Here is a 230,686-nt window from a genome sequence, read left to right on the forward strand (position 1 = left end):
TCATTGCGCCGATGGCTCGGGCTGCGGCGAACCTTCCGGGCGTCACCGTGGTGGACCTGTACGGTCGGTATCCCGGCTTCGCGATCGACGTCGACAGGGAACAGGCCCATTTACGCACTCATGACGCGGTTGTCTTTCTGCATCCTCTCTATTGGTACTCCACACCGTCCATCTTGAAGGAATGGCAGGACCTGGTTCTGGAGCACGGATTCGCCTACGGCAGCAGCGGCACGGCGCTCCACGGCAAGGTCTTCTTCAGCGCGCTGAGCGCGGGTGGTCCGGAGGCCGCCTACTGCGCGGCGGGCTACAACCACTTCACCATCCGCGAGTTGCTCCAGCCCCTGGAGCAGACCGCCTCCCTGTGCGGCATGTTCTACCTGCCCCCGTTCGCACTCTTCGGTGCCCGTACCGCTGTGGAAGACGGCCGGCTCGAGGGGCATCTGCAGGCTTGGGTGCGACTGTTGACCGCACTGCGCGACGATCGCCTCGACCTGGAGGCGGCCCAAAGGCTGCCTGTCCTCAACGGCGCGCTCGACACCGTCGATCGGGAGGGCTAGTACATGGGCGGCGTGCTCGTTCAAGCGTTCATCTACCTGTGCGCGGCGGTCGTGGCCGTGCCCATCGCCAAGCGACTGGGGCTCGGTTCGGTCCTGGGCTATCTGATCGCGGGTATCGTGATCGGGCCGGTCCTCGGAGTGGTCGGCGCCGAGACCGCCGAGATCCAGCACTTCGCCGAGCTGGGCGTTGTGATGATGCTGTTCCTGGTCGGCCTCGAGCTGGAGCCTCGACTCCTTTGGGACATGCGCGCCCGACTGCTCGGCCTCGGCGGGCTGCAGGTCGGCCTCACGGTCCTGGTGATCGCGGCCGCCGGTTTCGTGCTCGGGGTGTCCTGGAGCATCGCCCTGGCGGCCGGACTCATCCTGTCGCTCTCATCCACCGCCATCGTTCTCCAAACCCTGAGCGAGAAAGGGCTGGTGAAGACCTCGGGCGGGCAGAGCAGCTTCGCCGTACTGCTGTTTCAGGACATCGCGGTCATTCCGATGCTGGCGCTATTGCCACTGTTGGCGATCCCCGAGTTGACCGGGCTCGCCGACCACGGCGCGTCGAACGCAACCGAGCACCACCACTTGAGCCTGGTCGATGGCTTGTCGGGGTGGACCTATGCGCTGGTCGTCTTGGGCGCGGTCGCCATGGTGGTGCTCGGCGGACACTTCCTGTCCCGACCGCTCTTTCGATTCATCGCCGCCTCGGGTCTGCGAGAGATCTTCACGGCTGCGGCCCTCCTGCTGGTCATCGGCATCGCCCTCTTGATGACCCTGGTGGACCTCTCGCCGGCCCTCGGCACCTTCCTCGCGGGCGTCGTGCTGGCCAACAGCGAATTCCGTCATGAGCTGGAGTCCGATATCGAGCCCTTCAAAGGCCTGCTGCTCGGTCTGTTCTTCATCACCGTCGGCGCGGGGATCGATTTCGCGATCCTGATGCAGAGCCCGGGGACACTTTTGGGGCTCACCGTCGGCCTGATCGCGGCGAAGGCACTGATCTTGTTCGCCCTGGCCCGGCTGTTCCGACTGGAGCGCGGCGGCGACTGGTTATTCACCCTGGGACTGGCCCAGGCCGGCGAGTTCGGGTTCGTGCTGCTCGCATTCTCGGTGCAGGCCCATGTCCTGCCGGTCGACCTGGCCAAGACCCTGTCTTTGGTGGTGGCCTTGTCCATGCTCCTGACGCCTGCCCTTTTCATCCTCTACGAGCGCTGGATCCTGCCGGGCCTGGAGCGCACCGCAAAACTGCCCCCGGACACCATCGACGAGCAGGGGACCGTGGTCATCGCCGGTGTCGGGCGCTTCGGGCAGATCGTCAATCGCCTGCTGGTGGCGAGCGGGGTACGCACCGTCGTCCTGGACCACGCGGCCGCTCAGATCGACATCCTTCGCAAATTGGGCATCAAGAGCTGGTTCGGCGATGCCACCCGTCCCGATCTGTTGCATGCCGCTGGAATGGACGCAGCGGCCGTGTTGGTGGTCGCCATCGACGACCGGGAGCGGGCGGTGGATTTGGTGGCCTACGCGCGTAGGCGCTACCCGAAGGTGAAGATCCTCGCGCGTGCCTTCGACGTGAATCATCTCTATCTGCTCAAGAAGGCAGGGGCAGACGTGGCGATCCGCGAGCTCTTCGACGCCTCCTTGAATCTGGGCGCCGAGGCACTGCGGACTCTGGGCGTGCATCCGTTCAAGGTCGAGAAGATGACACGCGCCTTCCGCCTCCATGACGCCCAGGGCTTGGATGAGATGTACGAGCTCTGGGATCTCGACCCGGACTTGTCGCGGAACCGCGCCCTGCTTGCACGGGTGCGCGAGCACGGCGGCAGCCTCCAAGAGGCGATGGCTGCCGAACGCATGGATCTCCACGACCGCACCGAGCGCGGCTGGACCCCACCGCCGAAAGACTATACGTCGGCGCTGCAGGGCGAAGCACCGGCGGATGAAGCAAGCAGTCAGACCCGGCACGACATTCGCCATGACTGAGCAAGCATCCATCCGGGCAAGGCGTTTGGCTCGGTATCGCACTTCGGCAGGATGGCGCCCGCCGTGCTTAGGGATGTCGATGCGGGGATCGGTCGAGGTGGTGGCGGTCCCGGTATCCGAGATGAAGGTGTTGATCCGCCCGAATGTCTCATGGCTATTGGACGCATGAGGAGCGACTCGATCTGGACCGCTTTCGCCATCGACGCCTTTGCCCCCGGCGATTGTCGTCCCGCGGCGGGGTTCGTCTTCGGAGCGGCCGTTATCTCTTGCGACGCAAAGCCGCCGGCGCCGGGAGACAGGATACGGACACAAAAAAACCGGACGCCTTGCAGTGTCCGGTCAATGGCGAGCCGACTCGGGGCACGAGGCCCGGTTGGCTTCGTTATTTGAACAGTTTGCTCTTATCAACTCCATGGACGTCGGCGCGCTTAAAGCAGGCAGAGTCTTGGTCTTTTCGTGATGGACCGAGTTGCCGAAGCAATTCCAGTTCTCCTCGTCTACGAAGGTGTCATCCGTCCGAGACTCTCGCCGGGGTAGCGGCTGCCCTCGCGGAATTGGGTATGTTTCGAGCGACCGCCGGCCTCATCGGGCCGTGGCGGCAAATGAATATTCAAGCGATCTTGCCTTGATCTTTGCAGCCATCGCACTTGTCGGATCGAACGAACGTGGGCATGATGCGACCTCTCCAGGGGCCTCACCGACATTATTGGCTGCCTTGGATGGTGACACGGTATTTCGCGCGGCAGGATCGTCAGCTGAGGCGAGGTTAATGACCACCCCCCTCGAGGTCAAAACAGATTTTTACCTGCGTTCATAAATCTGCCTTATTGGATGGTTTTTTATGACTCCGGAATCGGCAGAGAAGAAACCGATGAATCGACCAGGTGTTTGGTTGACGACCGGTGCGGCCTGCGGGTTTCTCACCGTGGCTTTGGGAGCCTTCGGGGCACACGGTCTACGTGGTCTCGTGAGCGTGGGGCGGCTGGCGAATTGGGCCACTGCAACGCAGTACCTCGGACTGCACGCACTTGCGATCCTGGCCTGCGGGCTGTGGCTGCTGCAACGGCCCGACGATCGCCTCGTCCACCGGGCAGCCGCGGCTTTCCTGGTCGGCGTTCTACTCTTCAGCGGCAGTCTCTTCGCGCTCGTGCTGACGGATCAACGTGCGATCGGCATGGTCACCCCGATCGGCGGATTGCTCCTCCTTGCAGGTTGGGCGCTGCTCGTAGCCGGTGCCTGGCGTGTCCGGAGAGGCCAAACTGCGAACTCACGACCCGACGCGGATTGACGCCTCGCCGATGCGAGTTCCGCGCATCTATGTCGACCTGCCTTTGGAGCCCGACGCGGTCATCGAGCTCCCCTCGGCTCAAAGCCGTCATCTCACCCAAGTCCTGCGTCTCTCGCACGATACGCCACTGGTGTTGTTCAACGGCAACGGCTATGACTATCCAGCCCATCTGGTGCGAGGAGCGCGAAGTGGGACAGCGGCGATCGTGGACGCGCCCGGCGCCCGAGAGCCGTTACCGCCATTGAATATCCACCTCGCGCTCGGAGTGTCCAAAGGCGAGCGGATGGACTACGCTCTGCAGAAGTCCGTCGAGCTGGGCGTGGGTCGCATCACGCCTCTCTTCACCGAGCGCAGCCAAGTTCACCTGAGCGGCCCGAGACTCGAACGCCGACTCGAGCATTGGCGCGGAATCCTCATCGGGGCGTGCGAGCAGTCGGGGCGGCGGCGGCTGCCGCATCTCGCGACTGCTGCGACCTATCCGGCTTGGCTGAACAACCACGCGGGCGGAGGACTGATGCTCGACCCGCAGGCCGATCGGCCCCTCACCGCCTTACCTCCGCCGGACGCGACGATCACCCTGCTGGTCGGCCCGGAGGGCGGGCTCAGCCCGCGCGAACGCGCGATTGCTCGGGATCGCGGTTTCGAGGGGGTGCGCTTGGGGCCTCGGATCCTGCGTACCGAGACAGCACCCCTCGCCGCCATCGCCGTCATCCAGGCGCTCTGGGGGGACCTCGGCGACTAGCCGCGACCGTCACTCCGGGGACCCCAGCTGCCGCTTGACGAGTGCCTCCAAGACGGCCTCAAGGAGTTTTGCTTGTCGGGCGCGCGGCTCCTCCGACGCCTGTCGATCGGCGATCAATCCGCGCCCGACGCTCTCCAGATCATCGAGGATCTCATCCACGCGACCGCAAAACTCGCGCTGCTCGATAGCCTCGCCCGTGTCGTCCACGCCCTCCCCGAGCGGCCTCCCGCTCGGGTACCGATCGCTCGCGAGACGATCGACGAGCTCGCGTAGACGTGCCAGCCCGAGGTCGAGTGCATCCAAGCCCGAGACCATTTGCGCATGAGTGATGTCCAACACATTGCGACAGCGCGCAATCTCGGCGATCTGTTCCACGAGTGAAGGCGGCGACGGGACGAGCGCCGAATCAGCCACTGGACCATCCGAAGGTTCTATCGCAGGGTCGAGGAGCGCTGAGCGCGTCGGGTCCAACTCCTCGCCGAGGGTCTGCGCCGAGAGCTCGAGCGCGGCTTCCCCAGCCGAGCGCACCTCGACCACCCCGGTATCGGAAGACTCATCCACATCGGGCAACACCCATTCGCCCGATACCTCCGGTGCAAGCTCAAAGGTATCGAGCAAATCCTCGATGGGAATCTGCGGGGCGTCGCCCGACCCCGTCAAGCCATCCAAAGGGACCAATGCCGACAAACCGCCGCCCTCGAGGCCCGCGCCTCTCACCGTCTCGGCGATCTGCCCGGCTCGCGCGACCAGCGCCCTGACGACGGCAGCGCGATCCTCGTTCCCTCCGTGCACCAACGCGGGAAGCTGATCCAGGACCTCGGCAATGAAGCTCGTCGCCGCAGGATCGCGCGTCGGCTGCGCGGTGACCCGGCCCAAGAGCTCCTCGACCGACTCGGCGACCTGTGCAACCCTCCGAGCACCGACGAGCAGTCCGCTTCCCTTGATGACGGAGAAATGACGCTTCAATCCGGTCCCTGCGGAGGCATCTCGCGGGTCGAGCGACCATCGCGCCAGGCGTTCCCGAGCGGCGGCGATCTCATCGTCGATCTCCTCGAGAAAGATGTCCATGAGCTCCGGGGCGATCCTATCCTCCACCGGAGGCTCGTCGAGCGGCAACGCCGGCCCTTCCGAGGGTAGCCCCTTCGGCGCTCCTGTCGGCATGATCGGCGCAGCAATCTGCGCGCGTTCGAGCGCCAGGAGCGCTTGCTCGGCGCACCCCGCCGGCGCCGGCACCGCGCGTCCCGAGGCCATGCCGGCGGCGATCTCTCGCCCCAGGCAGGCTAGCGCCTCGGCCAACTGCGCACGGCCGTCACCGACCGAGGGCGCAGCAGGGACGATGTCGTACCGACGCACCCAGTCACCGCAGGCTTCCGCAAGAACGGCAGCTTCGGCCAGCTCGAGCAAACGCAGGACGCCGGCAATGCGGGCGAGCATCGCCGCGACCTCGGCCGAGCGCCGCGCGATCTCCGCGGCACCGCGATCACCGAACAGCGCCTCGCTGACGTCCCGAAGCGCATGATCGAGCTCACCCAAAGCGGCGAGTGTGAGATCCGCCGGATCCATCCCGGGACCGGGCGCAGGAACTTCGGCGAAGACACCTTTATCCACCCAAGCATCCAGGATCGACTCCAAGGTCAGCAGGTCGGCGGTTAAGGACTCCAGGCGCGTCGACTGCTCGGACGCGTCGGCCGACACGAGCGACCCCACCTGGTCGGCGATCGCGGCCAGACGCGGCGAGAGCCGACAAGCCTCTGTCGGATCCAGCACACCGACGACCTCATGGAGTGCTGCGTAAGCGGCATCGAGCGCCGCCGGATCGACGAAAGCGCCGCGGTCGATGACCTCGAGCAGTTCCTCGAAGGCAACGCATTCGGCGAGCCTCCCGGCCGTGCGATGGACCTCATCGTCCCAGGCAGGCACGGCTCGATCGCGACGCGGATCCTGCGCCGCCTGGATCGCCTCGGACGGGCGGTACACGGCGGCCACATCGACCGCCCGGCGGTCTAACCGCTCCAAGCTCCCCAGCTCACCCAAGAGCCGATCGATCAGCGCTCGAGCCTCGCCCTCCGGCCACACGGGCGGCTGCTGCGATAGTGGCTTCAAGACCCGATCGAGCTGCCCCATCAAAGATCGCGTGCCCGCAGCGCAACCCAGTCGCCCGTCACGCAGCGCCGCCGCGAAGATCTCGGCCAAACCGAAGAGATCGGCCAGAACGCCGCTGCCCAAGCCCGCATTCAGCTTTCGAAACAGCACCTCAAGGCGCATCAGTCCTCGCGGATCCGTCGCGTCTCGATACCAATCGACCAGGCCGCGATGAAATTTCGGACGTACCCGCCGCATCACCTCGGCGAGCGTCTGCAGGTCCGTCGTCGCGTGCGGTGTCTCGGCGTCGAGCTCGACGGAGGGGCGGGGGTCAGCCATCCGAGAGTGCTCCGGCGACGGCATTCAACAGCTCGTCCGCGGTAAATGGCTTTGAAAGGCAAGACCGCGCCCCGACCAGGTGGGCCCGAACGCGTGCGTAAAGGCCCCCGTAATCCGAGAGAATGACCACCGGGAGTCCGGAAAACCCGGGGGCTCGCCTTACGAGAGCACAGACCTGGAAACCGTCCAGCCGCGGCATCCGACTATCGAGGAGCAGAAGATCGGGCTTCACCTCGAACAACATGCCGAGCGCGTCGAAGCCGTCGAGCGCAACCTCGACGCGGTAGCCATGATCGCGCAGCAGCTTGGAGGCAAAGCGGCGCGCCACCGGGCTGTCGTCCGCCAGGAGAATGCCGGCTTCCCCTCGCGCGACAGGCCCGGCGCGCGACGCATCGGGCAGCAGATCCGACGGACGCGAATCGGACGGAACCGCAACCCTCGTCACCATCCCTGACAAGCCCCCGGCCACTGAAGTACACTCGCAAGCATGCCTATCGATCTCGGCGTCGTGATGGATCCGATCGGATCCATCAACATCAAAAAGGACAGTACCTTCGCCATGCTGTTGGCCGCGCAGAGGCGCGGCTGGCGCTTGTGGTATATGGAGGTCGCGGATCTGTCGTTGCGCGACGGACGCACCCTGGCGCGGATGCGCACGCTCGATGTCACGGACGACCCTGCGGGTTGGTATCGCCTGGGAACAGAGATCGAGCGCCCGCTCGATACGCTGGGGGCGGTGTTGATGCGTAAGGATCCGCCGTTCGATATCGAATATATTTTCACGACCTATCTCCTCGAGCAGGCCCACGCGGCCGGCTGTTTGGTCGTCAATCACCCGCGCAGTCTGCGCGACGCCAATGAAAAGGTCTTCACTGCAGTCTTCCCTCAGTGTACACCGCCCACTTTGATCACACGCCGCTCGGGGGCGATTCGGGGCTTCCATCGAGAGCACGGCGATATCATCCTCAAGCCGCTCGACGGCATGGGCGGCGCCTCTGTATTTCGCGTGCGCGCGGACGACCCGAACCTGAGCGTCATCATCGAGGCCCTCACAATGCATGGCCGGCGTTTCTGCATGGCCCAGCGCTTCATCCCCGAGATCCGTGACGGCGATAAGCGGATCTTGATGGTGGACGGCGAGCCCGTGCCTTATTGTCTTGCGCGCATCCCGGCGCCGGGCGAGACTCGCGGCAACCTCGCTGCGGGAGCATCCGCCGAGGCCCGACCCTTGACCGAGCGGGATCGCTGGATCGCCGCACAAGTCGGCCCGGAGTTGCGCTCCCGCGAGATCCTATTCGCCGGTCTAGACGTGATCGGGGACCATCTGACCGAGGTCAACGTGACCAGCCCGACCTGTATCCGCGAGATCGACGCCGCCTACGGCACCGACATCGCGGGTGATCTGATGGACGCGATTCAGGCCCGAGTCATGCGTCGCACCTAAGACCTTGCCTACCGGTCGTCGACCCGCTCGACCTCGCGAGCGTCCGCGCCCGGCAACCCAATCCCGGAGGTGTCCGTGCTGTATTCATCCTCCCGCCCCGACCGGCTTCGGCGCTCACCCCCATGGTGCGCAATCGCCGCCGCACTCTTCGGACTCGCCGCCTGCGGACAAGAGACCCCGGTCACCACCATTCGTTTCGACGCCTTCGGAGGTCAGGTCGACCTGAGCCTGGTCAGCGTGGACCGACAACAGGCAAAAGAGGCAGCGTCCCTTGTCCAAGAGGACTTCGCCTTCCTGCAGGACGCATGGCACTCCTGGCAACCCGGCCCGATGGGGCGCGTCAATCAGCTGCTGCTGACCGAGGAGCCCTTCGTGGCACCTCCATCGACCATGCCGTTGGTGCGTTTGAGTAAGCAGTTCGAGTTAGAAAGCGGCGGCCTCTTCAATCCCGCCATCGGCTATTTGATGGATCTCTGGGGGTTCCACGCCGGCGCGGTCCGCAGCCGCCCGCCGCCGCCCGAACAGCAAATCAAGCGATTGGTCGCGGCAACACCCAGCATGAGCCAGATCGATATCGATGGGCTCGAGCTGCACGGCCACAATCGGTCCATCAAGCTCGATTTCGACAGCATCGCCAAGAGCCACGCGCTGGATCTCGCCATCGATCACCTTCGCGAGCTCGGTATCAGAAGCGCACTGATCAAGGCGGGCGGCGAGGTCCGCGTCATCGGCGACCGCAGCGGCCAGCCCTGGCGCATCACGATTAGTCGACCCAGCGGTTCCGGAGTGCTCGCGATCGTGCCGATGCGCGGCGACGAGAGCCTCGTCACCAAAGCGGACTACGACCGGAACTTCGTGTTCAAGGGCGAAATCTACCATGCGATCATCGATCCGCGAACCGGATCGCCGGCGCGTGGCGCCCGCTCGGTGACCGTCCTGCATCGGGACGCGACCACCGCGGCTGCGGCGGCTACGGCGATGTTCGTGGCAGGGCCGACCGATTGGGAGGCGGTGGCACAGGCGATGGGAATCCGCTATGTCCTTCTCGTCGACGCCGAAGGGACCCTACACATGAACCAAGCGATGGCCGATCGGATCGAACTGGTCGACATCGGTGCTTCGGTGGCGCCAAGGGTGGAGTCGACCGAGGGGCTGGGGGCTACCGGACCTTGAGTCTTCGACCGCCGAGTCGATCCAGGGTATAGCCGTCGCGCTCGCGGCAGACGGTCGGATCGGCTGCCGCGACACAACGCGCGAAGGCACACACTGGACGCTCCCCCATCGGCATGATCCGAGCTCATACCACCCGATTTCGATCCACATCCATGCCCACCCGCTCGCCCGATCCGCAATTTCCGCGCGTGCTTGTCGCGACGCCCTGTCACGACTCCTCAAGCTCGACCTTGCTAATTGCCCTACTGGTCGCCACAGTGCTGCATGTCGGTGCGATCACCCTGGTCTCCTTCGCGCCACCCAGGCCCGAGGCGAGCAGCGTCGCGGAATCTGCGCTGGAGATCCTGATCCTGCGCGACGCCGGTCGGGACGCGGCAGCCACGGCCCCGGACGCAGCCCTCTCTCGGCTAAACCGTTCGGGCGCATCCCCCGGCGGCAATGCGGTCTACGACGACCCGATTGCGATCGTCTCGGAAGACATCGAGGCGACGGAGCCGCCGACGCCCATCCCCGGGAGGCTGATGGAGTCGGTCGAAGAGACCCCGGTCAGTGCAGCGCCCGAGTCCGAGACCGACGCATCGGCCGATCGCGACGCTCCCGTGGCGGAGCCGACCCCGAGCAAGCTCGATGCGGCCGCAGTCGATCCGCCTCGCGAGCCGGCCGGTGCCGAAACCGCAAGCCAGGACGCGACGGAGACTGCCGAGCCGCCTCGGCGGGATCTCGCGACACTTGAGCGACTGGAGCCGCCGCCCGAACCCGCGCCCGTGGCCACACCCGAGCCACTCCCCCCTCCCGACCCGATGGCCGCGCGGGAAACACCAGTCGATGCGGCTCAGATCCTTGCCAGCCGCGGCGCGGAAATCGATCGACTGACGTCCAACCTCCAGGCCAAGACCGCCGCCTACGCGAGCCGGGTCAGGCGCAAGTCGGTGAGTGCAAGTACGCGGGAGTTTCGCTACGCCAGCTATCTCGGCGCCTGGGCGCGCAAAGTGGAGCGCATCGGCAACCTCAACTATCCTCAAGCGGCCAGGGATCAACGCATGTTCGGCAGCCTGATCCTGCACGTCGCGGTGCGCTCGGACGGCAGCGTGGAGCAGATTCGGGTCGTGCGCTCGTCGGGTTACGACCTGCTCGACGAGGCGGCGGTGCGGATCGTGGAGCTGGCGGCGCCCTACGCGCCCTTCCCGCCCGACATCGCCGCGGAGACGGACGTGCTCGATATCGTACGAACGTGGCAGTTCTTGCACGGCGGGGGATTGGGCTGGGAACAATAGCGGGTTGGGCGCAAAAGGCTGAGCAGTCCGGAGTGTTCCGGCAACGCGACAAGCCGCTCCGCCGATACGCTCAGATCGCTTAACCTGCGGCGACCGAGGTGCCCCTCGATCAAGGACGCAGCCTTTCGAGCCTCGAAGCACGAAGTGTTGAGCAACCCGAAGGCGTGCATCCGGTCGCGGCAAGTCCATGTCCGGGGTTGCTTGAGATCTCCCCGACCGGGATACTAATGCCATGTCCTTCAGCACCTCGCTCACCAACCACTTCCTGATCGCGATGCCGGGTCTTCAGGATCCGAACTTCTCGCGAACGGTGACCTATGTCTGCGAGCACACCGATCAGGGCGCCATGGGCATCGTGATCAACCGCCCGCTCGATGTCAGGCTCGGCGAGCTGTTGGACCAGCTCGAGATCGTCGCGTTGCGCCCGAGCGTCGAGCAGATCCCGGTCTATCAGGGAGGACCGGTCCAGACCGACCGGGGTTTTGTACTGCACACCTCGGGGCCGACCTTCGACTCGACCCTGAGCATCACATCGGATATCAGCGTCACCACCTCGCGTGACGTGCTCGAGGCCATCGCCTCCGGGGAAGGTCCGGAGCAGACCCTGGTCGCATTGGGATATGCCGGCTGGGGCAGCGGTCAGTTGGAGCAGGAGATGAGCGCGAATGCCTGGCTAAGCGGTCCGGCCAGTCACGAGATCATCTTTCGAATGGACCCGGGCGCACGCTGGCTCGCCGCGGCGCAACTGCTCGGGGTCGACCTCAACCTGCTCAGCGGCGAGGCCGGACACGCTTAAGCGGTGTCTTGACGGGCACTCAACGGATCGATCTCGTTCAAGAAACGCATGACAACGTTAATGGGTTTCGACTTCGGCCCGCGCAAGATCGGCATCGCGGTCGGTCAGACCATCACCCGCTCGGCCACACCCTTAGTCACGCTCCGCAGCCGCAACGACAAGCCGGACTGGGCCGGTATCGCCGCCTTGGTGCGCGAATGGCAACCCGAGGCATTCGTCTTGGGGCTGCCCTTCACCATGGACGACAAGGAGGTTGACTGGTCTGCGCAGATCCATCGGTTCGGGCGGCAGCTCGAAGGACGTTTCCGACTCGCGGTTCACCTGATCGACGAGCGTCTGACCTCGATCGAAGCGCAACGGCAGCTCGCGGAAACCCCAGGCGGACGCTCTGCCGAGCGGGACGCTGTCGATGCGGTTGCGGCGGCCCTGATTCTGGAAACCTGGCTGTGCGAGCACGGCGCGGCGTAAAGTGGCGAGTGGACGGAAGTGGTCCGTGGTCACTGGTCAGGGATGAGCGGGGTGAGTCATGAGGGGCATGCCTCCCCGCCCACTGACCACGAACAACGAATAACTCCTTACCACCCGCCACGCATCCCTGCGCCCCCTACGCCCCCAGGACGACACCTTGACTAACCCGACATCAAAGCACCCCACTCCGAGCATGCGTCCGTGATCAATTCCGAGACTTGGAAAGACAGCGCCGAAATCGACGGCATCATCGGCCGGATGGCCGAGGAGCTGCGGTCTCTCATCGCCAAGCGCGCAATCGAAGCACCGCTGATGATCGGCATTCATACCGGCGGCGTCTGGGTTGCGGATCGGCTACACGAAGTCTTGGAGCTGACCGAGCCGCTCGGTCATCTGGACATCTCCTTCTACCGCGACGACTTCACCCGCATCGGGATGCATCCGCAGGTGCGTCCATCGTATCTGCCGGTCGGGATCGACGACCGACACCTGATCCTGGTGGACGATGTCCTGCAGAGCGGTCGCACCATCCGCGCAGCCCTGAACGTGCTATTCGACTACGGACGACCGGCCTCGGTCATCCTGGTCACCTTGTCCGAGCGTGACGGGCGCGAGCTGCCGATCGAGCCGAACGTCGTCGGTCTGCATGCCCAGCTCGAGCCGGGAGAGCAGATCAAGCTCAGCGGACCACACCCGCTCGTTCTGCTGCGCGGGCAGAGCGCAAAGAAATCCTCGGCCAAGGCCGACAAGGCGTCGGTCGACTCACCTGATAAGAGCGGCAAGGGCGAGACCCGTCGATGAAGACAGGCCACCAGCAGCTCGACAGCCAGGGTAATCTCAAACACTTTCTGACGATCGAAGGGCTGAGCCGAGGGCTTTTGGTCGAAATCCTGGACCGCGCCGAAGGCTTTCTCGGGGTGACGCAACAGGCCGTCAAGAAGGTCCCGCTGTGTCGCGGCAAGGTCATCGCCAACCTCTTCTTCGAGACCAGCACCCGCACCCGCACCACCTTCGAGTTGGCCGCCAAACGACTCTCCGCGGATGTGCTCAACCTCAACATCTCCACCTCGGCGACCGCCAAGGGCGAGACCTTGCTCGATACCTTGCGCAACCTCGAGGCGATGCAGGTCGACATGTTCGTGGTGCGCCACGCCTCGAGCGGTGCGGCTCACTTCATCGCTGCCCATGCAGCGCCACACGTGAGCGTCATCAATGCCGGGGACGGGCGCTATTCGCATCCGACACAGGGCATGCTGGACATGTTCACCATCCGCCGCCATAAGGGGGGGTTCGCGGACCTCCGGGTGGCCATCGTAGGCGATATCCTGCACTCGCGTGTCGCACGCTCACAGATCCTCGCGCTCAACACACTGGGGGCCGCCGAGGTTCGAGTCATCGGCCCGCGCACCCTGATTCCGGCGTTCGCCGAGGAGGCCCTCGGCGTGCGGGTCTTTCACGATCTGCTCGAGGGGATCCGGGATGTCGACGTCGTCATCATGCTGCGCCTGCAACGCGAGCGCATGACCAATGCGCTCCTGCCGAGCGAGCACGAGTACTTCCAGTTGTACGGCCTGACCGAAGAGCGCCTCGGCGTGGCCCATCCCGAGGCCATCGTCATGCATCCCGGACCCATCAATCGCGGGGTCGAGATCGAATCGCAGGTCGCCGACGGACCCCGCTCAGTGATCCTCGAGCAGGTCACCAACGGAATCGCGATCCGCATGGCGGTCATGTCCATGTGCATCGGCACCCAAAACATCGCCATGCAGGCGGACGGCAAGACGGAAGGTGAGCCCAATGGCTGAGGTCGAGCGCATCAGCATTCGGGGCGGGCGCCTGATCGACCCGGCCAACCGGCTCGACCGAGAGGTCGACCTGCATCTTGCCGACGGGCGCGTTCTGGCGGTCGGCGAGGCACCCCCCGGATTTCAACCCGAGCGGGTCCTCGATGCGCGAGGATTGATCGTCTGTCCGGGTTTCGTCGACCTCAGCGCCCGCCTGCGCGAGCCCGGACTTGAGCAGAAGGCGACGATCGCGAGCGAGACTCGGGCGGCGGCAGCATCCGGGATCACGACCCTCTGTTGCCCGCCCGACACCTCGCCCGTGATCGATACCCCGGCCGTTGCGCAGCTGATTCAACAGACCGCTCAGCGACACCGCTTCGCGCGCGTCGTCCCGGCCGGTGCCATGACCCGAGACCTCGACGGCAAACAGATCACCGAGATGGCCGCGCTCAAGCTCGCCGGCTGTCCGGTATTGAGCCAGGCCGATCGGCCGATTCGCAGCGCCCAGGTGCAGCGACGTGCCATGGAATACGCCGCCACCTTCGGACTGACGCTCTTTTTGCATCCGCAAGACCCGGACCTCACCAGCGGCGGGTGCGCGCATGAAGGCCGCGTAAGCGCCCGACTGGGACTGCCCGGCATCCCGGAGGCCGCCGAAACGGTTGCCGTCGCCCGCGATCTCGCATTGGCGGGCCAGACCGGCGCACGCATCCATTTCCGCGGTCTATCGACCGCACGGGCGACCGTGATGCTGGCAGCCGCCCGCGGCCGGGGCGTGCAGGCAAGCGGCGACGTCGCCATCCATCAGCTCTTTCTCACCGAAGACGACCTGGACGGCTTCGACGCCAACTGTCACCTGGTGCCGCCGCTGCGCACCCGAGCGGACCGCGATGCGCTGCGCCATGCGCTCGCGGCCGGCGAGATCGGCGCCATCTGCTCGGATCACCAACCGCACGATGCCGATGCCAAGCTGCTTCCCTTCCCGGAGACCGCGCCGGGAATCTCGGGGCTCGAGACCCTGCTTCCGCTCGCGCTGCGTTTGGTCAGCGAAGGCGTGCTCGATCTGGCCGGTGTCATCGCCCGACTCACCCTCGGTCCCGCCGAGGTCCTGGGTCTCGACCTCGGGCATCTCTCGCCCGGTGCGACGGCGGATGTCTGTCTCTTCGACCCGAATGACTGCTGGATACCGACCCCGGAGACACTCCTCAGTCACGGCGAGAACAGCCCCTTTCTCCACACGCCGATGCACGGGCGCGTCATGGCCACGGTGCTGGATGGACGCATCGTTTTCGAGCGGGCGAACGATTGCTGATCAGGGCAGGGCGCGTTCCTGAGCGCCATCAAGCGCCGACCCGGAGTGCCTCCGGGTTCAAGACCTGCATGGTCTCCTCGCCCATACCCATCACCAACACGCCCCGGCGCGTGGCACGACGCACGACACTCGCGTCCGGATAGAGGCTCGCCAGGATGCCGACAGCACGACGATCGGCATACTCCGGGAAAACACCCGGGATCTCGGCGAGCCGTTCGACAATGCCCTCGACATGTGCATCCGTCAGGCGTGAGTTGGTCTCGTTGACCAAAACCGCCTCGGGACAAACCAGAAGCGCATCGTACTCGCGGGTCTCCCCGCCGAAGCAGCGCACGACGCGCACCCCGAACAGATCCGCCACGGGACAGGAGAAGAGCTCTGCCGCGACCCGCGGAAGATTGGGCGCCACGATGTCCTCGACCAGCGTGCCGAGGCGATTGGCGAGATCGCCCCATTGCTTGTTCATGCTCCGACGCTCACGCTGGCTCTCTTCCTTGAACGCGAGCATCTCGTCCTTGAACTCGCGCATCTCCTCGGACAAACGGGCCACCGACATCTCGGTGCGCATCGCCTGGTAGCTCAGCTCTTTCATGTACTCCCGAAGCGTGTCCACCTCTTGCTTAAGCGCAGCTTGTCCCATGACGATGCCCCTCCGACGAAGTCCGGTTGTCCTCGTAAAAGAATAAACCCAAAAGGAGCGGTGAGTGGGATGAGCCTTGATGGGCAGGCATCGCCGCCAACTTTCCACGCGCTGATGCAGTACGGCAGATGTGTCGGGACCGTTCGTTGTCGTTGTCGACCAGCGATACGACAACGAAAATGATCTCGGACGGTCTCGACATCTCTGCACTGCTCCACCAAGCCCTTCTCGAAACTTCCGTGCCTTCCGGCTAGACTCGTCGCGTCCTCTCGCTTGGAGCCCGTCTTGCCCCCGACCTCGACTCATCCTTTCCCGGATTTTTCCCGCACCCGTATCCTGGTGGCCGGCGACCTGATGCTCGACCGCTATTGGAGCGGTGCGACCCGTCGGATCTCGCCTGAGGCCCCGGTGCCGGTAGTGCACGTCGCGCGGCTGGAAGACCGCCCGGGCGGTGCGGCGAACGTGGCGCTGAACCTCGCCGCGCTGGGTTGCCAGGTCACACTGACGGGCGTGACGGGCAACGACGAAGCCGCCGATGTGCTGGCCGCACGACTCGATGTGCAAGGCATCCACACCCGCCTACACAGACGCGCGGATGTCCCCACCATCACCAAGCTGCGCGTCTTGAGCCAGCATCAACAGCTGATCCGGCTGGATTTCGAGGCGCCCTTGACGCCGCTCGGCGACGACCCGCTTCCGGCGTTGGTCTCCGAGGAGCTCGATGCCTGCGACCTCTTGGTCCTTTCGGACTATGCCAAAGGGACGCTTGCCGACCCGCAACGTCTGATCGCGCGCGCGTTGGCGGACGGTAGACCCGTACTTGTGGATCCCAAGGGACTGGATTTCATACGCTACCGAGGCGCTACACTCCTGACCCCGAATCGGGCCGAGCTGGAAGCGATCGTCGGTGTCTGTGCCGATGATGTCGCGCTGATCGAGCGGGGCCAGCGACTGCGTGCGGAGCTCGACCTGGAGGCCATGCTGGTCACCCTCGGCGAGCGCGGCATGCTGCTGCTGCGCCCGGACAGCGCAGCACTGCACCTGCCGACACGGGCCCGCGAGGTCTTCGACGTGACCGGTGCCGGCGACACCGTGATCGCGACCTTGGCCGCCGCGCTGGGCGCGGGTGTCGCACTCGACGAGGCCTGCGCGCTGGCCAACTGCGCGGCGGGTATCGCGGTCGGCAAGTTGGGCACCGCGACGGTCGCCGCGCGCGAGCTGGAGCGCGCCTATCAGGGCAGCGAATGGCATACGGTGCTGGACCAAGAGGCACTGCTCGACGCGATCGAGGCCGCACGCGCTGCCGGCGAGCGGATCGTGATGACCAACGGCTGCTTCGACATCCTCCACGAGGGCCATGTCGCCTATCTTCAGCAGGCCAAACGGCTCGGCGATCGATTGGTCGTCGCGGTCAACGACGACGCCTCGGTGAGCCGACTGAAGGGTCCCGAGCGACCGATCAACGGGATCGAGCAACGCATGGCCGTGCTCGCCGGTCTCGCCTCGGTCGACTGGGTCTGCGCCTTCTGCGAGGACACGCCCGAGGCACTCATCTGCCGGGTCAAACCGGATCTGCTGGTCAAGGGCGGAGATTACCGACCGGATGAGATCGCCGGGGCGGACTGCGTCCGCGCCAACGGCGGCGAGGTGCGCGTCCTCGACCTGCTGCCCGGGCGCTCCACGACACGGATTCTCGGCGCGATTCGGGCGGCCCCGCCACAGACCTGAGCCCGTGCAGACTCGCCGACCCGTGCCGCCGCACACGGAGACAACCCCTCGCAGATGACCCGACGCATCTATACGCTCCTGCTGCGCCTGCTGCTGCCGCTCGCGCTTCTTCGCCTCTATTGGCGCAGCCTCAAATCCCCCGCCTATCGGCGGCGGGTGTCGGAGCGGCTCGCGCTCGGCCCCGCAGCTCCTGCAACTCAGATCTGGATCCATGCCGTTTCGGTCGGCGAGGTTCAGGCCGCCGAGCCTTTGATCCGGCGCATGATCGATCGCGACCCACCCCTGTCGGTGCTGGTGACGACCACCACACCGACAGGCGCCGAGCGGCTGCGCGAGCGCTTCGGGGACAGCGTGGCCCACCGCTACACCCCTTACGACCTTCCCGGAATCCTCGACCGATTCCTGGAGCGAACAAACCCGGCCCTGCTGATCGTCATGGAGACCGAGATCTGGCCCAACACCCTGGCGGCCTGCGCAACGCGCGGGATCCCGGTGATCCTCGCGAACGGCCGGCTCTCGGAACGATCCGCTCGGGGCTATGGACGGTTCGCGTGCCTTACGCGCGAGGCGCTGCAGGGCTTCGATCTGATCGCGGCCCAAGCGGAACCCGACGCCCGGCGCTTCGTCGCATTGGGGGCCGATCCGGATCGGGTCCAGGTGACCGGGAGCATCAAGTTCGACCTGCGCCAACCGGCGAGCCTGCTCGATCAGGCCGAAGCAATGCGGCGCACCTGGGGAGGGCAGCGTCCGGTGTGGGTCGCGGCCAGTACGCATGAGGGAGAGGACGGACCCATCCTCGCCGCTCATCAGCGTATTCGAACGGTCTTTCCCGAGGCCCTGCTGGTCCTGGTACCGCGCCATCCAGAGCGCTTCGATCGCGTCGCCGAGCTGGTGACACGGCAGGGTCTGACGCTCGCCCGTCGCAGCCGCCAAGAGCCGTGCACGCCGAGTACCGCGGTGTTTCTCGGCGACACCATGGGAGAGCTTCCGGTTTTCCTCGCCGCCGCCGACGCGGCCTTCATGGGCGGCAGCCTGGTGCCGACCGGCGGTCACAACCTCCTGGAGGCGTCAGCGGCGGGCGTTCCAGTCGCCATCGGCCCGCATCACTTCAACTTCGCGGCCATCACACAATTGCTGTGCACCGAGGAAGGGGCGGTCGAGATCGCCGACTCGGAAGCGCTGGCGCGACTCATGATCGCCTGGCTGAGCGACGCCACCGAGCGTGCGCGCATCGGCGAGAACGGCCGTCGCGTCGTCGAGGCGAATCGCGGCGCACTCGATCGACTCATGGCCGTGATCGAAGCCCGCTTAACGTAGACGCGAGGGTCATGCGGATCAACCGAGGGCGAGGGATGTTCCGACCGAGGGCGCGAGCCGTGATCGGCCGCCCCGGCGCATCAATCCGCTGACTTGAACAGCGACAACACCTCTCGGAACTGGGCGTCGGTCGAGTCACCGAGCCACTCGAAGCCGACCGACTCGGTGCAGACGACCTGCGTTCCGGCATGGCGCATGCGTTCCAGCACGTTCTGCTTGAACGCGGTCCTGCGCGAGATGATGGCATCGGCCGGAACAAACACCTGATACCCCCATCGCTGGAGCCCCGAGACGGTCTGGACGATACAAATGTGCGCCTCCATGCCCACGACGATCAACTGACGCCGGTCGGGATGGGCGGAGATGTTGCGCTCGAATCCGGGCGCGGTGCAGCAAGAGAACGCGGTCTTCTCGGTCGGATCCGCGCCCTCCGGCATGTTCCCGCGGATGCTCGCCATGACCGGCCCGAGTCCTTTGGAGTTGTGCTGGGTCGCGATGACCGGGATCCCGAGGAGCTTCGCGGCCGACACCAGCCGATTGATATTCCCGACGACCAAGTCCAGCTCGTCGGCAGGCATTGCATGCGCCAAACGCTCTTGGGCGTCGATGATCAGGAGCTGGGAAAAGGCCCTCTGACAGAGTGGCATCTGCGCTTGATGGGTACTCATAGCATGTCCTCGCGATATTGTTATTGGGTCGCCCGTGGCTGAAATCGCCCATGACGCGGGGGAGTGTGCGTCAGTTTCCCGACGGGAATCAAGGAAAAAGCGGCCTCCGGTTCGAGCCGCGCGTGGACAGATGCCGGCGCGCGCTCAGTAGACCGGCATCTCCGGATCCAGATCATGCGCCCATGCCGCAACGCCTCCGTCCAGATTGACCGTGCGCGTAAAGCCCTGCTGCTCGAGGAAGCGCGCAACCTGGTAACTGCGAATGCCGTGATGGCAGATCACGACGATCTCTCGATTCGGATCCAGCCGTGCCAATGCCCCCGGGATCTGCCCCATCGGAATGGAGACGGAACCCTCGATCCGACAGATCTGGAACTCCCACGGCTCCCGGACATCGAGCAAGACCGGCGGCTCGCCGTCCGCGGCCAACCACTGCGCAATCTCTCGAGGCCCCATTCGACGCATCGCTAACCCCCGTATTCAAACAAGCCCGCACGGCACGCGTTCCGAGGCTCGACTCTACCGGCCCTCGGCACGCAGCAACCAGCCTCCGGGAAACGCGCCATCAATCATTCGATCGCCTTTTCAAATTCTCCTGAACCGCGTCCGCTGAAACGCCCGCCGATTGAGACGACAACGAGCCCACACGCAACCCCCGCATGACACACCAGACGCGGTTCAGCACGGTTCAGAACTCGAACGCATTCGCCTCGGCGGCGTTTTGCAGGGCAAGCGTCGAGGTCTCGAACAGCCCCTCTCGGCGAAAATCGCGTTCGCCGACACGGGTCACGAGCAAGGCCTCCATCACAGGCTCGATCCCGAGGATGCAGAACAGACGCCCGCCCGGGGCCAGTTGCCCCTGAAGCAGCGGCAAGGCAGCCTCGGTGGGCATCGATCCGGTCGCGACGATCACGTCGAACGGCTCACCCTCGACGGGCTCGCTCAGCGCATCACCCGTGCGGACCTCGATCGACTCGAGCTCCAGTCCAGCCAAGCGCACCCGCGCCTCCTCGGCCAGGTCGGCATCGATCTCCACCGCGGTCACCCGCCCGCCCAAGCGGTCGAGACAGGCGCTGACATATCCCGTCCCCGCACCGATCTGCAGCACCCGCTCGCCGGACTTCACGTCCAGTGCCTGAAGCATGCGCCCCACGACCTTCGGCGCCAACATGCAGGAACCCGTGCCGATCGGGATCTCGATATCGGCGTAGGCGAGGCCCTGATAAGCGTCGGGCACGAATGCCTCGCGTCGAATCTCCGCCATCACCGAGAGGACCCGGTCGTCCAGGACATCCCATGGGCGAATCTGTTGTTGAATCATATTGAATCGTGCACGTTCGGCGGTGACTTCCATCGGATTCGAGTCCTCGTCTTCTTGTTCTGGGCGGCCGGGAAGCCTACTGAGTTTGGGCGGATCGAGCAACTGGGCGTACCGGTCAGTGGTGAGTGGTGAGTGACATGGGGGCGGCGACGCGTACTGCGGGTCAAGCGAAAACCCGGCCGGTCATGGTGCGGGGCGCCACAAGGTTACTCGACCACCTGCGCATAGCCCTCGCTGCGCACGCCCTGCAGCAAGGAGTCAACCTCGCTCGTGGAGATGCCGAGCATCTGCAGGGCTTCCGCCCCCAAGCGCAGGCTGCTCTCGATCGCCTCGGGGTAAGCCAGCGTCGCGCCGGCGCGAATGAGACTGCCACAGGCTTCCAGGTCCCGCGCGCGGGCGATCACGGGCACCTTCGGATAGGCGGTGCGGATATGCGAGACCGCCCGCAAAGCGGTCGGTTCGTGATCGATGGTCAGGATCACCAGGGCTGCCTTGTCGATTTGGGCCGCCTCCAAGAGCTCCACATCGCCGATGTCGCCGAAATAGACGGCACGACCGTCCTGCTCGCCGCGCTCGACATGCGCCGGGTTGGTATCGAAGGCGATGAAGGGAATGTCATTGGCCTCGAGGAGGGTCGCGACCGTATGGCCGACCCGCCCGTAACCCGCGATCACAACCCGCTTCGCCTGACCATCCGAAGTGGCCGGATACTCGAAGCTCGGCGAGTCCGCCGTTCGGCGCTCAAGGCGCCGCGCAGAGACATCGCCGATCCGCACCAGCAAGGGCGTCAGCAACATACTGACCGAGATCACGCTCACCGCGATGACGAAGGTCGCATCGTCGATGACACCGAGCACCTTGGCCGAGCCGAAGAGGACAAACCCGAACTCCCCGCTCTGAGCCAGCATGAAGGCGACGCGCGTCGCGGTGCCGCGCGGCAACCCGAAGGCCATGCCGATCAACAAGAGCACGACCAACTTGATGGCCAGGATCACGGCGACGTGCTGGGCGAGCAACACGGGCTGAGCCGCGATCGCCTCCAGGTCGATCGACATCCCGACGGCAACAAAAAAGAGGCTCATCAGCAATCCCTTGAAGGGCTCGATCTGGGCCTGGATCTGGAAGCTGAACCGCGACGTCGAGAGCAGCATCCCCATCATGAAACCGCCGAGCGCCATCGACAGGCCGGCTTCGTGCATCGCCCCGGCCGCCAGAAAGACTGCCAGCAGCACAACGAGCGTAAAGGCCTCGCGGTTGTGCTGCCGCAGCAGGTATCTCAGCGCGATCGGCACCAAGTAGCGCCCGAAACCGACGACCAATCCCACCATGCCGGCGACGACGAGGATCTGCTGCCAGAAGGGGACATCCGATGACAGGGCACCGACATCGGAGAGGATCGGCACGATCGCGAGCAGCGGCACCACCGCCAAATCCTGTCCGCGAGGCATGGAGAGCGGAGCGAAGCCGAGCGGCCCCCGGTAGGCGTCGGCGCGTGCGTGCCGCCGCAGTGGCGAAGCGGCCGTGGTCGCGAAGCCGCGAAGGCGGTATGCAAAGCGCATCCGACACGCCGTCGAGCCGTTCGTCGCAGGGCCGTGCGCAGCCCGACCGCGCCCCTCGGGCGCACGTCGTGGCGCAGCGCGGCCCGGAGCGGGGCGAACCGGGGCCAAAACAGGTCGTCGCCAAGGAGCGAGTCCGTCCGGCGGCAGGAGCCCCCGGACGGATTCACGAGCGACACGCGACTCTCCGGCATCAAGAGGACTGCAAAGGCGGCTGTCCCGTGGCGGGTGGCCAGATCGGCGCGCTCGTGGAGGGTTTGCATGACCAAAGCCGTCGAGGAGAGCGCCAAGGTCAGCCCCATCAAGAGCGACGCCCGCCACGAATAATCGTAGAGCGAGATATAGCCTGCCACCAGAAGACCGGAGATCAGAATCTGTGCCGAGCCCATCCCGAAGACCTCGCGACGGAGCGACCAGAGCCGCCGGGGCTTCATCTCCAGACCGATCAGAAAGAGCAGCATGACCACGCCCAGCTCGGTGAAGTTGCGCACATCCTCGACTTGCGCCGTCACCGACGGGCCGGGCGAGTGCGGCCCGACCACGATCCCCGCCACCAGCAGTCCCAGGATCGAACCCAGCCCCAGATGCTTGAACAAGGCAACCGCGAGCGCCGCCACGGTGAGCAGCGCGATCGCCGAAAGGACAAAGCTGTTGAGCTCCATGCTGCGACTCTACCAAATTCCAAAGGGGTTGGATGCGAAGCCGGACATTCGCCGGACGCGGTATATCCTATAGCGTTCGGTCGGGACATCTCAGGAGAGACAGGACGCCATGCCATCCACCCAACCCAGGCGACCGAGGGTCGCCGTCGCCGGCGCCAGCGGCTTCATCGGCACCGCGGTCTGCCGCGCACTGACGGACGCCTTTTCGGTTCGGGCGCTCACCCGATCGCCCGCCCGCGCACAGACACCCGATCCGGATCGGCGCATCACCTGGCGCCATTGCGATCTCTTCTCCGCGCTCGATCTGGCCGAGGGTCTCGCGGACTGCGATTACGCCGTCTATCTGGTCCATTCGCTCGCACCCTCGTCGCGCCTCACGCAAGCCAATCCGCGCGATATGGATCTCATTTTGGCCGACAACTTCGCGCAGGCCGCGGCGGCCAACAGTGTCAAACAGATTATCGTTGTCGGCGGCCTGATTCCGGATAGCTTCCGGATCTCGCCGCTGTTGTGGAGTCGCCGCGAGGTCGAGCTGGTGCTGGCCTCGCGCGGGACACCGGTCACGGCGCTGCGGGCCGGACTGGTCGTCGGCGCCGGCGGCTCGGCACCGCGACTGCTGGTCGACCTCGTCCGGCGCCTGCCGCTGCTCTTGCTGCCGCCGAGCGCCCGTTCGATGACGCGGCCCGTCGCGCTCGTGGATCTTGTTCGGGCCGTACGCCATTGCCTAGGGCGGCCGGAGACGTATCGGGGCGCATACGACATCGGCGGACCCGAATGCTTGAGCTACGAGGAGATGCTGCGCCGGACGACCGAGGTGCTCGGCCTTCGGAGACGGATCCTGACCCTGCCCTGGATGCCGCTCTGGCTGGCCTCGGCCACCGCGCGGTTCTTCAGCGGCGCCCCATCGGCAGTGGTCGGTCCGGCTCTGGAGAGTCTGCCCCAGGATACGGTGATTCGCGACAACCCGGTGCAGCGTGCGATCGATCGGGATGCAATCCCCTTTCGCGAGGCACTGCGCCTCGCGCTCGACCGAACCGGCCGACACCTGCTGCCGAGCCCGCGACAGCCGATCGAGGATCAGAGTCGCGAGCTGATGCGCCGCGCGCGACTCGTGCGTTCCATCCAGAGGGTGATTCTACCTCCGGGTCAGGATGCGACTTGGGTCGCCGGCAATTATTTCCGCTGGCTCGGCACCTGCTGCTGGCCCATGGTCTGCACCGAGATCGACGAGACGGGGCGATGCAGCGTCTTCACCCGCCTCCCGCGCCTGCACCTGTTGACGCTGCAATGGCTGGCCGAGGAGAGCGGCCCGCAACGTCAAGTCTACGCCATCGTCGGCGGCCTCTTGAGTCGACCGGACGGACCCGGGCGCGCACGCTTCGAATTCCAAACCCTGCTCGGCGACCGCTACACCATGGCCGCCATCCACGACTATGCCCCCGCCCTGCCCTGGTATGTCTACCTCTGGACCCAGGCGGTCGCGCATCTCCTGGTCATGCGGCGTTATCAGCGGCGCCTCGCACGGTTGGCGCGGTGAGCTCCTGCCGCCTGCCTCCGGCCTGTAGGCTCAAAACCGAAGCTGGGGGCTGTGGGCTTGGGGCCGGGGGCTACCCTCGCAGATACGGCGTCAGCATCTCCCCGAGATCCACCCGTGCGCGCAGACGCCGGCACAACATGAAGGCGCCCATGAACTTACGGTGCAGGAACATGGTTTCGGGCGCCGGTACGGTGCTGAAGGCGCCCGAGTAAAACATGTCGCGACCGCGCGCATAGACACGCTCGAAGAGGTCGGAAACGCCGAAGTCGTAATGCCCCGGGCTGCGCAGCGGCTCGCTGGACATGCGCAAAAGATCGATCAGGGCGTTCACCTGCTCGCTCGGGTCGTTCGCACCGACATAACCCAAATCGATCGAGGCCGCCCGCATCGCGCCGCGATCGTCGGCAAGCGCGGCACGGGCCAGACTCCTGTAACGCGCGATCAACTCCGCCGACACGGGAAGCGCCGCGCCGAAATCGAGCAGGACGATGCGTCCGGCGGTCGCGTCGTAGAGATAATTGCCGAAGTTCGGGTCGGACTGAACGAGACCGAACTCGAAGAGCTCGCGCATGGACAGACGCGTCAACGCCGTCGCGGCACGGTCGCGCTCCTCGCAGCTGTAGCGGCTATCGGCCAGCCGGTCGACCGGGACACCCTCGGCGAAATCCATCGCCAACACGCGTGTCGTGGAGAGATCGCGATGCACACGCGGGACCAAGAAGTCGGGATCCGCACCGACCCCCGCCCCATACGCCTCGAGCGAATCCGCCTCCGCGCCGTAGTCCGCTTCCTGATGGAGCTGACGGCGCGCACCTTCCAAGTAGGGCGTCAGGTCCACGCCCGCGGGGGCCATCCCGAGGGTGCGCGCCAAGAAGGCGAGGTTGTCGATGTCGCTGTCGATGCTCTCCCGAACGCCCGGAAACTGGATCTTGAGCGCAAGCCGACGCCCGTCGCGCGTCTCGGCCCGGTGCACCTGCCCGATCGAGGCGGATGCCACGGGAGTGAACTCGAACCGCTTGAACCTCGCGTTCCAGCCCGGTCCGTATTCGCGCTCCAAGACCCCGGCGAGCTGGCTCATCGGCATCGGCTCGGCGCGCTCGCGCAAAGCGCTCATGATCTCTGCAGCCTCGGGCGTGAAGATGTCCGAACCGTCCATCGACATCAATTGCCCCATCTTCATCACAGCACCCCGCATCCGCGCAAGACGGTCTGTGAATCGACGGGTGTGCTCGGGCGAGAGCCGGATCCGCGAGGGCTCGGCGCTGCGACGGGTCCGGGCAAGCTCGATCAGGCCCTTCACGCCGATCCCTGCGGCGAGATCGCCGGTGGCCCGCCCGAGATGCCAAAGACGACTCAGACGTGTGCTGGGGACGGCCGTGCCGGGTCGGGTCGGTATGCTGGACATTGGGTTTCCTCGAAAAAGAATCGGCGGCGTCCGGATCCTGTCCAGACAAGGGGTGGACATGGTATCGAGTCATCCGCAGTACAACGATGAGGAACCGCATTAAACCGCGCCCATCGCGGTATGCGGTGTTTTTGGATGGGATCGGCCCCGGCAGACTTGACAAGCACTGGAGTAAATGCGGTTTAAGATACTAAAAAATCGACTATTTTAAACCCAGCCTCCTCTCTAGAGCCGCGAATACATCAAACGTCGAAGTCACTCGAAATTGAGCATCGCGCTCTCGACGCGGTTTAGCGTAGCCGGCAACCGCTTGGCCGGGAACGTTGCGCATGCCGACCGCCGTAGCTAGCATTTTGCTTGCACCCCTGTTCAGCGAGAGCGCCGACGCAAACACTGGTCCTGCGCAACGTCCCCGACAAGATCTACCGACAGCTGAAGGATTCCGCCGCGATCCACCGCCGCTCCATGACTCAGGAAGCGATTCTTTCTCTTCAAGTTTCTCTTCAAGCCGGATTGGAAGACGACGACGCCTCTCGGGGGCGAGCGTCGCCCGAAGAGACGTTGGAATGGCTGCGACGCGAGGTCTGAACCCTGCCTGTACTCGACAGGCGCGCGGACGAGGAGATCCTCGTATAGAAAGGCGATGATTTCGCGCAGACAGACGCGCAGCCCGCGGTGACCCAGCCCGCGAATCAAATTTGATTCAGCCGCAACCCACGCAGATAATACTCTGTTACTTTGCAAATCCCCCTGGATGGTCCGCCGGACTTCCCGCCGGACGCGCCATTCTTTCGAGGCCCCACGATGGACACCCCCGACACGAGTCTCGGCTTCGGCCAGCTCGGCCTAGCCCCCGCCGTTGCAAAAGCGGTAGAGGACCTCGGTTACGAGACCCCGACGCCTGTTCAGAGCCAATGTATTCCGCACCTGCTCGCCGGTCGCGACCTGCTTGGGCAGGCCCAGACCGGTACCGGCAAGACAGCGGCCTTTGCCCTCCCCCTGCTCAGCCGCGTCGATCCGACGCAGCGCGGACCTCAGGTGCTGGTTCTCACGCCGACCCGCGAGCTCGCGTTGCAGGTCGCCGAAGCCTTCCAGGGCTATGCTCAGCATCTGAAGGGCTTTCTTGTACTGCCGATCTACGGCGGTCAGGGCTACGGCCTGCAGCTGAGCCAGCTCAAGCGCAATCCTCAGGTGATCGTCGGCACGCCCGGCCGTGTGATGGACCATCTCAAGCGCGGCACGCTCGCGCTCGACATGCTCAAGACGCTGGTCCTGGACGAGGCCGACGAGATGCTCAACATGGGCTTCGCGGAGGATATCGACTGGATCTTCGAGCAGACGCCCCCCGGACGCCAGGTCGCACTCTTCTCCGCCACCATGCCCGCGGGTATCCGCCGGGTCGCCCAGACCAGACTGTCGGATCCGGTCGAGATTCGCGTCACGTCAGACTCGGAGACGGTCGACACCATCGATCAGCACCACTGCGTCGTCACGCGTTTTCACAAGCTGGACGTGCTCACTCGCATCCTGGAGCTCGAGCCCTTCGACGGCATGCTCGTCTTCGTGCGCACCAAGCATGCAACCGTGGAGCTCGCCGACAAGCTCAAGGCACACGGTTTCGCCGCCGAGCCGCTGAACGGCGACATGAGCCAGGAGATGCGCGAGCGCACCGTCGAGCGACTCAAGCAGGGCCAACTCGACATCCTGGTCGCCACCGATGTGGCCGCGCGCGGGCTCGATGTCGAGCGGCTCAGCCATGTCGTGAACTACGACATCCCGACCGATCCCTCCGCCTATGTCCACCGAATCGGGCGGACCGGACGGGCCGGTCGTGCCGGGCGCGCCATCCTGCTGGTCGAGCCGCGCGAGCGCGGGCTACTGCGTGCGATCGAGCGCACCATCCGACGCAGCGTTCCGGCGATGGAGCCACCCTCGGCCTCGCAGTTGAGCGAGTCGCGGATCGACCGCTTCACCGCGGAGCTGCGCAAGACCCTCACCGAACAAGACCTGGATTTTTTCTACCGGTTGGTGGCACGGCTCGCCACGGAGCAGGAACTGGAGATGATGGACATCGCCGCGGCGCTGGCCTACCTGACCCAGCGCGAACGCCCGCTGGATGTCCAAGCCGATCTGCCGCGCCCGGCCGCGACTCGGCCCGAGCGTCCGGAGCGCGGCCCACGGAGCGAAGGTCGTGAGGAAAGGCGTCCGCGCGTCCCGCGCGACGGCGAGCGTGGCACGGCGCCTCGGCGCGAAGGGGCCCGCGAAGAGAGTCGCGACCGACCACGTCCTCAGGGACGCGGATCCGAGGGGCTCACCAGCTATCGGATCGAGGTCGGCCACCAACACGGCGCCACCCCGCGCGAGATCGTCGGCGCCATCGCCAACGAGTCGGGGCTGGAAGGCCGTTATATCGGCCGGATCGACATCCGAGACGATCACTCGCTCGTCGATCTGCCGGAGGGCATGCCCCGCGAGATCTTCAACCATCTCAAGCGGGTCTACGTCCGCGGGCAGGCGCTGCGGATCTCGCTGGCGGATGGTTCGGCCGGCGGGACGCGACGCGGCGGCGCAGAAAACACCGGCGGGGCTCGCCCCGAGCAACCGACCTACGAGCGCAAGCCTCGGGAGGTCGGATCTCATCAGGAGCGTCGGCGCAAGCGATCAGACCCCAGCTGAACCGCGTCCGGGGCCTGGCTTAAGGCTTGAGCCCGGTGCGGAGGTTTGAGTATCGACTCGGACCTTGAGTCGACGCGGTTCAGAAAAATGAGGGAAAAGGGAAAAGGCGAAAGCGATTGGATTGTCGGGAAGGGGACAAGGGGGCGGAGGTTCGGGGACATTTGACCCTGATTAAAGGTGCTGCACGTCGGTGCATGCCTGTGATCTTGGGATAGGGTTAGTGGCGTTGTTCTTGCTTGGGCACCCGATGTTCTCTCTCGGTCGCAAAAGGTCCCCAAGATGCTTCAACGACTCGCAGCTGCGCTTACGCGTGGCGATCTGATTCCCTATCTCGGTCCCGGCGCGCTCGCCGGCGTGGTGGACACCGCCACAGGCGAGCCCATCCCGGCCGACAGCGACAGCCTCATCCTCGCCATGAACGGCGGCAAGCCCATGTCTCCACGCCTCATGTGGGAATTTCCCCGCGCGGCCATGGATGTGGAGCTCAAACGCGGCCGCAGTGCCGTGAACCGATTTCTCGACACCACCTACGGCAAGCGCATTTGGACGCGAGCGCCTCTGCACGACTGGCTGCAGGATCTACAGCCGCGCTACGTCATCGATATCAATCGGGATACCCAGCTGCAGGACTCCTACGTCGGGGTTCCGCATACGCTGGTGCGTGGGATCGCCCGCATCGCCGGCACCGATTATCGCTTTCGGCTCGACCACTACGACGGCGCAAACTATCGCCGTGTCGAGCTGGAGGAGGTCGATCAGCGGCTTCCCGTGCTTTTCAAGCCGATGGGCAGCCCGCGCCCGGACGCGACCTATATCGCCTCGGATGCGGATTTCGTCGACTACCTGACCGAGCTCATGGGCGGATTCGGGATCCCCGGGTTTCTCAAGACCTACCGACAGGATCGGCAGTACCTCTTCCTTGGACTGCGTCTGCTGCGCGATACCGAGCGGATGGTGATGTCGGACCTGATCTACGGGGCGGGAACGCCGGCCGGATGGGCCCTGATTCCGGATCCGACGGACAAGGAGCGGCGCTTTTGCGAGAGTAAGGGTGTGGAGGTCGTCGAGGCGGACATTCCGGATCTGATTGCTGCGAGCGGGCTCGGGGATGCGGTGGGGGCCTTGATTCCGGCAACGCATGAGGTGGGTTGCTGAACTGAACCGCGTCTGCCGGACCATGCGGGGTCTTCGGGCTGGATCGACGTGATCTGAATCAACCGAGGTCCGTGGTGACGCGGTTCCGGATGGGAAAACCGGGAATGAAGGACAGCAGAGGAGAGACGGAGAAGGTGTAGCGAGAAACCTGCGGTATCTTTTTTACGTCTTAAACCGCGCCAGCTCGGAACGTCGTCGAAGCTGGCGCGCCCGAACCACACGACCTATTTCTGACAGACGACTCGGAGACCGTTCGGAGCGACGATCTACGGCGGATTCAGGTCTGCTGCTCCATCGCGGCGACCTTCGCCATCACTGTAGCCTCGAGATCCTGCTTGAAGCGCACGATCCGCTCGCGTACCTGTACGTCCGAGGCACCGAGGATCTGAGCGGCAAGGATGCCCGCGTTCTTGGCGCCGTTGATGGCGACCGTCGCCACAGGCACGCCGGCCGGCATCTGCACGATCGAGAGCAGCGAATCCTGCCCGGAGAGGCTGGATGTCTTCACCGGCACGCCGATGACCGGCAGCGGCGTGATGGCCGCCGCCATGCCGGGCAGGTGGGCTGCGCCGCCGGCGCCCGCGATAATCACGCGCAGGCCGCGCTCGACCGCGCTCTCGGCATAGTCGTAGAGCCGCTTGGGCGTGCGGTGCGCCGAGACGATGGTCATCTCGTAGGGGATGCCGAGCTCGGCGAGCACGGCGGCGGCATCCTGCATCACCGGCAGATCGGAATCGCTTCCCATGATGATGCCGACTTGGGCCGAACGATCCGCAGACGGCGAGGATGGGGTGGACACGGTCATGGATGATCCTCTCCCGAGATCTCGATCAGACGACGGACCCGCTCGGCCTTGACTCGGGCCTGCTCGATGTCCCGGTCCAAGACCGTGACATGGCCCATCTTACGATAGGGCGAGGTCGCCGCCTTGCCGTAAAGGTGCAGGCAGACGCCCGGAATCGCCAAGGCCTCCGCCATGCCCTTGATCACGGGGCGCCCCCGATGACCGGGCGCTCCCAACAGGTTGATCATGGCCGCGGGGCAGAGCTGCTCGGTGGAGCCGAGCGGCAAACCGACGACGGCGCGCAGATGCTGCTCGAACTGGTCGGTCATGTTCGCTTCGATGGTGTGATGACCCGAATTGTGGGTGCGCGGCGCAACCTCGTTTACCAGCAAATCGCCCGCCTCGGTCAGGAACATCTCGACCCCGAAGATCCCCGCACCGCCCAGAGCATCGACGGTGCGTATCGCGAGCTGCTCCGCCGCAGCGGCCGTTTCCGCCGGGATCTGCGCCGGAGCCAGCAGCATCTCGAGCACGTTCTCGCCAGGACGAAAACACATCTCGACCGCGGGAAAGCAGCGGTGATCCCCGTCCAGTCCACGCGCCACCAGCACCGCCAGCTCCTTGGCCGCGGGGATGAAGCGCTCCACCAGAGAAGGCACGGGCAGATGACCGTCGAAGTCATCGGGACCATCCAGGATCGAGACACCGCGGCCATCATAGCCGCCTCGGCAGACCTTCTGCACCAGGGGATAGCCGAAGGCGGCGAAGGCGCCGGCCGAGGGCTCGGGCATCGGCTCGAACGGCGCCGTCGGGATACCGGCCGCGCTCAGCGCGCGCTTTTGCGTGAGCTTGTCCTGAATCAAGGCCAACACCGTCGGGGGCGGCTGGATATTGTGGCCCTCGCGCCCGAGTTGGATGAGTGTCGCGGCATCGATATCCTCGATGTCGAAGGTCACAACGTCGCAGGCCTCGGCCAGCTCGCGCAGCTTAGCGGGGTCATGATAGGCACCCACGATCTGGTGTCCCGCGACCTGACCGGCCGGCGAGCCCGGTGTCGGGTCCAGTATCACGCAAGTGCAGCCGATCCGTTTCGCGGCCTTCGCCATCATGCGGCCGAGCTGACCGCCGCCGATGATGCCGATACGTGCAATGGGAAGAGGGAAGACGTCCATGCGGTGAATCATCGGCGCTCGGGACGAAATTGGAAAGCCCCCAATGCCGCAGCGCGTTCTTCGCCGCGCACCACGGCGGCCGATCGATCTCGCTCGATCGACACCGACACGTGGATAAGGTCTACTCTGTGACCGTACGGATGGAACCCTAACTCGCGGAAGGCGGGCCGAGACAATCGGGCTGCTCCGGCTGGCCGAACACTAGGATGACAAGGTGATGGCCCGGCGCGGCGGACCTCCGATCAAGGTAGACCGACGCGAGCACCCTATTTCATACAACACGAAAGCGCGAGACAAGATCGCCGGAGCAACATGCGCGGTCGCGACAAACCAAAGACCACCTCATCCCTGACGATCGCGATCGCGACCCTGCTGGGCGCACTTGTGCTTTCGGCCGCCGTGATCATCAACACGGAGCAACAGCGCGTGCAGCTGATGCGCGCGGATAACGCGACCCTTGCGAAGGAGTATGCGAATACGATCGCCGACGCCATCAAGCACGCCATGTCCTCGACCCATGCCTTGGCCGCACTCGTAGAACAGGGCCAGGGCAAGATCTCTGATTTCCAAGAGTTCGGCAAGGCGATGCTCCCCCATTATCCCGGGATCGACGCCCTGTTCCTGGCGCCGGATGGCGTTATACGGGATGTGTTCCCACGTGCCGGCAACGAGTCGGTGATCGGTCTCGATCTGTTGAAGGATCCGGTTCGCGACCCGGATACCATGACGCCTCGGGATACCGGCCACTTGACCCTGTCCAGTGCATCCACGCTGATTCGGAGTACGACCGGCATCATCGGGAGCCACCCCGTCTTCATCGAGGATGCGCAGGGGAACCCGGTTTTTTGGGGGTTCGCTCTCGCCCGTCTGCCGTTCCCCGATGCGCTCGCACCCAGCGGACTGTCGCAGCTCGGCGAACGCGGCATCGCCTACCGGCTCTGGACCGGCACACCGGCGACCGGCGACGTGCAGATCATCGAGGCGTCATCGGTCGAGCCGGTCTCCCCGGTGGAGGCGCAGGTCGCGGTGCCGAACACCAAATGGACCCTGAGCCTCAGCCCGATCGACGGCTGGGGTGATCCGTTCGGGCTCGCTGTAAGGGCCGGACTGGGACTGCTCTTCAGCCTCCTGCTGGCCACGCTGGCAAAGCTGCTGGCCGACGCACGCACTCAGAAGGCACGGCTGGCGATGAAGTTGGCCGAACGCACGGCCGAGATCCGGGCACGCGAGGCGGAACTGGAGCGCGCGGAGGAGATCGCGCAGGTCGGGAGCTGGGATTTCGATATCCGGTCAAACCGGGCGATCGCCTCGGCCGTTGCCTGCCGAATCACCGGCGTGTCGCCCAATACGCACTTTAGCCTCGAGCGCTTCCTGGCGCAGGTGCATCCACTCGACCGCACGCTGGTCCAGGCCGCCTGGCAGGCGGCGCTTCGGGGCGAACCCTATGATGTCGAGCACCGGACTCTTGTCGCCGGCAGGCTGCGGTGGCTGCGCCAAAGGGCGGTTCTCGAATTCGACAACGACGGCCGAGCACTGCGCGCCGCTGGCACCGTCGAAGACATCACCGCACGCAAGAGGGCTGAGCAGGCGCTTTCCGACAGCGAGTCCAGGCTCCGACGGATCGTGGAAACCGCCCGTGAAGGGATCTGGACCATCGACGGCGATATCCGAACAACCTTCGTCAACCCGCGCATGATCGAGCTGCTGGGATGCCCGGCCGAACAGATCATCGGCCGATCGCCGTTCGACTTCATGGATCCGGAGATGCGCCAGCTCGTCGAACGCAAGCTCTTGGAACGGCGACAAGGCATCAGCGATCAATACGAGCTTCGGCTTCGACGGCCCGACGGCTCGCCGCTCTGGACGCTGCTCTCCACCACACCCCTGAAGGACGATGAAGGTCGGTATATCGGCACGCTCGGCATGCTGACCGACATCTCGGCACGTAAACAGGCTGAGGCGATCTTGGAGGAGGAGCGCCTTCTCCTTAAGCAGGCCGAGCGGATCGCCAACATCGGCGCCTGGGAATGGGAAGTCGCCGAAGACCGCTGGACACACTCGACGGGCTGGACCGCGATCCACGGGATCGCCGGGCAGCTACCGCAGTCCACGGCAGAGATGCTGGCGATCATCCCAACGGACGAGCGCGATGCGGTGCAAGACGCGCTCGAGGCAGCCTTGGACGGACGCCGTCCCTTCGACATCGAGCATCGCATCATCCGCCCGATCGATGGTGTCTTGCGTCGGATACACGCCGTGGGTGAGGTGATCCGCAATCACCGGGGCGAGGCCCTGGCCATGCGCGGCATCGCACGCGACATCACGGCGAGCAAGGAGGCCGAGGCGGAGCTGCGCATCGCCGCAATCGCCTTCGAAGCACAGGAGGGGATGCTCGTCACCGACGCCGAGGAGCACATCCTCCGTGTCAACGAGGCATTCACACGAAACACCGGATACACGGCGGAGGAGGTCATCGGCAGAAACCCGAGACTGCTGCGCTCCGGTCGCCACGACCCGGACTTCTTCGCGGAGATGTGGGCGCGGATTAGTGATCAGGGGTACTGGCAGGGCGAGATTTGGAATCGGCGCAAGAACGGCGAGGTCTTTCCGGAGTGGCTGACCGTCACTGCCGTGCGAGACGACCTCGGTCACGTCACTCACTATGTCGGCACCCTTACCGACATCAGCCAACGCAAGGAGGACGAGGCCGTGATTCGCCGGCTCGCGTTCTATGACCCTTTGACCGGACTGGCGAATCGCCGGCTGCTGCTCGACCGGCTGAATCAGACGCTGGCAGCCGCGGCACGCACGGGTCAGGACGGCGCCCTGATCTTCATCGACCTGGACAACTTCAAGCAGCTCAACGACACCCGCGGACACCAAGTCGGCGATCTGCTTTTGGAGGAGGTCGCGCACCGACTGACCGAAACGGTGCGCAAGAGCGACAGTGTCGCCCGCCTCGGGGGGGACGAGTTCGTTGTCCTGCTCCAAGATCTGGGCGATGATTCGGCGCAGGCCGCCGCGTTGGCCGAAGCGGTTGGGGAGAAGATCATCACCGTCCTGGGGAGGCCCTACATGCTTGCGGGCAAGGAGCACGAGAGCACCCCCAGTCTGGGGATCGCCATGTTCGACCGCGAGCCGCATACCGCCGAGGAGATCCTGAAACACGCCGATTTGGCGATGTACCAAGCCAAGGCCGCCGGACGCAATCGACTGCGGTTCTACGACCCCAAGATGCAGGCGAGCGTCAACCAACGCGCCGCGCTTGAACGGGAGCTTCGCCATGCCATCGGGGATGGCCAGCTCGTTCTCCACTACCAATCGCAGGTCGACGGACAAGGGCATGTCAGCGGGGCCGAAGCGCTGCTGCGTTGGCGCCATCCGGAGCGCGGCCTGATCCCGCCCGCGCAGTTCATCGGACTCGCCGAGTCGCTCGGGCTGGCCCTGCCGTTGGGCCGTTGGGTCCTCGCGAGCGCCTGCGCACAGCTGGCCGAGTGGGCAAGGCGACCCGAAACCGCGGGGCTCAACCTGGCGGTCAACATCAGCGGCGCGCATTTTCGCCGTCCCGAGCTCGTCGAGGATATCCGCCGGGCGCTCGCAGAGAGCGGGGCCAATCCGAAGCGACTGCGACTGGAGTTGGCCGAGGCGACCTTGCTCGACGACCCCGATGACTCTCTCGCCAAGATGATCGCGTTGAAGGAGACGGGCGTTGGCTTTACTCTTGATAACTTCGGGTCGGGCTATTGCTCCTTGTCGTATCTCAAACGCCTGCCGTTGGATCAGCTGAAGATCGCCCCGGCGTTCGTGCACGAGGTCCTCGAGGGTTCAGAAGACGACGCCACCGCCGATAGTTTCGTCGCACTTGCCGAGAGCCTTGGCCTGGCGATCATGGCCGAGGGCGTCGAGACCGAAGCGCAGCGCGATTACCTGGCCCATCATGGCTGCCAGATCTTTCAGGGCTTTCTCTTCGGGCTGCCGGGTCCGGCCGACGCGCTGTTTCCAGGGAGGAGCACCTCTGAACCGCAGAGAAGATGAGGCCGAATAGACCTCCCGAGCGGGGTGTTTCGACCGAGATCCGCCGAGGAATGTCCAATCGAATCCGAGCATCCCGCGACAAACGAAAGGACCGAATGTCGCCGGAAAGGGCGGAACGGCGGGGTTTCCCGCAAGCACACATAACTAGAAGGCATCGCACAGTCGAACCGACAGACACGGACTCTCGCTCATGGGTCTATCCGAAGCCGGCTGCGTCGTTTCCACGCCGACGCAGGAGACCGCGCCGTGAACCGGAGGCGGCAGATATGGAGCTCGACCGCGATGACTCATTCCACCCTGCGAGCCGCCGCCCGACCCGGGGTGGTCGCGGCCCTGGTCTTCGTGACAGCCACCAGCCTTGCCGGGGCGGCGGTCACCTACTTCGAGCAACAGCGCCTCGCACTCGCACGCGCGGATGCGGGCGCGCTCGCGGACGACTTCGTTGACATTCTCGAGATCCAGATCGATCGTGCCCTGTCGGTGACGTACGCCTTGGCGGCACTGGTCCACCAGGGAGAAGGACACGTCGAGGGATTCGAAACGACAGCCCGTGCGCTCTTGCCTTTTTACGACAACGTCGAGGCCGTTTATCTGGCACCCGCCGGTGTCGTCCAAGAGGTCTTCCCCGTAGAAACCAACGAGGCGGTGCTCGGCCTGAATCTGCTCGAGGAGCCTGACCAACGCACCGAGGCACGCCTTGCGCGCGACACCGGCCGGCTCACTCTGGCGGGCCCTTTCGAGCTGGTACAAGGCGGAGAAGGTCTCGTCGGGCGGCTGCCGGTCTTCTTGGGGGACGAAAACGGCAACCGGCGGTTCTGGGGCTTCACGATGGCGATGTTGCGCACCCCGTCGGCACTCGCGCCCGCCCGTTTGTCGCAACTGCAAGAGCGCGGCTTCGAGTTCGCACTTTGGCGCACCGATCCGAGCACCGGCACTGCACAGATCATCGAACAATCCTCCCCCGCAGCATTCGCTGACCCGGTGAACCAACCCGTACCGCTGCCGAACACCACCTGGACCTTGAGCGTCAGCCCGGCGAGTGGCTGGTCCGATCCCGCAGGATTGGCCGTCAAGGGCGCATCGGGGGTATCGCTTGCGGTGCTGCTGGCTGCCCTGGCCGGTCTGCTTGTGCGATCCCGGCTCGACCGTGAACGGCTCGAGGACCTGATACGCGAGCGCACGGAGCAGATCCGCGCCCGCGAGTCGGAGCTTACCCGCGCCCAAGCGGTCGCCAAGGTCGGCAGTTGGACGCTGGACCTGGCGAGTGGCCGTGTTCAGCGTTCGGCAGAGACCGAGCGAATCCTCGGGCCGCATGAGGGTAGACCCTGCACGGCGCAAGCACTGTTCGGCCCCGTTCACCCGGACGACCGGGAGATCACGGATCAGGCCTGGCAGGCGGCGCGCGCGGGCGAGCCGTTCGATATCTGCTACCGCATCCTGAACGACGAAAGGCTCTCCTGGCTTCGCGCCCGTGTCGAGCCCGCGCCCGAAGCCTCCGGCGGTCGCCGCTGCAGCGTCGGCACGCTGCAGGACATCACGGAGCATAAAACGGCCGATACGGCGTTGCGCGAGAGCGAAGCCTTCCTCAACTCGGTGATGGAGATCCTTCCGATCGGAATCTGGTTCCTGGATGCGCACGGCGATATCCGATTCATCAACGCGGCCGGCAAACGCATCTGGGGCGGTGCTCGCTATGTCGGAATGAAGCATTTCAGCGAGTACAAGGCTTGGTGGCTCGACAACGGCAAGCCGATCGAACCCGAGGACTGGGCGGCTTCACGCGCCATTGCCCGTGGGGAGACCTCGATCGGGGAACAAATCGAGATCGAGTGCTTCGATGGCACGCGCAAGATCGTTCTCAACTCGGCCGTGCCGTTGCGGGGAGCCAACGGGGCCGTCACGGGGGTCGTGGTCGTCAACCAAGACATCACCCGGGACAAGGCCGCCGAAGAAGAGATCCGTCGTCTCGCCTTCTACGACCCCTTGACGCGTCTGCCCAATCGACGGCTCCTGCTCGAGCATCTCGCCCACGCTCAAGGCAAAAGCGCCCGCAGCCTGCAGGAAGGCGCGCTGCTCTTCATCGATCTGGATAATTTCAAGACGCTCAACGACACCTATGGACACGAGACCGGCGACCTGTTGCTCCGGCAGGTTGCCGAGCGGCTGAGCGCCTGCGTACGCGAGGGCGACACCGTCGCCCGGCTCGGGGGCGACGAGTTTGTCGTGATGCTCGAGGATCTGAGCACGGATCCGGAAGAGGCCGCGGCACACGCCGAGCGAACGGCCGAGAAGATCCTCGCCCAGCTCAACCCGCCGTACCGAATCGCGGAGCAGTCGCACCACAGCACCCCGAGCATCGGGATCACGCTCTTCTGCGGTCATCGCGAGAGCCTCGAAGACGTGCTCAAACGCGCCGACCTGGCGATGTACCAGGCCAAGGGCGCCGGCCGCAACACCTTGCGCTTCTTCAATCCCGAGATGCATTCGGTTTTGGCGCGACGCGCAACCCTTGAGGTGGACCTGCGTCAGGGCCTGCTCGACGGGCAGTTCTTCCTCCAATATCAGCCTCAGGTCGACGACACGGGACAGGTCACGGGCGCCGAAGCCTTGCTGCGCTGGCGTCACCCGGAGCGCGGTCTGGTCTCGCCCGGAGAATTCATCCCGGTGGCGGAGTCCTCGGGCCTGATCCTGCCGCTCGGTCAGTGGGTGCTCGAAGCCGCTGCGCGACAGCTCGCCGCCTGGGCGGAACAACCCGAAACCCGGCATCTGTCCTTGGCCGTCAACATCAGTGCACGTCAGTTCCGTGATCCGCACTTTGTCGAGCAGGTCCTGCGGATCATCGAGCAGACCGGCGCGAACCCGCAGCGACTCAAGCTCGAGATTACCGAAAGCCTCCTGCTCGACGACATCGGCGATGCCATTGCGACCATGGCGGCGCTAAAATCCCACGGTGTCGGTTTCTCGCTCGACGACTTCGGAACCGGCTACTCCTCGCTGTCCTATCTGAAGCGGCTGCCGCTGGATCAACTCAAGATCGACCAGTCGTTCGTCCGCGACGTCCTGACCGATCCGAACGACGCCGCGATTGCGCGTACCATTGTCGCGCTGGCTCAAACACTCGGCCTCGGCGTGATCGCCGAGGGTGTCGAGACGCAGGCCCAGCGAAGCTTTCTGGCCGAGCACGGATGCCGAGCCTTTCAGGGATATTTATTCGGACGACCCAGCGGCGCCGAAGATCTGCTTGCGCAGTCGCAAGCCGTGGCTTGATCCTCAGGGGCGCGTCCGCGCAGGCGCGCCTGCTGCCGGACGGTGGTATCCTTGGGGCGAGCGAAGCACCGTCCCCACGTTCAGGCAGTCGCGGACATGAATCTCCTCTTCGTCGTTCTCATTCTCTTCATCGGGGCCGGTCTGGCTGCGTGGGTCTCGCGTTTCGGCCGGCTGCAATCGGCCTGGATGGCCGGTGGCATCGCCCTTGCCGCCATGGCAGCGCTGGCACCGAGCGTGGCCGCTCCGTTTCTGGGCGAGACCCTGGTGCAACGCATCCCATGGATACCGGCGCTGGGACTCGATCTCGCCTTCCGACTCGACGGGTTGGGTCTGCTGTTCGCCCTGATGATTCTGGGAATCGGTCTGCTGGTCATTCTCTACGCGCGCTACTACCTGGCCGAGCGCGACTGTATGGGCCGCTTCTACGGCTATCTGTTGCTCTTCATGGGCTCGATGCTCGGAATCGTCCTGTCCGAGAACCTGATCCTGCTCTTGATGTTCTGGGAGTTGACGAGCCTCTCGTCCTTCCTGCTGATCAGTTACTGGCAGCATCGCGAGGATGCCCGAACGGGGGCGCGCATGGCGCTTGCCGTCACCGGGCTGGGCGGGCTCGCCATGCTCGGCGGCTTCGTGCTACTGGGCGAGATGGTCGGAAGCTACGATCTGTCCGTGATCCTCGCCAACGGCGAGCTGATCCGATCCGACCCGCTCTACACGCCGATGCTGGTGTTGATCTTGCTCGGCGCCTTGACCAAGTCGGCGCAGTTCCCCTTCCATTTCTGGCTGCCGCACGCCATGGCGGCACCCACGCCCGTATCGGCCTATCTGCACTCGGCAACCCTGGTCAAAGCGGGTGTGTTCCTGCTGGCTCGACTGTTCCCGGCGCTTTCGGGCACGACCGAGTGGTCGGTTCTCGTCATGGGCGCGGGGCTTTCGACGCTCTTGATCGGCGCCTATTTCGCCCTCTTCAAACACGACCTCAAGGGCCTGCTCGCCTATTCGACCATCAGCCATCTGGGTCTGATCACGCTGCTGTTCGGCATCGGGACACCGCTCGCCGCGGTCGCCGGGGTCTTCCACATCATCAACCACGCAACCTTCAAGGCATCGCTCTTCATGGCCGCGGGCATCATCGACCACGAATGCGGGACGCGCGACATGCGCCGCATCAACGGTCTCTGGCGCTATATGCCCTACACGGGAACGCTGGCGATGGTGGCCGCAGCGGCCATGGCCGGCGTTCCGCTCTTCAACGGGTTCCTCTCCAAGGAGATGTTCTTCGGCGAAACGGTCAGCTTCTCCGCGAAGCATCACTGGGAGTGGCTCCTGCCCAGCGCGGTCGTTGTCGCGGGGATCTTTGCCGTGGCCTATTCGCTGCGCTTTATCCACGACGTCTTCTTCAACGGCGATCCGGTCGACCTGCCGAGGACCCCGCATGAGCCGCCGCGCTGGATGAAGGTGCCGGTAGAGATCCTGGTTGCGGTCTGTTTGCTCGTCGGGATCCTGCCTGCCTTCACCGTAGCGCCGCTGCTCTCGGTTGCGGCGACGGGCGTCCTGCAGAGCGCCCCGCCGGACTACGATCTGGCCATCTGGCACGGCGTCAACGCCGCGCTTGTGATGAGCATCGTCGCCTTGATCGGAGGGGTCCTGATCTATGCCGGACGCCGGCCGCTGTTCAGCCTCGCGACCAAGCTCGAAGGGCTTCTCGATGCCAAGGCCGTCTTCGATTGGCTGTTGGGCAAGCTCCTCGCTCTAGCCCGCGCCGTCACGCTCACCCTGGATTCGGGATCTCTGCAACGCATGCTGTTTGTTTTCATCGTCTCGGCCCTGACCCTGGGGACGGTCGGTTTCCTCGGCGGCGGCGCACCTCTGGCCGGCGATCGCGCCCTTTTGCCGGCCGATGCGGTCAGTCTTCTCGTGACGATCGCTCTGATCACCGTCGCGCTGTGGACGGTCGTCCTGCACCGTCGCCGCCTGACCGCACTGATCGTGATGGGTGCCTTGGGCCTGCTGGTCTCGCTCATCTTCGTGAAGTTCTCGGCTCCGGATCTCGCATTGACCCAGCTCTCGGTCGAGGTGGTGACGATCGTCCTGCTGCTCTTGGCGCTCTATTTCCTGCCGCAGCACAGCCCGAGCGAGTCGAGCCTGGCCCGGCGGATTCGAGACATGGGTGTCGCCGGCTTGGCCGGCGGCGGAGCGGCGGCCCTCACCTGGTCGGTCCTGACCCGCCCTTACGAGAGCATCGCGGACTACTTTCTGGAGAACAGCGTACCCGGAGGCGGAGGCGGCAACGTCGTCAACGTCATCCTGGTTGATTTCCGAGGTTTCGATACCTTGGGCGAGATCTCGGTCCTGGCGCTGGCCGGATTGGGGATCTATGCGATGCTGAAGGATCTGCGTCTGCCCGGACCCGCGTACGACACCCGCGGGCGCCCGTGGAATTGGGACATGCATCCGACCATCATGGCCGCCCTGACGCGCCTCCTGCTGCCGCTCGCCCTCCTGGTCTCGGTCTTCATCTTCCTGCGCGGTCACAACCTGCCGGGCGGCGGTTTCATCGCCGGGCTCATTACCGCAATCGCCTTGATCATGCAGTACCTTGCGAACGGAGCGGAATGGACCCACGACCGCATGACATCCAATCTGCATCCGGTCATCGGCGCCGGGCTGATGATCGGGCTGTTGACCGGACTCGCGAGTCTGGTCTTCGGCTATCCCTTCCTGACATCGGCCTTTACCCATGTGCACTGGCCGGTCATCGGTGACTTCGAGCTGGCCTCGGCGATCGCCTTTGACCTCGGCGTCTACCTCGTGGTGGTCGGGGCCACGCTCCTGATCCTGGTGCATCTCGGTCTGATGCATCACGCCAGCCATCCGGGCGAGCCGAACACGTCGGAGCCGAACCATGCTTGAGGAGCTGTCGTCGATGGAAGCTTTGATCGCCGTGATCATCGGTGTCTTGACCGCCTGCGGGGTCTACCTCGCGCTGCGGGCGCGCACCTTCCCCGTGGTCATCGGACTGACCCTGCTGTCCTACGCCGTGAATCTCTTCCTCTTCGTCACCGGGCGCCTGACCGTGGGCCAGCCCGCGGTCATCTCGGATCAGGCCGTCGGCTATGCCGATCCTCTGCCTCAAGCGCTGGTGCTGACCGCCATCGTCATCAGCTTCGGAATGACCGCCTTTATCATCATGCTGTCGCTCAAGGCGCGTGCCGAGCTGGGAACCGATCAGGTGGATGGCCGGCTCGACGCCGGCGACGGCGGTGACATCCCCGGGGAGAAGCGCGGATGAACCATTTGGTCATCGCCCCGATCCTCTTCCCGCTGTTTGCGGCGACCCTGTTGCTGCTGGTGCGGCGCGTCATCCCCTTGCGCGTGCGCCGCCGCCTGAATCTCGTCGCACTCATCGTGCAGGTCCTGTTGGTGTCGCTGCTCGTTCAGCGCGTCGCCGGAGGCGAGATTCTGGTGTATGCGCTCGGCAACTGGCCGGCACCCTACGGGATCGTGATGGTCGCGGATCGTCTGAGCGTCTGGATGTTGCTCATCACGAGCCTCCTCGCCTTCTTCGCCATGCTCTATGCCGTGCGCGGCACGGATGCCGGAAGCCGGCACTTTCATCCGCTCTTTCAGCTCCAGATCTTCGGACTGAGCGGGGCCTTTCTGACCGGCGATCTATTCAACCTCTTTGTCTTCTTCGAGATCCTGCTGCTCGCCTCCTACGGGCTGCTGCTGCATCGCGGCGGAGCAAATCGAGTTCGCGCGGGGTTGCACTTCGTCGCCCTGAATCTGGCGGGGTCCACGCTCTTTTTGTTCGCGGTCGGCACCCTATACGCCATCCTCGGGACGCTCAACATGGCGGACCTGGCGGTGAAGGCGGCGGCCACGCCGCCGGAAAATCTCGGCGTGGTGCGCGCGGCCGGGCTCCTGCTGTTCACGGTCTTCGCGCTCAAGGCGGCACTGATCCCGCTCTATCTCTGGCTGCCCGCGGCTTATTCGTCGACATCGGCACCGGTGGCCGCGCTTTTCGCCATCATGACCAAGGTCGGCGCCTACAGCATTCTGCGGGTCTATACGCTGATCTTCGGCGCCGAGGCCGGTCCGGTCGCGGATCTGATCGGCCCCTGGTTGTTGCCGCTCGCGCTCGCAACCATGGCGGTCGGTACCTTGGGCGTGCTCGCCGCGCACGAGTTGCGTCGGCAGGTCGCCTATCTCGTGGTGGTCTCCGTGGGATTCTTGCTGACGGCCTTTGCACTGGGGACCGAGGCCAGCATCGGCGCGGGTCTCTACTACTTGGCGCACAGCACCTTCGCCGCGGCCGCGTTTTTTCTCCTGGCGGACATCATCGCCATGGGACGCGGCACGCTTGCCGATCGCCTGGATCCGGGACCGATCATCACCGACGCCAACCTGGTCGGTGCGCTCTTCTTCGTCACCGCCATCCTGGTCGCCGGGCTGCCGCCGCTCTCGGGGTTCGTCGGCAAATACATGGTGCTGAACGCCGCGGTAGACCTGCCGAGCATGCCTTGGGTCTTCGGGGTAATTCTGACCGCCGGACTCTTCGGCGTGATTGCGCTCGCGCGCAGCGGCAGCCTATTGTTCTATCGCGCCGAGGGCGTCATCGAACGGACCGGCGCGGCCGGCCGGTCCGCCATCGGTCCGAATTGGGGTCGCCTCCTGCCGGTCATCGGCCTTCTGCTGATGTGTGTCACGCTGGTCGTTTTGGCCGGCCCTTTGTCCGACTATACCCGTGCGATCGGCCAACAGCTTTTGGAGCCGAGCGCCTACATCCGCGCGGTGCTGGGCGATCCCCGAAATGCATGAGCGGAGTGCATAGGCGATGAAGCTCAGGCTGCTGCCCCATCCCATCCTCACGCCGGTGCTGGCCCTGATCTGGCTCCTGCTGGTCAACAGCCTGTCGCCCGGGCAGATCCTCTTGGGACTGATCCTGGGATGGGCGATCCCGGTCTTCACGCTGCGCTTCTGGCCGGAGCGGGTCAGGATCCACAAGCCGCTGACCTTAATGCGATTCTTTGCGGTCGTCATGTACGACATCCTGATCGCGAACCTGACGGTCGCCGCGCTGATACTGGGCGGGCCCAAGCACGTCAAGCCGGCCTTCGTGCGCGTGCCGCTCGCCTTGCGCACGGATCTCGGGATCAGCCTGCTCGCCAATACGGTCTCGTTGACCCCAGGCACCGTCTCGGCTTGGCTCAGCCCGGACCGCAGCCATTTGGTCGTGCATGGGCTGAAGGTCAGAGATCCCGACGCCCTGATCGCCGAGATCAAGCGCCGCTACGAGGCGCCGATCAAAGAGGTCTTCGAACCATGTTGAACATTGCCGTCTCCATCTCTTTCGCACTGGTCTCCGGCGCGCTGTTCCTGAGCCTGTGGCGTCTGCTCAGGGGACCGGACAAGCCCGACCGCATCCTGGCGCTCGACACCCTCTACATCAATACGATCGCCTTGCTGGTCCTGCTCGGGATCCATCTGAGCAGCTCGCTGTACTTCGAGGCCGCGCTCCTGATCGCTATGATGGGGTTCGTCGGGACCGTGGCACTCTGCAAATATCTGTTGCGCGGCGATATCATCGAGTGATGAAAGCGCGTCTTTTGGTGGACTTTTTTGATGTTCGAGGGTTTGACGAGCGTCGCGGGCATCTGTTCGCCTTGGAGCTGACGCGCTTTCATGATGTTTCGTATTTTGTGTTTTTTACTTCAATCGCGTCGACTCCATGCTCTGATCGGGCCACGTGGGTATGATCCGGTACAGCCTCTATCCATCACGCCGACCATCACGCCGAGGACGCGATTGAATGCTTGAGATCATGTTGTCGGTCCTGATCGTGGTCGGTGCACTCTTCACCTTCATCGGCTCTTTGGGACTCGCGCGTCTCGACGATTTTTACACGCGGCTGCATGGCCCGACCAAAGCGACGACGCTCGGTGTCGGGGCCTTGCTGATCGCCTCCGTGCTCTATTTCAGTTCCCGAGGCGAGGGGCTCAGCCTGCATGAGGTCCTGGTGACGCTCTTCCTCTTCATCACGGCCCCGGTCAGTGCGCACCTACTCGCCAAGGCCGCACTGCATCTGCGCGTACGCTCGATTGCACCGCCCCCGGCCGAGGCCGAAGATCCGTTGGCCGACACCCGCGCCCGCGCCGGCGAGTAGGTTCGACCAAGCCGTGTCGGCCTCTGCGACCCGGGCGACGATCGAGCGTAACCCTCATCCACCATGATCATCGTCGGCATCGACACCGGAGGCACCTTCACCGACCTGGTGCTCTGGCGCGACGGGTCGGTAAAGACCCACAAGGTCCTCTCGACGCCGGCGGCACCCGAGCAAGCGATCCTGCGCGGAATCGCCGAGCTTGGTCTCGACCCGACCGGGTTGCACGTCATCCACGGGAGCACCGTCGCAACCAACGCCGTTCTCGAAGGTAAGGGAGTCCGGACACTCTATGTCGCCAATCGCGGGCTCGGCGATCTCTTGACGATCGGTCGCCAGGCGCGGCCGGATCTCTACGATCTCCAGCCGCCGGCACGGCGCCCGCCGGTTCCTCCCGAACTCTGTGTCGAAACCGGCGGGCGCCTCGGTGCCGACGGCCATTGGGTCGAGCCCTTGACCGCGGTCGACCTGGAGGCGCTGAAGGCCGCGCTCATTCGGCTCGCCCCGGAGTCGGTCGCGATCAACCTGCTCTATTCGTATCTGGACGACAGCGCCGAGCGTGCCTTGGAGGCGGCCGTGCCCGCGGGCCTGTTCGTCGCACGCTCCTCCGAGGTTCTCCCCCTCGTCGGCGAGTACGAACGGGGGATCGCCACCTGGATCAACGCCAGGATCGGGCCCATCGTCGCCCGCTACATCGGGCGCCTCGCCGAGGGTCTGTCGGGCGCACGGGTCTCGGTCATGCAAAGCAGCGGTGAGGCGGTGACGGCGAGTCAGGCCGCCCGACATACGGCGCGTCTGCTGCTCTCCGGTCCCGCCGGCGGATTGGCCGGGGCTGCCTTCGCCGCGGCGCACACCGATTGCCCGCGGCTGCTGACTTTCGACATGGGAGGGACCTCCACGGACGTCGCCGTGGTCGACGGCGAGCCGCGCCTCACCACCGACGGGCGGATCGCCGGCTTTCCCGTCGCACTGCCGATGGTCGATATGCACACCATCGGGGCCGGCGGTGGATCGATCGCGCGACTCGATGCCGGTGGCATGCTCCTGGTCGGACCCGAGTCCGCCGGGGCCGATCCGGGACCCGCCTGTTATGACCGTGGCGGATGCGAGGCGACCGTGACCGACGCAAACCTGGTGCTCGGACGGCTCGATCCGAACGGATTCCTCGGCGGGCGCATGCGGTTGAGCACGGACGCCGCGCGCACGGCCATCGCAAGACTGGCGCGCCCCATGGGCCTGTCGATCGAGGAGGCCGCACTGGGTGTGATCCGTCTGGCCGACGAGCATATGGCCCGCGCCCTGCGGGTGATCTCGGCGCAGCGCGGCCTGGATCCGCGCGACTTCATCCTGACCTCGTTCGGCGGTGCCGGGGGTCTGCATGTCTGCGCCCTGGCCGAGGCGCTGGGCATCACCCGCGCCTTGGTTCCGGTGCATGCCGGTGTCCTCTCGGCGCTCGGGATGGTGGTGACACCGGCCGGGCGAACCCTGACACGGACGCGTCTCGGACTGCTCGCCGAGGCCGGCGATGCAGAGATCGAGTCGGCGTTTGTCGCGCTTGTCGAGTCCGGGATCGCCGAGTTGGAGCAGGAAGGTTTGGCCCGCGAACGGCTGCGTGTCGAGCGCTCGCTCGATCTACGCTATCGTGGCCAGTCGCATACGCTCAACCTGTCCTGGGATGGCGTGGCGGAGACCATGTCCGCGTTTCACGCTCAGCACCGGGATCGCTACGGCCACCGACTCGATCTGCCGGTCGAGCTGGTGAATCTGCGGGTGCGCGTACGCGGCCCGACCGCGAATCTTGCGCTGCCGCCGATCGGCACGTCCGGCCGAAACAGTCCGACGGGAAGCGTCAATGCCTACGGATGTCGGACGCCGGTCACCTGCTGGACGCGCGAGGGCCTGGGGACAGGACATGAGCTGATCGGCCCGGCGATCATCGCAGACGCCCTGGCTACAACCTGGCTCGCCCCCGGTTGGCGGGCCCATCTGGACGCGGTCGGGAACCTGATGCTACAAAGAGCGGTCGGAATACAACCCTAGTCTGTCAACGGCAAGGGACAGTTCGCCGTGCGGCCACGCGCCGGTCGGCACGCCACCACCACTCCTACAGGACATCCATGACGCTCTACGGAATGCTCGACGTCGACATCCTGACCGCCGTGCTCGTCACGCTCGGCATGACCCATATCACCATCGTGGCCGTAACGGTCTATCTGCACCGCGCACAAGCCCATCGCGCGCTCGACCTCCACCCGGCGGTCTCTCACTTTTTTCGATTCTGGCTCTGGCTCACGACCGGAATGGTCACCAAGGAGTGGGTCGGCATCCATCGGCGCCACCACGCCAAGTGCGAGACCGCCGAAGACCCGCACAGCCCGCAGGTCTTGGGCCTGCGCAAGGTCCTGGGCGAGGGCGCGGAGCTCTACGCACAAGCGGCGAAGGATCGCGCCGCGGTCGAGCGCTACGGCCAGGGCACCCCGGACGACTGGCTGGAGCGTCGGCTGTACAGCCGTTTTTCCTGGCAAGGAATCGCGCTCATGCTGATCCTGGATGTCGTGCTCTTCGGCGTCTACGGCATCGTGATCTGGGCCGTTCAGATGCTCTGGATCCCCATCTTCGCCGCCGGAGTCATCAACGGGGTTGGACACTATTTCGGGTATCGCAACTTCGAGCCGCCGGACGCCTCGACCAACATCGTCCCTTGGGGCATCCTGATCGGCGGCGAAGAGCTGCACAACAACCACCACGCCTTCCCAAGCTCGGCACGACTCTCGTCGAAGCGGTGGGAATTCGACATCGGCTGGATGTACATCCGCATCCTCCAGGCGCTGCGCCTGGCGAAGGTGCGCCGGGTTGCACCCAACCCGCTCGTGGTTCCGGGCAAGTCGCAACTGGATCTCGAAACCCTGCGTGCCGTGATTACGAGCCGGATGCACGTCTTTGCCCGCTACGGGAAAGAGGTGATGGGCCCGGTCTCGCGCGAGGAGCTGTGTCGCGACGCGGAGCACTGCAAACGATTGGTCAGGCACGCGCGACGCCTGCTCCTGATGGAGGGCAAGCGACTGGATGTCGCCGCGCGGAACAGTTTGGAGCAACTCCTGGCCAAGAGCCAGACGCTCGCCACCGTCTATCAGTTCCGAGAGCGCCTGCAGGAGATTTGGGACCGCAAAGCACCCAGTCAGGAGGCACTGCTTCATGCACTGCAGGACTGGTGCCAGCAGGCCGAGGCAACCGGGATCCATGCGCTCGAGCGGTTCTCCAAGAACCTGCGCGGCTTCGCGCTGACCCCGACGCTCGCGCGATAGGTCTCCGAGGTCATCATAACCGTCATGTCGGTCGGCCCGCGCAGGTGCAAGGCCGTACCGACTTCACTGGCGTGCTCGCGCCCGTGCCCTCGCGCGAGTCACCGCCCGCAGATCAACGCCGGGTGTTGTTCCGAGTGGTCAACTCCTCGAGCAACCCATCGATGCCGCGACGCTGCGCCACCGACGTGAACTGACTCCGATACGACGCCAGCAGACTGATCTCCTGCACTGCCACGTCGTAGGCTCGCCAACGTCCGCCACTGTAAGCCATCCGGTAATCCACCCGCACGGGCTGCCCGCCCGGCTGCTGGATCTCGGTGCGGACGAGCGTGCGCGTGGCACCGGGATCCAATTGCATGGGGAGGAAGCGGACATCCCAAGTGCTGAGCGCGTCCAGCGCGGAGGCGTAGGTCTGAATCAAGAGCCGCTGAAACTCCGCCTGGAATACCCGACGCTGCTCGGGCGTCGCATCCCGCCAATAGGGTCCGAGCGCCAAGGCCGAGACGCGCTGGACATCCACATGCGGCAAGAAGAGCTCGTCGACCAGACGGTAGACATAGCCGGGATCGGTCTTGAGCAGGTTCCGATCCTCGCGCAGCACCCGCATAAGACCATCCGAGACCTGCTGGATGATCCGCTGCGGTTCGTTGAGCCCGCCGTAGGCTTTCGCGGGCAACAGCACGGCACAGTGGACCAAAAGAAGCGTCGCCCAGAGGGCGAGGTGTTTCGCTGGGATCATCGCTCAATGTCCGATCGGGATTTCCGGTTTTTTGTATGAGTATAATTCGACACCACGTCCGGCGAAGGGGTTTCGCGCCCGCTCGCCGACGCTCGTCCTACACAATGTGCAGGAAAGACCCATGACGAACCCCCGGATGCCCCCCATATGAACCAGGCCGATCTGAAGGAATTCTTTCTCAAGGACCGTTTTGCAGCACACGTCGGCATCGAACTCCTGGATATGGCGCCCGGCCGGGCCAAGGCCAAGCTCGAGATCAAAGACCATCACCGCAACGCCGTCGGCGTCGTCCACGGCGCAGCCATCTTCAGCCTCGCGGATCTGGTCTTCGCCGTCGCCTCCAACTCACACGGCACCGTCGCCCTCGGGATCAACGTCGCCATCTCATACATGACCTCCGCACGAGACGGAACACTCCTGGCCGAAGCTGAAGAGGTCTCGATCAACCCCAAGCTCGCCACCTATCTGATCCGCATCCTAGACGACGACCGGAACCTGATCGCGCTCTTTCAGGGGACCGTCTACCGCAAAGGCGAGACATTACCCTAGCTCGGAACGGAATCCGGCCCAGGCTCACACCGTCAGGTATTGCTTGACCAGATCCTCGCTCAGATCGGGCATCGCCCCGCTCGCCATGAGACGCCCGCGGTCGAGGATGATGAAACGATCGGCAACGCGGCGGGCGAAAGGAAGCTTCTGCTCGACGAGGATGACGGTCAGGTTCAGGTCGGTCATGAGCCGGCGGATGATGTCGCGGATCTCGTGGACGATGTTGGGTTGGATGCCTTCGGTGGGCTCGTCGAGGATCAGGAGCTTGGGATCGATGACCAGGGCGCGCCCGATGGCGAGTTGCTGTTGCTGTCCGCCGGAGAGGTCGCCGCCGCGGCGCCCGAGCATCTCTTTGAGGACGGGGAAGAGCTCGTAGATGTAGCCGGGGATCTCTTTGGCGCGATCGGGACGCGCGGCAAGACCGATGCGCAGATTCTCCTCGACGGTCAACAGCGGGAAGATCTGTCGGCCCTGCGGGACATAGCCGATCCCGAGCGGCGCGCGACGCTCTGCGGTAAGTCGCGCAAGATCCTGGCCTTGATAGCTGAGGGATCCGGAGCGCAATGGCAAAAGCCCCATGATGCACTGCATCAGGGTGGTCTTACCGACCCCGTTGCGTCCCATCACACAGGTGCATTGGCCCTGAGGGATCTCGACGTCCAGATCCCAGAGGGTGTGACTCTCGCCGAAGAACTGATTGAGTCCCGAAATCGCAAGCATATTGAATCGCGTCCGAGGTGATGATCGATATTGTCATGTGCCGCCGCGTCGATGGCCCAGGATGCCTTACAGTCGACGCGATTCAAGATGAAAGAAAACATTCTAAAACGCGTCCCCGCTGCGGTCGTTGGCTCATCGGCGGCCCGATCAAAGCGATCACATCGCAAGGTTGCACGAGACGCGTTTTAGCCGGGCAGAAAGGTGCCTTGGATCTGCGTCTCGTCCCATGGGCAACTTTTGGGAAAGGCATCGTAGTCCAGGGGCGTCTCGGCAACGGCGAGGTCGACTGCATCCGGATAGGCGTCTCGGATGATCTCGTCCAGTCTCGCGCCCAGGCTCGGATTCTCGTCCAGCAGCTTGGCGATCGCCCGGCGCTGAGTATTGATGGTCGCGCGCCATGATTTGCGACTCGGATACTCCGGCTGGTACTGCCATTTGAGGAGGTGTCCCATCAAGACGGCGAGCCGACTCTCCAACGCGCGCCGCTCCCGCTTTCCCAAGTCCTCGATCTCCTCGACAAGGTGCGTCACATCCAATCGACCGTACTGACCGGAGCGTAGCAGGCTTGCCTGCTCTCTCGACCAGGCATAGAAGTCTTGATCGTAGTCAGTCGTCATCGCATGACCTCCGAGAACGTTCGCGCGCATGGCGCGCGGTCTCGAATAGAATACATGAGGCGCTTCCCATCGGGCCTATTCCCCGAGATAGACCTCGACGACGCGCGGGTCGTTCTGCACCTCGTCCATACTGCCTTCGGCGAGGACCGAACCCTGATGGAGCACGGTGACGCGCTTGGCGATGGAGCGAACGAAGTCCATGTCGTGCTCGACGACAACGACGGAGTGCTTGCCCTCCAGCGAGAGCAGCAGCTCCGCCGTGCGGTCCATCTCTTGGTGCGTCATACCGGCGACCGGCTCGTCGACGAGTAAAAGATGCGGGTCCTGCATCAGCAGCATGCCGATCTCGAGCCACTGCTTCTGGCCATGCGAAAGTGCGCCGGCCTCGCGGTAGGTCTGCTCCCGAAGACCGATGATACCCAGGACCTCGTGGATCCGGTCGCGCTGCTCGCCGCCGAGTCGGGCGAACAGGGTCGGGAAAACGCGTTTGTCGCCGGCCATCGCGAGCTCGAGGTTCTCGAAGACGCTGTGTGATTCGAATACGGTCGGCTTTTGAAATTTTCGACCGACCCCGAGCGCGGCAATCTCGGGCTCGGAGAGTCGCAGCAGATCGATGGTCCGCCCGAAATAGGCACTGCCCGTATCCGGCCGTGTCTTGCCGGTGATGATATCCATCATGGTCGTCTTGCCGGCACCGTTAGGGCCGATCACGCAGCGCAGCTCGCCCGCGTTGACGTAGAAATTCAGGTTGTTGATCGCCTTGAATCCGTCGAAGCTGACGCTGACGTCTTCCAGATAGAGGATCACGCCCTGGCTGACATCCAGATCCAGGTCCAGCATGGAGTACATGAAGCTCCATTGCCGGTCCTTGCGCATGGACTCGCGTAGTTGCTCGACCGGCTTCATGGCGCGGCCTCCGTTCGTGGCTCGGCTGGGAGTCGCGATCGTCGCCAGGTCCGAATCATGCCAACCAAGCCGGCGATGCCCTTGGGCAGGAAGAGTGTGACGACGACAAATAGCGCACCCAGGGCGAAGAGCCATGCCTCGGGGAAAGCACCCGTGAAATAGGTCTTGCCGTAGTTGACCAGGATGGCTCCGATGACCGCACCGTAGAGTGTCGCCCGTCCCCCGATGGCTACCCAAATCACCAGCTCGATCGAGTTGAGCGGCGAGAACTCGCCCGGATTGATGATGCCGACCTGCGGGACATAGAGCGCCCCGGCCACGCCGGCGAGCATCGCCGAGAAGGTGAAGATGGCGAGCTTGACGCGGTCGACCCGGTATCCGATGAAGCGGGTTCGCGCCTCCGCATCGCGGATGGCAACCGCGACACGGCCGAGCCGCGAGGTGACGATCCAGCGGCAGGCGAGATAGCCGAGCGCTAAGGCGCTCGCAGAGGCAAGGAAGAGCCCGATCCGCGTCGCGTCGCTTTGCAGATCGAAACCCAGGATGTCCTTGAAGTCGGTCAGGCCGTTGTTTCCGCCGAAACCCATCTCGTTGCGGAAGAAGGCGAGCATCAGGGCGTAGGTCAGCGCCTGGGTCATGATCGAGAGATAGACGCCGGTGACCCGCGAGCGGAAGGCAAGGTAGCCGAAGATGAAAGCCAGGGCACCCGGAACCAGGATGGCCATGAGCGCGGCGAACCAGAAGAGGTCGAAGCCCTGCCAAAACCAGGGCAGATCCGACCAGTTCAAGAAGACCATAAAGTCCGGCAGCACCGGGTGACCGTAGACACCGCGATTGCCGATCTGACGCATCAGATACATGCCCATCGCATAACCGCCCAGGCCGAAGAAGGCGGCATGACCCAGGCTCAGGATGCCGAGATAGCCCCACACTAGATCGACCGCGACGGCGAGCAGTGCGTAGGTTAGATACTTGCCGAGCAGGGTCACCGTGTAGGTCGAGACATGCCAAGGGCTGGACTCGGGCACGACCAGATTCAGGATCGGCACCACGACCGCGACGACCAGCAAGACGGCCAGCATCGCCTGTCCGCCTCTGTCACCCCTCATGACCCTGACCAAACCCATACTTGTCTCCCCGAAACCGCGAAAAACCCAATTTGATGATCGGGTGGACGGCGCGTCGCCCGATCGGCGACCTCGTTACGAAAGGCCTGATGCAACCTCTTTATCCGTCGGCCGCGCGCCCGCGTTGGGGAAAGAGTCCGCGCGGGCGCTTCTGGATGAAGAGGATGATGAAGACCAGCACCAGGATCTTGGCGAGCACCGCACCCGCCCAGGGCTCCATCAGCTTATTGGCCACCCCCAGGGTCAAGCCGGCGACCAGCGTGCCCCACAGATTGCCGACCCCGCCGAACACCACGACCATAAAGGAGTCGATGATATAGGCCTGCCCCATGTTGGGGCCGACGTTGGTGAGCTGTGACAAGGCGACACCGGCGACCCCCGCCACGCCGGCACCCAAGCCGAATGTGAGTGCATCGACCCGTGCCGAGCGCACACCCATCGAGCGCGCCATCGCCCGGTTCTGGGCGACCGCCCGCACCTGGAGCCCCAGGGCGGTGCGCTTGAGGATGAGCAACAGGGCCACGAAGACCATCAAGGAAAACAGCAGGATGTAGAGCCGGTTGTAGGTCAAGGCCAATGCAGGGTTGATCTGAAGCGCACCGCTCATCCAGGACGGATTCTGCACGGCAACGTTCTGAGCCGAGATCGTCGTACGCACCAGCTGCTGAAGGATCAGGCTGATGCCGAAGGTGGCGAGCAGGGTTTCGAGCGGCCGACCGTAGAGGAACCGGATCACGGTTCGCTCGATCAGGATGCCCAGCAGCCCCGCGACCACGAAGGCCGCCGGGATCGCGACGAACAGCGAGTAGTCGAGGAATCCGGGCATCGCCTGTTGAACCAGGTAGGTCGTGTAGGCCCCGATCATGATCAGCTCGCCGTGGGCCATGTTGATGACGCCCATCACTCCGAAGGTGATCGCCAGACCAATGGCCGCGAGCACCAAAACCGACCCGAGGCTGAGCCCGAAAAAGAGCGTCTCCGCGGCCTCGTTGAGCTTGAGCCGTTCCTCGGTCGCGGCAAGCGCACTCTCGGCGGCAACGCGCACGTCCGAGTCGGACTCGACAGCCAGCAGGGTGGTCAGCGCATTGCGCGACTCCGGATAGAGACTCCCGGCAAGTGCCTTGACCGAATCGAGCCGGACCGCCGGGTCCTCGTCGCGCAGACTCGCCAGCGCCAGACTCAGGTCGAGATAGTCTCGCACGCGTTGATCGTCCTCACGCCCGAGCTGCTCGCGGATCGCTTCGAGCACCATGGGGTTGGCGTCTCCCAGCATCTGTCGCGCGGCTTCGAGGCGCGTCGTCGCATCGGGACTTGCCAGCGTGAGGGCGGCAATCAAGGTGCGCAGCTGGTTGCGCATCCGGTTATTGATGGTGATCTTCTTCACGGCGCCGCGCTCGACCTCGCCGAGGTCGCTGCCGTCGAGTGCGTCGGTGAGCCGATAGCCGCCGGGAGCGGGTGTGACCAACACGGGGCGCCGATCATCCTTGCGCGCATAGAGGTCGCCGGCCAAGAGTGCCTGGAACAGGCCTGCCGCGCGGGGGTCGCCGTCAACGGCGATCGCCTCGACTGCGGCCTGCTTCACATCGAACGACCGGTCGCTGAGATCGGTCAAGGCCTTATCGAGCTCACCGGCCGCGCTGCCGAGCGGCAGCCAGGCCAGAATGAAGAAGCCATAGACGAGGCCAAGGCCCGCAAGGCGTGGGTGTCGTCGCGATCGGCTTGTCGCACTCATGGGCATCTCGATACTCGCTGCGCTCGCACTCGACCCAAGGAACCGCGACGAACACCGGGGGGGTTCGACGCTCGAAAACACTGCATTAGAGACTTGAACCGCGTCCAACGCCGCACGCCTGGAGTCACTCCAAGTCAAGCCATCGGCCTGATCCGTGCATACCGCGCCGGACGCGATTCAACAGCGCTATTGCGTCTGAGCCCCGATACAGGTCTTGGTCACCGTGTTGAAGTTGCCGCACATGGTCGGCGGGGTCCAATCGGCGGTGAGGTCCTTGGAGCCTTCGAGGAAATCCGACCAAGCGTCGCCCGGAACCTCTTCTTCGGTTTCCCAGACCACGGCGAACTGTCCATCTTCCTGAATCTCGCCGATCAGCACAGGTTTGGTGATGTGATGATTCGGCAGCATCTTGGCGGTCCCGCCCGTGAGGTTCTTGGTCTCTAGGCCGATGATCGCGGCCCCCACCGCGTCGGGGTCCGTGGTGCCGGCCTTCTCGACCGCTTGCACCCAGAGATCGAACCCGATCTTGTGCGCCTCCATCGGGTCGTTGGTCACGCGCTTGTCGTCTTTGGTGAAACCATGCCAGGTTTCGATGAAGCTGCTGTTGGCAGGGTCGTCGACGCTCATGAAGTAGTTCCAGGCAGCGAGATGGCCGACCAGCGGCTTGGTGTCGATGCCCGAGAGCTCTTCCTCGCCCACGGAGAAGGCGACCACCGGGATATCCTCGGCCGAGACGCCCTGGTTACCCAACTCTTTGTAGAAGGGCACATTGGCGTCGCCGTTGATCGTCGAGACCACGGCGGTCTTCTTGCCTTCGGAGCCAAAGCGCTTGATATCGGCGACGATGGACTGCCAATCGGAATGACCGAAAGGCGTGTAGTTGATCATAATGTCCTCTTCGGCCACGCCGTTTTGCTTAAGGTAGGCCTCGAGGATCTTGTTGGTGGTACGCGGATAGACATAGTCGGTTCCGGCGAGCACCCAACGCTCCACCCCGAGCTCGTCCTTCAGGTAGTCGACCGCGGGGATCGCTTGCTGATTGGGCGCAGCACCCGTGTAGAAGACGTTCTTCGAGGACTCCTCGCCCTCGTATTGCACCGGGTAGAAGAGCAACCCATTCAGCTCTTCGAAGACCGGCAGCACGGACTTGCGGGACACCGAGGTCCAGCAGCCGAACACCACGGCGACCTTATCTTGAGTCAGCAGCTCGCGTGCCTTCTCGGCGAACAGCGGCCAGTCCGATGCGGGGTCGACGACAACCGCCTCAAGCTGTTTGCCGAGCAGTCCGCCCTTCTTGTTTTGCTCGTCCACCAGCATCAAGACGGTGTCTTTCAGTGTCGTTTCACTGATGGCCATGGTGCCCGAGAGCGAGTGCAGGACCCCGACCTTGATGGTGTCGTCCGCGGCGTGTGCCACGGAACCAGCGGCGAGGCCGACGGCCAGGCCCGTGCCGAGCAAGATCGATCTAATCGGGTCGTGTCTAAGCATACGTTCTGGCTCCTGTTCATCGTGAGTGAGGTGAGTGATGGATGCGCGGACGAGGATGTCCGGCAGCACTCAAAGCAAAATGCCCGCCACAACGTCCGCCTCATGTTTGGCGGCCCCGCACGCGACTGCAGGTGGAGAGAGCGCACCGGTTTGGTGCGGATGGCGCATGAAAGGGGGCACACAACCGCGCTCGCCGCGCCAAGATCGAACAACCTGGATCCAGGTCGAGATCTGTACTATCGTCGATGCCGCAAAACCATAGAAACAACAGAGGAGAGGGAGAATGCACAAAATCGTGCTTGCAGTCGCTGCAATGGTCCTGACCGGCAGTGCAATTGGCGCCGATATGGCTTCGCCGGAGGAAGCGAAAGCCATGTCTCAGAAAGCTCAGGCGGCCGTCAACGACATGGGAAGCGAGAAGGCCTTTGCACTCTTCGCCACGTCGGACGGTGACTTCCAGGATCGCGACCTTTACGTCTTCTGCATGGACATGGACGGCGTCATGCTGTCCCACGCGATCAAGCCGGAGCTGGTCGGCAAGAATCTGCTCGACTTCGACAAGTACGGCGACACGCTGTTCAAGAACATGATCGCCGTTGCGAGCAGCACGGGCGAGGGTTGGGTCGACTACAACTGGCCATATCCCGGCACCGAGGAGATTCGCGAGAAGACCAGCTATGTGATGACCAACGACGAGGGCTTCTTCTGCGGAGTCGGCGCCTACAAATAAGGGTTAAGCTCGAATCCGAGGGCATGCCGCCCTCGGCGGCATGCTGCCTTCAGTCCGCGACGAAGCCGGACTGGTCCGAGGCAACCTTCGTGATCGTCGCCTTCCCTCGCTCGTCGGCCTGCCGAAAGTATTGGACGAGCTCCCGCTCGCGGGCCGAGAGAGGATCCGTGTCGTCGAGACAGAGGAGGTACGTTGGAGTCACGGTACCGAGCGCAACCGCAAGCTCTTGAGCCTCTTCGAGACCCATGCGGCGAATCCCCTGCTCATAGTTGCTGATGCGCGATTTCGAGAGCGATTCGGTACGACCGGAAAGCTCCGATAAGCTCAGCTTCTGATCTTGGCGGGCAGCGCGCAGGCGCTGCCCGATGCGTTTTGTGAGATCCATAGTTGTTTGGCTCTTCTCACCTGATGTCAGTGGTATTCGGTTGGTTTTCAGCGTGCGCCAATCCTGATAGGACGCAGCACATTCGCTCTGCATGCGAGGGCTAAAACACGGTATGTCGCCCCCGAAAAGCTCTCGGCGCCCTCCTCTGCAGCCGAACGCCTGGCCATTATCCCAGATATGCATCTTCCCATTCTTCGACATCGCCCACGGTTTGAGGTTGCGGTTCCACGACTCGGTCGGCAAACGCTCGATCAAGCGTCTTGATGAAACACTTGGTCTGGGGCGACAAAAATTTTCCGCGCCTCTGTACAATCCCGTAGCTGCGCTTCGGAAAATACTGAGATAGCGGGATTCTACTCAAGTTTTCGTCACCCGTCAGACAGACATCGGTGACGATCGAGATACCCAAGCCTAATTCGACATATTTCTTGATGACCTCCCAGCCTCCAGCCTCCAAAGTGACCCGGTAGGCCAGGTTGTGTTGCTTGAACACTAGATCGACCATCCGCCAAGTGCTGAGATGCCGCGGCGGAAGGATCAAGCCGTAGGGTGCGATTTCCTCGAGGGTCACCGATTCCCGCCCCGCAAGGGGATGGTCCTTCGGCGTGATGAGCGTCGGCTGGTAGGTGACGAACGGGCGGTAGGTGATGTCGTCCGGTACATCCAGCATCGAGCCCACGGCCAGGTCGACCTCGTCCGCGCGCAGCATCGCCAATCCGTCGCGACCGGTCACGTTGTGCATCTTCAGCTCGATCCCCGGATACTGGTCCACGAAGGCGCGTACCGGGTCGGGCAGAATGTAGAGGATGGTCGACTCACCGGCGGCGACGTTTAGTACGCCGCGATCGACTCGGCCGCATTGCGTCGCGAAGGCCTCGTGCAGCTTATCCATACCCTCGACCAGAGGCTCGGCCATCTGGAACAGGAGATCACCTTCGGGGGTCAGCTTGATCTTGGGGCCGCGCCGCTCGAACAAGACAGTGCTGAACTCGCGCTCCAGTGCCTGAATCTGCAAAGACACGGTGGGTTGACTGAGAAAGATCTTCTCGGCTGCAGCGCTGACGCTGCCGGTGCGCGCCGCATGGCAAAAGGCCCGCAATTGTTTGAGTCGATTCTGTTTATAGTGAATCTGGGATCCTGAGCCCATCGGGATTTCGATCTTCAAATGGTGGTAAAACCTATACTATCTCAGTGTAGCCATTGAAAGAAGCAATTATTTCAACGCGACGATCGACACTCTCTCGCTCGGCGCCGTCACCCTGGATCGGGCCATTGAGCTCCTGGGATGCATTCCGGTCGCCGTCGGGTCGGGCTCGACGAGACAGTGCAGTGATTCTAGACAACACGCAGCGACCGCGCCGGGCGCAGCCCGGGGCAAGGCGGGGGCAGCAGCGGCCTTGACCCTATATCCGGCAGTTGACCGCTTCGTGCTTCATGCAAGGTCTTGACGGCTTTAGCGATCGCGCTTATGAAATGGCTCACCGGTTGGGTGAAGGCCGCTACGGCCCCTGGAGCACGCCCCGCGCGGCGCCCGACCGCGTTGCAACTCGTTGTCGTAGAACCACTATGCCGCCTCGTTGCGCCTTGCCGGACACCGCGCGGGACGCACTCCAGGGGCCGTTCAACTGCCGGATCTAGGTTGACTGGTCCGCCGAGCCCAATCGTACAGACGCAATCATAGTCGACCGTCGGGGCCATCCCCGGGGCGCAAGGCCCTCAGCTGCCGGATAGAGGGCTAAAACGCGCGAGAATAATCAAGCGACCGGTCGAGTTGCGGCCGGCGGCGCTACCGACCTGGAAGGTCGTCCCAGTAGGGATCCAGGGGTGAGAGGCGCCGATCGAGTCAAGGCGGCTTGAGACCGCTCAAGCCTCGTCGAGCTGATTGAGGATATTGCGTGCCACACGCCGTTGATCGGCATCGCCCTCCTCGAGAACCTCGTAGAGCACCGTGCGCGCTGCGAAGGTGCTGCCGAGCTCGCGCAGTCGGTTCGCACGCCGAATCTTCTCCTCGACCGAGTTGATTGCGGGTACCGTATCGGGGACCGTTGATTGCGTCGTCCGCGCCGGGTCCGGTTCCGGGCTTCGGGGCGATCCCGGGATCTCTTCGGCCTCGATCAGATCCAACTCAGCCTCCATCTCCGACTCGCTCAAGGGCTGCCAGCGATCCGGATCGTCGAAGTGCGGATCGAGATCGCGCCCGACCTCCCGCGTCTCGGGACGAGGCGTGACTCGGCCCATGGCCGATCCGCCGACCGGTCCCTCCGGGGCCGGGTGCGCCGGTGAAAATGCGTGCCCCGAAGCATCAGGATCCGGCTCTTCATCGGTGTCCTGCACCCCCTTGCGCGTCAGAACCTTCGACAAGACGATTCCCAGCTCGAACAACAGCCACATGGGCACAGCCAGCAAGGTCTGAGAAATCACGTCGGGCGGCGTCAGCAGCATGCCCACGACGAAAGCGCCGACGATCACGTACGGACGCTTCGAGGCAAGGGCAGCCGGCGTCGTGATCCCGGCTGCCACCAACAAGATGGTGGCGATCGGAATCTCGAAGGCGATCCCGAAGGCGAAGAAGAGGGCCAGCACGAAGTCCAGATAGGCCGAGATGTCCGTCATCATCGCAACGCCTTCCGGCGTGGACGCCGACAGAAACGCGAAGATCAGCGGGAAGACAACAAAGAAGGCGAACGCAACCCCGACGTAGAAGAGAATGATGCTCGAGATCAGCAGCGGCGTTGCGAGGCGCTTCTCGTGCTTGTAAAGCCCGGGCGCGATGAACCCCCAAAACTGGTAGAGCAGGAAGGGCATCGACAGGAAAACCGCGGCGATGAGCGCCAGCTTGAAGGGCGTCAAGAAAGGCGCGGCCACCTGGGTGGCGATCATGGTGTTGCCGTCCGGCAATTGCGCCATCAAGGGCGCCGCTACGAAGGTGTAGATCTCGTTGGCGAACGGGAACAGCGCCAAGAACACGACGAATATCGCGATCGACATGCGGATCAGGCGATCTCGCAGCTCGATCAAATGGGAGACGAAAGGCTGTTCGGCACCCGGATCGTCGGGCTGCATCGCGGGGGACATGGGTAATGTTCTCGTCGCAGTTTGAGTGGCGGCTCGGCGAGGGGGTCGGGCGAGCGATGCGTCGACGTGCCCGACGGCGCGAGTCGGATCGCCGAATCGACGCAATCAGCTCGCGGAGGTATCTCGCTCGACCGGACGGCGGGCGGCAGTTGACCCGTCGAGCCCGGCGGATGCCTGGTCCTGTGGCGGCGTTGGCGCGGCTTCAGTGATGGAGGCGGGCCTGGCGGCGCGTTCCGCCGGCTCCTCGAGAATGCTCTCGAGCGGGCGACTACGTGCCTGCTTGTCGAGAATCTCCTTAAGCTCGTCGGCCTTGAGCTCGCGCCGGATTTCCTCCTGGACCGATGACAGAGTACGGCGCGCACGTCCCAGCCAAAGTCCCGCAATACGCGCGACCTTCGGAAGGCGCTCGGGCCCGATGACAACGAGGGCCACGACGCCGATCACCAACAGCTCCCAGAAACCCATGTCGAACATGGCAACCTCGCGTGACAGCCTCGCTCAGTGGGACGCCTTCGGGGACGACACCTCAGGCGGACTTGTCCGATGGCTTGGCCGGCTCGCGCTTGGTCGTGTCGCCGTCGGCGACGCGTTTCTCGGCGGTCTGCTCGACCCGCTTCGCTTCGGCTTCCTCCTCGGCCTTCTCGCTCTCCGACATGGCACTGCGGAAACCCTTCACCGCATTGCCCAGATCGGAGCCGATTCCTTTAAGTCGCTTGGTCCCGAACAACAGCAGCACAATGACTAAGATGATCAGAAGCTGCCAGATACTGATGCCACCAGCGCCCATGTTTTCCTCCGTACCGTCGACTTGAGACGGTCAACTCAATTCAGTGGAGAGGCCGACGGAACAGGATTCCCTCGGCTGGATTTTCGACGTCTTCCGCACCCTTGCGCAGGAGTCGCGGAAGCGTCCGGATGATACCGCAAACCCTTGAAGGCGGTTAGTCCTCCACGAGTCAAGGTCGGTCAGGGTTGTCGAGGTTCAGGATCCGCGCCCGGCCTTTTCGTCCAACCCCGACAGGCCGAAACGCCGATCCAGCTCCGCCAGAACATCGCCGGGGCCGAGGCCCTGCTGCGCAAGGAGGACCAAGGTGTGAAACCAGAGGTCAGCCACCTCGTACACGATCTTCTCGGGGACACCGTCCTTGGCCGCCATCACGGTTTCGGTCGCTTCCTCCCCGATCTTCTTGAGGATAGCGTCGAGACCTTTGGAATAAAGGCCGGCGACATAGGAGCTTCCCGGATCCGCCCCCTTTCGCGACTCCAGAACATCGGACAACCGCTCGAGCAAGTCATTCATTGTCTATCGGGCCTTCGCATAGATCGTTTGCGGATCCTTCAGGACAGGCACGACCTCGACCCAACGCCCCTGCGCATCGAGCTCGCGGAAGAAGCAGTTGTGACGCCCCGTATGGCAGGCGATCCCGCCCTTCTGCTCGACCTCGAGGAGGACGACGTCCGCATCGCAGTCGATCCGAATGGCATGCACGACCTGCTGATGGCCCGACTCCTCGCCCTTGTGCCAGAGTCGCCCGCGCGAACGCGACCAGTAGACCGCGTGTCCGGTCTCTCGCGTCAGCCGCAGTGACTCGAGGTTCATCCAGGCCATCATGAGAACGGTCCCGGTCGCGCGCTCCTGCGCAATCGCCGGCACCAGCCCCTGAGCATCCCAGTGGATGGCGTCGAGCCAGTCGTCAGACATGTTCGATCTCCTCGCGGGCGCCCACGTCTCGGTGACACCCGCCTCTTCGCGAGCTTGAATGGTCCGGGCTCAACGCGGGCTCAAGCTGTCCGCGAGGCGCTGCCCCTCGGCGAAGTCGAGTGTCCCTTCGTAGATGGCGCGCCCCGTGATGGCCCCGATGATGCCGCAGCTCGCCACCTCGGCCAGCGCGCGCACGTCGTCGATGACCGTGATGCCGCCGGAGGCGATCACCGGGGTGCGGATCGCCCCGGCCAACGCCCGAGTCGCCTCCACGTTGGGCCCATTCATCATGCCGTCGCGGCCGATATCGGTGTAGATGATGGCCGCGACACCGGCATCCTCGAACCGCTTCGCCAAATCTTCGGCCTGATGCTCGGTGACCTGCGCCCAGCCCTCGATGGCGACCCGCCCCTCCTTCGCATCGAGTCCGACCATGATCTGACCGGGAAAAGACCGACAGGCCCGCTCGACGAAAACCGGCTCCTTGACCGCCTGGGTCCCGATGATGCAGTAGGTCACCCCGGCGCTTAGATAGGCCGCGATGGTGGCCTCGTCGCGGATGCCCCCGCCGACCTGAATCGGCAGCTCGGGAAAGGCCTCGGCGATGCCGCGAATCGCCTCGCCATTGACCGGCATGCCGGCAAAGGCCCCGTTGAGGTCGACCAAATGCAATCGGCGCGCACCCTCGCCGACCCAACGTGCAGCCGTGTCGACCGGGTCGTGGGAGAAGACCGTCGCCTCATCCATCCGGCCTTGACGCAGGCGCACACAGCGGCCGTCCTTCAAATCAATTGCGGGAATCAGCAACATGGATCGGTCACTCGTTGTCGGATGTCGGATAGGTGCCTCCCTGCCGAGAACTCCGGCCATGGCAACGACATGGATCGAGCCTCAAAGCGCACCCTTGGTGGACGGGGTGATCCCGGCCATCCGCGGGTCCGGCTCAACGGCCATGCGCAAGGCACGTCCGAACGCCTTGAAGACGGTCTCGGCCTGGTGGTGCGCGTTGGCGCCGCGCAGATTGTCGATGTGCAATGTGACGGCCGCGTGGTTCACCAGACCTTGGAAGAATTCATGGAAGAGGTCGACATCGAACCCGCCGATCATGGCGCGGGTAAACGCAACGTTGAACTCTAGCCCGGGCCGACCGGACAGATCGACGACGACTCGCGACAGGGCCTCGTCCAACGGGACGTAAGCGTGACCGTAGCGACGCAGACCCTTTTTGTCCCCGAGCGCCTGGGCCAGCGCCTGACCGAGCGTGATGCCGATGTCTTCGACCGTGTGGTGGGCGTCGATGTGCAGATCGCCCTCAGCCTGGATGTCGAGATCGATCAGACCATGTCGCGCGACCTGATCGAGCATGTGGTCCAGAAAAGGCACGCCCGTGTGCAGATCCGAGCGCCCGGATCCGTCCAGATCCAATGCGACCCGGATCCGGGTCTCCAAGGTGTCGCGCTCGACCCGTGCCTTACGATGGATGCTGTCGAGGGTCATTTTGAAGCAGTGTCGTTGGCTCGCAAGCCCGCATTAAACCATAGCCGCTCCGGACGACATAAGAGCGGCACCCGCAAACAGCGAGAAGCGACGAGTCAAAACGTCCCGGCGAGGCGGGCGTCAGCTCGACATCCCGCGCAGCAGCTTGCGCACGAATCCGGGCCCGCGATAGATGAGCCCGCTGTAAATCTGCACGAGATCCGCCCCGGCCGCGAGCTTGGCCGCCGCGCCGACGGGGTCCATGACACCCCCGACACCGACGAGCACCGGGTCCGGTCCGACGGCCTGCCGGACCAGGCGCAGCAGGGCGGTACTGCGCTCCAGGATGGGTCGACCCGATAGGCCGCCACTCATCCCCTCGGTGCTGCTGCGCAGCCCATCGAAGCGGATGCTGGTGTTGGTCAGAATCAGGCCGGCACAGCCTGCATCCAGTGCAGCGCGGGCGCAGTCGACGGCGTCCTCGTCGGCGAGGTCCGGCGCAAGCTTGACCAGCAGAGGCCGGGGTCGGCCAAGACGCTGGTTCGGCCCCTGGATCGTCTCGATGATGCGCGCCACCTCCTCGACCCGCTGCAGATCCCGCAAGCCGGGCGTGTTCGGACTCGAGATGTTCACGACCACGTAATCCGCGAGGTGACCGACCCGCTCGAAGCTGCGCCGATAGTCGTCCGCCGCCTCCTCCGCCGGCGTGACCTTGGACTTGCCCAGGTTGACGCCCAGGGGAACTTGAAGGATGTCTCGCGCACGCAGGCGCTCGAGGCGGACCGCCGCCGCATCCGCCCCCGCGTTGTTGAAGCCCATCCGGTTGATCAATGCCTCGTCCGCCGGCAGCCGAAAGAGGCGCGGCTTCGGATTGCCTGGCTGTGCGAGAGCCGTGATCGTCCCGACCTCGATGAATCCGAAACCCAATGCCTGCCAGGCGGGCACGGCGACGGCATTCTTGTCCAGTCCGGCCGCAAGGCCGATCGGATTCGGGAAACGCAGGCCCATTACGTCGACGGCTCTTTCCGGCGCACGTGCAGGGTCTCCCGCACCCAAACGGCCCGAGAACCAGCGCGACCATAGCCCTAGCAGGGCCAGCGTCCAGTCGTGTGCGCGCTCGGCGTCAAGGCGGAACAGGAGCCGCCTCGCGAAGGGCCAAAGTCGATCGTTAACATCCTCGGTCGCGCTCATTTTTCGGATCCAAACTCAGAAAACATAGGCCGATGCTATGGCCAACGATGCCCGCGTCTGTCGTCCGCGGCTAGTCAGAATACCAGCTCCCATGCGAAGATTCGGTGGCCCGGAATAGCATCCGACGTACCCGAAAAGACAGGGTGTTCCTGCGGTCCACCACAGACAGGGATTCCAGCGCAAATCACTTGACACTCTCCTAGCGCTCACGACCCCGTGGCCGACGGAACCGCGAAACCCGTACTGCGCCCCCAACGACCGGATGGTACCCGACTTCGGGCTATCTATTTATCTCGACGTTGGTGCCACATCTCCCCCGATCGACCGTTTTCCGGCAATAAACCCATGACGAAAACGCTCAACAAGCAGTATTTGCAGGTCACGGCACGGGCGTTTGTTTCGCCTGAGGTCATCAACGCCGCAGCGCGCGCAAGAGCGGCACCCGGCATATGGGTTCTCGTCATTTCAGCGTTTGTCGTTTACTTGTTTGCGCAACACAACATGGTCTTTCCCTATCACGATGATTGGGGGTATGCAACCTTGTCTTACGTTGGCGAGCAAACAGGATTCACTGGCCAAAACTTCAACCTGATGCAACTGCTCGCCTTCCTCTACGGAGAATACGTCCATTGGTCCGGCCGTTTCGTTGCATTCTTTGTCCAAATCAACATCTTCAAGCTTGGCATCGAATATGTCAGGTTGGCGCAAATCGGAATCATTCTTTCCATTATTTCTTTGGCAATAAAGATCTCACCAAGCAAAGACTTCTTTCGCCCCCTGACAATTGTTCCAATCGTTTATTTCCTATCGCTTCCGCAATATTCTGTCGCTGGCGGCCTGTATTGGTTTTCGGCGTCGGTCGCCTATGTCTGGGGAATCCCTCTTTTCTTGTATGCCGCTTATTTGATGCAAAGAAGAAAAGCATCCAACCTCCCCTCGACGATACTTCTGACCTGCGCCGCGGCTTTTCATGAGCAAATGTCTGTTGCTGTCGTCGCTTTCATAACTGCATACACAATTCTGAGCCAGTTTCCAAAACTCGAGGCTGAACGCATACTCCGCGATTTGAAGCTCGCCATCCCCGTTTTCCTCATTGCCTTCATCACGATATTCGCTCCCGGAAATTTCAACAGGAAAAGTATCTCGACTTATCCTTCGCACAGCCTAATCGATACCTTATTTATGAACGCGGACGCATTGACCCATTGGATTTTCGTTCACCCGGAAGGGCGCATCCTCCTTGCAATGCTGGCCGCGTCATTCGCCTTTTTGTTCGTCTTGCTCCTTAAATCGTCGACACGCAAATCGCAGCTTCTTGCTGTCACGCTATCCTTGCTCACCTTGCTTGGAGTTTGCTACAGCCTCTCCCTTTCGATCTTTTTCGCAGCGACACTGTTTGCCTATGGGGCACTCCTGCTCCTCTTAAGAAGCAAGTTCGAGTTCGACCCAATCGTGTTTTCCATATACATCGCGGCCGTCGCCTCACTGGCCTTACTATTATTGGCGCCGGGCGTAGCCGGAAGATCTTTGTTGACCTTCTTGTTTTTGATGATGGTCCCGGTAACGTTCATTTTTTCTCAACTGTCCTTCGCGGGTCTGAGGCCCTTCGCATATGCAGTCGTCTTTGCGGTACTTCCATTTGCAGTCTCGAACGCAGGAAACATTTATATGGGGTACAAGTCAAATTTCGAAGCGAACTCGATCAATCACGCGAAGCTGATTGCCGTAAGCCACGAAATAAATCATGAGCAAGGCACCCAAACTGCGGCGAATCTGCTTAAACTTCAAAAACCGCGATATGCCGAGAAGATGCCATACGACAAGCCGCAGATCGGGAAATGGATGAAGAAGTATTACTCGCTTCCCGAGGATTTTTCGCTCGTTTGGAAAGAATATCCTCAGCGTCGAGAATCCCTTCTTATTCATCGCATCGACCAAGACGAGTATGGCGCGAAACACTGAGAGATGCGCCAGCCAGTCGACTGACAGCCTTCCAAACAGCGCAAGATATGCTTGCAGCAGCAGAGAGCCTTCGCTCAAGTCGAGCGAAGGTAAAGTATCCTAAGATTCAGACGGCGCGATATTCGCAAGCCTCCTACACTGCCGCGATGCGGGCCTAATCTTTACGGAGATCATTCATGTTCACTTCCGTCGCGACGACATCTCGAAGGCTTGTCACCTTTGGAATGGTCGGAGCTCTCGGTACCCTCGCGCACTACGCGACTCTGATCCTTCTCGTCGAAATCGGGACCCTGCACCCGACGGCGGCGACAACGGTAGGGTTCGGTGTCGGGGCATTGGTTAATTACCTTCTCAATCATCGCTACACCTTCAACAGCACGAAGGCACATCGTGACTCCGGACCTAAATTTGCCTTGATCGCCATCGCCACCGGACTGCTGAACACCTTGATCGTTCACGCGGGCGTAGACAACCTCGGGTTCAATTACATCCTTGTCCAGGTGGTCGCCACCGCGACCGTATTTCTACTCAATTTCATCTTGAATAGCCTCTGGACCTTTCGCGAGAGCGGTACGCTATGAGCCTCGATTACCCCGAATCGCTCTACACTTTAACTGATTCAAGCGGCGATGCGTCGGTCACGGAGCCGCCGAAGCTGTGCGTCATCGTGCCAGCCTACAACGAGGCCGACGTGCTGGTTGAGCTCCATCGGCGTCTTTCGGCCGTGATCGACGGGTTGGGCGTCACCGTCGAGGTGATCTACGTCAACGACGGCAGCCGCGATGCGACTCTGGACATACTTTATCGACTGCGAGCGACCGATCCGCGGGTAGCCGTTTTGAATCTCAGCCGGAATTTCGGCAAGGAGATCGCGATGACGGCGGGACTGGATCACAGTCGGGGCGAGGCCACCGTCATCATCGACGCCGACCTCCAGGATCCGCCCGAATTGATCCCCGAGCTGATGGCGCGCTGGAGCCAGGGCTACGATGTCGTCTACGCGACTCGCCTGTCGCGCGACGGCGAGAGTGCCCTGAAGAAGCTCAGCGCCCGCTATTTCTACCGCGTCATCGGGGGCATGAGCCCGATCGAGATCCCCAAGGACACGGGGGACTTCCGTCTGCTCAGCCGCCGCGCCGTCGACGCACTGTGCCGGTTACGCGAGCAGCATCGCTTCATGAAAGGCCTATTTGCCTGGATCGGCTATCGACAAACCGCCGTGACCTACCATCGCGACCGCCGCAGCGCCGGGGCGACCAAATGGAATTACCACAAGCTTTGGGGCTTCGCGATCGAGGGCATTACCTCCTTCAGCACGGCCCCGCTCAAGATGGCCAGCTATGTGGGGCTGTTCACGGCGATGACGGCATTCCTCTACGCAAGCTGGATCATCTACAAGACCTTGCGTTACGGAGACCCGGTTGCCGGTTATCCGTCCCTCATGGTTGCGGTTCTCTTCCTCGGCGGGGTTCAACTCGCCGCCATCGGCGTTTTGGGTGAATATCTCGGACGGATGTTCAACGAAACGAAAGGCCGGCCGCTTTATCTGGTCGAGACCTACGAACGCCCGCGACAAGACGAGCGCGTCGCCCCGTGCGACACCAGCCACCCGTCCGGCGCGCGTCCGATCGCCCACCCGTAGGCGGTTCGAGGCCGAGGCCATCTGAGGGTCTCAGAGCACTCCCATCATCCTGCCGGGATCACACCCGGACAGGCTAGGCCGAGCCCCGCCGTCTCTCGCGCCGCAAGCTGTACTCGTTCCCGATAAAGATCAGAGCCGCGCCGGCGATGACCCAGGGGTCTAGTCCCTCTCCATAAAAGAGCGCGCCGACCAAGGCGATGAGCGGTAGGCGCAGAAAATCCATCGGCAGCACGACCGTCGCGTCCGCCTGCTGAAACGCCTTGGCGATACCCAGATGCGCGCTGATCCCGGTGATCGCGGCGACGAGCAGCCAGGGCATATCGGCCCATGCGACCGGCTGCCAAACCAGCAGCGCGGGAACGAGGCCGATCAGGAGTTGCATCGCCAGCATCCAAAAGAGGATGGTGAAGACGCCGTCATAGCGCGTGAGTCCCTTGGTCGCCGTCAGACTCACCGCGAAGCCGACCGCAGCCGCCAAACCGATCAGGATACCGAGATCGAGCGGCTGCACGCCGGGCCGCGTGATGACGAGGACGCCCAGCACTCCCAACGCAAGTGCCACGACACGACCTCGATTCAACCGCTCGCCCAGAAAGAGCAGCGCCAGCAAGGCCGCCCAAACAGGTGTGGTGAACTCCAGCGCGAAGACCAACGCGAGCGGCAACATGCCGATGGCGGCAATCCAGCAGACCTGCCCGCCGTAATGGAAGAGGTTGCGCAGCAGGTGCAGTCGCAGACGTTCGGTGCGGTAAAAGCCAGGGGCCAACCACAGCGCCAGCGGCACCAGTAGCGGCAGACCGAGCGCAGTCCGCAGGAAAAGAAACTCAACCGGCCCCATGGTATCCAGCACCTCGCGCGCCGAGACGGCGAGCAGCGCAAAGGAGGTCAGGGCGACCCCCATCCAGGCCGCAGCATGGGCAAGCCGGCGAGATGCCCGCGGCAACGTCGCGTCTCGGGACATGCGCGGCTTTACCCGAAGCCAATCGCCAAGACGATCAGGAGATGAAGACCGACGACCGCGTGATCGGTCGGGGCGATTTGCGTGACGAAGGGATCCATGGCGTGGACATCGCTCCATCGAACCTGAACCGCGCGAGTGACCGACCCTGTCGCCGGGGAATCCGGCTCAGTCGCTTGCGAGCATGCGCATCAGGATCTCGTTGACCTGCTGCGGATTGGCCTTGCCCTTGCTCTCCTTCATCACCTGACCGACGAAGAAGCCGAAGACCTTTTCCTTGCCCGCACGATATTGCTCGACTTGGCCCGGGTTGGCGGCGACGATCGATGCGATCATCGCCTCGAGCTCGCCGCTGTCGGTGATCTGTCGCAGCCCGCGCGCCTGAATGACGCTGTCCGCATCGCCCTCGCCGCTCCACATCGCCTCGAAGACCTGTTTGGCGAGCTTCCCGGAGACGGTCCCGTCCTGGATCCGATGGATGAGGCCGGCCAGCATGGCCGCGGAGACCGGACTCTGCCCGATCTCGACCTCGGAGCGATTCAGGGCGGCCGCCAGCTCGCCGGTGACCCAGTTCGCGGCCAGCTTGGGCTCGGCGGTGGCTTGGACCACCGCCTCGAAATACTGGGCAAGCTCGCGCCCCGCGGTCAGCACGCTGGCATCGTACTCGCCGAGCCCGTATTGGGTGTGAAAGCGCTCGCGCATGCTGTCCGGCAGCTCGGGAAGATCCGCGACCGCGTCGACGATAAAGGCGACATCGAGCTCGACCGGGAGCAGGTCCGGATCCGGAAAGTAGCGGTAGTCGTTGGCCTCTTCCTTGGAGCGCATGGGACGAGTCTCGTCGCGCTCCGGATCATAGAGCCGGGTCTCCTGCACCACGCTCCCGCCGCCCTCGATGACGTCGATCTGGCGCTCGACCTCGAACTGGATGGCACGCTCGATGAAGCGGAAGGAGTTGAGGTTTTTGATCTCGGTGCGGGTGCCGAAGGGGGTCTGACCGAACGGGCGCACCGAGACGTTGGCGTCGACCCGAAAGGAGCCTTCCTGCATGTTGCCGTCGCTGATGCCGATCCAGCGCACCAGTTGATGGATCTTGCGCGCATAGGCCACGGCCTCCTGCGGCGTGCGCATGTCCGGCTCTGAGACGATCTCGAGCAGGGGGGTACCGGCCCGATTGAGATCGATACCCGTGTAGCCGCCGCCTGCGAGGTTCTCCTCGTGCAACGACTTGCCGGCATCCTCTTCGAGATGCGCCCGCGTCACCCCGACCGACTTTACCGCTCCGTCGCCGAGCACGATCTCGACCCGGCCCTCGCCGACGATCGGAAGCTCGTACTGGCTGATCTGGTAGCCCTTGGGAAGATCCGGATAGAAGTAATTCTTGCGCGCGAACACCGAGCGTGGCGCAACCTCCGCGCCGATCGCCTTGCCGAAACGCACGGCCAGACGAACCGCCTCGGCATTGAGCACCGGCAGCACACCCGGCAGACCCAGATCGATGGCGCAGGCCTGCGTGTTGGGCGACGCGCCGAAAGCGGTCGATGCACCCGAGAAGATCTTGGATTGGGTCGCGAGCTGAGTATGGATCTCAAGCCCGATCACGGTTTCCCATTGCATGCTGTCTAACCTATGTCGCGATCGTACTTTCGGCAAACCTGCCGTCTCATGTCGCTCACTTTTTCAAGACCTTCAGGGCGCACCAAGCGACGAGCTCGCAGATCACTCGAACCCGGATGGCGCCACCTGATGCCAATGTGTCACGTGCTGGAAGCGATGCGCGACATTGAGCAGGCGGGCCTCCTGGAAATAGTTGCCGATGATCTGCAAGCCGACCGGCAAACCCTCGACCGGCTCGACCGGGATCGACATCCCGGGCAGGCCCGCGAGGTTTGTCGCAATGGTATAGATGTCGTTGAGGTACATGGCCACGGGGTCGTCCGTCTTGGCCCCGAGCGGGAAGGCGGTCGTCGGTGCTGTCGGCCCCATGATGACATCGACATCCTCGAAGGCACGCGCGAAGTCGTCGGCGATGAGATGGCGGATCTTCTGCGCCTTCAAGTAGTAGGCGTCGTAATAGCCCGCCGAAAGCACGTAGGTGCCGATCATGACGCGTCGCTGCACCTCGGCACCGAAGCCCTCGGCGCGACTGCGCTTGTAGAGATCTTCGAGATCCTTCGGGTGCTCGCAGCGATGGCCGTAGCGCACCCCGTCGAAACGCGCCAGGTTCGACGAGCATTCGGCCGGTGCGACGACATAATAGACCGGCACCGAGAGCGGACTATTCGGCAGACTGACCTCCTTCACCGTGGCACCGAGTCGCTCGTACTCCTTGATCGCGTCCAGCACGGCCGCGGCCACGCGCGGATCGAGCCCCTCGCCGAAATATTCCTTCGGCAAACCGATGCGCAGGCCCGCGATGTCGTTGTCCAGAGCGTCGACATAGTCGGGCACGGCCACGTCTGCACTGGTGGAATCGCGCGGGTCGAACCCAGCCATCTCGTCGAGCACACAGGCCGCATCGGCTGCCGAACGGGCCAGCACGCCGGCCTGATCCAACGAGGACGCGAAGGCAATCATGCCCCAGCGCGAGCAGCGCCCGTAGGTCGGCTTGATGCCGGTGATCCCGCAGAGTGCCGCGGGCTGGCGGATCGACCCGCCCGTATCCGTTCCGGTGGCGGCCGCGCAAAGCCGTGCGGCGACCGCCGCGGCCGATCCGCCGGAGGAGCCGCCCGGCACGTGATCCTGGTCCCACGGATTGTGGACAGGTCCGTAGTAGCTCGTCTCGTTCGAGGAGCCCATGGCGAATTCGTCCATGTTGGTCTTGCCCAGCACCACGGCCCCGGCCGCGGCGAGGCGCTCGACGACCGTCGCATCGTAAGGCGCCACGAAGTTGTCGAGCATCCGCGAGCCGCAACTCGTCTTGATCCCCGCCGTGCAGAAGGTGTCCTTGTGCGCGATCGGGATACCGGCGAGCGGTCCGGCATCGCCCGAGGCGATCGCGCGATCGGCACGCTCGGCCGCCGCCAAGGCGGATTCGCTCGCGACGCTGATGAAGCTGTTCAGGCGCGGATCCAGCCGCGCGATGCGCTCCAGATAGTGACGGGTGAGCTCCACGCTTGAATAGTTGCGCAGCCTCAGCTCCGCGGCCAGTTGGGCAATCGATTTGTTCTGCATGAGTGCTCGGCGTCAGTCGATGACCTTGGGAACCAGATAGAGACCATCCTCGGTCAAAGGGGCGGTCGCCTGAAACAGTTCGCGTTGATCGTGCTCCGACACGCGATCCGGACGCAGACGTTGGCTCATATGCAGCGGATGGGCCATCGGCTCGACGTCCGTGGTGTCGACCTTTTCCATCTGCGCAACCAGGTCGAGAATATTGGAGAGGTCCGCGGCATAGCGCTCGATCGCCTCGGGCGCGATCTCGAGCCGCGCCAAATGGGCGATCCTCTCGATGTCGGAAGCATCCAATGACATGACCGATCCAGCTTGATTGACAAGCCGCGCAACATAGCACAGCCGCGCGAGACGCGGAACTTGCGGACGCGCCGCACGGCGTAGCGGACTCGACTTTGGATCCGAGCTTGTTTGATCGCCCGATCATGTGCCTTGACGAACCCATTGCTTACGGCTTTAATATGCGGCTCCGCTACCCGCAACGGGAGCAGACCTCAAGGCCCAGGTAGCTCAGTTGGTAGAGCAGAGGACTGAAAATCCTCGTGTCGGTGGTTCGATTCCGCCCCTGGGCACCAACAAAAACAAGGCGTTAAGCCGACTCCCAACCCCGACATTTTGCCCCGCGGCACACTCCCGGCACACTCGAAGCCAACCGAGGACAACAAAACTCCCGGCGATTGTGCCCCGGCACACTCCCCGCCAGTCTTCCCGCAGCCCATCCCCAAACCCGAAATCCGGCGCCTTGAACGCGCCCGGATGATTCGTCGTGGCGTCCTGCTGTGCCTCAAGTGTGCCATCGCGCCATGGCGCACCGACAACGCCCATTAGATTCAGTGCATTGAAGCGATAGAGCAGAGGATTCTGTATCCTGTGCTGTCCTTTTTCGCCGTTTGTTGTATCCTTTAGCTGTCCGTTGAGACAAGCAGGCCCCGAGACGGCACCACCCGCCCCGAGGCCCTGACCACCACCAACCTGGCAAGAGGTTCGGCAATGGCTGCATACCAGTTTACCCCATCCCCCCGGCACGGCTCGGAGGGCTGACCCATGGCGACTATCCAGGCCCGCACGGGTAAAGACGGCTCGACCACCTACCGCGTCATGGTGCGCCTGAAGGGGCACCCGGCACAGACCGCGACGTTCGAGCGCAAGACCGACGCCAAGCGTTGGGCGGCACAGACCGAAACGGCGATCCGCGAAGGGCGGCATTTCAAGACGGTGGAAGCCAAGCGCCACACCCTGGACGACCTACTCGACCGCTACGAGCGCGACGTTCTGCCGACCAAGAGCCCCGGCACTCAGGGACCGCAGACGGCACAGATCGCATGGTGGCGGCACAAGCTCGGGAGCTACACCCTGGACGCGATCACGCCTAGCCTGGTTGCGGAGTACCGGGACATCCTCAGGCGTGAACCCATCCCGAGTACCGCGAAAGACCCGAGCAAGGCCGGACCCACCCGGTATCGCAGCAACGCGACCGTCAACCGCTACATGGCCGTTCTGTCTCACGCATTCACGATCGGCGTGAAGGAATGCGGATGGGTCGACAGCAACCCGCTGGCGAAGGTCACGAAGGCCAAGGAGCCGCGCGGGCGCGTGCGGTTCCTGTCGGAAGACGAGCGCGCCGCACTCCTGGAAGCCTGCCGCAACAGCGCGAGCCCCGACCTTTACCCTGCCGTTGTGCTGGCGCTCAGTACCGGCGCACGCCAACAGGAGATCATGGGGCTGCGGTGGCCGCAGATCGACCTGACGCGCCGCGTGGCGATCCTGCACGAGACCAAGAACGGCGAGCGCCGCGTCCTGCCCCTCAGTGGGCACGCGCTCGACCTGCTGAAGGCTCGCGCCAAGGTTCAAGGCACGGACACGGATCTTGTCTTCCCCGCTCGGGGGAAGCGCGAGGACGGGACCATCGCCCCGGTTGACCTGCGAACCCCGTTTCAGACGGCCCTGAAGCGTGCGGGTATCGAGGACTTCCATTGGCACGACCTACGGCACTCCGCGGCGAGCTACCTCGCCATGAACGGCGCGAGTCTCGCTGAGATCGCGGAAGTCTTGGGACACAAGACCCTCGCCATGGTGAAGCGTTACAGCCACCTGTCGGATGCCCATACAGCCGGCGTGGTCGAGCGGATGAACCGCGCGATCTTCGGGGAGGGCTGACGATGCCTCTCATGATTGACTGGGTTCAGTTCCTGTCCTTGATGGATGGGCAATGCGAGCCGGGGCTTTCTGAATACGAAGTCTCGGAAGACATGGTAAGGCTCGCCCACCCCGACGATGAAACATGGGATGAGATGACCGCAATCGAGCGAGCCGATTGGCGCGTCATTCAGCAGGAATCACAGCTCGCCCTACCATGCCCCCCGAGCGAAGTGAAGCGATGGGCCGACAGTCAGTTCCTGGATATCGGCCAAGAGCTGCAATACGCGATCAATGACGAGGAAATCGAGCGCATCCGCTTGAGTGAGCCCGAGCCAAGCGGAGCGCCTGGACGGATTGATTCCAGCGAGGTCGCGCGGGCGCGGGCCGACAAGCGGTGGGCGAAGCTCAATTCAGCGAAAACCGAGATCGAGCGCGAGGCGTTGCCCATGATTGTGCGCGGACAGATGAACCATGCTCAGATCGCCGCCAAGCTCCGAGAGCGCGAGGAATTCAAGGAGTGCAGTCCTGCGCAGATAAGGAATGCCGTGAAGACCGCATGCAGGGAAGCGGGGCGCGAAGACCTCATCCTCGGCATCAAGCCCACCTGACCGCCGACAGACCCCAGGGTATGCATTATCCGACCCCCGCATATGCGGGGGTTCACGCATAAGCGGGGCAGACGCACCCCCAATTCGCGCCGAACATGCTCAGCAACAAGCGGCAACACGAGCCGCTTGAAGCAACCAAGAGGCATGTTATGGCAACCCGCAATCTACAGACCGTTCGTCAATTCGCCGAAGCCAACCCCGCATTCAGCGAAGCCGGTATCCGCTGGCAAATCTTCAATGAGAAACACAACGGGCTCGCCGAGTCCGGCGCGATCCTGCGTCGCGGGCGCCGCGTCTACATCGACGTGGACCGCTATTTCGCGTGGCTCGATCAATCCAATGGCGTGCAGGCTGCTGCGTAGGAGGATCGGCCATGAATCAGCCATCCCCAACGATCCGCCTCGCCCCCCGACCAACCGCGGCCGACATCATCGAGATTCGTCGCAATCGACCGATGGTTTCGAGCTTGAAGGTTGCCGAACTGTTCGAGCGCAATCACCGCGACGTTCTCCGAGCGATCCGCAAGGAGCTGTCCGCTGAAATCTCACTGCGCAAACTTGCGCAGTCAGAAGAGACCAACGCCCGCGGAAAGGCGATCCCGGTTTTCTGGCTGACGGAAGAGCAAGCTCTTGTCGTGATGCCTTTCATCGGCGGCAGGATGGCGCGCGAAGGCCAACGCAAGCTGGTCCGTGCCTACCTCTGGTACCGGGACAATTACGCCAACCCGCCGCGTAGAGACCTCATCGCCGCGAAGCGCGCCGCTCACCACCCGATGATGGGTGCCCTGATCGAGATGCGAGAGGAAGCCGGGAAGGAAACCGACGCCCGTCACTTCCAGTGCGAGAACAAGCTCGTCAACTGGGTTGTGACCGGCGAGTTCAAGGCGATCGACGAAGCAACCCTATCGAACGATCAAGCCGAGTTGCTGCGGCTGGTGCGGGAGCGCAACGCGGCTTTTCTGCTGGCCGGCATCGACTACCCGGAGCGCAAGAAGCGGTTGCTCGACTACGCCATGCGCCAGCGCACCCGGATCATGGCCGCGGAGGCGCAGCGATGAATCAGACCCCCGAAAACAGGTGCGGCCCGACCGGGGGAGAGACCGGGCGAGCCGCGAGACACCAACCAGAACAGCGGCTTAATCGTAGCATCGAGGTCGGCATCTGTCGCGCCGTCGTCGTCGTTTGCCTCGCTGGAATTGCGCTCACCGCGTGGTGTTTCGGCATCGCACCGGCATTCGGAGGCGGAGCATGAGCGCCGCAATCGACATGAACCGATTCCCGCCCGAGGTCGCGGATGACGAAACGTCCTTCGATGATTGGGCGCCCGATACGGACATCCTCACGCGCACCTGCCCGAGTTGCGGTGCATCGGCCGAGTGGCCGGATTGCGCGGCATGCGGGCATCGGTTCGACGGCGAGGCCGAGGTGTCGAGCGAGCCCGAGCGCGCGCCCTACACCCCGCACATTGCCGACGAGGATGAAATTCCCCAAGAGCTGCGCGCGCTCCCCGTATGGGTCGCCTGGAAGCTGATCCAGAAACCCGGCAAGCCCAAGCCCGACAAGGCGCCCGTCTCGCCCGTCACCGGACGCACGGATAAGTGGAGCAACAACCCCGCGTTTGCGGGCACCTTCGAGCAAGCCAGCCACTACGCGCATACGAACAAGCTGCACGGGATCGGCGTCATGCTTTGGCCGGGATGCGGATTCAGCGCGATCGACTTGGACCACTGCCGCGATCCGCACACGGGCGAGCTGTCGGACATGGCCCGCGAGATCATGGCCGAAGCCGACAGCTACACCGAGGTGTCCCCTGGCCTGTCCGGTATCAGGATCATCTTCGCGGGCACCTTCGGTGGACACACCGGCACCGACAATCCGCGCGGGATCGAGCTCTACGAGCAGAAGCGGTTCGTCACCATCACCGGCGACCATATCGAAGATTCGCCGTTCTGCATCGAGAAGCGCGACCTGACCGACTTGGGACGGCGCTACTTTCCCACCAAGGTGCAGCCTGCCGCATCGGAAGCGCCGCCGATCGACTTTGCACGGATCGATATCAACTCGGTCGGTCTGCCCCGTCACGCGCTGCATGTGATTCGCACCGGAGAGGCGAGCAGCTACGGCAACGACCGCAGTAAGGCGCTGTTCGCCGTGGCGAAGGATCTGGTCAAGGCCGGCATGGATGACGACACGATTGCGTGTGTGCTTTGCGATCCGGCGAACGGGATCAGCGAGAAGGCGCTGGAGAACCGCGGGGGCAACCTGACGAGCGCGATGGATTGGACGCGCAAGTACACCGTCGCTGCGGCACGGATGGCCGTCGCACAAGAAGCCGCACAGGCCGGCGAGCAAGGCAACGGCAGTGTCTCCTATGTCGTGAAGCCGCCCGAGAGCAAGCTTCGGCGCGTGGCGCTGTCGGGCTTCGCGTCGGCACGACTCAGCGAGCCCGAGTACATCATCAACCCCTATGTCCCGCGTCGCGTCCTGACGCTGTTCGGCGGGCATGGCGGAGAGGGTAAGTCTTACGTCGGCCTGGCGATGGCGGCCCATGTGGCTGTCGGGCGCCCGTGGGGCCCGTTGGAGGTCACGCATGGGCGCGTTGCGTTCGTCTCGTTGGAAGACGACGAGGAGGTTGTTCTGTACCGCCTCGCACGCATCGCATCCGTCTACGGGCTCGACCCGGCGCGAATCGAAGAAAACTTGATCGTACTGGACGGCACCGACGCCGATGCGCTGGTCTTCGAGCGCAGCGACGGTGGAGTCAAATCCGTGGCACCGTCGCATGAGGGGGCGCGCGTGCTGGAGATCGTCGCGAGCGAGCGGCCCGATCTGCTGGTCATCGACAACGCATCCGACGCCTTCGACGCAGAAGAAAACAATCGCCGTCAGGTGCGCTGGTTCGTCAAATGGCTGACACGGGCCGTCAAGCCGCACCGCGGGGCCGTGCTGCTGCTGGCGCATATCGACAAGGCATCCGCGAAGTTCGGCGCCAAGGGCAACAGTTACTCGGGCTCTACAGCCTGGCACAACTCGGCGCGTTCCCGCCTCGCCCTGGCGGACGGGGAAATCCACCACGAGAAGCTCAATCACGCCGCCAAGCATTCCGATCCGATCCGCCTCCGGTGGGACGAAGGCGTCCCCGTGCCTGATTCCTCCTCGCGCGGAGATATTGCGGGGAAGGGAATCATCCACCAAGCGGAGGACGCGGCCCTGCTCAAGTGCATCGGGATTGCCATCGCCAACGGCGACGCGATCCCGACAGCGACGCAGGGATCAAGTACGGCATGGCGAACCCTGGAAGGCTACCCGGAGTTCACCGCCTGTTTCGGCACCGGCGACGGCAAGCGCCGCTTCAAGGAGTGTCTGGTACGTCTATCGCGAGCAGGACGCATCCGCCGCGAGATGCAGGAAACCGCCTCGCGCAAGCTCACCGAGCGATGGGTCATCGTCCACCAATCGGAGCCGTCCGCGCCCCGAAGCGAGGCCCCGCCCGAGGATCTGGCGGCATGAAAACCGAGCCTTTGCGCACATTGCGCGCATTCGCGCTGATTTCGATATATGCGCAATGCGTGCAGGGGCACCGCCGCCCTGCGCGCATTCATAGGGGGTACGGGGGATATTTGAATGCGCGCAACCTTTCTTTTTGGTCGGGTATTCCGAGCCCCGAAACCCTCCACCGAGGCGCCCGAGAGCGCCGAATGCGCGCAACCCTCCTTTTTTGTGGGTTATTCATCTACACCACCACCGAGAGACCATGACCAAGACCGACCACAACCCCGTTGACCTGATCCCAGCCGAGCAGGCCCGCGCCGCCGACCTGTTCGAACAGTGGCGCCCCCGGCTGGAATACGAAGCGCGCAATCAGGCGAAGGAAGAGGCGCGGAGGATTTCGTTCGTCTTGGTCGGTGACTTGCTCAAGGCCCCCGAGCCGCCGTCATTCGTCGGACGTCGCGTCGAGGGCGCCTACCGTCGGGGTTACTGGCACGGGTTCGGCGAGGCCCTGGACAACCTCCTGCAAGCCGGGGCAAAGCGCAGCGCCGCTTGGGTTCGGGTCGCGCGATTCTGCGACGGCCCGCTGAAGCGTTGGCGGTATGCGAGCAAGCCCAGGGATTCCGAGATCCCGCCGAGCTTCGATTCGCGCGAGATGGACAGCGAGGCCGCGTCATGACCACCAAGCAAAGGCCCCTCCTCGCCCTGGTCGATCGCGCGCCCGCGCCGATTCCCCGCGACGAGCACGGATGCCCGCGACACGTCTACATCGCAGAAAACGAGCTTTGGTGCTCGTGGGGAAGCGACGGCGACACGTTCGCCGAGGTCGCGGCCCTGCCGTGGGACGAGGCCGTCTCGGTCTTCCGTCAATGGTGGACCGCGCGCCAAGAGCAGACCGAACGGCAGATCGATGTCTACGCCCGTCGCGCAAAGATCCGGGAGGCGAAACCATGAGTGGACCCGACTTCATGACCGACGAGACCTACACCGACCCCGGTTATCAGGCCCGCCGCGCGAGCGGCTACCTGACGCATCCTCCGGCCCGCTACCGCGATCCCGAGCCCCCGGTCGATTGGCCCCCGGGCCCGCCGCCCGTGCGCTGCATCGAATGCGCGCACAGCAAGGCGATGAAGCTCGGCTTCTGCTCGGTCGCGGGCAAACGCACGTCGGGCGTGGCGCATTGGCGCCGATGCGGATCCTTCGAGGCGAGGCCCGCAGCGGGGAAGGAGCGCCCCGCGGATGCCCCGGAGCGCCCCGTAGAGGCCCCGCCGATGCCCGAGCTTCCGACGCTATCCCTTCACCCGGCGATGCGTCTACGCGCCACCCTGGTGGACCAAGGCGCGATTCACCGGCTCGCGGAGCTGACTGCACTCGACGGCGGGCGCGTCGGTGTGCGGCTGGCTCCCGACCTGACCGACGGCGAAGTATTGGACACCCTGAGGTGGATCGCGTGGATTCTCCGCTCGGACCGGTAAAACCGAATCACACCATAAGGCGCTAACCATGCGTTCACCGAGCAACGAGGCAAGACAATGACCACTTCAAGGACAGAGCCGGCCCACGAGCCGGAGAGTCGCGTGTCCCTCGTGATACCTCGCGGGGGCATCCTGCTGCCGCGAAGACTCGGTCCTTGGCGACGACCTTTTTGGGCCCGGGTTCGCCCTGCGGTCGCGGCCGTGCCCGACTCCCCGCTGGTCCGCCGGGCACGACTGCGCCCTCAAATGGCTTGACGGCGTGTGGGATGCGCTCTGCATGTTGCCTCCGCGGCGTCGGGACTTCCGCCCCTTCGCCACTGCGGCAACACGCTCGCGCCCACGCCTACCCGGGACTACGCGCCTTCGCTTCGCTCTCCATGGCGCGCAGCGCGCGTCCTCTGATCGAATCCTGAATCAACAGGGAAAAACCATGCAATTTCAGAAAGGCAAATCCGGTAACCCGCGTGGCCGACCGCGCCGCACCGACACTGAAGCGGCCCTTCGCCAAAAGATCCGCGACAACCTGCCGGGGATCTTGGACGGCGTAATCACACAAGCCCAGGCAGGTGACACGGCCGCGGCCAAGATCCTTCTTGATCGCGCCCTGCCCGCCTTGAAGCCGCTGGATCGCGCCGTCACGCTCCCGCTGGCCGGCGGCCTGTCCGAAGCCGGTCACTCGGTCCTCGCGGCTGTCGGAGAGGGCAAACTGACCCCTGAGCAAGGCGCCCGCATTTTGGGCGGGATCGGTAGTCTGGCCCGTATTGTCGAAACCGATGAATTGATCCACCGAATCGAAGCGCTGGAGGCTGCAACCAATGCCAAGCCGACTGATTAGGCGTGTCGAGACCTTGGAAAAAGCACTCGGAGACCCGGAACAGACCGTCGACTTGTTCGGCTGCAAGCTCACCATTACGAGGCTCCGTGAAATCCTCGCCGGCCTGCCGCAGCGATCCATCGGTCCAAAGCCAGACCCATCAGGAGCCCGCAAATGTCTATCGCCCTAACACGCCGGGTGGAAGCGCTGGAAAATCGTGTCGCCCCCCAGGCGGTGATCGTGCTCCGCTCCTGCGAGGCTTGCGGCCAAACCGTCGCACTTGACGACCTTGGTAGTCAGTGCGGCTCGCATCCGCAACTCGTCATCCCCGAGGGCGGGACGGTGATTCGTGTGCGGTTCAATGACTCAACGCCCGTGACTAGGACCGGCACCCTTCCGATCGCGCGCGCCGAGAACTGACGACTGCGCCTTCTCCGTCGACGATTTCTTGGCTTCCGTCACCGCCGCGCCAGCGGCGATTCGGCGCCGCGTCTGTTGTTTCCAATATTATCTCGTCACGGATTTCTAAGATTCGCTCACCGGATTTCCGCCGATCTTTCCGCCCTGAGGCACGGGCCGAGATGCCCTGGGCGAGTAGGGTCCGGATCTGCCTTTCGGCGCCTCGTCCGGGGCGACCGGTATGGACGCGTAGCGGCCAGTAACGGCCATTCGTCAAGCATGAAAATCCTGCCGAAGCAGGCTCTATATTTCAGGCAGGAGCCCTTCTTCTCCCGAGGTATCCGAAGATACCGAGTGCCGAGGCGAAGAGCCACGCGGCGGCGGGGAGCGGCACCGCCGATAAGTGCTCCCTGACAAGAAACACGCCCGAGAACGAATGTGGTTCGTATAGATTAAACGCTTGATAGTTATCAGGGCTCAGCAAGTAGCTCAGGTTGCTGTCATTGCGAATAATGGCATGGCCAGCGAAGTTATCGGAATTTTGGAATCTGCCCCAGGAAATGGCTCCCTCAAAAGTTGCGCCAAACAATGAAACAAACTCATTGGCTTCGGCTTGGTCAATACCGGATGTTTCGCGAACGTTGCTAGCAGTCGGATCGAGATCGAAAAATTTGCCGATCAATGTTTTGACTTCCGTGAAGGTGGCGGCACGCCAACGCTCATGACTATGAATCGCTTCTGCACCAGTCACGCTCAAAGATGTTGTTAGATTCAGATCCAACCATTCAAGGTCGGTGGACGTATCAAGCGTGATTCCGTTATCACCGGAGCTCAAGCGGTCTAACGAAACAAACTCGGCTTGGGAGTCCATGGCGACGCCGAATGTCAGTGTAATGAATGCTAGACCAGCGCAAATGGTTCTTGTTTGCTGCTTGTTCATCATTCTTAGTCTCCTAGAGAGCGAGTATTCTTTCGTTTGCTACTTCGCGGGAGCAACTCTCATCGCAGCAAGTTTCATACCGACACTTTAATGCGCTTGTCCAAACAATGCGTTAGCTGGCTAAATTTCCGATCTTTTTTATCGGGATGTAAAATCGTTCGACAATGGAAATATGCGCATAGGGCCCGACCGATCGGAGCGAGGATCCGCTTCGGGTCGTTATGCACAGATCGCGGCTCGGCAAGCGGATGCGGTGGAAGGCCAGCTGGCCGCCGTTGAATGGTTTCCGGGCCGCCCCAGAACGGCAGTTAGAATCAAAGCGTCTTCAGGAAACCAAGCAGACCGTCAGGTGCCCGTTAACGCTGGAACGCTGCGTGTGGTTCGGGGAGGTTCGCCGGGGCCGGCTGCGCCATCGGCTGCTCGGCTTCGACGTACAGATGCATCGTCGCGGGACTTTCGCGGTCTGAGTAAGAGTGGCATGGGTCCGGGTGTCTGCAGTCGACGCCCAAAGACGTTTGTCGCTGCTCACGGCGGCGTCCTGACAGGAGGCGCCCCCAATGCTGGAGATCGGCGCGATGATGTCCCGCATTCGGTGGCCGAGACGTACTTTTGGCCTTACCCTGTCTCGCTCTCTGCGCGCGCTTGGCGCCGAAGATTCAAGGGATCTTGAGCATTACATAAATGACCTTTTGGAGATTCTTACATAAGGGTCAAGACGCGCCGCTGATGTCGATCAGCCCGATGGACTGTAAAAATTCCTGACAGCAGGGGCTGAGTTTAATGGGCGCCGGCGTTTGGAAATCTGGGGAGCTTTCAACGAATCGCTATCGGCGACCGATCTGCGGCGCCGGTTCTTTGCTGATTCCGCGCCTAGAGGGATGACGAGAGTCGCAAGGTCTGCTGGCCTGGTCGCAGCGGTCGTTCGTTTGTCTGGTACTCTGTCTGCAGTGGGTCGTAAGGGCTTGCCAACGCTCAGGGTTGTGGGTGACCGCAATGCGCGTCAAGCCGACGCTCACCACCGGCAGATGAGCGTCTGCAGTGTGCCGCTGCCGTTAGGGTCGCCTGAACTGACCCAATCCAAGACTAGCTGGACCGCAGGCAGCCGCAAAAGCGGTGGACGAATCCGGTAGGGTCAGCGCGGATTACTCTGAGAAATTCCCGTGGAATAAAGTGACCGACAGCACCAAGGTTTCGCTTCGGCCCGCAGCCCATCCGATGCGGCCAAGCGACGCCAGACGGCCAAAGCCCGTTCCATCACGCGCCGATGGACAGCTTCTAAGTTCAGCACCAGCCGCCGCGTGAGGATCTCGTGATGCCGACCCGGCGATATCGAGGCTGCTCCGCAGTGCGCATCGATCGCGGTCCGCTCCCATGAGCATCCGACAGAGGTCGATGAAGTCCTCTTGAGCCAAGGCGCGCTCGGTGAGGGTGACGCCCGGTCACTTGGCGTTGAGGTGTTCCGCGGACATGAGTATTCCTCCTTGTCGTGGCTGAAAACCGGCGAGCGATGAATTCGCAATCTAGCGTAACCGACACGGGCACGCGGCCCACGAAAGCGGAGGGTGCAATGATCCAGGGTAACCGACAAGGCAGAAACGATCATGCTGAACAACTGCCGAGATCCTCGCCGTACGGTCAGGACCCGCACGAAGCCGCGGCCGCTCGGGATTGCCCCAAGGGCGGGGCGCGCCTCGCCCTTGCATTTTTCCGTCAGTGACGAATACTCTTAATTACCGTCAGTGACAGGAAAGACACCATGCCCGAAGCCAAGAAGCGAGGCCGGCCCGCAACAGGGTCCGCCATGACCGGCGCAGAGCGGCAGCGGCTGTACATGGAACGCATCAAGGCCCGGGCCCCGGCAACCGACGCAGGCGAAGCCGCGGAGCTGCGCAAGCGGCTGGCGGATGCCTTGGAGGATGTCGCTCGGTTGAACAAGGAGAACGATCGGCTCGCGGTCGAGAACGACGGCCTCAAGCGCAGGCTGAAGGCGAAGGAGACGCGCGAGACGGATCTCTGCAAGCGCCTGGACACCGCGGTCGCCGAAAGGGATCAGGCACGCGCGGCCAAGGTGCAGGCCGAGGGGGATCTTGCGCTGTCGCGTCGGTGACACCCAACCGCCCGGCTCCTCCGGGCAGCGATTGCACTGCACTCGAGTTCGACCGACCCGCCCGCGTGGCGGGTTTTTCATGGGCGATGCGGGGAACCGGGTCGAGACAGGCCCCGAGCGAGCGACCTTGGTTCATTTCTGGTTTATCGCGCCAGCGGAACGCGAGCAAGAGCGCCGCCACCGTGCGGGCGAGCCAGGTAGCAGCACTCAAATACGGACAGCGCCTCAGGCGCCAAGGAGACGGGGTCTTCGGCATCTACGCAGGTCACGCGCGATCAACTGCCTCGCGCAGATCCGCGAACTACAATCGGAACTAGCGATAATCGCGCAGTGTACGGATTGATAGTCTCTGCATCGCTAACACCAAAAGTCAGTTGGCTCTGAATGAGGTGCGTCGTTCCACGGCGGCTCACCGTGGCGGTTTGTATTTGGGGGACGAATGGAACTTATCGGATTCATTATTTTCTTGGTGGTCAGCAATTTCGGCGCCCTGCAGATTTTTCGCCTTACGACCTACCATAAGTATTTCTGGGCATCGCTCCCGCTGCTGGTTGGCTACGCTGCGCTAGTTGCTTGGGCTCTATTTGCGCTTGAAATGCATCCTTTCTTCATGTGGCAGCTCTTACTGGCCGGCGCGTGGCTGTTTGTTGTCGGAAGAAAACAAGGAAAAATGGCGGAAGCAATGCTTCAACTGGCCGGTGACGATGCCAATACCGTTCGGTTCATGGCTGGATCGGCGGCCAAGACAACCGCCTACTACACAGCAAGCTCCATCGTGTATCTTGGTGTCTTCGCAGTGACATATGTCTGGCTGTACAACATCTAACCAATTGCATGCAGCGCGGCGGGGCTTGAGCCGTGGCACACTGGCGGCACATCCCGCCGCAAGAATCGGCAATAAACCGCGAATCGGCACGCTAATTGACTGCTCGGGTAGGCTACTGAAAGGAAAGGAAAATAAAGAATAATCAGCCCGTTACGATCAGGGGCGGATCAGACTGAAAATCCTCGTGTCGGTGGTTCGATTCCGCCCCTGGGCACCATTAAAGCAAAACGTTAGCGAATTCGCCCGGCAGAATCCGTTCGCGGGTCCTTTCTACGCCCTTCCGTCCCCAAGGTCCCCCCGCACGCCGCATCGGCTATTGCGACTATCCTACTTGGGAGCACGGCGGGCCATGCGGCACCATATCCACTTCGCGGTACTGGCACACCGGCCAATACGGGCTCGCCTCCCCCAGGCCACCCACGCGGCGCTCTGATTGGCTACGCCGGGCGTCGGCTCTTGGCCGATTGCGGGTATCCGCGAAGCATTGAACCCAGCGAGGTCCGCGGAACCGTTCGGAGGATTTGCGGCCGTGGAATGGTGTGGCAAGGTCGGCGCGTATGAACCCGAGAGTGCCCGGTGAAATAGCGCGGGCGACAACAGATGCAACCTGTCCGAAGGAAGCGATCGGCTTGGTGCGTTACTGAATCGATAGTGGTTCAGAATGCAAGGTCGGCGCCGAGTAGATTGGGTTCCGGATCCTTCAGTAACTCAAGCAGCATTCGGGTACTGCTCAACTGAGTTTTTGAACGGCTCAGCCTTTCGCGAACGAACGGGAAACTGCCCCAGCAGGGCACGCCCTCTGAGAACTCTCCGGACAACGTCACCTCATCCATCGAGCATTCAACAACGAAAACCGAGCAATCGAACTGACGCCAGCGTCCCTCCCTGTATCGGGCAACGAGCTGGAAATTTTCCAAGCCGGGCGGTTCGGGCACAGCCTCTTCCTTTAACTCGCGGAGCGCGTCGACGCTGGCATCCGGTCCGTAGCCGAGCCCCGGAAACACGCTATGACGCAACCCCTGCGGGCACCATCTTCAAACGCTGGAGGGGATCGATCTCGCGGGTCCAAAGCATCAGCACGCGGCCTAGACCATGGTCGGCAGCTCGGTCGATCAGCAGCACCTGGATCGTCTGAATGCGCAGGCCGATCCAGCCCATGAAGGCGGTCACCGGCGTCCAGATGGTTTGCTTGACGGCCCAGCGCGCCAACTGCCTGAACCGAACTTCCTTGCGCGTTGGCGGCGGCGTGATGGTTTCGCAGCGACAACTGTCGATGACGCTCTCAGAGGATTTCATGTTCGCCCTCGGGGATCAGATGGCATGAAATCAGGATTCCTGATGCCGGTCATTGCCGTGAACTGGCTTTGGGGGAGCGGCCAGGCACTGATCCCGGCCCGCCGATCAGTTACCCCTCTTGCATTCCTGCCAGCCCTGTTCATATTCCTCGCTGTACTTGTCGCGGTCTTAAGAGCCGTTTTTCGCGTCGCCGCAGCCTCGACTCCATTCCTTTCCGTGTTGGCTCGAAGACGATTCCTTCGGCTTCTTTTTTACGCCTGCCAGCTGGATCCATAGACCTCGCTTTGCTAGTTGCGGTGTTAAGAGCCGCCCTCGACATCGCTGCGGCCGCTGTCCCACTCGCACCTGACGTCGCTGGCCTGCGCTGGCAAAGCAACGAGACTGCCGGCGACAATTAGGCCACCGACGGCAAGGTGGACGGACAAACGTATGCGCTTTAGAAACATGGCTTACTTTCTCGTCCGCTGACGCGCGGGCTCAAGGGCCTTCGGAGAATAAGGCCCGTAGTGAGCCCTGTCGGTCGGAAGGCCAGATGAGGGTCACACAACGGATCTGTGCAACGCACCGCGCGCCCTCGGGACGTATCTCGCGCGACTCTCTGTGAGACCGGCTTGTTATCTCACACAACCGCTCGAGGGGGGGTTGACTGCGATAGTGCACAAGCGCCCGAGAACGTCCGCTCAGGGCTGGGCCCCGAGCGGCAGGTCGGGGGCGCAACTTGTTACCTCGTTAGACCGCGAACGATTTTCCGCTAATGGATCGAAGAGTCACTCGCTTGCGGCCGAGAGGGGAGAGCGTTTAGCCGAATACTGCCGTCCCTGGGTGGAGGCGTCGATGTACGCTCCTGGCGGACTGCTGCTAGGGCCGGCTGAACCGATCCAAGACCGGCTAGACCGCAGGCGCTCGGAACAGCGATGGACGATTCCGGCAGGGTTAGCGCGGATTACTCCGAAGACTTCCCATGAAGATGAGTTGGTTCGAACGGCGGCCCAAGGTGCGCGGAGCAGCAGTACGGATTCGAATCGCTACGACGGCAGGGGGTCGAATGCGATTGGCCTAACGGAGCCTGAGGTTGACGCGCAACGCGTTTTAGTCAAGTCTGATTTGGATACGGACTTCGCGTTCTCTTCGGGATTCAGTGGACCTCGGTGATCGCAAGAAACGCCCGCAATCTGCGAATCGGAGATCGTCTCGCGCCTCTCGCCGCGGTGTTTCTCGTCCTCACGGCCTGCGACAATGACAACTCGGACACGACGGGCAGCATCCTGGAGGTGTGGGCGCACGCCGGCCAGGAGAGCGAGCGCAGCGTCCTGATCGATCAGGTCGCACAGTTCAACGCCCGTGAGGCGGACGTTGAGGTTCGGCTTACGCTGATCCCCGAGGGAAGCTACAACGCCCAGGTTCAGGCTGCGGCAGTGGCCGGCGGGCTGCCGGATCTGCTTGAGCTCGACGGCCCTTTCCTCTACGCATATGTCTGGCAGGGTCGTCTGCAACCACTGGATCGCCTGCTGCCCGAAGGTCTTCGGGCCGATCTGCTGCCGTCCATCATCGAGCAGGGGCGCTACCATGACCGGCTCTGGGCGTTCGGCACCTTCGATTCGGGGCTGGGCCTCTACGCCGATCGTGTTCAGCTGGAGCAAGCGGATATCCGCATCCCCGACCTGAACACACCTTGGGATGCGGCCGAATTCGAAGACATTCTGGAACGCCTCGCGACCCGCGACGCGGACGGTCAGGTACTCGATCTCAAGTTGAACTATGCAGGGGAGTGGTACACCTACGGTTTTTCGCCGCTGATCCAGTCGGCCGGGGGTGGCCTGATCGACCGCTCGGATGTCGCACGCGCCGAGGGTGTCCTCGACGGCCCGAGCAGCATCGGTGCGATGCGGCGCATCCAATCCTGGATCCTCCGTGGCCGTGTCGACCCCAACATCGACGACGCGGCATTCGCGACCCGGCGGGTCGCATTGGCCCTCGGAGGCCACTGGAACTACCCTCGATACAGCGGGCGCTTGGGAGAGGATTTACTGCTTCTGCCCTTGCCGGACCTCGGGCACGGACCCAAAACGGGCCAGGGCTCCTGGTGTTGGGCGGTGACCGCCGACAGCACACAGCCGGATGGCGCGGCCCGCTTTCTTGCTTTCCTGCTGGAACCGGATCAGATCCTTGCCATGACCGCGGCCAACGGCGCGGTGCCCGCGACCCGCCGGGCCATCGCACGCTCGCCGCTCTACCGCCCCGGCGGCCCGCTGGATCTCTTCGTCGAACAACTGGACGGCGGCTATGCCGTCCCGCGCCCGCCGACACCGGCCTATCCGGTGATCACGGCGGAGTTTCAAAAGGCCTTCGACCGAATCCGCAGCGGCGGGGAGGTGCAGGCAGCGCTCCAGCGTGCCGCGCGGGTGATCGACTTGGAGATCGAAGACAATCAAGGTTATCCCCTGGTCGGACGTGCCCGAGAGGAGACCATCCGATGAGCGCACCGAGATCGCGGCGTCGATTCAATGACCAGACCGCCTCCGGCCTGCTGCTGGCCGGACCCGCGATGCTGGGCCTTCTCCTGTTCATCCTGGCGCCCTTTCTGATCGCACTGGCGCTGGCCTTCACCAACCTGCGACTCGGCTCGCCGCTGCCTCTGGAATTCGTTGGGCTCAAGCAGTTCCAACGCATCTTTGCTGACCCTGATTTTCTCCAGGCTTTGAGTAACAACCTCTTGTGCGCATTGACGGTTGTGCCCCTCCAGACCGCCCTGGCTCTAGGCCTTGCGCTGCTCCTGAATCGAGGGCTGCGGGGCACCGTTGTGTTCCGGACCCTGTTCTTCATGCCGGTCGTCTTCCCCATGTCCCTGGTGGCGGTGGTCTGGGTCCTCATCTACGCGCCCGGTCCCGACGGCATGATGAACGGCTTCCTCGATCTGGTGACGCTCGGCGCCTGGGAGCCCCGGGATTTCCTGCGCGACCCGATGCTCGCCATGCCGGCGCTGATGCTGCTGTCCATCTGGCAGGGCGCTGGCTTTCAGATGGTGATCCTGCTGGCCGGTCTGCAACAGATCCCTCACGAGCTCTACGAGGCTGCGGCCCTGGACGGCGCCGGGCGCTGGAGCCAGTTCCGTCACGTCACCTTGCCGCAGTTGCGCAACCCGCTCGTCTTCGTCGTGCTGGTGACCAGCATCCTCGCCTTCCGTCTCTTCGACCAGGTCCAGATCATGACCCGGGGCGGGCCGAACGGAGCCACGACGACGGTCATGTACGAGGCGGTGCAGGCGGTCTTCACCCGACAGCAGGTGGCGCGGGCGAGCGCCATGACCGTGGTCTTCTTCCTGTTGGTGCTGGCGGTCACCTGGCTGCAGCGTCGCTTGGCACGCCAGGAGCGCGAGATCGGATGAACGCATCGCGCCTTGGACGACTGGGGTTCTACCTGGCCTTGATCGGCCTCGCGCTCTTGTTCCTAGCCCCGCTGGCCATGATGCTGGCAGGCAGCCTGAAGCCGAACGAACGGGTCTTGGTCGAGGCCGGGACTCTCTCCGCATTCGTGCCCGTCGGGGCCTCGCTGGACAACTATCGGGCCGTCTTCGAGCGGACGGACTTCCTACGTTTCCTGTTCAATTCCATCTTCATCACCGGCACTGTCGTCGTCGCCGGGTTGCTCGTCAATGCGCTCGCCGCCTACGCCTTCGCCCGGCTGCAATGGCGCGGACGCGACCTGCTGTTCAATCTCGTCATCGCCCTGATGATCCTGCCTTTCGAGGCGATCGCCGTGCCGCTCTTCTACGGCGTCTCCATCCTTGGGCTGCGCGACACCTATATCGCGCAGATCCTGCCGTTCATCGCCAACGCCTTCTCGATCTATTTGTTCTATTCCTTCTTCATCGGCCTGCCGCGGGAACTGGAAGAGGCCGCCAGCCTCGACGGGGCCTCGACCCTGCGGATCTTCTTCGCCGTCATCGTCCCCAATTCGAAGCCGGCCTTCGCCAGCGTGGCGATCCTGAGCTTCCTCACCTGGTGGGGCTCCTATCTGTGGCCGTTGCTGGTGACCATCGGGCCCGAGGTGCGCCCCCTACCGGTCGCCATCGCGAGCTTCTACACCCTCCCGCCGCTGCAATGGGGGGATATCCTGGCCTTCGGAACCCTGATGGTGATGCCCGTGCTGGCGGTCTTCCTGATGTTTCAGCGGTGGTTCGTGCGCGGCGTGGCCTCGTCCGCCATCAAGGGGTAATCCCGGGAACAGTCATGGCTTCGGTCAGCTTCGAGCATGTCACCAAGACCTTTCCAGACGGCACCCACGTCATCGACGGACTCGATCTGGAGGTCGGAGACGGGGAACTGCTCGTGCTCGTGGGACCGTCGGGCTGCGGAAAATCCACGGTGCTGCGCATGTTGGCGGGATTGGAGGACATCAGCGGCGGCAAGATTCGCATTGGAGGGAGGGTCGTCAACGACCTACTGCCGCAGCGACGCAACCTGTCGATGGTGTTCCAGAATTATGCCCTCTATCCGCATCTGACGGTGCGCGGCAACCTCGAGTTTCCCCTGAAGATGAAAGGTCTGTCGCGCACCGAGATCGACCGCCGGGTGCGCGAAACCGCGGCGATGCTCGACCTCGATGGCTTGCTCGATCGCCGACCCAAGGCGCTCTCGGGCGGCCAACGGCAACGAGTGGCCATGGGCCGAGCGATCGCACGCGAGGCCGATGCCTTCCTGATGGATGAACCACTATCCAACCTCGACGCCCGGCTAAGGGTGCAGATCCGCACCGAGATCGCCGCACTCCAGACGCGGCTCGGGGTCACGACAATCTACGTGACTCACGACCAGGTTGAGGCCATGACCCTGGGGCAGCGGGTCGCCGTAATGCGAGGGGGGCGATTACAGCAGGTGGCGCCGCCTTGGGAGATCTATCGGCGACCATCGAATAGCTTCGTGGCCGGATTCATCGGCACCCCGGGGATGAACCTCGTGCGTGCGCCGTTGGTTTCATCCAACTGCGGGCTCTGCGTGCTCTTGGGCGATATTCGCCTGACCCTTTCCGCGGAGGCGCTGGCCGACCAGCCCGGCCTCGCCGACCGGACCGGCGAAGAGGTGTTGGTCGGCATTCGCCCGGAGGCCATCGGTTTGGCGGAGACAGGCGCGACGAGCGCACTGGCCGCGACCGTGCGGACCGCCGAGTCCTTGGGACACGAGACCCTTCTGCACTTGGATTCACCTCTGACCACGGTCGCCGCCGACGCGCCGCGTCAAGTGCCGCATGGCGAGCCGCCAGCACTGATCGCAGCGCTGCGCGGTCACCACCCAAGCCGTCCAGGCGACTCCGCTCATCTACAGATTGACCCCGGAGATCTTCATTTCTTCGCGCTCGACGGAGAGGCGATTCACTGATCAAGAAAAAGGGGCCTTTCAGCCCCTGTCGACGCGATTCCGAAGCGGAGCGATCAGCCCAAGAGCGGCGCGATCGTCAGACTCACGATGGCCATGACGTTGATGAGGATGTTCATCGAGGGGCCGGAGGTGTCCTTGAAGGGATCACCGACGGTGTCGCCGACAACGGTAGCCGAATGCACGGTCGAACCCTTGCCGCCGAGATTGCCCTTCTCCACGAACTTCTTGGCGTTGTCCCAGGCGCCGCCGGCATTGGCCATCATCAAGGCAAGCAGGACGCCGGCGAGCAGGGCGCCGCCGAGCATGCCACCCAAGGCCTCCGGACCGATGCCGAAGCCGACGACCGCGGGTGCGCTCACGGCGATAACGCCGGGCAGGATCATCTTCTTGATCGCCGCCGTGGTGGCGATGTCGACGCAGCGGGCCGTATCCGGCTTGGCCGTGCCTTCGAGTAGACCCGGGATCTCATGGAACTGCCGACGGATCTCGTTGATCATCTCGAAAGCCGCATCGCCGACCGCGGTCATCGTGATCGCGGCGATCAGGAAGGGAATCGCTCCGCCGATCAGCATACCCATCAAGACGTCCGGATCGCCCATGCTCAGGGCGAAGTCCGGAATCAAAACATGTAGGGTCTCGATGTAGGCCGCGATGATGGTCAAGGCGGCCAGTGCAGCGGCACCGATCGCGAAACCCTTACCGATGGCCGCCGTGGTGTTGCCCAGCTCGTCGAGCGAGTCGGTGATCTTGCGGGTCTCCGCACCCAGACCGCCCATCTCGGCGATCCCGCCGGCGTTGTCCGCGACCGGACCGTAGGCGTCGATCGCCATGGTGATGCCCACCGTGGCCAGCATGCCCACTGCTGCGATACCGACCCCGTAGAGACCGGCCATATGGCTGGAGACATAGATGATCAAGGCAATGGTCAGCACCGGGATGACGACCGACTGCATACCCACGGCCAAGCCCGAGATCATAACCGTTGCCGGGCCCGTCTCGCCGGACTTGGCGATGCGACGCACCGGCGCGGCCGAGGTGTAATACTCGGTCACCAGACCGATGATGATGCCGCCGACTGCGCCGGCGAGCACCGACCACCAGATGTGGTTGGACACATCGATCATCCAGACGACCAGGAAAGAGACGGCGATGAAGAGCAGGGTGGCCCCGATGGTGCCCGTGCGCAGCGCGGTGGCCGGCTTGTTGGCCGACACGGACTTGACGAGAAAGATGCCGGCGATGGAGCAGAGCAGACCGGCCGAGGCCAGCGCCAGCGGCAAGAACATCAGCGATGCCTGAGCGCCCAACACGGCCAGGGTCGTAGCCGACATGGTCGCGGCGATCGCGATGGTCGCGATCTGGGCGCCGCAGTACGACTCGAAGATGTCCGAACCCATGCCGGCGACGTCGCCGACGTTGTCGCCGACGTTGTCCGCAATAACGCCCGGATTGCGCGGATCGTCCTCGGGGATTCCAGCCTCGATTTTGCCGACGAGGTCGGCGCCCACGTCGGCGCTCTTGGTGAAGATACCGCCGCCGACGCGATAGAAGAGCGCAACCGATGACGCTCCGACACCGAAGCCGTGGATCGCATGCGATGCTTCGGGATTACCGCCGAAGAGCAAATAGAGGAAACCCAGACCCATAAGACCCAGCGAGGCGACCAAAAGACCCATGACCGAACCGCCGTAGAAGGCCACGGTCAATGCCGCGGGCGCACCGAGCGTGTGTGCCGCCGTGGTCGTGCGCACGTTAGCCTTGGTCGCCGAAAACATCCCGAGAAAGCCGGCACTTGCAGACGCAGCAGCACCGATCACGAAGGCCAGCCCCGTCTTCCATCCCAAGAACCAGGTCAGCAGCACGAGAACCACGACGCTGAAGATGCCCAACAGCATCATCTCGCGCTTCATGAACACCATGGCGCCGAGATGGATCTCGTCGGCGATCGCTTTGATCTTGTCTTCCCCTTCGGGATAGGCCAAAACCAACTTGAAAATGTAGTAGGCCGCCCAAAGCCCGAAAATGCCGAGCAGAAGCGGGATCAACGCGTTGAAAGACATTGGATCTCCTCAGTTCATCGGTCGTTTTGGTGATAAAACCGCAAGGTTTATAGCAAATATCGCTTGGAAAAGCGATTCGACCGCCATTGAGCTGTCACATACAAACCATTGATCTCAATCGGTCTCGGGGCCGGAATCAAAACCCGGGGAGAAAGCGCCCGGGGATGAGGGGGTACGGGATGCGGCATTTGAGGAGCCGCCGTTCAGGTCCGCCAACTGGCGCTCCACACGAGCGATCGTCTGCTGCTGACGCTCGACCTGCTTGAGCAACGCGGGCAGGCGAGTGAGTGCAGCGCTTTCGCGCAGGGCCTGTTTGACCGGACGAGCAGGGGTCCCGAAGACCGCCACTCCGGCAGGAATATCCTTGACGACACCGGCTTGGCCGCCGATACGTGCGCCGTCGCCGACCGTCACGTGATCCGAGATCGCAACCTGCCCGGCCACCACCACGCCTTGCCCGAGCGTCGAACTGCCCGCGACGCCGGATTGGCTGACCAGAATGCTGTGGGCACCGATGCTGACGTTGTGGGCGACCTGGACCAGATTGTCGATCTTGGTGCCCCGCCCGATTCGCGTCGTGCCGAGGGTTGCGCGGTCGACACAGCTATTGCAGCCGATCTCCACGTCATCCTCGATCACGACCCGCCCGAGTTGCGGGATCTTGCGATGCGCCGTCCCGTCCCAGCGAAACCCGAACCCGTCGCCGCCGATCCGTACACCCGGATGCAGAACACAGCGCTCGCCTAGTGTCGAGTCGCTCAGGATGCTGACATTGACCCCGATGACGCAGTTCGCCCCGACATCGACTCCTGTGCCCAGATAGGACCCGGCGCCGATGCGCGAACCCGAGCCGATCCGGGCATCCGCATCGATGACCACGGCGGCACCGATCTCCACACCTTCACCGAGGTCTACCGTGGGGTGGATCGATGCGCTCGGATGAATGCCCTGGCTCGCCGCGAGCGGCGCAAACCAAACCGCGATCTCGAAGAAGAGATCGCGCGGCTCGCCGACACGCAGCAGCCGCTTGCCGACGACATCGGGGAAGCCCTCGCCGACCAGCACCAGCGCAGCCGCGCTGCTCGCCACGGCGTCGGCTTGGCTTGCGTCTTCAGCGAAGCACAGATCCTGCGACCCGGCCTCCTCCAGAGTATTGACGCCGCAGATCTCGGCGTCGTCGGGGACCGCGAGTACGAGCTGCAGCCGGCTGTAGAGATCTTGAATGGAGAGTGTCATGGCGCCGCCCAGTAGAAGGATTCGGACACGGCCCCGGTCGCCGGAAGCGTGACGTTGCGGGTCTGTGCCTGTCCGGCATGCTCGACGGTCAAGGCATAGTCCCCCGGCGCAAGATTGGCATACAACCAGGGGCCGACAGTGACGGTCGTGAGTAGGATCGGCCCGGCGGCGTCCTGAATCTGAACGCGAATATTGGATAAATAGGCCCCGGAGCCGGCGACCGCGAACAAGAGCCGCAGGTTGTACTGCGACTTGACCTGCTCCATCGCCTCGCGTTCGGAGGCGCCGATCCCGCCGCTGATGTGCGGAACCCCCAGGCTCGACTGACCGGGAAGCCGACGATCGGCAGAGGGGGGCTTGGGCGGCGCCGCGAGCGGCTCCTGCGCCGTTTCCTCCGCCGGTTCCTGCACTGGTACCGGCACCTGCGCGGGAGCCGGAAGGGGGACGACTGCAGGGACCGGTGCCGTGCCCGGATCCGCAACGGCAGGCGCCCCCGGCAAAATCGCCCCGCCTGGAAGCACGGTCCCCGGAGGCAACACCATCCCCTCCTCGAGCACGGTCCCACCCGGCAGAGTCGACCCTTCGGGCGCGATCGCCCACTCGACCGTCGGCTGAGCGACCGGGGCCGGGGCCTGCACCTCCTGCCCGGCCGGCTCCTGCGCAAGAACCGCCCCCGAAGCAAGCCAAGCCGCCATGATCGGGACCGCAAACCCAGCATCGAGCCGTCGCGTCATCATCATCAAACCTCCCAAAAAAAACCCTCATCACCTTAAGACGCGTCGGCTCCAACCTTAGCGGACCAACGAGAAGCGAAACCGACACAAAAACATCCCATAAACCATCGGGACGCGTTTTAAGCCGCGCAACCACTCCATCGGCTCGGAAACAAACTCTCGATCACCCCCGAGCGGTGCAGCACGCCCACACCCAACACATGGCCGCGATAACTGACGATGATCTGCCCCGTCGGCGTGGCGGCCCGCTGCTCGGGTGTTGGGTCGAAGATCTCGCGCCGCAGGTAACGATCGCGTTGCTCGGTGTTCAACGAGACACCGAAGCGCGTGACATCGCGCCCGAACAGTAAAGAGCCCCCGGTGCTGGGCTTGGGCGGTCGCACGTTGGTGCGGTGGAAGAACAATCCACTCGATTCGGCTGCGGGGACCGCGGGCGGCGTGTGATCAGCTGCCATCAGGTGCAACCCGCGGCGGGTTTGGCGGTTGGCGCGGTAGTGGGTCCAATAATCGACGCCCAAGCCGTATTTGTCGTCGAGGCCAGCGAGCCATTCGGCGGCATCCGTATCGTCCAGATCCGCCGGCTCCGGCATTGGCTCGGCAAGACATCCGCCATCCTTCTCCAGGATCGCCATGAAGAAGCCGCCGGTGTCCCGGTGGTGGGGCCAAATCCTCAGGCAATTGGTCAGCTCGGACGGAAGCTCGCGGCCATTCCAATGGGTGACACCCGGCATTACGACGAAACCCGGAACCGATGCGGGCAGCAGACGCAGCATACCGGGATGCTCGGCGAGGATGTCGGCCACCACCAGCTCGTTCTCCTCCGGTGCGAAAGTGCAGGTGGAATAGAGGATACGCCCGCCCGGTCGGCAGCGCTGTACCGCCTTGCGCAGCAAGGCCCGCTGGCGTGGCCCCAGACGAACCGCACTGTCCGGATCGAGCCGTGGCAACAGTGAGGGTGACCGCCGCAGCGTGCCTTCACTCGAGCAGGGTGCATCGACCAGGATGCGGTCGAACTGACCGCTTGCGCTCGGCCAATTGGCGCCGTCGCAGCAGGTCGTGGTGACGTTGACCACGCCGAGCCGGTCGAGGTTGCCTTGGAGCGCCTTGATGCGGGCGTGGGCGATGTCGTTGGCGACGAGCGTCCCGCGATTACCCAAGGCGAAGGCGATCTGTGCGGTCTTGCCGCCGGGTGCGGCGCAGAGATCCAGCACGCGTTGACCGGGGGCCAGGTCGAGCAGCATCGCCGGCAGTTGCGAGACCTCCTCCTGTGCGTGGGCCAGACCCGCACAGTACCACCAGTTACGGCCGGCCTTGGTTTCCTCGGGGAGTCGCAAGGCACCGGGAAGGCCCGCCACGGTCTGAGCGCCCAGGCCCTGCTCGGCCAGCAGGTCAGCCAGCTCGGAAAGCGAAATCCGTGTCGGGTTGGCCCAGATGCAGGGCGCCAACGGCCGGGCGAGCGCCGCGGCGAAGGCGTCCCAATCATCGACCAAGGCGCGATAGCGAGCCAGGGGCGAGGCGGCGATCTGTTCGGGAGTGATCAGCGCGGTCGCCTTCGAGCGCGAGAGACGGGCGACCTGCGGGCGTGATTCAGCGGAAGGAGTCATCGGAGTCCTGTCAGCGTTTGCCGAAGCGCCGGCGGTCGAGTCGCGCGACAAATTCGCCGATCAAGCGGGCATAGAGCTGATCGCCGAGCACCTGGTCTTCGACCCCCGCATCCAGGCTGGGATTGTCGTTGACCTCGATGACGACCGGCCCGGCCGGTGTCTCTTTGAGATCCACCCCGTAGAGCCCGTCGCCGATCAAATCGGCCGCCTTCAGCGCCGTCTTCAGCACCGCGGGCGGGACGGCCTCGACCGGCAGGGTCTCGAACCCGCCCTGCTCGTGACGACCGTCGCTTTCATGCTTGACGATCTGCCAATGATCTAGGCTCATCAGGTACTTGCAGGCATAGAAGGGTTGGCGACCCAGGATGCCGATACGCCAGTCGAAGGGCGTGTAGAGATACTCCTGGGCCAGGATGAGATCGGATTCCTTGAAGAGCTTGCCGGCGATCCGCGTCAAACCGGCACGATCCTCCGCCCGGAAGACCCCGCGCGAGAAGGAGCCCTCCGGGATCTTGAGCACGACCGGATAGCCGATCTGCTGCTCGGCATCCGTCAGATTCTCCTTGCGCAGCACCAGGGTCTTGGGCCGCGGGATGCGATGCGCCGCCAGCAGCTCGGCAAGATAGACCTTGTTGGTACAGCGCAGGATGGAGTCCGGATCGTCGATCACGACCATACCCTCGCTGTCGGCCTTTTTGGCGAAGCGGAAGGTGTGGTGGCCGATGCGGGTGGTTTCGCGAATGAAGAGTGCGTCGTACTCGGCAAGCCGGCTGTAGTCCTTGCGCTGAATCAGCTCGACGTTGACGCCAAGCGACTTGCCGGCCTTCACGAAGCGCTGCAGTGCCTTGCCGTCGGAGGGCGGCAGCTCCTCGGCCGGGTCGTGCAGCACGGCGAGGTCGTAACGGTAGGACAGGCGTGCACGCGGCTGGCGCCAACGCTGCGAGAGGTAGCCCTCCAACGCCGCGAACAGAGGCCCCTCCCCCTCGGCCGTAACGGCGGCCAGCGGCAGCGCCTTGATCGCCCCGATACGCCACGTGCCTTGGCGGCGAAACTCCACGCGCAGGATCGGACAGCGGAAGGTCTCGAAGATCTCGCGCGCGAGCGGTTGCAGCTCCTTGACGTCGCACTGGCCGAAACAGATGGTCAGCTCATAGGCGGTCGGCGCCAGCGCCGAGGTCTTGCGTCGACCGAGCAGGCGCTGCACCAGGCCGTCAAGCTCCTCGGTGGCCAGGCTGTAGAGCTCGCGACTGGAGAGCTCCTGGATGGTCCGCACGCTCGGAATGACCTTGTGGCCACGCGCCTCGGCGAGCAGGGAGCAGTAGTAGCCGACCGAGAGATAGCGGTAACTGCGGCACAGATTGATCACGCGCAGGTCACGCTTGGACGCCAGCTCGCCGCCCGCGAGATAGTCGCGCGCGGTCACCACGGGCAGACGCGGAAAACCCGCCTTCCAGTCGCCTTGCTGCTCGACCAACAACAGGTGCTCAGCCATTTAAATCGCGCTCGTTCGTGGGATGTGTATCGCGTCGCATCTGGGTTTCGGGCTTATCCGCGCCAACGCGCCTCGGCACAGGCGCGATTTAAAGAATGAAAAAGATAAAAATCCTAGACCGCGTCGCCTCCGGCGTTGATCGATACCGGTGAGTCCGAATCCAGCCACAAACATCCACTGTCCCTCCGGACGCGGTCTAGCAGGAGACAAGGACGACGGCCTGCAGCCCGACCCGACCGTAGCGGGCCATCCGGCTGAATTCGTCGCGGCGAATCGGCATATCGATCGAGTCCAGGGTGGTCTCTCCGTTGTCGTAGTCCACATAGGGATCATGGACATAGACGAAATGCTCGTCGAAGCCGGTGATCACGACCCAGTGGGGGAATTTCTCGCGGTAGATGCGGTAGGAGCTGATCAAGACCAGCGGCACCGAGCCAACGTCCCAGCGCTGCTGGAGATTGTCGACGCTGAGCGTACCCTTGTGGACCGGGATACCCAAGCGCTGCGCCTCGGCCAGCATATCCTCGTGGACGAGGCGCATGACCTCCTTCTTCTCCGGGCTGCGCACCGAGTCGACCAGCGGCACGCCCGGATCGTTCACGAAGACCTCCACCGCGAATCCGCGGGACTGCGCAGACAGCGCAAGCCCCAGTGGGCCGCAGCCGCCGTGTCCGGATGTCATGAAGATGGTCGTGGACTCGCGCCAGATCCGCAGCTCCAAGGTTCGATTGAGCTCGAGGCTCGGACGCAGCGCCTGCATCGCCATCATCAGCGATGAAGAGCCGCAGGTGAAATCGAGTGTCTGCTCGTAGAAGGGTACGCGCTTGAGCTCCGGTTTCAGACCGGGGGAAAGGGTCTTCTCGTAGCGCAAGGCCTCCATGTGGTCTTCGTAATAGTCCGAGAGCACGCCGAAGCGCCGATAACCCGCGCGCTCGAACAGCGCCTGCGAGGCGAGGTTGTCGCGTCGGATCTCGAGTCGCATGTAGGCCCGCTCCTGCTCCCAGGCCGCCACCTCCGCGGCCTCGACCAGGGCGTGACCGACCCCTCGGCCTCGCGCCTGCGCTGCGACCGCGATCGAATAGAGCCGCGCGACCGAGGTCGCTCGACTGAAGAGCACCATGACGTAGCCCAGCAAGGCGCCCTCCGAATCCTCGGCGACCAGTGTGCGCGCCTGCGCACGGGTCAACATGTAGCGGAACTGGCGACGGCTGAGCCGATCACTTTGGAAGCTTGCGCTCTCGAGCCGCAGCAACGCGCCCATGTCGGCAAGCACCGCGGGTCGAAGACGGACAGGCGAGGGCGCGGTGTCGCTGATCGGATGGGTGGACACAGGCTTCGGTTTCGACGTGGGGACTGGCGGGGGCCGGAAAGGCGGGATAGAGTCGCCGAAATCTACAGGTCACGCACGAAAATGCAAGACATCGACCGTCCTTTCGGAGCGACTTTAGTCGGCCGCACGGCCCCTCCGGGACGTGCAGGCATGCAGAGTCGGGGTCATGATTCCCCGAAATCGCCTCGGAAACGGTCGGCGGGAAGCCGCCATGCCGACCGCCGCCATGCCGACCACCGATGGACCCGGCGCGTTGACGCGCGCAGGGGGCGGCGCCATCGGATCGAATCCACATCCTTCTCGGGCAGACGGGTCCGATCCTCATGTCTCAATGCAGCGGAGCATCTCATGCCCAGCCAGGCCCCGACCCTGACCACCATGCTCGAAGGCCTGATCGGCACCCTGTCGGTCAGCAGCGTCACGCCCGCCTTCGACCACAGCAATCGGGCGGTGATCGATCTGCTGGCCTCCTGGCTGGAGTCGGCCGGCTTCCGCGTCGAGATCCTTAAGTTGCCGGGACAACCGGACAAGGCCAATCTGCTGGCCACGCTCGGCAGCGGACCCGGCGGTCTGGTCCTGTCGGGACACACGGACACGGTTCCATTCGACGCCCACCTCTGGACCCACGACCCGCTCAAGGCGACCGAAGCGGAGGGACGCCTCTACGGACTCGGCACATCCGACATGAAGTCCTTCCTGGCACTCGCGATCGAGGCCGCACGCGGCTTGACTGCGACCGAACTCGCGCAGCCCCTGATGATCCTGGCGACCGCGGACGAAGAGTCGGCGATGCACGGCGCGCGCGCCTTGGCCGAGGCCGGACGACCGCTCGGGCGCTATGCGGTGATCGGGGAGCCGACGGGGCTGCGGCCGGTGCGCCTGCACAAAGGCGTGATGGGCGAGTCGATTCGCTTGGTGGGTCGCAGCGGCCACGCGAGCGACCCGTCTCTCGGCAACAACGCCTTGGACGGCATGTACGATGTCATGGGCGCCCTCATGGCTTGGCGCTCGGAGCTCGCGGACAGCCACCGCCACCCGGACTTCCAGATCCCGCATCCGACCCTCAATCTCGGCCACATCCACGGCGGCGACAACCCCAATCGGATCTGCGGCGAGTGCGAGTTGCACGTCGACATGCGTCTCCTTCCCGGCCTGAGCGCCAGCGACGTCCGCGCCGAGCTGAGCCGCCGAGTCGCGACCGTCGCCGACCGACGCGGGCTTGACTGGTTCGTCGAACCCTTGTTCGAGGCAATCCCGCCGGCCGAGACGCCTGCCGGCTCGTCGATCGTGCGTGTCGCTGAGGGCTTGACCGGTCACACCGCCGAGGCGGTCAACTTCGGGACCGAGGCGCCGTTCCTCAATCAGCTCGGAATGGAGACCATTGTCCTCGGCCCGGGCGATATTGCGCAGGCCCATCAACCGGACGAGTATCTGGAGCTGGATCGGATCAGGCCGACGCTCGATCTGTTGCGGGCCCTGATTCAGCGTTTCTGTCTACGTTGAACCGCGCCCAGCGCGGTATGCGATGTTCTTGAATGGGATTGGCCCCGGGAGGTTTGGCGACCGTTGGAGCCAGCGCGGTTTAAGATGTTCGAAAAACACATCATTTCGAACCGCGTCTCCGCGAATGGTTGTGGATACACCAAACGTTGAACTCACTCGAAAATGAGCATCTGGACTCTGGACGCGGTTTAAGCATCTGAGGCAAGCCCATGCGTTGGAAGACCGGTAGGCGTAGCGAGAATGTGGAAGACCGTCGCGGAGGCGGTCTCGGCGACAGCCCATTCGGAGGACGGCGCCCGCTCGGCGTAGGTCGCCGCGTCGGGATCGGCGGCGGTCTCGGGGGTCTGATCCTGGTAGTCGTCCTGTTGCTACTCGGGGTGGATCCGAGCCTTCTCTTGACCCAAGGCGGATTGGGGCCGATTCAGGAGACCTCCCGGGCGCCGAGCGGCCAAGCACCCTACGGCGATCCATTCGGGGCCGGTCAACCCGAGATCAGGCTCCCGACGCCTGCAGTCGAGGACGAGCTCGCCGACTTCGTCTCGGTGGTCCTCGCGGACACCGAGGACACCTGGGGCGCGATTTTCAGGGCAGGCGGCGAGCAGTTTCGAGAGCCCACCCTGGTGCTCTTCTCTGGCATGACGCGCTCCGCCTGCGGCTTGGGCGAGGCCGCCATGGGCCCTTTTTACTGTCCCGCCGACGAGCGGGTCTATATCGACCTGGCCTTCTACGACGAGCTGCGTCGGGATTTCGGTGCGCCCGGTGATTTTGCCCAAGCCTATGTCATCGCGCATGAAGTCGGCCACCACGTCCAGAATCTGCTCGGCATCTCCGAGCAGGTCGAGAGGTCGCGTCGCCGGGCCAGTCGGGACGAGGCCAATCAGCTCTCGGTGCGCCTGGAACTTCAGGCCGATTGCTTCGCCGGGGTTTGGGCACACCGCGCGCAAAAGGCACGGAGCATCCTGGAATCGGGAGACTTGGAAGAGGGTCTGAACGCCGCCTCCGCCATCGGCGACGACCGTCTGCAACGCCGAAGCCGGGGTTATGTCACCCCCGACAGCTTTACCCACGGAAGCTCGGCGCAACGGGTGCGTTGGTTTAAACGCGGTCTCGTCGAGGGCGAGCCCTCCGCGTGCGATACCTTTTCGGCCAAAACCCTTTGAACCGATCGAGGCTGCACGCCACGGCGTCTTTGTAGCCTCTCAGTCCTCCGACGACGCGAGGCGGCCGATCAGCGCGTCCCAGGCGATGACCACACCCGGCAAGACACCGACCGGGGTTTCGCCCGCCAGCTCCGTCACGGCAGCCCCGCCGAACCGGCCCTGCTCCAGCCGATAGACGGTGAGGGTGCGGTCGACCGGGTGCACCAGCCAGTATTCGCGCACGCCTGCGCGCTCGTAGACCTGGCGCTTGCGCACATGGTCGTGGCTCGCGGTGCCCGGCGAGAGCACCTCCACCACGAAATCCGGACCGCCCCGCACCCCGCGGCGATCGGTCTTCCCCCGATCGCAGATCACCAGCACGTCAGGCTGAACAACCGTGTCGATATCCGCGTCATCCTCGGCGGCACGGGGAACCCGCACATCCACGGGGGAAACGTAGGCGCGGCAGGGTTGATCGCCGAGTGCCTGCCGGAGCTGATAGTAGATCTCGCCAACCACATCCTGATGCTCGAGCGTCGGTGCGGGCGACATCAGGTAGGCGACGCCGTCGATCAACTCATAGCGCACGTCATCGGGCCAGCTTAAATAGTCCGCGTAGGTATGGTGCCGATGATCGGGTTGGGGGAGAGTCATGGCGAATCCCGATTGGAAGACGTCCGAAAAGTATAGAGCAACTGCCGTTTCGGTTATTCGTTCCATCCCTCGCCATATTGCGCCGGTGCCTCGCCATGGCTTTCCAGGATGCGCGGTGCCGGGGGTGCCGGTCCAGCCTCGGGGCGCCCGGCGACGGTCTCGAATGTCCAAGCGTCGCCGGCCACGTAGGGTGCGGTGAAGGACGAACCGCCCTTGACGCGACCTGACCCAACATCGGTGCGGTTCGTCCCTCACCGCACCCTACATCGCTCTTTGACCGGTGGGCGGAAGCATTGCCGTGCCTTGGGAGTCAGCAATGACGAGAGGGTTATGCCTGACATCCCCCGGATCGCGTCGTCACGCAGACTCGTCCTGTATCCCATCCCCATCTCCATGCTCGCTCGCCCGTCGCGCATCCCCGCGCACCTTGTCGACCGGATAGCGCACCGCGTTGATGGCGATCTTCTCGTCTGCGGCAGCCAGCAGGTCGATGTCGAGCCGCTCGGCCAGGCGCACCAGGTAGTTGAGGATGTCGGCCAGCTCGTGGGCGACCTGCCGTTTCTTCTGGACACTCAGCTCGGCGCTCTGCTGTTCGGTCAGCCATTGGAAATGCTCGAGCAGCTCGCCGGCCTCGCCGGCCAAGGCCATGGCGAGATTCTTGGGCGAATGGAATTGCTCCCAGTCGCGCTCGCGGGCGAAGGCGAGTAGACGGGCGTTGAGCTGATCCAGGCTATCCGGCATCCGGTCCTCCGGCGTCGACCAAGCGGGTGCGTGCCCGCCCGATCGCTGCGCGCACCTGTGCCGGTGCGGTTCCGCCGAGGTGATCGCGCGCGGCGACCGAGCCATCCAAGGTCAACACCGCGAAGACGTCGGTCTCGATGGCATTCGAGAAACCGCGCAGCTCCTCCAGCGTCAGCTCGGCAAGATCCCGACCTTCGCGCACACCCAGCCCGACCGCCTTGCCGACGATCTCGTGGGCATCGCGAAAGGGGATGCCTTTGCGCACCAGATAATCGGCAAGATCGGTGGCGGTGCTGAAGCCTTGGGCGGCAGCGGCTCGCATGCGCTCGCGGTTGCAGGCGACCTCGCCCATCATCTCGGCGTAGACCTTGAGCGAACCCTTGAGGTTGTCCACCGTATCGAACAGGGGCTCCTTGTCTTCCTGGTTGTCCTTGTTGTAGGCGAGGGGCTGGGCCTTCATGAGGGTCAGCAGTCCCATCAGATGTCCAAAGATGCGACCGCTCTTGCCGCGGACCAGCTCGGGCACATCCGGGTTCTTCTTCTGCGGCATGATGGATGAGCCGGTACAGAAGCTGTCCGACAGCTCGACGAAACCGAACTGACTCGACGACCAGAGGATCAGCTCTTCGGAGAAACGCGACAGGTGCATCATGAGGATGGCCGCGTCGGCGGTGAATTCGATCGCGAAATCCCGGTCGGACACGGCATCGAGCGAATTCTCGGCCGGCCGATCGAAGCCGAGCAGCTCGGCGGTGTAGGCCCGATCGATCGGATAGGTGGTGCCGGCCAGCGCCGCGGCCCCGAGCGGCATCACGTTCATGCGCCGGCGGCAATCGGCCAAACGCTCGCGGTCGCGCTCCAGCATCTCGAACCAGGCCAACATGTGATGGCCGAAAGTCACCGGCTGGGCGACTTGCAGGTGGGTGAAGCCGGGCATGATGGTCTCGGCCTCGCGCTCGGCCAGATCCACCAAGGCCGCCTGAAGACGTGCGATGGCCGTGCGGATCAGATCAATCTCCTCGCGCAGCCAGAGCCGCACATCGGTCGCCACCTGGTCGTTGCGCGAGCGCCCCGTGTGCAGCTTTTTGCCGGCATCGCCGATCAACTCGGTCAGGGCGGATTCCACATTCATATGGACGTCTTCCAAGGGGATCGACCACTCGAAGGCACCGGAATCGATCCGCTCCCGCACCGACTCCAAGCCTGACACGATCGCATCTCGCTCCGTGCCGCTCAGGATGCCTTGACGAGCCAACATCTTGGCATGGGCGATCGAGCCCTGGATATCGTAGCGATAGAGGCGTCGGTCGAAGTCGACCGAGGCGGTAAATGCCTCGACGAAAGCGTCGGTCGGTGCGTTGAATCGCCCGGCCCAGGGTTTGGCGGAAGAGCTTGGCTGGTGCATCTGCGGGATCCGGATGGGTGCGTTTCGAGGATTCTACACGCTGGCGTTGCGATGGCCTGGATCACGCGCAAGGCCACGGGACCGAGCAGACACCGGACGCCGCACACGCGATGTCGGCGCCGGCTCAATCCCGAGTAAAATGATCTTAGGCTATCTTTAAATCGCGAACATTCGCGACGGTGCAAGGTCAGCCTGCACATGCGTCTCTCCAGTCTCGATACGCGCATCCTGCAGGACTTCCTGTTCGACCGAAGAAACACCATTGTCAACCCGGTGCAGACCTAATCCATGGAAAAGGTTATGAACATCCTGGTCGTCGACGATGAAGCACAGTCACGCGATCAAGATCCAACGCGAACCGCCCCCCGGCGCCAAATCAGCGCCCACTACCGGGGCGGGCTGCGCACCGTACAGATCGAGGACGTCATCTATCTGCGCGCCGAGCACAAATACGTGACGGTGCGTCATGTGGATGGCGAGCTCTTGATCGACGAGTCGCTGCGCGCATTGGAACAGGAGTTCGCGGAACTCTTCCTGCGCATTCATCGCAATGCACTGGTCGCGCGCGATCGGGTCTGCGGCTTGGAGAAGCGCTCGGACGGAGGCTCATTCATACGGCTGCGCGATTGTGCTGAGCAGCTTTCAATCAGCCGCCGGCATCTGCCCGAGGTTCGCCGCTGGATGCGGGTAGAGAACTGAGAGCACCGGACGCTAAACTGATCCCTCGCCCTCTCCTGGACACGCGACTCAGGCACCGTCGGACCTCAAGGGCCGTGTCGATCCCACAAAGACAAGGGCCAACAGGCCGATCCATCCCGCCGCCAGCCAGCCGATCACGCCGTCGTAGCTCCCCACCAGAAAAGCGGCCGGGGCGTCTGGGTTGCCGTCGGTCATTCGCCGCGTGACCTGAATCACGAAGACCCAACCGGCGTGTAGCCCGATGCCCCAAGCGATGTGTCCTGAACGCTCGCGCACCAGGGCCAGAAAGACTCCGACCATGAAGAGCGCAGCCATCGAGCTCAGATGTTTCCACTGGAAGACATCGATAAAGACGGTGCCGAACATCTGCCAGGACCCAGCCCAATCGAAGGCCAGGCCATCGGGCAAGGCACTCGGTTTCATGAAGTGGACTAGCATGTAGAGAAACGCACTCCAGACCACGGCCGAGGCCACGCCGTCGCGCCGACGGATCGCCGTGTAGAGGGCGCCGCGGAAGAAGGTCTCCTCCAGCACCCCGATCAGGAGGCCGCCGATCAGGGCTTGCAGTGCCTTTTTCGCCAGATAGGGCCAGAGCTCCAGCTCCGCGTCCGGCAGGCGGATCTCCAAGGCGACAAGTGCCACCGCGAGCACCGCGAGGATCGCCACCCCTTCGACCCAGCCGAGCGCGAGCGCCCGTCGGAAGACCGGCTTTGGAATGCCGTAACCCAACGCGGTCCGATCCGCCAACTGCAGGCGCTTGAGAAAGGGCCATAGCCCAAGCAGGATAAAGAGCTGCGCCAAGCGACCCATGACCCGCTGCGGGTCTTCGTCGAGCCAGCCGGTCGACATCACGGGATAGGTCAGGAGCGCCCCCAACAGGAGACAGACGAAGAGATAGACGAAAAAGAGTGCGGTCGGGCGCATCGGCGGGATCGGAAATTCCGCCAGTCTACTGACAGGATCCCGGCACGAACAAGCCCCCGACGGATCCGGACCGACGAAACAGCCGATCGAATCCTGCGCACGGCTTGTCAGCGTCTGGCCCGACGTTCGACAATGAGGGCACATCCAGCGGGGTCTTGCACCCGCTCCGCGCCCGCAGGCTCCTGCCCGGGCCCACCGAGCCATCCGATGCCGCAGGTCTCGACCCGACGACACGACCCGAAGGCGACCCGCTAATGTGCGGGATCGCGGGCTTCATGCTGCGCGGCGGTTCTCGCCCGAACCCGGACGAGCTGGTCAAGATGGCCGCAGCCCTGGCCCACCGGGGCCCGGACGATCACGGCATCCATTGCAGCGGCCCGGCCGGATTGGCGCAGACGCGGCTGTCGATCATCGGTATCGCCACCGGGCATCAGCCGATGGTCTCGGCCGACGGGCAGCTCGCGCTGGCGGCAAACGGCGAGGTCTACAACTACATCGAACTGAATGCCGCGTTGCGTACGCAGGGGCGCGCGCCACGGACCGACTCGGACTCGGAGACCATCCTGCACGCCTATGCCGAACATGGGCTGGATTTCCCCGTCGAGCTGCGCGGCATGTATGCCTTCGCGCTCCATGATGCAAGAGAGGGCCGGCTGATCCTCGGGCGAGACCGGCTCGGGATCAAGCCGCTCTTCTACGTGCGCTTGCCCGACCGCGTTGCCTTCGCCTCCGAGATCAAGGCGCTTCTGCCGCTCCTGCCGGGTCGGCCCCGCGTGAATCCGGTCGCCTTGCGGCAGTTTCTGCAGAACCAATTCGCGAGCGGCGAGGAGACCATCCTGGAGGGCATCCGACGGGTGCCGCCCGGCGAGATCCTGATCATCGATCGGGATCTGCACATCAAGCACAGGCGCTACTGGTCGGCGCTCGATATCGCGCCCCGCGCGATCGCCCTCGACGAGGCGCAAGCCGAGTTGGACGGACTCATGCACGAGGCCATGCGCGAGCACATGCGCTCGGACGTGCCCTTCGGGCTCTTCCTTTCGGGCGGCGTGGACTCTGCCGTGCTGGCCGCGCTGCTGCACACCCACGGAGCCGGTCGTATCAAGAGTTTCTCGGTCGGGTATCGCGGCACGGCAATGGCGCACGAGCTGGACGAGGCGGCGCGTGTCGCGGCGCATTTCGGGCTGGATCACCGGCCCCTGGCGCTCGAGCTCGATCAGGTCTTCGCCCGCATCCCGCATACGGTCTGGGCGGCCGACGAGCTGATGCGCGACTACGCCAACCTGCCGACCTCGGTCCTGGCCCAAACCGCCGCAGCCGACCTCAAGGTGGTCTTCTCGGGCGAGGGCGGCGACGAGGTCTTCGCCGGCTACGGCCGGTATCGCCCTCCACCGACCGAGCGCTGGATCAAGGGTCTGCTGAGGCCGGGTAGCGGCGGTTTCCGCACCCGTGGGCAGTGGTCGGGACAGTGGTCGCGGCGGCTGCTCGGACCGGCGCTCGAGTCGGTCAAGGAACCGGATCGCGCGCCCTTCCTCAAGGCGTGGCGGTCGACGCCGAGCAGCTGGTCCGACCTGCAGCGACGCCAGTATACCGACCTGGTCACGGCCCTCCCGGACAATCTGCTGGTGAAGACCGACCGCATGCTGATGGGCTTCGGGCTGGAGGGTCGAGTGCCCTTCCTCGACCATCGCATCGTCGAATTCGGTCTTTCGCTGCCCGATGGACTCAAGGTCAAAGGCCATCAGGGCAAATGGCTGCTCAAGCGCTGGGCCGAGCCCATGCTGCCGCCGGGACACCTGACGCGTCCCAAGCGCGGTTTCCACGTCCCGGTCGGCGACTGGTTAACCGGCGATATCGCGGCCCGTGTCGGCGAGCGCGTGGCGCAAAACCGAGGCATCCGCGAGTGGTTCCGCGTCGATGCCATTCCTGATCTGGTCGCCGCCCGTCAGGCCGGCAGGGGCGGCAGTCGCGAGCTTTTCGGCCTGATGCAGTTCGCGATCTGGCATCGGCTCTTCATCGAGCAGCCCAGGCTCGCACCCTCGCCCGACGAAAATCCCTTGGATTGGATCGCGAGCGGCGCCTGACCATGGCGACGACCGTCCCGCGGATTGCTTGCTTCTTCTCCACCTCCGGTCACAGCGGTGTCGACCGCGCGGCCAAGCACCTGATCCCGGCCCTGGCGCGTCGGGGCTATCGGGTCGATCTGCTCAAGGTCCGTCGCCATGGGCCGCACCTGGACGTGATCCCGGCCGGGGTCTCCGTGGTCGATCTGGGCTCGCGGCACACCTACGCCTGCATACCGGCCCTGGTGCGATACCTGCGCCGCGAGCGTCCGGCCGTCCTGCTCTCGGACAAGGACCGCGTGAATCGCACCGCACTCATTGCACGCTGGCTCGCCGGGGTTCAGACGCGCCTGGTCTTCAGCTCGGGGACGACCATCTCGATCGATCTGGCGACGCGCGGCACGCTCGAGCGTTGGGTCCAGCGCACGTCGATGGGGCGTCTCTATCCTTTCGCCGACCAGGTGATCGTGACCAGCGCCGGCGTGGCCGACGACATGGCGAGCTACACCGGCTTGGCGCGCGAGCGGATCCGTGTCGTGCCCTCGCCCGTGGTGCCGGCGTCGCTCTTCACGGAGACCCTGGCGCGTCCGGATCACCCCTGGCTCGGGCGGTCCGACGTGCCTCTGATCTTGGGCGCAGGCGAACTGTGCGGACGCAAGGACTTCGAGACCCTGCTGCTGGCCTTCGCGCGCGTGCGGGCAGAGCGCCAGTGCCGCCTCATGATCCTGGGACAAGGCCGTGCCCGCGAGCGCCTGCTCGCACTCGCCGCCGAGCTGGGCGTGGCCGAGGATGTCGACCTGCCCGGATTCGTCCCCGAGCCCTATGCCTTCATGGCCTATGCCGATCTCTTCGCATTTACCTCGCGCTGGGAGGGGCTCGGCTTCGTCATCATCGAGGCACTCGCGGTCGGCACGCCCGTGGTGGCGACCGATTGTCCGAGCGGCCCGCGCGAGATCCTGCAGGACGGACGCATCGGCCCCTTGGTGCCGGTCGGCGACGCCGCCGCCTTGGCCGCGGCCATGATGGAGACCCTGGACGCTCCGCCACCGGGGGCCCTGCTTCGGGACGCCGCCCGACCCTACGAGATCGAGGCGAGCACCGATGCCTATCTGGATGCCATGCGGCTGCCGCGCCGGGCAAGCTAGGGTCATACGATTCTTCAAAGCGCGCCCGAACCGACTAGCGCCGAATTGGCAGCGCGCGGAGCGACGCAGGCAACTCCGCCCCGTCCCCAAACCGAACAAACTGAAGGGCGACGACAAGCAGGAGGGCGAGAAGAACAACGAAGCCGCCCGGCTCTGGGTCTCCGGACGGAGGCCGTCAATCGGACGGGCGGGCTGACGCGTATCTTCGACCCCTCCCCCACACCATCTCTGCGCTACACCGTTCTTCCTGCGCGGCTCGGGCTATGCCAAAGGCGCGCTCTCCTCCTGGACCACGAGCGACTCCTCGCTGACGGACGCCATCGAAAGCAACATCGTCAAGCTCCCGCGAGGGCTCCGATCCCTCTTCCCGAATTACAGATCGCGCTCAGTGTCGGCGCAAACGACGATTGCCCCAAGTACCAGCGGGCGCTCGCGGAGATCTGCGGCATGAGACAATCCCGCGCCGAAACACCCAAGCGTCGAGTCCCGCACCTTGAACCCGCTCAAACGTCTCGCCTCACAGACCGCCGTCTACGGCCTCAGCAGCATCATCGGCCGGTTTCTGAACTACCTGCTGGTGCCGCTTTATACCTACACCTTCGCACCGGCGGACTATGGCGTCGTGGCGGAGTTCTACGCCTACATGGGCTTTCTGGCGGTGCTGCTGGTGTTCGGGTTGGAGACGGGCTACTTCCGTTTCCGCAGCGGCGGCGAGCGCGAGCCGCCGGTGGTGTTCGCGACCGTGGTGCGCACGCTCATCGTCGCGAACGGAGGATTCTTGCTCGCGGCGGTGCTGTTGCAGCAGCCCATCGCCGACCTGCTGCGCCACGCCGCCCATCCGGAATACATCTGGTGGGTGGCCGCGATCGTCGCGCTCGACTCGGTCGGCGCCGCCGCCTTTGCGCGGCTGCGGGCGGAGGATAAGGCGCTGCATTTCGCCGGCATCAAGCTGATCGAGATCGGCGCCAACATCGGGCTGAACTTGTTCTTTATCCTGGTCTGCCGGCAGGCCTTCGAGGCCGACCCCGACTCCCTGCTCGGCCGCCTGTGGGACCCGGCCATCGGCATCGGCTACGTCTTCCTGGCCAACCTGGCGGCCAGCGGGCTCAAGATCCTGCTGCTGATGCCGCAACTCAAAGACGGTCTGTTCGGCGCCGGGGCAATCTTCGACGCGGAGCTGTTCAAACGCATCATCCGCTATTCGCTGCCGATGGTGATCATCGGCATGGCCGGCATCGTCAACGAGATGCTCGACCGCGCGGCGCTGAAGTTCCTTCTGCCCTACGACGACGCCACCAACATGGCACAGCTCGGCATCTACAGTGCTTGCTATAAGCTCTCGATCCTGATGACGCTGTTCATCCAGGCCTTCCGCTACGCCGGCGAGCCGTTCTTTTTTGCCTACGCCAAGCAGCAGGACGCCAAACAGCTCTACGCGCTGGTGCTGAACTGGTTCGTGATCTTCTGCGTCTTCATCCTTCTACTGGTGACGCTGTACCTCGACCTGTTTCAGTATTTCGTCGGCGCCGACTATCGCGAGGGTCTCACGGTGGTGCCGGTGCTGCTGCTCGCGAACCTGCTGCTCGGCGTCTACGTCAACCTGTCGATCTGGTACAAGCTCACCGACCGCACCCTGCTCGGCGCTTGGGTAGCACTGATCGGCGCCGGCATCACCATCGCCATGCTCTGGCTGCTGGTGCCGGTCTACGGCTACCAGGGCGCGGCTTGGGCGCACCTGGCGTGTTACAGCGCCATGGTGGCCATGTCCTACCTGCTCGGCCGGCGCTACTATCCGGTGCCCTACGATCTGACCCGCGTGTTCGGCTACATCGCGCTGGGTCTCGGCCTATACGGCGCCAGCCGCTGGCTGACCAGCGGAATCGGCTGGAATAGCTTGGTCGCCGGCACGCTGCTGATGCTGGTCTATCTGGCGGTGGTGGCGGTCGTGGACGGACGCCGATTGGTTGCGCGGCAGGCTTAAACCTATCTCATTGGGGCAGCCGGGCATCGCTTCGCGGTCCCGATGGCGCCGAACGTAAGTCAGCGCGGGGCGTCCTTAAGGAGATACGAGTCAAGTCCTTGCCCCTGGGGTTTATCTTACTTCGCGTCCTCTATCGCCGGGGCCTCGCTATCGGGAAGGTCTTCGCCCGAGCGACGGGGTGTTGCCACTGTGGTGTATTGGTTCCCAAATAGCGTCAAACCGCGGCCGCCACGCTCTTTGGTGACATAGAGCGCCTGGTCGGATGCCTTGATCAGCGCATCGATGTCGTCTCCGTGACGAGGGTAAATCGAGGCACCAATACTGACGGAAATACTCAGCTCCAAATCCTCTATGACAAACGGCGCTTCAAACAGCACGCGTATCTTCTCGGCAACGAGCATCACGTCTTCGTCACGGCTGATCCGTGGCAGCAGAATCAGGAACTCATCGCCGCCGAAACGCGCGCCGGTATCCGACTGGCGCAGCGCAAGGATCAGCCTGCGCGATGTTTCGATCAGCACGCGGTCGCCGACCTCATGGCCATGCGAGTCGTTGATCGGTTTGAACTTGTCCAGGTCAAGGGACAACACCGCAGCCAGACTGCGGTTGCGGCGAGCGCTCGATAGCGCCCGCTCGGCGATCTCGTAGAATAGGCGCCGGTTCGGTAATCCCGTCAGCACATCGGTCGACGCGAGTGCTGTCAGCTCCGTGTTCGCGCGGCGCAATTCTTCTTCGATCGCCTTGCGTTTCGCGATGTCGCGGGTTACGCCATAGAGCTCAGCGCGCTGCGTGCGCGGATTGCGCCGGAACCTCGCGACCACCTCGCACCAGACCGTCGATCCATCCCGTCGCGTATGCTCGACCTCGTCACGGTAAGTGGTATCCGGGCTGACCTCACCCCTGAGAAAGGCCTTTAGACGCTGCGTGTGCAGAACCCGGAGCCCCGCCCTCGACTCCGGTTTAAACCACTGCTCGAAGGAGGTTGCCGTGTATGACTCGCGGTCGTACCCGCGAAGTTGAACGACCGACGGGCTTACGTAAAGGAGGTTTCCGACCTCCGCATCCATGACCCAGATGACATCCTGCATGTTCTCGGTGATCAAACGGTATTGTTGCTCGCTCTGACGAAGTGCCTTCTCCGCCTCTCTTCTTTCGGTGATGTCGGAGAGGGTCGCGATGCTGACGTTGCGGCCCCGATAGGTCGTGAGCTCCGCCGTCAGGGCGATCCAACGCGGTGCTCCGTCCTTTGTCCTGAGCTTGATCTCGTACTGTTTCGGCTCTGCGCCGCCACGCTGTCGGGATTCGGCCCTTTGGCCGACCAGCTCGCGATACTCGGGATCGACCATCTCCAGCTCTCGCATCCCGAGCAGCTCTTCGCGCCGGTAGCCGGTAAACCGGGTCATTGCGTCGTTGACAAAGACCAGTCGCCGGCCTTCGAGCATGCAGATGCCTGCCGATGCCGTCTGCATCAGGGTGTGGAGTATGCTCTCGCTTTCCGCCCGGGCCGTCTCCGCCTGTCGTATCGCTTCCAGGCTTGCTCGGTAACGCCGGTTTACACGCGCGAACGAGACGTTGATGACGAAGAGCACCGCAGCCAGGGCGACCACGCCGAACAGGAGCCGGTAAAGCCAGGTCAGATCACGCTCGGTGCGTCCCGAATAGAGGAATCCATTCAAGGAGAAATCCCGGTCCATCATCCGGAGTTCAGCGTAAACATCTGCAATATGTCGCCAGCGTCCGGGGTACATGTATCCGATCTCGACCAGGTCGGGGCGGATCAGCTTCGTCATCTGCTCGGCCTGAAACCGGAGAAATTCCAGGTCCAGGTCGGTGTCGTAGTGGTCCCGGATCAGCGTGATGGTGTCCTCCGGATGCTCGAGGGCGTACTCCCAGCCGCGGAGGCTTGCGTTCACAAAGGCCCGAACGCGCTCGGGGTGTTCGACCAGCATGCGGCTGGACGTGAACAGGCAATCACCGTAAAAATCGATTCCGGCAGAGCGCGGGCTATAGAGCTGATAAGCCAGTCCCGCCTGATCCATGAAGTATGGCTCGTGGGACGCATAGGCCGACATGGCGTCGATGGTGCCATCGATCAGGGCCTGCTCGGTGAAGCTGTGCTCGACCCACTCCAGCTGCGCCTTCTGGAGTCCTTCCCGGCGAAAGTAGGCGATGAGCTCTTCTGAATGCGGCTCGATCATGACCGATTTCCCGGCCAAATCGTGGATCGACTGCAGCGGGTGATCGGTACGCGCGATCAAGACCAACGGCGAGTGTTGGAAGATTGTCGCAAGCACGACCACCGGCTGGCCGCGAGACCTCTCGAGCAGAAGCCCGCTGGTGCCCACACCGAAGTCGGCTCCACCGTCGACGACGGTCTCGACGACGTCGAGCCCGGGCTCACCCTCGATGAGGCTCACGTCGAGGCCCGCATCGCGGTAGTAGCCGAGCGACTGTGCCGCGTAATAGCCGGCGAACTGGAACGAATGCGTCCACTTCAGCTGCAGACGCACGGTCTCGATCGCCGGTGACGGTGATGAGCCCAGGACCAGGAGAACAAGCAGCAAGCCCGCCTGGTAATCAGTGAGGCGCCTTGCACTGGCAGGTCCTTTAATGATGCGCACCAACCGGGTCCCTGCCGTTGTTGCAGCTGGCCTTTGCACATGCTGCGTAGACCTATCGGTCAAACAGGTCGTTTGCCACCGAGATGGGAATCCATGTAGGCGGTATCTTGCTTCACGCGAAGATGTCGTTTCTCGCTCTCCAAATGCGCAGAAAGCGTCTGGGCTGTCAATGCCTGCTAGCCGATCGGGGTAGGACGCCCGGCCATCTCCGAACGCGATCATCCCTGACCGCGCTGACCGCGAGGCGCTTAGTGGACGACGGTCGACCCCCAGCCTCGTCCCGTGAGGCGCCGCTGAATGTCGCCTTCATCGTCCATCCTGAAATCGGACGCGCTCGTGGAGAAGGTCTCGATCGACTCTGACGCCACCGAGGGCGCACTCGCGACGCATCCTCTCCTTGAGCCGCTCGCGGGCAGCGCGCTGCACTTCGAAGAGAGGGGATCTAGCTCGATCGGCAGAAGGCGAGCGATGGGCTTGCTCGCCTGGCGAACTCGTCGCCGCAGCCGCCAATCGCGGCGGGAAGCGTTCTGGGTAGCATTGGCATAATTTATGCTTCGTTCTGCTTCAACCCGAAGGCCGCGAGATAGCGCCGTGCGCTGATGTCCATCCGATACTCCTGCACCGCTTCCTTCAAAACATCGGGCGAGGGCGGATTGCGCAGGGTTTCTTCCATAGCCGCCGCCAGTGCCTCCACATCGCCGACCGGAACCAAGGCGCCGAAGGCACCGTCGCGGGTGATCTCACGCGGTCCGCTGCGACAATCGGTCGAGACCACGGGTTTGCCCAACGCGAGTGCTTCGGTCAGGACATTGGGCGAGCCTTCCCAGAGCGAAGAAAGTGCGAAGAGTTTGGCGCGCGCCAGAAAGCGGTAGGGATTGGGCTCGAAACCGGGCAGGGCCACGTCGTCCGCAACGCCGAGATCCCGCGCGAGGCGCAAGAGCCGCCCCTGTTGGCGGCCCTGTCCGAGGATCATCAGCCGGCAGGGCAGACGCGCATGCAGCAGGGCGAACGCCTTGATCAGGCTCGCAAAGTCCTTCTGGGTCCGCAGACCTCCGACGCCCATGATGACCGGGGGCTGGTCCGTGGCGAACCAGGGATGATCCAACGGCTCCCGGGCTTGTGCATAGAACTCGGGCGTGATGTTGGGGTTTCGCACCACCCGCACGCGACTCGGCGGGATACCCGTGACCGCGGCGATGTCCGCTGCGACGCCTTCGGACACGGCGACGACCCCGTCCGCCCGCTGAAAGAGGCTCCGCAACTCGCGCTGCTCCCACCAGCGTTTGAGGCGATTCTTCCCGCGCGCACGCCAGCGCTCGGACATGGTGGTCCCGGGGCGCAGGAAATACTGGGTGTCGGTCGACGAGGCCGCCTTCACCGCGAGCGCGATGCGATCGTCTTCGGTCTTGGCCGACAGGACGACAGCGGGTCGGCGGCGCTCGACATACTCGGCGAGGAAGCGCTGTCGCTCCCGCGGTGGAACACGGCCGAGTGCATGGAGGGTCACCGTCGCCGGGAGATTGTCCAGAAAAGGCGCCTCGCGCCGGCCGACCATGAAGTCGACCGGGACGCCCTGATCCGCGATCCCGCGAGCAATGTTGACCATCATGCGCTCTACCCCGCCGTCGCCGAAGCTCGGGATGAAGAGGCAGACCGGGCGCTGCACTGACTGAGGCAACGGCTCGGCGGTGGGTTGGTCCAACGGGGGCATGGCAGGTATCCATTACGCCTCGACAGACCGATCGGCAGGGTCGAGGCGTGTGTTGAGGTCCGAATCCGGGGCAGCGCGCCGGTGCGCCAGGCAAAGCGATCGCGCGTATCATACCTGTCCCGAGGCGATACCCAACATCCAGACAGCTCTTCGAGATGCCGATCTTATCCCAGCCGCATCGTCCAACGCCGCGCGTCCCCGTTGCCGACGGATGGTCGCGCGCCGGCCTATTCGGACTCTATGTCTTCGCATTTTTCGCGCTGCTGGGGATCACCCCGGCCACCGTCGGCCTGATTCTGCTGACCCTTATCTTCCTGATCCGATTCGACGCTTGGCGCGAGCTTGCACGGGACCCGGTCGCCCTGATAGCCCTGACCTTCGGCGTCTTTGTCGCGACGCACAGCCTGATCGCCTATTTCTTGGAGCCGACCCCCACACTCGCGCAAGCGGTCGCGGACAACAGCACGGATTGGGTGAAGCTCTTGCTCTTCATCCCGCTCGCCTACTGGGTCGCCGGACGTCCGGATCGGGTGCGGTTGGTTTTGATGCTGGGGCTCGCGGGCTTCACCCTCGCGACCTTCCGCAAGATCGATTGGGCGACCTTCGACGCCGCCTTTTTCTCGACGCGGTTCGACGCTTACCTTCCGTCGATCGCGTTCGGCATGTTCGCCGGGCTCGGGGCGCTCGGGCTCCTCGCGACGCGCCGCGCCTTCTGGATTGAGCGCGACCACCCTTGGCAGCGCTGGCTCGCGACGACGCTCTGGGCCGTATGGCTGCTGATCATGTTGGAAGGGTTGCTCCTGTCGCAGTCGCGCGGCTCCTGGCTCGGCTTTCTCGGCGGGTTGGCGATCTTAATGCTTCTGGAATGGCGGACCCGACACGCGACGACGGCAACACCGCCACGGCGACGTTGGCTTGCGATCGTCCTGGGCCTTGGTGCCCTGGGAGTGATCCTATCGAGCCAGTATCAGACCATCGAGATGCGTCTCACCGACCAGACCGACACCCTGCAACAGGTGATCAGCGGCGATGTGACCGGGGTGACCTCCGACCCGGTCGGCCTGCGCGTGAATGCCCTGCTCTTCACCTACGAGAAATGGCGCGAACGCCCGTGGTTCGGTTGGGGTGCGGGCACCAGCCGCGAATGGATCGCCACCAGCGGACGACCGGACACCCTCATGGACAACGTCGAGTGGCTGCCGCATCTGCACAACGCCTACGCCGAGACGCTGTTTCAATTCGGCTCGGTCGGTCTCCTGCTGGCCGTCGCGCTGGTCTGGGCCCTGGTGCGCGCGACCCGCGACGCATGTCGCGCCGGACGACTCCCGGCGGATCTCTGCCGGCTCTTCCTCGTCACGCTCGTCTTCGTGCTGATCTGGAATCTGTTCAACTATCGCGTGGTGCGCAGCGATTGGATGGTCTTCTGGATCCTGCTCGCCGGGACGGCCTACAGCTTCCGTCTCGCACAGTTGACGCAGCCCGCCGAGGACGAACGCGGGTGAAGATCCTCTTGGTGCGCCTCTCGGCGATCGGCGACATCGTCTTCGCCTCGCCCCTGATCGCGGCCCTGCGACGCGCCTATCCGCTGGCGCACATCGCTTGGCTGGTTCAGCCCGAGTATCGCTCTGTGCTGGACCGCCACCCGGATCTGGACGAGGTCATCGTCTGTCCGCTCGGTCACTGGCGGCGCCTGTGGCGCGAGCGGCGGCTGCGCGAGTTGATGTCGGGTATCGCGGCGCTGCGGACGAATCTGCGCGAACGGCGCTTCGACCTCGCCATCGACCTGCAGGGATTGCTGAAGAGCGGCGCCTTGACACGACTCTCGGGTGCTCGCGAGCGGATCGGCCTGGGCTCGCGTGAGGGCAGCCAATGGCTGATGACGCGGACGGTTGATCGCGGCGGGGATCCCCAGCGGATCGGCTCGGAGTATCTCCATCTGGCGCAGACCTTAGAGCTGCCGGCGGAGGACTTCGCGATGGCCGTGCATTACGGCGAGAGCGAGGCGGCCTTCGCCGATCGGATCATCGCCGAGCATCGTCTAAGCGACGGCTTTGCGGTGCTCTGCCCCTTCACGACGCGGCCGCAGAAACACTGGATCGAGGCGCGTTGGGCACCGCTTGCGGCACGCATCCAGGCGGATCTAGGCCTGACACCGGTGTTGCTCGGCGGGCCGGCGGATCGCGAGGCTGCGATACGGATCGGCGATGCGGCCGACGCCCCTTTGCTCGACCTCGCGGGCCGCACCAGCCTCATCGAGGCCGCCGCCCTGATCGACCGCGCATCGCTCCTCATCGGCGTGGATACCGGTCTGGGGCACATGGGCATCGCCTTCGGCACCCCGAGCCTGCTCCTTTTCGGCTCGACCTGCCCCTATCTCGACACCACCCGCGCGAACGCCCGTGTGCTGTACCACAAGCTCGACTGCTCGCCCTGCAAACGGCGCCCCACCTGCGACGGGGCCTTCACCTGCATGCGTCTGATCACGATCGACGAGGTCCTGGACGCGGCTCGCGACGTACTCGGAGCCGCGCCGTGAGGATCCTCCATGTCGAGGGCGGGCGTCACCTCTACGGCGGGGCCTATCAGGTGCTGCATCTGCTGCGCGGGCTCGCCGCACGCGGTCACGAGAATCTGCTCGCCTGCCCCGCGGGATGCGCGCTGGCTGAGGCCGCGGAGCCCGTCGCGCGGGTCTATGGCCTGGCGATGAGGGGCGATCTGGACCTAGCGATGGTCGTCCGCCTGAGACGCCTAATCCGTGCGAGCCGACCGGATCTGATCCACCTGCACAGCCGTATCGGTGCCGACGTCATGGGCGGCCTCGCGGCGCGCCTGACCGGGGCGCCGGTTGTCCACACCCGCCGGGTCGACAACCCCGAGCCTCGCTGGATGGTCGCGCTCAAGTACCGACTCTTCGATCGGGTCGTGGCCATCTCCGAGGGGATTCGCGATGTGCTGCTTGCCGAGGGGCTGCCCGCCGAGAAGCTGCGGGTCGTGCGCAGCGCGGTCGACTACGCCGCCTACGCCCGGCCCTGCGCTCGCGCGGCGATCGCAGCACGCCTCGGAGTGCCCGAGAACGCGCTCCTGATCGGGGTCGTCGCCCAACTGATTCAGCGCAAGGGGCACGCCGATCTGATCGAGGCGCTGCCCCCGTTGATGGATCGCTTCCCCGGCCTGCAGGTGCTCTTCTTCGGGAAAGGGCCACTCGCGGACACGCTCGCGGCACAGATCGCTCGAAAGGGTCTGACCGGGCGTATCCGACTCGTCGGATTCCGCGACGATCTCGCCGAGCTCATGCCCTGCCTGGATCTTCTCGTCCACCCGGCGCGCATGGAGGGACTCGGCGTCTCCTTGCTCCAGGCCGCCAGCGCCGGCGTGCCGATCGTCGCGTGCCGCGTCGGCGGCATCCCGGAGGCGGTGCACGACGACGAGAACGGGCTCCTGGTGCCCGCCGGCGACATCACGGCATTGCGAGCCGCACTGGACACCCTGCTCGCCGACCCCGAGCGTCGCCAAACGCTCGGCGCAGCCGGTCAGGCCCTGATGGCGCGGGAGTTTTCCATCGACGCCATGGTGGACGGGAACCTCGCGGTCTATCGCGAGCTGTGGGGCGAAGTTGCCCTGCGCCCCAAGGCGGGGTGACGGATTGCGACTTGACGTTTGGGGCCTCGGTGCGCAGGCTTCCCGCATCATCTCCGCCTGCCGGACCGACGCGGGCGAGCGGAAAAGATGTGCCTCCTGAATACATTCGCCCGCCACGATGGCCGGCTTCGTCTGGCGGCGATCCAACCCGCTAGACACGACAGACCGGAAACGACTCCAGCACGTTATGTCCGATCCATCCAGTCTCCAAATGGTCGCCAGCAAGGCCCTCGGCGGTGCCGAGCGCTGGGCGATCCGCTTCAGTCTTGCGCTCGCCGAGCGTGGAGCCCCCGTCGACTTGGCGATTCGCCGCGGCAGCGGTCTCGACGATCTCGACTACGGATCGCTCCAGGTCCATCGCCTACCCTTTCTCACCACATGGGATCCGCTCTCGCGTGATGCCGTCTCGCGCACCATCGGCCGGGTCCGCCCGGACATCGTCCAGACCTATATGGGGCGGGCCACACGGCTGACCCACCTGAGCCCGTTGAAAGGGCCGGTCCATCTCGCCCGGCTCGGCGGCTATTACGCGCTCGGCCCTTTTCGCCACGCCCACGGATGGATCGGCAACACCAGGCAGCTCTGTGACTGGATGGTTCAGAACGGTCTGCCGGCGGATCGCGTCCATCACATCTACAACTTCGCCGAGCCGGTGCATCCGGTGGCCCCGCAGCAAGTGGCCGAGCTGCGTGCTCGGCATGGCGTCCCGGACGAGGCATGGGTGATGGTCACCTTGGGAAGGCTGGTCGGCTTCAAGGGACATCGGCACCTCGTGGATGCCATGGCCAAGCTCCCGGAGACGATCGAGGGGCGACCACTCCGCTTGATCATCGTCGGTGATGGACCCCTGGGGCCGGCGCTGCAGCGTCAGGCGGTCGAGGTGGGACAGGACAAACGCATCCTCTGGACCGGATGGCAAAAGGATCCCTCGGCCTACCTCCAGATGGCGGATCTCGTCGTCTTCCCGTCCTTGGACGAGGAGCCGATGGGCAACGTCATCCTCGAGGCATGGGCCTGGCGCAAGCCTTTGGTAACGGCCAATTTTCGCGGGGCGCGCGAGATCGTGCGGCATGGTGAAGACGGCTGGGCCGTTCCTTGCGCGGACGCGGTCGCACTCGCCGGGGGGATTCGAGAGGTCCTGTCCGACCCGCCGCTCAGGTCCGGACTCGCCGAGCGCGGCCATGCGCGGGTGCAGCGCGATTTCAGTCGCGATGCCATCCTGGATCAGTATTTGGCCCTGTATCGGGAGCTTGTCCGCTGACGGCAGCTCGACCCGCCAGACGATCGGGGTTGGCACATGGCGAGGTCGGGGCTCAGTCGGCGTCGTCCCCACCGACCTGATCGCGTCGCTCGACCGTCTCCGGGTCTGCGGTAATCGGCCGGTAGATCTCGACCCGATCGCCGTCGCTCAAACGGGTCTCGAGCTTCACGAGCCGCCCGAAGATGCCGATCTTGTTCTCGGTCAGATCGATCTCGGGAAACTGGTCCAACAACCCGGAGCGCTCGATCGCCTCGTGCGCGGTGCTTCCATCCGGGACGTCGAGCTTGAGCCAGGTCTGCTTGAATTTGTCCGCGTAAGCGACACCGACATGCATGGATGAGACCCTCGAAACATGAGGCAAGGTTCGGGAACGGCTCAGGCAATCGCCCCGGCGGGTGACGCAGGCCGCTGGATCGCCGCGACTCGGGCGTCGATGAGACGCTTGCCGGCGAGCATGAAACCGAGCGCCAGAAACCCCCCGGGCGGCAAGACCGCAAGGAGGAAACCGCGGTACTCCGGAATCAGGGTCAGCTCGAGGAAGGCCATGCCGTCGCCGAGCAGCAGCTCGGCGTTGGCGAACAGGGTGCCGCTGCCGATGATCTCGCGGACCGCGCCCAGCAAAACCAAGACGAAGGTAAAACCGACGCCCATCATCAGCCCGTCGAAGGCCGCCGGGAGCACTGGATTGCGGGAGGCGAATGACTCGGCCCGGCCCAGGATGGCGCAGTTGGTCACGATCAGGGGGATAAAGAGACCCAAGACTTTGTGAAGGTCGTGTAGCCAAGCATTGAGCCCCAAGTCCACCAGGGTCACCAAGACGGCGATGATCAAGACAAACACAGGAATGCGCACCTCGGCCGTGATCAGACCACGCAGCATGGAGATCAGCAGCCCGGAGGCAACCAGTACGGCCGTCGTCGCGAGCCCCATTCCGAGCCCGTTGGTCGCCGTACCGGTGACCGCAAGCAGGGGACAAAGCGCGAGCGACTGGGCCAGGACCACGTTGTTGTGGAAGACGCCGTCGCGGGCGATTCGACCCCATGGGGTCCGGTCTTTGTCGTCTGTGGCTGTGCTCATATGGCCTCGATGCTCTCCATCCAGAAAGGGGCTGTGCGGCTCGACTCCGGACTCAGGGCTGCCGCGTCGTGACTGGGCTTCGCGCCAGGTCCGGGGTATCGACCTGAACGACCGCGTTGGCGGTCAGGGTGTCGCGGTGCTTGGCGAAGAGCTCCAGTCCGCCGCGCAATGCGCCGACGATCCCACGCGGGGTGATCGTCGCCCCGGTGAACTGGTCGAAATCACCACCGTCTTTCTTGACCGCCCAACGTTCGGCCGGCGGATTGCCGAGGCTCAAGCCATCGAAGCCCAAGATCCAGTCGCCTTTGGCGACCTCCATCTTGTCCCCTAGGCCCGGCGTCTCCGCATGCGACAGTACACGTGTCCCCAAGATCGTCCCGGTGGCATCCAGCCCGAGCAGCAGCTCGATCTTTCCGCCATAGCCGACGCCGCTGATCCGATAGGCCAGCCCCGTGACCTGCAGGCCCTGGAGCGCGCGGTAGACAATCAGCGTTTCGCCGTCCGGACCCTCCAGCGTGAGCGGATCGGCCAGCAGATCGTTGTCGTGGATCGCCGGCGGAATGACCTCCGCGAGCGACGCCTTGAGATCCTCGGCCTTTCGTAGCGCGATGGTGTCACGCGTGGCGATATCGCCCATCACCAGGAGGGCCGCGGCGATCAGCGTAAAGCCCCCAAGCAAACCCGCCTGGTAGCCGATGCGTTTTCGATAGCTGGGTTGGGCGATGGACGTCATTGGCGCATCTCTGCGTTGTCGGCGTATTCGATCGGCGTACCCCGCCGATCGCGTCCGTAGACGCGCGGCCGGATGTAATGGTCGATCATCGGGGTACAGGCGTTCATGAGCAGGATGGCGAAGGCGACCCCCTCGGGGTAGCCGGCCCAAGTACGAATCACATAGACCAGGACCCCGCAGCCGGCCCCGAAGACGATCTGGCCGAGCTTGGACACGGGCGAGGTCACCGGATCGGTCGCGATGAAGAAGGCGACCAACAGCGTCGCGCCGGAGACGATGTGATAGAGGGCCCCGGCATAGTGCTCGGGGTCGTAGAGATTCATCAGGGTCGCGAGGATCGCGAGGCTGCCGATCATCGCCACCGGCGTGTGCCAGGTGATGACCCGATTGGCCAGTAGGAAGAGCCCACCGAGCAGAATCAGCAGGGCAGAGGTCTCGCCCATACTGCCGGCGATGGTTCCGACGGCACCCGACACCAGGTAGGCAATGTCGGGGATGATCTCGGACAGACTCATGCCCTGACTCAGCTCGGTTCGAACATGACTCAGGAGCGTGGCGCCGGAGACAGCATCGAAGCCCGGTTGACCGAGACTGATCGCGACGCTCTGGAGGAACCCCGGCGCATCGGCGGAGAACAGCGGCATGGGTTGGACATAGCTGGTCATCTCCAGAGGAAAGGAGATCAACAGGGCCACCCGAGCCACCATCGCCGGATTGAAGAGGTTCTGACCGAGCCCGCCGAAGACATGCTTGGCAACCACAACGGCAATCACCGCTCCGATCGCACCGATCCACCAAGGCGCCCAGGGCGGCAGACTGACCGCTAGCAACCAACCGGCGAGCAGGGCCGAGCCGTCGAGCAGATAAAGACGCTGAGACTTTCCGGCGAGTTTCAGACAAGCCGACTCGGCGAGGAGCGCGGTACCGATCGTGGCGAAGAAGAGAAAAATCGCCGGCCAGCCGAACTGCCAGAATCCGAAGAGCGTCGCCGGCAAGAGGGCCAGCATCACCAAACTCATGGTGCGCTGGATGCTGGTGCGGGCGTGGGCGAAGGGGCCGGCGCTCGAGGCCGGGGTCTCGATCTGCATGTTAGGCCTCCGCTCTTATGGTCGGCGGCTCGGCTGCCGCCCCGGATGTCGCGATCGCGGCATCGGTCTCGGCTGTCTCGGCGGCCTTCTTCGCCGCAGCCTCGCGCTTGCGTTTCGCCATCGCCTCACGCTTGGCCTGCTTCATCGCCTCCATCCGGGCGGTGCGTTGCTCGGCCAGCCGCTTGGTCTCGGTCATCTTCTGCTTGGCGCGTCCGCGCGCGGCCATCTCGCCCTTGGCATAGTTGAAGTACTGCACCAGCGGGATATGGGCCGGGCAGACGTAGGCGCAGGATCCGCAACCGATGCAATCCATCAGTCCGAGGCTCACGGCACCTTCCAGATCGCCTGCACGGGTATGGGCAGCCATGTCGAGCGGTACCAGTCCGCAGGGACACGCCTGCACGCAGGTCGCACAACGAATACAGGGCATGGGCTCATGCCGGGTGACCTCGGCGGTCGTGAGTGCCAGCACGCCGTTACTGCCCTTGACCATGGGAACGCGCGTGCTCGGGAGCGGTTGGCCCATCATGGGACCGCCGCTGATAAGCTGCGCCGGCTGTTCCGCGAAGCCGCCGCAGTGCTCAAGCAGATCCTGCACTCGCGCTCCGAGAGGCACGCGCAGGTTGCGCGGCCGCGAAACGGCCCCGCCGCTGACGGTCACCACACGCGAGACCAGCGGCCGACCCCAGCGCAGCGCCTCGTGGACCGCGAAGGCGGTGGCGCCGTTGTGCACGACCACACCGATATCTGCGGTCAGTCCGCGCGCCGGTGTCTCGCGCCCGGTCAGCGACTGCACCAGATGCTTTTCGGACCCCATCGGGTAACGCGTCGGCAAGCGGGCGATGCGGATCCGCGGATCCGCCGAGGCGGCCAGCGCCATCGCGGCCTGCGCCTCGGGCTTGTTGTTCTCGATGGCGACGATGATCCGGTCGACCCCCAAGGCGTGCGCCATAATTCTGACCCCGTCGATGACCTCCTCGGCATGCTCGCGCATGAGCCGGTCGTCGCAGGTCAGATACGGCTCGCATTCAGCCCCGTTGATCACGAGGGTATGCAGGCGGTAGCGGGTACGCAGATTCAGCTTCACCGCGGACGGGAAGGTCGCGCCCCCCATTCCGACGATGCCGGCTGCTGCGACACGCGCAGCAATCTCCTCCGGCGCAAGCGCAAAGGGATCGGGAACGCCTTGAATCTCGTCCGACCAACGATCCTCGCCGTCGGGCTTCAGGGTCACGGTCCGCACCGAAAGCCCGGAGGCGTGATGCGCCGGGTAGCTCCCGACCCCCATCACCCGCCCCGAGGTGGGCGCATGCACCGGCGCCGATATGGCGCCCTGGCTGAGTGCGAGCAGCTCGCCCTTGGCCACCTGCTGACCGCGGCGCACGGCCGGCTTGGCAGGCGCACCGATATGCTGCTGCAGCGGGATGTGCAGCAACGCCGGCATCGGCAGGTCCTCGATCGCCTGCCCGGCCGCGAGGTGCTTATTGTCTTGCGGATGCACGCCGCCGCGGATCTTGAAGAGTTTCATCGTCGGGTCCTTCTTGCCTCTGCGTCTCGATCTTTAGGGCGTTGCGCGGGGGGTGCCTCCTGACTCCCGCCATCAGCCAAAACCGAAGCTGGTGGCCCGCCTAATGGCGCCAGCGCGCTCGGCTTCGGCCAATACCAGGTCTGCAGGGTCGGCGTGACCGGGCGCATCTCGATGCACTCGGTCGGGCAGACGTCGAAGCACAGCTCGCACCCGGTACAGGCGTCGGCGAAGACGCTGTGGATCATGTTGTTGGCCCCCATGATCGCGTCCGTCGGGCAGCGCTTGAAGCATTTGCAGCAGCCGATGCAGAGGTTCTCGTGGATGTGTGCGATCGCCGGCGCTTTGTCGGCAACTCCGGAGAGGTCGACGCTGACCCCGAGCACACCCGCGAGCTCCTCCGCCAGGGCACGTCCGCCCGGCGGACAGATGGTCACCGAGGCCGCGCCCGAGGCGATCGCCTCCGCTGCCGGCGCGCATCCGGGATAGCCGCATTGACCGCACTGCGAGCCGGGCAGCAGCTCCACGACCCGATCGGCGAGCGGATTCCCCTCGACCTTCAGATAGCGTGCGGCGAGGCCCAGGAGCCAACCCAAAATCAGGCCGAGTGTCGTGAGGCTAAAGATCGCGGCTATCATCGTGTTCCGATCTCGTTTAAGAATCCGTCATGTTGGTTGTGCCCTTCTAGGCGGCCAAGGAACTGCTGGTCCGCTGCCCTCCGAAACCCGACCCGAACCCCGTCGGCATCCGTCTCGAAAATCGTCACACCCGTGCAGCGCACCCCTTCATCGATCTCTCGCCCTCCGGAACGCGTCCCGCCATGGCCGCTGACCGGACAAGAGTTCGAGCGCTTCACCGATCCTTGCCTGTCGCGCCGACCGCGTTCCGCAGTTTCATGCCAGCCCGGCGAATCCCATGAAGGCCAGCGAAAGGAGCCCGGCTGCGATAAAGGCGATCGGTGTCCCGGTGAAGGCTGCCGGGACCTGCGCCAGAGCCAGTCGCTCGCGCATGCCGGCGAACAGCAGCATCACCAAGGTGAACCCAAGGGCCGAGCCGAACCCGTAGAGGACGCTTTCGAGGAATCCATGCGCCTCTTGGACATTCAGCAAGGCCACGCCCAGCACGGCGCAGTTCGTGGTAATGAGGGGGAGGAAGATCCCCAAGACCTGGTAGAGGGCGGGCGAAAGCTTGCGCACCGCCATCTCGGTAAATTGCACGACCGCGGCAATCACCAGGATGAAGGTCAGGATGCGGAGGAAACCGATATCCAGTGGCTGAAGCACAAACCATTCGAGCAGCCAGCTCGCAACCGCGGCCAAGGTCAGCACAAAGGTGGTGGCCAGACCCATCCCCAAGGCGGAGTCGAGCTTGTTCGACACCCCCATGAAGGGACAGAGCCCCAGGAATTTGACCAGCACGACGTTGTTGACCAACGCCGTGCCGAGAATCAGCATCACATACTCGCCCATCGGTGGAACGCCCTTGCGTCGCGACCTTGATGCCATAGCAGCAGCAAATGCGGTGCCAGCAACCGAGTGCGACGCGCGCACCGGATCGATCGGCGCCCTTCCAGATGGCGCTGGAGACCGAAATCGTCGCTTCATCAATCGATTGACCTCGCCTGGGGAGCGTGCGGCGCGGAACAGCCGGCATCCCGCCGGCGCGTCCGTCTCGCTCCTCGGCGTCATCCCTCCGGAGCCGGGCTGTCGCGGTGACAACAGAGATCACGGTTGCAGTTGCATCGAAATGTCGTAAAACTGACAGGGGTATCGACAGGGGCGCCTCCGACTGAGAGCGTTGGGCCGACGACATGCGCTGCGCTGTCCGAGCGGACTCGGGGTCGTCATGTGCCACACGCGCAGCTGTCATTTATGGCATTATAATTGCTTTAACTTTAGCCCACGTACAGGATTCAGGAGAGCGCCGTGCCGGTCCGAGAAGCCCCGGACACCGTCCAGCAGGTCGTCATCAACGCGCTCGGCGAGTTTCTGGCCTCGCCGCCGGACGGGACCCCGATCGAGGTTGTCGAGGCGCTGACCCTGATGGGCGGCAATGCGTTGGATCCGCTGCCTCCCCGCCTCTTCTTCGAAGCGGTCGAGCAGTCGCCCGTGGCTATCTCCATCACGGACCATAGAGCGGCGATCCTCTATGCGAATCGTGCCTTCGAAACCTTGACCGGTTACAGCCGCGAGGAGGTTTTGGGACAGAACGAGTCGATCCTCTCGAGCAACGCGACCCCCCCCAGCGTCTACCAACAGCTGTGGCAAACCATCCAGCGCAAGGAGACTTGGACGGGCACTCTGGTCAACCGCACCAAGGCGGGCCGCGACTATCTAGCCGAGTTGATCATCTCCCCGGTCCTAGACCGCGAAGGGGATCTTCAGTACTTCCTCGGGATGCATCGGGACGCGACCAAGGTCCACGAGCTCGAGGGGGCGCTGCGTCAACAGAAGGCGCGCATCGAGACGGTCCTGGATGCGGCCCCGGTGATCGTGGTCCTGCTCGACAGCAAGGGCCGGATCATCCTGGACAATCAAGAGTACAAAAAGCTGTTCGGGGATCTGCGCGGCAAGGAGCCGGCCGATGTTCTGCGCGCGGCGGTCAGCGAGCAGCTCGGCGTGGATGCCTTCGCCGCCTGTTTGGATGGGCGAGGCTTCAAGGATGTCGAGGTCGCCATCGAGATCCCGGGCTCGATGGGGCCGCGCTGGTTCGCCTGCTCGGGGACCCCGGTCGAGGAGACGGACGCCAGCGCTCGGACCTATTTCGGCCGACAGGTCCCCGGCGACCGGCGTTTGCTGCTCCTCGCGAGCGAGGTCACGGCGCGGAGGCGCGAGATCGAGCGCGCCCATCTGGAAAACCTACGCGCCAGGCTCGCCGAGCAGCAGTTGATGCACGGGATGCGCGAGGCCCTCGCCGCGGCCATCTATCAGATCCAGGTTCCGCTCAACGTCATCAACGCCGCCGCGGCCATGGTCCGCGGCGGTGCCGGCAACGTCGACACGCTCGCCGGGATGCTCGACCAGATCAGCGTCTCGGGGGCCAAGGCACTCGCGACGCTGACCTCGGCGCTGCCCGAGGAGCCGCGCGAGGCCGGGGTCATGGTCAACGTCAACGAGCTCCTGCGCCAGGTCCTGGAGCTAGAGACCGACCGGCTCTTGGCCACGGGGATCGTGGTCGATTGGCGCCCGGCGCATGTTCTGCCCGAGCTGCCGGGCCACAAGAATCAACTGCGCGCCTTGTTCAAGCACCTGCTCGACAATGCCATTCAGGCGCTCTGCGAAACCAACCGCGCACACCGCGAGCTGCGCCTGACGACCCGCCGGGTCGACGAAGCCGTCGAGGTCGAGATCGAAGACAACGGCCCGGGGATCCCGACCGAAGACCGTTACAAGGTGTTCGAGCCCTTCTACATCGGCTGGCGCAACCGCCGCGGCAAGGCCGGTATGGGTCTTGCGCTCAGTCAAGAGATCGTGAATGCCCACGGAGGCAGTATCGAGGTCGACCCGAAGATGACCGATGGCTGTCGGATTCGCCTGTCACTGACTGCTGTCCCCGACGACGACTGAGCTTGCACGGACCCTCATGAACGCCGACTTCCCCGTCCCCGGCAGCGCCGAGCAGGCCTGCCGGTTGGATCTGCTCGAATCCCAACTCAGCGCACTGTTCGAGGTGAGCTCGGTGCTCAGCCGTTCCCTCGATCTGCGCCAGACCCTGCGCGAGGTGCTCGGCGTGCTGCACGAGCGCGGCCGCCTTCGACACGGGATGGTCAGTCTCCTGAGCGAGGATCGCGGCGAGCTCTTGATCAGCGCGCTCCATACCGACGACCAGAACGCCGCAGACCGCATCGCCTATCGGCCCGGCGAGGGCATCATCGGCAGCATCCTCTCGCGTAATCGTCCCTGGATCCTGCCGCGCATCGGCGACGAGCCCCGCTTCCTCGATCGACTCAGCCTCTATGACCCGGACCTCCCCTTCATCGGCGTACCGATCCGACTCGGCGAAGGAGGTGCGATCGGTGTCTTCGCGGCGCAGCCCCCCTTCGCCGACGGACTGCTCGAGGAACGGGCGCGCTTTCTGGAGATGGTCGCCAATCTGATCGGCCAGGCGGTCCGTCTCGCCCGGACCGTCGAGGCCGAGCAGCAAGCCTTGCGCGAGGAGCGCGACAAGCTCCGTCGCGAGGTCAAAGGCACCCACGGCTTCGACAGCATCATCGGCCATACGGACGCCATGCGCCTGGTCTTCGATCAGGTGCGCCAAGTCGCGAAATGGAACACCACCGTCCTGATACGGGGCGAATCAGGCACCGGCAAGGAGTTGATCGCCGACGCCATCCATTACAACTCGCCACGCGCACGCGCCGCCTTCGTCAAACTCAACTGCGCCGCCCTGCCGGACAATCTGCTGGAATCCGAGCTCTTCGGCCACGAGAAGGGCGCCTTCACCGGCGCGATCAGCCAGCGCAAGGGCCGTTTCGAACAAGCCGACGGCGGCACGCTCTTTCTCGACGAGATCGGCGAGATCACCCCGGCCTTTCAGGCCAAGTTGCTGCGCGTCTTGCAGGAAGGCGAGTTCGAGCGGGTCGGCGGCGGGCGCACGCTCAAGGTGGACGTGCGGGTCATCGCCGCCACCAATCGCGACCTCGAGGCCGAGGTGCGGGCCGGCGACTTCCGCGAGGATCTTTACTACCGCTTGAACGTCATGCCGATTCGCATGCCCGCTCTTCGCGAGCGCATCGAGGACATCCCCGACCTCGCCCGCTTTCTCGTGGAAAAGGTCTCGCGCATGCAGGGACGCGAGCTCTCGATTACCGACAGTGCACTGCGCATCCTGATGCGTCACGACTGGCCCGGCAATGTCCGCGAGCTCGAGAACTGCATGGAGCGCGCCGCGGTCATGAGCGAGCAGGGGATCATCGACCGCGACGTGATCGAGCTGACGGGCTTGAACGTGGCTGCGCTCGCGAGCGAGCCGCTTCCGAGCACGCCCGCGAAGACCTCCACGATCGATTTCAACGACCCCGATATCGACGAGCGCGAGCGCGTCATCGCCGCGCTGGAAGAGGCCGGCTGGGTCCAGGCCAAGGCCGCGCGACTGCTCAACATGACACCGCGCCAGATCGCCTACCGGATTCAGACGCTGAACATCAAGATGCGGCAGTTTTAGGCCCCCGGCATCGTTCTGGCTTCTCGATCCGCGAGCCGGGTCACTCCAGCTTGAGGCCGAACGGAAAAGACACGGGCGAGTTCCGGGTATCCTCCTTCGCCTGGTCAGCGATTCGACTCTCTCTTCGATATTGAGAGCATCCCTCTCACAATCGCTTGTGGGTGCGTCTGAAAGCGGAGTGTTCAGAATTGTTTCACGAGCTCTGCCAGCATCCGCATGTCGGCGAGGAACCACCCAATCGCCGCGACGATCAAGCCGTCTCTGAGACTTGTCCGCCAGGTTCTTCCGCTCTTGCGGGGCGACCCGTAGCCAAGTCCGAAGAGCAGCGCCACAAGGCTGAGCTCGCTGAGTTGGAATGCAGCACCGAGGCTGAGCAAGCCGGCCGCCGCAGCCACGAAGAACAGCGTGGTCCACAACCACAGCATCAGCGCCGTGATGTTCGCTGGGCTCAATAACAATTCTTGGAGCTCGGGCGCGCTCACAGTTTTTCCCGTCGCGAACTCCCGACCGAACCCGTCGCCGTAGACGCTCGCGACATAGAGGCCCGTGCCCGTCACGAGGGTGAACAGCCCGACGATTCTCGCCGATGGCGGGCTGTACTCCAGCCCTCCCAGCACCGCGAGGATCATGATGCTCGTCGTTGTCAGCCGCGAGGGAATGCTGCCATCCGCGACCCCGGACCTGGCCGCGGCAATCAGCTTGGCTGACACCGTCGCCTGCCGGTCTCCGGCACCGCAACCGCGCTTGCGGACCTTCATGTTGCGTCTCCTTAGCGCGCCCAGTGGCGCTCCGGTGGCGCTCGAGGAACAGCGCAAGACCGCGCCATGCCGCGTCGGATTCCGGAAGATCGAGGTCCTGTTGGAACAGGTGCCACATGCCTTCTTAGACGAACAAGCCGATGATGGTCAGGTCCTCCGGGGCATCGTAGTCCGGTGTCCCGCCCTACAGGTGATACGCGTGATTGCGGATTAGGGTTACGGGCGTCCCGCTGATCAACTGGCGTCTCGGACGCGGTTCGTCTCTAGCGGTTCTCTTGGCGCCCCGTTCAGCTTCTCCCGTACCCCTTGCACCACATAATAGCTAACCGGAATCAGCAGGGTTCCGATGACCGTGGCCGCGAGCATGCCACCGAACACGGCGGTGCCGAGCGCGACCCGAGAGCCGGCGCCGGCACCGGTGGCGACCACCAGCGGGATGATGCCGAGCAGGAACGACAACGCGGTCATCATCACCGCGCGAAAGCGCAGTCGCGCGGCCTTGACCGCGGCGTCGTAGATGCTCAAGCCCTCGTTCTCGCGCTGTTCCTTGGCGAACTCGACGATCAGGATGGCGTTCTTGGCCGCGAGCCCGATCAGCATCACCAGACCAATCTGGGTATAGAGATTCACATCCAGACCGGCCGCACCGACCGTGGCGAGCGCACCGAACACGGCGACCGGCACCGCCAGCAGCACCGCGAACGGAATCGACCAGCTCTCGTACTGAGCCACCAGGAACAGGTAGACGAACAGCAGGGCCAGACCAAAGATGATCGGCGCCTGGCCGGCGGCCTGGATCTCCTGATAGGACATGCTGGTCCACTCGTAGCCGAAGCCCGCCGGCAGCGTCTGCTCGGCGGTCTGCTCCATGGCGGCGATGGCCTGGCCGGAGCTGAAACCGGGCGCCGGGCCGCCGGAGATGTCGGCGGAGCGGAATAGGTTGTAGCGCGACACCACCTGCGGACCGGTCTGAGACTCGACCTCAGCAAGGGTGGCTACCGGCACCATGTCGCCCTGCTTGTTGCGCACGAACAGCCGCAGAATATCGCTCGGGGTGTTGCGGAAGTCGCCCTCGGCCTGGGCCAGGACGCGCCAGGTGCGACCGAATTTGTTGAAGTCGTTGATGTAGGTCGAGCCGAGCTGGGCCTGCAGCGTCGCGAACAGCTCGCTCATCGGCACCTGCAGGGTCTGCACCTTGTCGCGGTTCACGTCCAGGAACAGCATCGGCACGTCGGCGCGGAAGGTGCTGAAGGCGGAGCCGACCGCGGGCTGCTCGTTGGCGGCGACGATCAGGCCGCGCATGACCGACGCAAACTCCTGGATGTCGCCGCCGCTGTAGTCCTGCAGCACGAACGAGAAACCGCCGGAGCTGCCAAGACCGGGGATGGCCGGCGGCACGAACGGGATCACGTTGGCGTCGGCGGTGTCGGCCGCGATCTGCTGCGCCCGGGCGACGATGGCCGGCAGGCGCAGACCCGGCTCGGAGCGTTCGGCCCAAGGCGCCAGGATCGGGATCACCAGCGCGCTGTTGGAGCCGAAGGCGCTGTTCAGCATCGAGTAGCCAGCCACCGAGATGACATTGGTCACGCCCGGGATCTCGCGCAACTGCTCCTCGACCCGGTCCAGCGCGGTCTCGGTGCGGGTCAGCGACGCCGCGTCCGGCAACTGCACCTCGATGAAGAAATAGCCCTGATCCTCTTCCGGCAGGAAGCCGGACGGCAGGTTGATGAACATCCAGACCGTGGCGGCGATCAATCCCGCATACAGCAGCACCATCAGCGTGGCCCGACGCACGGTCGTTTCCACCGCGGCCGTGTAGCCGTTGGTCAGTTTGCCGAACAGGACATTGAACCAGTTGAGCCATTTGAGCGGCTCCTGGCCGGGTTTGAGCAACACCGAGCACAAGGCCGGGCTCAGCGTCAGCGCATTGACGGAGCTGATGGCGACTGCCACCGAGATGGTGACGGCGAACTGTTGGTAGAGCTGGCCGGTGATGCCGGGCATGAAGCCCACCGGCACGAACACCGCGAGCAGCACCAGCGTGGTGGCGATGACCGCGCCGCCGACCTGATCCATGGCCTTGGCCGTCGCTGCCTTGGGATCGAGTCCCTCCTCGTCCATGATGCGCTGGACGTTCTCGACCACGATGATGGCGTCGTCGACGACGATACCGATGGCCAGGATCAGCGCGAACAGCACGATGGTGTTGAGCGTGAAGCCAGCAACGGCCAGGAAGGCGAAGGTGCCGATCAGCGACACCGGGATGGCGATACCGGGGATCAGCGTCGAGCGCCAATCGCCGAGGAAGATGAACACCACCAGCACCACCAGCGCGATGGCGATCAACAGCGTCTCCTTGACCTCGGCAATCGACGCCTCGATGAAATTGGTCGTGTCATAGAGGATCGCGTAGTCCATATCGTCCGGAAAGCGTGCGGACAGGTCCTCGAGCGCGGCCTTGACCTGATCCGCCACCGACAGGGCGTTCGCGTCCGGTGTCTGGTAGACCGCCAGCACCACCGACGGCTGACCGTCGAGCCGCCCTGCGGCCGAGTAGGCCTGGGCGCCGAGCTCGACGCGGGCGACGTCCTTGACGCGGATCGCCGAGCCGTCTGGCTCGATACGGATAATGATGTTGGCGAACTCGTCCACCTCGGACAGTCGGCCCTTGGTGGTGACGGTGTACTGGAACTGCTGGTCCGTCGGCGCCGGCGGCGCGCCGATCTGTCCCGCCGGCACCTGCACGTTCTGCTCGGCCACGGCGTTCTGCAGGTCGGAGACGCTGACACCGAGCGCGGTCATGCGGTCCGGCTTCAGCCAGAAGCGCATGCCGTAGTCCATCACGCCCAGGATCTCGGCCTTGCCGACGCCCTTCACCCGCCCCAGCGTGTCCTTGACGTTGATGGTGGCGTAGTTATTCAGGTACAGCGAGTCGAACGTCTGCTCCGGCGAGAAGATGTTGACGATCAGCAGCATATTGGTGGACTGCTTCTCGGTCTTCACACCTTGGCGCTGCACCTCTTGGGGCAGCGACGGCATCGCGGTGGAGACGCGGTTTTGCACCTTCACTTGCGCCATGTCGGCATCGGTGCCGATATCGAAGGTCACGGTGAGGCTGTAGCGGCCGTCGTTGTCGGACTTGCTGGACATGTAGATCATGCCCTCGACGCCGTTGATCTCCTGTTCGATGGGCGCGGCGACGGTCTGCTCCACGACGTCGGCGCTGGCGCCGGCATACTGGGTGCTGACGCTGACCGTGGGCGGCGTGATCTCCGGGAACTGCGCCACCGGCAGTCCCATCAGCGCCAACGCGCCGGCCAGCGAGATGACGATGGAGATGACGAAGGCGAACTTGGGCCGGGTGATGAAGAATTTGGACAGCGGCATCGGGCGGCTCCTTTATTGGGCCTGGTGGGGCGCGGGCGGTTCTTGTGAGTACCGGCTATTGGGTCTCGTCCGGGGTCTTCTGCTCGCCGCCCGATTCGTCTTCCGCGGTCGCGCTGTCCATCGGGTCACTCGGCGCCGCCGATAGCTCGGGCTTCACCGTCAGCCCCGGGCGCACCTTCTGCACGCCATAGAGGATGACCCGCTCGCCGGGCTTCAGGCCCTCGCTGACCACCAGATTCGGCCCGAAGCGTTGGCCGGTCTCGATCCGTCGCGCCTCGACCTTGTCCTCATCGTTCACCAGCAAGACGTAGGCGCCTCCCTGGTCGGTCAGCACCGCCGCTTGCGGAATCATCACCGCATCGATGGCCTCCTTGCGCTCGATGACCACGGTCACAAACTGCCCCGGCAACAGCAGGCGATCCGGGTTCTCGAACTCGGCGCGGATCAGCACCGTGCCGGTCTTCTCGTCCACCTTGTTGTCGATGAAGTCGAAGCGGCCCGCGTGTTCGTAGAGGCTGCCATCCGGCAGGCGGACCAGAGGCACATGCGTGAACTCGTCGACGGACTCCCCCTGGCGCTTGGCCTCGACGTCCTCTTGCACGAGCTCCAGGTACCAGGTCTCGGCGATGGCGAAGGCGACCTTGACCGGGTCCATCCGGTTGATGGTCGCCAACACGCCGGACTCCGGACCGATCAGATTGCCGACGTCGAGGGCGGCGAGGTCGATGCGACCTCCGATTGGAGCGACGACCTGCGTGTAGTCGACATTGAGCTGGGCCTTTTCGATATTCGCCTGGGCGGTCTGTACCGTGGCCTCCTGCACCAGCACCTCGGCCTCGGCCTCGTCGACCTTTTGCTGGCTGACGTTCTTGTCCTTGACCAATTCCTTGTAGCGAGCCAGGTCGACCTGGGCGCGGTTCAGCGAGGCATTGGCCGCGGCCAGTTCCGCCTCGGCCTGGGCCAGGGTCGCTTGATATTGCTTGGGCTCGATCTTGAACAGCACCTGCCCCTGCTCGACAACGCCGCCCTCCTGGAAACTGCGCTCCTCCAAAAAGCCGGTCACCCTGGCCCGCAGCGCCACGGTCTCGGCGGCGCGGATCTTGCCGACGAACTCGAAGAATGGATTGACCTGCTGCTCGGCGACCTCGATGACCCCCACCGCGGGTGGCTCCGACGCTTGTTGCTGCTGCTCACCGGACGAACAACCGGTTAATCCGATCGCGGCACCGATCAGGCCAACAAAAACGCTGCGAAACAGCGAGCGGCGGTGATGGGCGACAAAGGGCAACGTGCCGGCCCGGCGTGCGTCAGCGGTCTGCATGATGCGATAACTCCTTGCAGGACGAAGGGAAAGCGGATTCGGAAGCGGGCGAGGTGATCAACCTGACAGCGGCCAACCGTGCTGAGGCCGCATTGTTGCATCCCTAGCTTACTTGAGGGCGCCAAATGTTTGCAGATGCGTCAAGCTTTATGGCCAGCACCCGCTTTCTGCCACGTCATCAGTGCCAAGGGCCAAGGACCAAAGAAGCGCATGCGTTCTGAGCAGCGGTCCTCGGCCCTGGGCGCTTGGCTCACTTGACTATTGCACAAGTTGAGCAACACGACGCGGCACGCTCGTCGCTCCGAGGCTTCGCCTCGCTAGTTGCTGTAACGGTCCAGCACATTGCGCGTGATGCGCTCGACGAAGGGATCGCGGTCTTGCAGACCGACCACCCAGTCCGTGGTGGAGGCGGAAAAGACCTCGCCCTTGCCCTTGCGCATGTTGACCATCATGCCGGAGCCGTAGCGCAACTTGTCGCGGTTCTCCGGCGTGTCCTTGCCATAGATGGCCGCGGAGGTGAAGGCGAGATCGGCGTCACCGGCGTAGAGATAGGTGTCGAAGTTGCCGTGGTCTTCTTCCTCCTGCCCGGCGAGGGCCATGGCGATGATGGTCAGGTCCTTCGGGGCGCCGTCTTCACCGGTGGCATAGGGCAGACCATAGCGGAAGGTGTAGTCGACACCGTCGCCCTCAAAGCCGGCGATGTTGGACTTGGCGCCGAGCAGGTCACCATAGTAGAGGTCGGTCCCCTCGAGCGCCCAGTGTTTCGGACGATAGACGGTAAAGCCGCCGCTCGCCCGGGGCTGGAAGCCGCCCAATTTCATATAGATGCCCCGGGTGCCGCTGACGCCCCAGGTCTGCTGCGGCGGCCAATTGATGGCCTGCGCCTCCCAGACGCTGGTGAGCAGGTCCTTCTTCTCCGGGTCATCGCGCACCGGGTCCTCGGTGGCCGCGCGGCTCTTGTAGCAGATCAGGGTATCGCCCTCGCGGCGTGCCTGCCAGATCAGGTTGCCGGCAAAGCGCGCGAGGTGTCCGCCCGCCTCGATGTAATCGTCGATGGCCGTGCGTTCGTCGCGGGTGTGATATTCGTCGTGGCCAACCACAACCACGGTCTTGTACTGCTTGAGCAGGTCGGGGTTGCGTCCCAGGTCGTCCTGGGCGTAGTAGTCCAGCGTGTAGCCGTTGCGCTCGGCCCAGCGTGCGAACAAGGCGTCGAACATGGCCCAGCCGGCGGCGGCATAGTATTTCGAATAACCGCGCGCGTAGGCATATTCCAGGTTTGGATACCGCGGCGCGGCGCCGATCGGATACTCCTCGGTGAGCACAATCCGGGGTGCGCCGCCACGCACCCGGATCAGGCCGCGCGCCCAGGGGCGCAGGGTGCTGAGCTCTGGTGAGAAGTGGGCACGGCTCTCGCCAGCGACGCCCTCGTAGTAGTTGGAGCCGCCCCAGTCGTTATAGGCCTGCCAGGTGGTGGTGGCGGCGACGAAGGCGATGGCCGCTTGGCCGGGCGCCTTCGGGCGCAGGATGAAGAACGCCTCCTGCTCGATGCGCTGACCCTCCTCGCCGGTGACCTTGAAGGTGACGATATAGCCGCCGCTCTTCCAGGTCTCGGGGATGGCGATACTGTGGGCGACCGGCCAACCGGGTCCGACCCGGTAGGCATCCTTGGGGGTTGGATGGAGCTTGCCGGCCAGCCCCTTCTCCTCCAGCACCACCTCCTCGGCAGCGCCATCGCGGGTCACGGTCAGGTCATAGCGATCGGCAGTGGTGCTGACATGGAGATTGACGGTATCGCCCGGCGCATAGGAGGTGGCATCGGTATAGCCCCAGACCTCCAGCTTCGATCGGTCGTCGGACGGCAAGTCAAACCATGAGTAATGGGTATTGTTGGCCCATTGGCCACGGAACTCCGCGTGCTCCATGGCGCTGTCGGCCTTGATAAAGGCATCTGCCGAGGCATTGGGAATCCAGGCGGCGCCGGCGAGCAGCCCCAGCAGCGGGGCGGCGGTAAACAATCGTTTCAGCATCTGCGTTGGTCTCTTGGGGTGGTTGATCGGTTGATGGGTTGAGCGATGGCGATGGATGCGCGGTGGGACTGAGCACACCATGCATTGCATTTGCGGTAGTGCTTGTTCGGGCGGCGCGGCACTTGGTCGGAAAGGGTTCATGGCTCGGTCTGATGTCAGAACACCAACCGCAGGCGCACCCCGGCGACCAGCACCTGATCGCGGGAGGTGTCCTTGGCGGGGTCCAGAATGAGTTGCAGGTCGGGGGTGAACTCCAGGTGATCGGTGAGCTGCATGCGCCAGAAGGCCTCGAGTCCGTGCTCGGTACGGTAGGGCGCGGCGTCCGGCGGCGGATCGAGATTGGGCTCCGGCGAGGCCCGCCAGGCGGCCAGCCCCAGGGTGTCGTCGTCCCAACCGAAGGGGCGGGTGAACAGAAACCCGGCGGCAAAGATCTGACGGAAGTCGGTCATGCGGCGCACGGCACGGGACCAACGCAGCATCAGGGCATAGTCCTCGCCCAGTTCCTGGTCGGCGCTGAAGCCGATGCCCCAGCCCGAGCGCGTGTCGTTCTCCGCCACCTCGATGGCGTCGATCTGGCTGAGGGTCAGGCGATAGTTGCCGGCGCCGAGGCCGTTGATACTTGGGGTCAGCGCCGCTTCGCCGATGGCCTGCCAGTCGCCGTCGCCGGGGGAGCTGAAGTCCACCCAGTCGTCGTTGGCGCTCGCGTCGGCAAAGGTCGCCGACAGAGACCAGCGCTCGCGGCGCAGCTCCAGGTTGATGCCGAGGCCGCCGTCGGCGACCGTGTAGCCGGCGGTGCTCTCCTTGACCAGCACGCTGTTGAGATAATCGGCACGACCGTCGTGGGCGTAGCGGTTGGTGCCGGCCAGTTCCGTCAGGCCGAGCTTGCCGATGCGCGCGATCAGGCCGCTCGGCAACGGCTGCTCCCACCACAGCAGCGGCAGCCCGGTGAAGTTGGCGTCCTCGCCGAGATCGCCGTCGTTGGGCTGGGACAGCACGCCCAGGTCGTCGGCAAATTGGCCGGTGTTGCGGCGGGTGAAGTTGACCAGGTTGGTGACCCACCATTGCAGCTTGCCCGCGCCATGAACCGGGTCGTCGGTGAGGGTCCAACTGCCGATGAAGTCCAGCTCGGCGTTGGCGGTGTTGCCGCCGCCGGGGTCGCGGCTGGTCTGGAAGATCGGGGCGTAGACGATCTCGAAATCGAGCCCGTGACGCTGGCTCAGACGCTGCTTCATGGCGCTCCAGGCGCTGAGTGGGCCGCCCGGCAGCTCGATCCAGGCCTCGCGGGCGTCGGGATCGCGGTAGTCGTCCAGCACCCGCAGGCGGTTGGAACCCGCCGGGTCGGCCAGGGGCGATGGCGTCGGCTCGGCAGCGGTCCCGGTGCCAGCACCGAGCGCGAGGACGAGCATGAGTGCGCCGCGGTTTCGGCCTGGGCTTGGCAATGGCATCATGCGTTTGTCATCTGGGTACTGTCATCGGGTGCACTGCGGGGTTTCGGCCTCGCACCTTAAGAAATGACAGCTGTTGATGAAAAGCCGTATCTTGCCAATCGGTGCAGCGCGATCGCACGCGGCCGCGCGAGACAACTGCGGGAACGGGAGTACCGACACTGATCGCCGAAGCATCGATTGCGACGAACGACGTCGACGAACTGTTTTCCTGGGCACATGGCTGGGACTTCGAGATCTTCCAACTCTCTCCGGGACCGCTGGGTTATCGCTCCCGCACCGTCCAGCTCCCCGGGCTGCGGCTGAATTGGGAGTGCAGCGCGCAACGTCTGCGGGGTCGCCACCGGATGCGGCAGGACTCACTGTTCGTCTCGCTGGCGATAGCGGCGGTGCGCCCGCCGGTGTGGAAGGGATGCGCGGTGGCGGCGAATCAGCTCCTAGTCTTCGGGGCCGACGAGCATGAGCTCGTCACGCCCGAAGGCATGCGCGGCCTAAACATCGAGGTTGCCCCGGCGCTGCTGGACGCCTGGGGATTACAGGCACCCCCCGGCGGTTTGCTGGACATCGCGCCCGCGGCGATGGGTCGGCTGTTGATCGCCTGTCGGCGTGCACGCGACCTGATTGGTGAGGCCGCGGAACCCCCAACCGCGACGGCCGTCCATGCCGCTCGCGAACACATCCTTGGGCGCCTGATCGAGGCCCTGCTGAGCGGCGGCGGGGTCGCTGTCGCGCCGGTTGCCGTCATGTCAACCAGCGATGCCCGCCGATTCGGCCTTGTCAAACGCGCCGAGGCGGCAGCGCTACGATCCGGCCCCGAGTTCGATGTGGCGGAATTGGCGGACGAACTGCACACCTCGCGGCGCACCCTGCACCGGGCGATCAAGGACTGGTCCGGGATCGGGCCGCAGGCCTACTTCCAGATCCTAAGGCTGCATCGATTTCGCCGTCGACTCCTGCTCGGGCGTTCCGACGAACCCATCACCGCCGTGGCTTACTCACTGGGTTTCGAGAACATGGGCCGACTCGCCCAACTCTACCGCCGCTTCTTCGGCGAGCTGCCCAGCCAGACACGGGGTCATGTCAAGCAGTTGATCCGCTGACTGACGCGTAAGTGAGGGACGCGCGCGACGGCGAGCAATCCATCAGCGCGCGCCACTCCTATCGCGTGGCCGCAATGCGAATTCAAACGGACTGCCGGTCGCCGAGTGGAAGGTATGGGTCGCGAAAGATGTGGGCCAAACAGCGGAGCGTCTCGCCGTCACGATCCGGTTTTACCGCCGTGGCAAGCAGCCGACCCAATTGCTCGACATCTGGTTGCCAGGTTCGATTCTTGACACTCGCACCCGACGACGATCGGACGTGCGGGAAGACATGACAGCCGTGCGTCAGCGCCGAGGTCCCGCACAGGCGATGGCGTTCGGATCTCGGCCGATGCCGGTGGTGTATCCGCGTGCCGGGACGAGTGCGTCGTAGTCGGATTCAAAGCCCGCATGAAGCAGGGCCTCGCGCAGCGGTGATTCGAGCGCCGGCAAGCCATCGATCTGTTGAATGGCAAGGCGCTTGCGTCCGCGCTGCGGGACGCGATGCAAGGCGGCGAGCGCAAGCACCAACTCGCCGCCTTCTTCGCTGATCGAACCGGGAAACCGTGTCAGTTGGCGCCCGCCCGAGCCGAGATAGAGCACAGGTTTGCCGGCGACCAGGATCACATCGGCGCCGTTGATGCGCTTGGGTGCGGGACCGCCGCCCGGCTCGGGCCAAGGCAGGAGCGCGCCGTAGGGATTGGCCGGATCGATCGCGGCGAGAATCCGGACCACGTCTGGGCCGAAACCCTCGATCGGGGTTTCTTCGATCCGGGCGCTACGCAGCCGATCGATTGCGCCGTTCAGGGCGAACTGGGCGCCGGAGAGCCCCTCGACGAAATAACCTCGGCGGACCTGTCCGCCCTCCTCCATCTGTTTGAAGACCCGATAGAGCGGACCGAAGCCGCCTGGGATGCCTTCGGCCTGCACCGCCTCACGGCTGACGACACCGTAGCGCTCAAGCAGGATGTGGGCGCGGGTCAGCAGGCGCTCGGTGTCGCTCGCATCGCATCGCAGATCGGCCACGCGCGACCAGCGCCCGCCCGCCAGCGCGGTCCCGCGACCGCGCTTGGGTGCGCGCGTCCCGCCTAGGGCGCGCAGGGGCGCGAAGGTATCGTTGGTGATCTGGCCCGCCCAGACCAGGTCCCAGAGCGCCGACTCGAAGGCGTCCTTGCCGAGCTTCAACCCGGCGCGCTCGAGGGCCTGCATCAGCTCCATCAGGAAGGAGGCCCCGCGGGTGCGCAGGTGATCGAGTAGGATCCGGGCAACGTCGGAGGCATCCGCGGCAGCGTCGCGGGTTGCCGCTTCCGCGACCGGTTCCGAGGACGCGCCGGTCGATGCACTTGGCTGATCCTGCCGACTCGCCTCTTCGTCGGCAACACCCAGCTCGGGACTGCCCCGCCGATAGAGCGCGATCCGCCCGTCTTTCGGGCCCGCCGCTCCGCGTCCGACCCAGACGATCTGTCCGGTGGCGGCGAGCATGTCCAAATCCTCCGAGCGGTAGACCGGTACCCGTGCCGGCAGGAGCACGCGATCGAGCTGGGACCAGGTGACCGTCAGGCCTTCCAGTTGAAGCAGCGCCTCCACCAGCCGATCCGGCCCCTTGATGTCCTCGCCGATCCCGTGCCAGGCGGGCAGGAATCGCCCCAGGGTAGCCGCATCGACCGGGGCGACCGCATCGCGTGCCTTGGCCAGGGTGCGGCGGCGCAGGCGGCGCAGGACCTCCGGGTCACACCATTCGGGCTCGCTCCCCAGCGGTCGGATCTCGCCGCGGATCAGCTCGTCGCGCGTCTCCAGGAGACGCAGGACGGGGTCGAGCTGGGTCACACGCAGGCCGTAACGCGCGGCAGGGTCGCGCGTCGGGAATGGGCCGTGCGTGCGGGCATAGCGGTGAAGCAGATGTTCCAACGGCGCATCCGCGGACATCAGGAAGGCGTCCGGCAGACCGGGCGGCGGGACCAGACCCAGCGCGTCGCGATAGAGACCGGCGTCCTCGGCCGCGATCCAGCGGGGTCCGTCCATGAATCGCAGCGTGACCGCCCGACGCTGCTCGGTCAGGACCGCGAGCCAGGGTAAGGGATCGCCCTCCGCACGCTCCCCCAGCTCGGCGGAGGAGAGATCGCCGAGCCGTCGCAGCAGGTCATGCAGCTCGTCGGCATCACGCGCCTTGCGTCCCTCGGCGGTATGCTGAAGCTCGCATTCCAGATCTTCCAGCACCGCCGGATCGATCAGCTCGCGCAGCTCCGCCTGTCCCAGCAGCTCGGCCAGAAGACCGCGATCCAGCGTGAGCGCCTGGGCCCGGCGCTCGGCAAGCGGTGCGTCCTGCTCGTAGATGTAGGCGGCGACATAGGCGAAGACCAACGAGCGCGCGAAGGGCGATGCGCTGCGGGTCTCGATCTCGTGGACGCGGATCGACCGGTTGCGGATGCCGGTCAAGACATCCTTGAGACCGGCGAGATCGAAGACATCGCCGAGTGCCTGTCGATAGGTCTCGAGCACGATCGGAAAGGCCGGATAGCGACGGACCACCGCGAGCAGGTTTTGCGCCTTGAGCCGCTGCGCCCAGAGCGGCTGTCGGCCCTTCGCCGAACGGCGCGGCAGGAGCAGCGCACGGGCGGCGTTCTCGCGAAAGAGCGAGGCGAAGAGCGCCGTGTCGGCGAGCTGCTCGGTGACGCGCTCATCCAGCTCGTCGGACGCCGGCAGGAGGTCCGTCAACTCCGGCAGCGCCTCGCCGTCCGCGAAGCGCAGCACGATGCCGTCGTCGGTGTACATGACCTGGATCTCGAAGCCCTCGCGGCGTCCCAGATGCCACTGCAGAGCCATGGCCCAAGGGGCATGGATGCGGGCGCCGAAGGGCGTCAGGATACAGATGCGCCAGTCACCCAGCTCGTCGCGGAAGCGCTCGACCAGGATGGTGCGGTCGCTCGGCACCTGAACGGTCGCGGCGCGCTGATCCTGGATGTAGTCGGCCAGGTTGGACGCCGCGAGGGCATCCAGCGGGGTCTGCTCACGAATCCAATCGGCGGCACGCTCCGCGGGGATGGCCGCAACCGCCCGCGTGAAGGCACCGACCGCCCGACCGAGCTCGACCGGCCGCCCGGGACCGTCGCCGCGCCAGAAGGGCAGCTTGCCCGGCTCGCCGGGTGCCGGCGAGACCAGGACACGATCGCGCGTAATGGCCTCGACCCGCCAGGTCGAGGCGCCGAGCAGGACGCAGTCGCCCGCCTTGGTCTCGAAGACCATCTCCTCGTCCAACTCGCCGATTCGCGGCCCGTCCTCGCCGAGATGCACGGCATAGTTACCGCGATCCGGGATGGTGCCGGCGTTCAGCCGGGTGATCATGGCGGTGCCCTTGCGCACGCCGAGTGTATCCGCGGTCCGGTCCCACACGAGAAGGGGCTTGAGGTCGGCGAAATCGCTCGAGGGATAGCGTCCCGAGAGCATATCCAGCACCGCTTCAAGCGCCGAGCGCGACAGCTCGCGATAAGGACCGGCACGGGTCACCAGACCATGGAGATCCGCAACCGAGCGCTCGATCTCGACACAGTGGGCGGCGATCTGCTGGGCCAGCACATCGAGTGCGTTGCGCGGCATCCGGAAGGGCTCCAGCTCCCCGGCAAGCATCCGCGCCCCGATCACTGCGCATTCCAGCAGATCGCCACGAAACTTCGGGAAGATGCGCCCGGTACTGACCTGCCCGACCCCGTGCCCGGCACGGCCGACGCGTTGCAGCCCGCGCGCCACCGAGCCGGGCGACTCGACCAGCAGCACTTGATCGACACCACCCATGTCGATGCCCATCTCGAGCGAGCTGGTGGCGACAATGGCCTTGAGGTCGCCGCGCTTGAGCCCTTCCTCGATCTGAGTGCGTTGCTCGAGACTGACGCTGCCGTGATGGGCACGAACCAGCTCGGGACGGTCGTCCGGGACCAAGACGTCAGGATCCAGGTCTGCCTCGGCCAGCGCGTTCAGCCGCTGGCAGAGCCTCTCGCAGAGCCCGCGGCTGTTGACGAAGACGATGGTCGAGCGATGTGCCCGGATCTCGGCGAGGATAGCCGGATGAATGGCCGACCACAGGCCCTTGTCGGCGGGCGCTTGCGGCCTTGCTTGGCGATAGAGCTCGCCGAGGATGGAGCCGCCTTCGAGCTCTCGCGCGACGCCCTCGGGCGGGGGCTCCATATCGCGCACCGGCACCTGAACGCGCAGATCGAGATTCGGCGGAGCGGCGGCATCGACGATCTCGACCGGCCGATCGCCGCCAAGATAGAGCGCGGCCTCGGCCAACGGGCGCACGGTGGCCGAGAGCCCGATGCGTTGCGGATCGCCCGCACAGCGCTCGGCCAAACGTTCCAGCGAGAGGGCGAGATGGGCGCCGCGCTTGGTTGGCGCGAGCGCGTGCACCTCGTCGATGATGAGCGTATGCACCCGGGCGAGGTTGGCCGCCGCCTTGGAGCCGAGCAGCAGATACAAGGACTCGGGCGTGGTCACCAGAATCTCGGGCGGCTCCTTGAGCTGCCGCTGCCGCTCCTTCGCCGGTGTATCGCCGGTGCGGATGCCGACCCGCGGCAGGCGCGCCGGCACGCCCAGTATCTCTGCGGCGCGCGCGATTCCGGCGAGCGGCGCACGCAGGTTGCGCTCGATGTCGTAGACCAGGGCCTTCAGCGGAGAGACATAGAGCACCTGGACGCGGGCGGGACCGGCCTGGGTGTCGGCGGTCGGCCCGCCCCGCATCAGCCGATCGATCGCCCAGAGGAAGGCCGCAAGCGTCTTGCCGCTGCCGGTCGGGGCCGTGATCAAGGCATGTCGGCCCGACGCGATCACGGCCCAGCCGCGGACCTGGACCTCGGTGGGCGCATCGAAGTTTTGGGTGAACCAGCGGCGGGTGGCGGGGCTGAAGGCGTCCATGGAAACGCACATGGGGGAGACGGACCCGGTCTTCGAGCCGCCGACCATGTTCAGACCAAGGTCATTTGCAATGTCCGATCGTCCCGGAGTCGGACTAGAATACCCACGGAACGTGCAACGCGCTGCCGGAATCCTGACGGCTTCCGGAGGGGTCGCTGCGGATTCCGCTCGGGACAAGGAACCGGTGAGGAGACTGAGATCCAGGTCGAAGACGATGGCACGGAAGAACCCGCTAAAGGCATTGATTCAGTCGATCGGCTTGTGGCTCTGCGCCTGCGCCGCAGCGATCGGCGCCGCCCCCGGCCCGGACGACATCGAGATTCCGGTGCTCCCATACCTCAGCACAGAGCACCTGCTGAACCTTAACGAGCCGCTGCGCCGACATCTCCAAGAAACCCTTAAGCGCCCGGTCAGAGTGGTCACGTCCGCCGACTATCGGAGCTTCAGCGCCGACGTGGCGCAAGGCGACTATCTGCTCGTCATCAACGCAGCCCATATGGCACGGCTCGCGGAGTTGGATTCCGGTTACCAATCGATCCTGCAGACCATCAACCCCCTCTATGCGCTGGTGATTGTCCGTGCGGAGGATCCCGTCAACGAGCTCGCGGATCTGCGGGGCGCCAGGATCGTGACCCCGGATCCTCTTGCGCTCATCACCCTGATGGGCCATCGCATGTTGAAGGAGGCGGGCCTGACGCCGTCGACGGATGTTCAGATGCCGACAGCCGACACCCACAACAACGCCCTGAAGCTGCTCCTCGGCGACGACGCGATCCGTGCGGCCGTCGTCTCCAATCGGGCCTATACAACGCTCGACGAGGGCACGCGCGCACGCCTGCGGATCCTCGCCGACGGCGCGGATCTCGCCGGGATTCCATCGCTCGTCTACCAGACCGGTCCCGGCCATGATGATGCGGACCGGGCCTTTCTTTCGCGCGAGATCCTTCACTTTGCCAACGAGACCGCGGCAGGTCACGCCATGATGCAGACCCTGGGACACGGGGGGTTGCGGGAGGTCGTGGAGGCCGACCGAGAGACGATCGACCCCTTCCTGCCGGCGACGCGAGAGGTGTTGGCTACGCCATGAAGAGTCTTCTCGGACGCATCCCGATCGGCTTGCGATTCGGCTTGGTGATCCTGATGACCCAGGTCGTGCTGATCGCCTGGGTTGTCCACGACATACAGCGTCTGAGCAACGCCGCCCTGACTCAACTCCACGAGACGCGACTCACGGTCCTGACCGCACTCCTGAGCGAGTCCCTGACACCTTTGCTGGTGCAACGCGACATCGCGGCCCTCCAGGAGTCGCTCGACCGGTTCGGCCATCTGCCGGAGGTGCGCTATCTCAAGGTCGACGACGCACGCGGACAGCGCCTCGCCGAGCACACCCATCCGCACGCGTCGGCGTCTCCACGCGTCGGAGATCAGGACCCGCAAGCGGTTTCGGAGGACGCGGCCCTGTGGGAAACGACTGTACCGCTGCGGCTTGTCGGCCAAACCTACGGCACCCTCCGTGTCGGTATCTCCACCGATATCTTTGCGGAAACGCGACAGGGTCTGATCGAGCAGAGCCTGCGCAACGGCGTGATCGGGCTTGTCGTCCTCCTGCTCGTCATCGTCCCGCTCGCCGTCCGAGTCAGCCGTCGACTCCGACGCCTGGAGGCCGCCGCGCGGGCGATCGCGGCCGGTGATCTCGGTCGACGTCTCGACGACACCGGCGACGACGAGATCGGCCGCCTGGCCGTCTCGTTCAACCGCATGGCCGACGCGCTCGGGCAACGCGAGTCCGCCTTGCGTGATGCGAAGGCCGACCTGGAGCGCATCACGACCTCGAAGTACCGGACCCTGTTCGAGGCGACCGCGGATGCGGTGATGCTGTTCGATCGCGACTTTGGGCTGTTCGACTGCAATCCCGCTGCGCTGTGCCTGCTCGGCTGCGATCGCGAAGCGCTGCTCGGCACACGGCCGAGCGACCTGTCGACGACACCCTGGCCCCTCGGTACCGACGCACTCGACGTCGCTGCGCCGACAGGACAGGCGGGGGAGAACAGGGGCTTCGAATGGTGCCTGCGCCGCAGAGATACCGGCGACCCGGTCGAGGTCGAGGTGCTGCTCACCTCGGTGGATCTCGACGGCTCGACGCTCCTGCAGATGGTGGCGCGGGATATCGGCGCACGCAAAGGGGCCGAAGCGGCGATCAAACGCTCCGAGGAGAAGTACCGTTTCCTGCTCGAATACACCTACGACGTCATCTATCTCTTCTCGACCGACGGCAGCTTCATCTTCGTCTCGCCGAACTGGTCGCGGCTGATGGGCTATTCGATCGACGAAACCCTGACGACTCACTTTTCCGAATATGTCCATCCCGAGGACCTGAACATCTGCAACGACGCCTTCAGCGCCGTCGTCGAGACGGGAGAGATGCGTCGGGATATCGAGTATCGCGTTCGGCACGGTAACGGCACTTGGCGCTGGCACAGCTCGAGCGCCATGCCGTTTCGCGACGAGAACGGCGTGATCGTCGGCTTCCAGGGGATCGCGCGCGACGTCACCGAGCAGAAAGAGAGCCGGGAGCAGCTGCGCATCGCTGCGATCGCATTCGAGGCTCAGGAGGGCATGGTGGTCACCGACGCCGAAGGGGTCATCCTGAGGGTCAACGGAACCTTCACCCGGATGACCGGCTACAGCGCCGATGAAGCGATCGGTCAGACGACTCGACTGCTCAAATCCGGACGCCACGAACCCGAGTTTTACGTCGCCATGTGGGCGAGCATCCTGGAGACCGGATCCTGGCAAGGGGAGATCTGGAACCGGCGCAAGAGCGGCGAGATTTACCCACAGTGGCTGACGATATCGGCCGTGCCCGGCCCCGCAGGCGAGATCACGCATTATGTCGGCACGATGACCGACATTACTCAACGCAAGGCCGCCGAAGAGGAGATCCGCGAGCTCGCCTTTTTCGATCCGCTGACACGCCTGCCCAATCGCCGGTTATTGTTGGATCGTTTGCATCAAGCCCTGGCGACAGCTCGCCGAAACGGCTGTTGCGGGGCGCTCTTCTACATCGATCTGGACGATTTCAAGACGCTCAACGACACGCTGGGGCACGATCAAGGCGATCGCCTGCTCCAACTGGTGGCACGGCGCCTGTCGACACGCATCCGCGAGTCCGACACCTTGGCGCGTCTGGGCGGCGACGAGTTCGTGGTGATGGTGGAGCACCTCAGCCCGAGCTCGGTGGAGGCAGCGAGCCAGGCCGAGACGCTCGGCAACGGGCTTCTGGGCGTTCTTCGCCAGCCGTACGATCTGGGCGGGCAGACCCACTACAGCGCGGCCAGCATCGGGATCACGCTCTTCGACCCGCGGCCGATGCGGGTGGAAGAGTTGATGAAACAAGGCGACATGGCGATGTACCGAGCCAAGGGCGCCGGACGCAACACCATTCGTTTTTTCGACCCGAGCATGCAGTCGGAGGTCAGCGCCCGCGCGACCCTCGAGGCGCAGCTGCGCTGCGGTCTGCGCGACGAGCGGTTCCTGCTCTATTACCAGGTTCAGGTCGATCGCGACGGCGCAATCATCGGAGCCGAATGTCTGCTGCGCTGGCAGGATGAGCAGGGCTGTTTGATTCCCCCGGCGGCGTTCATCCCGCTCGCGGAGCAAAGCGGGCTGATCCTGCCGATCGGGCACTGGGTGCTGCAGACCGCGTGCACGCAGTTGGCGGCGTGGTCCGCGCGAAGCGAGACCGCTCGGCTGACCCTGGCGGTCAACATCAGTGCCCGCCAGTTTCGCCGGACGGACTTCGTCGACCAGGTCTTGGCCTGCGTCGAAGACACGGGGGCGGATCCTTCCCGGCTCAAGCTCGAGATCACCGAGAGCCTCTTGCTCGACGATGTCGAGGACACGGTCGGCAAGATGATCGCCTTAAAGACGCGAGGCGTCGGTTTTGCATTGGATGACTTCGGCACCGGCTACTCGTCTTTGTCGTACCTCAAACGCCTTCCCTTCGATCAGCTCAAGATCGATCGTTCCTTCGTCCTGGACGTCCTGACCGATACCAACGCCGCCGCAATCGCCCGAACCATCATCGCGCTCGGCCGAACACTGGAGCTGGCGGTGATCGCCGAGGGCGTGGAAACCGAGGAGCAGCGCGACTGGCTGGCCGCCCATGGCTGCCATGCCTACCAGGGCTATTTCTTCGGGAGACCCGAGCCCGTGGAGAGCCTGTCGCTGGGCCCGCCGAAAAGCCTCGTCTGACCCGCTGCCGGGGTTGAACCCCAGCGGGTCCGAGGCGGAAATCATGCCATCGCCTCGGCGCTGAAAGTCTCGGGCCCCGGGTTGAAATGAGACCCGGCGCGCTGTACGGTAAAAAAGATGTCGTCGGCGTCCGGGTCTTCACCTGGATGATCCGGCGCGATTCATCGTCCCCATGCCCGCCGGATTCTCAGGCTTGCCCTGCCGGTCGATCGGGACACGCGGCGTCTCTTGCCGCAAATCAAGTTGCGATGCCGACTCCCGAGCGTCGCACATCAAGCTCCGTAAGGACCATCAGGGCCATGCCCGCAGAACAATCCGTCAAGATCGCCGTGCGCGGTCTCACCAAGGTCTTCGGCGACGAGCCGAAGGATGCCCTGGCCCTTTTGCGCCAAGGCGAAACCAAGCAGGCCATCCTCGAGAAAACGGGATTGGCCGTCGGCGTGGCCGATGCCAGCTTCGATGTCATCGAGGGCGAGATCCTTGTCGTGATGGGATTGTCGGGGAGCGGTAAGTCCAGCCTCATCCGTTGCCTGAACCGACTCAACGAGCCGACCGCCGGACAGATCCTGCTCGACGGGCGGGACATCGTCCCCCTCGGGCACCGGGAGCTCCTCGAGGTGCGTCGGAACAAGTACGGAATGGTCTTCCAGCATTTCGCACTCTTCCCGCATCGCAGCATCCGCGAGAATGTCGAGTTTGGTCTGGAGATCCAAGGCTGTGCCGTCGACGAGCGCGCCGAGAAGGCGCTGATCGCTCTGAAGCAGGTCGGTTTGGAAGGCTGGGAAGACGCCTCTCCCGCGCAACTCTCCGGTGGGATGCAGCAGCGTGTCGGCTTGGCCCGCGCGCTGGCCGTCGACCCGGACGTCCTGCTCATGGACGAGGCCTTCTCCGCCCTCGACCCCTTGATTCGCCGCGACATGCAGCAGGAGCTCGTGACCCTGCAGAGCCGCGTCCGAAAGACCATCGTCTTCATCACGCACGACCTGGACGAGGCGCTGTTTCTCGGCAACCGGATCGTCCTGATGAAGGATGCCCGAATCGAGCAGGTCGGCACCGCCGAGGAGATCCTCTCCAACCCCGCCACACCCTACGTGGAACGGTTCGTCGCCGAGGTCGACAAGACCAAGGTCCTGACCGCAAGCGCCGTCATGCGACGCGCCCGCAGCGTCGCGTTCGTCAACGACGGCCCGCGCACCGTCTTGCGCAAGATGGAAGACGAGGACCTCAGTTTTCTCTGCGTCGTGGAGACCGACTTTCGGCTACGCGGCATCGTCCGGGACGATGCCGCGTTGGACGCGGTCAAGCGCGGAGAGAAATCGATTACCTCGATCATGGAGCCGGGCGTTCAACCGGTCGGGCCGGACACCCCGGTACGCGACCTGTTCGGCCTGCTGGCGGAGACAACCATGCCGGCCCCCGTCGTCGATGACGCAGGCCGCCTGCTCGGCGTTGTCGTGCGGGCGTCGCTGCTCCAGGGGTTGGCGGAATCCATCGGCAGCAACGGCAACGCCAGCCCGTCCGACATCGCAACCGAGATCGTGGAGACGGCAGCATGATCGAAATCCCGCGACTCCCCCTGGCCGAATGGATCGACGACGGACTGGATGTCCTGACCGGACAGTTCGCCGGCGCGACCAAGGTGGTCTCCGACCTGATGGAGACCGGGATCGAGGGCACCGTGGATGCACTCATGTGGCTCCCGCCGGGCGTCACCATCGTCCTGGCGGGTCTGCTCGTCTGGCGCCTCGCCGGGATCCGCACCGCGGTCTTTGCCCTGTTGGGTTTGGCCCTGCTGTGGAACCTGGGACTCTGGGAGGCGACCCTGCAGACCCTGGTGATGGTCCTGATCGCGACCCTCATCGCCGTCTGCGTCGGCGGACCGCTCGGCATCCTCGCCGCCCTTTCGCCGAGCGCCTACCGGATCATCTTTCCGGTCTTGGACTTCATGCAGACCATGCCGGCCTTCGTCTATCTCATCCCGGCGATCCCCTTTTTCGGTCTCGGGCCGGTCGCGGCGATCTTCTCGACCGTGATCTTCGCGATGCCGCCGGCGATTCGGCTCACGACACTGGGGATCCGGCAGGTCCCGGCCGATCTGGTCGAGGCGGCCGATGCCTTCGGGGCCACCCGGCGCCAGAAACTCTGGAAGGTCCAGCTCCCCTTGGCCGTTCCGACCATCATGGCCGGGATCAACCAGACCATCATGCTCGCCCTCTCGATGGTGGTCATCGCGGCCATGATCGGCGCGCAAGGCTTGGGCGGGGAGGTCTGGCGCGCGATCCAGCGCAACGAGGCCGGCATGGGCTTCGAGGCGGGGATCGCCGTGGTCATTCTGGCCATGCTCCTGGATCGAATCACCCAAGGGATCGGTCGACGCGGCAAGGATCAGCCGAACACATGAGCCCACTCAACACCAAGAGAAGGTAAGAGATCATGATCGACAAGTACGCAGTTGCAGCGCTTGCGGCGCTCGCCGCGGTCGGGACCTCGGCACTCGCCGCGGACAAGGGCGACGTCGAGCTGGCCTATGTCGAGTGGTCCAGCGAGGTAGCCAGCACCAATCTCGTGAAGGCCGTGCTCGAGGACATGGGATACGACGTGAAGATCACCCCGGTCTCGGCCGCGGCCATGTGGCAGGCCGTGGGCAGCGGCGATGTCGACGGGCTCGTCGCCGCCTGGTTGCCGACCACCCACAACCACTACCTCGAGCAGGTCTCGGACAAGGTCGTGGACCTCGGTCCCAACCTCGTCGGGACCCGGATCGGCTTGGTCGTTCCCGCCTATGTCGAGATCGACTCGATCGAGGATCTCGAGGGCGCGGCCGAACGTTTCGACGGCAAGATCATCGGGATCGATCCGGGGGCCGGTCTGATGAGCAAGACCGAGACGGTGCTCGAGGACTACGACATCACGGATCTGACATTGGTCGAGGGCACCGGGCCCATCATGACCGCCGTTCTGGGCGATGCCATCGAGAAGGAAGAATGGGTCGTGGTGACCGGCTGGACGCCCCACTGGATGTTCGCGCAATACGATCTGAAGTACCTCGACGACCCGAAAGGCATCTACGGCGGCGAAGAGGAGATTCACACCATCGTCCGCGAAGGTTTGAAGGAAGACCTGCCGGAGGTCTATGCCGTCCTGGACAACTTCAGCTGGACGCCGGATCAGATGGCCGAGCTGATGGTGATGAATCAAGAACGACGCGCCGATCCACTGAAGAACGCGAAGCTCTGGATCGCGGAGCATCCGGATGTCGTCGCGTCCTGGATGCCCGACAACGAGCGCGAATAGGCGAGGTGTCGCGATGAGACGGAACGAACTGCAGCCGGTCGTCGGGGCGCTGCTCCTCGGGATGCTGTGCGCATTCCCGGTCACGGTTTCGGCCGACGTCGATGCACTCGAACAACGCGTGGCGGAGCTGACGCGCCAGCTCGAAGCAGCTCGACGCGAGCTCGCCGCCGCGAAGGGCGAGCCGATCGGCACGGGCGCGCTCGATGCCGGACCGGATGACGCAGCGGTGGTCTCCGAAAAGATTATTGCGCCCGGCGTCGTCGCCGAGACGGACGAGGCCCTGGACGAATCCGCTCCGGAAAGCACGGTGCTCAAGATCGGTCCGGTGACCGTCGGCGGCGCCATGCGGGTCAACTATGTCCTGGGCAGCTACAAGGTCCAGGAGGCCGTCGCCGGGCCGAACCGCGGCGGCAACGGCGGCAATATCGAGCTGGATACCTTTCGGCTCAACCTCGCGCTCGACTACGAGAACATCATCGGTCGACTCGAGTACCGCTGGTACGCGGCGGGGACCGGCAAGAGCTACAACTTCCTCCATACCGGCTGGCTCGGCTATCGGTTTGCGGACGACAGCGAGGTCCAGGTCGGCGTGAACCGGGTACCGTTCGGACCCGGTCCGTACGGCGTCTCGCAAAGCTGGTTCTTCGATCAGCACTACTATGTCGGGCTCGCCGACGACATGGATCTCGGCATCAAGTACAGCACTGCCATCGATCAATGGAAACTCGACGTCGCCTACTATCCGTCGAGCGAGGGGAGTTATTTCGGTCGCAGTCTCAACAGCACACGCTACAGCTATGATGCGGTGCGCTGGGAGGAAACGGTCGATGCCGACGGCAATGTGTCGTTCGGCGTCGAGCACAACGGCTTCGACGAGCGCAATCAGCTCAACCTGCGCGCCATCTACAGCCTCGCGGACACCGCGATCCCGACCGACGTCGGCGTCTCGCTCGAATACGGACAGCTCAAGGGTCAACGCACCGACGACGGCAGTCATTGGGCCGCCTCGGCTCACATGATCAACCGGATGGGGCCGCTCACGGTCGCCTCGCAACTCACCCGCTACGAATACGATATCGACAGCGACAATCCCTGGGGTACGGATACGTTGATCCCGATGGGCGCGTACGACTTCGCGTGGCCGGCCGCGACCAAGGCATGGATTCCGGCCGTATCCGTCAGCTACTTGGTGGAAACACCGCAGATCCCCTGGCTCGACTCCGTGCTTCCCTACATCGAGTACAGCAGCATCGTGAAGGACGAGAGCTCGTTCAACGACAGCCAGCTCTGGGTCGCCGGTGCAGCATGGGCGAGCGGCGGCTGGTACATCTACAGCGATCTCGCGTACTCGAACGGCAATTATTTCGTCGGGAACGAGGCCAGCGGCGGTGGCGTCGATGATTACGGACGGATCGACGGCGTCGGGGACTTCGGCGTGAACGGCAACGATAAGTGGAACTATCGCTTCAATATCAATCTCGGGTACTACTTCTAAACCGCGTCCAGAGTGAAATGCGTTGTTTTCAATTTGTATCGGGCTCACTGGCTTCTCCGACTTTTATAGTGACGCGGTTTAGAATTGAACATTTTTTAATATGTTAAACCGCGCCTCATCGCGATCGAGGAGATCTCCAACGCCAAACGCAAAATTAAAATGACGCATTTCGCTCCGGGTGCGGTTTAATACCGAAGGATCACGATCATGAACGATACGAACACATCGGACCCCGCAGCGGGGACCAAATCCAGACCCTGGATTCAGTGGAATCCGCCGGTCTTCATCGTCTCGGCGGTTCTGACCCTGGCCCTCGTGCTCTTCGCCGCCCTCGCCACGGAGACCGCCGAGCCCCTGTTCAAATCCATTCAGGACTGGGTGATCGACTCGGCCGGCTGGTTTTACGTGATGGCCGTCGCCGGTTTTCTGGTCTTCGTGATCGCGCTCGCCGTCTCGAGTCTCGGGCGAATCAAGCTCGGACCCGAGCACTCCGAGCCGGATTACAGCTATGCGTCCTGGTTCGCGATGCTGTTCTCGGCCGGTATGGGCATCGGTCTGATGTTTTTCGGCGTGGCCGAGCCGGTCATGCATTTCGTCACCCCTCCGGTCGGCGATCCGGAGGTTGCCGAGGCGGCACGGCAGGCCATGCGGATCACCTTTTTCCATTGGGGCGTCCATGCCTGGGCCATCTATGCCGTCGTCGCGCTCTCGCTGGCCTATTTCGCCTTCAGGCACGACCTGCCGCTGACCATCCGCTCCTCGCTCTACCCGCTCATCGGCGATCGTATCTACGGCCCGATCGGTCATACCGTGGATATTTTCGCGGTCTTGGGGACCATCTTCGGCGTGGCCACCTCGCTCGGATTCGGTGTCATCCAGATCAACTCGGGCCTCAACTATCTCTTCGATGTGCCGACGTCGATCGGTGTCCAGGTGATGTTGATCGCCGGTATCACGGCGATTGCAACCCTCTCGGTGGGCCTCGGCCTGGACTCGGGGATCCGGCGTGTCTCTGAGTTGAACATGATCCTGGCCGTGAGCTTGATGGCCTTTGTCCTGATCGCCGGGCCGACCGTCTTTCTGCTGCAGACCTTTGTTCAGAACACCGGGATGTATCTGTCCAGTCTGTTCGAGATGACCTTCAATCTCTACGCGTACGAGCCCACGGATTGGATCGGCGGCTGGACACTCTTCTACTGGGGTTGGTGGATCGCCTGGGCACCCTTTGTCGGCATGTTCATCGCCCGGGTCTCGCGCGGACGTACCATCCGTGAATTCGTCACCGGCGTGCTCCTGGTGCCGATGGGCTTTACCTTCATGTGGATGACCTTCTTCGGCGACACCGCCATCCACATGATCATGATCCAGGGAATCACCTCGCTCGCCGACGCGGTGGCGGCCGATACGTCGGTCGCACTCTTTCAGTTCTTCGAGCAACTGCCGTTTGCGAACGTGACCGCGTTGCTCGCGACCCTCCTCGTTGTCACCTTCTTCGTCACCTCGTCGGACTCCGGATCCCTGGTGGTGGATATCCTGACCTCGGGCGGGAAAGAGGAATCCCCGCTCTGGCAACGCATCTTCTGGGCGGTCGTCGAGGGCGTGGTCGCCGCTGCCTTGTTGGTCGCAGGCGGGTTGGCCGCACTCCAGACCGCCACCATCGCCAGCGCATTGCCCTTTACGATCGTCATGATCCTCATGTGCTGGGGCTTGCTGCGTGCGCTGCGTCTCGACGCGATCAAGCATCTCAGCCTGCGCGCGGCACGGGTCACACCGGGCGGCCCGCAGAGTCCGGCCAACTGGCGCCGCCGGCTGCGCGCACTCGTGCACCAGCCGACCCAAGCCGAGGTGTTGCGCTTCATCCGCGACACCGTCAAACCGGCCTTGAGCGACGTTGTCGATGAATTGGGCAAGATGAGCCTGGATGCCGGGCTCGTGGAAGGCGAAGACGGCCGGGTCTGGGTCGAGGTCCGCCACGGCGCCGAGATCGATTTCTTCTATTCGGTCCGACCGCGCCCCTACGAGTCACCAAGCTTCGTGCTGCGCGACACCCGCGCCAGTCGGGCGAAGGCGCTCGAGTATTACCGCGCGGAGGTCCATCTGCGCGAAGGCGGTCAAGACTACGACCTCATGGGCTGGAACTCGCAGGACATCATCGGCGACGTCCTCGACCAGTACGAGCGCCACATGCACTTCCTCCAGACGGTGCGGTGATGTCCCGACCGTCTCCGGCCGGGTAGCCCGTCTGTAAGCTCGACCCACCCTGCGCCCAACCCGTTCGACCGAACGTCCCGCGCGACAGGGTCCGGACCGCCATGGAGGGCGTCTATGACCGCGATCAACGACCTACGGATCTTCGGCCCGAGGACGGGGAGGCGATGACCTGCGTCCCGGCCCCGTCGATCCGTCTCAGTTGATTCGCACCGACTCGATCGGGGCGGGAACCCGGCGATTGCCTGTATGCACCGCCGCCCCGCCCGGCTCGCCCTCGGGCAGACCCGAGCGCATGACTGCCAGAGAGGGACCCGTGCTGTGCTCCAGGACGGGAGCATCCGTGAGGAGCAGGGTCGTACCCGGCTCCAGCAAGGGGTAGAGACGGCGGCTCATGTCCTTCGGCATGTGAAGGCGCTCCACTGCGTTCTCGTCGTGGGCATCTCCGCTCTCGGCGGCGTGGCCCGGGAGACCAACGGCGCTCCATCGGGGATGCCCGCTGCTTGATCCCGCGAGTACTGTATAGGCATGTGTTCCCAGGGGCACGCCCGCGTTGTCAACCCTGATGCGCGCGCGACCGATTTCCACGCCGTTGCGAAGCACGATAAGGCGTCGGTCGGCGGCGCTGGCAACCAGCGCGAGCGGACCCTCGGGCGATGCCCCGGGCTCCCAGCGGAAATCTTCGAGAAGACCCAGTGCGTTGTCCGACTTCGGCGACCCGGTCACGGCATTCACCGGTGTCAGCACTGCCGGATGGACCACCGAGCGCGGCGCCGTCGACTTCCCGGCGATGACGACGGTCGTCCCCCGGCGAGTGATTCCGAATAGCGAGCGGGCGAACGCGGACGGCAGATGGACGCACCCGTGGGATGACGGATAGCCCGGCAAACCGCCGGCGTGCAGGGCCACGCCGTCCACCGTCAGGCGTTCCGAGTAGGGCATTGGCGCGTTGTTGTAGGTCTTGGAGTGGTGGTCCTTATCCTTGTTCAGGATCGTGAACACGCCAGTCGGTGTGCCATGCCCCTGCTTTCCGGTGCTGACGGTGGAGACCCCGATTCGCACGCCATTGCGATAGACATAGGCCATCTGCTCGGGAACGCTCACGACCACCACGACCGGCCCTTCGGGCTCCAACTGCCCCTCCCAAATAAACTCCCCCGGGTGGAGAGCCTCGACGGGTGTGTCGGCCGGTGCAGAGTACTTGGCGCCCCAGAAGGGGGCGGCCATGCAGTCGAGGGCCGCCAGTAGAGGAAGGGCGGCAAGGAGATTTGCAAGACGCATTTTGAATCTACCATTCGAATCGTTTTTGAAGCCAATCAGCCCGCCGCCCTCAGCTTCAATCGAGTTGCCCGACCTAGGTCGCGCACAAGACCGAACCGAAGAGCGGGCGAGAGCGCTCGGTCACGCACGCCTTTCGCCGTCTCCGCCGGAGCGATCCCGGCGGCACAGAGTCCGCCGGCGAACGCGATTGCCGTGCAATCACGGCAAGGGCTTTGAGCGATGGGGGGCGAGTCGGTGGGCCGATGGGCGCGCCGACGCCGCGATGGACCAGCAGGAAGCCGGTCATGGGGCTGCGCGGTCTTCCCATCAGAAAGTCAAGCGGGTGGCCCGTTCTACTCGGCGATTGCGAGCGCAAATGTCGACCAGCGAAAAATCCCGCCATCGGGAAGATCGGTGAACTGGACCTCGTCGGGGCCATGCATCCAGTCTGTCTGCCCGCGAACACCAGCGAACATGAATGGCTCCGCGTCCCCCATCTTCACCGAGAAAATCGTATTGCTGCCGCTCATGGATTGCGTGACCGTGCAGGAACCTTCATAGAGGGTGGCGGAATGGGCGGTATTCGTAAGCTTGCAGGTCGCCGTCTCCGCCAGATCTTGCGCACTTGCACCGCTTGCGAAGGACATCGCAAGCGCGACACCGGCGAGTTCTTTCATAGCCTTCATTGGATTTTCCTTAGATTTAGCGATCTCGCTCTTCACGGTCTCAGACATATCGAGATCTCCGGTTAATGATGAGGCGAATCAATGCGGCCCCATGACGCATCACTTGTGGAGGCGCGCCGGCTCCGACGGTTTTCGGAGCTGGTGCGGCGAAGCCAATCCAACAAACGACGCATACCGCACCGGGCGCGGTTTAGCGGTCCTTGAGCTCGTTGATCCGTGCCTGGTATTCGGCCTTGATGCAGCCGTGCTGGTCGGCGGACTTCCAGCAATCGTCACGCCCCTTCACCCAGCCGCGCTGCTCCGTCTTGAGCGCGCCCTGCTTGCTGGCCGGGGTGTTCTTCAGCACGGTCGCATAGAGCTCGGCGAGGCTGCGGTCCAGCGCGGCGAGGTCCGCGTCTTTGCAGATCAGCAACTCGGCCTCGTGTGTGGCCTTGCTGCAATCGAAGCTGGGTTGCGCCGCCTGCGCCAAGGAGGCGGTCAGGCAGCCGGCGGCAAGGAGGGTCAGGGCGATCTTGGTCATCGAGAACGTCTCCGGTGGATGATGTGTTCGATTGGAGCCCGGTGCGCTGTTCACGGGCAGCGGATGAAACGGGAGCCTGGGCCTTGGCCCGGTCTCCGTGTGACTGGTATCACGCCTTCTTGATCAAGCCGACGATCAACAGCAGAACGGCGGCGCCGATGACGGCGGTGATCAAGGAGCCGATCATCCCGCCCCCCAGGGAGATGCCGGCCAAGCCGAACAGGAATCCGCCGATGACGGCGCCGACGATGCCGACGAGGATGTTGCCGAGCAGGCCAAAGCCGCCGCCCCGCATGAGCAGTCCGGCGAGCCAGCCTGCTACGGCGCCGATGAGCAGGAAGATGCCAAGGCTAATGAGATCCATGAGCGATGTCCTCGAGTGTGGGATGATGGTCGTGCTTACTTCGGGATCCTGTCGACCCCGGGCGCGGCGTCCCGCCGCATCTGCGTTCACCCGCCGAGCGGCATGGCGTCCGATATCTCGTTAAGCTCCTCGCCGACCCGGATGAGTTGAAGATCGTTCTCTTTCGCAGCGCCGAGCTCACCGTAGCCGCCGGCTAAGGATTGCGGTCGCAACAAGACGCTCGGTTCCCGCGCGCACGGGATTCAACGGCGGCAGTCGCCTTCGGTGAGGTAGCGCCCCGCAACCCAACCGGTGACGCCCCGGTACTCGACCTTGCACCAACGGGGATTCTCCCTTGCGCGACGCTCTTTTTCCTCGGGGGACAGGTTGGTGAACTCCTCGAAGATGAGCCCGCCTTTGCAGCCCAGATTGCGGATGCAGGAGGCATCCGGCGCGATCTCGCCGATCTTCATTGCGCTCGCGCTCGGCTCTGCCCGAATGTTCAGCACGTCGTTTCGGGGGACGTCCCGAACGGCGTAGAAATCGGGCCCGTCCGCTTCGGCCCTGAGCGCTCCGGCCGCGAGGCTCGTCGCGAGCCCGAGGGCAAGGGTGGCGTGACCGGGACGACACGACAGCACGCAGGCTCTCCGATCCGATCGGCCCGAGGCCTGGGTCAACCTGGCCGCCTTCGGCATTCCTAGAGCCGATACGGAGGTTCGCAACGATGCCATACTGAAAACCTTAGCGGGGCATCATTGGACGACGGTCAGCTCCTGGACGGTGCCGTCATTGGAGACAAGGCAGCGCCAGCGCTCGGTCGTGGAGCCACCGCGCACCCCGGCCGCGTCCACCATGACCACCGAATTGGCTTCCGAATACTCGGAGGTCGCCACCCGCACCGAGCGAACGTTCCCGCCGTAGTTGCCGTTGACCGCCGCCGTGCACGCGCTTTCCGCGGCGCTGGTTGCCTGGCGCAACGCGCTGCTGCCCTGGCCGGAATCATAGTCCGAGGAGGCACAGGCGCCTAGCAGCAGGGTTGCGGCAGTGACGAGCGCGGTTGGACTGTTTTTCAATCTTGGCATGTGGTCGTTCTCGCTGTGGTTTGTGTGCAGTGTCCTGGACGCTGCGTTGGCTGGTCGGCCGCAAGCGAACCGCTCCGGGCCGGTCTGTTGCCTTGCCTACACTAATCGCCCGACAGGGGGATGCGAATCTTCTGGCCCGGGAAGATCAGATTGGCATCCTTGATCACCTCGCGGTTCGCTTCGAAGATGCGCGGATAAGCGTTGGCATCGTCATAGAACCGCTTGGCGATGGCGGAGAGCGTGTCGCCCTTCTCGATGACGTAGAACTCGACCTTGGCGGTCTGTGCCGGGGCCTCGAGCTGATCAGCCTTGACCTCCCCGACGCCCTTGACGTTGCCGGCCATCAGTACCGCCTTCTCCATCGCCTCGGGGCTGTCGGCGTGTCCGCTGAGCGACACGACGCCGTCCTTGTAGTCGACCTTGAGGTCATTGATCCCCGGGTTGTCCCGTTCGATCTCCTCCTTGATCTTCTCGCCGGCCTCGGCCTCTTTGCCGAACAGATGCTTGCCGACCTCTTTCGCAAAGTTGAAGAGTCCCATGGTGTTCTCCGGTGTGTGGCAGGCCGTGATTGATCGACCGGGATTGAAAAAGACCCAAGCCTGCGTCCGGCACCCCAATCAGGAACCCTGCAGGTTCAAAGTGTCGGGAAGGATAGACACAAGCACACCGAGCTGTCTGTCGGGTAAAGTCCGTCAGGAAATCCCTGACACGAGTGACGGGCGGGGTCAGACGCGCCCCTCAGGAACGCCAGTCCGCCCGTTTCTTGCGATCCGATGAAACGGCAGCTCAGGCCGCCTTGGCGATGTATTGGCAGGTCGATCTTCCGCTCGCCAAGCGGTCGGTGAAGATCGGGCAGTGCGCCCGAGTGCGCCGAAACCATGTGCTCGGCGGGCTATACGTTCGGCTCGATGCACCTTGTACGCGAGCCAGATGTCTACCGGGGCGATTCCGCGGCGGGATCGACGCTGTAGGGGGTTTCCCGACGAAGAAGCCCTGACTTGTTCCGGTCCCGGTTTGCGACGAAAATCCCGCGTGTACGCACGCTAGTGCCTCATGACCTTGGGCCGAAAGGGCACCTAGGCTGAGGAGGGCGATCGCTACCGTCATCCCGGTCAGCATCTCTTGCGTGGTTTTCTCGAAACGACCCTACTCATTGGAACGACGCTCATACCTCGACGAGACCGGAGCACTCAACTTATGCGCATTCGTCTGGTCGTTTCCTTCTGCGCGGTCGCGATACTCTCGTGCGGAGCACACGCAGGTGTCCAAGGGGCCTCGGCGCCAACCGACGCCGCGTCACCGGCGGCCACCGTCTTGGGTGAGGCCGTCCATACGACGGACCCCGAGACGCTACAGGAGGCCATCCTCACACCGCTGCTCGATCATTATGCGGCCGAGCACGGGATCAGGGCCGAGCTGGCCGAGATCAATGCCTTCGTCGAGCACCTGCAGCAAGGTCTGGCAGCCGAAGGACTGAGCGCTGAAGAAGGGCTGACGCCAGAGGAAACCGCCGAGATCCAGACCATGCGGAACGACATGGCGCGTGCAATCATCCGGCAGTGGAAAATCAACAAGGCGCTGTATGCGCAGTACGGGGGCCGCATCATCTACCAGCAGCTCGGACCCGAGCCGTTGGACGCCTATCGGGAATTCCTTGAGCAGCGCCGTGCCGAAGGGGCGTTCAGGATCCAAGATCCGGCCCTGGCGGAAAGGTTTTGGCGGTACTTCACCGATGAATCGATCCACGACTTCATGACGCCGGGCGGCGCCGACGCGGCACGGGCGTTCAAGGTGCCGCCCTGGGAGGACACCCCATGATCCAGTTGGAAGCATTCTACGGCGGACCGAGCCAAAGCGGCTTCGGAAGTGCCGTATTCCGAGAGACCTTGCACGGCACCGAAGACCTGACGCAAGCGGCGCTGTCGACCTACAAGACCTTCGTGGGGCCGCTCTGGGACCGCTTCGGCGAGCCGGCGTGGATGGGGTCCTGGAGAGAGGTCTATGTCAGACACCCCGGCACAACGCCGGACATCGTCGCCGAACTGCGGACCATCACCGATCCCGACGCCCGGCTGTCCGTACCCCTGATCCTGGACGCCATCGACGGTCCCGACGCCGCCCGCGCCGCCTTGTCCGCCGCCTTCGATGACTCGGCGGTGACCGAGCTTCGCGTCTTCAACCTGGGGGACAGCGCGGCGATGTCGGGGTTATTGATCGCGGCTCGGCGCGGGGTGGGCGGCGAGGCCGGATTCCTGATCGTCCTGATGGACTGAAGCGGAAAAGACGGGTTTCGCTGCGGTCTGTCCGTCCTACCCGTGGATCGAGGTGTTCGCCTTTTTTCTGAATCGTCTCGAGTGTCCCGGGGTTCCGCTCCGGATCAGTCGTTGATGATCATCTCCAGACGATAGTTGGCCACCTCTCCCCGGCGTGCGGCGCTGCGCATCAGGTAGACACGGATCTTGTAATCGCCGCTCGCGGGCAGGGTACCCTCGAATTGGTTTCCCGATGTGGAGCCGATGAACATCGCCTCGTCGTTCTTTCCGGGCGCCAGGATATTGAAGTAATTCGCCGAATTGTCGGTGGCCATGCTGACGTTCATGGACTGACCTGCTCGTGCACCAAGGACATAGTCCACGCTCTGGTAGCCCTTGATCGAGTCCTCCACCGTTGCGCTGATTGCGCCCTTCTTGAAGTGGACGCGCTCGGTCCGGGTGTCGTCCGCCGCTGCCGCGGCACTGACCAGTAAGGCGACGCCGAGCGCCATGAGTAGGTTTCTCATGATAGAACCCTCCGATTGGATGATTGGCTCGCGGATCGCGTCGTCACCTCCCGGCAGACCCGATCCCGATCCACGGTTGACTCGCCGGGAGGCGGATAGACCGAGCGCGCTTCGCCGCCGGGATCAGCCCCGGGGGATCAGCCCCAGGGGATCAGCCGCCGGTGATCAGCGCATCGGCGAAGCGATAATGCTCTTGGCCGTTGGCGGTGATCGTCCACTGGTCCCCGTCTTTCGTGACCCGCAGCGGGACACCGTCGCGGGCACTGAATTCCCCCTGCGAGAAGATGAGCACGCGGTAGTCGGGACGGTCGCGCACGGCGATATTCGAGATCCAGATCTCGGCGCCACCGCCGGGCTTGCGGACCACGCGCCAGCCACAGGCCTGATCGAAGGTCGGGGCGCCGGCGGAACAGGGCATGGTCCCGGAGGCGTCGTAGGTCATGGGGCCAATGTCCGGCTTCACGGTGTCCCGATCCAAGCAGCCGGCGATCGAGACGGCGAGAACGCATGCGGCGACGACCCGCGCGGCGATACGGAAGGTCTCCTGCACGGTCGGTTTCCTCTGGTGGTTGAATCGCATCTTCGCGGCACAGCCCCCGGGGCGCGCACCGCACTTGGCTCCGCAGCAGGCAGATCACGGCGTATGCCGAATCGCTCGTGACGCGCCCTTCATTGCGTCATCGCAGCGTTGGATCGAATAGCGGCGAGCCCCGGAATGACCCCGGGGGAGCAGGGCGCGCCGCAACGGACAGCTCAACTGAACATCGATTTGATGCGGTCGATCGAATCCTTGACGCCGACCTTTACCTCCGCCCACTTCTCTTCCGCTTCGTCCTTGAGCGCCTCCCATTTGTCGTCGGCGGCGTCCGCGATGCGGTCGCGACGCACGGCGAGCTCATCCCACTTCAACTTCAACTCGGCCATCTGATGATCGACCTTTTCCTTGACGTCATCCGAGGCATCCGACGCCTTATCGCGCAAGTGCGCCAGATCCGCCTCCCACTCATCGAGCTGCGCCTTCAATTTCGCCACGTACTCGTTCTTCGTCTGCATCGTCGGTACTCCCGTGAACGGACGTTGAGATTCGTAAACAGTGCGGTACAACGATCATGTCGGCCGGATACAGCCTGCCGAAGGCTAGACCATGGAGAACACCCTGTCTGTCGGGAAATTCCTGACGGGAAATCCCCGACTTGTTCCGGTCCCCGATTCTCAGCACACTTGCCCATCGTCATCGCCGAAGAGCAACCCGGCTGCAAGCGCAACGCTTCGCTGGATCGGATTAGAAACATCGCGGCCTGACGAGCCATGCCATGGCACATTCGTGAAAGAACCTCTAGGAGATCCGGCACTCTTCGACGCCGTACCAAAAGCCGAACCCCCATCGATCATGGCCGGCGATCGAATCACGGTTTTTTCTTTCTGCGCCTGTTCGCAGATGGCTACATGGAAATGTTCCTATGAAAGTGTTTCCCATCGGTCTCGCATCCCTGGTGCTTCTTTCACTCGCGTCAGCGCGCCCCGCATGGGCCGTGATTCCGGTCCAGACGTACTACGTGCCGTTGCCTGAGCAGCAATTGCTGCATACTTTCGAGGACCTTGTCGTCGGCTGCCGGAGCTGCTTGCGCCCGCGAAGTCCGATACGCACGCTCATCTCCCTGGTCATCTCGGCGGGCGGAACCGAGATCGTCTACGACCACCAAGAGGATGGCTACGAGCCCGATCCGAGCAACCCGGCCCAGGGCACAACCCAGGTCTGGGGTGACGGGGACCTTACGAACGGCATTGCACCAGGTTATCCGAATGACTTGCTCGGGGCTGGCGATGTCATTTCGCTCGATAACGAAGTCGTACTTCCTCGCAACGTGAGCGTCGAACGATTCGACGGGGCGGATAAGGTCGTCGCAAGCTTTCCTGTGGTGATGACACGTGCTGCATTCCCAACCGGCCCGGTAGCCCTGCAAGCGGGCGCAATGGAGGCATTTCCAACCAGTCGTTGGGGAACCTCCTACGTCGCCCCGATCGGGGTGAATACGCCGACAAGCGGCAGCATGTTTACCTACACCGCCTTCTATGCGATGGCGGAGACGGACAGAACGCGGTGCGTTTTCGATCCTGATCCGTCACGGACCGGCGACAACGTGGTCTACATGCTCGACCAAGGTGAGACGGTTGTGGTTAAGGGCGTGCATCCCGGCGGCACGGTTAACTGCGACAAGAACATACACGCCGATCTGATCACCGGCGAAATCGGCTCGAGCTATGCGACGCGGTGGTTTACGCTGACGGCGACTTCTCGCCTTAGCAGCGACTATTTCGGGCCGGTGGGCACCGTGAACAAGGGTCGCGATTCGGGCACCACCTGGCTCTACCTCCATAATCCCGGGGTCACCGATGTCACCGTCGAGTGTCGGATCAACGGTGGCAGCTGCGGGACTTACCGCTTGCGGCCGGGAGAGACCACTCGATCGAGCCAGCGCATCCCGGAGGGCTCCGGAGTGCACGTATTCACCAACGACCCGGGCGGTCGGTTCGCGGCCGTCTCGATCATCGACTACGGCGGCGCGATCTACGATTGGGGGTACACGCTCGAGCCACGCAAGGAGCTCTCCACTCAGGCACTCGTCGGCCTGGGACTCGGCTGCAAGGATCCGGGCACTGTTGCGTGCAACAGCAGCCGCAGTGTGGTGTGGGTCACGCCGTCGGCGGACACGACCATCTACGTGAACCGAGATGGGGCGCCCGCCAGTTGCCCGGGTGGCGCGGGCGCGGACGAGACCCACGTGGTGGATGCCCTTGAGTCGCTGCAGCTGGTCGATCCGACCGACGAGGACATGACCGGCGCCCGAATCTACACTTGCGACGAGCGTGCGCCCTTTGTCGCCGCCTGGGGACAAGACCCGGATCGGTCTAGGTCGAACGACGAGCAAGGACTCGACATGGGGACCTTGATCCCGCCCTTGCCGATTATCGCAGCGACGAAGTTCGCATCACTCCTGATCGACGCCGACGGCGACGGCAATTTCAGCCCGGGCGACACCATCCGCTACGCGGTTCGTATCTCCAACAACTCCCCGGTGACGTTGCCGGTTGACGCGTTCAACCTTCAGGACGCACTACCGGCAACGGCAAGGTACTCCAACGGGACGACCACTTACCAACCGGATGACGGACAAGCGGTCGTGCCCGTGCCAGACGATGCCAGCGGAACACCGTTCCCGCTTGATGGCGCCGGCGTCAACAACCTGGCCCCTCTGGATGGCAACCGGGCGGCGACCTTCCGATTCGACGTCCTGATCGACGTGTCGCGCGGCGACTGCGATGCGGACTTCCTGAACGAGGGCGAGGTGCGTTTCCCGGTCACCTCCGACGACCCGATCGACCTCCAGGACCGGCGCCCCTTGGTCTGTTCTCCCGCGATCGATCTCGAGAAACAGACCAATGGCGTAGACGCCGACACTGCACCTGGTCCGCAGCTCGCGCTTGGGGCAGCCGTGACCTGGACCTATCAGGTGACGAATAGCGGTAATACGCCTCTCGAAGATATTCGGCTGGTCGACGACCGCCTTGGCGCCGTCTCCTGCCCAGTCACATCCCTCGCGATCGGCGCGTCGACCACCTGTATCCGAACTGGATCGGCACAAGCCGGCCAGTACTCGAATACGGCGACGGTGACGGCGACCAGTGCCGGGACCACGGTGACGGATCAGGATCCAAGCCACTATTTCGGCGGCCAAGCGAGCATCGATATCGAAAAGGCGACCAACGGCAACGACGCCGATTCGGCGCCGGGACCGACGATCGAGATAGGCAGCGCGGTCCAGTGGACCTACACGATCCGAAACACCGGCAACCTCATTCTTAGCGACGTGAGCGTGACCGACGATCGGGGCGTCACCGTGACCTGCCCACCGGAGGCGTCGGAGCTGACCCCGAACGAGGTGCAGGTCTGTACCGCAAGCGGCACGGCCAGCAACGGGCAATACGCCAATCTAGGCTCAGTAAGCGGCACGCCACCTGTCGGTAGCCCAGTGACAGACCAAGACCCGAGCCACTACAACGGCGTTGCCAGCGGTATCGCGATTGAGAAATCAACCAACGGCGTCGATGCAGATAGTGCACCGGGGCCGCGCATTGATGTCGGCGATTCCGTGACTTGGACCTACTTGGTCACCAATGCCGGCGCTACAGCCCTGTCCAGCGTGAGCGTCGTGGACGACCAAGGCCTCATCGTCTCCTGTCCGCAGACCATGCTCGCGGCGGGCGCTTCGATGACCTGCACGGCGAGTGGCACGGCGGTGGCCGGGCAATACGCAAACATCGGAACCGCGAGCGGCAGAACTCCAGGCGGGCGCACCGTTACGGCCACCGATCCCAGCCACTATTTTGGCGGCAGTCCGGGCATTCACGTCGAGAAAACCACCAACGGGTTCGATGTGAGCGCCGGAACCGGCCCCGCGATACCAGTCAACGACCCAGTGACTTGGCGCTATCTGGTGTTTAACACCGGCAACGAGGAGCTCAATCCCGTCACCGTTGTCGACGACCAATTCGGCGACATCACCGCCAACTGCGAGCAGACCTCGCTGGCCGTCGGTGAGTCCATGCTCTGCGTGGTAACAGGTACGGCCGTGGCTGGCCAATACGAGAACAGCGTCACGGCGACCGGCGTCCCACCGGTTGGCCCCGAGGTGACCTCGACCGACACCAGCCGCTACTTCGGCGGTGACCCGGGAATTGATATCGAGAAGTTGACAAACCAGAGCGACGCCGACAGCGCCCCGGGTCCGACCATCCCCGAGGGTGACTCGGTGACCTGGACCTACATCGTCGAGAACATCGGCAACCAGATTCTGACTTCGGTGGCCGTGAACGACGATGTTCTGGGGGCAATCACCTGCCCGAAGACGACCCTGGCCGCCGGTGAAATCATGACCTGTGTGGCGCAGGGAACTGCGGTGGCCGGGCAGTACGAGAACACCGCCACGGCGACTGGCACGCCCCCGTCCGGCCCGGACGTGACAGACACCGACCCGAGCCACTATTTTGGTGGCAGCCCAAGCCTGCGCTTGGCGAAGCGCACCAACGGTGTCGACGCCGACACCGCTCCGGGGCCTCGGATCCTCGAGGGCGACCCGGTGACCTGGACCTACATCGTCGAGAACACGGGCAACGAGGACCTGAGCGTTGTCGTCGAGGACGACAAGCTGGGCGCTGTCACCTGTCCGCAAACCACGTTAGCGCCCGGTGCATCGATGATCTGCACCAAGGTGGGTGTTGCGACCATCGGCCCGTACGAAAACACCGCAACGGTCACTGGCACACCGCCGGTGGGTCCGCCAGTGCGCACCCCGGACAAGAGCCATTACTTCGGTGCGCGTCCCGAGATTAGCTTGCAGAAATCGACGAACGGCGAGGACGCCGACAGCGCCCCGGGACCGCGCATTGAGGTCGGTGATACGGTGACCTGGACCTACCTGATCACCAACACTGGAAACGACACCTTGAGCAATATCGAGCTCACGGATAGCAGTCTTGGGGTCGTCGGAACCTGTCCAGCCACCACGCTTGTTGCTGGCGACGCGATGACCTGCACAGTCACGGGCACGGCGCGTCCGGGCCAGTACCAAAACATTGCCACGGTCACGGCGCGGCCGCCAGCGGGACCGTCCATCGTCGCCCGCGACCCGAGCCACTACTTCGGTATCGAGGCCGGCATCGACATCGAAAAGGCGACCAATGGCGAGGACGCCGACGATCCGACCGGCCCGGGGATCCCGGTTGGTGACCGAGTGGATTGGGAGTATGTCGTCACTAACACGGGCAGCGAGAATCTGACGGATATCCTGGTCACCGACGACACGATTGGTGATATCGGGATCATCCCGTTCCTGCCGCCCGGCAGCAGCGCGACCTACAGGGCATTCACCAATGCAGCCTTACCCGGTCAATACGAGAACATCGCGACGGCGGTTGGCACCACGGAGACCGGTGGGTTGATCCAGGATCGTGACAAGAGTCACTATTTCGGTAATCAGCCAGGGATGACGGTCGAGAAGCGCACCAACGGTGACGATGCCGATACGGCTCCGGGTCCGATGATTCTGGTCGGTAGCCCGGTCACATGGACCTATCTCCTCACCAACACCGGCAACCTGCCGCTCACCGATGTGGGCGTGTCGGACAACGACCCGAACGTCACGCCGAGCTGTCCGCGGACCACTCTTGCGGTCGGCGAGTCCATGACCTGTAACGCAAGCGACACCGCCACTGCCGGGCCTTATCAGAATACCGCCACTGCCACGGGCCGACCGCCCACCGGTGCACCGCTCACACCGACGGACTCGAGCCACTACTTCGGCGCCGTTCCGAGCATCACGCTAGTCAAGCGGACGAACGGAGAGGACGCGAAGACCGCTCCCGGCCCGTACATCGCGGTCGGTGATCCGGTGACTTGGACCTACGAAGTCAGCAATACCGGCAATGTCACGCTCACGGACGTCCAGGTCAGCGATGATCGGGGTGTGACAGTGACTTGCCCTCAAAACACGCTCGCAGCCGGTACTTCCATGACCTGCACGGCCAGCGGCACCGCGGCCGCTGGGCAGTATGGCAACGCGGCAACCACGATCGGCACACCGCCGATCGGCATACCGGTGAGCACCTCGGATACCAGTCATTACTTTGGCTCCAATCCGTCGATCCGCGTGGAGAAGCTCACGTTGGGCGAGGACGCCGACGACCCGCCAGGGCCAACCGTCGCATCTGGAAGCGCGGTGTCCTGGATCTACATCGTCACGAATGACGGGAACCTACCGCTGACCGGGGTTGGCGTCGACGATGACATATTGGGGCCGGTAAGCTGCAACGATTCGGATCTGGCGGTGGGCGCGACCACGACCTGCAGCGCAGTCGCGTCGCCCATCTCTGGTCAGTATGTGAACATTGCCACCGCCAGCGGTGCGCCACCGACCGGCCAGAATGTCACTGACCAAGATCCTAGTCACTATTTCGGCACGCGGCCGAGCATTTTGCTCGAGAAGACCACGAACGGCATGGCCGCTACCAGTGAGCCCGGGCCGACGCTCGTAGCAGGTACGGATGTCGCCTGGGAATACCGCGTCACCAATACCGGGGACGTCAGCCTTGATGTTTCGGTAGTCGACGATGAACTCGACGTGAACGCCATCAGCTGTCCGCAAGCGAGCCTCACGCCGAGCGAGTCCATGACGTGCAGTGCCCGTGGTGTCGCGATCCTGGGAGCCTACGCAAACCGAGCCACAGCGATCGGCAGGCCGCCAACCGGACCACCCGTCAATAGCATCTCCAGAAACTACTACAACGGCACTCCTCCAATGCAAACGCCAACGCCGGTGCCCTCGGCGTCGCGGACGGCCCTCCTACTTCTGATGCTCTTGCTCGGGGTATTTGGGGTCGCGCTTCTTAGGAAACGGGGCGTCTAAACCATCCTGTTACATACATCTCATGATCCATGAAGCTGTCGCGCATATCTGAGCCCCGCGGCGAAGTCCGTAACGCGTGGCAGACCGAGCTAAATCGTCTTCACGCTCGGTTCGCCGTCACCCTTGCGCCCGAGAAATTCGACGAGGCCGGCGATCAGTCGGACGACGGTGTTCAGGCGCGGCGGCGTTTTGGGCAAAGGTTTCTTGGAGAGGATCTAGGCGGCCTGCCACTCTTCGGGCGCAAAGAACAGCTCGGAGTCCAGGTCCAGCAGGATCCGCCCCAAGCGCATCAGCTGCGCGATGCGCAAGGCGACGATCAGAAACAAGGCCAAGGCGCGCTCGAGCCGTTCAAGGGTGCTCAACTGCAACGCCTCCACGCCCGCCATGTGCCTGCGGGTGCAGTCGCGATGCCGCTCGAGGGAGAACACCCTGTCTGTCGAGAAACGGCTGACGGAAAAACCCGGCCTGCTCCGGTCCGCGATTCTCACCAGACCTGTCATCGCCTCGGTTGAAACACCTGCAGAACGGCCTGCAAAGCTTGTCCACGCCGTCGACACCTGTTGTCGCTCACGTTGTTCCGCGACTTTTTGTCAGATGAGTCCTCGCTGGATCTGCCATTTGGTGCCACCGCTATTGTCGAGGATTGGCGAAAACGCCCTCTCCCAGCCCGCGCAGGATTTCGAGTGCCGCCGGGAAGTCCAGCCCCTCGATCTGCCGCAGCAGCTCCCGAGCCTTCCCGGGGCCCTGCGTCTCGGCCCAGCGCTCCAGCCAGGGCAAGTGGTCGAGCGCGCGGGTATTTCCCGCCTCCAGCAGTGCTTCCAGCTCGCCGACGCGCCGGTGCCGTTCCGCACACCCCGGCTCGACTCCGTCGGCGGATGTCTGCTCTTCCGGCGGAGTCTGCAGCTCCGAGAGCACCGCGAGGGCCGCCTCCGCACTGGCGAAGAAGCAGGCCCTCGAGTCGGCATCGACGGAGCCCTCGCTTGCGACGGCCCGCTCCAGGCGCTCGGCCGCCGCGGTCAGGTCCTCCGCGCCAATCGCTCCCGCGGCCCCGCGGAGGCGATGCAGAAGCTCGCCGGCCCGCGACCGATCCCCGGCGTCCAAGGCGGTTCCGATGGCGGTTGCCGCCTCGGGGTACTCTGCGAGGAAGGCCCGCACCATGCTGCGCCAGCCGTCCGGAGCCAAGTCCAGCCAGCGCTGCACGTTGGCCGCATCGAAACCGGGCAGGGGCGGCGCTTCGGCGAGCGCGGCAGACGCCCGAGGCGGGACCTCGATCGCTTCGGTGGCGGTTCGCAGCCGGTGGCACAGCTCGGCATAGAGGGTTTGCGGCTCCAGCGGCTTGGTGAGGTAGCCGTCCATGCCCGCGGCCAGACAACGCTCGCGCTCCCCGACAAACGCGTTCGCAGTCAGCGCGATGATGGGCAACCTCCCGTTCGGCAGCGCGCGGATGCGTCGACATGCCTCCAGTCCGTCCATCTCCGGCATGCGGACGTCCATGAGCACGATGTCGACGTCACCGCGGGCCGCCGCATCGACCGCTTCGGCACCGGTGGCGGCCAAGGTGACCTCCAAGCCGCGCCTGCTCAACAGATCATGGACCAGCACCTGGCTGACCGGGTCGTCCTCGGCCACCAGCACCCGGACACCCCGCAGTGTCTCCGGCGCCGGCGCCGGCACCGGCGCCGCCTTCTCGGCCGCCTCCACGGCCCTGGGGAATGCCAGGCTGAACCAGAAGCGGCTGCCCTTGCCCTCGACGGACTCCACCTCCAACCGCCCCCCCATCAGGGCGACCAGGCGCGCGCTGATGGCGAGTCCCAGGCCGCTGCCGCCGTGGCTGCGGCTGCTAGCGTTGTCGAGCTGGGTGAAGGCCTCGAACAGCTCGGCACGGCGCGCCTCGGGGATGCCGATACCGGTGTCGGCGACCCTGAACGTCAGCCGCAGCTCGGCCTCGTTCTCGTCCTCCACCTGGGCCGCCAGCGTCACCGTGCCCCGAACGGTGAACTTGACCGCGTTGCCGAGCAGGTTCAACAGCACTTGTGTGAGGCGGAGCTCGTCGCCGAGCAGGGTGCCGACCGGCTCCGCCGGCCCCTCGATGCGCAGCTCGAGCCCCTTGTCTGTGGCCTGCTGCTCCACCATTGCCCGTATCCGCGTGAAGATCGCGTCGAGATCCAACGGCTCGCGCCGCGGGTGCAGCTTGTCGGCCTCGATGCGGGACAGATCGAGGATGTCGTTGATCAGCGCCAGCAGGGTGTGGGCCGAGAGATCGATCTTGCGCAGGTACTCGCGCAGCGCCGGCGCGGGTTGGGTCTCCAGGGACAGGCGGGTGAAACCGATGACGGCGTTCAGCGGGGTGCGGATTTCATGGCTCATGTTGGCCAGGAAGTTGCCCTTAGCGCGGTTGGCCCGGTCGGCACTGTCCTTGGCGTGCAGCAACGCGGTCTCCGCCTGTTTGCGCCGCCCCACCTCGCGACGCAGGCGGTGGTTCCAATACAGCATGGTCGCGAAGATCAGCAGCGCCGCTGCAAACACCTGCCACAGTAGCCTGTAGTCGGGGGCGGTGACCAGGTCGCGCAGCAGCCAGGTGTTGTGAATCTCGGCGCGCTCCTCCGGGGTAATCGCGGCGATGGCACGATTGATCAGCGGCAGCAAGGCGGCGTTGCGCCTGCTCACCATGACCTCGAGCTGGAATTGCACGTCCGTGACCCCGATGAGCTTCACCCGTCCCGGCGGGAAGCCCTCGATCTGCTGATGCAGCACCGGCAAGATGTCGACTGCGGCCTCGGCCCGGCCGGCCGCGACCGCCTCCAAGGCCGCGCGCGTGTCATCCACCAGCACGAAGTCGATCCCCGGGGACTGGGCCTTCAGCAGGTGGTGGGCGCTGTAGTCCCGGCCCACGGCGACGCGCCGGCCCTCCAAGGACGCGGTGCCGGCGTAGATGCCTGCATTCGCCGCGCCCGCGACGGCGATGGGATAGCGCTCGTAGGGGTCGGAGAACAGTGCGAAGCGCTCGCGGTCCGCCGTGCGCGTCGTGGCGGCGTAGAGGTCGATGTCGCCCCGCTCCATGGCCGCCAGGATGTCGCTGAAGGGTTGCCGCTCGGCGCCGGTCTCGCGCAGGCCGAGCTTGTCCCGGATCAGCCGCCAGTAGTCCTCGGCCACACCCGTCGGCGCGCCGTCGGCAGCGGCAAAGTCGAACGGGATCCACGCCGAGGCGAGGGCGCGGCGGAAGACCGTCGAATCCAGGTAGGCACGCTCCGCGGCGTCGAGATCGACGTCGCCAATGCCCGTCTTCCGCGCAAACCAGCGCTCCCAGATGCGCTGCTTTTCGGCTTCCGGCATCGCCGCGAAGGATTTGTCCAGAATCGACGCCAGCAGCGGCGCTTGCCTGGTGACCCCGAAATAGTGCCCGCGACGGCTGCGTTGGCCATCGAACACGGCAGTCGCCTTGGGCTCGACATCGGTGAGGAGCGCGCGGCGCAGTAGGGCCTTGCCGGACTCTGTCTCGCTGATAGCGGCGTCCGCCTGGCCGGTCGCGACCAGGCGGAACATCCCTTCAGCGTCGGTCGCGGTGATGATCCGCGTCTCCGGCAGATACTCGGGAAACCGCTCGTTCCAGGAATATCCGGGATACGTCGCCAGGATCTTGCCGGCCAGGGACTCCACGTCCTTGATATCCCGAACCTCTTTGCGGGCGAAGATGCTGAGGGTGAACTCGGCGCTGCTTTGGGAGAAGAACAGGACACGCGCGCGCTCCGGGGTGGGATTCACCGCCAGGGTGACATCGAGCGTGCCCCGTTCGGTGCCTTCCTTCACCTGCGCCAGCGTCAGGAAGTGAAACTCGGGGCGCAGCCCGGCGCGTGCCGCGATGGCCCGCATCAGCTCGACCAGATAACCGTCCACCCGGCCTTTCTGCTCCTGGATGTAGGGCGGCAGCGGGTAGGCGCCGACCCGGATGGTCGGATTGGCCGCGACCCAGGCACGTTCTTCGTCGCTGAGATCCAGCGGTGCCTGTATCCCGCCATAGGCCACCGAGGTCAGCCAGTGCTGACGAATGGCGATGTGCTGGTCAGCCGTGATGGCGTTCAGTCCCTTGTCGATGAGCGAAATCAGCGGGGCCCATTCCTTGCGCGTGACCATCGCCTGCTTGTGCTCGCCGAAGGGGGTGGGGCCGGCAATCCTGAGATTGGTGATGCCTTGGGCCTGCATCAGGTAATCGGTGACCAGAAGGTTGCCGACATAGGCATCGGCAGCGCCGGTCGACACTGCCAGCAGCGCGTCTTTGGTGCTGTCCTTGACGGACAAGTCGATGGCGGGTTCAGCGCTTTCCAACAGGCCGTGCATGACATAGCCACGTTCGACGGCGACTGTCCTTCCGCGCAGGTCGTTCAGCGTGTGAATGTCGCGTGTGTCCTTGCGCGTGAAGATCGTCCAGGGCGAGGACAGGTAGTCCTCGCTCATGGCCAGTGTCGCCAAACGTTCGTAGGTCCGTTTGGCGGCCGGTAGCAAATCGTAGTGACGGTGCGCAGCGGCCATGTCCTCGAACCCCTCGGCCCAGGAGTCATCGGCGGGAATGAAGCGGAAATCGATGTCGAACAGCTCGGCGATGAGCCGAAGGTAGTCGACCGCCATGCCATCGGCGCCGGGCTTGTTGATCTCCCATGGTGGGTGCTCGCCGATACGCACGCGGACGCTGTGCTTCTCCGCAAGCCAGGCGCGCTCATCCTCGCTGAGGGTGATGTTCGGCTGTTCCTCGTTGCCCCACTTGCGCAGGATCTCCATCATCTCGACCGGGTCGATGGCCTTCAGCGCCTTTTCGATGATGCCGAGCAGCGGGGCATGCTGTTTGAGGATGGAATAGCGCAGGTCGAGCCTGCTGCCGGGCACCGCAAACGCGAGGTGCAGGTCCGGCAGCATGTTCTCGGTCGCGATCCACTGCAGGTTGGCGCTGGAGATGGCCGCATCCACATCGCCATTCTGCACCGCGACCGCCAGCGCCAAGGGGCTGTCGAACCCCACCTGCACGATGGCCGGCCAGGCGTCGAGTAGCTTCAGGTCGGACAGGTTGCCGCGCAGCACCCCGACGCGCTGCCCCGACAGGTCATCCATCGACGCGATGGGGCGGCCCGGGCGCGTGAAGATGAACTTGTGCGTGCTGTAGGGACTCGCGCTGAACAGGAAGCGCTTCGCTCGCTCGGCATGGCGGGCGGAGGCCGCCAGGCCATGCAGCTCGCCAGCCTCGGCGCGTGCCACCATGTCGGCCCACTCGCCCAAGACCAGCTGGATATTGGCCCCGGTCAAGGCGTTGATGCGTGCGATTAAATCGGCCTCGATGCCGGCGGCGCTGCCGTCATTCTCGCGCCAGACGAAGGGGCGCCAGCCAGCATCGCTGCCGAGCAGGATGCGCGGATTGGCGGCTAGCCAATCGTGTTCTGACTGCGTCAGCTCGACGCGCTGGACCGCGGCGGCCTGGAGCGCGGGCAGCCAGCACAGCAGCGTCAGCAGTAGCGGAAGTGCTCTAGTCGGATACACGTCGTCTGATTGTTTGTCGCGGTTCCCGGCGAGGCCGGTGCTCGGTTGACGTCGCTCGCGGCGGGCGATCGGCAGGGATCGGCTCCAGCCGGCAAGGCTGCCGAGATCATAACGCGACCGGAGGCGTGACGCCGGCTAGACTGGGAGCGCCGGCTTTACCGGGAGCGCCGGCTTTCCAGCCGGCCTCGCGATCTGCGGCGGTCGTCCCGTGCCGCAACAGGTGGTGATAGACCGCCGCCCTGACGCCGTCGCCGCGGCATCGAGCCGCGTCGACGGTGAGCCGGCTGGAAAGCCGGCGCGCCCAGTCGGGCGGCGCTACCAGTCGACCGGCGGTCCCAGCCCAGCAAACAGGAGCCAAGCGCATGGTCGAGCCAAGGGGTTGGCATTCCCGCGGCTATCTGCCGCATCTGGACCTGCCGGGTCTACTCCAATTCATCACCTTTCGCTTGAGCGATTCGCTGCCGGCGGCGGTCCTGCATCGCCTCGCGGCAGAGACCGCCGATGACGAGGCTGAGCGTTACCGGCGCATCGAGGCCTATCTGGATGCGGGCCACGGCGCCTGCTGGCTGCGCCGGCCAGAGATCGCCACCCAGGTCCAAGATGCCCTACTCCATTTCGACGGTGCGCGCTATCGGCTCCTGGCCTGGGTCGTGATGCCGAATCACACCCACGCGTTGATCGAGACCAAGCGCGGCTTTCCGCTGCCCGGCGTTGTGCAGTCTTGGAAAGGCTTCACGGCCCGACGGGCGAATACACTGCTCGGCCGCAGCGGGGCGTTCTGGCAGCGAGACTACTACGACCGCTACATCCGCGACGATGCCCACTTGGCCGCGGTGACGCGCTACATCGCTCACAACCCGGTCAAGGCGGGGCTCGCGAAGAATCCAGCCGATTGGCCCTTCGGCAGCGCCGGATTCAGCGACGGCGACGGCTGAATCGCGACTGCCAAGGTTGCAGGAAGCGCCGGCTGGACTGGGAGCGCCGGCTTTCCAGCCGGCTTCGCGCACCGGGGGCTCGATGCCCCCGGTGCGCGACCTGCAGCGGTCGTCCCGTGCCGCAACGGGTGGCGATCGACCGACCGCCCTAACGCCGTCAACGCGGCATCAAGCCGCGTCGACGGCGAGCCGGCTGGAAAGCCGGCGCTCCCACTAGGCCGGCTGGCGCCGCCACCCTTGTCTCGGCAGCCGTGCAAGGCTAACCTCCGCTTAGCTAACCAGAGACCAACCATGCAGACGCAGTTCAACATCCACGAGGCCAAGTCACAGCTGTCTCGGCTCATCGAACAGGTAGAGGCCGGCGGCGAGGCCGTCATCGCCCGCGCGGGCAAGCCGATCGTCCGCCTGGTGCTGGTCGGTGACGCACCACAGCGGCGGATGCTCGGCCGCCTGGAGGGCCGCTTCAAGCTGCCCGACGAGCATGCGCCGCCGATCCCGGAGACCCCGGATGAGTTCATCGACGCCGTCGAGGGCCGCTGATGCGGGTGCTGACCGACACCCACATCCTGCTGTGGGCCCTATTGCAGCCCGCGCGACTCGATGCGGCGTACAGAGACGTGCTGGAATCGCCCGAGCACCAGGTCTTCTTCAGCGCCGTCAACATCTGGGAGATCGCGATCAAGCGCGCCCTCGACCGCCCGGATTTCGACGTAGAGCCGGATGCGGTCCATCGCGCCGCACTGGAAACCGGCTTTCGCGAACTGCCGATATCCGCCGTCCATGCCGCGGCCCTCCGTCACGTGCGGGCTCATCATCGCGATCCGTTCGACCGCCTGCTGATCGCCCAGGCGCGCACTGAGCCGCTGCTGCTGATGACCGACGACCCGCTGATCGACCTTTATCCTGTTCAGCGCATGGGCGCGGTCGCCGCCGGCAAGAAGGCTTAGACTACGTTCAAGTCTCGCTTCTTGCCTTTCCCGGACCGCGAGGGAGCAGTGGATGTCAGCCGAAACGCAGAGCCACTCGGCCACAATCCTCATCATCGACGACGAGCCCGTCGCGCTGCGCGCCATCGTCGCCGAGCTGAATGGCCTCGGCTTCGAGACCCTGATCGCCCGCGACGGGGCCGATGGTCTGCGCAAGGCCGAGCGGGGCAGCCCCGACCTGATCCTGCTGGACATCCTGATGCCCGGCTGGGACGGCTACGAGACCTGCCGGCGCCTCAAGGCGGACCCGGCGACCCGGACCACTCCGGTCATCTTCCTCACCGCGCTCAGTGATACGGCGGAGAAGCTCCAGGGCTTCGAGGCCGGCTGCGTGGACTACATCACCAAGCCCTTCGATCATCGCGAGGTCCTGGCGCGGGTCAGCGCGCACCTGCAACAGCGGCACCTGTTCGCGCGCATGGCCGAGCAGGTCGAGCCGCCCGGCGAGGGCCAGGCGACCCCCGCCGGCCGCGAGCACGCGCATCCTCGGGATGCGGATCAGCCCGGCTTGCGTCTCGTCTACCGCGCCATCGACATCCTGCGCGACGAGATGGCCGACCCGCCCTCGCTCACCGCGTTGGCACACCGCGTCGGCACCAACCAGGCGCGGCTCGGCCGCGAGTTCCAGACCCACCTCGGCATGAGCACCTTCGAATACCTGCGCGAGCAGCGCCTGGTCCGAGCACAGGAGCTGCTGGCCACCACCGACCTGCAGGTCCAGCAGATCGCCGATGCCGTCGGCTTCAATCGGGCAGGGGACTTCGCCACGGCGTTCAAGCTCCGGTTCGGCGTGACGCCGCGGGAGTACCGCAGGCGGCACGGGTAGCGGCAAGCTGAGCGCCCGCGCCCGTTCAGCGCGGGCCCGGCGGATTGTGGTGTCAGTTTCGCCGATGGCACAGACGCCGCCGGCGTGGCGTCGGGTCCACTGGGAGCGCCGGCTTTCCAGCCGGCCTCGCGCGCCGGGGGCTCGGATGCCCCCGGCTCGCGACCTGCGGCGCTGGAGCCAGGAATTCACCCACAAGCGCCGCTGACCGGCCGGCCCCACAAGTGCCCTCCTACCAGCCCAGACGCCGCCGACACGGCATCGAGCCGCGCCGGCGGCGAGCCGGCTGGAAAGCCGGCGCTCCCAGCCCGTGCCCGTTGGGGCGGTAGCGCGCAGTGAAGCCCATCCGGACACCACCCGGGGCCGATGGGTAGCGCGCCTCCAAACCCATCTTGCTTCTCTGTATCGAGACCAACGTCATGACGGGCCTAATCACCCGCAGCCTGGTCGCCGCCCTGCTCGTCTCCACCACCGCCCTGGCCGGCGGCATCCACACCCAGCGCGTGCACTTTGCCAAAGGCGCCGACAGCGCCACCATCGAGGGCAGAATCCAAGGCGACATGACCATCGACTACCTGCTTGGCGCCAGACAGGGCCAATCCATGAACGTCAGCATGGCCACCGACAACGGCGCCAACACCTTCAACACCATCGCCCCCGGAAAGGAGAACGACTTCTTCGCCCACCCGGCGGACGTCGCCGAGAGCGTCTGTTTCCTGACCCAGCAGCCCAGGTCCGCCTGGACCGTCGAGCTCGACCTGCGGCCCTTTGGGGAGACCTGGTAGGGCGCATGCGCGACAGGGCGATCCGCCATCCCGCCACCTGCCCGACGCCAAAGCCTCCCAGCAGGTAGCGGAACCGCTGTCGCGTTCCGCGCGGGCTCAACCCGGCAGCCGCAAGGTGACCACGAGTAGCGCCTCCTCGGCCGACGCCACAAAGCGTCCGATCTCCTCGCGCGATTCGCGCAACAGTCGAAGGACGGGGACCGTTCCGGCATTCCCGACACTCAGCCAGACCACCTTGGGTGGGGCGCCGTACTGAAAGCTGCGCTGGCGAAAATCGTTGTCCTTGGAGACCAGCACGTAGCCCTCTGCCTTGGCGTATTCCCAAACCAACGTGTCCGTGGCGCCGCGAAGACCCACCAATTCCACGTGGCTGCTCTCCGGATACAGATCCCCCAACAGGGCCGGGAGCCTGGGGCTCAGGTTCTCGTCAAGCAGCAATTTCATGCGGCACGCCCGTCGCCAACCGCCGCTCCCGCTGGGCCGCGAACATCAGCACTGCCCTCAGATCCTCCGCCTTGAGACTGGGGAAATCCGCCAGGATCTCCTCCTCGCTCATGCCCCCGGCCATATACTCCAGGATGTCATAGACCGTGATACGGGTCCCGCGGATGCACGGCTTGCCGCCGCGGACGTCCGGGTCGATGGCAATCCGTTCGTTCAAGTCGATCATGGTTCTTCCTCCTCGGCCAACGAATCCAAGGTTAGACCAAAAGGGCCGACCGCCTCGCAGCCATCCGCGTTGCGAAGACGGCGCAAATGCCCGCAGGGCGATCCGCCAGTCCGCCGCCCCTCCCTTTGCAGCATCCTCCCAGCGGATGCCCGAACGCCCCGCCGGCTCCGTGGCTCCTGCCGCGCGACGGGGCACGCGCCCCGTCCGGTAGGTTTAGTATGCGGCCCGACGTCACCGGACAAACGTGCGGCACGGAGTACACGCTCCGTCCCGCGCGAGCTTTGCTGAGATGCGTCAAGACAAGACCTGACGACCCCGCCTCTCGCTCGGTGCCGGAGCCTCCCGACCGTAGAAAAGGTTCCAGGCTCAATTAAATCTGTGTCGTGCGCCTTGCGAATGATGTCGAAGACATTGTTGAAGCTGATGGCCGAGACCGGCGCCTCGCAGACGCCGGTCTCGGCCAGGGTCCAGACGCGAGCGGCCGCCGCATAGAAGGGCTCGCGCTTTGCCAAGACGTCGAGCAGCAGGTTGGTGTCGACGAAGATCCTCACCCGGCTTCGCCGTAGCGCTCCCGCAGGGCGTCACCGAGGAGATCGGCGTCCGCGCTGCCGGGTCCCAGCTCCGCTAGCCCGGTTGCGGCCCGAGTGAGGGGACCGATGAAGTCGGCGCGACGCGGGTGGTCCAGCGCATCGAGCCCGCGGATGAGCCCGGCGAGCATGGCCGAGGCACTGGTGTTGCGGGCAAGTGCCGCCTGCCTGGCGCGCTCGATGACCGATGCATCCATGCTGAGGGTAAGCTTTGTGTTCATGGTGGACCCCAAGATACGTAAGAGTTTACAGAAAGGCGACGTATTGCAGGCCGGATCGTCAATCGGTCTGGCGACTTCGCCACCGCTCCCCCTTCGCGAGCGCGGCTCGGGACGCCGCTGCCGAAGCCCGCGGTGCGGGAAAACACATCCACCCGTTTCCTTACGGGCGCCCGTCCCGAGCCGACAGCCGCCAAAAAAGTTGGCTGGTGGAACACACATTGTTTGGTTTGCCGAACTGCTTGGCCGGAAGGGGGTGTGCTTCGCGTAACAATGGTTGGGCAGACCCGCCACGGTCGCTGTCCGGCAAGGACTGGGAGCGCCGGCTTTCCAGCCGGCCTCGCGCGCCGGGGGCTCGATGCCCCCGGTGCGCGATCTGCAGTGGTCGTTCCGTGCCGCGGCGGGTGGTGATGACCGACCGTCGTGACGCCGTCAACGCGGCATCGAGCCGCGTCGACGGCGAGCCGGCTGGAAAGCCGGCGCTCCCAGTGAGTCGCGGCGGGTCAGCACGCGCCGAAACACGGATGCGACGTCTGCGCAACCCACCAGAATGTTGGCCGGCCGAACAAATTGTTTGGTTTGCCGAACTTTTTGCTCCGGCAGCCGTGCAGCCACTGACGCAGGATGTATCTTCCGCGGTCGATCGAGCGGAGTCAGGGCCGACCCGCCAACGGACGCGCCGGACCTTGTCTTGGCCTTATGGCCCCGCAAATCTCGCCGGCTCGCCGATAGACGCGCCGTGCCGGGGATCCGATAAGCCCGCGCGAAGCGGCTCGACAGTTAGCGAAAACAAAGGCGCAACGGGGCGCCGCCGTATCCAAGTCGCCCCAAACTTGAAATAGAGAGCATGACTTGATGAACACCTTCGTGAAGATCGCCGCCGCCGGCCTCGCCGCCGTTGCCCTCACCGCCTGCGTCGAGGAGTCCAGCACCCGCTCCGGCGCCGGCATGCAGGCCCCGGTCAACTACGACGATCTGCGCATCGGGAGCGACATGGACGCGGAGCGCGGTCTGGAGAGCCGCGGCTTCGTTGCGGTCGACGGCAGTCAATCCGAAAGCGGCTTCTCCCACCTCATCATGTACAACCGCCAGACCGGCCAGTGCGTGGATTTGGAAACGAGTGGGGGCAAGGTCATGACCCTCAACGAGGTCACGCATCCGAAGTGCCGCTGAGCGCCATCGGGAGCGTGTATCGCGACTGCGACCGCTGCTGATTGGCCTAACGCCCGGATTTTAAAAGCCGATTGACGCGGGCGTGCGTTGCATGCTCTGTCTGGCGCCGCTGGGCCGCGGCGACCGTTTCATTCCAATCCATCAGGAGTACCCGATCATGAAAATGTCCATCGTTGCCGTCGCCATGCTGCTCACCGCGGCCGCTCCCGCCGGCTTTGCCTCGACCGCCTCGGAACGGGAATACCAGCGCGGCTACAACGACTGCTCCCAAGGCCGCTACGACCAGGACCAGCACGGCGAGTCCTACAAGAAGGGCTGCCGCGCCGCCGAGGACGGCCAGCCAGCCCCGGCCGCCGCGGGCAGCCACGGGTCGAAGGCCAAGATCTCGGATCTGAAGGACATGGACTCGATCAAGGCCTTCGACGTGATGACCTCGCGCGGCTTCAAGAGTGTGGACTACCTCGACAGGGGAAACTCGGCGTATAGCATCTTCTACAACCCCGAGACCGGCCAATGCGTCCAGCTGAGCGAAGACAATAACACTGGCCGCGTCGTGAGCGCCGATGACATCGGGACCCATCCGAAGTGCCGCTGAGCGCCCGCCGGCATGACAGCATCCGCGCCAATGTCGGCCTGCGGTGCCAGCGCCGGGCTCCACGGCCAGAGATACGCGGCGAAGATCGCCGCGTATCGGCGTGAGCCATGGTTGTCTTATTCAGGCTCGTCTATCTCTGCGCGGCGCTCCTCGCGAGCGCTGCGGGCGTGCTCGTCATCGCCAGCTTCTTCATTCCGGATCGCGCCCCGCAGGGCACTGAATTCCTCGGCATCCACCTCGCGGTCGGCGCCGTCTTCCTGGGCGTGGGCGTCCTGCTCTCGGGCATACAGCGGCACGTCGCCGGTATTGCGGCACTGGCGGCGCACGGACACGCTGCCGAGACAGTGCAGGGGTTGGCAGCCCATCTCGGCCGGCTTCTGGCGTACCTCCTTGTGGGAGGCGCCTTTCTCTGCGCGGTGCTCGGCATGATGACCTATGCCATCCTGACCCGCATCGATCAGGGTTTTGCAGTGTTCGGGTGAAGCGCCTCTTGCGTTCAGCGGTGGAAATGACGCCGCGTCCGGCAACCGCGTTGGACCATTATGTCGGCCCCCGCTTGCCCGGGTTGCAGGAGAGGCCGGAGCGAGTACCTACACACCAACATCGATCGGAGGCCCTGAAGACGATGAATCGGAAAGCACCGGCGGCCCTCGTTGCCGCCGTCTTGGCGGGCTGGACGTTGCCGTCCGCCGCGGACTGGACGCAGGCCCGTTGCGAGATCTACCCGAAGGGCTCGGACAAGCTGCAGACGATGGTGCCCTGCACCTTCGGCCAGCGGCAGGGCTACATCACCATCACCCGCGAGGACGGCGTCACCTACGACCTCTCGCCGGTCGGTGACAGGCCAGGCAACTTCCGCGACCAGGACGGGAACGCGGTGTATCGCCAGAGCGGGCTCGGCGAGGCGGGGCTGATCTTCCGTTTCCCGAAGGAGAGCCTGTTCGTCTGGTGGGACAACGCCGCGAGCCCGCCTGCCGGCGCGGACAACGCCACTGCACCCTTCGCAACGAGGCGCGATGGCGGCACCTACGACGCCACCACCCTGCTGCGCTGCAAGGCGGCGGGTGACAGGGAGTACGGCAACTGCCCGGCCGGCATTCTGCGCATGGAGAATAGCCAGGCGTCGATCGTGATCCAGAGCCAGCTCGGCCAGCAGTTCACGGTCAACTTCATGACCGACTACGTCAACGCCACCGTCGGCGAGGTGAAGGCCAAGCTGAACGGCGACCTGTGGACCGTGACCCGCGACAACGGCGAGGTCTACGAGGTGCCGCTGTCGGCCATCGAGGGCGGGTAAGGGCGGGCTTATGCGCCGGCTGTCCGGGCGTGGGACTGTTCAGCCGGGTATGGGTAGCGCCCGGTAGGATGTGTCGAGCGCAGCGAAACCCATCTGTCCCAAACCCATCTGTCGAAGCTCATCATCCCTCTTCGTATTCAGATCAAGCTTTCACACCAACCCCGAGATGACCATGACTCCAATCACCCGTGTCCTATTCGCCGCACTGCTCGTCTCCACCACCGCGCTGGCCGGCCTCCACACCGAGCGCGTCCACTTCGCCAAAGGCGCCAACAGCGCCACCATCGAGGGCAGAATCCAGGGCGACATGACCATCGACTACCTGCTCGGCGCCAAGCAGGGCCAGTCCATGAACGTCAGCATGGCCACCGACAACGGCGCCAACTATTTCAACATCATCGCCCCGGGCAAGGAAAACGAGGCCATGTTCGTCGGCTCCTCCTCCGGCAACCAGTTCGAGGGCCGGCTGCCCGCGAGCGGCGACTACAAGGTCCGCGTCTATCTCATGCGCAGCGCCGCGCGCCGCGACGAGATCGCCAACTATCGGCTGGAGATGATCATCGATTGACGGGCGGCGACCCGAAGCCGTAGGACACTCTCTTTCATCCCGGAATGACGGGTTTCTACCCGCTCTCGGGCTTGAACGGATCGGCAATCCGCAGACCATCGATGACGCGTCCGTCCTGCATGTCTTCGGTATACAGCACCCGGCACTGGGCCTTGAGCGCCATGGTGACGATCAAGGCACCCCAAATCGAAAAGCCGTGCAAGCGATGAAAGTCGATCGCACGCAGGACGTCATCGTGGCCAATGCTCAGGATCTCCAATCGGCCGAAGAGCTCGACCTTGCGGCGCGCGATCGCTGCATCGACGCCCAGCTTGCGGGTCACCGCCGCAAAGTACTCCTGTAGTACCTGCGTAGACAGCACACCGTTTCCGGTTTGCCATCCAGCGTGCAACAGGGACAGGCTGATTGCCTGCTTGGCCGGTGCATCCGCATCGTCCGTATAGACCAGAACATTGGTGTCCACAAAGCTACGTTCTTTCATGGAGCTCGTCGCGATCGAAATGCCAACCACCGGAATGACCCGTGCCGCTCAGCGACTCGACCTCCTGCCAATCCGCATGGCGGTGCTCCACGCCTGTCAGGCGCGAAAGCTCCTCGCGAATCAGTTGATTGAGGCTTTGGCCGCGTGCGGCTGCGACCTTACGCGCCGCCGACAGCGTCTTCTCGTCGATCGAAAGGGTGATGTTCATGACACTGGCTCTGCGTACACTGGTTCTGTGCAAATTAGTAGGGCATAGCTGAAATTTCCATCACCTGTGCAAAGGCGTCGTGAGGTTGAGGTGCCCGGCCGGCATCCTGCGCACGGAGAACAGCCAGGCATCGATCGTGATCCAGAGCCAGCTCGGCCAGCAGTTCACCGTCAACTTCATGACCGACTATGTCAACGCCACCGTCGGCGAGGTGAAGGCCAAGCTGAACGGCGACCTGTGGACCGTCACCCGCGACAACGGCGAGGTCTACGAGGTGCCGCTGTCGGCCATCGAGGGCGGATGAGAGCGCCCTATCTACGGACCTTGAGCTCGGATCAGTGTTTCTTGATCCTGGCGACGGCGAATAGGATGAGAGCGGCGCCGATGGCGGCCGTGATCGGGGCTCCGACCAAGCCGACTTCGAGATCCACGGGGACGAGCCCGAAGAGAAACCCGCCGATGAAGGCACCCAAGACGCCGATTGCCATCCGGCCCGGCAGGCCCGGGCCGACGCGGGGCATGAGCCGTCCGGCGACCAGGCCTGCGAAGGCGCCGATAAGCAGGAATGCGAGCAACAAGCCGACGACGAGACTGGTGACATTCAAGATAAGCTCCTTGACTCATCGAGCGGCGCGCGAGCCGTTCGAGCATGTTACCGAATCCGCGCGGGGCATATGATTCAGGTTCCGACGCCATGGTTGAAACCGAAGCAAACCCCGACCTGCACCGCTGCGGCCCGACGCGGAGCGTCGTACTTGGCCTCGCCGGGACCGTGGCCCCGAATCCGGTCATGGGCGCACATATCGCGCTCGCGTGGAGGCCGCAGGTTCCCGAGCTGCTGGATATGTCCTTCGAGGATCTGCCCGATTCTTGTTTTCCTTTGCGTCCTTCGCGCCTTTGCGGTTCTAAATTCCGGATTTAGGATCAATGCGCCCCCGGGGCGTGGGTTCGTTCGTGGATTCCGATCGAGTCCGAAAGCGGTTAGGATCAGGAAACGCTGACTCACGCGACAATCATCCCAGCCATGCCCGCGAAGATCCTACTGTGCGACGATCACACCCTGGTCCGCGAGGGACTTGCGGCGCTGCTGCGACAACGCACCGACTGGACCGTGGTGGCGGAGGCGGCCGATGGCCGAGAGGCCGTGGAGCTGGCTGCCCGGCTGCAGCCGGACGTGGTGCTCATGGACGTTGCCATGCCCCGGATGTCGGGCACCGAAGCAGCAGCGGCCATCCACGAGGCGGCGCCGGCCACACGGATCGTTGCCCTGTCCATGTTCGGCGACGCCATGTCTCGGCGTGGCATGTTCGAGGCCGGAGCCCTGGCCTATGTGCTGAAGAACAATGCGGCCACGGACCTCTTCGCAGCCATCGACGGGGCGTTGCGAGGCGAGACCTACCTCAGCCCGGCCCTCGCCGAGCCGACCGCTCGGTCCGACACGGGCGCTACAGACCCCGAGAAGATCCAGCTCACCGGCCGGGAGCGCGATGTGCTGCGTCTTCTCGCCGAGGGTCGGCGCACCAGAGATATCGCCACGGAGATCGGAATCAGCCCCAAAACCGTCGAGACCTACCGCAGCCGCATTGTCCACAAGCTACGCATCGAGAGCTTGGCCGGATTGGTGAAGTACGCAATTCGCGCAGGCATTGTCCGAGGTTGAGCGCGTAGGGTTCGGTTCATACCTCACCGCACCCTACAGGAATTCCAGATGTGCCTCGGTGGCCTTGCGCACCGCGGCAATCGGCACACTCCGACCGAAGATCACCAAGCGCAGGCGCTCGTCGATGTCGTCGGGCTAGGAGCGGCGCGTGAAGCGTGATTGGCGGGCCATGAGTCCTTCGATGCGCTGGCGGATATCGCGCAGGCTCAGGCGCCCGACCGGCTGGCGGCTCGCAGCCCTGGCCGCATCCGCTGCATCAACGCGCTCCTTCACGATGCGGGCGAAGCGCTCGGCCAACTCCGGGCGCCTGGCCAACAGGGACTTGAGGCAATCGAGATCGATCCGAATCAGGGTCACGTCGCTCTTGGCCCGCAACTCCAGGAAGGAGGGCTCGTCGGTCAACATGGATGTGATGCCCAGGTGATGGCCCGGACCCAGGACCTCCGTCACTTTGCGGGTGCGATCGGGCAGTGTAATTGCGGCCTCCACGAGCCCGCCGACGATTACGTAGAAGGCATCGCTCGGGGCGCCTTCGGCGAGGATCACATGCCCGCTGTCGAAGTGAGAATAGACGCTGCGCGCGGCAACCTGCTCAAGCTCCTCCTGCGTCAGCAAACCCGCAACATCCAGACTCTTGAGTGCGAGTAGGATCGTTGGCGGCTCGGCCTGGACCATGGCCGCTCGGCGGGTGTGCAGCTCGTGGACGTCCGGCGCCATGTTGATCCCGGCGCGCTGCATGGCCCAGTGAATCTCGCGAAACAGCTCCTCGCGACCGCGAAACACTGCGGGATAGTTCTTCAAATGGACCCAAACCATGTACTGGTACGGGATGGTCGTCGCATCCGCGAGCCGAACGATCGGATGGGGGAACTTGAGAATGCTTTCGCACCGCAAGGCCGCGTCCAGGATGAGTGCCGTGACAAAGCGCGGATCGACCTCGGGCGGAATCCGCACGAAGTACCAAGGCGCGAAGAGATGCTGGTCGTCGTGCAGATTCTTCAGCGGCTCGCCCGCCATCTTTGAATTCGGGATGACATGGGTGGCATTGTCCCAGCCCCGCAGCCGTGTAGCGCGCCAGTTCAGGTCGATGACCTGGCCGACGGTACCGTCGCGCAGCTCCACCCAATCCCCCATCTTGAACGGCCGCTCGATGCCGAGTGCGATCCCGGAGAAGAGATCGCCGAGCGTGCGCTGGAGCGCAAGACCGAGCACCGCAGCGGCGACACCTGTGGAGAGCCAAATCCCGGTAAAGGAATAGCCGCGCTCCCAGAGCAGGATCGCAATCCCCACGAACATGAGCGCGCCGTAGAGCAAGCCGACGACCAGCTTGGGTACCCGCTCGGGCAGTGCGGCGTCGGCCTTGCGCAGGATCATGACCTCGATCAGGCGAGCAAGCAGCCAACTGGCAACCAGATAGCAGACGACCAGGGTACCGGTCCGAACCCCGGCCTCGGCATTCGCAAGCTCCAGCCGTGGCGTGAGCAGCAGGAGCAGACTCCCCGCCACCAAGACCACGACGGGCCACAAGAGCAGATCGCCGACGGCGAGTACGATCGGAAGGCGTTGACCCAGCCGGCGCCCCTGGAACGGTCCCGATCCGAGGCGCCAGAGCATGAGCACAAGCGTCACACCCAGGAGAATCGGCCAATGCAGTTGAGCCAGTTGTTCAAATAGGATCATCGTTTCTCCGGGCGGTCTGCACGCGACCGACGCTCGGCGCCGAGCCGAGAGATTCGGATAGGTTCCCCGCCTCGTCGCCTCGTTCGTGTCAGTGTTGACAGCGCACGCAATAGAAGCTCGAGCGTTGTCCGATGCGCCTCTGGCGGAGGGGTGCGCCGCACGCGACGCAGGGCTCGCCGGTGCGGCCGTAGACCCGCAGCGACTGGGCGAAATAGCCGGGGTTGCCGTTCTCCTGGACGAAGTCGCGCAGGGTGGTGCCGCCCTGGGTAATGGAGGCTTGAAGCACGCCGCGGATCACCGCGGCAAGACGACGATAACGCTCCAACCCAATCCGATGGCACGCACGTGACGGATGGATGCCGGCCAGAAACAGCGATTCGTTGGCATAGATGTTCCCGACCCCGACGACGACGGATGCGTCCATCAGGAACACCTTCACGGCAACACGCCGTTCTCGAGCCAGGCGATGGAGATGATCGCCGTCGAACGTCGTCCCGAGCGGCTCTGGACCCAGCCCGCAAAGCAGCGGATGACGGACCTCGGCAAGCTCGGGCGTTTCCGGGAGCCAGAGAAAAAGACCGAAGCGGCGCGGGTCGTGAAACCGAAGACAACGCCGATCCGTCAATACCAGGTCGAGGTGGTCGTGCTTCTTCGGCGGACTGTCCGCGGGGACGACCCGCAGGCTGCCGGACATCCCCAGATGGATCAAGAGACTCCCTTGATCCAATCCGATCAGGAGATATTTGCTGCGCCGCGATAAGGATCGCACGGATTGACCCGCCACGCGCTCTGCGGTCTCGACCGGAATCGGCTGGCGCAGCCTCGGTTCGCGCACGATCAGTTGCTCGATCCGACGGCCTTCCAGGTAAGGACGGATGCCGCGGAGCGTGGTCTCGACCTCCGGAAGCTCGGGCATCAGGGTTGCCCCCGCTGCGGATCTGAATCTCCGGGTATGGGACCGGCATCCGCAGGATCCGGGGCGAAGGGATCCAGACCGAAGCCCTCGGGCAGCTCTCGCCCCTCCTCGACCCCGAAACCCGCCTGCCCGGAACCGTCCCGAGTCAGCACCTCTTCGCGAAGCACGTCATGCGGGCGCAGGCGGACCTCGGGTGGCGAACCGAGCGGGAGCTCGCCCGAGAGCGGGGCGTCCGGGTCCATCAGCGAATGCGGCGTGCTCGGAGATTCGCGCCACTCGGGGTCCGGGGCAAAGACGTCCGACCCCGGACTCGCGGAAGACTGCGGCCAAGCCGCGTCGATCGGCGCGGCATCCGGGCCGACATCCGGATCGGCTAAGGGCGCCGCACCCGAAACCGGCGGCGTCGGGTCGATCGCGCTCGGATCTTCGGTCAGCTCGGGAGCCTCCCCGAGCACGTAGGTGAGCCTCAGGTCCGGTCGCGTCCAACGTCGACCGTCCTCCGACACCCGATAGCGCACCCGCGTCCCGTCCGCGGCGCTCAGCTCGAGCAGCGCGCCGTTCGGGTCTCCGATCAAAGGCTCGACCCGCTCGGCGATCAAACCGCCGAGCCGGGCCAAAGTCTCGCCGTTCAGCGGGACGCTGTCGCGCGTGGCGAAGACAGGCCCGAGATCGCGCGGGAGAGGCGTGCGCGCGACATAGTCGATCGGCGGCACGATCAGCAGCTGCTGGAAGCGGTCAGGGATCAGATGGACCAGGTCGTCGCTCGCGACGTAGCGCCATTGCTCGATCGGGTCCAGCCCGCCCACCGCGATATCGGTCGTGTCCAGACGCAGCCGCAGCTTGACCGGGTCCAGGCCCAGCGCGTCACGGGCAACGGCCTGCACCGGAACGCTGCGCAGGAGTGGCGCATCGCGGATCGTGAGCAATGCGGCGACGTGGTCCGGGTCTGCATCCACGTCCCAAGGAGAGCGCATCCGCCAGCCGGGTGCGAGACGCTCCAGCGCGATCATCGGCTCGCCCTCGCGGGCAATCTCGATCAGATGCGGCTCGGGCGCACCCGAGCCGGCCAATGTCGGCGGGGTTCGCGTGACGGCGAGCTCGTGACGAATCGCCCAGCCGAGTGCCGAGAGGACGAGGATCAGAACCAGATTGAGTATCCAGCGCGATCTCATGTCCCCCTCCAACGCAGCCAGCGGATACCGAGTCCGATCAAGAGGAAGATCGCGGGCAAGAGGACCAGGGATCCCAGCCCCATGCGCAGCCGTTGCTGCTCGTCGAGGACGAGCGCATCGGGCTCGCGTGGATCGGGCGGGAGGACCGTAATTTCGCCCGGGTCGCTCAGCCAGGCCAGCAGGGCGAGCGCGAGCGCCCGGTTCCCGTAGGCGCCGATCTGGGCGTTGCTCGCGAAGTCGCCGTCTCCGACCACCAGAACGCGTTGTTCGTGACCATCCTCGGGGATCGGCCGACTCAGGGCCAAAACGACCGGGAGCGGACCGGGCTGCTCGCCGATGACCTCGTCGCGATCGATCAGGCCGTCGAGCCGACCGAGCTCGTTCCAGCTCCGCGCGCCGGTCGCCAGATAGGTATCGAGAATCCATCCGGGTGCGGGCTCGGTCCCGAAGGCGATGCTCCCGGGTAACAAGGCCGGAACGTCGAGCTCGGCCGAGAGCGGGTGATCCGGATACTCGGCGATGACCGCGACGGCCGGCGTCGCGACACCCAAGGCGGCGGCGTCCGCATCGACGACGGTTCCGGGCAGGATCGTCAGACCCAGATACTCGGCCAAGGGCTCAAGCCCGTTGAGCGGTCCGGGATCAAGGAGCCAGAGCAGGTTGCCGCCCCGATTCAGATAGGCGACGAGCCGCTCGATCACACCCGGAAAGAGCGGGATGCGCGGCGTGGAAAGCACCAGAATCCGGGTGTTGATCGGCACCTCGTCGACCCGACCCAGGTCGAGCGGGCGGGCGAGAAATCCTCGCTCGGTCAACTCCCGGCCGAGGCGCCCGAGGTCGGCACCGCCCTCCCCCTGGATCGCGCGCTCACCGTGACCCTCGACCACCGCGACCCAGGGGATACGGCTCGACCCGAGCCGGGCAATTGCGGCGCTGATCGCGCGCTCGCTGATCTCCGAGAGGGTCTCGCGCCGCCCCCGATAGTCCAGCAGGATCTGGCCGATCAGCGTCACCCCGGCATCGCGCGTGCGCTCCGGGAAAAGCTGCGGGTCCACGACCTCGATCCGCATGCCGGGGTGCGCCTGTCGGTATCGCGCGAGCAGCCGCTTGATCCCCTTGCCGAGCGGGCTGGCGGGGTCGGCAAAAACCGTGGCCCGCAGCGGGCCGTCGAGTCGACCGAGGATGGCCAGACTCTCCGGGGTCAGGCTATTGCTGCCGGCGGCGGTCCAATCCCAGTAGCGGTCGTGGCGGGCGACCAACCATCCACCCGCGATCAGGACCGCCAGCAGAAGCATGAGGAACAGCCCGTCCGCGAGCGGACGGTTGAGCCGCCCGAGCTGCGTCGCCGCAAGGGTCAGGATGCGCTTCACCTCAGGATCCGGTTCGCAAGTCGGCGGTGGGTCAGGGCCAGAAAGAGACCCGTAAACCCGAGCAGATAGGCCAAATCGCTCAAACGCACGGATCCGAGCAAAAACCAGAAGAGATGCTCGTTCCAAGAGAGCCAGCCGAACAGCGAGAGATCATGTGCACCCAGCGTCTCGACCCGACCGATCACGGAGAAGACCAGCAGAATCGAGAAGGCGGCAATCACGGATGCACCCGTTTGAGCGCTCAGACTGGAGGCATAGAGGCCCACGGCGCAGAACATCATGCCGACCAGCCAGAGCCCGAGCGTGGCGGCGGCGATCTGACCCGGGTCAAGCTCGGCGCGGCCGGCGAGCAGTGCGATGTTGAGGACCGGCAGCAAACAGAGTGGCGTCATCAGGATCGTCAGCGCGAGAAACTTACCCGCCACCAGCTCGCCGATGCGCACCGGCGCGGCGGCCACCAGCTCGAAACTGCCGTCGCGAAACTCTCCGCTGAGCATCCGCATGGCCATCAGGGGCACCGCGAGCATCAGGATCACGGCAGCGAATCCGAATAGGTTCAGGGCCAGCTCCACCGTCAGGCTCGCAACGCGCTCGCCGGAGGCCAGACCCGTGAAATCGTCGACCACCTTCAGGAAGATCCAGGCGAGCACGACCTGCCCGCCGGCGAGCAGGATCCAGGGCACGGGCGAAACCAGCGCGCTGCGCAGCTCGCGACCCGCGACTACCGCGATCATGCCGTCCCTCCCGCGCCGATCAGATCGAAGAAGACGCGCTCCAAATCCGGGCGCTCCGGCCCCAGCTCGCAGAGATCCAACCCGGCAGTCAGGACCTGGCGGGCCAGATCGGCAGACTCGGCACCCTCGGTCAGGATCACCCGGAATCGGCCCTCCCCGAGGACAACCGCTGCCTCGACACAGGCCAGACGCTCGAGTCGTTCAGCCACCGGACAGGCGTCGGAATCGCCGATCGAGCGCAGCCGCACCCGCCAAAGCGCGGTCGGGCCGAGCGCGCCGAATCGGTCGCTGCGCAGCATCCGGCCTTGATGCAGCACCAGGACACGATCGCAGACCGCTTGGACCTCCGACAAGATATGGCTTGAGAGGATGATCCCGCAATCGCGCGAAAGGTCGCGGATCAGGCTCCGGACCTCGCGGATCTGCACTGGATCAAGTCCCTCCGTCGGCTCGTCCAGAATGAGCAGGCGCGGACGGTGCAGGATCGCTTGGGCGATCCCGAGACGCTGGCGAAAACCCTTGGAGAGCTTGGCGATGAGGGTGCGACCGACCGCGTCGAGTCCGCAGCGCTGCTTCGCCCGATCCACTGCATCGGCGACATCGACACGCGGCACGCGGTGCAACAGGGCGCAGTGGCGTAGATACTCGTCGACCCGAAGCTCGGGATAGAGCGGCGGACGCTCGGGCAGATAACCCAGATGCCGCTTGGCCGCGACCGGGTGCCGCGCAAGATCGATGTCCAGGATCTCGACCCGGCCCCCGCTGGGCGCAAGTGTCCCGCTCAGCAGGCGCAGACAGGTCGTCTTACCGGCCCCGTTCGGCCCGAGCAGGCCCAGCACCTCGCCCTGCCGCAGCTCGAGATCGAGGCCGTACAAGGCCCGACGGGCTCCGAAGCGGCGACTGAGATCGGTGACGCGGGCGAGAGTGTCCATGACGACGGAACGATACCCTGTGCGTGCGGCATTGCCAAACCGCTCCCTATCGGACGGTGGACGGATCGACAGTCACCTTGAATAATGTCCGGGAATCGTTCTGTCCTCGACCCGAGCGGGTCCCACCTTAAACCGCGTCCAGAGCGAGATGCTCAATTTTCGAGTGAGCTCGACGGTTGACGCATCCACGGGCCTAAGCGGGGACGCGGTTTAAAATGATATAATTTTTAATACTTTAAATCTATCCGGCTCCAGCGGTCGTCAAGTCTGCCGGGGCCCATCGCATCCAAAAAATATCGCATGCCGCGTTGGGCGCGGTTTAGCAGCCCCCCGGAACAGAGAATCGAACATGTGGCTGAACCTGGTTTTCCTGTTGTTGCTTGCACTCATCATCATGCCCACGGCCGTTCTGCTCTTCGGGGTCACGCGCTGGCAGGCCGGCACGAACCGGCTGCAAATGCGCTTGGAGAAAGGACGGGGCAGGATCATTCCGAACACCTATGATTCGAGCGAGTTGGAGGGACTGCCCGAGCCCGTGCAGCGCTACTTCCTCATGAGCTTGAAGGACGGCCAACCCATCATCTCCGCTGCCGAGCTGGGGCTCGAAGGGGAGATCGACCTCGGACGCGCTCAGGGCAAATGGTCCCCTACGACGGCGACCCAATCGGTGGTCATGCAAAGCCCTGGATTCCATTGGGACGCCCGGGTGCGGATCGCTCCGGCAACGAAGATCTTCGTGCTCGATGCCTATATCGCCGGCACGGGCATGTTGAAGGCCGCGCTCTTCGGTCTCTTCCCGGTCGTGAAGGTCCCGAGTAGTCCGGAGCTGACCCATGCCGAGCTGATGCGTTTCCTCGCCGAGGCACCTCTGTACCCGACGAAGCTCCTGCCCAGCCAAGGGGTGGTTTGGGAGCCGATCGATGATCGCTCCGCGCGTGCCACACTCGCCGACGGCGATCTGAGCGTATCGCTCGTCTTCGACTTCGACGACACCGGCCTGATCGGCGGCGTGCGCGCGAGCGGGCGTTACCGTGCGCTGGACGGGAAGATGGTGCAAACGCCTTGGGAGGGCAGCTTCTCGGATTACAAGGAACGCAGCGAGATGCAGATCCCGGTGCGGGCGGAGGTTGCCTGGATCCTGCCGGAGGGGCGCACACCTTACTGGCGCGGTCGGGTGACCGACGTCATGTACAAGTTCTCCGCGTGAACGGAGGCGCCTGCGGGTGCTGTCGGTGACGTCGTCGAAGCATCGTCAAAAGGTCGTCTCCTCGCCGGCCGTCGTTTCAATCGGGCTGCTACACCTCCCCTAAGCCCGGGCGCGGTGCTCGGGCCATGCGTGCAATGACCGCTGGAGGGCACGACGATGAAACGTATCTACACCGGATTTTTCCTCGCATTATGGCTCGGGTCGACTTGGGCGCAGACGCCGGGGCCCTTGGTCGATGCGGCCTGGATCGCGGAAAACAGTTGCCTGGAAGATGTGCGCGTGTTGGATATCCGCAGCAAGAAGATCGATGGGGAGTCGCGATCGGAGTATGCACTCGGCCATATCCCTTGCGCGGTGCATTCCGACTATGTGAAGGCAGGCTGGCGGGCCAAGAAGGGTGCCGTGCCCGGTATGCTGCCGCCCATCGACGAGCTCGAGCGCCTCATCGGCGCACTTGGCATCGACGAGACCACGCATGTCGTGGTCGCTCCGCTGGGCGAGAACGCCAAGAGCATGGCGGCCGCGACGCGCGTCTATTGGACCTTCAAGCTCTTGGGTCATGATCGGGTATCCATCCTGAACGGCGGGACTCGTGGTCATGCCGCGGACAAGTCCCGGTCGCTCGAGACCGGCACGACGACACCCGTGCCGAAGAGATTCGTCTCCCGGCTCCGCCCCGAGATGCTCCCGGACCACGAGCAGGTGGCAGCAGCCGCGGCCGATGGCGTCGTCTTGGTCGACTATCGCCGCGCCGACGAGTATCTCGGCATCACGCGAAACGGCAAGACGCAAAAGCCGGGCACGCTGGCGGGCGCCCACAATCTTCCGATCGAGTGGCTGACCGTCGACAACGGGGGCACGTTGCGTTCGCCCGAGGCGTTGCGCCGTTTGACGGTCCTAGCCGAGATCGACCCCGAGGCCCCGCAGATCGCCTTCTGCAACACGGGCCACAATTCGGCTCTCGGTTGGTTTGTTTCGAGCGAGATGCTGGGCAATGCCCGGTCACGACTCTATGACGGCTCGATGGCGGAGTGGAGTCGGCTGGAAGAGCGGCCCATCGAGCGAAAGTTCGCTGCAGCCGATTGAGGGGTCGCAACGATTCGAACGATGGCGGCGACCCGGGCACTGCGTTCAGTCCGGCAGTCCGGCGCGCCGCAGATCGTCCAGGAAACGCTCGCGATAGATGGGATCCCTGATCGGAAAGGCGCGTCGGACATGCGACACGGAGAAGCCCGGGTCCAGCGCCAAGATCTCGCGGGTCTCCCACTCCGCATCCCCGGGTCGATCGGCCGCGGCATAAGCCGCCGCGAGCCAGACGCGACTCAACTGAAAACTCGGACTCATGTCGACGGCGGCCTCGAAATCGGCCAAGGCCCGGTCGATGTCGCCGTTCTCGTAGTGGAGCGCCCCGCGCACGAGTCGGTAGATTGCCGGCACGCGGGGGTTGAGACGGACCGCCCGCTCCATGCTGACCAGTCCGTCGTCGGCTCGGCCGGCGAAGTGAAGGATCCAGGCTAGCAGCGCATGGGCATCGGCATAATTCGGCTTGATTGAGATCGCCTCTTCGGCGCTGCGGATGGCGGCGCCGTAGTTGCGTCGATAGAGATCGATCTGGCCCTGCACGAAATAGACTTGAGGGATCATCCGGTCCAGCGCCCTCGCGCGGGCGATCAACTCTTCCGCCTTTGCCAGACCGTCCTCTGCACCGAGATCCCATCCGTCAACCGCATCACGAACGTAGACCAGTGCGAGCCCGGCATAGGCTCGGGCAAATTCGGGGTCGATGGCGATCGCCCGGCGATAGTGATCGATCGCCATTTGAGTATCCTGGTGAGAACGTCGTCCATAGTGATCGAGTCCGCGGAGAAAGGCATCGTAAGCCTCAATACTCGCGAGGTGACTTCGGCCCAACCTCGCGCGGTCGCTCGGGGCGATCTCGACCTCGATCGCCGAGAGGATGCTGGCGGCGATCTCGTCCTGCAGCGCGAAAAGGTCGTCGATCTGCCGGTCGTAGCGTTCTGCCCAGAGATTGCTGCCGCGCAGACCGTCGACGAGCCGCACATTGATCCGAATCCGGTCCGCGGAACGCTGAAGGCTGCCCTTGAGGACATAGTCGACGCCGAGCTCCCGAGCGATGGCAGGCTCGCTTTCGGTGCCGCCCCGATACGCAAACGCAGAGTTGCGGGCGACAACCCAGAGACCGGAGAGCTTAGACAAATCGGTAATCAGATCCTCGGTAATACCGTCGGCGAAGTAATCCTGCTCCGGAACGGCGCCCAGGTTGACGAAGGGCAGAACCGCGATTCCGGGGATGTGACCCGAGGTCGGAACCGTTCCGCCGCCGTCGGAGACCGTCGGATCGCTCCCGTTCGGGAGAAGCCAGACGGCGATCAAGCTGAGCACAACGAACGCGGCCAGGCTGCGTAACGCGATCGGCCAGGGGGCTCGCGCGGCCCGCCCGGCCGGGAGATCCGGCGGATCTTGCACCCCGCCTCGAACCTCGGCGATCAGACGGTATCCGCTCTTGGAGAGGGTCTCGATATAGCGCGGGTGACGGGCCTCGTCGCCGAGTGCCTTGCGCAGCTTGATGATGGCGCTGGTCACCGCATCGTAGGTCACAACCATCCCGGGCCATGCTTCCGCCTCCAATTCCTCGCGCGAGACCACGGTCCCCGGGCGCGCGGCGAGAAAACAGAGGACCTGCATGACCTTCGGTTCCAGCTTGATTCTTCTGGTCCCGCGGCGAATCTCGTTGGAGCGTGCATGGACCTCCCACTCGCCGACGGCGAAGGGTGCATCCAGCCGCGAGAAGGTCTCCGGATCGCGGGTCGTCGGCAAGGGTCAAGCCTCTATCGGCGCGGCTTCAAGTCGCTTCAGTCTTGAGTTTAGACCCTGTTCCGGGTCTTTCTCCGCATGCGGCGCACGCCTACAAGCTATGCGTCGGCCCGCACCCTTGACGCAATTCCACCGATTGTCCTTGGTGCGGTTTGGAGGATTGAAAACACCAGGATCAAGGAGATCCGGTTTCAGATTTGCGGCGGCACGAGTGGAGCGTGACCGCTGCGACGGCGAATCCAATTGATTCCGTTGAGAACACGCCCTTTGCTCGCGAGTCGGCGTTCAAGCGCGAATTTGCCGGGAAAGTCGCTCAACACCAGCCCCATGATGATGGTGAGAATCCCCTGACCGGGGAGCACCAGCATCAGGATACCCGCCAGGACCAAGATCCAGCCGACCAGGTTCTTGAGCAACCGCAGGCTGAGGTAGGCGACGGGATGGAGTCTCTTCAGACGTGCCGAATGCCGCTCCGGGTCCACGAAATAGTCTTCCGGGATCCGCGCCAAGAGGAACGGCAAGGCGATCAAGGATCCCACGAACATCAGGACTGAAAGTCCGGCCAAGGACAGAAGCAACCCCTGATGGGCCTCGACCCAACTCATGTCGATCATCGCCCTCGCCTCCCGGGCCCTCGGCGGGCTCTTATTCGCGTGCAGTACCCGAGCGCCGATCTGCAGCGCGCTCGGGAGGCAAACCTCGACCTGTGTCGCAGACCGTATCGCCCGCCATCCAGTCGGGCCGCCCGGCGCAGTCTATGCTTGAGGGGTGACGCCGGAAACGCTTGGACGGTCGAAGACCAGGCTCAAGCCTCGTTGCGAAGACACCACACCAACGAGGAAAAATCAACACTTTCGATAGACCGCGGATCAGCAGATCCGAGGTAATTGCTCGCCTGCGAGCCAGTCGACGATCCGGCTCCCGCCGAAGTCGGTTTCCATCTGCACGAAGCGATGCGGGTCCTCGACGACCTCGCCGATGATGGCTGATTCCGTCCCAAGGGGATGGGCACGCATGGCATCGAGAAGACGCTCGGCCTTGTCGGGCGGGCAAATGGCGATCAGCTTGCCCTCGTTGGCGACATAGAGCGGGTCGAGCCCGAGCAGCTCGCAGGCGGCGGCCACCTCGGGGCGGACCGGGATGGCGTCCTCTCGGATCTGCATGCCGACACCCGACTGATGGGCCAGCTCGTTGAGCGTCGTCGCCAGGCCCCCGCGGGTGGGGTCACGCAGACAGTGGATGTCCGGAACGGCCGCGATCATCGCGGCGACCAGCTCATGCAAAGCAGAGCTGTCTGAACGGATCTCGGTCTCGAAGCCGAGGTTCTCGCGCTTGGAGAGGATGGCCACGCCGTGGTCGCCCATGCTCCCGCTGACCAGGATCACATCGCCCGGCTCGGCGCGATCGCCCGAGATCAGAATGCCCTCCGGCACCACGCCGATCCCGGTGGTGGTGATGAAGACCCCATCGCCCTTGCCGCGCTCCACCACCTTGGTGTCACCCGTCACCACCGGCACGCCCGCAGCATTGGCGGCTTGCGCCATGCTCTCGACGATGCGCGCCAGATCCCCGAGCGGGAACCCCTCCTCCAAGATGAAGCCGGCGGCGAGGTAGAGCGGCCGCGCACCGGACATGGCAACATCGTTGATGGTGCCGTGCACGGCGAGCGAGCCGATGTCCCCGCCCGGGAAGAAGAGCGGGGAGATCACATGACCGTCGATGCTCATCACCATCCGACCGGGGGGCGGCATGAAGAGCGCCTGGTCGTTGCCGAGGGTCAAGAGCTCATGGTCGAGATACCGCTGAAAGAGCTCGCCGATGAGCTGCGCCATGGCACGTCCGCCCGAGCCGTGACTCATGTCCACGGCGCCCTTCTTGAGATCGAGTCGCACGGGAAAGCGCCGATCGGATGTCATTCTGAGACCTCGTTTTGGGACGACTGGATGAGTCATGGACGGCCTCCTGCCTCCTGCCTCCTGCCTCCTGCTGTCAGCTATCAGCTACCAGCTATCAGCTATCAGCTATCAGCTATCAGCTATCAGCTATCAGCTTCGGCTTTCAACCTTTGGCTGGAGGCTGGCGGCTCTGAACCGCCCGTAGCTCCAATAGGCCGCACAAGCACCCTCCGAGGACACCATGCAGGAACCCATGGGGTTGTCGGGCGTGCAGGGGTTGCCGAAGAGCTTGCAGTCGGTCGGTGTCTTTACGCCGCGCAGGATGGCCGGGCACTCGCAGCCCTTGATCTCTTTGGCCGGGGCGAACTCGACCGGAAAGCGCTCCTCGGCATCCAGGTCCGCGTAGGCGTCGTCCAGCGCCAAGGCGCTGTTCGGCAGGAAGCCGAGCCCGCGCCATTCGAACTCGGGGCGGATCCGAAAGACCTCGTCGATCAGGGCCTGCGCCTTGCGGTTGCCTTCCTCGCTTACCGCGCGCGTGTACTGGTTCTCGACCTCGCAACGCCCGTCGTTGAGCTGTCTGACGAGCATCAAGGCGGACTGCATCACGTCCAGGGGCTCGAAACCGGCGATCACGACGGGCACGCCGAATTGCTCGGCCACGAAACGGTAGGGACGGCTGCCGATGAGCGTACTCACATGGGATGGACCGAGGATGCCGTCGAGCTGGACCCCGTCGGGGCCGGCGGTGCTCAGGATCGTCTGCAGCGCCGACGGGGTCAGCACATGGTTGCAGAAGACTGAGAAGTTGGTCAGCCCCTCGGCGCGCGCCGTCTTCACGGCCACGGCGGTCGGCGGCGTGGTCGTCTCGAAGCCGATGGCGAAGAAGACGACCTGGCGATCGGGGTTCTCGCGGGCGATCCGCAGCACGTCTTGGGTCGAGTAGATCATGCGGATATCTGCTCCATCGGCCTTCGCCTTGAGCAGGCTCTTGCGCTCGCTCGCCGGCACGCGCATGAGATCGCCGTAGGTGCAGAGCGTGACATCGTGCTGTGTGGCGAGCGCAATCGCATGGTCGATCCGGGCCATCGGCAGCACGCACACCGGACAGCCGGGACCATGGATGAAACTCAGGTTCGGCGGCATCAGGTGCTGCACGCCGTAGCGAAAGATGGCGTGGGTATGGCCGCCGCAGAACTCCATCAAGCGATAGTCGCGCCCCGGGTGCGCCTCGGCGGCGATCGTCTCGGCGAGCCGGCGGGCGAGCCCCTTATCGCGGAACTCGTCGATGTATTTCACCGTTGGCCCCCGGGACCCGTGACTGTCGAGGTCGGCTCGGGGACGAGCTCCTGTTCGTCCGCGAGGAGTCCCATCTGCGCGATCATCTCGAGGGTGCGCTGCGCCTCCTCTTCACTGATCTTGTTCAGGGCGTAGCCGACATGGATCAGGACATAATCGCCGACGGCGGCGTCCTCGATCAGGGCCAACGAGATCTCTTTGCCGACGGACCCGAGCGCAACCTTCGCGGTATCGGCGGCGACATCGATGGAGGTGATGCGTGCAGGGATGGCTAGACACATGGACAAAAGACCTCGCAGGGTAAAACGCATCCGGGGCGATCAATGAGGCGGGTGGGTCGGGGCAAACCTCGTCGCCAACCGAAACCTTGGCGAGACGCGTTTTATATCAATAAATTAAAAATCTAAAAACGCCCCATCCACAAGGGCATCGGGTCGGTACAACCCAGCGCAAGAATGACGGCCTCGGACGGTACTCATGTGGCGCTTTTACAGGTGAGCTTGAAGGCCACGCAGGGATCGATCGCCGTAATCAGAAGCTCGGCCTGTCGACGCACCTGCTCTTCGGGGCCGGGCGGCAACGCCTCCAGCGCTCGTGCAACGACGCCGCGCGGGTGAAAGTTCCACTCTGTCGGGGCAAGGATTCGGTAATCGCGAACGCGGCCATCCTCGACTCGGACCAGATGCGCCAGGAGTCCGCGCGCCGCGAAGACACGTCCGAGCCCGACTCCGTTACCGCTCGCAAGCGTCGGCTGCGCCGAGGCGCTCCCCGCGCAACAGCGGCTCAACAACCGCAAGCCGGTTGCGACCACCGTGAGTTGAGCGGAAAGGCGGACCAAGAGACCCGGCCCATAGGCCTCGATCAGCGGCAGTGGGTGAACACGCGTAAAGGGGCTGGTCTCGCGCGGTTGGCCCTGCCAGGTCGGATGAGCAACGAACTCGGCCCAATCCGGTGCGCTCATCCGCGCGATTAGATCCTCGTCCGAGAGTCTCGGCAGCGCGCTGATCGGGGCCTGCCCGAGCGATGCTTCTCCCGATTCCAGAAGAGAGCGCAACAGACGTGCCGCCACCGTCTCCGTCTTGCGACACCAGCGCTCGAAGCCCGAGGGGTCGCCGATCAGGTTCAAAAAGTGCTCGGGCGAGACTCCGAGCACCCTATGGGTGAGCAGATCGGTCAGATCGGTGAGCAGGACATCGAGACCGAGGGGGTGATCCGCCGCCGAATTCGCACCGACGCCGAACAGATCGCCGTCAGGGTCGAGCCGCGCGAGGATGCGGTTCGACAAGGCAAGGACCGCCGCCATGTCATCACGGCAAGGCGGCTCGCCCAAGATTGCGGGCCAATCGAGCAGGATTCGCCACAGGTGCTCCCGGATCGTCTCCGCCGCGATCGCCGCCTCGCGCCGTCCGCGGATGATCGGGCTCGCAACCCACCCGGAGGCCTGCTCGAATGCCCCCGCGCAGGCGCCGGCTTGGGCGCGGGCACAGATCGAGAAAAGCAGCGGCAGACGAGCGGCCGTCTCGTGCGGCGAGCGCCCGACGAAGGCCGACGCGGCAGCGACCGGACGCGTCGAGGCGATCGTGCAGACGAGGCCGCCCGAGGATGGTGTCAATTGAATGTCGAGGCTTCCACCCGGATCGGACATGCGACTCGCGAACCTCCGGATTGGCGATGCAAGGCTTGCAGTGTAGCTGATCGCGCTTCAGGATAACTGAAACCGCGTCCGAGGTCCGCGCGGAACAGTGGCTTAAGACGCAACGACCGGTGCTCCCCGCCGCGGACCAGGTCGTTGCAGACACGGTCTCGCTCTTTGCCCCATCCTCATCGCATTGCATCAGGCCTAACCCCCGTGCTCACACCCGAACAACTTGCCGCCCTTCGCCGAGACATCGTCGTCAATGCCCAGCTCGGCGGGCGCGACCTAACGATGCACAGCACTTGGGGTCTCTTCTCGCCGCGCGAGATCGACGAAGGCACTCGTCTGCTGCTGGCGCATCTGGAGGTTCGCCCCACCGACGACTGCTTCGATCTGGGCTGCGGATACGGTGCGATCGGCTTGGCGATGGCGACGCTCGCCCCGCGGGGTCAAACCCTGATGGTCGACAAGGATTTCGTGGCGGTGGATTACGCCAACCGCAACGTCAAGCTCAATCAGCTGGAGAACGCACGCGCGCAGCTCAGCAACGGGTTCGATCAGGTCGACCCCGAGCTGCAGTTCGACCTAATCGCGAGCAATATCCCTGCGAAGGTGGGCAAGGAGCTGCTCGCGCTCCTGCTGCACGACGCCCGCGCCCGCCTGCGCCCGGGCGGGCGGCTTTATCTGGTGACCATCAACGGGCTGCGCCAGTACATGAAACGCAACCTGACCGAGGTCTTCGGCAATTACGACAAGCTCAAGCAGGGGGCGCATTACACGGTTGCGTTTGCCGAGCGGGCTCAACGGGGTGGCGGGAGCGCGGCAGACGTTTGAGCATGGCCGCCGCATGGAAGACCGCTGGAGTCTTTGGTCGACGCGGATGAAGGTATCGGAAGCAGAGTGTTGCGCCGTGTCCGCCGCGACGCTTTCCGATACGTGTCGTGCTTGCGTCGCGCCGAGGATCGCGAATCCGGTTCCGCCCGGGAGCCTAGGGTGGTGGAGTGTAGAGATGTCGAGACCGCACGCGATCAGGTTCCTTGTCGTCATCGACCATCGAGACGACCACTATGGCGATGACGACGACGATTTCGACAACAAAAGGTCTCGATACATCTGCCGCGCTGCAGAGGAGAGACTCGTCAGTCCCGATCACTACTCCTCGATCAGATCCAATAACCGGGTCGCCTCCTGACCGACACCCGTATCGGCACCGAGATCGCGTGCGCGCTCGAGCGCCGTGCGCGCCTCGGCCATATCGCCGGCCTGCAGGCTCACGAATCCGAGGGTCAGCCAGATGCGCTGGTGGGTCGCGTCCTTGGCCGCACCCGCACGTAGTTGCGTCAGCGCCCCTTCGGTATCGCCCGTGTAATGCAGCGCCAATCCGAGGTCGTTTTGAGCATCGACGTCGTCCGGCCGCAGCTCGAGCAAACGGCGATAGATGGGCACGGCCTCGGTGTAGCGACGCTCCACAAAGAGCGCGTCGGCTTGCTGCGCCAGGAGATCGGGGTTGGTCTCGGTGATGGTCTGAGGGATCGCGGTCGGCGACGGGCGCGGAGTGGTCTGAGTAGGCAGCCCGTGGGGAGCGGCCGACGCCGCGGCGACGGCAGGGCGCGCAGCGTGGCGAATGTAGTAGTCGCGCGTGACCGCAAAAACCGTGAAACCGTAGAAGAACAAGAACACGGCGAAGAGCAGCCACTGCAGCGGGGAGAGTCTGGGCATGGTATCGAAACGGCTGTCGGAGGAGAGGTCGAGCGATCCTAGGAACCCCGACAGGGCCTGTCAAACCGGGCCGAACGCCGGCGCGCGCAGACCGCTCCGGGGCCCTTGAGCAGGGCCGTCGAGTTTCCACCCGTAATCCTCGCGCTCGGCAGTAACCTTGCCTATCCTTAGAAGGATTTGAATCAGGATTGAACGCGAAGAATCGCCAACAAAAAAAGGCCGCGACGACAGGGTGTGTAGCTGCCGTGGCGACCGAACTGGCTTGCTGCGCGTGTGCGGCTCCGAATCAGGACCGGCAGTCGGACCCAGCGGTCTTGTCGGTGCCACGTATGCGTGAAGGACGAGCGTCACCGGCATCGTCGCGGTTGATGAGCGCGACCAGAAAGCCGGCGCAAAACACCGCCGCGATCAGACCCGCGATCGTAAGTGCATCGAAGCTCATGTGTGCTCCCCTCTATCCGTCGGATGACTGCTCCAAAGATCCGCAGCGCCGAGGATCGAAAAACTCGAACAAGGGCCTGCGCGTACGTGTTTATCTTGCGCGCAAGGCGTCAATAGAGTATTTCAGTCGACTCTAATGTTGTTACAAGTTGTTACAGTCGCCTGACTTCGGCCGAACGGGACCCCGCGGAAATGCCCGATACACCGATCCAGATCCTGGTTGTCGACGACGATTCGGCCTTGCGCGCTCTGCTCGGAGACTATCTCGCCGGGGAGGGCTTCCTCGTGGCCGGAGCGGAGGACGGCGTGGCGATGGACGCCTGGTTGGCCGAGCATGAGACGGACCTGGTGATCCTCGACTTGATGCTCCCCGGCGAGGACGGGCTGACCCTGGCACGCCGACTGCGGGCGCGCGCCGATACCCCGATCATCATGCTGTCGGCACGCGGCGACGACATCGATCGCATCGTCGGCTTGGAGGTCGGTGCCGACGACTACATGCCCAAGCCCTTCAATCCCCGCGAGCTTCTTGCGCGAATCCGTGCGGTGCTGCGCCGCCGAGCCCCGAGCGGGCCAACAGAGCCCCGTGAGGAGAATGGGATCATTCGGTTCGGGCCCTATCGTCTCGACCTCGGTCAACGCGAGTTGCGACGCGGGGATGACGCCGTCGTGCTCACCTCGGGCGAGCTTGAGCTGTTGCGCATCCTTGCCGAGCATCCCGACCGGATATTGGATCGTGATCTGCTGCTCGACCTGCTCAAGGGCTACGAGCGCTCGCCGTTCGATCGCAGCATCGACGTGCAGATCGCGCGCCTGCGCGCCAAAATCGAACCGGATACCAAACGCCCCCGTTACATCCGCACCATTTGGGGCAAGGGTTACATGTTCACGCCGGCCGGCGACGCATGAAGCTCTTTGCACGCCTGGTCCCGGCAAGCCTGTTCGGGCGCGCGCTGCTCACCTTGGTCTTCACCTTCGGGCTGTTCGGCCTCATCACCTTCTGGGTCATCGTGTCCTATGCGCTGACGCCGGTTGCTCAGCGCTCCGCCTCGGATCTGGCGAGCATCATGGTGCTCTCGGCCCGGACCCTACGCCAGCTCCCGGCGGAGATGCGTGACGACTATCGCACCAGGCTTGCGCGGGAGTACCAGATCCGACTCGCCGAGGAGCGTCCGCTCACGGACGTGAACCACTTTTTCTTTCCCTACATCGGCCAGCTCAAACGCGCCCTGGAAGAACGATTAGGCGGCGAGGTAGAGATCGTGACGAGCGTCGCCAACAGCGAGCGGTGGTTCTGGGTCGCCCTCGATGCGAGCGGAGAAACGGTCTGGGCGGGATTCCCTCGCAGCCGGGTCGAGACGCGCCCGATCGAGGGCCTCTCGGTCATCATCGGCGTCGCGGTGCTGCTGATCGTGGGAAGCGCGGTGATTCTCGCCGGGCGCGTGACTCAGCCGCTCAACCGCCTCTCCAAGGCCGCCGAGCAGGTCGCGCTCGGGTACTCGCCTGCCGTCTTGTCCGAAAGCGGCCCCAAAGAGCTCGCGAACCTCGCGCGTCAGTTCAATGCTACCAGTCGACGTATCCGCGAGCTGATCGCCAATCGCACCCTGCTGCTGGCCGGGATCTCGCACGATCTGCGAACGCCGTTGACGCGCCTGCGTCTCGCTGTGGAGATGCTGCCGCGCGGGACCGCACCGGCGCTCGTCGCCCGGATGGAGCGCGACATCGAGGAGATGAACGCCCTCATTTCCCAGGCCATCGACTTCGGAAAGAGCCTCGAAACCGGGAATCGCGAAGAGGTCGATCTCGCCGAGGTGATCGACGACCTGGTCGCCGGTCGTTCGCGGGTCATCTGGCAACGCGGTCGGTCGTGTCGCTATCGCGTCGACGTCTTGGCATTGCGGCGCATCCTGAGCAATCTGCTCGAAAACGCCCTGCGCTACAGCCAAGACCTGGTCGAGATCCATCTCGACTGCAAGACAGCGACGCCCGTGGTCTTCGTGCTCGATCGCGGTCCGGGGATCCCGGAAGCGGAGCGCGAGGCCGTCTTCCGTCCCTACTACCGATTGGAAACCTCGCGCAGCCGCCTAACCGGCGGCACGGGGTTAGGTCTCGCCGTGGCTTACCAGCTTGCCCTGTCGAACCAGATGGAGCTGCATCTGGGCATGCGTCGCGGCGGCGGCACCGTCGCGAGCGTTCGCTTGCCGCCGCTCGAGCTCGAGCCCGCTCTTGCTCCGCGCAACGGCACGGCGGTTGACGTGCCGTCCGAGGGTGCCTAAATTCCGCCCTGACATCCATCAATTCGCTCGACTACCGGAGCCCCTCGCGATGCTGCAACCTGGCGATCACGCGCCCGTCTTCACACTCCCCAACGCGGACATGGGGCGGGTGAGCCTCGATCAGCTTCTCGGGCAACGCAATCTGGTCATCTACTTTTACCCGAAAGACGACACACCGGGCTGCACGATGGAGGCGCTCGACTTCACCGACCTACAAGCCGACTTCGACGCCGCCGAGACCGATGTCGTCGGCATCAGCCGCGACACCTGCACCAGCCACGGCGCCTTCCGCGATAAATACGGCTTGACCGTTCAATTGCTCGCCGATACCGAGGGTGAGGCGTGCGAGGCTTACGGGGTCTGGCGCGAGAAGGAGGCACACGGCGAGAAACGCATGGGGATCGTCCGCTCGACCTTCGTCGTCGACAAAAGCGGCGTGATTCGACACGCGCTCTACGACGTCAAACCCAAGGGCCATGCCGCCCAGATCCTGGAACTGGTCCAGGCACTCTGACCCGCGACCGGGAGCGGTATTCGAGATGCTCTCGCCGCCGACCCCGGGGAAAAGCCCGATCTCCTCGGTCGAGCCCAAATCCACGTCCGGCCCGGGCATCGTCACGGGCTCCCCCTCGACGGGGCTGGACCCCGAGCCGCGTTCGGAGACCTCGCGTAGCGTCAAGCTGCGCGCCTATATCCTGATCTTCCTCCTGATCTTCGGCCTGACACCGCTTGTCTTGGCCGTGCTGATCAACCTCCCGCTGGTGCTGGATCGCACCGCGATGTTCTACCAGCGCGCGTATCTGCAGAATCTGCGCGCGGACTTTCGTGATCTCGACCAGCATCTTGCCAGTCGCCATGAGATGATCCGGCTGCTCTCTAAGTTGCCCGAGCCCGGCCTGATCCTCGGCGAGCAGGGGGATGCGGATCAGATCGATGTCGCACGCGCTCGATACACCGCCTGGATCAACCAGATCGTCGCCGATCAGCGCGACATCATTCAGATCCTCTTCGTCGGGGACGACGGTCAGGAGCGTTTCTGGCTGGCTCGCGATGCGCGCACGCAGGAATGGCGACCCACCGCCTCACCCCCGCAGGTCCCGAATCGCGCATTCCTGACCGCAGGGCTCGATCTACAATCCGGCGCGGTGATGGTCAGCCGAATCCGCATCGACCCGTTAGCGGGTGTTGAAGACCCGCGCCAGCTGATGACCCTGAGCCTGGTCAGCCGAATCGGCGGGGAGAAACCGGAAGACCCGCGAGGGGTGGTGGTGATGACCATCGATGTCGGTGGACTCGCCCAGTTCTATCGCGACACGCTCTGGGTGAATCACGACGGCAGCTATCTGCGTCCCGGTCAGCCCGCAAGCGGCCAGCCCGAGGCCTTCGACGCCTTCCCGGGCTTGGCCGAGATCTTTGCCGGCGGCACCCTCGCCGTCTGGAAGGGCCGCCAAGGCCGCCAGCTGCTCTGGGTGCCCATGTTCCTGACCGAGGACGGCGTGCCGCTATGGGTAGGTCGGGCGGTGGATCCCTCGCCAATCGAGGAGTTTCGCGACGCCTTGATCGTGCGTGTCCTCTCCATCATCTTCCTGCTGGTTTTGGTGGTGATGGTTCTGGCGCGATGGATCGCGGCACGTGCCGAGCATTTCGGCCAGGAGCTGCGGGGCGGCATCGGACAGGTGCTGCGCGACGGTCGACCGCTACGCTTCAGTTGGCGCGGACCGCGCGAGATCCGCGAGCTCGGCGAGCAGCTCACCGCGCTGGCGCAAACCCACGCCGAGCACCTTCAGGCGGCGCATGCCCATACCCGCGAGCTGGAGCGATCCAACCGGTACAAGTCTGAATTCCTGGCCAATGTCAGCCATGAGCTGCGCACGCCGCTGAACTCGATCCTCCTGCTCTCGAAGATGTTGGCCGCCGAGACCAGCGGGCTCAATCCGGGGCAGCGACGTCAAGCGCAGGTGATCCACGAGGCCGGGCGCGACCTGAGGACCATGATCGACAACATCCTGGACATCTCTCGGATCGAGGCGGGACATGTCGCAGTGACCTCGGATTGGGTCGAGCTGCGTCCCATGCTGGAGGAGCTGATCGAGTTGGTCGAACCGATGGTGGTGGAGAAACCGGTGGTGCTCGACCTGAAGGTCGACCCGGACGCCGCGACGAGGGTCTATACGGACCGCGACAAGCTGCGACAGATCCTTAACCCGGATGTTTCATAAACCGACACAGCCGACACTGGCCTCGCGGATTTGCGCGGCGCTGGGCGTCACCGAGGGCGATGACCGGGACGCCGCGGGGGTTGAATGGTGGAAATACCGAGCGGCAACGGGCTTGATCAACGGGGCACGAGTAGTTTTGTCGCCGCGCAGGCGTACGATGCCCTGCCCGAGGTGGGCATAGTCGTCGTGCGCGTGCTGAAATCCCCGTGCGGGGATGTATGTGCGTCTAGGCGGGCGCCGCCCGGGGCTGCGCGTTGAAGAGCCTCTCGGTGACCTGCTGCAACAGCGTCTTGACCGGACAGCTCGAGGGCAGGTGCAGGCGCACGCGGTCTTTGTACTGCACCACGCGCACGGCGAGCTTGAACAGTTTGATGATCACGGTGGCAGGCTGGGCGTTGGCCAGTTCCGTGCCGACGAGGACCTCGGTGCGCAGCGTTTGGTGCAAGACGTAAGCGGCGCAGGAGAAGAACAAGCGCATCTGATTGGCCAAGAAGGTGCTGTCGGAAGTGCGATCGCTGGCCAGATCGTTCTTGATCATTTTGATGAAGTTCTCGTCCTGGCCGCGCGCGCAGTACAGATCGCGGTAGACGCACTCGGGACTGGGCAAGTCCAAGGAGGTGACGACGAAGCGGAGGTTGTCGCCGCGCGCCGTCACCTCGGCTTTGAGGATGGTCCGACACGCGCCGGGCCAGGAACCGGCACGGTAGTCAACCTCGTGGTAGGTGCGGGTCCGCTCGGGTACGTCGGCGTCGGCGCGCCGGGCGTTCTCGATGCGCAGCGCATGGAGCTTGCGGGCGTCGGCCAAGAACGGCTCGGCCCGTGGCGTGAGAGCCCGGTTACCCGCCAGGCCGAAGATGAAATCCGTCAACGGATCGGCCATCGCCAAGGCCATCAACTCGGGGTTGGAGAAGTGTCCGTCGCCGCGCAGGATGATGCGTGTGCGTGGCCACGCGGCCCGCAGCCGCTTGAGCACGCGCTTGAGGATCATCGCGTTCTCGGCGCCGGTGGGGCGCTTGCCGGGACGCAGCACCGCGGTGATGAACTTCCCCGAGAGGCCCTCGAAGAGAAACAGCGGCAAGTAGCAATGGTTGCCGTAGTGATGATTGTAGAACGCGAACTCCTGCTGGCCATGGGTGGCGTCTTCGGAGTGGTCCATATCGAGCACGATCACCTGCGGCGCCTTCGGGTAGCTGGCGATGAAGGCCTCGACGAAGGCCTGCGCCATGCGGTAGAGGTCGCGCGCGCCGACCCCATTCTCCAAACGCGAGAAGGTCGGCCCGCTGGCCAGGTCCGTCGTCGCATCCAGCGGCTTGCGCTCCAGCCCCAGCTTGAACAGCGCATCACGGCGCAGCGCATTGGCGTCGTTGCCGTCTTCGTAAGCACAGGCGATCTGGTAGACCCGTTGCGCGATCAGCTCACGCATCGGATGGGTGGTGTAGGACGGATGGCGCCAATCATCGATCGCTGCGCTCAACCGCTCGGTCAGGCCGATCTGCCGATCAACCCCGCGCAGAATCATGGGGCCAAAGTCAGACGACATGGCGCCGCCGTCGAAGTCGCCGCGGACCGTGAAACCGGCGACCGGGGGAAAACGCAGCTGTTCCGGGGTAGACTCGGGCATGGGCGACCTCGTTTAGCTTCTTCCGAAGCGTTCTTGGCGGAACAGCCATTTTATCAATGGGTTGAACGAGAGTCGCCCTTTTTTATGAAATATTCGGGTTAAGAACTTTCTTTCAAATGCCGTGAAGTTCACCGAGCAGGGCCGCATCACCCTCGCGGTCGAAGCGGGAGAGGATCGCCAAAAAGAGGTTGCACTCAGTGTCGCCGACACCGGAATCGGGATCCCTCACGACAAACAGGACATCATCTTCGAGGCCTTCCAACAGGCCGACGGATCGACGCGCCGCCGCTACGGCGGCACAGGCCTGGGACTCTCCATCAGCCGAGAGCTCGCGCTCTTGCTCGGCGGACGGATCCAGGTCGAGAGCGCGCCGGGTGCCGGGGCCTGCTTCACCCTCGTCATGCCCGTCGCGGCCGTCGCTGTGGAGCAGGAAGGGATCGTCTCCGCGGCCGCACCCGCGAGCGCACATGTCACTCCCCTACCGCCCACGGACTCGCCCGGCGCGCTGCGCCCAACCTCGGCCAGGGGTTCCGGCGCCGGCGCGAGCGGCGGCTGGGTCCTGATCGTCGAGCGCGACGTCAAAACCCTCGTGCAACTCGCCTCCGAGCTGTCGCGGCGAGGTCTTCGTATTCAAACCGCAGCCGATCTCGACGAGGCACTCGAGACCCTGCAGGAAGAGGGTGAAGGTTGCGAGCTGGTGCTGCTGGCGGCCGGGATGTCCGACGAAATGACCTGTGCTACGATTCAGACACTACTGAGCCGCAATGCGGGGCCGCATCCGGCCGTTGCCGTGCTCGGCGATCGATCGGCCAAGAACCGGGTTGCCGATTGCTTGGGTGCCGGTGCCGTGGAATTTCTCTCGAAACCCATCGATCCCGATCAACTTACGGCGCTGCTGGCCGAGGTGCTGCCGGAGAGACCCGTCCCGGAGGCATCCGCAGCGGCACCCGAACCGATCGTTTGAGCCGGCCGAGTCCCACTCGCGACGGTTCCGGGCGCACAAGGGCAGACGACATGACCCGCTACGCCGGCTTCAAGCTGCTGATCGTCGACGACCACGCTCATAATCTCTTTACGCTCCGGACCTTGATCGAGAGCGAGATGGATGTCGAGGTTCTCGAGGCCACTTCGGGACAAGACGCCATCGATCTGACCCATCGGCACCCCGACATCGACCTCATCATCCTCGATGTACAGATGCCCGAGATGGACGGCTTCGAGACCGCGTCCATGCTCAAATTGCGCAAGCGTACGCGCGATATCCCGATCATCTTCCTGACTGCGGCCTTCAAGTCGGAAGAGTTCCAGCAACGCGGATTCGCTGTCGGTGCTGTCGACTATCTGCTCAAGCCGATCGACGACAACCTTCTAATCAACAAGATCAGCACCTACTTTAGCCCGGATGTTTCATAAACCGACACAGCCGACACTGGCCTCGCGGATTTGCGCGGCGCTGGGCGTCACCGAGGGCGATGACCGGGACGCCGCGGGGGTTGAATGGTGGAAATACCGAGCGGCAACGGGCTTGATCAACGGGGCACGAGTAGTTTTGTCGCCGCGCAGGCGTACGATGCCCTGCCCGAGGTGGGCATAGTCGTCGTGCGCGTGCTGAAATCCCCGTGCGGGGATGTATGTGCGTCTAGGCGGGCGCCGCCCGGGGCTGCGCGTTGAAGAGCCTCTCGGTGACCTGCTGCAACAGCGTCTTGACCGGACAGCTCGAGGGCAGGTGCAGGCGCACGCGGTCTTTGTACTGCACCACGCGCACGGCGAGCTTGAACAGTTTGATGATCACGGTGGCAGGCTGGGCGTTGGCCAGTTCCGTGCCGACGAGGACCTCGGTGCGCAGCGTTTGGTGCAAGACGTAAGCGGCGCAGGAGAAGAACAAGCGCATCTGATTGGCCAAGAAGGTGCTGTCGGAAGTGCGATCGCTGGCCAGATCGTTCTTGATCATTTTGATGAAGTTCTCGTCCTGGCCGCGCGCGCAGTACAGATCGCGGTAGACGCACTCGGGACTGGGCAAGTCCAAGGAGGTGACGACGAAGCGGAGGTTGTCGCCGCGCGCCGTCACCTCGGCTTTGAGGATGGTCCGACACGCGCCGGGCCAGGAACCGGCACGGTAGTCAACCTCGTGGTAGGTGCGGGTCCGCTCGGGTACGTCGGCGTCGGCGCGCCGGGCGTTCTCGATGCGCAGCGCATGGAGCTTGCGGGCGTCGGCCAAGAACGGCTCGGCCCGTGGCGTGAGAGCCCGGTTACCCGCCAGGCCGAAGATGAAATCCGTCAACGGATCGGCCATCGCCAAGGCCATCAACTCGGGGTTGGAGAAGTGTCCGTCGCCGCGCAGGATGATGCGTGTGCGTGGCCACGCGGCCCGCAGCCGCTTGAGCACGCGCTTGAGGATCATCGCGTTCTCGGCGCCGGTGGGGCGCTTGCCGGGACGCAGCACCGCGGTGATGAACTTCCCCGAGAGGCCCTCGAAGAGAAACAGCGGCAAGTAGCAATGGTTGCCGTAGTGATGATTGTAGAACGCGAACTCCTGCTGGCCATGGGTGGCGTCTTCGGAGTGGTCCATATCGAGCACGATCACCTGCGGCGCCTTCGGGTAGCTGGCGATGAAGGCCTCGACGAAGGCCTGCGCCATGCGGTAGAGGTCGCGCGCGCCGACCCCATTCTCCAAACGCGAGAAGGTCGGCCCGCTGGCCAGGTCCGTCGTCGCATCCAGCGGCTTGCGCTCCAGCCCCAGCTTGAACAGCGCATCACGGCGCAGCGCATTGGCGTCGTTGCCGTCTTCGTAAGCACAGGCGATCTGGTAGACCCGTTGCGCGATCAGCTCACGCATCGGATGGGTGGTGTAGGACGGATGGCGCCAATCATCGATCGCTGCGCTCAACCGCTCGGTCAGGCCGATCTGCCGATCAACCCCGCGCAGAATCATGGGGCCAAAGTCAGACGACATGGCGCCGCCGTCGAAGTCGCCGCGGACCGTGAAACCGGCGACCGGGGGAAAACGCAGCTGTTCCGGGGTAGACTCGGGCATGGGCGACCTCGTTTAGCTTCTTCCGAAGCGTTCTTGGCGGAACAGCCATTTTATCAATGGGTTGAACGAGAGTCGCCCTTTTTTATGAAATATTCGGGTTAGGTTGATCGAAAAAGAGCGCGAGCTCAACCGCACGCTTGAGCAAACGGTCGCGCAACGCACGGCCGAGCTCGCCGAGGCGCGGCAGTACCTCGAGAACATCATCACCCATATGGGCGAAGCGCTCTTGGTCTTGGATCCGAGCGGCACCATCAAGCACACCAATCCGGCAGCCTGGAAGATGCTCGGCTATGGCGAGGGCGATCTGCGCGGCATGTCCATCGGAGACGTGTTCGAAGAGGAAGGCGATGCCGAAGCCGGCGCCTTCATGGGAACCTGGCTCGAAGCGCTGATCCGCACCGGAGCCTTGAGCCGGATCGAGGCCCGTTTCATCGCCCGCGACGGGCGGCGGGTCCCGATTCTCTTCTCGAGGACCGCGGTGAAGGATCCGGAAGGACATATCAGCGATATCATCTGCATCGCAAAGGACATGACCGGCTATGTGCGGGTCGGGGAGAACGGGAACGCGAGAGCCCTGCCGACAGGGGGATAAGCAACGACACGATAAGATTGGAGCCCCTAGGGAGGAGCAAGAATGAGTGAGCCGATGGTCCCCGAGATACCCGAAGACGATGAAAACACGACCCTGACGGCCAACGCCCTGAAAGCCATGGCGCATCCGCTGCGATGGAAGATCCTCTGCTCGCTGGGCGACAAGGAGCTCTCCGTCGGGGAGATCGTCGATCGCACCGGGACCTCGCAGAGCAACATCTCCCAGCACCTGGAGCAACTACGCAACAAGAACATCGTCGTCGCCCGCAAGGAGGCCAATCGGATCTATTACCGCATCCGCAACGACCAGTTGTTGGATCTGATCGGCATCATGCGCGACGTGCTGTGCCCGGCGAACCTGGATGACCGCTTCCCGAAATAGGCCGCGGGTCCTGCGTCTCCTCCTACGTAGACCCAACGGCCGTCGGCTCTGACCGAACGCACGCCCGAAGGGAGTGAGTGGGCCTCCCGCCGTGTTCAAGTGACCTGCCGGAAATGCGTTGAGTCTCGTCGTTGTCGCAATCGAAAACGACCACCGCCTCAAAGGCGCCCTCTCGTCGCGTCGTTTTGCTCATTCTTGAACCGTTCCTGAGATAATGCTCGCCCACTCCACTCAGGACGATCCCACATGCTCGATCCCAACACCTGGTTCTCCGAGGTCGCCGCCGCGGACGGTACCGCCTTTTCGCTGCGTATCTCCTCGAAGCTCCACGAGGAGCAGAGCCCCTACCAGCACATCGAGATCTACGAGACCGAGGGCTTCGGCAATCTCATGGTGATCGACGGCTGCACCATGCTCTCGACCCGCGACAACTTTCTCTATCACGAGATGATGTCGCATCCGGCGCTGTTTACGCATCCGGATCCCAAGCGAGTCTGCATCATCGGGGGCGGCGACTGCGGAACCTTGCGCGAGGTGTTGAAGCACCCCGGCGTCGAGCAGGCGGTTCAAATCGACATCGACGAGCGGGTGACACGTCTCGCCGAGATGTTTTTTCCGGAGCTCACCGCCTCAAACGGGGATGCGCGTGCGCACCTGTTGTTCGAGGACGGGGTGCGCTGGATCCAAGAGGCGGATGCCGGCAGTCTCGATATCATCATCGTCGACAGTACCGACCCGGTCGGACCCGCAGTCGGCCTCTTCACCAGCGAATTCTACGCTGACTGCCGACGCGCCTTGGGCGCGGGCGGAATTCTGGTTCAGCAGAGCGAATCCCCGCTGTATCACATCCGCATCTTGACCGAGATGCACACCGCGATGCGCAGTGCCGGCTTCTGCGACACCCGCACACTCTTGTTTCCTCAACCGATCTATCCCTCCGGTTGGTGGAGCGCGACCATGGCGTGCACCGACCTTTCGCTCGGGGATTTTCGTGTCGAAGACGCCGCTCGCAAAGCGTTCGAAACCCTTTACTACAACGCCGAGATCCATCGCGCCGCCCTAGCGCAACCGGAGTTCTTTCGCCGTGCGCTCGCCGAGATCGCCGGCTGAGCTCGGTTGCTCGGACCTTCCCGCGGGTCGTGTGTCGGGACGAGCTGGAGAGAGGCCCGGCGCTCGGGATAGGGGCCAAAAAAACGGGGCCCAGAGGGCCCCGAAGAATTCACAACAGTGCAAAGCGGAGCATCAGACGCCGCCGCGTGCCCCGACGAACTCGGGATAGGCCTCCAGGCCGCACTCCCCGATGTCGACGCCTTCGTATTCCTCTTCCTCGCTGACCCGGATGCCCATGACAAGCTTGAGGATCAGCCAGACGATGAAGGAGGTGACGAAGACCCATCCGAGGATCGTGCCGAGTCCGATCCCCTGAGCGGCAAAGCTTGCATCACTGTTGGTGATGGGCACCGCCATCAGGCCCCACATTCCGACCACACCGTGCACGGAGATGGCGCCGACCGGATCGTCGACCCGCAGTTTGTCCATGGTCACGATCGCGAAAACGACGATCACTCCGCCGATCGCTCCGATCATCGTCGCGAGCAAGGGCGAGGGCGTGAGCGGCTCGGCCGTGATCGCGACCAACCCGGCGAGAGCGCCGTTGAGGGCCATCGTAAGATCGGCCTTGCCGAACAACAGCCGAGCCGTGATCAAACCGAAGATGGTGCCGCCGGCCGCTGACATGTTGGTGTTGACAAAGACCGCCGCGACCGCATTGGCGTCCTCGATGTTCGAGATGACCAGCTGCGACCCGCCGTTGAAGCCGAACCAGCCAAGCCAGAGGATGAAGGTGCCGAGCGTCGCGATCGGCATATTCGCACCCGGGATGGCGTTGATCGATCCGTCTTTGCCGTACTTGCCTTTCCGCGCACCCAAGAGGAGAACGCCTGCGAGCGCCGCCGAGGCGCCAGCCAAATGGACGATGCCGGAGCCTGCAAAGTCGAGGAATCCGAGCTCATCGAGGAACCCCCCGCCCCACTTCCAATAGCCTTGCATCGGGTAGATGAATCCGGTCATCACGACCGCGAAGAGCAGGAAGGCCCAGAGCTTCATCCGCTCGGCTACGGCGCCCGAGACGATCGACATGGCTGTGGCCACAAAGACAACCTGGAAGAAGAAGTCCGCCATCGAGGAGTAGTAGGTCTCCCCGTCGCTGCCCATGACCTCCGCGACGCTGTTGTCGCCGCCGAACATGAAGCTCCAGTCGATTGCGGGGATGAAGCCGTTGCCGTCGGCCGGATACATGATCCCGTATCCCACCAGCATGTACATCACCGAGGCGATCGCGAAAAGCGCGATATTTTTGGTCAAAATTTCAGCGGTGTTCTTGGCGCGGACCATACCCGCCTCGAGCATCGCAAAGCCGGCGGCCATCCACATGACCAATGCGCCGGAGATGAGAAAGTAAAAGGTATCGAGCGCGTAGCTCAATTGAGTAATTTCTTCCACGAGAGAATCTCCAAAGAGGTTCGAGGCGAGGCAGGCACCGAGGCGGAGGAATCCGCCTCGGTAAGCGGTTTAAAGGATGTAACCGCGCTCGCCGTGCTGAGAAAGATCGAGACCTTCGGTTTCCTGCTCTTCGGTGACACGTAGCCCGATGAGCAGATCGACCAGCTTGAGGATGATGTAGGTCAGGATCACGGTGTAAACCAAGGTGAACAGAACTCCTTTGGTTTGGATCCATACCTGCCCGAGCATACTCATGCCCTCGGCGAGACCCGCACCGCCGAGCGCGGCCGAGACGAACACGCCGGTCAAGATCGCGCCAACGATACCGCCGACCGCATGCACGCCGAAGACGTCGAGCGAGTCGTCATAGCCCAACGCGCGCTTGAGCTTGGTCGAAGCCAGGAAACAAACGATGCCGGAGGCAAGGCCGATGGCGAGCGCGCCAAGCGGACCGGCCGTTCCGGACGCGGGCGTGATCGCAACGAGCCCGGCGACCGCGCCGGTAGCGATACCGAGAACGCTCGGCTTGCCGTGCGACACCCACTCGGAGAACATCCACGCGAGCGCGGCCGCCGCCGTCGCGACCTGAGTCACCAGCATCGCCATTCCGGCACTTTCGTTCGCGGCGACGGCGCTACCGGCATTGAAGCCGAACCACCCCACCCAGAGCATCGAGGCGCCCATCAGGGTGTAGCCCAGATTATGCGGAGGCATGGCCGTATGCGGATAGCCCCTGCGCTTCCCCAAGACCAATGCGGTGACGAGACCCGCGACCCCCGCATTGATGTGCACCACGGTGCCGCCTGCGAAGTCCAGAACGCCCCAGTCCCACATCAGAGCCCCGTCGCCGCCCCAAACCATATGAGCAATCGGCAGATAGACGACGGTGAACCAAAGCCCCATGAACCAGAGCAAGGCGGAGAATTTCATGCGTTCCGCGAAGGCGCCGACGATGAGAGCCGGGGTAATGATGGCGAAGGTCATCTGAAAGGTGGCAAAGACAGTCTCGGGAATGGCCGCCGTGAGGCTCTCGCGTGTCACCCCGCCGAGTAGGACCTTATCCAATCCACCGATGAAGGTGTTGATGTTGAGAACACCCGACTCCATGCCCTGCGTTGAAAAGGCGAGGCTATAGCCGTAGAGAACCCAGAGAATCGTCATGAGTGCAGCGATAGCGAAACACTGCATCAATACCGAAAGGACGTTCTTGGCGCGCACCAAACCGCCGTAAAAAAGCGCCAAACCCGGGATGGTCATGAAGAGAACAAGTGCCGTCGCCGTCAGCATCCAGGCCGTATCGCCGCTGTTCAAAACAGGCAGCTCCTCGGCCTTCGCCAGTGCAGGCATCAGCAGCCAGAGAGCCGCCAAAGCCGGTACGGCCAGTCGTCGCGGTTCCAGTGTGTACATCGTTGCGATCCTCTCGGCGACGACTAGAGTGCGTCCGATCCGGTCTCGCCGGTGCGAATGCGGATGACCTGCTGCAGGTCGAAAACGAAGATCTTTCCGTCGCCGATCTTGCCGGTGCGCGCCGCACTGCTGATGGCCTCGATCACCTTCTCGACCATCGAATCGTCCACCGCGATCTCCACCTTGATCTTGGGGAGGAAATCCACGACATATTCGGCACCGCGGTACAGTTCCGTGTGTCCTTTCTGGCGACCGAACCCCTTGACCTCGATGACAGTGATACCGGATACGCCGATGTCTCCGAGTGCCTCGCGGACGTCGTCCAGCTTGAACGGCTTGATAATGGCTGCAACCAATTTCATTGCAATTTAGCTCCTGTAGAGGCCAAGGGCTAACCCTTGGCCGAGGGATTGGAATCGCGAGTGCGAGGCGGGGTGCTTCAGAATTCCTTCAACCAGCCGACCCAGAACTGCGGATCGTCGTTATAGGTATCGCGTCCGACTTGGTCGTAATTCAAGCTGAAGGTGCCGAAATCGCCGGCTTCGCGACTGATGGTCACACCCCAATGGCCGTAGTCGTTGCCGCCGTCGTTGTAATCGAAATCATAATAGCCGCCGCGAAGCCCGAGACCGAAATCATAGGGCAGTGCGAAATCGAGACTGGCGTAGTAATACCAGTCACCTTCGACGAAGAGCGCTTCACTGGAAGGCACGCCGGGCGCGTCGTCGGCCTGACCATAGACCGTGTAGGCCAGACCGGCCGTCAACCATTTCCAAGTCGCACTGCCGCCGATTTCCGCGAAATCGAGATCCTTGCCGTCGGGATAGGCGTAATAGATGGCGTTGACGTCGAAGCTAAAATCGTCGTTGATGGATTTGCTGAAACCCAAGTAGCCATCGAGCTCGTACCCGGGCGAATCAGAGGTCGTGACATCGAATGTTTGGCCCTCGAAATCGACTTCGTAATCGACGCTGCTTCCGAAATCGACGTTTGAGGCCCAGGTACCCGCGTAGAAGCCGCTGCTGTGCTCGTAATCGATCCCGCCCTGAACAGCCGGGCCGTTGTCGGTCTGAGTCAGGCCACGGAAGAAGTAGTTGCTGACGACGCCGATATTGGCGCTGAAGTTATGCGTCTCGTCGGCCGCGGCGTTCTGGAAAGCGCCCGCGCTCACGGCGAGCGCCCCAAGCGCGAAAGCGGTTCCGATGCGTCGTGTTGTCATTGCTGTGTGCCTCTCGATGATGCGGGCTTGCTAGTCGAGGTTAGAAGAGACCGGCTGGTGCCCGAGTGACCGCGCCGGTTGTGACGTTGTGATGTCGAAATAAGCAGATAGCGTGCCATTAGGCAATCGCGCCCCAAGCAAGAGGCGTTTCAGCATCATGTTGCAAGCGCGCAACTTTAAACCGCACCAAACCAAGGCATGAGCGGATGCCTCGAAGAACCGAGCGCACCAGAAGGGTGCGGCGATGTGAGCGTCAACCGACCGTCGACTCACTTTCCCCTTGAGCCGGCCCGTTTACCGAGCGCTCGTTGGTTTTTCCGAAACAGGGGGCGTCCCGCAGGCGTCGGGACGAGTTGCCGGTGCCGCATAGCGGTCATGAGGACAAGGAGGCGCAACACCGACCGGCGCGCGCGGGGCGTTCAACCTGGTCCCGGCAGTTGAGCAGCGCTCGGAGGCGGCCCGCGCGATGTTCGTGGATCGCAGGGGCCTTCACCGGGCCGCGAGCCATCGAACCAAAGCGATCGTCAAGGCCGCCATGACCTTGCGTGACGTGCGCAAAGTCACCTGACGGATCCAGTCAATGCGGCGATAACCCCCGTGCGCTCGGTATATAATGGCGGGCAGTTGAGTTGCCGCGCCTCTCGCGACGCTGAAGTCGTTGCGGGATCGATCCGAGTATCCCCGCGTCCACGCCGGACCCACATGCCAACCTAAGGCCGCAAGTCAGGAGTAAACCCCATGCTGGATCCTAAACAGCTCGACGATCTCGCCCAGCGCCTCGCATCGGCGATGCCGAAAGGCATTCAGATGTTGCAGGAAGACATCGGCCGCAATCTCCGAGCGTCGCTCGAGTCCGGACTCGACAAGCTCGACCTGGTCACCCGCGAGGAGTTCGACGTCCAATCGGCCGTCCTGGCGCGCACCCGCGAGAAACTGGCTGCGCTCGAAGCACGCATTGCAGAGCTGGAGCGCGCGCACCCATCGGCACGTATAGAGGTGGATTGACCTCCCGAGAGCAAGCACGCTCGTGGCCCTCTGCATCCTGCACAGCCGTGCGCGGGTCGGTATCCATGCCCCCGCAGTAACGGTCGAGGTCCATCTTTCAGGAGGGCTGCCCTACCTTTCGATGGTCGGCTTGCCGGAAATGGCGGTCAAAGAGAGTAAGGACCGGGTGCGCGGCGCACTACTGAACGGCCGATTCCAGTTTCCGATGGGCCGGGTCACCATCAACCTGGCACCCGCTGATCTGCCGAAAGAGGGCGGGCGCTTCGACCTTCCCATCGCGCTCGGCATCCTCGGCGCCTCCGGACAGATCGCTACCGAGCGGCTCGAGCAGTACGAATGGATCGGGGAGCTGGCACTCTCGGGAGCCCTGCGACCCGTCAACGGCGTCTTGCCCGTCGCCGTGGCGGCACGCGAGGCGGGCCGCGAGCTGATCCTGCCGGCCGAGAATGCGGCCGAGGCGTCGCTGGTTTCAGGGCTCGACATCCGACCGGCGCGGCATCTCATGGAGGTTTGCGAGCATCTCAACGGTGCGCGTGTGCTGCCGACCTTCGAGGCGAGCGAACGGATTTTCGTCGAGCCCGTCTATCCCGACCTCGCGGAGGTCAGGGGTCAGGAGCATGCGAAACGGGCTCTGGAGATCGCCGCCGCGGGTGGCCACAGCCTCCTCTTGATCGGCCCGCCCGGCACCGGAAAGTCGATGTTGGCGAACCGCCTCCCCGGACTATTGCCGCCGCTGAGCGAGGACGAAGCGCTGGAGGCGGCGGCGATCCGCTCGGTGAGCGACCGCGACCTGTTCGACCCGGCGCGCTGGCGCGAGCGCCCGTTTCGCTCGCCGCACCACACGGCATCGGGCGTCGCGCTGGTGGGCGGCGGCAGCAACCCGCGGCCGGGCGAGATCTCGCTCGCGCATCAAGGGGTCTTGTTCCTCGACGAGTTGCCCGAATTCGACCGCAAGGTCCTGGAGGTCTTGCGCGAGCCCCTGGAGTCCGGACATATCGACATCTCGCGGGCGGCACGACAAGCACGCTTTCCAGCGCGATTCCAGCTGATCGCCGCGATGAATCCCTGTCCATGCGGCTATCTCGGCGACAACAGCGGGCGCTGCCGTTGCACACTTGACCAGGTCGGACGCTATCGGGGACGCATCTCCGGGCCGCTGCTCGACCGGATCGACATGCACGTCGAGGTCCCGAGACTGGACCTTTCTCGGCTTGGCGAATCCGCCTCGGAGACGCGGGAGACGACAGCGCTCGTGCGCAGCCGAGTGGATGGTGCACGGACCCGCCAGATCGCGCGCGCGGGCAAGGCCAATCATGCCCTCGGACCCGCCGAGATCGAGCGCGACTGCGCCCTGGAACCCGACGGCCAACACATGATCCAGCAGGCGATCACCCGCCTGGCCCTTTCGGCGCGCGCCTACCACCGGATCCTGAAAGTGGCTCGGACGATCGCGGATCTCGATGGACTCGCGCGGATCGAGCAGCGACATCTCGGCGAAGCAATCGGTTACCGTCGGCTCGACCGCGGCAATCCGGCACCCACCTAAACCGCGTCCAGAGCGACATGCGTCATTGTCATCATGTATTCGGCCTTGAGGACGTCACCACCCTTGCTGGAGACGCGGTTTAATATTCTAAATTTTTTCAAAGCTTTAAACCGCGCCAGCCCCGACTATTCTCATGTCTACCGGGGCCGACCCCACCCAAAAACATCACGTACCGCGCTGGGCGCGGTTTAGACTCGAGACCATGCTCCAGCTCCAAACACTCAGCCTGCGCCGCGGCCCGCACCTCTTGATCGAGGGGGCCGATGTCACCGTCTATCCGGGTCAAAAAGTCGGCCTGGTCGGCTACAACGGTTGCGGAAAATCGAGCCTCTTCGCACTGTTACTCGGGGAGCTCCACGCCGATGCCGGCCAAGCCACGATCCCGGCCGGCTGGGAGGTCGCCCATGTCGCCCAGCACACCCCGGACAGCGAGGGTGCGGCGATCGATTTCGTACTCGACGGCGACGCGGAGCTACGCCGGATCCAGGCCGAGCTGGCGCGCGCCGAGGCGGCCGGCGATGGACTGCGTCAGGGGGAGCTGTTGGGACGCCTGGAGGCGATCGACGCCTACGGTGCGGAAAGCCGGGCGGCGAGACTTCTGCACGGGCTCGGCTTCGCTCCCGGCGACGAGCGCCGTGCAGTCAACAGTTACTCGGGCGGTTGGCGCATGCGTCTCGCCTTGGCGCGTACCCTCATGTGCCGCTCGGACCTCCTGCTGCTCGACGAGCCGACCAACCACCTGGACCTCGACGCCGTCATCTGGCTCGAAGGCTGGTTGAAGGCGTATCCGGGAACGCTGCTCTTGATCTCGCACGACCGCGACTTCCTCGACGCCGTCACCGGGCACATCCTGCATCTCGACCGCCAGCAGCTGACGCTCTACGCTGGAAACTACTCCGCCTTCGAACGTCAACGCGCCGAGCGGCTCGCCCAACAGCAAGCCGCGAGCGAGCGCCAACAGCGCGAGATCGCGCACATGCGCAGCTTCGTCGAGCGCTTCCGGGCCAAAGCCACCAAGGCACGTCAAGCGCAAAGCCGACTCAAGGCGCTCGAGCGCATGGAGCTGATCGCGCCGGCGCATGTCGACTCGCCCTTTCGATTCGAGTTTGCTCCGGCCGAGAGTCTGCCGCGCCCGCTCTTGCGCCTGGACGAGGTCGCGGCAGGCTATGGCGAACGGCCCGTGATCGAGGGGGTTGGGCTGAGCCTGAACCCCGGGGATCGCATCGGACTGTTGGGGCGCAACGGGGCCGGCAAGTCGACGTTCATCAAGGTTTTGGCCGGCGAGCTGACCCCGTCGATCGGGCGTGTGGAGCGCGCCCAGGCCTTGAAGATCGGCTATTTCGCCCAGCACCAGATTCATCAGCTTCACCTCGACGACAGCCCGCTCGGCCATCTGCGGCGTCAGGATCCGAACGCGACCGAACAGGCTTTGCGCAGCTATCTGGGCGGATTCGGCTTCGAAGGGGATCGCGCACTCGGCCCGGTCGGCCCGCTCTCGGGCGGCGAGAAGGCACGGCTGGTGCTCGCACTGATCATCCGCCAGCGGCCCAATCTGCTTCTGCTCGACGAGCCGACGAACCATTTGGACCTGGAAATGCGGCATGCCTTGACGGAAGCCCTACAGGGCTTCGATGGGGCCTTGGTGCTGGTCTCTCATGACCGTCACCTTCTGCGGGTCACCGCCGACACGCTGCTCCTGGTCGATGCCGGTGCAGTGCGACCGTTCGACGGAGATTTGGACGACTACCCCGCTTGGCTGGCCAACAACGACCCGAGTCGCAGCGGCGAGACAACACGCCCGACCGGCGCCGCATCGAGCGCCGCGGCCGACGGCAACGAGCGCAAACAACAGCGTCGTCAGGCGGCACAGTCGCGTCAGACCCTGCAGCCGTTGCGAAAGCAGGAGAAGACGCTGGAGAAACGCATGGAAGCGCTTGCAGCCCGTCGCGCGGCGCTTGAGCAGTCACTCGCCGATCCGGACCTCTATGCCTCAGAGGCCAAGGCGCGATTGCTCGCCCTGCTCGACGAGCAACGCCAGGTCAACGCCGACCTGGAAGCGACCGAGGAGGCCTGGCTCGAGGTCAACGAGGCAATCGAGCAGGCTCGATAGTTGCTTAATTGACCCGACGAGACCGTCAAGGAGACCTTCACCCAGCGACCGATTCCGCTCGACCGAGCTGTTCACGCCTCTCGCAACCGCTGCGAACCGGCACCTCGGATCGAGCTCAACCCCAACCGATCAAGGATCCAGCGGCGCCATGTCACCGTTTAAAAACATCATCAGTGCCCGACCGAACGAGCAGTTCTTCGACCTCCCCCCGCTGCCGATGAGCCCGGAGGGTATCGCACGCGATTTCCAGCACTACTACGCCTATACGTTCGGTCGGGATCGCGACTGTCAGTCCGCCTACTATCCTTACAAGGCGCTCGCGATCGCACTGCGCGACCGTCTCATGGAGCGCTGGAAAGGCACGCGACATGCCTATGAAGACGCGGGCTGCAAGCGGACCTATTACCTGTCGCTGGAGTTCTTGATGGGACGCACCCTCTCCAACGCGATGCTGAATCTCGGCGTCAGCGATGCGGCCGCCAAGGGGCTGTACGACCTGGGTATCTCTCTGGAGGAGATCGCCGGCAACGAGCCCGACGCTGGCTTGGGCAACGGAGGCCTCGGCCGGCTCGCGGCCTGCTTCCTCGACTCCTGCGCCACCCTGCAGCTTCCCGTGAGAGGTTACGGACTGCACTACGAGTACGGGATGTTTCGGCAGCTGATCGAAAACGGTCATCAAATCGAAGAACCCGATCACTGGGTACGCGACGGCAACCCCTGGGAATTGGAGCGCCCCGAGTTCACCCAACGTATCCAGTTCGGCGGACACACCGAGACCCACAAGGACAACGACGGGCGCGATGTCGTGCGCTGGGTCAACACCAACGACGTGCTCGCCGTCCCCTACGATATCCCGATCCCCGGTTATCACAACGGCACCATCAATACCCTGCGGCTCTGGAAGGCCGCCGCGACCGACGAGTTCGATCTCGGCGAGTTCAACTCGGGCAGTTACCCCGAGTCGGTCGCGCAGAAGAACGCGGCCGAGCACATCACCATGGTGCTCTACCCCAACGATGCGAGTGAGAACGGCAAGGAGCTGCGCCTGCGCCAACAGTTCTTCCTCGCCAGCGCCAGCATCAAGGATGTGCTGCGCGATTGGATCCGTCTGCACGGAAAGGATTTCACCGGTTTTGCCGAGAAGAACTGCTTCCAGCTCAACGACACTCATCCAGCCGTTTCGGTCGCCGAGCTGATGCGTCAACTCATGGACGACCACGGTCTGGAATGGACCGAGGCTTGGTCCATCACCCGCAAGACCATGGCCTACACCAACCATACCCTGCTGCCCGAGGCCCTCGAGCGCTGGCCCGTGCGGCTCTTCGAGCGGCTGCTTCCGCGGATTCTACAAATCATCTACGAGATCAATGCCCGCTTTCTCGGCGAGGTGGCGACCCGCTGGCCGGGCGACAACGATCGCCAAAGACGCATGTCGCTGATCGAAGAAGGATACGAGTCACAGGTCCGGATGGCCTACCTGGCAATCGTCGGGAGCTTCTCGGTCAACGGCGTTGCCGGCCTGCATTCCCAGTTGCTCGTCGAAGGTCTGTTCCGTGACTTCTACGAGCTCTGGCCCGAGAAATTCAACAACAAGACCAACGGCGTCACCCCTCGCCGCTGGCTGGCCATGTGCAATCCCGGGCTGCGCGAGCTGCTCAACGAGACCATCGGCACCGAATGGGTGCGTGATCTGGGCCAGCTCGAACGCCTCGTGCCCTACGCCGAGAACGCGGACTTCCGCGAGCGCTGGCATCAAATCAAGCAGGACAATAAACGCTGCCTTGCGGCCACGGTCGAGCAGGTCTGCCGGGTCTCATTCCCCGTCGATGCACTCTTCGATGTGCAGGTCAAGCGCATCCACGAGTACAAGCGTCAGCTGCTCAACGTCCTGCACGTGATCCACCTCTACAACCGCATCAAGCGGGGCGATACGCGGGACTGGACGCCGCGCTGCGTCCTGATCGGCGGCAAAGCGGCACCCGGCTACCAGATGGCCAAGCAGATCATTAAACTGGTCAACAATGTCTCCCGCGCGATCAACGGCGACCCGGAGACCGAAGGCCTGCTGCGGGTTGCCTTCATCCCGGACTACTGCGTCTCGCTGATGGAGGTCATCGCGCCCGGCACGGATCTCTCCGAGCAGATCTCGACTGCCGGCAAAGAGGCCTCCGGCACCGGCAATATGAAGTTTATGATGAACGGCGCCATCACCATCGGGACACTCGACGGGGCCAACATCGAGATCCGCGAGCAGGTCGGGGATGACCACTTCTTCCTCTTCGGCCTAACCGCCGCCGGGGTCGAGGCACGCCGCTCTCACTACGACCCCAACGGCATCATCGCCGGCGACTCCGCGCTACTCGAGGTCATGAGTCTGCTCGAATCCGGACACTTCAACCAGTTCGAGCCGGGCATCTTCGATCAGATCATCCTCTCGATTCGCAACGCTCATGACCCCTGGATGACCGCCGCGGACTTCCGCAGCTACGTCGACGCCCAAGAGGAGGTCGCGGCGGCGTACCGCGACCGCGAGCGCTGGCTGCGCATGAGTATCCTCAACACCGCCCACAGCGGTCACTTCTCCTCCGACCGCACCATCGCGGAGTACAACCGCGACATCTGGAAACTGACCTCGGTCACGCCGGGGTCATTGGGCGGATGACTGAACCGACCTCGGACGCGCTCGACGAGCACGCCCGAGGTCGGACCCGCAGGCCGATCCCAGCGGCGGGAAACCGCCCCCAACCCTGACCTCCGCGCCTATGGTATAAGGCGCTTTGACCAAATCCTCGGCGAAACCGACCAGCCACCATGCGTATCCTGATTGCCGATGATGCAAGCGATGCGAGGGAGATCCTCGGGCGCCTGCTCAAACGCTGGGGGCATGAGGTCGTGACGGCCAGCAACGGCCGCGAGGCGTGGGAGATCCTCGAGCGCGAGACGATCCGTCTCGTCATCAGTGACTGGATGATGCCCGAGATCGACGGACTGGAGCTGTGCCGACGGATCCGCGCCGTGCAGTGGGACCACTACGTCTACTTCATCCTCTTGACCGCCCGCGACGACAAGGACGACCTGATCGAGGGCATGACGGCGGGTGCCGACGATTTTCTGACCAAATCGTTCAATTTCGAGGAGCTGCGCGTGCGGCTGCGTGCCGCCGAGCGCATTTTGAGTCTCGAAAGCCAACTCGCCTCGCGCAACAGCAAGCTCGAAGACACCAACGGCAAGCTCCACGCCGCCCTCGACCGGATCGAGCAGGACCTGCGTGCCGCTGCGGTCCTGCAGGCCAGCCTCTTGCCGAAGGATCCGAACGTGTCGCCCGCCGTAGCCTTAGCTTGGTTGTTCCTGCCCGCAACCGAGATCGGCGGTGACATCTTCGATTTTTTCCGTTTGAACGACCGCGATCTCGGGTTTTATCACCTCGATGTCGCGGGGCATGGCGTGCCCTCGGCAATGATGTCCGTGACCCTGAGTCGAACCCTTTCCGCGGAGCTCAGCGAAGGTCACCTGGTCGCTCGGTCGGGAGGCGAGATGCGCGTCAGAGCCCCGGATGCCGTCGTCGGCGACCTCAACCGGCGATTCCAATCCGGCGACAACGCACCCTATTTCACAATGGTTTACGGCTATATCGACACCGACTCAGGGCACGGCGAGCTCTGTCAGGCCGGCCATCCCCATCCGCTCCTGGTCCGCCGCGACGGGCGTGTCGAACGGGTCGGACACGGCGGATTCGCCGTGGGGATGCTCGAAGGCGTTTCCTACGATTCAGTCGCCTTCACGCTGGAACCCGGCGACCGACTCATCCTCTACTCCGACGGCATCACCGATTGTCGCAACGCCGAGGGCGAGAGCTTCGAGCTCGAGCGTCTCATCGGCCTTACCGGCGACTGCATCGATGCGCCTCCGGCGACCTTGACGACGCGCCTCGACGAGACCTTGCGGAGTTGGCGCGGAGCGGGAGAGATCGAGGACGATATCTCGCTACTGGTGCTCCAACGGCGATGACCGATCGGCAGCGGGCTCGGGCCCGCTGCCGCGGAAAGTGACCAAGGACACTGCCCAACGTCTTCGCAGAGCGCTATCCTTAGGAGCGAGCCTCGCCCCGCAACCGAACACCACCGACGTCAGAGCTGCTCGGATCGGCGCGCCGCCCGCGGAGCCGATCATCGCAGGGTCTCGAATCGTTCAACCCAAAATCCGGCAGTTGATGTCCACGATCGTCGACCGCGTCAAACCTTTGCATGGGGCACGAAGCAGTCAACTGCCGAATCTAGGTTGAACCCGCGCCCGGCGTCTCACGCCGCAACCACAACCGATATTGGATAGACAGTATGTCAGGTTCA

At 64.3% G+C, this 230,686-nt stretch carries 197 protein-coding genes, 2 tRNA genes and 6 pseudogenes (2 of these 205 cut by a window edge); 105 read left to right on the forward strand and 100 right to left on the reverse strand.

The window, feature by feature from the left end; translation table 11 throughout:
• The 4 genes from LT988_RS10955 to LT988_RS10970 all read left to right on the forward strand — a co-directional run.
• Nucleotides 1-557, forward strand: the 3' portion of a protein-coding gene (locus LT988_RS10955; RefSeq protein WP_232410164.1) for an NAD(P)H-dependent oxidoreductase. The gene continues 79 nt to the left of window position 1, outside the view; only the last 557 of its 636 coding nucleotides appear in the window; the start codon falls outside the window, past its left edge; the stop codon is at nucleotides 555-557.
• Between the two features lie 3 nt (nucleotides 558-560).
• A complete protein-coding gene (locus LT988_RS10960; protein WP_232410165.1) occupies nucleotides 561-2,522 on the forward strand; it encodes a monovalent cation:proton antiporter-2 (CPA2) family protein in 1,962 nt (653 codons plus the stop codon).
• 871 nt (nucleotides 2,523-3,393) lie between these two features.
• Nucleotides 3,394-3,810, forward strand: coding sequence for a DUF423 domain-containing protein (locus tag LT988_RS10965; RefSeq protein WP_232410166.1), 417 nt, complete (start codon nucleotides 3,394-3,396; stop codon nucleotides 3,808-3,810).
• A 10-nt stretch (nucleotides 3,811-3,820) separates the two neighbouring features.
• A complete protein-coding gene (locus LT988_RS10970) occupies nucleotides 3,821-4,552 on the forward strand; it encodes a 16S rRNA (uracil(1498)-N(3))-methyltransferase (RefSeq protein WP_232410167.1) in 732 nt (243 codons plus the stop codon).
• 9 nt (nucleotides 4,553-4,561) lie between these two features.
• Here LT988_RS10970 and LT988_RS10975 read toward each other — a convergent pair whose 3' ends face one another.
• Together LT988_RS10975 and LT988_RS10980 are read right to left on the reverse strand one after the other, a co-directional pair.
• The gene (locus tag LT988_RS10975) at nucleotides 4,562-6,973 is read right to left on the reverse strand and encodes an Hpt domain-containing protein (protein ID WP_232410168.1); all 2,412 of its coding nucleotides are present in this window, start codon (nucleotides 6,971-6,973) and stop codon (nucleotides 4,562-4,564) included.
• A complete protein-coding gene (locus LT988_RS10980) occupies nucleotides 6,966-7,421 on the reverse strand; it encodes a response regulator (protein WP_232410169.1) in 456 nt (151 codons plus the stop codon). The genes LT988_RS10975 and LT988_RS10980 overlap by 8 nt, the downstream gene beginning before the upstream one ends.
• Nucleotides 7,422-7,460: 39 nt before the next feature.
• On the opposite strand from LT988_RS10980, the gene gshB reads away from it, so the two are divergent.
• On the forward strand, nucleotides 7,461-8,417 hold the full coding sequence (gene gshB / locus LT988_RS10985) for a glutathione synthase (protein WP_232410170.1): 957 nt from the start codon (nucleotides 7,461-7,463) through the stop codon (nucleotides 8,415-8,417).
• 75 nt (nucleotides 8,418-8,492) lie between these two features.
• Nucleotides 8,493-9,590 (forward strand): FAD:protein FMN transferase, encoded by a 1,098-nt coding sequence (locus LT988_RS10990; RefSeq protein ID WP_232410171.1) that lies wholly within the window; start codon nucleotides 8,493-8,495, stop codon nucleotides 9,588-9,590.
• On the opposite strand, the gene LT988_RS25250 is transcribed toward LT988_RS10990, so the two are convergent.
• Nucleotides 9,577-9,699 carry a hypothetical protein gene (locus LT988_RS25250; protein ID WP_269752122.1) on the reverse strand — a complete coding sequence of 41 codons (123 nt, stop codon included), beginning with the start codon at nucleotides 9,697-9,699 and terminating at the stop codon, nucleotides 9,577-9,579. The two genes, LT988_RS10990 and LT988_RS25250, sit on opposite strands and share 14 nt — an antisense overlap.
• 43 nt (nucleotides 9,700-9,742) lie before the next feature.
• On the opposite strand from LT988_RS25250, the gene LT988_RS10995 reads away from it, so the two are divergent.
• The 6 genes from LT988_RS10995 (at nucleotide 9,743) to LT988_RS11020 (ending at nucleotide 15,224) form a co-directional block, all read left to right on the forward strand.
• Nucleotides 9,743-10,864 (forward strand): energy transducer TonB, encoded by a 1,122-nt coding sequence (locus LT988_RS10995; RefSeq protein WP_232410172.1) that lies wholly within the window; start codon nucleotides 9,743-9,745, stop codon nucleotides 10,862-10,864.
• A 232-nt stretch (nucleotides 10,865-11,096) separates the two neighbouring features.
• Entirely contained in the window at nucleotides 11,097-11,660 is a 564-nt protein-coding gene (locus tag LT988_RS11000; protein WP_232410173.1) for a YqgE/AlgH family protein, read from the forward strand.
• 48 nt (nucleotides 11,661-11,708) lie between these two features.
• Nucleotides 11,709-12,128 (forward strand): Holliday junction resolvase RuvX, encoded by a 420-nt coding sequence (gene ruvX / locus LT988_RS11005; protein WP_232410174.1) that lies wholly within the window; start codon nucleotides 11,709-11,711, stop codon nucleotides 12,126-12,128.
• A 201-nt stretch (nucleotides 12,129-12,329) separates the two neighbouring features.
• Nucleotides 12,330-12,929 carry a bifunctional pyr operon transcriptional regulator/uracil phosphoribosyltransferase PyrR gene (pyrR, locus tag LT988_RS11010; protein ID WP_232410175.1) on the forward strand — a complete coding sequence of 200 codons (600 nt, stop codon included), beginning with the start codon at nucleotides 12,330-12,332 and terminating at the stop codon, nucleotides 12,927-12,929.
• Nucleotides 12,926-13,933 (forward strand): aspartate carbamoyltransferase catalytic subunit, encoded by a 1,008-nt coding sequence (locus LT988_RS11015; RefSeq protein ID WP_232410176.1) that lies wholly within the window; start codon nucleotides 12,926-12,928, stop codon nucleotides 13,931-13,933. The genes pyrR and LT988_RS11015 overlap by 4 nt, the downstream gene beginning before the upstream one ends.
• Nucleotides 13,926-15,224 (forward strand): dihydroorotase, encoded by a 1,299-nt coding sequence (locus tag LT988_RS11020; RefSeq protein ID WP_232410177.1) that lies wholly within the window; start codon nucleotides 13,926-13,928, stop codon nucleotides 15,222-15,224. Before LT988_RS11015 ends, LT988_RS11020 begins: the two co-directional genes overlap by 8 nt.
• 28 nt (nucleotides 15,225-15,252) lie before the next feature.
• On the opposite strand, the gene LT988_RS11025 is transcribed toward LT988_RS11020, so the two are convergent.
• Nucleotides 15,253-15,864 carry a hypothetical protein gene (locus LT988_RS11025; protein WP_232410178.1) on the reverse strand — a complete coding sequence of 204 codons (612 nt, stop codon included), beginning with the start codon at nucleotides 15,862-15,864 and terminating at the stop codon, nucleotides 15,253-15,255.
• Between the two features lie 285 nt (nucleotides 15,865-16,149).
• Between LT988_RS11025 and hldE the strand changes: the two genes are divergently transcribed.
• Entirely contained in the window at nucleotides 16,150-17,592 is a 1,443-nt protein-coding gene (hldE, locus tag LT988_RS11030) for a bifunctional D-glycero-beta-D-manno-heptose-7-phosphate kinase/D-glycero-beta-D-manno-heptose 1-phosphate adenylyltransferase HldE (RefSeq protein ID WP_269752123.1), read from the forward strand.
• A 54-nt stretch (nucleotides 17,593-17,646) separates the two neighbouring features.
• Nucleotides 17,647-18,909 carry a lipid IV(A) 3-deoxy-D-manno-octulosonic acid transferase gene (waaA, locus tag LT988_RS11035; protein ID WP_232410179.1) on the forward strand — a complete coding sequence of 421 codons (1,263 nt, stop codon included), beginning with the start codon at nucleotides 17,647-17,649 and terminating at the stop codon, nucleotides 18,907-18,909.
• Nucleotides 18,910-18,989: 80 nt separating this feature from the next.
• On the opposite strand, the gene LT988_RS11040 is transcribed toward waaA, so the two are convergent.
• From LT988_RS11040 to LT988_RS11060, 5 genes are all read right to left on the reverse strand, one after another.
• Nucleotides 18,990-19,577, reverse strand: a complete 588-nt coding sequence (locus LT988_RS11040; RefSeq protein WP_232410180.1) for an isochorismatase family protein — start codon at nucleotides 19,575-19,577, stop codon at nucleotides 18,990-18,992.
• Nucleotides 19,578-19,721: 144 nt separating this feature from the next.
• Nucleotides 19,722-20,042, reverse strand: a complete 321-nt coding sequence (locus LT988_RS11045) for a rhodanese-like domain-containing protein (RefSeq protein ID WP_232410181.1) — start codon at nucleotides 20,040-20,042, stop codon at nucleotides 19,722-19,724.
• A 223-nt stretch (nucleotides 20,043-20,265) separates the two neighbouring features.
• Nucleotides 20,266-20,931 (reverse strand): protein-L-isoaspartate O-methyltransferase family protein, encoded by a 666-nt coding sequence (locus LT988_RS11050; protein WP_232410182.1) that lies wholly within the window; start codon nucleotides 20,929-20,931, stop codon nucleotides 20,266-20,268.
• A gap of 173 nt (nucleotides 20,932-21,104) precedes the next feature.
• Nucleotides 21,105-22,274: a cation:proton antiporter domain-containing protein gene (locus tag LT988_RS11055; RefSeq protein ID WP_232410569.1), complete on the reverse strand. Its 1,170-nt coding sequence runs from the start codon at nucleotides 22,272-22,274 to the stop codon at nucleotides 21,105-21,107.
• Nucleotides 22,175-23,116, reverse strand: coding sequence for a cation:proton antiporter domain-containing protein (locus tag LT988_RS11060; protein WP_232410183.1), 942 nt, complete (start codon nucleotides 23,114-23,116; stop codon nucleotides 22,175-22,177). The genes LT988_RS11055 and LT988_RS11060 overlap by 100 nt, the downstream gene beginning before the upstream one ends.
• A 109-nt stretch (nucleotides 23,117-23,225) precedes the next feature.
• On the opposite strand from LT988_RS11060, the gene LT988_RS11065 reads away from it, so the two are divergent.
• Nucleotides 23,226-24,653 carry an NAD(P)H-binding protein gene (locus tag LT988_RS11065; RefSeq protein WP_232410184.1) on the forward strand — a complete coding sequence of 476 codons (1,428 nt, stop codon included), beginning with the start codon at nucleotides 23,226-23,228 and terminating at the stop codon, nucleotides 24,651-24,653.
• A 70-nt stretch (nucleotides 24,654-24,723) separates the two neighbouring features.
• Here LT988_RS11065 and LT988_RS11070 read toward each other — a convergent pair whose 3' ends face one another.
• Nucleotides 24,724-26,058 (reverse strand): ABC1 kinase family protein, encoded by a 1,335-nt coding sequence (locus LT988_RS11070; protein WP_232410185.1) that lies wholly within the window; start codon nucleotides 26,056-26,058, stop codon nucleotides 24,724-24,726.
• A gap of 357 nt (nucleotides 26,059-26,415) precedes the next feature.
• Between LT988_RS11070 and LT988_RS25555 the strand changes: the two genes are divergently transcribed.
• From LT988_RS25555 to LT988_RS11080, 3 genes are all read left to right on the forward strand, one after another.
• Nucleotides 26,416-26,646: a FitA-like ribbon-helix-helix domain-containing protein gene (locus LT988_RS25555; RefSeq protein ID WP_408648068.1), complete on the forward strand. Its 231-nt coding sequence runs from the start codon at nucleotides 26,416-26,418 to the stop codon at nucleotides 26,644-26,646.
• 216 nt (nucleotides 26,647-26,862) lie between these two features.
• Nucleotides 26,863-28,734: a DEAD/DEAH box helicase gene (locus tag LT988_RS11075; RefSeq protein WP_232410186.1), complete on the forward strand. Its 1,872-nt coding sequence runs from the start codon at nucleotides 26,863-26,865 to the stop codon at nucleotides 28,732-28,734.
• Nucleotides 28,735-29,013: 279 nt separating this feature from the next.
• Complete coding sequence (locus tag LT988_RS11080; RefSeq protein ID WP_232410187.1) at nucleotides 29,014-29,889, forward strand: SIR2 family protein; 876 nt, start codon at nucleotides 29,014-29,016, stop codon at nucleotides 29,887-29,889.
• 277 nt (nucleotides 29,890-30,166) lie between these two features.
• On the opposite strand, the gene purE is transcribed toward LT988_RS11080, so the two are convergent.
• Together purE and purK are read right to left on the reverse strand one after the other, a co-directional pair.
• Nucleotides 30,167-30,694: a 5-(carboxyamino)imidazole ribonucleotide mutase gene (gene purE / locus LT988_RS11085; RefSeq protein WP_232410188.1), complete on the reverse strand. Its 528-nt coding sequence runs from the start codon at nucleotides 30,692-30,694 to the stop codon at nucleotides 30,167-30,169.
• A complete protein-coding gene (gene purK / locus LT988_RS11090) occupies nucleotides 30,691-31,845 on the reverse strand; it encodes a 5-(carboxyamino)imidazole ribonucleotide synthase (RefSeq protein WP_232410189.1) in 1,155 nt (384 codons plus the stop codon). Before purK ends, purE begins: the two co-directional genes overlap by 4 nt.
• 312 nt (nucleotides 31,846-32,157) lie before the next feature.
• On the opposite strand from purK, the gene LT988_RS11095 reads away from it, so the two are divergent.
• From LT988_RS11095 to LT988_RS11140, 10 genes are all read left to right on the forward strand, one after another.
• The gene (locus LT988_RS11095) at nucleotides 32,158-35,880 is read left to right on the forward strand and encodes an EAL domain-containing protein (protein WP_232410190.1); all 3,723 of its coding nucleotides are present in this window, start codon (nucleotides 32,158-32,160) and stop codon (nucleotides 35,878-35,880) included.
• A 282-nt stretch (nucleotides 35,881-36,162) separates the two neighbouring features.
• A complete protein-coding gene (locus LT988_RS11100) occupies nucleotides 36,163-39,147 on the forward strand; it encodes a bifunctional diguanylate cyclase/phosphodiesterase (protein WP_232410191.1) in 2,985 nt (994 codons plus the stop codon).
• A 96-nt stretch (nucleotides 39,148-39,243) separates the two neighbouring features.
• Nucleotides 39,244-42,060: a monovalent cation/H+ antiporter subunit A gene (locus tag LT988_RS11105; RefSeq protein ID WP_232410192.1), complete on the forward strand. Its 2,817-nt coding sequence runs from the start codon at nucleotides 39,244-39,246 to the stop codon at nucleotides 42,058-42,060.
• Between the two features lie 13 nt (nucleotides 42,061-42,073).
• On the forward strand, nucleotides 42,074-42,439 hold the full coding sequence (locus LT988_RS11110) for a Na+/H+ antiporter subunit C (protein WP_232410193.1): 366 nt from the start codon (nucleotides 42,074-42,076) through the stop codon (nucleotides 42,437-42,439).
• The gene (locus LT988_RS11115; protein ID WP_232410194.1) at nucleotides 42,436-43,968 is read left to right on the forward strand and encodes a monovalent cation/H+ antiporter subunit D; all 1,533 of its coding nucleotides are present in this window, start codon (nucleotides 42,436-42,438) and stop codon (nucleotides 43,966-43,968) included. The genes LT988_RS11110 and LT988_RS11115 overlap by 4 nt, the downstream gene beginning before the upstream one ends.
• Before the next feature lie 16 nt (nucleotides 43,969-43,984).
• Entirely contained in the window at nucleotides 43,985-44,479 is a 495-nt protein-coding gene (locus LT988_RS11120; protein ID WP_232410195.1) for a Na+/H+ antiporter subunit E, read from the forward strand.
• Nucleotides 44,473-44,742, forward strand: coding sequence for a K+/H+ antiporter subunit F (locus LT988_RS11125; protein WP_232410196.1), 270 nt, complete (start codon nucleotides 44,473-44,475; stop codon nucleotides 44,740-44,742). The genes LT988_RS11120 and LT988_RS11125 overlap by 7 nt, the downstream gene beginning before the upstream one ends.
• Before the next feature lie 217 nt (nucleotides 44,743-44,959).
• Entirely contained in the window at nucleotides 44,960-45,313 is a 354-nt protein-coding gene (locus tag LT988_RS11130) for a Na+/H+ antiporter subunit G (protein ID WP_232410197.1), read from the forward strand.
• Between the two features lie 63 nt (nucleotides 45,314-45,376).
• Complete coding sequence (locus tag LT988_RS11135; RefSeq protein WP_232410198.1) at nucleotides 45,377-47,350, forward strand: hydantoinase/oxoprolinase family protein; 1,974 nt, start codon at nucleotides 45,377-45,379, stop codon at nucleotides 47,348-47,350.
• Nucleotides 47,351-47,427: 77 nt separating this feature from the next.
• Nucleotides 47,428-48,615 carry a DesA family fatty acid desaturase gene (locus tag LT988_RS11140; protein ID WP_232410199.1) on the forward strand — a complete coding sequence of 396 codons (1,188 nt, stop codon included), beginning with the start codon at nucleotides 47,428-47,430 and terminating at the stop codon, nucleotides 48,613-48,615.
• A gap of 112 nt (nucleotides 48,616-48,727) precedes the next feature.
• Here LT988_RS11140 and LT988_RS11145 read toward each other — a convergent pair whose 3' ends face one another.
• The gene (locus LT988_RS11145; protein ID WP_232410200.1) at nucleotides 48,728-49,354 is read right to left on the reverse strand and encodes an MlaC/ttg2D family ABC transporter substrate-binding protein; all 627 of its coding nucleotides are present in this window, start codon (nucleotides 49,352-49,354) and stop codon (nucleotides 48,728-48,730) included.
• A 147-nt stretch (nucleotides 49,355-49,501) separates the two neighbouring features.
• Here LT988_RS11145 and LT988_RS11150 point away from each other — a divergent pair, with 147 nt between their 5' ends.
• Complete coding sequence (locus tag LT988_RS11150; RefSeq protein WP_232410201.1) at nucleotides 49,502-49,903, forward strand: PaaI family thioesterase; 402 nt, start codon at nucleotides 49,502-49,504, stop codon at nucleotides 49,901-49,903.
• A 24-nt stretch (nucleotides 49,904-49,927) separates the two neighbouring features.
• Here LT988_RS11150 and urtE read toward each other — a convergent pair whose 3' ends face one another.
• From urtE to urtA, 6 genes are all read right to left on the reverse strand, one after another.
• Nucleotides 49,928-50,623 carry an urea ABC transporter ATP-binding subunit UrtE gene (urtE, locus tag LT988_RS11155; RefSeq protein ID WP_232410202.1) on the reverse strand — a complete coding sequence of 232 codons (696 nt, stop codon included), beginning with the start codon at nucleotides 50,621-50,623 and terminating at the stop codon, nucleotides 49,928-49,930.
• A 185-nt stretch (nucleotides 50,624-50,808) separates the two neighbouring features.
• Nucleotides 50,809-51,240 (reverse strand): DUF29 domain-containing protein, encoded by a 432-nt coding sequence (locus LT988_RS11160; RefSeq protein ID WP_232410203.1) that lies wholly within the window; start codon nucleotides 51,238-51,240, stop codon nucleotides 50,809-50,811.
• Nucleotides 51,241-51,315: 75 nt separating this feature from the next.
• Nucleotides 51,316-52,146, reverse strand: a complete 831-nt coding sequence (gene urtD, locus LT988_RS11165; protein WP_232410204.1) for an urea ABC transporter ATP-binding protein UrtD — start codon at nucleotides 52,144-52,146, stop codon at nucleotides 51,316-51,318.
• Nucleotides 52,143-53,255 (reverse strand): urea ABC transporter permease subunit UrtC, encoded by a 1,113-nt coding sequence (gene urtC / locus LT988_RS11170; RefSeq protein WP_232410205.1) that lies wholly within the window; start codon nucleotides 53,253-53,255, stop codon nucleotides 52,143-52,145. Before urtC ends, urtD begins: the two co-directional genes overlap by 4 nt.
• Nucleotides 53,256-53,373: 118 nt before the next feature.
• Nucleotides 53,374-55,005, reverse strand: coding sequence for an urea ABC transporter permease subunit UrtB (urtB, locus tag LT988_RS11175; protein WP_232410206.1), 1,632 nt, complete (start codon nucleotides 55,003-55,005; stop codon nucleotides 53,374-53,376).
• 186 nt (nucleotides 55,006-55,191) lie between these two features.
• A complete protein-coding gene (gene urtA / locus LT988_RS11180; protein WP_232410207.1) occupies nucleotides 55,192-56,493 on the reverse strand; it encodes an urea ABC transporter substrate-binding protein in 1,302 nt (433 codons plus the stop codon).
• A gap of 313 nt (nucleotides 56,494-56,806) precedes the next feature.
• Here urtA and LT988_RS11185 point away from each other — a divergent pair, with 313 nt between their 5' ends.
• Entirely contained in the window at nucleotides 56,807-57,223 is a 417-nt protein-coding gene (locus tag LT988_RS11185) for a cache domain-containing protein (RefSeq protein ID WP_332460582.1), read from the forward strand.
• Between the two features lie 49 nt (nucleotides 57,224-57,272).
• Here LT988_RS11185 and LT988_RS11190 read toward each other — a convergent pair whose 3' ends face one another.
• From LT988_RS11190 to LT988_RS11235, 10 genes are all read right to left on the reverse strand, one after another.
• Nucleotides 57,273-57,608 carry a helix-turn-helix domain-containing protein gene (locus LT988_RS11190; RefSeq protein WP_232410209.1) on the reverse strand — a complete coding sequence of 112 codons (336 nt, stop codon included), beginning with the start codon at nucleotides 57,606-57,608 and terminating at the stop codon, nucleotides 57,273-57,275.
• A 166-nt stretch (nucleotides 57,609-57,774) separates the two neighbouring features.
• A complete protein-coding gene (locus LT988_RS11195; protein WP_232410210.1) occupies nucleotides 57,775-58,755 on the reverse strand; it encodes a LysR family transcriptional regulator in 981 nt (326 codons plus the stop codon).
• A 716-nt stretch (nucleotides 58,756-59,471) separates the two neighbouring features.
• Entirely contained in the window at nucleotides 59,472-60,683 is a 1,212-nt protein-coding gene (gene tatC / locus LT988_RS11200; RefSeq protein WP_232410211.1) for a twin-arginine translocase subunit TatC, read from the reverse strand.
• Nucleotides 60,684-60,788: 105 nt separating this feature from the next.
• A complete protein-coding gene (gene tatB / locus LT988_RS11205; protein WP_232410212.1) occupies nucleotides 60,789-61,157 on the reverse strand; it encodes a Sec-independent protein translocase protein TatB in 369 nt (122 codons plus the stop codon).
• Between the two features lie 52 nt (nucleotides 61,158-61,209).
• Complete coding sequence (gene tatA / locus LT988_RS11210; RefSeq protein ID WP_232410213.1) at nucleotides 61,210-61,470, reverse strand: twin-arginine translocase TatA/TatE family subunit; 261 nt, start codon at nucleotides 61,468-61,470, stop codon at nucleotides 61,210-61,212.
• 195 nt (nucleotides 61,471-61,665) lie between these two features.
• Complete coding sequence (locus LT988_RS11215) at nucleotides 61,666-61,983, reverse strand: phosphoribosyl-ATP diphosphatase (protein ID WP_232410214.1); 318 nt, start codon at nucleotides 61,981-61,983, stop codon at nucleotides 61,666-61,668.
• Nucleotides 61,984-61,986: 3 nt separating this feature from the next.
• Nucleotides 61,987-62,385, reverse strand: a complete 399-nt coding sequence (gene hisI, locus LT988_RS11220; protein WP_232410215.1) for a phosphoribosyl-AMP cyclohydrolase — start codon at nucleotides 62,383-62,385, stop codon at nucleotides 61,987-61,989.
• Between the two features lie 69 nt (nucleotides 62,386-62,454).
• Nucleotides 62,455-63,195: a 1-(5-phosphoribosyl)-5-[(5-phosphoribosylamino)methylideneamino]imidazole-4-carboxamide isomerase gene (hisA, locus tag LT988_RS11225; RefSeq protein ID WP_232410216.1), complete on the reverse strand. Its 741-nt coding sequence runs from the start codon at nucleotides 63,193-63,195 to the stop codon at nucleotides 62,455-62,457.
• An 81-nt stretch (nucleotides 63,196-63,276) separates the two neighbouring features.
• Complete coding sequence (gene hisB / locus LT988_RS11230) at nucleotides 63,277-63,882, reverse strand: imidazoleglycerol-phosphate dehydratase HisB (RefSeq protein WP_232410217.1); 606 nt, start codon at nucleotides 63,880-63,882, stop codon at nucleotides 63,277-63,279.
• Nucleotides 63,883-64,002: 120 nt separating this feature from the next.
• On the reverse strand, nucleotides 64,003-65,052 hold the full coding sequence (locus tag LT988_RS11235) for a quinone-dependent dihydroorotate dehydrogenase (protein ID WP_232410218.1): 1,050 nt from the start codon (nucleotides 65,050-65,052) through the stop codon (nucleotides 64,003-64,005).
• A gap of 345 nt (nucleotides 65,053-65,397) precedes the next feature.
• Here LT988_RS11235 and LT988_RS11240 point away from each other — a divergent pair, with 345 nt between their 5' ends.
• The 3 genes from LT988_RS11240 to LT988_RS11250 all read left to right on the forward strand — a co-directional run bounded on the left by LT988_RS11240 (nucleotide 65,398) and on the right by LT988_RS11250 (nucleotide 68,656).
• Nucleotides 65,398-67,014: a hypothetical protein gene (locus LT988_RS11240; protein ID WP_232410219.1), complete on the forward strand. Its 1,617-nt coding sequence runs from the start codon at nucleotides 65,398-65,400 to the stop codon at nucleotides 67,012-67,014.
• 176 nt (nucleotides 67,015-67,190) lie between these two features.
• On the forward strand, nucleotides 67,191-67,595 hold the full coding sequence (locus LT988_RS11245; RefSeq protein WP_232410220.1) for a GtrA family protein: 405 nt from the start codon (nucleotides 67,191-67,193) through the stop codon (nucleotides 67,593-67,595).
• Nucleotides 67,592-68,656, forward strand: a complete 1,065-nt coding sequence (locus LT988_RS11250) for a glycosyltransferase family 2 protein (RefSeq protein WP_232410221.1) — start codon at nucleotides 67,592-67,594, stop codon at nucleotides 68,654-68,656. The genes LT988_RS11245 and LT988_RS11250 overlap by 4 nt, the downstream gene beginning before the upstream one ends.
• A 73-nt stretch (nucleotides 68,657-68,729) precedes the next feature.
• Here the strand turns inward: LT988_RS11250 and LT988_RS11255 are convergent, their stop codons facing one another.
• The 4 genes from LT988_RS11255 to gatC all read right to left on the reverse strand — a co-directional run bounded on the left by LT988_RS11255 (nucleotide 68,730) and on the right by gatC (nucleotide 73,085).
• Nucleotides 68,730-69,617: a DMT family transporter gene (locus LT988_RS11255; RefSeq protein WP_232410222.1), complete on the reverse strand. Its 888-nt coding sequence runs from the start codon at nucleotides 69,615-69,617 to the stop codon at nucleotides 68,730-68,732.
• Between the two features lie 165 nt (nucleotides 69,618-69,782).
• On the reverse strand, nucleotides 69,783-71,228 hold the full coding sequence (gene gatB, locus LT988_RS11260; RefSeq protein ID WP_232410223.1) for an Asp-tRNA(Asn)/Glu-tRNA(Gln) amidotransferase subunit GatB: 1,446 nt from the start codon (nucleotides 71,226-71,228) through the stop codon (nucleotides 69,783-69,785).
• 102 nt (nucleotides 71,229-71,330) lie between these two features.
• Nucleotides 71,331-72,785 (reverse strand): Asp-tRNA(Asn)/Glu-tRNA(Gln) amidotransferase subunit GatA, encoded by a 1,455-nt coding sequence (gene gatA, locus LT988_RS11265; protein ID WP_232410224.1) that lies wholly within the window; start codon nucleotides 72,783-72,785, stop codon nucleotides 71,331-71,333.
• Nucleotides 72,786-72,797: 12 nt separating this feature from the next.
• Nucleotides 72,798-73,085, reverse strand: a complete 288-nt coding sequence (gene gatC, locus LT988_RS11270) for an Asp-tRNA(Asn)/Glu-tRNA(Gln) amidotransferase subunit GatC (protein ID WP_232410225.1) — start codon at nucleotides 73,083-73,085, stop codon at nucleotides 72,798-72,800.
• A 199-nt stretch (nucleotides 73,086-73,284) separates the two neighbouring features.
• Between gatC and LT988_RS11275 the strand changes: the two genes are divergently transcribed.
• From LT988_RS11275 to LT988_RS11325, 11 genes are all read left to right on the forward strand, one after another.
• Nucleotides 73,285-73,360 (forward strand) — tRNA-Phe (locus LT988_RS11275).
• Between the two features lie 469 nt (nucleotides 73,361-73,829).
• Nucleotides 73,830-74,942, forward strand: a complete 1,113-nt coding sequence (locus LT988_RS11280; protein WP_232410226.1) for a tyrosine-type recombinase/integrase — start codon at nucleotides 73,830-73,832, stop codon at nucleotides 74,940-74,942.
• A 2-nt stretch (nucleotides 74,943-74,944) separates the two neighbouring features.
• Nucleotides 74,945-75,532, forward strand: a complete 588-nt coding sequence (locus tag LT988_RS11285) for a hypothetical protein (RefSeq protein WP_232410227.1) — start codon at nucleotides 74,945-74,947, stop codon at nucleotides 75,530-75,532.
• 95 nt (nucleotides 75,533-75,627) lie between these two features.
• Nucleotides 75,628-75,894 carry a hypothetical protein gene (locus tag LT988_RS11290; protein WP_232410228.1) on the forward strand — a complete coding sequence of 89 codons (267 nt, stop codon included), beginning with the start codon at nucleotides 75,628-75,630 and terminating at the stop codon, nucleotides 75,892-75,894.
• Between the two features lie 11 nt (nucleotides 75,895-75,905).
• Nucleotides 75,906-76,589, forward strand: coding sequence for a Rha family transcriptional regulator (locus LT988_RS11295; RefSeq protein ID WP_232410229.1), 684 nt, complete (start codon nucleotides 75,906-75,908; stop codon nucleotides 76,587-76,589).
• 190 nt (nucleotides 76,590-76,779) lie between these two features.
• On the forward strand, nucleotides 76,780-79,041 hold the full coding sequence (locus LT988_RS11300; RefSeq protein ID WP_232410230.1) for an AAA family ATPase: 2,262 nt from the start codon (nucleotides 76,780-76,782) through the stop codon (nucleotides 79,039-79,041).
• A gap of 244 nt (nucleotides 79,042-79,285) precedes the next feature.
• Nucleotides 79,286-79,699 carry a hypothetical protein gene (locus tag LT988_RS11305; protein ID WP_232410231.1) on the forward strand — a complete coding sequence of 138 codons (414 nt, stop codon included), beginning with the start codon at nucleotides 79,286-79,288 and terminating at the stop codon, nucleotides 79,697-79,699.
• Nucleotides 79,696-79,974: a hypothetical protein gene (locus LT988_RS11310; protein ID WP_232410232.1), complete on the forward strand. Its 279-nt coding sequence runs from the start codon at nucleotides 79,696-79,698 to the stop codon at nucleotides 79,972-79,974. Before LT988_RS11305 ends, LT988_RS11310 begins: the two co-directional genes overlap by 4 nt.
• Nucleotides 79,971-80,495 (forward strand): hypothetical protein, encoded by a 525-nt coding sequence (locus LT988_RS11315; protein WP_232410233.1) that lies wholly within the window; start codon nucleotides 79,971-79,973, stop codon nucleotides 80,493-80,495. The genes LT988_RS11310 and LT988_RS11315 overlap by 4 nt, the downstream gene beginning before the upstream one ends.
• 430 nt (nucleotides 80,496-80,925) lie before the next feature.
• Nucleotides 80,926-81,330, forward strand: coding sequence for a DUF5681 domain-containing protein (locus tag LT988_RS11320; protein WP_232410234.1), 405 nt, complete (start codon nucleotides 80,926-80,928; stop codon nucleotides 81,328-81,330).
• Between the two features lie 153 nt (nucleotides 81,331-81,483).
• Nucleotides 81,484-81,729, forward strand: coding sequence for a hypothetical protein (locus LT988_RS11325; RefSeq protein WP_232410235.1), 246 nt, complete (start codon nucleotides 81,484-81,486; stop codon nucleotides 81,727-81,729).
• Nucleotides 81,730-82,018: 289 nt separating this feature from the next.
• On the opposite strand, the gene LT988_RS11330 is transcribed toward LT988_RS11325, so the two are convergent.
• Nucleotides 82,019-82,651, reverse strand: a complete 633-nt coding sequence (locus LT988_RS11330; RefSeq protein WP_232410236.1) for a VPLPA-CTERM sorting domain-containing protein — start codon at nucleotides 82,649-82,651, stop codon at nucleotides 82,019-82,021.
• Nucleotides 82,652-84,404: 1,753 nt separating this feature from the next.
• Here LT988_RS11330 and LT988_RS11335 point away from each other — a divergent pair.
• The 3 genes from LT988_RS11335 (at nucleotide 84,405) to LT988_RS11345 (ending at nucleotide 85,798) form a co-directional block, all read left to right on the forward strand.
• Nucleotides 84,405-84,755 carry a hypothetical protein gene (locus tag LT988_RS11335; protein WP_232410237.1) on the forward strand — a complete coding sequence of 117 codons (351 nt, stop codon included), beginning with the start codon at nucleotides 84,405-84,407 and terminating at the stop codon, nucleotides 84,753-84,755.
• Nucleotides 84,756-85,194: 439 nt separating this feature from the next.
• Nucleotides 85,195-85,581, forward strand: coding sequence for a hypothetical protein (locus LT988_RS11340; RefSeq protein ID WP_232410238.1), 387 nt, complete (start codon nucleotides 85,195-85,197; stop codon nucleotides 85,579-85,581).
• A 153-nt stretch (nucleotides 85,582-85,734) separates the two neighbouring features.
• A tRNA-Phe gene (locus tag LT988_RS11345) sits at nucleotides 85,735-85,798 on the forward strand.
• Nucleotides 85,799-86,237: 439 nt separating this feature from the next.
• Here the strand turns inward: LT988_RS11345 and LT988_RS11350 are convergent.
• Together LT988_RS11350 and LT988_RS11355 are read right to left on the reverse strand one after the other, a co-directional pair.
• On the reverse strand, nucleotides 86,238-86,585 hold the full coding sequence (locus tag LT988_RS11350) for a hypothetical protein (RefSeq protein WP_232410239.1): 348 nt from the start codon (nucleotides 86,583-86,585) through the stop codon (nucleotides 86,238-86,240).
• A gap of 1 nt (nucleotide 86,586) precedes the next feature.
• Nucleotides 86,587-86,877: a hypothetical protein gene (locus LT988_RS11355; protein ID WP_232410240.1), complete on the reverse strand. Its 291-nt coding sequence runs from the start codon at nucleotides 86,875-86,877 to the stop codon at nucleotides 86,587-86,589.
• Nucleotides 86,878-88,025: 1,148 nt separating this feature from the next.
• Between LT988_RS11355 and LT988_RS11360 the strand changes: the two genes are divergently transcribed.
• Genes LT988_RS11360 through LT988_RS11375 form a run of 4 tightly spaced genes read left to right on the forward strand, consistent with a single transcriptional unit; the run spans nucleotide 88,026 to nucleotide 92,252 of the window.
• On the forward strand, nucleotides 88,026-89,354 hold the full coding sequence (locus LT988_RS11360; RefSeq protein WP_232410241.1) for a sugar ABC transporter substrate-binding protein: 1,329 nt from the start codon (nucleotides 88,026-88,028) through the stop codon (nucleotides 89,352-89,354).
• The gene (locus tag LT988_RS11365; protein WP_232410242.1) at nucleotides 89,351-90,262 is read left to right on the forward strand and encodes a carbohydrate ABC transporter permease; all 912 of its coding nucleotides are present in this window, start codon (nucleotides 89,351-89,353) and stop codon (nucleotides 90,260-90,262) included. The genes LT988_RS11360 and LT988_RS11365 overlap by 4 nt, the downstream gene beginning before the upstream one ends.
• A complete protein-coding gene (locus LT988_RS11370) occupies nucleotides 90,259-91,092 on the forward strand; it encodes a carbohydrate ABC transporter permease (RefSeq protein WP_232410243.1) in 834 nt (277 codons plus the stop codon). The genes LT988_RS11365 and LT988_RS11370 overlap by 4 nt, the downstream gene beginning before the upstream one ends.
• A gap of 14 nt (nucleotides 91,093-91,106) precedes the next feature.
• Complete coding sequence (locus LT988_RS11375) at nucleotides 91,107-92,252, forward strand: ABC transporter ATP-binding protein (RefSeq protein WP_232410244.1); 1,146 nt, start codon at nucleotides 91,107-91,109, stop codon at nucleotides 92,250-92,252.
• A gap of 53 nt (nucleotides 92,253-92,305) precedes the next feature.
• Here the strand turns inward: LT988_RS11375 and LT988_RS11380 are convergent, their stop codons facing one another.
• From LT988_RS11380 to LT988_RS11405, 6 genes are all read right to left on the reverse strand, one after another.
• Entirely contained in the window at nucleotides 92,306-94,312 is a 2,007-nt protein-coding gene (locus LT988_RS11380) for a sodium-translocating pyrophosphatase (RefSeq protein WP_232410245.1), read from the reverse strand.
• 114 nt (nucleotides 94,313-94,426) lie between these two features.
• Nucleotides 94,427-95,548 (reverse strand): UDP-3-O-(3-hydroxymyristoyl)glucosamine N-acyltransferase, encoded by a 1,122-nt coding sequence (gene lpxD, locus LT988_RS11385; RefSeq protein WP_232410246.1) that lies wholly within the window; start codon nucleotides 95,546-95,548, stop codon nucleotides 94,427-94,429.
• Complete coding sequence (locus tag LT988_RS11390) at nucleotides 95,545-96,288, reverse strand: carboxypeptidase-like regulatory domain-containing protein (protein ID WP_232410247.1); 744 nt, start codon at nucleotides 96,286-96,288, stop codon at nucleotides 95,545-95,547. The genes lpxD and LT988_RS11390 overlap by 4 nt, the downstream gene beginning before the upstream one ends.
• A gap of 113 nt (nucleotides 96,289-96,401) precedes the next feature.
• Nucleotides 96,402-97,886 (reverse strand): RsmB/NOP family class I SAM-dependent RNA methyltransferase, encoded by a 1,485-nt coding sequence (locus LT988_RS11395; protein ID WP_232410248.1) that lies wholly within the window; start codon nucleotides 97,884-97,886, stop codon nucleotides 96,402-96,404.
• A gap of 10 nt (nucleotides 97,887-97,896) precedes the next feature.
• Nucleotides 97,897-99,378 carry a RimK family protein gene (locus LT988_RS11400; protein WP_232410249.1) on the reverse strand — a complete coding sequence of 494 codons (1,482 nt, stop codon included), beginning with the start codon at nucleotides 99,376-99,378 and terminating at the stop codon, nucleotides 97,897-97,899.
• A 196-nt stretch (nucleotides 99,379-99,574) separates the two neighbouring features.
• Nucleotides 99,575-100,639, reverse strand: coding sequence for a GNAT family N-acetyltransferase/peptidase C39 family protein (locus LT988_RS11405; RefSeq protein ID WP_232410570.1), 1,065 nt, complete (start codon nucleotides 100,637-100,639; stop codon nucleotides 99,575-99,577).
• A gap of 417 nt (nucleotides 100,640-101,056) precedes the next feature.
• Here LT988_RS11405 and argE point away from each other — a divergent pair, with 417 nt between their 5' ends.
• Nucleotides 101,057-102,211: an acetylornithine deacetylase gene (argE, locus tag LT988_RS11410; RefSeq protein WP_232410250.1), complete on the forward strand. Its 1,155-nt coding sequence runs from the start codon at nucleotides 101,057-101,059 to the stop codon at nucleotides 102,209-102,211.
• Nucleotides 102,212-102,420: 209 nt separating this feature from the next.
• Nucleotides 102,421-103,371 carry a KPN_02809 family neutral zinc metallopeptidase gene (gene ypfJ / locus LT988_RS11415; RefSeq protein ID WP_232410251.1) on the forward strand — a complete coding sequence of 317 codons (951 nt, stop codon included), beginning with the start codon at nucleotides 102,421-102,423 and terminating at the stop codon, nucleotides 103,369-103,371.
• A 39-nt stretch (nucleotides 103,372-103,410) separates the two neighbouring features.
• On the opposite strand, the gene LT988_RS11420 is transcribed toward ypfJ, so the two are convergent.
• From LT988_RS11420 to argH, 3 genes are all read right to left on the reverse strand, one after another.
• Complete coding sequence (locus tag LT988_RS11420; RefSeq protein WP_232410252.1) at nucleotides 103,411-104,004, reverse strand: Uma2 family endonuclease; 594 nt, start codon at nucleotides 104,002-104,004, stop codon at nucleotides 103,411-103,413.
• 357 nt (nucleotides 104,005-104,361) lie between these two features.
• Nucleotides 104,362-104,745 carry a nucleotide pyrophosphohydrolase gene (locus LT988_RS11425; RefSeq protein WP_232410253.1) on the reverse strand — a complete coding sequence of 128 codons (384 nt, stop codon included), beginning with the start codon at nucleotides 104,743-104,745 and terminating at the stop codon, nucleotides 104,362-104,364.
• Complete coding sequence (argH, locus tag LT988_RS11430) at nucleotides 104,735-106,150, reverse strand: argininosuccinate lyase (RefSeq protein ID WP_232410254.1); 1,416 nt, start codon at nucleotides 106,148-106,150, stop codon at nucleotides 104,735-104,737. The genes LT988_RS11425 and argH overlap by 11 nt, the downstream gene beginning before the upstream one ends.
• A 300-nt stretch (nucleotides 106,151-106,450) precedes the next feature.
• Between argH and LT988_RS11435 the strand changes: the two genes are divergently transcribed.
• Nucleotides 106,451-106,849, forward strand: a complete 399-nt coding sequence (locus LT988_RS11435) for a LytR/AlgR family response regulator transcription factor (protein WP_232410255.1) — start codon at nucleotides 106,451-106,453, stop codon at nucleotides 106,847-106,849.
• Between the two features lie 48 nt (nucleotides 106,850-106,897).
• Here LT988_RS11435 and LT988_RS11440 read toward each other — a convergent pair whose 3' ends face one another.
• The gene (locus LT988_RS11440) at nucleotides 106,898-107,773 is read right to left on the reverse strand and encodes a CPBP family intramembrane glutamic endopeptidase (protein ID WP_232410256.1); all 876 of its coding nucleotides are present in this window, start codon (nucleotides 107,771-107,773) and stop codon (nucleotides 106,898-106,900) included.
• Between the two features lie 254 nt (nucleotides 107,774-108,027).
• On the opposite strand from LT988_RS11440, the gene asnB reads away from it, so the two are divergent.
• The 4 genes and pseudogenes from asnB to LT988_RS11455 all read left to right on the forward strand — a co-directional run bounded on the left by asnB (nucleotide 108,028) and on the right by LT988_RS11455 (nucleotide 112,962).
• Complete coding sequence (asnB, locus tag LT988_RS11445; protein WP_232410257.1) at nucleotides 108,028-109,857, forward strand: asparagine synthase (glutamine-hydrolyzing); 1,830 nt, start codon at nucleotides 108,028-108,030, stop codon at nucleotides 109,855-109,857.
• 2 nt (nucleotides 109,858-109,859) lie between these two features.
• The gene (locus tag LT988_RS11450; protein ID WP_232410258.1) at nucleotides 109,860-110,981 is read left to right on the forward strand and encodes a glycosyltransferase; all 1,122 of its coding nucleotides are present in this window, start codon (nucleotides 109,860-109,862) and stop codon (nucleotides 110,979-110,981) included.
• Nucleotides 110,982-111,081: 100 nt separating this feature from the next.
• Nucleotides 111,082-111,330 (forward strand): annotated as a pseudogene (locus LT988_RS25560) (hypothetical protein); the annotation flags it as partial.
• 144 nt (nucleotides 111,331-111,474) lie between these two features.
• Nucleotides 111,475-112,962, forward strand: coding sequence for a lipopolysaccharide biosynthesis protein (locus tag LT988_RS11455; RefSeq protein ID WP_232410259.1), 1,488 nt, complete (start codon nucleotides 111,475-111,477; stop codon nucleotides 112,960-112,962).
• A 116-nt stretch (nucleotides 112,963-113,078) separates the two neighbouring features.
• On the opposite strand, the gene LT988_RS11460 is transcribed toward LT988_RS11455, so the two are convergent.
• The gene (locus LT988_RS11460; RefSeq protein WP_232410260.1) at nucleotides 113,079-115,526 is read right to left on the reverse strand and encodes an ABC transporter substrate-binding protein; all 2,448 of its coding nucleotides are present in this window, start codon (nucleotides 115,524-115,526) and stop codon (nucleotides 113,079-113,081) included.
• 604 nt (nucleotides 115,527-116,130) lie between these two features.
• Nucleotides 116,131-117,294 (reverse strand): glycosyltransferase, encoded by a 1,164-nt coding sequence (locus LT988_RS11465; RefSeq protein WP_232410261.1) that lies wholly within the window; start codon nucleotides 117,292-117,294, stop codon nucleotides 116,131-116,133.
• Between the two features lie 155 nt (nucleotides 117,295-117,449).
• On the opposite strand from LT988_RS11465, the gene LT988_RS11470 reads away from it, so the two are divergent.
• The 4 genes from LT988_RS11470 (at nucleotide 117,450) to LT988_RS11485 (ending at nucleotide 122,194) form a co-directional block, all read left to right on the forward strand.
• Nucleotides 117,450-118,796 (forward strand): O-antigen ligase family protein, encoded by a 1,347-nt coding sequence (locus LT988_RS11470; RefSeq protein ID WP_232410262.1) that lies wholly within the window; start codon nucleotides 117,450-117,452, stop codon nucleotides 118,794-118,796.
• Nucleotides 118,793-119,830, forward strand: coding sequence for a glycosyltransferase family 9 protein (locus LT988_RS11475; RefSeq protein ID WP_232410263.1), 1,038 nt, complete (start codon nucleotides 118,793-118,795; stop codon nucleotides 119,828-119,830). The genes LT988_RS11470 and LT988_RS11475 overlap by 4 nt, the downstream gene beginning before the upstream one ends.
• Entirely contained in the window at nucleotides 119,827-120,933 is a 1,107-nt protein-coding gene (locus LT988_RS11480) for a glycosyltransferase (RefSeq protein ID WP_232410264.1), read from the forward strand. The genes LT988_RS11475 and LT988_RS11480 overlap by 4 nt, the downstream gene beginning before the upstream one ends.
• A gap of 187 nt (nucleotides 120,934-121,120) precedes the next feature.
• Nucleotides 121,121-122,194 carry a glycosyltransferase gene (locus LT988_RS11485; RefSeq protein ID WP_232410265.1) on the forward strand — a complete coding sequence of 358 codons (1,074 nt, stop codon included), beginning with the start codon at nucleotides 121,121-121,123 and terminating at the stop codon, nucleotides 122,192-122,194.
• A gap of 52 nt (nucleotides 122,195-122,246) precedes the next feature.
• On the opposite strand, the gene LT988_RS11490 is transcribed toward LT988_RS11485, so the two are convergent.
• From LT988_RS11490 to rsxA, 7 genes and pseudogenes are all read right to left on the reverse strand, one after another.
• Nucleotides 122,247-122,528: an RnfH family protein gene (locus LT988_RS11490; protein ID WP_232410266.1), complete on the reverse strand. Its 282-nt coding sequence runs from the start codon at nucleotides 122,526-122,528 to the stop codon at nucleotides 122,247-122,249.
• 41 nt (nucleotides 122,529-122,569) lie between these two features.
• Nucleotides 122,570-123,271: an electron transport complex subunit E gene (locus tag LT988_RS11495; protein ID WP_232410267.1), complete on the reverse strand. Its 702-nt coding sequence runs from the start codon at nucleotides 123,269-123,271 to the stop codon at nucleotides 122,570-122,572.
• Nucleotides 123,272-123,323: 52 nt separating this feature from the next.
• A complete protein-coding gene (locus tag LT988_RS11500; RefSeq protein ID WP_232410268.1) occupies nucleotides 123,324-124,004 on the reverse strand; it encodes an RnfABCDGE type electron transport complex subunit G in 681 nt (226 codons plus the stop codon).
• Nucleotides 124,001-125,092 (reverse strand): RnfABCDGE type electron transport complex subunit D, encoded by a 1,092-nt coding sequence (locus LT988_RS11505; RefSeq protein WP_232410269.1) that lies wholly within the window; start codon nucleotides 125,090-125,092, stop codon nucleotides 124,001-124,003. The genes LT988_RS11500 and LT988_RS11505 overlap by 4 nt, the downstream gene beginning before the upstream one ends.
• Nucleotide 125,093: 1 nt before the next feature.
• Complete coding sequence (rsxC, locus tag LT988_RS11510; RefSeq protein ID WP_232410270.1) at nucleotides 125,094-126,620, reverse strand: electron transport complex subunit RsxC; 1,527 nt, start codon at nucleotides 126,618-126,620, stop codon at nucleotides 125,094-125,096.
• Nucleotides 126,621-126,727: 107 nt separating this feature from the next.
• Nucleotides 126,728-127,255, reverse strand: a pseudogene (rsxB, locus tag LT988_RS11515) (electron transport complex subunit RsxB); the annotation flags it as partial.
• Between the two features lie 255 nt (nucleotides 127,256-127,510).
• Complete coding sequence (gene rsxA, locus LT988_RS11520; protein ID WP_232410272.1) at nucleotides 127,511-128,086, reverse strand: electron transport complex subunit RsxA; 576 nt, start codon at nucleotides 128,084-128,086, stop codon at nucleotides 127,511-127,513.
• Between the two features lie 456 nt (nucleotides 128,087-128,542).
• Here rsxA and nifL point away from each other — a divergent pair, with 456 nt between their 5' ends.
• Nucleotides 128,543-130,183: a nitrogen fixation negative regulator NifL gene (nifL, locus tag LT988_RS11525; protein ID WP_232410273.1), complete on the forward strand. Its 1,641-nt coding sequence runs from the start codon at nucleotides 128,543-128,545 to the stop codon at nucleotides 130,181-130,183.
• A 16-nt stretch (nucleotides 130,184-130,199) separates the two neighbouring features.
• Nucleotides 130,200-131,780: a nif-specific transcriptional activator NifA gene (nifA, locus tag LT988_RS11530; protein ID WP_232410274.1), complete on the forward strand. Its 1,581-nt coding sequence runs from the start codon at nucleotides 130,200-130,202 to the stop codon at nucleotides 131,778-131,780.
• A gap of 182 nt (nucleotides 131,781-131,962) precedes the next feature.
• On the opposite strand, the gene LT988_RS11535 is transcribed toward nifA, so the two are convergent.
• The 5 genes from LT988_RS11535 to LT988_RS11555 form a co-directional block, all read right to left on the reverse strand.
• A complete protein-coding gene (locus LT988_RS11535) occupies nucleotides 131,963-132,538 on the reverse strand; it encodes a hypothetical protein (RefSeq protein WP_232410275.1) in 576 nt (191 codons plus the stop codon).
• Between the two features lie 234 nt (nucleotides 132,539-132,772).
• On the reverse strand, nucleotides 132,773-135,925 hold the full coding sequence (locus LT988_RS11540) for an efflux RND transporter permease subunit (RefSeq protein ID WP_232410276.1): 3,153 nt from the start codon (nucleotides 135,923-135,925) through the stop codon (nucleotides 132,773-132,775).
• Between the two features lie 55 nt (nucleotides 135,926-135,980).
• Entirely contained in the window at nucleotides 135,981-137,246 is a 1,266-nt protein-coding gene (locus tag LT988_RS11545) for an efflux RND transporter periplasmic adaptor subunit (RefSeq protein WP_232410277.1), read from the reverse strand.
• 317 nt (nucleotides 137,247-137,563) lie between these two features.
• Entirely contained in the window at nucleotides 137,564-139,273 is a 1,710-nt protein-coding gene (locus tag LT988_RS11550; protein ID WP_232410278.1) for a N,N-dimethylformamidase beta subunit family domain-containing protein, read from the reverse strand.
• 155 nt (nucleotides 139,274-139,428) lie between these two features.
• On the reverse strand, nucleotides 139,429-140,679 hold the full coding sequence (locus tag LT988_RS11555) for a carbohydrate porin (protein ID WP_232410279.1): 1,251 nt from the start codon (nucleotides 140,677-140,679) through the stop codon (nucleotides 139,429-139,431).
• A 143-nt stretch (nucleotides 140,680-140,822) separates the two neighbouring features.
• Here LT988_RS11555 and LT988_RS11560 point away from each other — a divergent pair, with 143 nt between their 5' ends.
• Nucleotides 140,823-141,818 (forward strand): AraC family transcriptional regulator, encoded by a 996-nt coding sequence (locus tag LT988_RS11560; RefSeq protein WP_232410280.1) that lies wholly within the window; start codon nucleotides 140,823-140,825, stop codon nucleotides 141,816-141,818.
• A 285-nt stretch (nucleotides 141,819-142,103) separates the two neighbouring features.
• On the opposite strand, the gene LT988_RS11565 is transcribed toward LT988_RS11560, so the two are convergent.
• Entirely contained in the window at nucleotides 142,104-146,702 is a 4,599-nt protein-coding gene (locus tag LT988_RS11565; protein WP_232410281.1) for a DNA glycosylase AlkZ-like family protein, read from the reverse strand.
• A gap of 214 nt (nucleotides 146,703-146,916) precedes the next feature.
• Here LT988_RS11565 and LT988_RS11570 point away from each other — a divergent pair, with 214 nt between their 5' ends.
• The 7 genes from LT988_RS11570 (at nucleotide 146,917) to LT988_RS11600 (ending at nucleotide 157,956) form a co-directional block, all read left to right on the forward strand.
• Nucleotides 146,917-147,789: a phosphate/phosphite/phosphonate ABC transporter substrate-binding protein gene (locus tag LT988_RS11570; protein WP_232410282.1), complete on the forward strand. Its 873-nt coding sequence runs from the start codon at nucleotides 146,917-146,919 to the stop codon at nucleotides 147,787-147,789.
• Entirely contained in the window at nucleotides 147,786-150,956 is a 3,171-nt protein-coding gene (locus tag LT988_RS11575; protein WP_232410283.1) for an EAL domain-containing protein, read from the forward strand. Before LT988_RS11570 ends, LT988_RS11575 begins: the two co-directional genes overlap by 4 nt.
• A gap of 299 nt (nucleotides 150,957-151,255) precedes the next feature.
• A complete protein-coding gene (locus LT988_RS11580) occupies nucleotides 151,256-152,512 on the forward strand; it encodes a quaternary amine ABC transporter ATP-binding protein (RefSeq protein ID WP_232410284.1) in 1,257 nt (418 codons plus the stop codon).
• Complete coding sequence (locus LT988_RS11585; RefSeq protein ID WP_232410285.1) at nucleotides 152,509-153,357, forward strand: ABC transporter permease; 849 nt, start codon at nucleotides 152,509-152,511, stop codon at nucleotides 153,355-153,357. The genes LT988_RS11580 and LT988_RS11585 overlap by 4 nt, the downstream gene beginning before the upstream one ends.
• A gap of 32 nt (nucleotides 153,358-153,389) precedes the next feature.
• Entirely contained in the window at nucleotides 153,390-154,250 is an 861-nt protein-coding gene (locus tag LT988_RS11590) for a glycine betaine ABC transporter substrate-binding protein (RefSeq protein ID WP_232410286.1), read from the forward strand.
• A 13-nt stretch (nucleotides 154,251-154,263) separates the two neighbouring features.
• Nucleotides 154,264-155,745: a hypothetical protein gene (locus LT988_RS11595; protein WP_232410287.1), complete on the forward strand. Its 1,482-nt coding sequence runs from the start codon at nucleotides 154,264-154,266 to the stop codon at nucleotides 155,743-155,745.
• A 207-nt stretch (nucleotides 155,746-155,952) separates the two neighbouring features.
• Nucleotides 155,953-157,956: a BCCT family transporter gene (locus LT988_RS11600; protein WP_232410288.1), complete on the forward strand. Its 2,004-nt coding sequence runs from the start codon at nucleotides 155,953-155,955 to the stop codon at nucleotides 157,954-157,956.
• 195 nt (nucleotides 157,957-158,151) lie between these two features.
• On the opposite strand, the gene LT988_RS11605 is transcribed toward LT988_RS11600, so the two are convergent.
• From LT988_RS11605 to lysM, 7 genes are all read right to left on the reverse strand, one after another.
• Nucleotides 158,152-159,234, reverse strand: a complete 1,083-nt coding sequence (locus LT988_RS11605) for a L,D-transpeptidase (RefSeq protein ID WP_232410289.1) — start codon at nucleotides 159,232-159,234, stop codon at nucleotides 158,152-158,154.
• A 332-nt stretch (nucleotides 159,235-159,566) separates the two neighbouring features.
• Nucleotides 159,567-159,947: a hypothetical protein gene (locus LT988_RS11610; protein ID WP_232410290.1), complete on the reverse strand. Its 381-nt coding sequence runs from the start codon at nucleotides 159,945-159,947 to the stop codon at nucleotides 159,567-159,569.
• Between the two features lie 142 nt (nucleotides 159,948-160,089).
• Nucleotides 160,090-160,419, reverse strand: coding sequence for a lysozyme inhibitor LprI family protein (locus LT988_RS11615; RefSeq protein WP_232410291.1), 330 nt, complete (start codon nucleotides 160,417-160,419; stop codon nucleotides 160,090-160,092).
• Between the two features lie 109 nt (nucleotides 160,420-160,528).
• A complete protein-coding gene (locus tag LT988_RS11620; protein ID WP_093029521.1) occupies nucleotides 160,529-160,783 on the reverse strand; it encodes a GlsB/YeaQ/YmgE family stress response membrane protein in 255 nt (84 codons plus the stop codon).
• 242 nt (nucleotides 160,784-161,025) lie between these two features.
• Complete coding sequence (locus LT988_RS11625) at nucleotides 161,026-161,400, reverse strand: SH3 domain-containing protein (protein ID WP_232410292.1); 375 nt, start codon at nucleotides 161,398-161,400, stop codon at nucleotides 161,026-161,028.
• A gap of 114 nt (nucleotides 161,401-161,514) precedes the next feature.
• Nucleotides 161,515-161,844 carry a hypothetical protein gene (locus LT988_RS11630; RefSeq protein WP_232410293.1) on the reverse strand — a complete coding sequence of 110 codons (330 nt, stop codon included), beginning with the start codon at nucleotides 161,842-161,844 and terminating at the stop codon, nucleotides 161,515-161,517.
• A 101-nt stretch (nucleotides 161,845-161,945) separates the two neighbouring features.
• Nucleotides 161,946-162,383 carry a peptidoglycan-binding protein LysM gene (gene lysM / locus LT988_RS11635; RefSeq protein WP_232410294.1) on the reverse strand — a complete coding sequence of 146 codons (438 nt, stop codon included), beginning with the start codon at nucleotides 162,381-162,383 and terminating at the stop codon, nucleotides 161,946-161,948.
• Between the two features lie 658 nt (nucleotides 162,384-163,041).
• On the opposite strand from lysM, the gene LT988_RS11640 reads away from it, so the two are divergent.
• The gene (locus LT988_RS11640; RefSeq protein WP_232410295.1) at nucleotides 163,042-163,662 is read left to right on the forward strand and encodes a hypothetical protein; all 621 of its coding nucleotides are present in this window, start codon (nucleotides 163,042-163,044) and stop codon (nucleotides 163,660-163,662) included.
• Entirely contained in the window at nucleotides 163,659-164,117 is a 459-nt protein-coding gene (locus LT988_RS11645) for a hypothetical protein (protein WP_232410296.1), read from the forward strand. Before LT988_RS11640 ends, LT988_RS11645 begins: the two co-directional genes overlap by 4 nt.
• A 104-nt stretch (nucleotides 164,118-164,221) precedes the next feature.
• On the opposite strand, the gene LT988_RS11650 is transcribed toward LT988_RS11645, so the two are convergent.
• The 3 genes from LT988_RS11650 to LT988_RS11660 all read right to left on the reverse strand — a co-directional run bounded on the left by LT988_RS11650 (nucleotide 164,222) and on the right by LT988_RS11660 (nucleotide 165,676).
• Entirely contained in the window at nucleotides 164,222-164,623 is a 402-nt protein-coding gene (locus tag LT988_RS11650) for a hypothetical protein (RefSeq protein ID WP_232410297.1), read from the reverse strand.
• Between the two features lie 151 nt (nucleotides 164,624-164,774).
• Nucleotides 164,775-165,173, reverse strand: a complete 399-nt coding sequence (locus tag LT988_RS11655) for a hypothetical protein (RefSeq protein ID WP_232410298.1) — start codon at nucleotides 165,171-165,173, stop codon at nucleotides 164,775-164,777.
• Nucleotides 165,174-165,376: 203 nt separating this feature from the next.
• Nucleotides 165,377-165,676 carry a sll1863 family stress response protein gene (locus LT988_RS11660; RefSeq protein ID WP_232410299.1) on the reverse strand — a complete coding sequence of 100 codons (300 nt, stop codon included), beginning with the start codon at nucleotides 165,674-165,676 and terminating at the stop codon, nucleotides 165,377-165,379.
• 407 nt (nucleotides 165,677-166,083) lie between these two features.
• On the opposite strand from LT988_RS11660, the gene LT988_RS11665 reads away from it, so the two are divergent.
• Nucleotides 166,084-172,086 carry a DUF11 domain-containing protein gene (locus LT988_RS11665; protein ID WP_232410300.1) on the forward strand — a complete coding sequence of 2,001 codons (6,003 nt, stop codon included), beginning with the start codon at nucleotides 166,084-166,086 and terminating at the stop codon, nucleotides 172,084-172,086.
• Nucleotides 172,087-172,178: 92 nt separating this feature from the next.
• Here LT988_RS11665 and LT988_RS11670 read toward each other — a convergent pair.
• Nucleotides 172,179-172,463: pseudogene (locus tag LT988_RS11670) on the reverse strand (IS4 family transposase); the annotation flags it as partial.
• 253 nt (nucleotides 172,464-172,716) lie between these two features.
• A complete protein-coding gene (locus tag LT988_RS11675; protein WP_232410301.1) occupies nucleotides 172,717-177,609 on the reverse strand; it encodes a transporter substrate-binding domain-containing protein in 4,893 nt (1,630 codons plus the stop codon).
• 362 nt (nucleotides 177,610-177,971) lie between these two features.
• On the opposite strand from LT988_RS11675, the gene LT988_RS11680 reads away from it, so the two are divergent.
• The 5 genes from LT988_RS11680 (at nucleotide 177,972) to LT988_RS11700 (ending at nucleotide 181,138) form a co-directional block, all read left to right on the forward strand.
• On the forward strand, nucleotides 177,972-178,544 hold the full coding sequence (locus LT988_RS11680) for an REP-associated tyrosine transposase (protein ID WP_232410302.1): 573 nt from the start codon (nucleotides 177,972-177,974) through the stop codon (nucleotides 178,542-178,544).
• 291 nt (nucleotides 178,545-178,835) lie between these two features.
• Nucleotides 178,836-179,084, forward strand: coding sequence for a type II toxin-antitoxin system Phd/YefM family antitoxin (locus LT988_RS11685; protein WP_232410303.1), 249 nt, complete (start codon nucleotides 178,836-178,838; stop codon nucleotides 179,082-179,084).
• Nucleotides 179,084-179,491 (forward strand): type II toxin-antitoxin system VapC family toxin, encoded by a 408-nt coding sequence (locus tag LT988_RS11690; protein WP_232410304.1) that lies wholly within the window; start codon nucleotides 179,084-179,086, stop codon nucleotides 179,489-179,491. Before LT988_RS11685 ends, LT988_RS11690 begins: the two co-directional genes overlap by 1 nt.
• A gap of 52 nt (nucleotides 179,492-179,543) precedes the next feature.
• Nucleotides 179,544-180,356: a response regulator transcription factor gene (locus LT988_RS11695; RefSeq protein ID WP_232410305.1), complete on the forward strand. Its 813-nt coding sequence runs from the start codon at nucleotides 179,544-179,546 to the stop codon at nucleotides 180,354-180,356.
• Between the two features lie 416 nt (nucleotides 180,357-180,772).
• Entirely contained in the window at nucleotides 180,773-181,138 is a 366-nt protein-coding gene (locus LT988_RS11700) for a hypothetical protein (RefSeq protein WP_232410306.1), read from the forward strand.
• A 96-nt stretch (nucleotides 181,139-181,234) separates the two neighbouring features.
• Here the strand turns inward: LT988_RS11700 and LT988_RS11705 are convergent, their stop codons facing one another.
• The 4 genes from LT988_RS11705 to LT988_RS11715 are packed head-to-tail and all read right to left on the reverse strand — an operon-like array spanning nucleotide 181,235 to nucleotide 182,616.
• Nucleotides 181,235-181,582 (reverse strand): DUF5615 family PIN-like protein, encoded by a 348-nt coding sequence (locus LT988_RS11705; RefSeq protein ID WP_232410307.1) that lies wholly within the window; start codon nucleotides 181,580-181,582, stop codon nucleotides 181,235-181,237.
• Nucleotides 181,566-181,808, reverse strand: coding sequence for a DUF433 domain-containing protein (locus tag LT988_RS11710; RefSeq protein ID WP_232410308.1), 243 nt, complete (start codon nucleotides 181,806-181,808; stop codon nucleotides 181,566-181,568). Before LT988_RS11710 ends, LT988_RS11705 begins: the two co-directional genes overlap by 17 nt.
• On the reverse strand, nucleotides 181,805-182,359 hold the full coding sequence (locus LT988_RS25565) for a PIN domain-containing protein (protein WP_408648069.1): 555 nt from the start codon (nucleotides 182,357-182,359) through the stop codon (nucleotides 181,805-181,807). The genes LT988_RS11710 and LT988_RS25565 overlap by 4 nt, the downstream gene beginning before the upstream one ends.
• Nucleotides 182,356-182,616: a DUF6364 family protein gene (locus LT988_RS11715; protein WP_232410309.1), complete on the reverse strand. Its 261-nt coding sequence runs from the start codon at nucleotides 182,614-182,616 to the stop codon at nucleotides 182,356-182,358. The genes LT988_RS25565 and LT988_RS11715 overlap by 4 nt, the downstream gene beginning before the upstream one ends.
• Before the next feature lie 852 nt (nucleotides 182,617-183,468).
• On the opposite strand from LT988_RS11715, the gene LT988_RS11720 reads away from it, so the two are divergent.
• The 5 genes from LT988_RS11720 (at nucleotide 183,469) to LT988_RS11740 (ending at nucleotide 186,246) form a co-directional block, all read left to right on the forward strand.
• On the forward strand, nucleotides 183,469-183,786 hold the full coding sequence (locus tag LT988_RS11720; protein ID WP_232410310.1) for a hypothetical protein: 318 nt from the start codon (nucleotides 183,469-183,471) through the stop codon (nucleotides 183,784-183,786).
• A gap of 157 nt (nucleotides 183,787-183,943) precedes the next feature.
• A complete protein-coding gene (locus LT988_RS11725; protein ID WP_232410311.1) occupies nucleotides 183,944-184,381 on the forward strand; it encodes a hypothetical protein in 438 nt (145 codons plus the stop codon).
• A 107-nt stretch (nucleotides 184,382-184,488) separates the two neighbouring features.
• The gene (locus tag LT988_RS11730) at nucleotides 184,489-184,863 is read left to right on the forward strand and encodes a hypothetical protein (RefSeq protein WP_232410312.1); all 375 of its coding nucleotides are present in this window, start codon (nucleotides 184,489-184,491) and stop codon (nucleotides 184,861-184,863) included.
• Nucleotides 184,864-185,006: 143 nt separating this feature from the next.
• Nucleotides 185,007-185,678 (forward strand): hypothetical protein, encoded by a 672-nt coding sequence (locus tag LT988_RS11735; protein WP_232410313.1) that lies wholly within the window; start codon nucleotides 185,007-185,009, stop codon nucleotides 185,676-185,678.
• A gap of 172 nt (nucleotides 185,679-185,850) precedes the next feature.
• A complete protein-coding gene (locus LT988_RS11740) occupies nucleotides 185,851-186,246 on the forward strand; it encodes a hypothetical protein (protein WP_232410314.1) in 396 nt (131 codons plus the stop codon).
• Nucleotides 186,247-186,301: 55 nt separating this feature from the next.
• Here LT988_RS11740 and LT988_RS11745 read toward each other — a convergent pair whose 3' ends face one another.
• Together LT988_RS11745 and LT988_RS11750 are read right to left on the reverse strand one after the other, a co-directional pair.
• On the reverse strand, nucleotides 186,302-186,727 hold the full coding sequence (locus LT988_RS11745) for a PIN domain-containing protein (RefSeq protein WP_232410315.1): 426 nt from the start codon (nucleotides 186,725-186,727) through the stop codon (nucleotides 186,302-186,304).
• Nucleotides 186,714-186,935 carry a MerR family transcriptional regulator gene (locus LT988_RS11750; RefSeq protein ID WP_232410316.1) on the reverse strand — a complete coding sequence of 74 codons (222 nt, stop codon included), beginning with the start codon at nucleotides 186,933-186,935 and terminating at the stop codon, nucleotides 186,714-186,716. Before LT988_RS11750 ends, LT988_RS11745 begins: the two co-directional genes overlap by 14 nt.
• 79 nt (nucleotides 186,936-187,014) lie before the next feature.
• On the opposite strand from LT988_RS11750, the gene LT988_RS11755 reads away from it, so the two are divergent.
• Entirely contained in the window at nucleotides 187,015-187,239 is a 225-nt protein-coding gene (locus tag LT988_RS11755) for a hypothetical protein (RefSeq protein ID WP_232410317.1), read from the forward strand.
• Nucleotides 187,240-187,270: 31 nt separating this feature from the next.
• On the opposite strand, the gene LT988_RS11760 is transcribed toward LT988_RS11755, so the two are convergent.
• A complete protein-coding gene (locus tag LT988_RS11760; protein ID WP_232410318.1) occupies nucleotides 187,271-187,540 on the reverse strand; it encodes a GlsB/YeaQ/YmgE family stress response membrane protein in 270 nt (89 codons plus the stop codon).
• Nucleotides 187,541-187,959: 419 nt separating this feature from the next.
• Here LT988_RS11760 and LT988_RS11765 point away from each other — a divergent pair, with 419 nt between their 5' ends.
• Entirely contained in the window at nucleotides 187,960-188,595 is a 636-nt protein-coding gene (locus LT988_RS11765) for a response regulator (RefSeq protein ID WP_232410319.1), read from the forward strand.
• A 135-nt stretch (nucleotides 188,596-188,730) separates the two neighbouring features.
• Here LT988_RS11765 and LT988_RS11770 read toward each other — a convergent pair whose 3' ends face one another.
• The 6 genes from LT988_RS11770 to LT988_RS11795 form a co-directional block, all read right to left on the reverse strand.
• The gene (locus tag LT988_RS11770; RefSeq protein WP_232410320.1) at nucleotides 188,731-190,275 is read right to left on the reverse strand and encodes a mechanosensitive ion channel family protein; all 1,545 of its coding nucleotides are present in this window, start codon (nucleotides 190,273-190,275) and stop codon (nucleotides 188,731-188,733) included.
• A gap of 88 nt (nucleotides 190,276-190,363) precedes the next feature.
• On the reverse strand, nucleotides 190,364-191,191 hold the full coding sequence (mutM, locus tag LT988_RS11775; protein WP_232410321.1) for a bifunctional DNA-formamidopyrimidine glycosylase/DNA-(apurinic or apyrimidinic site) lyase: 828 nt from the start codon (nucleotides 191,189-191,191) through the stop codon (nucleotides 190,364-190,366).
• Nucleotides 191,191-192,363, reverse strand: a complete 1,173-nt coding sequence (locus LT988_RS11780) for a DUF4340 domain-containing protein (protein WP_232410322.1) — start codon at nucleotides 192,361-192,363, stop codon at nucleotides 191,191-191,193. Before LT988_RS11780 ends, mutM begins: the two co-directional genes overlap by 1 nt.
• On the reverse strand, nucleotides 192,360-193,733 hold the full coding sequence (locus LT988_RS11785; protein ID WP_232410323.1) for a GldG family protein: 1,374 nt from the start codon (nucleotides 193,731-193,733) through the stop codon (nucleotides 192,360-192,362). Before LT988_RS11785 ends, LT988_RS11780 begins: the two co-directional genes overlap by 4 nt.
• Nucleotides 193,730-194,467 carry an ABC transporter permease gene (locus tag LT988_RS11790; protein WP_232410324.1) on the reverse strand — a complete coding sequence of 246 codons (738 nt, stop codon included), beginning with the start codon at nucleotides 194,465-194,467 and terminating at the stop codon, nucleotides 193,730-193,732. Before LT988_RS11790 ends, LT988_RS11785 begins: the two co-directional genes overlap by 4 nt.
• The gene (locus LT988_RS11795) at nucleotides 194,464-195,399 is read right to left on the reverse strand and encodes an ABC transporter ATP-binding protein (RefSeq protein WP_232410325.1); all 936 of its coding nucleotides are present in this window, start codon (nucleotides 195,397-195,399) and stop codon (nucleotides 194,464-194,466) included. Before LT988_RS11795 ends, LT988_RS11790 begins: the two co-directional genes overlap by 4 nt.
• Nucleotides 195,400-195,748: 349 nt before the next feature.
• On the opposite strand from LT988_RS11795, the gene LT988_RS11800 reads away from it, so the two are divergent.
• Both LT988_RS11800 and LT988_RS11805 read left to right on the forward strand, forming a co-directional pair.
• Nucleotides 195,749-196,606, forward strand: a complete 858-nt coding sequence (locus LT988_RS11800) for a DUF6920 family protein (protein WP_232410326.1) — start codon at nucleotides 195,749-195,751, stop codon at nucleotides 196,604-196,606.
• 156 nt (nucleotides 196,607-196,762) lie between these two features.
• The gene (locus LT988_RS11805) at nucleotides 196,763-197,692 is read left to right on the forward strand and encodes a sulfurtransferase (RefSeq protein ID WP_232410327.1); all 930 of its coding nucleotides are present in this window, start codon (nucleotides 196,763-196,765) and stop codon (nucleotides 197,690-197,692) included.
• A gap of 45 nt (nucleotides 197,693-197,737) precedes the next feature.
• On the opposite strand, the gene LT988_RS11810 is transcribed toward LT988_RS11805, so the two are convergent.
• The 6 genes from LT988_RS11810 to LT988_RS11835 all read right to left on the reverse strand — a co-directional run bounded on the left by LT988_RS11810 (nucleotide 197,738) and on the right by LT988_RS11835 (nucleotide 204,277).
• Nucleotides 197,738-199,444: a winged helix-turn-helix domain-containing tetratricopeptide repeat protein gene (locus LT988_RS11810; protein WP_232410328.1), complete on the reverse strand. Its 1,707-nt coding sequence runs from the start codon at nucleotides 199,442-199,444 to the stop codon at nucleotides 197,738-197,740.
• A 188-nt stretch (nucleotides 199,445-199,632) separates the two neighbouring features.
• Complete coding sequence (locus LT988_RS11815; RefSeq protein WP_232410329.1) at nucleotides 199,633-200,055, reverse strand: PGPGW domain-containing protein; 423 nt, start codon at nucleotides 200,053-200,055, stop codon at nucleotides 199,633-199,635.
• 255 nt (nucleotides 200,056-200,310) lie between these two features.
• Entirely contained in the window at nucleotides 200,311-201,357 is a 1,047-nt protein-coding gene (gene hypE / locus LT988_RS11820; RefSeq protein WP_232410330.1) for a hydrogenase expression/formation protein HypE, read from the reverse strand.
• Between the two features lie 129 nt (nucleotides 201,358-201,486).
• Nucleotides 201,487-202,632 (reverse strand): hydrogenase formation protein HypD, encoded by a 1,146-nt coding sequence (gene hypD / locus LT988_RS11825; RefSeq protein WP_232410331.1) that lies wholly within the window; start codon nucleotides 202,630-202,632, stop codon nucleotides 201,487-201,489.
• Nucleotides 202,629-202,913 carry a HypC/HybG/HupF family hydrogenase formation chaperone gene (locus tag LT988_RS11830; RefSeq protein WP_232410332.1) on the reverse strand — a complete coding sequence of 95 codons (285 nt, stop codon included), beginning with the start codon at nucleotides 202,911-202,913 and terminating at the stop codon, nucleotides 202,629-202,631. The genes hypD and LT988_RS11830 overlap by 4 nt, the downstream gene beginning before the upstream one ends.
• A 194-nt stretch (nucleotides 202,914-203,107) precedes the next feature.
• Nucleotides 203,108-204,277 (reverse strand): nickel-dependent hydrogenase large subunit, encoded by a 1,170-nt coding sequence (locus tag LT988_RS11835; protein ID WP_232410333.1) that lies wholly within the window; start codon nucleotides 204,275-204,277, stop codon nucleotides 203,108-203,110.
• 204 nt (nucleotides 204,278-204,481) lie between these two features.
• Between LT988_RS11835 and LT988_RS11840 the strand changes: the two genes are divergently transcribed.
• Nucleotides 204,482-205,102: a class I SAM-dependent methyltransferase gene (locus tag LT988_RS11840; RefSeq protein ID WP_232410334.1), complete on the forward strand. Its 621-nt coding sequence runs from the start codon at nucleotides 204,482-204,484 to the stop codon at nucleotides 205,100-205,102.
• A 318-nt stretch (nucleotides 205,103-205,420) separates the two neighbouring features.
• Here LT988_RS11840 and LT988_RS11845 read toward each other — a convergent pair whose 3' ends face one another.
• Both LT988_RS11845 and LT988_RS11850 read right to left on the reverse strand, forming a co-directional pair.
• Nucleotides 205,421-205,987 carry a tetratricopeptide repeat protein gene (locus LT988_RS11845; protein WP_232410335.1) on the reverse strand — a complete coding sequence of 189 codons (567 nt, stop codon included), beginning with the start codon at nucleotides 205,985-205,987 and terminating at the stop codon, nucleotides 205,421-205,423.
• A gap of 286 nt (nucleotides 205,988-206,273) precedes the next feature.
• Entirely contained in the window at nucleotides 206,274-206,429 is a 156-nt protein-coding gene (locus tag LT988_RS11850) for a hypothetical protein (protein WP_232410336.1), read from the reverse strand.
• 191 nt (nucleotides 206,430-206,620) lie between these two features.
• Here LT988_RS11850 and LT988_RS11855 point away from each other — a divergent pair, with 191 nt between their 5' ends.
• The 4 genes and pseudogenes from LT988_RS11855 to LT988_RS11870 all read left to right on the forward strand — a co-directional run.
• Nucleotides 206,621-207,337: a response regulator gene (locus LT988_RS11855; RefSeq protein ID WP_232410337.1), complete on the forward strand. Its 717-nt coding sequence runs from the start codon at nucleotides 206,621-206,623 to the stop codon at nucleotides 207,335-207,337.
• Nucleotides 207,334-208,704 carry an ATP-binding protein gene (locus LT988_RS11860; protein ID WP_232410338.1) on the forward strand — a complete coding sequence of 457 codons (1,371 nt, stop codon included), beginning with the start codon at nucleotides 207,334-207,336 and terminating at the stop codon, nucleotides 208,702-208,704. Before LT988_RS11855 ends, LT988_RS11860 begins: the two co-directional genes overlap by 4 nt.
• 49 nt (nucleotides 208,705-208,753) lie before the next feature.
• Nucleotides 208,754-209,218, forward strand: a complete 465-nt coding sequence (locus tag LT988_RS11865; RefSeq protein ID WP_232410339.1) for a peroxiredoxin — start codon at nucleotides 208,754-208,756, stop codon at nucleotides 209,216-209,218.
• A gap of 25 nt (nucleotides 209,219-209,243) precedes the next feature.
• A pseudogene (locus tag LT988_RS11870) lies at nucleotides 209,244-210,905 on the forward strand (sensor histidine kinase); the annotation flags it as partial.
• A 244-nt stretch (nucleotides 210,906-211,149) separates the two neighbouring features.
• Here LT988_RS11870 and LT988_RS11875 read toward each other — a convergent pair.
• Nucleotides 211,150-212,544, reverse strand: a complete 1,395-nt coding sequence (locus LT988_RS11875) for an IS1380-like element ISTro1 family transposase (protein ID WP_232406659.1) — start codon at nucleotides 212,542-212,544, stop codon at nucleotides 211,150-211,152.
• Between the two features lie 91 nt (nucleotides 212,545-212,635).
• On the opposite strand from LT988_RS11875, the gene LT988_RS11880 reads away from it, so the two are divergent.
• Nucleotides 212,636-213,508: an ATP-binding protein gene (locus LT988_RS11880; RefSeq protein ID WP_269752142.1), complete on the forward strand. Its 873-nt coding sequence runs from the start codon at nucleotides 212,636-212,638 to the stop codon at nucleotides 213,506-213,508.
• Between the two features lie 50 nt (nucleotides 213,509-213,558).
• Nucleotides 213,559-213,939, forward strand: a pseudogene (locus tag LT988_RS11885) (response regulator); the annotation flags it as partial.
• Nucleotides 213,940-214,183: 244 nt separating this feature from the next.
• Here the strand turns inward: LT988_RS11885 and LT988_RS11890 are convergent.
• Complete coding sequence (locus LT988_RS11890) at nucleotides 214,184-215,578, reverse strand: IS1380-like element ISTro1 family transposase (protein WP_232406659.1); 1,395 nt, start codon at nucleotides 215,576-215,578, stop codon at nucleotides 214,184-214,186.
• Between the two features lie 100 nt (nucleotides 215,579-215,678).
• On the opposite strand from LT988_RS11890, the pseudogene LT988_RS11895 reads away from it, so the two are divergent.
• The 3 genes and pseudogenes from LT988_RS11895 to speE form a co-directional block, all read left to right on the forward strand.
• Nucleotides 215,679-216,170 (forward strand): annotated as a pseudogene (locus tag LT988_RS11895) (PAS domain S-box protein); the annotation flags it as partial.
• A gap of 42 nt (nucleotides 216,171-216,212) precedes the next feature.
• On the forward strand, nucleotides 216,213-216,551 hold the full coding sequence (locus LT988_RS11900) for an ArsR/SmtB family transcription factor (RefSeq protein ID WP_232410341.1): 339 nt from the start codon (nucleotides 216,213-216,215) through the stop codon (nucleotides 216,549-216,551).
• Between the two features lie 246 nt (nucleotides 216,552-216,797).
• Nucleotides 216,798-217,661 carry a polyamine aminopropyltransferase gene (gene speE, locus LT988_RS11905; RefSeq protein ID WP_232410342.1) on the forward strand — a complete coding sequence of 288 codons (864 nt, stop codon included), beginning with the start codon at nucleotides 216,798-216,800 and terminating at the stop codon, nucleotides 217,659-217,661.
• Nucleotides 217,662-217,793: 132 nt separating this feature from the next.
• Here the strand turns inward: speE and LT988_RS11910 are convergent, their stop codons facing one another.
• The 4 genes from LT988_RS11910 to LT988_RS11925 all read right to left on the reverse strand — a co-directional run bounded on the left by LT988_RS11910 (nucleotide 217,794) and on the right by LT988_RS11925 (nucleotide 221,679).
• Nucleotides 217,794-219,053 (reverse strand): ammonium transporter, encoded by a 1,260-nt coding sequence (locus LT988_RS11910; protein ID WP_232410343.1) that lies wholly within the window; start codon nucleotides 219,051-219,053, stop codon nucleotides 217,794-217,796.
• 69 nt (nucleotides 219,054-219,122) lie between these two features.
• Nucleotides 219,123-220,460, reverse strand: coding sequence for an ammonium transporter (locus LT988_RS11915; protein ID WP_269752126.1), 1,338 nt, complete (start codon nucleotides 220,458-220,460; stop codon nucleotides 219,123-219,125).
• Nucleotides 220,461-220,483: 23 nt separating this feature from the next.
• Entirely contained in the window at nucleotides 220,484-220,822 is a 339-nt protein-coding gene (locus LT988_RS11920; RefSeq protein ID WP_232410344.1) for a P-II family nitrogen regulator, read from the reverse strand.
• Between the two features lie 77 nt (nucleotides 220,823-220,899).
• On the reverse strand, nucleotides 220,900-221,679 hold the full coding sequence (locus LT988_RS11925; protein ID WP_232410345.1) for a TorF family putative porin: 780 nt from the start codon (nucleotides 221,677-221,679) through the stop codon (nucleotides 220,900-220,902).
• Between the two features lie 738 nt (nucleotides 221,680-222,417).
• Between LT988_RS11925 and ubiK the strand changes: the two genes are divergently transcribed.
• The 6 genes from ubiK to LT988_RS11955 all read left to right on the forward strand — a co-directional run.
• Entirely contained in the window at nucleotides 222,418-222,684 is a 267-nt protein-coding gene (ubiK, locus tag LT988_RS11930) for a ubiquinone biosynthesis accessory factor UbiK (RefSeq protein ID WP_232410346.1), read from the forward strand.
• 22 nt (nucleotides 222,685-222,706) lie between these two features.
• Nucleotides 222,707-224,230, forward strand: coding sequence for a YifB family Mg chelatase-like AAA ATPase (locus tag LT988_RS11935; protein ID WP_232410347.1), 1,524 nt, complete (start codon nucleotides 222,707-222,709; stop codon nucleotides 224,228-224,230).
• A 202-nt stretch (nucleotides 224,231-224,432) separates the two neighbouring features.
• Entirely contained in the window at nucleotides 224,433-226,340 is a 1,908-nt protein-coding gene (locus LT988_RS11940) for an ATP-binding cassette domain-containing protein (RefSeq protein WP_232410348.1), read from the forward strand.
• A gap of 148 nt (nucleotides 226,341-226,488) precedes the next feature.
• Nucleotides 226,489-229,002, forward strand: a complete 2,514-nt coding sequence (locus LT988_RS11945) for a glycogen/starch/alpha-glucan phosphorylase (protein ID WP_232410349.1) — start codon at nucleotides 226,489-226,491, stop codon at nucleotides 229,000-229,002.
• Between the two features lie 149 nt (nucleotides 229,003-229,151).
• Nucleotides 229,152-230,348: a PP2C family protein-serine/threonine phosphatase gene (locus LT988_RS11950; protein WP_232410350.1), complete on the forward strand. Its 1,197-nt coding sequence runs from the start codon at nucleotides 229,152-229,154 to the stop codon at nucleotides 230,346-230,348.
• A 326-nt stretch (nucleotides 230,349-230,674) separates the two neighbouring features.
• Nucleotides 230,675-230,686 carry the beginning of an Hpt domain-containing protein gene (locus tag LT988_RS11955; protein ID WP_232410351.1) on the forward strand. 351 nt of this gene lie beyond the right edge of the window, so the window shows 12 of its 363 coding nt (coding positions 1-12); the start codon lies at nucleotides 230,675-230,677; its stop codon lies off the right edge, out of view.

The organism is Thiocapsa bogorovii, assembly GCF_021228795.1.
Taxonomy (GTDB): domain Bacteria; phylum Pseudomonadota; class Gammaproteobacteria; order Chromatiales; family Chromatiaceae; genus Thiocapsa; species Thiocapsa bogorovii.

Coding starts and splice junctions, on each gene's coding strand:
- LT988_RS10975 (WP_232410168.1), bottom strand. CDS start 6,973: ATGGCTGACCCCCGCCCCTCCGTCGAGCTCGACGCCGAGACACCGCAC.
- rsxC (WP_232410270.1), bottom strand. CDS start 126,620: ATGAAACTCTTCAAGATCCGCGGCGGCGTGCATCCGCAAGACAATAAG.
- LT988_RS11390 (WP_232410247.1), bottom strand. CDS start 96,288: ATGATGATGACGCGACGGCTCGATGCTGGGTTTGCGGTCCCGATCATG.
- purE (WP_232410188.1), bottom strand. CDS start 30,694: ATGACCGTGTCCACCCCATCCTCGCCGTCTGCGGATCGTTCGGCCCAA.
- LT988_RS11130 (WP_232410197.1), top strand. CDS start 44,960: ATGCTTGAGATCATGTTGTCGGTCCTGATCGTGGTCGGTGCACTCTTC.
- LT988_RS11545 (WP_232410277.1), bottom strand. CDS start 137,246: ATGCAGACCGCTGACGCACGCCGGGCCGGCACGTTGCCCTTTGTCGCC.
- LT988_RS11255 (WP_232410222.1), bottom strand. CDS start 69,617: ATGTCCCGAGACGCGACGTTGCCGCGGGCATCTCGCCGGCTTGCCCAT.
- LT988_RS11160 (WP_232410203.1), bottom strand. CDS start 51,240: ATGACGACTGACTACGATCAAGACTTCTATGCCTGGTCGAGAGAGCAG.
- LT988_RS11665 (WP_232410300.1), top strand. CDS start 166,084: ATGAAAGTGTTTCCCATCGGTCTCGCATCCCTGGTGCTTCTTTCACTC.
- LT988_RS11605 (WP_232410289.1), bottom strand. CDS start 159,234: ATGCGTCTTGCAAATCTCCTTGCCGCCCTTCCTCTACTGGCGGCCCTC.
- LT988_RS11420 (WP_232410252.1), bottom strand. CDS start 104,004: ATGACTCTCCCCCAACCCGATCATCGGCACCATACCTACGCGGACTAT.
- LT988_RS11875 (WP_232406659.1), bottom strand. CDS start 212,544: ATGCCCGAGTCTACCCCGGAACAGCTGCGTTTTCCCCCGGTCGCCGGT.
- LT988_RS11325 (WP_232410235.1), top strand. CDS start 81,484: ATGTCTATCGCCCTAACACGCCGGGTGGAAGCGCTGGAAAATCGTGTC.
- LT988_RS11215 (WP_232410214.1), bottom strand. CDS start 61,983: ATGAATGACTTGCTCGAGCGGTTGTCCGATGTTCTGGAGTCGCGAAAG.
- LT988_RS10960 (WP_232410165.1), top strand. CDS start 561: ATGGGCGGCGTGCTCGTTCAAGCGTTCATCTACCTGTGCGCGGCGGTC.
- LT988_RS11850 (WP_232410336.1), bottom strand. CDS start 206,429: ATGAGCTTCGATGCACTTACGATCGCGGGTCTGATCGCGGCGGTGTTT.
- rsxA (WP_232410272.1), bottom strand. CDS start 128,086: ATGGGCGAGTATGTGATGCTGATTCTCGGCACGGCGTTGGTCAACAAC.
- argH (WP_232410254.1), bottom strand. CDS start 106,150: ATGCACCAGCCAAGCTCTTCCGCCAAACCCTGGGCCGGGCGATTCAAC.
- LT988_RS11400 (WP_232410249.1), bottom strand. CDS start 99,378: ATGGCTGAGCACCTGTTGTTGGTCGAGCAGCAAGGCGACTGGAAGGCG.
- mutM (WP_232410321.1), bottom strand. CDS start 191,191: ATGCCCGAGCTTCCGGAGGTCGAGACCACGCTCCGCGGCATCCGTCCT.
- LT988_RS11070 (WP_232410185.1), bottom strand. CDS start 26,058: ATGTCCAGCATACCGACCCGACCCGGCACGGCCGTCCCCAGCACACGT.
- LT988_RS11855 (WP_232410337.1), top strand. CDS start 206,621: ATGCCCGATACACCGATCCAGATCCTGGTTGTCGACGACGATTCGGCC.
- LT988_RS11610 (WP_232410290.1), bottom strand. CDS start 159,947: ATGTCTGAGACCGTGAAGAGCGAGATCGCTAAATCTAAGGAAAATCCA.
- LT988_RS11290 (WP_232410228.1), top strand. CDS start 75,628: ATGCTCAGCAACAAGCGGCAACACGAGCCGCTTGAAGCAACCAAGAGG.
- LT988_RS25250 (WP_269752122.1), bottom strand. CDS start 9,699: ATGGGGGAGCGTCCAGTGTGTGCCTTCGCGCGTTGTGTCGCGGCAGCC.
- LT988_RS11750 (WP_232410316.1), bottom strand. CDS start 186,935: ATGAACATCACCCTTTCGATCGACGAGAAGACGCTGTCGGCGGCGCGT.
- gatC (WP_232410225.1), bottom strand. CDS start 73,085: ATGTCATTGGATGCTTCCGACATCGAGAGGATCGCCCATTTGGCGCGG.
- LT988_RS11860 (WP_232410338.1), top strand. CDS start 207,334: ATGAAGCTCTTTGCACGCCTGGTCCCGGCAAGCCTGTTCGGGCGCGCG.
- LT988_RS11790 (WP_232410324.1), bottom strand. CDS start 194,467: ATGATCGCGGTAGTCGCGGGTCGCGAGCTGCGCAGCGCGCTGGTTTCG.
- LT988_RS11590 (WP_232410286.1), top strand. CDS start 153,390: ATGATCGACAAGTACGCAGTTGCAGCGCTTGCGGCGCTCGCCGCGGTC.
- LT988_RS11835 (WP_232410333.1), bottom strand. CDS start 204,277: ATGTCCGATCCGGGTGGAAGCCTCGACATTCAATTGACACCATCCTCG.
- LT988_RS11595 (WP_232410287.1), top strand. CDS start 154,264: ATGAGACGGAACGAACTGCAGCCGGTCGTCGGGGCGCTGCTCCTCGGG.
- LT988_RS11815 (WP_232410329.1), bottom strand. CDS start 200,055: ATGATCGACATGAGTTGGGTCGAGGCCCATCAGGGGTTGCTTCTGTCC.
- urtD (WP_232410204.1), bottom strand. CDS start 52,146: ATGAAGCCGGTCGAGCAACTACGCGAGTCCATGCGCAAGGACCGGCAA.
- LT988_RS11845 (WP_232410335.1), bottom strand. CDS start 205,987: ATGCCCAGACTCTCCCCGCTGCAGTGGCTGCTCTTCGCCGTGTTCTTG.
- LT988_RS11720 (WP_232410310.1), top strand. CDS start 183,469: ATGAACACCTTCGTGAAGATCGCCGCCGCCGGCCTCGCCGCCGTTGCC.
- LT988_RS11425 (WP_232410253.1), bottom strand. CDS start 104,745: ATGCCGGATAGCCTGGATCAGCTCAACGCCCGTCTACTCGCCTTCGCC.
- LT988_RS11305 (WP_232410231.1), top strand. CDS start 79,286: ATGACCAAGACCGACCACAACCCCGTTGACCTGATCCCAGCCGAGCAG.
- LT988_RS11060 (WP_232410183.1), bottom strand. CDS start 23,116: ATGGAGCTCAACAGCTTTGTCCTTTCGGCGATCGCGCTGCTCACCGTG.
- LT988_RS11280 (WP_232410226.1), top strand. CDS start 73,830: ATGGCGACTATCCAGGCCCGCACGGGTAAAGACGGCTCGACCACCTAC.
- LT988_RS11095 (WP_232410190.1), top strand. CDS start 32,158: ATGCGCGGTCGCGACAAACCAAAGACCACCTCATCCCTGACGATCGCG.
- LT988_RS11040 (WP_232410180.1), bottom strand. CDS start 19,577: ATGAGTACCCATCAAGCGCAGATGCCACTCTGTCAGAGGGCCTTTTCC.
- LT988_RS11140 (WP_232410199.1), top strand. CDS start 47,428: ATGACGCTCTACGGAATGCTCGACGTCGACATCCTGACCGCCGTGCTC.
- LT988_RS11505 (WP_232410269.1), bottom strand. CDS start 125,092: ATGCAGATCGAGACCCCGGCCTCGAGCGCCGGCCCCTTCGCCCACGCC.
- waaA (WP_232410179.1), top strand. CDS start 17,647: ATGACCCGACGCATCTATACGCTCCTGCTGCGCCTGCTGCTGCCGCTC.
- hisI (WP_232410215.1), bottom strand. CDS start 62,385: ATGTCTGACGACTGGCTCGACGCCATCCACTGGGATGCTCAGGGGCTG.
- LT988_RS11645 (WP_232410296.1), top strand. CDS start 163,659: ATGATCCAGTTGGAAGCATTCTACGGCGGACCGAGCCAAAGCGGCTTC.
- LT988_RS11405 (WP_232410570.1), bottom strand. CDS start 100,639: ATGGGCGCGTTGCTGCGGCTCGAGAGCGCAAGCTTCCAAAGTGATCGG.
- LT988_RS11100 (WP_232410191.1), top strand. CDS start 36,163: ATGACTCATTCCACCCTGCGAGCCGCCGCCCGACCCGGGGTGGTCGCG.
- LT988_RS11765 (WP_232410319.1), top strand. CDS start 187,960: ATGCCCGCGAAGATCCTACTGTGCGACGATCACACCCTGGTCCGCGAG.
- urtA (WP_232410207.1), bottom strand. CDS start 56,493: ATGCTTAGACACGACCCGATTAGATCGATCTTGCTCGGCACGGGCCTG.
- LT988_RS11365 (WP_232410242.1), top strand. CDS start 89,351: ATGAGCGCACCGAGATCGCGGCGTCGATTCAATGACCAGACCGCCTCC.
- LT988_RS11150 (WP_232410201.1), top strand. CDS start 49,502: ATGAACCAGGCCGATCTGAAGGAATTCTTTCTCAAGGACCGTTTTGCA.
- LT988_RS11320 (WP_232410234.1), top strand. CDS start 80,926: ATGCAATTTCAGAAAGGCAAATCCGGTAACCCGCGTGGCCGACCGCGC.
- LT988_RS11285 (WP_232410227.1), top strand. CDS start 74,945: ATGCCTCTCATGATTGACTGGGTTCAGTTCCTGTCCTTGATGGATGGG.
- LT988_RS10995 (WP_232410172.1), top strand. CDS start 9,743: ATGCCCACCCGCTCGCCCGATCCGCAATTTCCGCGCGTGCTTGTCGCG.
- LT988_RS11725 (WP_232410311.1), top strand. CDS start 183,944: ATGAAAATGTCCATCGTTGCCGTCGCCATGCTGCTCACCGCGGCCGCT.
- LT988_RS11240 (WP_232410219.1), top strand. CDS start 65,398: ATGACGAAAACGCTCAACAAGCAGTATTTGCAGGTCACGGCACGGGCG.
- LT988_RS11795 (WP_232410325.1), bottom strand. CDS start 195,399: ATGGACACTCTCGCCCGCGTCACCGATCTCAGTCGCCGCTTCGGAGCC.
- LT988_RS11375 (WP_232410244.1), top strand. CDS start 91,107: ATGGCTTCGGTCAGCTTCGAGCATGTCACCAAGACCTTTCCAGACGGC.
- LT988_RS11120 (WP_232410195.1), top strand. CDS start 43,985: ATGAAGCTCAGGCTGCTGCCCCATCCCATCCTCACGCCGGTGCTGGCC.
- tatA (WP_232410213.1), bottom strand. CDS start 61,470: ATGGGCGCTGGTGGCATCAGTATCTGGCAGCTTCTGATCATCTTAGTC.
- LT988_RS11950 (WP_232410350.1), top strand. CDS start 229,152: ATGCGTATCCTGATTGCCGATGATGCAAGCGATGCGAGGGAGATCCTC.
- LT988_RS11015 (WP_232410176.1), top strand. CDS start 12,926: ATGAAGACAGGCCACCAGCAGCTCGACAGCCAGGGTAATCTCAAACAC.
- tatB (WP_232410212.1), bottom strand. CDS start 61,157: ATGTTCGACATGGGTTTCTGGGAGCTGTTGGTGATCGGCGTCGTGGCC.
- LT988_RS11585 (WP_232410285.1), top strand. CDS start 152,509: ATGATCGAAATCCCGCGACTCCCCCTGGCCGAATGGATCGACGACGGA.
- LT988_RS11710 (WP_232410308.1), bottom strand. CDS start 181,808: ATGATCGACTTGAACGAACGGATTGCCATCGACCCGGACGTCCGCGGC.
- urtB (WP_232410206.1), bottom strand. CDS start 55,005: ATGAGTGCGACAAGCCGATCGCGACGACACCCACGCCTTGCGGGCCTT.
- urtC (WP_232410205.1), bottom strand. CDS start 53,255: ATGAGGGGTGACAGAGGCGGACAGGCGATGCTGGCCGTCTTGCTGGTC.
- LT988_RS11705 (WP_232410307.1), bottom strand. CDS start 181,582: ATGAAATTGCTGCTTGACGAGAACCTGAGCCCCAGGCTCCCGGCCCTG.
- LT988_RS11250 (WP_232410221.1), top strand. CDS start 67,592: ATGAGCCTCGATTACCCCGAATCGCTCTACACTTTAACTGATTCAAGC.
- LT988_RS11920 (WP_232410344.1), bottom strand. CDS start 220,822: ATGAAATTGGTTGCAGCCATTATCAAGCCGTTCAAGCTGGACGACGTC.
- LT988_RS11080 (WP_232410187.1), top strand. CDS start 29,014: ATGCTTCAACGACTCGCAGCTGCGCTTACGCGTGGCGATCTGATTCCC.
- LT988_RS11695 (WP_232410305.1), top strand. CDS start 179,544: ATGTCAGCCGAAACGCAGAGCCACTCGGCCACAATCCTCATCATCGAC.
- LT988_RS11000 (WP_232410173.1), top strand. CDS start 11,097: ATGTCCTTCAGCACCTCGCTCACCAACCACTTCCTGATCGCGATGCCG.
- ruvX (WP_232410174.1), top strand. CDS start 11,709: ATGACAACGTTAATGGGTTTCGACTTCGGCCCGCGCAAGATCGGCATC.
- LT988_RS11115 (WP_232410194.1), top strand. CDS start 42,436: ATGAACCATTTGGTCATCGCCCCGATCCTCTTCCCGCTGTTTGCGGCG.
- LT988_RS11370 (WP_232410243.1), top strand. CDS start 90,259: ATGAACGCATCGCGCCTTGGACGACTGGGGTTCTACCTGGCCTTGATC.
- LT988_RS11630 (WP_232410293.1), bottom strand. CDS start 161,844: ATGCCAAGATTGAAAAACAGTCCAACCGCGCTCGTCACTGCCGCAACC.
- urtE (WP_232410202.1), bottom strand. CDS start 50,623: ATGCTTGCGATTTCGGGACTCAATCAGTTCTTCGGCGAGAGTCACACC.
- LT988_RS11535 (WP_232410275.1), bottom strand. CDS start 132,538: ATGAAGGTCCGCAAGCGCGGTTGCGGTGCCGGAGACCGGCAGGCGACG.
- LT988_RS11335 (WP_232410237.1), top strand. CDS start 84,405: ATGCCCGAAGCCAAGAAGCGAGGCCGGCCCGCAACAGGGTCCGCCATG.
- LT988_RS11195 (WP_232410210.1), bottom strand. CDS start 58,755: ATGGGCTCAGGATCCCAGATTCACTATAAACAGAATCGACTCAAACAA.
- LT988_RS11025 (WP_232410178.1), bottom strand. CDS start 15,864: ATGGGACAAGCTGCGCTTAAGCAAGAGGTGGACACGCTTCGGGAGTAC.
- LT988_RS11660 (WP_232410299.1), bottom strand. CDS start 165,676: ATGCAGACGAAGAACGAGTACGTGGCGAAATTGAAGGCGCAGCTCGAT.
- LT988_RS11395 (WP_232410248.1), bottom strand. CDS start 97,886: ATGACTCCTTCCGCTGAATCACGCCCGCAGGTCGCCCGTCTCTCGCGC.
- LT988_RS11925 (WP_232410345.1), bottom strand. CDS start 221,679: ATGACAACACGACGCATCGGAACCGCTTTCGCGCTTGGGGCGCTCGCC.
- LT988_RS11740 (WP_232410314.1), top strand. CDS start 185,851: ATGACTCCAATCACCCGTGTCCTATTCGCCGCACTGCTCGTCTCCACC.
- LT988_RS11125 (WP_232410196.1), top strand. CDS start 44,473: ATGTTGAACATTGCCGTCTCCATCTCTTTCGCACTGGTCTCCGGCGCG.
- LT988_RS10970 (WP_232410167.1), top strand. CDS start 3,821: ATGCGAGTTCCGCGCATCTATGTCGACCTGCCTTTGGAGCCCGACGCG.
- LT988_RS11135 (WP_232410198.1), top strand. CDS start 45,377: ATGATCATCGTCGGCATCGACACCGGAGGCACCTTCACCGACCTGGTG.
- LT988_RS11690 (WP_232410304.1), top strand. CDS start 179,084: ATGCGGGTGCTGACCGACACCCACATCCTGCTGTGGGCCCTATTGCAG.
- LT988_RS11900 (WP_232410341.1), top strand. CDS start 216,213: ATGAGTGAGCCGATGGTCCCCGAGATACCCGAAGACGATGAAAACACG.
- lysM (WP_232410294.1), bottom strand. CDS start 162,383: ATGGGACTCTTCAACTTTGCGAAAGAGGTCGGCAAGCATCTGTTCGGC.
- LT988_RS11680 (WP_232410302.1), top strand. CDS start 177,972: ATGGTCGAGCCAAGGGGTTGGCATTCCCGCGGCTATCTGCCGCATCTG.
- LT988_RS11865 (WP_232410339.1), top strand. CDS start 208,754: ATGCTGCAACCTGGCGATCACGCGCCCGTCTTCACACTCCCCAACGCG.
- LT988_RS11355 (WP_232410240.1), bottom strand. CDS start 86,877: ATGAAATCCTCTGAGAGCGTCATCGACAGTTGTCGCTGCGAAACCATC.
- LT988_RS11830 (WP_232410332.1), bottom strand. CDS start 202,913: ATGTGTCTAGCCATCCCTGCACGCATCACCTCCATCGATGTCGCCGCC.
- LT988_RS11105 (WP_232410192.1), top strand. CDS start 39,244: ATGAATCTCCTCTTCGTCGTTCTCATTCTCTTCATCGGGGCCGGTCTG.
- LT988_RS10965 (WP_232410166.1), top strand. CDS start 3,394: ATGAATCGACCAGGTGTTTGGTTGACGACCGGTGCGGCCTGCGGGTTT.
- LT988_RS11050 (WP_232410182.1), bottom strand. CDS start 20,931: ATGGAAGTCACCGCCGAACGTGCACGATTCAATATGATTCAACAACAG.
- LT988_RS11310 (WP_232410232.1), top strand. CDS start 79,696: ATGACCACCAAGCAAAGGCCCCTCCTCGCCCTGGTCGATCGCGCGCCC.
- lpxD (WP_232410246.1), bottom strand. CDS start 95,548: ATGACACTCTCCATTCAAGATCTCTACAGCCGGCTGCAGCTCGTACTC.
- LT988_RS11190 (WP_232410209.1), bottom strand. CDS start 57,608: ATGGATCTCACAAAACGCATCGGGCAGCGCCTGCGCGCTGCCCGCCAA.
- LT988_RS11380 (WP_232410245.1), bottom strand. CDS start 94,312: ATGTCTTTCAACGCGTTGATCCCGCTTCTGCTCGGCATTTTCGGGCTT.
- LT988_RS11495 (WP_232410267.1), bottom strand. CDS start 123,271: ATGAGCACAGCCACAGACGACAAAGACCGGACCCCATGGGGTCGAATC.
- tatC (WP_232410211.1), bottom strand. CDS start 60,683: ATGTCCCCCGCGATGCAGCCCGACGATCCGGGTGCCGAACAGCCTTTC.
- ypfJ (WP_232410251.1), top strand. CDS start 102,421: ATGCGTTGGAAGACCGGTAGGCGTAGCGAGAATGTGGAAGACCGTCGC.
- LT988_RS11940 (WP_232410348.1), top strand. CDS start 224,433: ATGCTCCAGCTCCAAACACTCAGCCTGCGCCGCGGCCCGCACCTCTTG.
- LT988_RS11770 (WP_232410320.1), bottom strand. CDS start 190,275: ATGATCCTATTTGAACAACTGGCTCAACTGCATTGGCCGATTCTCCTG.
- LT988_RS11575 (WP_232410283.1), top strand. CDS start 147,786: ATGAAGAGTCTTCTCGGACGCATCCCGATCGGCTTGCGATTCGGCTTG.
- LT988_RS11735 (WP_232410313.1), top strand. CDS start 185,007: ATGAATCGGAAAGCACCGGCGGCCCTCGTTGCCGCCGTCTTGGCGGGC.
- LT988_RS11075 (WP_232410186.1), top strand. CDS start 26,863: ATGGACACCCCCGACACGAGTCTCGGCTTCGGCCAGCTCGGCCTAGCC.
- nifA (WP_232410274.1), top strand. CDS start 130,200: ATGAACGCCGACTTCCCCGTCCCCGGCAGCGCCGAGCAGGCCTGCCGG.
- hisB (WP_232410217.1), bottom strand. CDS start 63,882: ATGACCCTCGACAGCATCCATCGTAAGGCACGGGTCGAGCGCGACACC.
- LT988_RS11300 (WP_232410230.1), top strand. CDS start 76,780: ATGAGCGCCGCAATCGACATGAACCGATTCCCGCCCGAGGTCGCGGAT.
- LT988_RS11540 (WP_232410276.1), bottom strand. CDS start 135,925: ATGCCGCTGTCCAAATTCTTCATCACCCGGCCCAAGTTCGCCTTCGTC.
- LT988_RS11620 (WP_093029521.1), bottom strand. CDS start 160,783: ATGGATCTCATTAGCCTTGGCATCTTCCTGCTCATCGGCGCCGTAGCA.
- LT988_RS11235 (WP_232410218.1), bottom strand. CDS start 65,052: ATGAGCGCGACCGAGGATGTTAACGATCGACTTTGGCCCTTCGCGAGG.
- LT988_RS11485 (WP_232410265.1), top strand. CDS start 121,121: ATGTCCGATCCATCCAGTCTCCAAATGGTCGCCAGCAAGGCCCTCGGC.
- LT988_RS11580 (WP_232410284.1), top strand. CDS start 151,256: ATGCCCGCAGAACAATCCGTCAAGATCGCCGTGCGCGGTCTCACCAAG.
- LT988_RS11045 (WP_232410181.1), bottom strand. CDS start 20,042: ATGCGTCGAATGGGGCCTCGAGAGATTGCGCAGTGGTTGGCCGCGGAC.
- ubiK (WP_232410346.1), top strand. CDS start 222,418: ATGCTGGATCCTAAACAGCTCGACGATCTCGCCCAGCGCCTCGCATCG.
- LT988_RS11945 (WP_232410349.1), top strand. CDS start 226,489: ATGTCACCGTTTAAAAACATCATCAGTGCCCGACCGAACGAGCAGTTC.
- LT988_RS11450 (WP_232410258.1), top strand. CDS start 109,860: ATGGCGACGACCGTCCCGCGGATTGCTTGCTTCTTCTCCACCTCCGGT.
- LT988_RS11745 (WP_232410315.1), bottom strand. CDS start 186,727: ATGAAAGAACGTAGCTTTGTGGACACCAATGTTCTGGTCTATACGGAC.
- LT988_RS11565 (WP_232410281.1), bottom strand. CDS start 146,702: ATGGACGCCTTCAGCCCCGCCACCCGCCGCTGGTTCACCCAAAACTTC.
- LT988_RS11685 (WP_232410303.1), top strand. CDS start 178,836: ATGCAGACGCAGTTCAACATCCACGAGGCCAAGTCACAGCTGTCTCGG.
- LT988_RS11890 (WP_232406659.1), bottom strand. CDS start 215,578: ATGCCCGAGTCTACCCCGGAACAGCTGCGTTTTCCCCCGGTCGCCGGT.
- LT988_RS11185 (WP_332460582.1), top strand. CDS start 56,807: ATGGTCCTGACCGGCAGTGCAATTGGCGCCGATATGGCTTCGCCGGAG.
- LT988_RS11715 (WP_232410309.1), bottom strand. CDS start 182,616: ATGAACACAAAGCTTACCCTCAGCATGGATGCATCGGTCATCGAGCGC.
- LT988_RS10980 (WP_232410169.1), bottom strand. CDS start 7,421: ATGGTGACGAGGGTTGCGGTTCCGTCCGATTCGCGTCCGTCGGATCTG.
- LT988_RS11805 (WP_232410327.1), top strand. CDS start 196,763: ATGAAACGTATCTACACCGGATTTTTCCTCGCATTATGGCTCGGGTCG.
- LT988_RS11615 (WP_232410291.1), bottom strand. CDS start 160,419: ATGACCAAGATCGCCCTGACCCTCCTTGCCGCCGGCTGCCTGACCGCC.
- LT988_RS11490 (WP_232410266.1), bottom strand. CDS start 122,528: ATGCATGTCGGTGTCGCTTACGCGGACAAATTCAAGCAGACCTGGCTC.
- gshB (WP_232410170.1), top strand. CDS start 7,461: ATGCCTATCGATCTCGGCGTCGTGATGGATCCGATCGGATCCATCAAC.
- asnB (WP_232410257.1), top strand. CDS start 108,028: ATGTGCGGGATCGCGGGCTTCATGCTGCGCGGCGGTTCTCGCCCGAAC.
- LT988_RS11640 (WP_232410295.1), top strand. CDS start 163,042: ATGCGCATTCGTCTGGTCGTTTCCTTCTGCGCGGTCGCGATACTCTCG.
- LT988_RS11465 (WP_232410261.1), bottom strand. CDS start 117,294: ATGCCCCCGTTGGACCAACCCACCGCCGAGCCGTTGCCTCAGTCAGTG.
- LT988_RS11780 (WP_232410322.1), bottom strand. CDS start 192,363: ATGAGATCGCGCTGGATACTCAATCTGGTTCTGATCCTCGTCCTCTCG.
- LT988_RS11550 (WP_232410278.1), bottom strand. CDS start 139,273: ATGCTGAAACGATTGTTTACCGCCGCCCCGCTGCTGGGGCTGCTCGCC.
- LT988_RS11500 (WP_232410268.1), bottom strand. CDS start 124,004: ATGACGTCCATCGCCCAACCCAGCTATCGAAAACGCATCGGCTACCAG.
- argE (WP_232410250.1), top strand. CDS start 101,057: ATGCCCAGCCAGGCCCCGACCCTGACCACCATGCTCGAAGGCCTGATC.
- LT988_RS11555 (WP_232410279.1), bottom strand. CDS start 140,679: ATGCTCGTCCTCGCGCTCGGTGCTGGCACCGGGACCGCTGCCGAGCCG.
- LT988_RS11145 (WP_232410200.1), bottom strand. CDS start 49,354: ATGATCCCAGCGAAACACCTCGCCCTCTGGGCGACGCTTCTTTTGGTC.
- gatB (WP_232410223.1), bottom strand. CDS start 71,228: ATGCAATGGGAAACCGTGATCGGGCTTGAGATCCATACTCAGCTCGCG.
- hisA (WP_232410216.1), bottom strand. CDS start 63,195: ATGTTGCTGATTCCCGCAATTGATTTGAAGGACGGCCGCTGTGTGCGC.
- LT988_RS11295 (WP_232410229.1), top strand. CDS start 75,906: ATGAATCAGCCATCCCCAACGATCCGCCTCGCCCCCCGACCAACCGCG.
- LT988_RS11650 (WP_232410297.1), bottom strand. CDS start 164,623: ATGAGAAACCTACTCATGGCGCTCGGCGTCGCCTTACTGGTCAGTGCC.
- speE (WP_232410342.1), top strand. CDS start 216,798: ATGCTCGATCCCAACACCTGGTTCTCCGAGGTCGCCGCCGCGGACGGT.
- LT988_RS11020 (WP_232410177.1), top strand. CDS start 13,926: ATGGCTGAGGTCGAGCGCATCAGCATTCGGGGCGGGCGCCTGATCGAC.
- purK (WP_232410189.1), bottom strand. CDS start 31,845: ATGGACGTCTTCCCTCTTCCCATTGCACGTATCGGCATCATCGGCGGC.
- LT988_RS11330 (WP_232410236.1), bottom strand. CDS start 82,651: ATGATGAACAAGCAGCAAACAAGAACCATTTGCGCTGGTCTAGCATTC.
- LT988_RS11915 (WP_269752126.1), bottom strand. CDS start 220,460: ATGTACACACTGGAACCGCGACGACTGGCCGTACCGGCTTTGGCGGCT.
- LT988_RS11245 (WP_232410220.1), top strand. CDS start 67,191: ATGTTCACTTCCGTCGCGACGACATCTCGAAGGCTTGTCACCTTTGGA.
- LT988_RS11800 (WP_232410326.1), top strand. CDS start 195,749: ATGTGGCTGAACCTGGTTTTCCTGTTGTTGCTTGCACTCATCATCATG.
- LT988_RS11065 (WP_232410184.1), top strand. CDS start 23,226: ATGCCATCCACCCAACCCAGGCGACCGAGGGTCGCCGTCGCCGGCGCC.
- gatA (WP_232410224.1), bottom strand. CDS start 72,785: ATGCAGAACAAATCGATTGCCCAACTGGCCGCGGAGCTGAGGCTGCGC.
- LT988_RS11730 (WP_232410312.1), top strand. CDS start 184,489: ATGGTTGTCTTATTCAGGCTCGTCTATCTCTGCGCGGCGCTCCTCGCG.
- LT988_RS11110 (WP_232410193.1), top strand. CDS start 42,074: ATGGAAGCTTTGATCGCCGTGATCATCGGTGTCTTGACCGCCTGCGGG.
- LT988_RS11440 (WP_232410256.1), bottom strand. CDS start 107,773: ATGCGCCCGACCGCACTCTTTTTCGTCTATCTCTTCGTCTGTCTCCTG.
- LT988_RS11570 (WP_232410282.1), top strand. CDS start 146,917: ATGGCACGGAAGAACCCGCTAAAGGCATTGATTCAGTCGATCGGCTTG.
- LT988_RS11700 (WP_232410306.1), top strand. CDS start 180,773: ATGACGGGCCTAATCACCCGCAGCCTGGTCGCCGCCCTGCTCGTCTCC.
- LT988_RS11600 (WP_232410288.1), top strand. CDS start 155,953: ATGAACGATACGAACACATCGGACCCCGCAGCGGGGACCAAATCCAGA.
- LT988_RS11315 (WP_232410233.1), top strand. CDS start 79,971: ATGAGTGGACCCGACTTCATGACCGACGAGACCTACACCGACCCCGGT.
- LT988_RS11435 (WP_232410255.1), top strand. CDS start 106,451: ATGAACATCCTGGTCGTCGACGATGAAGCACAGTCACGCGATCAAGAT.
- LT988_RS11340 (WP_232410238.1), top strand. CDS start 85,195: ATGGAACTTATCGGATTCATTATTTTCTTGGTGGTCAGCAATTTCGGC.
- LT988_RS11470 (WP_232410262.1), top strand. CDS start 117,450: ATGCCGATCTTATCCCAGCCGCATCGTCCAACGCCGCGCGTCCCCGTT.
- hypE (WP_232410330.1), bottom strand. CDS start 201,357: ATGACATCCGATCGGCGCTTTCCCGTGCGACTCGATCTCAAGAAGGGC.